The 166,327-nt window shown below is 41.8% G+C and carries 142 protein-coding genes, 4 tRNA genes, 1 rRNA gene, 2 pseudogenes and 4 riboswitches (1 of these 153 cut by a window edge); of the genes and pseudogenes, 127 read left to right on the top strand and 22 right to left on the bottom strand.

What is annotated here, in order from left to right; all coding sequences use genetic code 11:
* The 10 genes from NKF87_RS10655 to NKF87_RS14345 all read left to right on the top strand — a co-directional run.
* Window positions 1-1,454, top strand: a 23S ribosomal RNA gene (locus NKF87_RS10655); it begins 1,439 nt to the left of the window's first position.
* 121 nt (window positions 1,455-1,575) lie between these two features.
* Window positions 1,576-1,647: transfer RNA gene (locus NKF87_RS10650), tRNA-Asn, on the top strand.
* An 80-nt stretch (window positions 1,648-1,727) separates the two neighbouring features.
* Window positions 1,728-2,294, top strand: a complete 567-nt coding sequence (locus tag NKF87_RS10645; RefSeq protein ID WP_117598484.1) for a M48 family metallopeptidase — start codon at window positions 1,728-1,730, stop codon at window positions 2,292-2,294.
* A 205-nt stretch (window positions 2,295-2,499) separates the two neighbouring features.
* On the top strand, window positions 2,500-3,162 hold the full coding sequence (locus tag NKF87_RS10640; protein WP_028086778.1) for an amino acid ABC transporter permease: 663 nt from the start codon (window positions 2,500-2,502) through the stop codon (window positions 3,160-3,162).
* 76 nt (window positions 3,163-3,238) lie between these two features.
* Window positions 3,239-4,084 (top strand): transporter substrate-binding domain-containing protein, encoded by an 846-nt coding sequence (locus NKF87_RS10635; RefSeq protein WP_044920568.1) that lies wholly within the window; start codon window positions 3,239-3,241, stop codon window positions 4,082-4,084.
* 42 nt (window positions 4,085-4,126) lie between these two features.
* Entirely contained in the window at window positions 4,127-4,867 is a 741-nt protein-coding gene (locus NKF87_RS10630; RefSeq protein WP_044920574.1) for an amino acid ABC transporter ATP-binding protein, read from the top strand.
* 56 nt (window positions 4,868-4,923) lie between these two features.
* On the top strand, window positions 4,924-6,147 hold the full coding sequence (locus NKF87_RS10625; protein WP_117598485.1) for a M20 metallopeptidase family protein: 1,224 nt from the start codon (window positions 4,924-4,926) through the stop codon (window positions 6,145-6,147).
* A 22-nt stretch (window positions 6,148-6,169) separates the two neighbouring features.
* Entirely contained in the window at window positions 6,170-7,336 is a 1,167-nt protein-coding gene (locus NKF87_RS10620) for a MalY/PatB family protein (protein ID WP_117598486.1), read from the top strand.
* A 101-nt stretch (window positions 7,337-7,437) separates the two neighbouring features.
* Window positions 7,438-8,565: a helix-turn-helix domain-containing protein gene (locus NKF87_RS10615; RefSeq protein WP_117598487.1), complete on the top strand. Its 1,128-nt coding sequence runs from the start codon at window positions 7,438-7,440 to the stop codon at window positions 8,563-8,565.
* 11 nt (window positions 8,566-8,576) lie between these two features.
* Complete coding sequence (locus NKF87_RS14345; protein WP_117598488.1) at window positions 8,577-10,730, top strand: double-cubane-cluster-containing anaerobic reductase; 2,154 nt, start codon at window positions 8,577-8,579, stop codon at window positions 10,728-10,730.
* Between the two features lie 103 nt (window positions 10,731-10,833).
* On the opposite strand, the gene NKF87_RS10600 is transcribed toward NKF87_RS14345, so the two are convergent.
* Window positions 10,834-11,526, bottom strand: coding sequence for a 4Fe-4S double cluster binding domain-containing protein (locus tag NKF87_RS10600; RefSeq protein WP_117598489.1), 693 nt, complete (start codon window positions 11,524-11,526; stop codon window positions 10,834-10,836).
* A gap of 97 nt (window positions 11,527-11,623) precedes the next feature.
* On the opposite strand from NKF87_RS10600, the gene NKF87_RS10595 reads away from it, so the two are divergent.
* The 3 genes from NKF87_RS10595 to feoB all read left to right on the top strand — a co-directional run bounded on the left by NKF87_RS10595 (window position 11,624) and on the right by feoB (window position 15,769).
* Complete coding sequence (locus NKF87_RS10595) at window positions 11,624-12,664, top strand: XdhC family protein (RefSeq protein ID WP_117598490.1); 1,041 nt, start codon at window positions 11,624-11,626, stop codon at window positions 12,662-12,664.
* Between the two features lie 35 nt (window positions 12,665-12,699).
* Window positions 12,700-13,257 (top strand): class IV adenylate cyclase, encoded by a 558-nt coding sequence (gene cyaB / locus NKF87_RS10590; protein WP_117598491.1) that lies wholly within the window; start codon window positions 12,700-12,702, stop codon window positions 13,255-13,257.
* Window positions 13,258-13,426: 169 nt separating this feature from the next.
* The gene (gene feoB / locus NKF87_RS10585; RefSeq protein ID WP_055282819.1) at window positions 13,427-15,769 is read left to right on the top strand and encodes a ferrous iron transport protein B; all 2,343 of its coding nucleotides are present in this window, start codon (window positions 13,427-13,429) and stop codon (window positions 15,767-15,769) included.
* Between the two features lie 71 nt (window positions 15,770-15,840).
* Here the strand turns inward: feoB and NKF87_RS10580 are convergent, their stop codons facing one another.
* The 7 genes from NKF87_RS10580 to NKF87_RS10550 all read right to left on the bottom strand — a co-directional run bounded on the left by NKF87_RS10580 (window position 15,841) and on the right by NKF87_RS10550 (window position 22,074).
* On the bottom strand, window positions 15,841-16,824 hold the full coding sequence (locus tag NKF87_RS10580; RefSeq protein ID WP_117598492.1) for a bile acid:sodium symporter family protein: 984 nt from the start codon (window positions 16,822-16,824) through the stop codon (window positions 15,841-15,843).
* 3 nt (window positions 16,825-16,827) lie between these two features.
* Window positions 16,828-17,667, bottom strand: coding sequence for a pantoate--beta-alanine ligase (gene panC / locus NKF87_RS10575; protein WP_117598493.1), 840 nt, complete (start codon window positions 17,665-17,667; stop codon window positions 16,828-16,830).
* A 105-nt stretch (window positions 17,668-17,772) separates the two neighbouring features.
* Window positions 17,773-18,165, bottom strand: a complete 393-nt coding sequence (panD, locus tag NKF87_RS10570; RefSeq protein ID WP_022415072.1) for an aspartate 1-decarboxylase — start codon at window positions 18,163-18,165, stop codon at window positions 17,773-17,775.
* A 262-nt stretch (window positions 18,166-18,427) separates the two neighbouring features.
* Entirely contained in the window at window positions 18,428-19,192 is a 765-nt protein-coding gene (locus tag NKF87_RS10565) for an acyl-CoA dehydratase activase (protein ID WP_117598494.1), read from the bottom strand.
* 29 nt (window positions 19,193-19,221) lie between these two features.
* The gene (locus tag NKF87_RS10560) at window positions 19,222-19,482 is read right to left on the bottom strand and encodes a DUF3343 domain-containing protein (RefSeq protein WP_117598495.1); all 261 of its coding nucleotides are present in this window, start codon (window positions 19,480-19,482) and stop codon (window positions 19,222-19,224) included.
* A gap of 19 nt (window positions 19,483-19,501) precedes the next feature.
* Entirely contained in the window at window positions 19,502-20,779 is a 1,278-nt protein-coding gene (locus NKF87_RS10555) for a double-cubane-cluster-containing anaerobic reductase (protein ID WP_028086763.1), read from the bottom strand.
* Window positions 20,780-20,919: 140 nt separating this feature from the next.
* Window positions 20,920-22,074: an aminotransferase class V-fold PLP-dependent enzyme gene (locus tag NKF87_RS10550; RefSeq protein WP_117598496.1), complete on the bottom strand. Its 1,155-nt coding sequence runs from the start codon at window positions 22,072-22,074 to the stop codon at window positions 20,920-20,922.
* Between the two features lie 265 nt (window positions 22,075-22,339).
* Between NKF87_RS10550 and NKF87_RS10545 the strand changes: the two genes are divergently transcribed.
* Window positions 22,340-23,491, top strand: coding sequence for a double-cubane-cluster-containing anaerobic reductase (locus tag NKF87_RS10545; protein ID WP_117598497.1), 1,152 nt, complete (start codon window positions 22,340-22,342; stop codon window positions 23,489-23,491).
* A 510-nt stretch (window positions 23,492-24,001) separates the two neighbouring features.
* Here the strand turns inward: NKF87_RS10545 and NKF87_RS14605 are convergent.
* Window positions 24,002-25,357, bottom strand: coding sequence for a DNA translocase FtsK (locus NKF87_RS14605; protein WP_117598498.1), 1,356 nt, complete (start codon window positions 25,355-25,357; stop codon window positions 24,002-24,004).
* An 888-nt stretch (window positions 25,358-26,245) separates the two neighbouring features.
* Here NKF87_RS14605 and NKF87_RS10535 point away from each other — a divergent pair.
* From NKF87_RS10535 to htpG, 3 genes are all read left to right on the top strand, one after another.
* Window positions 26,246-26,950 carry an ABC transporter ATP-binding protein gene (locus NKF87_RS10535; protein WP_055282798.1) on the top strand — a complete coding sequence of 235 codons (705 nt, stop codon included), beginning with the start codon at window positions 26,246-26,248 and terminating at the stop codon, window positions 26,948-26,950.
* A 16-nt stretch (window positions 26,951-26,966) separates the two neighbouring features.
* Window positions 26,967-30,278: an ABC transporter permease gene (locus NKF87_RS10530; protein ID WP_253583567.1), complete on the top strand. Its 3,312-nt coding sequence runs from the start codon at window positions 26,967-26,969 to the stop codon at window positions 30,276-30,278.
* A gap of 207 nt (window positions 30,279-30,485) precedes the next feature.
* A complete protein-coding gene (gene htpG / locus NKF87_RS10525) occupies window positions 30,486-32,531 on the top strand; it encodes a molecular chaperone HtpG (protein WP_117598500.1) in 2,046 nt (681 codons plus the stop codon).
* 100 nt (window positions 32,532-32,631) lie between these two features.
* Here the strand turns inward: htpG and NKF87_RS10520 are convergent, their stop codons facing one another.
* On the bottom strand, window positions 32,632-33,111 hold the full coding sequence (locus NKF87_RS10520; protein ID WP_117598501.1) for a DUF5721 family protein: 480 nt from the start codon (window positions 33,109-33,111) through the stop codon (window positions 32,632-32,634).
* 186 nt (window positions 33,112-33,297) lie between these two features.
* Here NKF87_RS10520 and NKF87_RS10515 point away from each other — a divergent pair, with 186 nt between their 5' ends.
* The 12 genes from NKF87_RS10515 (at window position 33,298) to NKF87_RS10460 (ending at window position 46,433) form a co-directional block, all read left to right on the top strand.
* Window positions 33,298-34,158 (top strand): SGNH/GDSL hydrolase family protein, encoded by an 861-nt coding sequence (locus NKF87_RS10515; RefSeq protein WP_242998919.1) that lies wholly within the window; start codon window positions 33,298-33,300, stop codon window positions 34,156-34,158.
* The gene (locus NKF87_RS10510; protein WP_117598502.1) at window positions 34,158-34,643 is read left to right on the top strand and encodes a DUF4358 domain-containing protein; all 486 of its coding nucleotides are present in this window, start codon (window positions 34,158-34,160) and stop codon (window positions 34,641-34,643) included. Before NKF87_RS10515 ends, NKF87_RS10510 begins: the two co-directional genes overlap by 1 nt.
* An 18-nt stretch (window positions 34,644-34,661) precedes the next feature.
* Window positions 34,662-36,068, top strand: a complete 1,407-nt coding sequence (locus NKF87_RS10505; protein WP_117598503.1) for an MBOAT family O-acyltransferase — start codon at window positions 34,662-34,664, stop codon at window positions 36,066-36,068.
* 8 nt (window positions 36,069-36,076) lie between these two features.
* On the top strand, window positions 36,077-37,255 hold the full coding sequence (locus NKF87_RS10500; RefSeq protein ID WP_253583566.1) for a DHHW family protein: 1,179 nt from the start codon (window positions 36,077-36,079) through the stop codon (window positions 37,253-37,255).
* The gene (locus NKF87_RS10495; RefSeq protein ID WP_117598505.1) at window positions 37,248-37,994 is read left to right on the top strand and encodes a pseudouridine synthase; all 747 of its coding nucleotides are present in this window, start codon (window positions 37,248-37,250) and stop codon (window positions 37,992-37,994) included. Before NKF87_RS10500 ends, NKF87_RS10495 begins: the two co-directional genes overlap by 8 nt.
* Window positions 37,966-39,909 (top strand): NAD-dependent DNA ligase LigA, encoded by a 1,944-nt coding sequence (ligA, locus tag NKF87_RS10490; protein WP_181978384.1) that lies wholly within the window; start codon window positions 37,966-37,968, stop codon window positions 39,907-39,909. Before NKF87_RS10495 ends, ligA begins: the two co-directional genes overlap by 29 nt.
* A gap of 53 nt (window positions 39,910-39,962) precedes the next feature.
* Window positions 39,963-41,408 (top strand): ATP-dependent Clp protease ATP-binding subunit ClpX, encoded by a 1,446-nt coding sequence (gene clpX / locus NKF87_RS10485; RefSeq protein ID WP_055282779.1) that lies wholly within the window; start codon window positions 39,963-39,965, stop codon window positions 41,406-41,408.
* A 99-nt stretch (window positions 41,409-41,507) separates the two neighbouring features.
* Entirely contained in the window at window positions 41,508-42,866 is a 1,359-nt protein-coding gene (locus tag NKF87_RS10480; protein ID WP_117598509.1) for a sodium:proton antiporter, read from the top strand.
* A 15-nt stretch (window positions 42,867-42,881) separates the two neighbouring features.
* Complete coding sequence (locus tag NKF87_RS10475) at window positions 42,882-43,883, top strand: AAA family ATPase (RefSeq protein WP_055282774.1); 1,002 nt, start codon at window positions 42,882-42,884, stop codon at window positions 43,881-43,883.
* Between the two features lie 170 nt (window positions 43,884-44,053).
* On the top strand, window positions 44,054-45,652 hold the full coding sequence (locus tag NKF87_RS10470; protein ID WP_253584334.1) for a S8 family peptidase: 1,599 nt from the start codon (window positions 44,054-44,056) through the stop codon (window positions 45,650-45,652).
* Between the two features lie 28 nt (window positions 45,653-45,680).
* On the top strand, window positions 45,681-45,971 hold the full coding sequence (locus tag NKF87_RS10465) for a hypothetical protein (RefSeq protein ID WP_055282772.1): 291 nt from the start codon (window positions 45,681-45,683) through the stop codon (window positions 45,969-45,971).
* On the top strand, window positions 45,972-46,433 hold the full coding sequence (locus tag NKF87_RS10460; protein WP_055282770.1) for a signal peptidase II: 462 nt from the start codon (window positions 45,972-45,974) through the stop codon (window positions 46,431-46,433). It begins immediately after the preceding gene.
* 130 nt (window positions 46,434-46,563) lie between these two features.
* Here NKF87_RS10460 and NKF87_RS10455 read toward each other — a convergent pair.
* Together NKF87_RS10455 and NKF87_RS10450 are read right to left on the bottom strand one after the other, a co-directional pair.
* A tRNA-Gly gene (locus tag NKF87_RS10455) sits at window positions 46,564-46,634 on the bottom strand.
* 15 nt (window positions 46,635-46,649) lie between these two features.
* Window positions 46,650-46,724, bottom strand: a tRNA-Pro gene (locus NKF87_RS10450).
* A 254-nt stretch (window positions 46,725-46,978) separates the two neighbouring features.
* Here NKF87_RS10450 and NKF87_RS10445 point away from each other — a divergent pair.
* The 4 genes from NKF87_RS10445 (at window position 46,979) to NKF87_RS10430 (ending at window position 51,289) form a co-directional block, all read left to right on the top strand.
* Window positions 46,979-47,881 carry a C39 family peptidase gene (locus NKF87_RS10445; RefSeq protein ID WP_253583564.1) on the top strand — a complete coding sequence of 301 codons (903 nt, stop codon included), beginning with the start codon at window positions 46,979-46,981 and terminating at the stop codon, window positions 47,879-47,881.
* A gap of 82 nt (window positions 47,882-47,963) precedes the next feature.
* On the top strand, window positions 47,964-49,175 hold the full coding sequence (locus NKF87_RS10440; protein WP_055282842.1) for a MalY/PatB family protein: 1,212 nt from the start codon (window positions 47,964-47,966) through the stop codon (window positions 49,173-49,175).
* Window positions 49,176-49,204: 29 nt separating this feature from the next.
* Window positions 49,205-50,161 carry an AEC family transporter gene (locus NKF87_RS10435; RefSeq protein WP_253583562.1) on the top strand — a complete coding sequence of 319 codons (957 nt, stop codon included), beginning with the start codon at window positions 49,205-49,207 and terminating at the stop codon, window positions 50,159-50,161.
* A gap of 903 nt (window positions 50,162-51,064) precedes the next feature.
* Window positions 51,065-51,289: a hypothetical protein gene (locus NKF87_RS10430; RefSeq protein ID WP_181978385.1), complete on the top strand. Its 225-nt coding sequence runs from the start codon at window positions 51,065-51,067 to the stop codon at window positions 51,287-51,289.
* Window positions 51,290-51,356: 67 nt separating this feature from the next.
* Here NKF87_RS10430 and NKF87_RS10425 read toward each other — a convergent pair whose 3' ends face one another.
* Window positions 51,357-52,274 carry an aldo/keto reductase gene (locus NKF87_RS10425; RefSeq protein ID WP_055194377.1) on the bottom strand — a complete coding sequence of 306 codons (918 nt, stop codon included), beginning with the start codon at window positions 52,272-52,274 and terminating at the stop codon, window positions 51,357-51,359.
* Window positions 52,275-52,431: 157 nt separating this feature from the next.
* Between NKF87_RS10425 and NKF87_RS10420 the strand changes: the two genes are divergently transcribed.
* The 7 genes from NKF87_RS10420 (at window position 52,432) to NKF87_RS10390 (ending at window position 60,504) form a co-directional block, all read left to right on the top strand.
* Window positions 52,432-53,778: an MATE family efflux transporter gene (locus NKF87_RS10420; RefSeq protein WP_117598558.1), complete on the top strand. Its 1,347-nt coding sequence runs from the start codon at window positions 52,432-52,434 to the stop codon at window positions 53,776-53,778.
* An 18-nt stretch (window positions 53,779-53,796) separates the two neighbouring features.
* Window positions 53,797-54,462 (top strand): response regulator transcription factor, encoded by a 666-nt coding sequence (locus NKF87_RS10415; RefSeq protein WP_253583560.1) that lies wholly within the window; start codon window positions 53,797-53,799, stop codon window positions 54,460-54,462.
* Window positions 54,463-54,498: 36 nt separating this feature from the next.
* Complete coding sequence (locus NKF87_RS10410) at window positions 54,499-55,440, top strand: sensor histidine kinase (protein WP_253583558.1); 942 nt, start codon at window positions 54,499-54,501, stop codon at window positions 55,438-55,440.
* 91 nt (window positions 55,441-55,531) lie between these two features.
* The gene (locus NKF87_RS10405) at window positions 55,532-56,206 is read left to right on the top strand and encodes an ABC transporter ATP-binding protein (protein ID WP_253583544.1); all 675 of its coding nucleotides are present in this window, start codon (window positions 55,532-55,534) and stop codon (window positions 56,204-56,206) included.
* A 4-nt stretch (window positions 56,207-56,210) separates the two neighbouring features.
* Window positions 56,211-59,033, top strand: coding sequence for an ABC transporter permease (locus NKF87_RS10400; RefSeq protein ID WP_253583542.1), 2,823 nt, complete (start codon window positions 56,211-56,213; stop codon window positions 59,031-59,033).
* Between the two features lie 27 nt (window positions 59,034-59,060).
* Window positions 59,061-59,744: a hypothetical protein gene (locus tag NKF87_RS10395; protein WP_117598554.1), complete on the top strand. Its 684-nt coding sequence runs from the start codon at window positions 59,061-59,063 to the stop codon at window positions 59,742-59,744.
* Window positions 59,745-59,748: 4 nt separating this feature from the next.
* Window positions 59,749-60,504, top strand: a complete 756-nt coding sequence (locus NKF87_RS10390; protein WP_117598553.1) for a hypothetical protein — start codon at window positions 59,749-59,751, stop codon at window positions 60,502-60,504.
* Between the two features lie 39 nt (window positions 60,505-60,543).
* Here the strand turns inward: NKF87_RS10390 and NKF87_RS10385 are convergent, their stop codons facing one another.
* Window positions 60,544-61,329, bottom strand: a complete 786-nt coding sequence (locus NKF87_RS10385; RefSeq protein ID WP_117598552.1) for a hypothetical protein — start codon at window positions 61,327-61,329, stop codon at window positions 60,544-60,546.
* Between the two features lie 196 nt (window positions 61,330-61,525).
* Here NKF87_RS10385 and NKF87_RS10380 point away from each other — a divergent pair.
* The 28 genes from NKF87_RS10380 (at window position 61,526) to NKF87_RS10245 (ending at window position 96,404) form a co-directional block, all read left to right on the top strand.
* Window positions 61,526-61,596, top strand: a tRNA-Gly gene (locus tag NKF87_RS10380).
* Window positions 61,597-61,642: 46 nt separating this feature from the next.
* Window positions 61,643-62,116 carry a YbaK/EbsC family protein gene (locus tag NKF87_RS10375; protein ID WP_028086734.1) on the top strand — a complete coding sequence of 158 codons (474 nt, stop codon included), beginning with the start codon at window positions 61,643-61,645 and terminating at the stop codon, window positions 62,114-62,116.
* Window positions 62,117-62,175: 59 nt separating this feature from the next.
* Window positions 62,176-62,251: riboswitch (cyclic di-GMP riboswitch) on the top strand.
* An 84-nt stretch (window positions 62,252-62,335) separates the two neighbouring features.
* Complete coding sequence (locus tag NKF87_RS10370) at window positions 62,336-62,959, top strand: substrate-binding periplasmic protein (protein ID WP_117598551.1); 624 nt, start codon at window positions 62,336-62,338, stop codon at window positions 62,957-62,959.
* Window positions 62,949-63,314 carry a hypothetical protein gene (locus NKF87_RS10365; RefSeq protein ID WP_226854051.1) on the top strand — a complete coding sequence of 122 codons (366 nt, stop codon included), beginning with the start codon at window positions 62,949-62,951 and terminating at the stop codon, window positions 63,312-63,314. The genes NKF87_RS10370 and NKF87_RS10365 overlap by 11 nt, the downstream gene beginning before the upstream one ends.
* Window positions 63,315-63,329: 15 nt before the next feature.
* The gene (locus tag NKF87_RS10360; RefSeq protein WP_117598550.1) at window positions 63,330-64,340 is read left to right on the top strand and encodes a response regulator transcription factor; all 1,011 of its coding nucleotides are present in this window, start codon (window positions 63,330-63,332) and stop codon (window positions 64,338-64,340) included.
* A gap of 153 nt (window positions 64,341-64,493) precedes the next feature.
* Entirely contained in the window at window positions 64,494-72,695 is an 8,202-nt protein-coding gene (locus NKF87_RS10355; RefSeq protein WP_253583540.1) for an InlB B-repeat-containing protein, read from the top strand.
* 10 nt (window positions 72,696-72,705) lie between these two features.
* Window positions 72,706-73,194 (top strand): hypothetical protein, encoded by a 489-nt coding sequence (locus NKF87_RS10350; RefSeq protein WP_161143758.1) that lies wholly within the window; start codon window positions 72,706-72,708, stop codon window positions 73,192-73,194.
* 14 nt (window positions 73,195-73,208) lie between these two features.
* Window positions 73,209-73,703, top strand: coding sequence for a hypothetical protein (locus NKF87_RS10345; protein ID WP_117598547.1), 495 nt, complete (start codon window positions 73,209-73,211; stop codon window positions 73,701-73,703).
* Window positions 73,704-73,715: 12 nt separating this feature from the next.
* On the top strand, window positions 73,716-74,426 hold the full coding sequence (locus NKF87_RS10340; protein WP_117598546.1) for a hypothetical protein: 711 nt from the start codon (window positions 73,716-73,718) through the stop codon (window positions 74,424-74,426).
* A gap of 224 nt (window positions 74,427-74,650) precedes the next feature.
* A complete protein-coding gene (locus NKF87_RS10335) occupies window positions 74,651-75,034 on the top strand; it encodes a GntR family transcriptional regulator (protein WP_028086730.1) in 384 nt (127 codons plus the stop codon).
* Window positions 75,028-75,876, top strand: a complete 849-nt coding sequence (locus tag NKF87_RS10330; protein ID WP_117598545.1) for an ABC transporter ATP-binding protein — start codon at window positions 75,028-75,030, stop codon at window positions 75,874-75,876. Before NKF87_RS10335 ends, NKF87_RS10330 begins: the two co-directional genes overlap by 7 nt.
* Entirely contained in the window at window positions 75,876-76,547 is a 672-nt protein-coding gene (locus NKF87_RS10325) for an ABC-2 transporter permease (protein WP_138375810.1), read from the top strand. Before NKF87_RS10330 ends, NKF87_RS10325 begins: the two co-directional genes overlap by 1 nt.
* 350 nt (window positions 76,548-76,897) lie before the next feature.
* The gene (locus tag NKF87_RS10320) at window positions 76,898-78,265 is read left to right on the top strand and encodes an MATE family efflux transporter (RefSeq protein WP_117598543.1); all 1,368 of its coding nucleotides are present in this window, start codon (window positions 76,898-76,900) and stop codon (window positions 78,263-78,265) included.
* A 13-nt stretch (window positions 78,266-78,278) separates the two neighbouring features.
* Window positions 78,279-78,872: an AAA family ATPase gene (locus NKF87_RS10315; protein WP_117598542.1), complete on the top strand. Its 594-nt coding sequence runs from the start codon at window positions 78,279-78,281 to the stop codon at window positions 78,870-78,872.
* The gene (locus tag NKF87_RS10310) at window positions 78,835-79,035 is read left to right on the top strand and encodes a hypothetical protein (RefSeq protein WP_117598541.1); all 201 of its coding nucleotides are present in this window, start codon (window positions 78,835-78,837) and stop codon (window positions 79,033-79,035) included. Before NKF87_RS10315 ends, NKF87_RS10310 begins: the two co-directional genes overlap by 38 nt.
* 377 nt (window positions 79,036-79,412) lie before the next feature.
* A complete protein-coding gene (locus NKF87_RS10305; protein ID WP_117598540.1) occupies window positions 79,413-80,897 on the top strand; it encodes a glycoside hydrolase family 32 protein in 1,485 nt (494 codons plus the stop codon).
* Between the two features lie 105 nt (window positions 80,898-81,002).
* Window positions 81,003-82,823 carry an amylosucrase gene (locus NKF87_RS10300; protein ID WP_117598539.1) on the top strand — a complete coding sequence of 607 codons (1,821 nt, stop codon included), beginning with the start codon at window positions 81,003-81,005 and terminating at the stop codon, window positions 82,821-82,823.
* 296 nt (window positions 82,824-83,119) lie between these two features.
* Window positions 83,120-83,572 (top strand): Hsp20/alpha crystallin family protein, encoded by a 453-nt coding sequence (locus tag NKF87_RS10295; protein WP_117598240.1) that lies wholly within the window; start codon window positions 83,120-83,122, stop codon window positions 83,570-83,572.
* 110 nt (window positions 83,573-83,682) lie between these two features.
* On the top strand, window positions 83,683-84,696 hold the full coding sequence (locus NKF87_RS10290) for a DnaJ C-terminal domain-containing protein (RefSeq protein WP_117598239.1): 1,014 nt from the start codon (window positions 83,683-83,685) through the stop codon (window positions 84,694-84,696).
* A gap of 189 nt (window positions 84,697-84,885) precedes the next feature.
* Window positions 84,886-85,947 carry a tryptophan--tRNA ligase gene (trpS, locus tag NKF87_RS10285; protein WP_055283552.1) on the top strand — a complete coding sequence of 354 codons (1,062 nt, stop codon included), beginning with the start codon at window positions 84,886-84,888 and terminating at the stop codon, window positions 85,945-85,947.
* Window positions 85,948-86,096: 149 nt separating this feature from the next.
* Window positions 86,097-86,798, top strand: a complete 702-nt coding sequence (locus tag NKF87_RS10280) for a pentapeptide repeat-containing protein (protein WP_055283554.1) — start codon at window positions 86,097-86,099, stop codon at window positions 86,796-86,798.
* Window positions 86,799-86,898: 100 nt separating this feature from the next.
* Window positions 86,899-87,651, top strand: a complete 753-nt coding sequence (locus NKF87_RS10275) for a TSUP family transporter (RefSeq protein ID WP_117598238.1) — start codon at window positions 86,899-86,901, stop codon at window positions 87,649-87,651.
* 78 nt (window positions 87,652-87,729) lie between these two features.
* Window positions 87,730-88,374 carry a cyclodeaminase/cyclohydrolase family protein gene (locus NKF87_RS10270; RefSeq protein ID WP_117598237.1) on the top strand — a complete coding sequence of 215 codons (645 nt, stop codon included), beginning with the start codon at window positions 87,730-87,732 and terminating at the stop codon, window positions 88,372-88,374.
* 51 nt (window positions 88,375-88,425) lie between these two features.
* The gene (locus NKF87_RS10265; protein WP_117598236.1) at window positions 88,426-89,277 is read left to right on the top strand and encodes a bifunctional 5,10-methylenetetrahydrofolate dehydrogenase/5,10-methenyltetrahydrofolate cyclohydrolase; all 852 of its coding nucleotides are present in this window, start codon (window positions 88,426-88,428) and stop codon (window positions 89,275-89,277) included.
* A gap of 27 nt (window positions 89,278-89,304) precedes the next feature.
* On the top strand, window positions 89,305-90,672 hold the full coding sequence (locus tag NKF87_RS10260; protein WP_117598235.1) for an MATE family efflux transporter: 1,368 nt from the start codon (window positions 89,305-89,307) through the stop codon (window positions 90,670-90,672).
* Window positions 90,673-90,697: 25 nt separating this feature from the next.
* Complete coding sequence (locus NKF87_RS10255; protein ID WP_117598234.1) at window positions 90,698-93,853, top strand: diguanylate cyclase domain-containing protein; 3,156 nt, start codon at window positions 90,698-90,700, stop codon at window positions 93,851-93,853.
* Between the two features lie 31 nt (window positions 93,854-93,884).
* A complete protein-coding gene (locus NKF87_RS10250; protein ID WP_055283569.1) occupies window positions 93,885-94,874 on the top strand; it encodes a guanosine polyphosphate pyrophosphohydrolase in 990 nt (329 codons plus the stop codon).
* A gap of 132 nt (window positions 94,875-95,006) precedes the next feature.
* Window positions 95,007-96,404: an alanine/glycine:cation symporter family protein gene (locus tag NKF87_RS10245; protein WP_253583538.1), complete on the top strand. Its 1,398-nt coding sequence runs from the start codon at window positions 95,007-95,009 to the stop codon at window positions 96,402-96,404.
* 73 nt (window positions 96,405-96,477) lie between these two features.
* Here NKF87_RS10245 and NKF87_RS10240 read toward each other — a convergent pair whose 3' ends face one another.
* Entirely contained in the window at window positions 96,478-97,371 is an 894-nt protein-coding gene (locus tag NKF87_RS10240) for an RluA family pseudouridine synthase (protein WP_117598232.1), read from the bottom strand.
* A gap of 141 nt (window positions 97,372-97,512) precedes the next feature.
* Here NKF87_RS10240 and NKF87_RS10235 point away from each other — a divergent pair, with 141 nt between their 5' ends.
* The 3 genes from NKF87_RS10235 to trxA (NKF87_RS10225) all read left to right on the top strand — a co-directional run bounded on the left by NKF87_RS10235 (window position 97,513) and on the right by trxA (NKF87_RS10225) (window position 99,330).
* Complete coding sequence (locus NKF87_RS10235; protein WP_028087514.1) at window positions 97,513-97,989, top strand: NUDIX hydrolase; 477 nt, start codon at window positions 97,513-97,515, stop codon at window positions 97,987-97,989.
* A 20-nt stretch (window positions 97,990-98,009) separates the two neighbouring features.
* Entirely contained in the window at window positions 98,010-98,915 is a 906-nt protein-coding gene (locus NKF87_RS10230) for an aldose 1-epimerase family protein (RefSeq protein WP_207637782.1), read from the top strand.
* 106 nt (window positions 98,916-99,021) lie between these two features.
* Window positions 99,022-99,330, top strand: a complete 309-nt coding sequence (trxA, locus tag NKF87_RS10225; RefSeq protein WP_055283577.1) for a thioredoxin — start codon at window positions 99,022-99,024, stop codon at window positions 99,328-99,330.
* 52 nt (window positions 99,331-99,382) lie between these two features.
* On the opposite strand, the gene dapB is transcribed toward trxA (NKF87_RS10225), so the two are convergent.
* Window positions 99,383-100,180: a 4-hydroxy-tetrahydrodipicolinate reductase gene (gene dapB, locus NKF87_RS10220; protein ID WP_117598231.1), complete on the bottom strand. Its 798-nt coding sequence runs from the start codon at window positions 100,178-100,180 to the stop codon at window positions 99,383-99,385.
* 244 nt (window positions 100,181-100,424) lie between these two features.
* Here dapB and NKF87_RS10215 point away from each other — a divergent pair, with 244 nt between their 5' ends.
* The 6 genes from NKF87_RS10215 (at window position 100,425) to NKF87_RS10190 (ending at window position 104,846) form a co-directional block, all read left to right on the top strand.
* Window positions 100,425-101,054, top strand: coding sequence for an HAD family hydrolase (locus tag NKF87_RS10215; protein ID WP_117598230.1), 630 nt, complete (start codon window positions 100,425-100,427; stop codon window positions 101,052-101,054).
* 91 nt (window positions 101,055-101,145) lie between these two features.
* Window positions 101,146-102,075: a carbamate kinase gene (arcC, locus tag NKF87_RS10210; RefSeq protein WP_055283581.1), complete on the top strand. Its 930-nt coding sequence runs from the start codon at window positions 101,146-101,148 to the stop codon at window positions 102,073-102,075.
* A 209-nt stretch (window positions 102,076-102,284) separates the two neighbouring features.
* Complete coding sequence (locus NKF87_RS10205; RefSeq protein WP_055283647.1) at window positions 102,285-102,524, top strand: PRC-barrel domain-containing protein; 240 nt, start codon at window positions 102,285-102,287, stop codon at window positions 102,522-102,524.
* 92 nt (window positions 102,525-102,616) lie between these two features.
* Window positions 102,617-103,066: a transcriptional regulator NrdR gene (gene nrdR, locus NKF87_RS10200; RefSeq protein WP_055283649.1), complete on the top strand. Its 450-nt coding sequence runs from the start codon at window positions 102,617-102,619 to the stop codon at window positions 103,064-103,066.
* A gap of 205 nt (window positions 103,067-103,271) precedes the next feature.
* The gene (gene truA, locus NKF87_RS10195) at window positions 103,272-104,006 is read left to right on the top strand and encodes a tRNA pseudouridine(38-40) synthase TruA (protein WP_028087522.1); all 735 of its coding nucleotides are present in this window, start codon (window positions 103,272-103,274) and stop codon (window positions 104,004-104,006) included.
* A gap of 87 nt (window positions 104,007-104,093) precedes the next feature.
* Window positions 104,094-104,846 (top strand): exodeoxyribonuclease III, encoded by a 753-nt coding sequence (locus tag NKF87_RS10190; RefSeq protein ID WP_117598229.1) that lies wholly within the window; start codon window positions 104,094-104,096, stop codon window positions 104,844-104,846.
* Window positions 104,847-104,950: 104 nt separating this feature from the next.
* On the opposite strand, the gene ymfI is transcribed toward NKF87_RS10190, so the two are convergent.
* Window positions 104,951-105,685 (bottom strand): elongation factor P 5-aminopentanone reductase, encoded by a 735-nt coding sequence (gene ymfI / locus NKF87_RS10185; RefSeq protein WP_055283586.1) that lies wholly within the window; start codon window positions 105,683-105,685, stop codon window positions 104,951-104,953.
* A gap of 154 nt (window positions 105,686-105,839) precedes the next feature.
* Between ymfI and NKF87_RS10180 the strand changes: the two genes are divergently transcribed.
* The 3 genes from NKF87_RS10180 (at window position 105,840) to NKF87_RS10170 (ending at window position 107,463) form a co-directional block, all read left to right on the top strand.
* Window positions 105,840-106,382 (top strand): HD domain-containing protein, encoded by a 543-nt coding sequence (locus NKF87_RS10180; RefSeq protein WP_117598228.1) that lies wholly within the window; start codon window positions 105,840-105,842, stop codon window positions 106,380-106,382.
* Window positions 106,383-106,502: 120 nt separating this feature from the next.
* Window positions 106,503-106,775 (top strand): acylphosphatase, encoded by a 273-nt coding sequence (locus tag NKF87_RS10175; protein ID WP_173791272.1) that lies wholly within the window; start codon window positions 106,503-106,505, stop codon window positions 106,773-106,775.
* Between the two features lie 97 nt (window positions 106,776-106,872).
* The gene (locus tag NKF87_RS10170) at window positions 106,873-107,463 is read left to right on the top strand and encodes a TetR/AcrR family transcriptional regulator (RefSeq protein ID WP_055283591.1); all 591 of its coding nucleotides are present in this window, start codon (window positions 106,873-106,875) and stop codon (window positions 107,461-107,463) included.
* 43 nt (window positions 107,464-107,506) lie between these two features.
* Here NKF87_RS10170 and NKF87_RS10165 read toward each other — a convergent pair whose 3' ends face one another.
* Window positions 107,507-108,148, bottom strand: a complete 642-nt coding sequence (locus NKF87_RS10165) for a GntR family transcriptional regulator (protein ID WP_253583536.1) — start codon at window positions 108,146-108,148, stop codon at window positions 107,507-107,509.
* Window positions 108,149-108,440: 292 nt separating this feature from the next.
* Between NKF87_RS10165 and proC the strand changes: the two genes are divergently transcribed.
* From proC to NKF87_RS10110, 11 genes are all read left to right on the top strand, one after another.
* On the top strand, window positions 108,441-109,235 hold the full coding sequence (gene proC / locus NKF87_RS10160) for a pyrroline-5-carboxylate reductase (RefSeq protein ID WP_118225102.1): 795 nt from the start codon (window positions 108,441-108,443) through the stop codon (window positions 109,233-109,235).
* 145 nt (window positions 109,236-109,380) lie between these two features.
* The gene (locus NKF87_RS10155) at window positions 109,381-110,016 is read left to right on the top strand and encodes a hypothetical protein (protein WP_173791271.1); all 636 of its coding nucleotides are present in this window, start codon (window positions 109,381-109,383) and stop codon (window positions 110,014-110,016) included.
* An 87-nt stretch (window positions 110,017-110,103) separates the two neighbouring features.
* Window positions 110,104-111,765, top strand: coding sequence for an aryl-sulfate sulfotransferase (locus NKF87_RS10150; RefSeq protein WP_253583534.1), 1,662 nt, complete (start codon window positions 110,104-110,106; stop codon window positions 111,763-111,765).
* Between the two features lie 121 nt (window positions 111,766-111,886).
* On the top strand, window positions 111,887-112,405 hold the full coding sequence (locus tag NKF87_RS10145) for a peptidylprolyl isomerase (protein ID WP_173791270.1): 519 nt from the start codon (window positions 111,887-111,889) through the stop codon (window positions 112,403-112,405).
* A gap of 108 nt (window positions 112,406-112,513) precedes the next feature.
* Window positions 112,514-113,386, top strand: coding sequence for an energy-coupling factor transporter ATPase (locus tag NKF87_RS10140; protein WP_117598224.1), 873 nt, complete (start codon window positions 112,514-112,516; stop codon window positions 113,384-113,386).
* Window positions 113,387-113,391: 5 nt separating this feature from the next.
* Entirely contained in the window at window positions 113,392-114,246 is an 855-nt protein-coding gene (locus NKF87_RS10135) for an energy-coupling factor transporter ATPase (RefSeq protein ID WP_055283653.1), read from the top strand.
* A complete protein-coding gene (locus NKF87_RS10130; protein ID WP_028087076.1) occupies window positions 114,243-115,067 on the top strand; it encodes an energy-coupling factor transporter transmembrane component T family protein in 825 nt (274 codons plus the stop codon). Before NKF87_RS10135 ends, NKF87_RS10130 begins: the two co-directional genes overlap by 4 nt.
* Before the next feature lie 97 nt (window positions 115,068-115,164).
* Complete coding sequence (gene truA / locus NKF87_RS10125) at window positions 115,165-115,905, top strand: tRNA pseudouridine(38-40) synthase TruA (protein ID WP_117598223.1); 741 nt, start codon at window positions 115,165-115,167, stop codon at window positions 115,903-115,905.
* Between the two features lie 149 nt (window positions 115,906-116,054).
* A complete protein-coding gene (locus NKF87_RS10120; protein ID WP_055283604.1) occupies window positions 116,055-118,037 on the top strand; it encodes a sodium-translocating pyrophosphatase in 1,983 nt (660 codons plus the stop codon).
* Window positions 118,038-118,304: 267 nt separating this feature from the next.
* Entirely contained in the window at window positions 118,305-119,423 is a 1,119-nt protein-coding gene (locus tag NKF87_RS10115; RefSeq protein ID WP_117598222.1) for a CobW family GTP-binding protein, read from the top strand.
* Between the two features lie 34 nt (window positions 119,424-119,457).
* Entirely contained in the window at window positions 119,458-120,399 is a 942-nt protein-coding gene (locus NKF87_RS10110) for a GTP-binding protein (RefSeq protein ID WP_028087072.1), read from the top strand.
* A gap of 618 nt (window positions 120,400-121,017) precedes the next feature.
* On the opposite strand, the gene NKF87_RS10105 is transcribed toward NKF87_RS10110, so the two are convergent.
* Entirely contained in the window at window positions 121,018-122,283 is a 1,266-nt protein-coding gene (locus NKF87_RS10105; protein ID WP_117598221.1) for a dihydroorotase, read from the bottom strand.
* A gap of 147 nt (window positions 122,284-122,430) precedes the next feature.
* Here NKF87_RS10105 and NKF87_RS10100 point away from each other — a divergent pair, with 147 nt between their 5' ends.
* The 21 genes from NKF87_RS10100 to grdD all read left to right on the top strand — a co-directional run bounded on the left by NKF87_RS10100 (window position 122,431) and on the right by grdD (window position 149,630).
* The gene (locus tag NKF87_RS10100) at window positions 122,431-122,964 is read left to right on the top strand and encodes a DUF3877 family protein (protein ID WP_028087070.1); all 534 of its coding nucleotides are present in this window, start codon (window positions 122,431-122,433) and stop codon (window positions 122,962-122,964) included.
* Window positions 122,965-123,195: 231 nt separating this feature from the next.
* A riboswitch (glycine riboswitch) is annotated at window positions 123,196-123,300 on the top strand.
* Window position 123,301: 1 nt separating this feature from the next.
* Window positions 123,302-124,759, top strand: a complete 1,458-nt coding sequence (locus NKF87_RS10095; protein ID WP_117598220.1) for an alanine/glycine:cation symporter family protein — start codon at window positions 123,302-123,304, stop codon at window positions 124,757-124,759.
* Between the two features lie 249 nt (window positions 124,760-125,008).
* Window positions 125,009-125,386: a diacylglycerol kinase family protein gene (locus tag NKF87_RS10090; protein WP_117598219.1), complete on the top strand. Its 378-nt coding sequence runs from the start codon at window positions 125,009-125,011 to the stop codon at window positions 125,384-125,386.
* Between the two features lie 21 nt (window positions 125,387-125,407).
* Window positions 125,408-125,821, top strand: a complete 414-nt coding sequence (locus NKF87_RS10085) for a phasin family protein (RefSeq protein WP_117598218.1) — start codon at window positions 125,408-125,410, stop codon at window positions 125,819-125,821.
* A 14-nt stretch (window positions 125,822-125,835) separates the two neighbouring features.
* Window positions 125,836-127,416: an ABC1 kinase family protein gene (locus NKF87_RS10080; protein WP_117598217.1), complete on the top strand. Its 1,581-nt coding sequence runs from the start codon at window positions 125,836-125,838 to the stop codon at window positions 127,414-127,416.
* Between the two features lie 185 nt (window positions 127,417-127,601).
* The gene (nifJ, locus tag NKF87_RS10075) at window positions 127,602-131,144 is read left to right on the top strand and encodes a pyruvate:ferredoxin (flavodoxin) oxidoreductase (protein WP_006426368.1); all 3,543 of its coding nucleotides are present in this window, start codon (window positions 127,602-127,604) and stop codon (window positions 131,142-131,144) included.
* Between the two features lie 146 nt (window positions 131,145-131,290).
* Window positions 131,291-131,476: riboswitch (Lysine riboswitch) on the top strand.
* 182 nt (window positions 131,477-131,658) lie between these two features.
* Window positions 131,659-133,272 carry a Na+/H+ antiporter NhaC family protein gene (locus tag NKF87_RS10070; RefSeq protein WP_253583532.1) on the top strand — a complete coding sequence of 538 codons (1,614 nt, stop codon included), beginning with the start codon at window positions 131,659-131,661 and terminating at the stop codon, window positions 133,270-133,272.
* A 235-nt stretch (window positions 133,273-133,507) separates the two neighbouring features.
* On the top strand, window positions 133,508-136,429 hold the full coding sequence (locus NKF87_RS10065) for an insulinase family protein (protein WP_195257111.1): 2,922 nt from the start codon (window positions 133,508-133,510) through the stop codon (window positions 136,427-136,429).
* 33 nt (window positions 136,430-136,462) lie between these two features.
* Window positions 136,463-137,359 (top strand): GTPase Era, encoded by an 897-nt coding sequence (gene era / locus NKF87_RS10060; protein ID WP_006426363.1) that lies wholly within the window; start codon window positions 136,463-136,465, stop codon window positions 137,357-137,359.
* Between the two features lie 73 nt (window positions 137,360-137,432).
* Window positions 137,433-137,603, top strand: coding sequence for a hypothetical protein (locus tag NKF87_RS10055; protein ID WP_155515226.1), 171 nt, complete (start codon window positions 137,433-137,435; stop codon window positions 137,601-137,603).
* Window positions 137,575-138,294 carry a DNA repair protein RecO gene (gene recO / locus NKF87_RS10050; protein ID WP_006426361.1) on the top strand — a complete coding sequence of 240 codons (720 nt, stop codon included), beginning with the start codon at window positions 137,575-137,577 and terminating at the stop codon, window positions 138,292-138,294. Before NKF87_RS10055 ends, recO begins: the two co-directional genes overlap by 29 nt.
* Before the next feature lie 74 nt (window positions 138,295-138,368).
* Window positions 138,369-139,769: a glycine--tRNA ligase gene (locus NKF87_RS10045; RefSeq protein WP_028087060.1), complete on the top strand. Its 1,401-nt coding sequence runs from the start codon at window positions 138,369-138,371 to the stop codon at window positions 139,767-139,769.
* A 247-nt stretch (window positions 139,770-140,016) separates the two neighbouring features.
* A complete protein-coding gene (locus NKF87_RS10040; RefSeq protein ID WP_044919436.1) occupies window positions 140,017-141,390 on the top strand; it encodes an alanine/glycine:cation symporter family protein in 1,374 nt (457 codons plus the stop codon).
* Window positions 141,391-141,600: 210 nt separating this feature from the next.
* Window positions 141,601-141,713: riboswitch (glycine riboswitch) on the top strand.
* Window positions 141,714-141,857: 144 nt separating this feature from the next.
* The gene (locus NKF87_RS10035; RefSeq protein WP_006426357.1) at window positions 141,858-142,238 is read left to right on the top strand and encodes a GrdX family protein; all 381 of its coding nucleotides are present in this window, start codon (window positions 141,858-141,860) and stop codon (window positions 142,236-142,238) included.
* A gap of 72 nt (window positions 142,239-142,310) precedes the next feature.
* Complete coding sequence (locus NKF87_RS10030) at window positions 142,311-143,591, top strand: glycine/sarcosine/betaine reductase component B subunit (protein WP_253583530.1); 1,281 nt, start codon at window positions 142,311-142,313, stop codon at window positions 143,589-143,591.
* Between the two features lie 18 nt (window positions 143,592-143,609).
* On the top strand, window positions 143,610-144,920 hold the full coding sequence (gene grdB, locus NKF87_RS10025; protein WP_081021049.1) for a glycine reductase complex selenoprotein B: 1,311 nt from the start codon (window positions 143,610-143,612) through the stop codon (window positions 144,918-144,920).
* A gap of 33 nt (window positions 144,921-144,953) precedes the next feature.
* Window positions 144,954-145,898, top strand: coding sequence for a thioredoxin-disulfide reductase (gene trxB / locus NKF87_RS10020; protein ID WP_253583528.1), 945 nt, complete (start codon window positions 144,954-144,956; stop codon window positions 145,896-145,898).
* A 55-nt stretch (window positions 145,899-145,953) separates the two neighbouring features.
* Window positions 145,954-146,271, top strand: a complete 318-nt coding sequence (gene trxA / locus NKF87_RS10015; RefSeq protein ID WP_022415097.1) for a thioredoxin TrxA — start codon at window positions 145,954-145,956, stop codon at window positions 146,269-146,271.
* A gap of 77 nt (window positions 146,272-146,348) precedes the next feature.
* On the top strand, window positions 146,349-146,810 hold the full coding sequence (gene grdA, locus NKF87_RS10010) for a glycine/sarcosine/betaine reductase complex selenoprotein A (RefSeq protein ID WP_080656513.1): 462 nt from the start codon (window positions 146,349-146,351) through the stop codon (window positions 146,808-146,810).
* Window positions 146,811-146,924: 114 nt separating this feature from the next.
* Window positions 146,925-148,463: a glycine/sarcosine/betaine reductase complex component C subunit beta gene (grdC, locus tag NKF87_RS10005; protein WP_117598214.1), complete on the top strand. Its 1,539-nt coding sequence runs from the start codon at window positions 146,925-146,927 to the stop codon at window positions 148,461-148,463.
* 12 nt (window positions 148,464-148,475) lie between these two features.
* A complete protein-coding gene (gene grdD, locus NKF87_RS10000; protein ID WP_117598213.1) occupies window positions 148,476-149,630 on the top strand; it encodes a glycine/sarcosine/betaine reductase complex component C subunit alpha in 1,155 nt (384 codons plus the stop codon).
* Between the two features lie 133 nt (window positions 149,631-149,763).
* Here the strand turns inward: grdD and sstT are convergent, their stop codons facing one another.
* On the bottom strand, window positions 149,764-150,984 hold the full coding sequence (gene sstT / locus NKF87_RS09995) for a serine/threonine transporter SstT (protein ID WP_022415100.1): 1,221 nt from the start codon (window positions 150,982-150,984) through the stop codon (window positions 149,764-149,766).
* A 279-nt stretch (window positions 150,985-151,263) separates the two neighbouring features.
* Here sstT and tdh point away from each other — a divergent pair, with 279 nt between their 5' ends.
* From tdh to NKF87_RS14335, 13 genes and pseudogenes are all read left to right on the top strand, one after another.
* Window positions 151,264-152,325: an L-threonine 3-dehydrogenase gene (tdh, locus tag NKF87_RS09990; protein WP_117598212.1), complete on the top strand. Its 1,062-nt coding sequence runs from the start codon at window positions 151,264-151,266 to the stop codon at window positions 152,323-152,325.
* A gap of 58 nt (window positions 152,326-152,383) precedes the next feature.
* Window positions 152,384-153,586 carry a glycine C-acetyltransferase gene (locus tag NKF87_RS09985; protein WP_022415102.1) on the top strand — a complete coding sequence of 401 codons (1,203 nt, stop codon included), beginning with the start codon at window positions 152,384-152,386 and terminating at the stop codon, window positions 153,584-153,586.
* A 122-nt stretch (window positions 153,587-153,708) separates the two neighbouring features.
* Window positions 153,709-155,097 carry an aminopeptidase gene (locus tag NKF87_RS09980; protein ID WP_022415103.1) on the top strand — a complete coding sequence of 463 codons (1,389 nt, stop codon included), beginning with the start codon at window positions 153,709-153,711 and terminating at the stop codon, window positions 155,095-155,097.
* A 176-nt stretch (window positions 155,098-155,273) separates the two neighbouring features.
* Complete coding sequence (gene ppdK / locus NKF87_RS09975; protein ID WP_055283630.1) at window positions 155,274-157,898, top strand: pyruvate, phosphate dikinase; 2,625 nt, start codon at window positions 155,274-155,276, stop codon at window positions 157,896-157,898.
* A gap of 159 nt (window positions 157,899-158,057) precedes the next feature.
* Window positions 158,058-158,528 (top strand): hypothetical protein, encoded by a 471-nt coding sequence (locus NKF87_RS09970; protein ID WP_253583526.1) that lies wholly within the window; start codon window positions 158,058-158,060, stop codon window positions 158,526-158,528.
* A 62-nt stretch (window positions 158,529-158,590) separates the two neighbouring features.
* Window positions 158,591-159,526, top strand: a complete 936-nt coding sequence (locus NKF87_RS09965; protein WP_253583524.1) for a suppressor of fused domain protein — start codon at window positions 158,591-158,593, stop codon at window positions 159,524-159,526.
* 28 nt (window positions 159,527-159,554) lie between these two features.
* Window positions 159,555-159,989: a hypothetical protein gene (locus NKF87_RS09960; protein ID WP_253583522.1), complete on the top strand. Its 435-nt coding sequence runs from the start codon at window positions 159,555-159,557 to the stop codon at window positions 159,987-159,989.
* Window positions 159,990-160,035: 46 nt separating this feature from the next.
* Window positions 160,036-160,428: a hypothetical protein gene (locus tag NKF87_RS09955; RefSeq protein ID WP_253583520.1), complete on the top strand. Its 393-nt coding sequence runs from the start codon at window positions 160,036-160,038 to the stop codon at window positions 160,426-160,428.
* Window positions 160,418-160,804, top strand: a complete 387-nt coding sequence (locus NKF87_RS09950; RefSeq protein WP_253583518.1) for a hypothetical protein — start codon at window positions 160,418-160,420, stop codon at window positions 160,802-160,804. The genes NKF87_RS09955 and NKF87_RS09950 overlap by 11 nt, the downstream gene beginning before the upstream one ends.
* A gap of 11 nt (window positions 160,805-160,815) precedes the next feature.
* On the top strand, window positions 160,816-161,331 hold the full coding sequence (locus NKF87_RS09945; RefSeq protein ID WP_253583517.1) for a hypothetical protein: 516 nt from the start codon (window positions 160,816-160,818) through the stop codon (window positions 161,329-161,331).
* A gap of 4 nt (window positions 161,332-161,335) precedes the next feature.
* Window positions 161,336-161,497 (top strand): hypothetical protein, encoded by a 162-nt coding sequence (locus tag NKF87_RS09940; protein WP_253583515.1) that lies wholly within the window; start codon window positions 161,336-161,338, stop codon window positions 161,495-161,497.
* Between the two features lie 320 nt (window positions 161,498-161,817).
* Window positions 161,818-162,195, top strand: coding sequence for an SdpI family protein (locus tag NKF87_RS09935; RefSeq protein WP_003864540.1), 378 nt, complete (start codon window positions 161,818-161,820; stop codon window positions 162,193-162,195).
* A gap of 528 nt (window positions 162,196-162,723) precedes the next feature.
* Window positions 162,724-162,816, top strand: a pseudogene (locus tag NKF87_RS14335) (DUF6040 family protein); the annotation flags it as partial.
* A 176-nt stretch (window positions 162,817-162,992) separates the two neighbouring features.
* Here the strand turns inward: NKF87_RS14335 and NKF87_RS09930 are convergent.
* Window positions 162,993-163,889, bottom strand: coding sequence for an AraC family transcriptional regulator (locus tag NKF87_RS09930; RefSeq protein WP_226853949.1), 897 nt, complete (start codon window positions 163,887-163,889; stop codon window positions 162,993-162,995).
* A gap of 115 nt (window positions 163,890-164,004) precedes the next feature.
* Here NKF87_RS09930 and NKF87_RS09925 point away from each other — a divergent pair, with 115 nt between their 5' ends.
* Both NKF87_RS09925 and NKF87_RS09920 read left to right on the top strand, forming a co-directional pair.
* The gene (locus tag NKF87_RS09925; RefSeq protein ID WP_253583513.1) at window positions 164,005-165,216 is read left to right on the top strand and encodes an MFS transporter; all 1,212 of its coding nucleotides are present in this window, start codon (window positions 164,005-164,007) and stop codon (window positions 165,214-165,216) included.
* Between the two features lie 42 nt (window positions 165,217-165,258).
* Window positions 165,259-165,858: a DUF1349 domain-containing protein gene (locus tag NKF87_RS09920; RefSeq protein ID WP_006856814.1), complete on the top strand. Its 600-nt coding sequence runs from the start codon at window positions 165,259-165,261 to the stop codon at window positions 165,856-165,858.
* Window positions 165,859-165,975: 117 nt separating this feature from the next.
* Here NKF87_RS09920 and NKF87_RS09915 read toward each other — a convergent pair.
* Window positions 165,976-166,212 (bottom strand): annotated as a pseudogene (locus NKF87_RS09915) (DUF6061 family protein).
* Between the last annotated feature and the right edge of the window lie 115 nt (window positions 166,213-166,327).

Genomic DNA, 166,327 nt, shown 5'->3' with positions numbered 1-166,327 from the left:
GTAAACAGAACTGTGGGGACACGTGTGGAGAGCACAAGCCGGAAATGGAAAAGCCGGTGCAAGCGAGGTAGGAGATGAATAGGCAAATCCGTTCATCAATCCGAAGACGTGATGCGGACCGAATTAAGAGTAGGGAAGTGTGTGAGCCATGCGTCAAGAAAAGCCGCTATTGTTTTACTTAAGCCCGTACCGTAAACCGACACAGGTGGATGAGGAGAGAATCCTAAGGCCGACGGGAGAAGCATTGTTAAGGAACTCGGCAAAATGACTCCGTAACTTCGGGAGAAGGAGTGCCAGCGAGAGCTGGCCGCAGAGAATTGGCCCAAGCAACTGTTTAGCAAAAACACAGGTCTATGCAAAACCGTAAGGTGAAGTATATGGGCTGACGCCTGCCCGGTGCTGGAAGGTTAAGAGGAGAGGTTAGCGGCAACGCGAAGCTTTGAATTTAAGCCCCAGTAAACGGCGGCCGTAACTATAACGGTCCTAAGGTAGCGAAATTCCTTGTCGGGTAAGTTCCGACCCGCACGAAAGGCGTAATGATTTGGGCACTGTCTCAACAATGCACCCGGTGAAATTGAAATACCAGTGAAGATGCTGGTTACCTGCGCCAGGACGGAAAGACCCCATGGAGCTTTACTCCAGCTTGATACTGGGATTCGGTATTGCATGTACAGGATAGGTGGGAGGCTAGGAAGTGATAACGCCAGTTGTCACGGAGCCGCTGTTGGGATACCACCCTTGCAGTATTGGATTTCTAACCAGCGACCATGAACTGGTCGGGGGACAATGTCAGGTGGGGAGTTTGACTGGGGCGGTCGCCTCCGAAAGGGTATCGGAGGCGCTCAAAGGTTCCCTCAGAATGGACGGAAACCATTCGAAGAGTGCAAAGGCAGAAGGGAGCTTGACTGCGACACCGACGGGTGGAGCAGGTACGAAAGTAGGACTTAGTGATCCGGTGGTATAAAGTGGGATTGCCATCGCTCAACGGATAAAAGCTACCCTGGGGATAACAGGCTTATCACTCCCAAGAGTTCACATCGACGGAGTGGTTTGGCACCTCGATGTCGGCTCATCGCATCCTGGGGCTGAAGTAGGTCCCAAGGGTTGGGCTGTTCGCCCATTAAAGCGGTACGCGAGCTGGGTTCAGAACGTCGTGAGACAGTTCGGTCCCTATCCGGCGTGGGCGTAGGATATTTGAGAGGAGCTGTCCTTAGTACGAGAGGACCGGGATGGACTGGCCGCTGGTGTATCTGTTGCATACCAAGTGCATGGCAGAGTAGCCAAGCCGGGACGGGATAAACGCTGAAGGCATCTAAGCGTGAAGCCCCCCTCAAGATGAGATATCCCTACGTAAGTAGTAAGACCCCTTGAAGACGACGAGGTAGATAGGTCAGAGGTGGAAGTGCAGTAATGCATGGAGCTGACTGATACTAATCGGTCGAGGGCATGACCAAGCAAGGTGATAGGTAGGATGAAGAAAATATTTCTTGTATGCAGTTTTGAAGGTACATAAAATAAAAAAGTAAGTAAAAGCCCTTGTCAAAAAAGACAAAAGGGTTTATACTATATAAGTATTCCTCGATAGCTCAGTGGTAGAGCATTCGGCTGTTAACCGAAGGGTCGTTGGTTCGAACCCAACTCGGGGAGTTAAAGACAGAAATCGATTTGATTTCTGTCTTTTTATGTTATAAAAGAGTACTTTATAATGAATGAGAAGGATAAATAATATGAAATACATTTTACAAACAGATAATGAAACAATAGAGATTCCGATTATACGATCAAAAAGGAAGACACTGGGGTTAGAAGTGAAATATGATAGTACAGTAAATGCAAGAGTTCCAATGCGGGCACCAAGAGAGATTATAGAAAGATTTATCCGGGAACATGAAGCATGGATTATAAGAAAGCGGCAGGAATGGAGTCTGTCTGGAAACAATCGGGATGATATGTCAGGTCTTCCACCGATCGAGACAAAAGAAGGAAAAGCGAAGATCAGACAGTATATAGAAGGGCAAGTTGAATATTATGCAAAAATAATGGGTATTACATATGGAAGGATATCTATGCGTAACCAGAAAACACGATGGGGAAGCTGTAGCAGCAATGGAAATCTGAATTTTAATAATCGGTTGTTATTTGTGCCAAAAGAACTGGTTGATTATGTAGTGGTGCATGAATTGGCACACAGAAAAGAGATGAACCATTCGAATGCATTTTGGAATGTGGTAGAGAAGTATATGCCGGATTATAAAGAACGCAGGAAAAAACTAAGGGAGTATCATATAGAATAAGAAGGAATACACAACAATCATAAGAAAACATTTACTTAAAGAAAAATATATAGAAAACTTCTATAAATCATAATACTTATAGAATATGTGCGAAAGATACAAAAATTAACAAATGCTTTGTAGGACAATGACGATGAAAAATAATTTGAAGATGTTAAAATGTTAATTTGTTAGGAATAGAAATAACAGGTCTGGAGTAGGTGAAATGTTTAAAGTAAGTTATTTTTTGGAAGTCCTGCCGATTATTGCAAGTAAAGTTAATATTACATTTGAATTAACGATAGCTGCGACAATATTTGCACTGATCGTGGGAGTCATTATTGCAATCATCGGTTATTACAAAATTCCGGTATTGTATCAGCTGACAAGAGTGTATGTATCCATTATGCGAGGTACACCGGTCGTAGCACAGTTGTATTTCTTCTATTATGGAATTGCATTATACAGTGCATTTGTAAGAAATATGACACCACTTATCGCTGTAGCGGTAGTTATGAGTTTTAATATGGGAGCTTTTATGTCAGAAAGTATCAGAGGAGCATTATTATCCGTTGATGAAGGACAGAAAGAAGCTGCATATTCACTGGGAATGACGAATTTTCAGCTGGTTACGAGAATCGTAATTCCACAGGCTGTACGTGTGGCATTACCGCCGCTTTTTAACGACATCATTAACCTGATCAAGATGACTTCGCTTGCATTTATGCTTGGTGTACCGGATATCATGGGAGCTGCCAAGATTGAGGGAGCCAGAACGTTCAGATATTTTGAAATTTATGCTGCCGTTATGCTGGTGTACTGGCTGATTATATTTGTGCTTGGAATCTTACACAAATTATTAGAAAAGAAATGTGCAAATATGTATTAAGACAAGATCTTAAATGGAACAACCCCATTAAGATAGATACATTATCATTTATATGAAAAAGAGGAGATTAAGTATTATGAAAAAACGTGTATTAGCTGCTTTATTAGTAACTATGATGACAGTAGGAACTGTTGCAGGATGCGGAAGCAATGCCAAATCTGATGATTCAGATAAAAAAGCAAGTTCAGAGTCTAAGAGTGATGACAAAAAAGATTCCGGAAAGAAAGTAACAGTTGTTACATCTGGAACAGGAGAACCATACAGCCTTATTTCTGATGATGGAAAATGGACAGGTATCGACGCAGAGATGTGGGATGAAATTGAAAAACGTACCGGATGGGAAGTAGAAGTAAAACAGGCTTCTTTCGATGCTATGTGGGGAGAACTGGATACAGGACGTGCTGATGTAGTTGCAAACTGCCTTGCGGTAAAAGAAGAAAGAACAGACAAATATAATGCAACAATCCCATACTACGGAGATTCACAGTGCATTATCGTAAATGATGATTCTGATTACAAGACATCTGATGATTTAAAAGGAAAGACTGTAGGATGTACAAACGGACAGGCTGCACAGACAATCATCGAAGACATGGCGAAAGAAAAAGGATTTACAGTAAAACTTTATGAAGACAGTGCTGTAGGTATGAACGATCTGAAACTTGGAAGAATTGATGCATATGCGAATACAACAACAAATGTAAACGCATTTACACATAACAATACAGATGCAAAATTCCGTTTCTTTGATGAACAGCTTCTGGCAAATAATGTAGCTTATTTCCTCCAAAAAACAGATGACGGAGATAAACTGACAAAAGAATTAGATGATGTGATCCAGGATATGTTAGATGACGGAACAGTAGCAAAGATTACTGAAAAATGGATGTATGCTGATATGACAAAATTAATCCAGAAATAAGAAAAGTCAGGAAGATTAAAACGTATGGGAACAGAAACACAGTTGGTTAAGGTTGAACATTTATATAAAGAATTTGATGAAAATACAAAAGTATTAGAAGATATCAATCTGACAATCAATAAGAATGAAGTGATTGCAATTTTAGGACCTTCGGGAACTGGTAAATCTACATTACTCAGATGTCTGAATTACCTGACAGTACCGACAAAGGGAAAAATAACAATTGGTGATGTAACGGTAGATGCACAGAACCATACAAAGAAGGATGTAATAGAATTGAGAAAACATTCTTCCATGGTATTTCAGGGATATAATCTTTTCAAGAATAAGACTGCATTAGAAAATGTAATGGAAGCGCTGACCGTTGTACAAAAAAAGTCAAAGGCAGAGGCGGAAAAAATTGCGTTAGAATTGCTGGATAAGGTAGGAATGAGTGAAAGAAAGGACTTTTACCCATCGAAACTGTCCGGAGGGCAACAGCAGAGAGTTGGAATTGCAAGAGCACTTGCAGTAAATCCGAATGTGGTATTATTTGATGAGCCGACATCGGCATTGGATCCGGAACTGGTAGGAGAAGTACTGAATACGATTAAATCTCTTGCCGAAGAAGGAACGACAATGATTTTGGTTACGCATGAGATTGGATTTGCAAGAGAAGTAGCAAGCAGAATCCTGTTCATGGACGGAGGAAGAATTGCAGCCGATGGAAGACCGGAAGAAATCATCGATCATCCAGAGAATCAAAGACTTCAGCAGTTCCTGAATTTTGTTAATCGTAAATAGAATGGCTGAAAGGTCTGCACAGGGTTTGTGCAGGCCTTTTTTGAGGAGTTGGTACAATGAGTAATATAAATGATAAGATAAGACAAATTGCAAAAGAGACAGAACCGGAACTGATCCGCATCAGAAGAGAACTGCATCAGTATCCGGAGCTTGGAATCGACCTTCCAAAGACACACGAGATCATCAGCCGTGAATTACATAAGATCCCGGGGCTTAAGATAAGAGAACATGCTGCCGGTGGGTATGGTCTGATCGCAGAACTTCAGGGGAAGAAAGAGAATGGGAAAAATGTTTTGCTGCGGGCGGATATAGATGCGCTTCCACTGGAAGAAAAAGTGGAAAGCACTTACAAGTCCAGGCATGACGGACGTATGCATGCATGCGGACACGACGGACATGCGACATGGCTGATCGGTGCGGCAAAGATTCTGGCACAGTTGACAGATGAATTCGGTGGATGCATAAGATTCGCATTTCAGCCGGGGGAAGAAGTCGGACTTGGCGCGGATACGATGATAGAAGAAGATAAAGTACTGGAAGATCCGAAGATGGATATGGCATTTGCCGCACATGGATGGCCGTCTGTAGAGAGTGGTAAGATCGGAATCGTGAGACGCTATGCATTTGGCTGTGTGGGAGATTTTAAAGTCAGAATTATTGGAAAGAAGGGGCATGCATCATGGCCGGAGCAGACGATTGATCCGATTGCGGCAGCGAATGAGATTTACCAGCATATTCCGGCAATATTGACACGTACGATCGGTGGAACAGAGCCTAAGATCATGTCAGTTACTTATATGCAGGCAGGGGATGTGAATGTGAGAAATATTATTCCGCAGGACTGCGTATTTGGCGGAACGATGAGAGCCGTAAAAAGAGAAGTTCTGGAAAAAATGAAAACAGAACTGGAAAAAGAGATAAAAGGAATCTGCCAGGTATACGGAACTTCTTATCAGGCAGATATCAGGATTCACGGGGGAAGTGTAAAGAACGCTCCGGAATTATTAAACGGAGTGAAAAAGTCAGTAGCCGATGTACTTGGAAAGGAAAATGTTTATATTATAGAAGAAGATAATCTTGGCGGAGAAAATTTTGCAGAATATAGCTGTCGTGTTCCGGCGGTCTATATGTTTATTGGAATTAAACCGGAAGAGAAAGAAGCAATTCCGGGTCTGCACAGTCCGGAATATCAGTTTGATGATACGGTACTGGCAGGAGCGGCTGCCACATTTGCTAATATTGCGATTCACGGCTGTATGGGAGAACTGAAGGAAAATTAAAAAGAACAGGAGAGGTATCAGAATGGAAAAGCTGGTTTATGTAGATCGAAGAAATACAAACTGTAATAAATGGGACGGACAGCAGAAAATGTTCGGAGAAGAAGGACTTCACGCAATGTGGGTGGCAGATATGGACTTTCGTGTACCGGAGTGTGTAGTCAGCGCACTTAGGGAATATGTGGAATCCGGAGTGTATGGGTATTATAAGATTCCGGATGCTTATTATCAGGCATTCATTGACTGGGAGAGGGAGCATCACGGATATGAAGTGAAAAAAGAATGGATCCGGTTTTCACCGGGAGTTGTAGCAGGATTCCACTGGCTGTTGCAGATTCTGACAGAAGAAAATGATGCGGTAATTGTAAATACACCGGTATACTATCCGTTTTTAGACGCAGTAAAGAACAATCACAGAAATTTAATCTGTTCCGATCTTAAGAACGAGAATGGAGAATACTCGATTGATTTCGATGATTTTGAGAAAAAGATCACAGATCATCAGGTGAAATTATTTATTTTGTGTTCACCACATAATCCGGCGGGAAGAGTATGGAAAAAAGAAGAGTTAAAGCGGCTTTTTGAAATCTGCAGAGCGCATCAAGTGTATATTATATCAGATGAGATCCATCAGGATCTGGTATTTGGAGAGAATAAGCATATCCCATCTTTGTCAACCGGAGAGTATGATGATATTATGGTATCGATCGTAGCTGCATCGAAGACATTCAATATTGCGGGTGCACAGAATTCTATGGTGATCATTCCGGATGAAAAACTTCAGGAAAAGTGGGATGCTTATGTAAAAGGCAACAGAGTACTGGGAGGAAATGCTTTTGGTTATGTTGCAGCTCAGGCTGCATATGCAGGAGGCAATGAATGGCTGACACTGGTATTGGATCAGATTGAAGAGAATTATCAGTACCTGAAAGCAGAACTTGCAGAAAAACTTCCAGAGGCAGTTGTAACTCCATTGGAAGGAACATATCTGTGCTGGATTAATCTTGAAGCATATGTAAGAGCAGATGAGATGAAAGAAGTAATCCAGAAGAAATGCCGCTTGGCCGTTGATTTCGGTGACTGGTTCGGTGGAGAACGGTTTGCTGCATTTATAAGAATGAATCTCGCAACATCAAAAGAGAATGTAGAGATTGGTGTCAATGCACTGATTGCGAATTTAGTGAGAAAATAGTTATAGAAATTATCAATAAGACGAAATCACTGGCATATGATTTTCTATTTGACAGAAATAATTTTCTACGAGAAAATATCTGTATATGGAGTGAAGAAGATATGTACGAGATTGAAGTCTGTTATAAAATAATTTTTGAAGCAATGCTGGAAAAACCAGTATTAAAAAGTATTGCAGAAAAGATAAATGAATATACAGGTGCGAAAGTAATATTTGTGTCAGGGACAGGAAAAATCCTGGCATATTCGCATACCTGTGAACAGGATGGCAGCGAATCCATCAGATGGAAGCATGTGACATTTTCAGACTATAAAAAATTTTGCCAGGAAGCTGATACGAAAGAACATCAGCTTATACTTCAACCTGTTGAAACAATGGGAAGGTTAGCTGGATATGTAGTTATTCTATATAGTGAAGAGGAGTCCCGGCGGTTTTTTGAAGAATTGGGAAGTGTGATCGGACAGGCAGTAAGGCATCAGTTTGAAGATGTGGTAAAAGAGACGATGGTTTTACAACCGATGCGCGAAGCCATACTTGCCTGGAGTCTGTTTCACGGGAAAGCAGATGGGATCCAGCAGACAGAAAAAATATGGACAGGACAATGCATAGAAGTATTAATGTTAAAAAAGGATATTCAGGAAAAGAATGTATTGTGGATAAAAGAAATATGGGACAGATATTGTATCTGCGAAGAGACAGACAGGATCCAGATATTATTTTATGGATTAAGAGCGAAAAATACGGAAGAAATTTACCAGAAGATCATGGAAAAAAAGATTGGATGCAGCATCAGTGAACCATTTGGGAAATTAGACAGATGTGTTACAAAGTACGAGTTGTTAAAACGCATGTCTATGGTAAACGGACTGGAAAATGACCCGGTTATGAAACGGGAAAAGGAATGGTCGGTACAGGGACTTTACACATATACAACACCGCTCTTTAAAGAAGCGGGATTAAGTGATTACCGATTGTTACGGCTGCTTCAGGAAGACCGAGAGAATAATACGGAGCTCTACTATACATTAAAGGTATATTTGTTGAATGAAAATAATGTAACAATGGCAGCAGACAGCCTTCATATTCACAGAAATACATTGGTCTACCGGTTAAAGCAGATCAGGGAATGTATAGAAGCTGATATCAATGATAACGAAACAGCAAGGGAATTGCTGGCATTTATGATGATGTATGATATATCGAGACAAGATGAGAAAAGGCAAAAGTAAGGAGAGCATATATGAAACTGGTGCAGGATTTACCAGAGATATTTGAAGAGTTTGGAGAAAAAAAGAGAGAAGCATTTCTGGAAATAAAAGAATATAAGGATAAGGGAATTCCGGTTATAGGAATGTATTGTGCCTATTTCCCGACAGAACTTGCAATGGCAGCGGGAGCAATCCCGGTAGGTCTTTGCTCTTTTTCCAATGAGACGATCACGGCTGCGGAACGCGATCTGCCGAAAAGTATGTGTCCGCTGGTAAAATCCAGTTATGGATTTGCAATCAGTGACAGATGTCCGTTTTTTCATTTTGCTGATCTTGTGATCGGAGAGACGACCTGTGACGGAAAAAAGAAGATGTATGAGCTGATGGCAGAGTTCAAACCTGTTCATGTAATGGAACTTCCGAACAGTCAGTCTGAAAGAGGACTTGCTTTCTGGAAGAGTGAGATCATCCGGACGAAAGAATATCTGGAAGAGTTCTTTCATATGGTAATTACAGAAGAGATGATCCGTGATGCCGTACATTTGAATAACCAGATCCGTACCTCTTTGAAAAATCTTTGCGAAGTGATGAAACTGGATCCGGTACCGGTAAGGGGGGAGGATATCCAGAAGATGGTCCAGGGAAGCAAATACAGGTTCGATTTTGCGACGACTCCAGGCGTGGTGAAAGAAGTGATCGATAAGATCATGACAGAATACAGACAGGGAAAGCATCTGGAAAAGCGGCCGAGAATACTGGTGACAGGGTGCCCGATTGGCGGGGACAGCCTGAAAGTGATCCGTGCGATAGAAGATAATGGCGGAGTTGTTGTGGCAATTGAAAACTGCAGTGGTGTGCGGACACTGGGGAGTCCGGTGGAGGAAGACTGTGAAGACATTTACGAGGCTATTGCCAGAAAATATCTGTCAACAGGATGTTCGATCATGACGCCGAACGATAACCGGATCGATCTGATCGGTGAGATCATAGAGGAATATCATGTAGACGGAGTGGTAGAGATGATACTGACCGGATGTCATGCAACAGGGGCGGAGTCTGTTTATATCAGAAAATTTGTAACAGAAGAGAAACATCTGCCATATATTGCCATTGATACGGATTATTCTACTGCAGATCAGGGGCAGATTGCTACCAGACTGACAGCATTTTTGGAAATGATCCAGACGGAGACAGAAAAACGTATAGATATCAATTATTGTTATAAGATTGTACTGACGGGACTAACGGAGCAAAAGTCAGGAAAGGAAATTCTGGAAGAGATATGGAAATATACGCATATTCCGGTAGGCATAAAGGCCGGTGAACAAGAGGTAGAAGATTGGATCGGGATCAGCAGGGAAGAAGCAGAGCAGGAAAACAATAAAAGGATGGAATATAAGCTGTCAGAGAAGAATGGTGTTGTAATGGCAGTTGTTCCGGATGATGTCAGTAAGGAAAATGTAGAAGAACTGTTGGAGCTTTTGGCAAAAAGTTATCATATGAGAGACAATAGCCGTGAGACAGAAGAAAGAGAAATTCCAGATTATATGTGGATTATGGCAGAAGAATCAAAAGACCTTATACATATCGGACAAGAGCTTGCAAAACAGATCGGAGAGAAAAAAATAATAGCAGGACTGAAATTGCGGCAGATGCAGGATAACGAATTATTCCTGTCAGGAATGGAAGGAAAAGAAGCCCGAAACTGTGTAATTGATATATGCCGGAAATCTATGGCAGATGTAGATGGAAAAGTGATAATTGGAAATGGATTTCCAGACTGTGAGAAAAAAGAAGAGAACAGGCAGCTTCAGTGGCAGGTGATGAATATAGCTTCAAGGCAGAAACAGAAAGAATCGGTAATACTTGTAGAGAATTATTACCATGAACTTGCAATCGACTGTATCAGTGAACATCTGGGACAGGAAAAAGTATATATGGAAGAGTTAGAAATTCTGAAAGAAGAGGACCGGAAAACAGGAAAAGAACTTTATGAGACATTGTACTGGTATCTCCGGATGAAACGAAATGTTGCACAGACGGCCGCAAGACTTAGGATTCACCGGAATACATTGTTGCCAAGAATTGCACGGATTAATGAACTGTTGGATCTGGATGAAAAAGACGGAATGGAATGTGAAGGAATTCTGTTGGCAATGGAGATAGAAAAGCTAAAAAATGACTGATACGCTTGGCATCGGTCATTTTTTTAAAATTTATTAACATTTCCTTCAAGGACTGAGAGGCCGCTTCCCCAGTTGATAAATTAAATCCCAAAAACAACACATCTTACACATCCCGGCACTGCTTCAAATACTGCCTCGTATAAGTGCAGACTGCAAAGCATTTTCCACACAGATCTGCATCAATCCCCGTGCTTTTTTGCATGATCTCACGGCATTTCTTATGACACGTGGAGATGGCTATGATATTTTCACGAGGTATGCCGGGACGCCACAAAGTATTTTTCAGGGCATGTGCCGGGCAATATCTGACACAGGCATGACAGGCACCGCACTGAGAGCGTGTAACCGGAGCATCGCAGGTCAGCGGGGCATCGGTCAGAAGAGAAGAAATCCTTACGGCAGATCCATATTGCGGTGTCACCAGCCGGTTGTTTTTACCGATCCAGCCGAGACCGGCTCGGGTGGCAATCGTTTGATGTGACAATGGAATACAGTTATCTGAATCTGTCATTTTCTGGTCTGTCGTCCGGGCATAAGCATGATAGCCTTTGTCAGTCAGGTATTTCGCACCGGCAGTTACGATGGTGTTCAGTTTGTCACTCAAAGAATTATAAAGTTCGTAGTATTCTCTTGTTGGAGCAAGCTGAAGACCTTTGATGACGTGTTTCGGTAACGGGATTGCGACTGCAATACCGACCGGGTAGTCAGAAGATGGAACTGCGGTCAGATCCCCAATTCCGACCAAAGCAGCACCCTGCGAGATTAGATAATCTCTGAATTCTTTTGTGGGATTCATAAAATCCCTCCTTTCAGAACATTTCCGTTCATTGACTTATTGTACATTCAATTTTACAATAGAATGCAGAAGAAAGATAGTGGGAAAGGAAACTATTATGGAAAGTAGAATGACGGAATTAATGGAAGCAATTCAGGAAAGTGAAGGACAGGCCGAACGCAGGGTGCTTACTTTGCTGGGAGGCAGATGCATTTCTGAAAAGGCACTGGTCATAGATGGAAAAATTGTCTGGGAAAGCAGGAAAAATGGTTATTTTCATGGATATACAGATGAGATAAAGAATATTACAGAAAGTGGAATCACCTATATTGGAAATGAGAAAGTATTTTGCGATACATTGGGACAGGAAAAACAGATTGTGATCTGTGGTGCCGGTCATGTGTCGATTCCGGTGATTAAAATGGCAGTGATGATGGACTGTGAGGTAATTGTACTGGAAGATCGTCCGATGTATGCGGATCATGCAAGACTGGCCGGGGCGTCACAGGTTATCTGCGAACCATTCGAAGAAGCACTGGACAAGATACAGGGAAGTGCGGATACGTATTTTGTGATCCTGACGAGAGGACACCGGTATGACCAAATCTGTCTGGAGAAAATAGCCGCAAAAGAGCATGCCTATATCGGTATGATCGGAAGCCGCAGAAGAACAGCACTGGTAAAACAAAGTCTGGCGGAAAAAGGCGTGGATCAGGAGGTGCTGGATGCAGTGTATACACCGATCGGTCTGGATATCGGAGCGCAGACACCGGCAGAGATCGGAGTGGCAATTATTGCAGAGATTATTGAAGTAAAGAACAGGAAGAAACGGACTTATGGATATTCCAAAGAAATTATGCGTGCGCTGACTGCTCAGGAACCGTATCCGGAAAAGAAGATAATGGCAACGATCATTACCAGACATGGTTCCGCACCACAGGGGCTGGGAACCAAAATGCTGATATACAGAGATGGCCGCTGCGTTGGGACGATCGGCGGCGGATGTATGGAAGCAAGAGTCATCCAGATTGCCAGACTTATGGCAGCAGGAGAGGGAGAACAGGCAAGGATCTGCCATGTAGACATGACCGGAAATGAAGCCGAAGAAGAAGGTATGGTCTGTGGCGGGGAAGTGGATGTATTTCTGGAAATCGTCTAAGCGCGGAAAACAGAATCATCGGAGGCATTAAAAAGATGATAGAAGTAGAGGTAAAAATACCCATTGAAAATATAGAAAAGATAAAGCAAAAATTGCTTGAAACAGGGTTCATATATCAGAAAACTGTTGTAGAGACGGATACTTATTTTACAAGCGATCACTATGATATGCGGAAGAAGGACAAGGCACTGCGCATCCGTAAGACGGAGAATCTGGATACGGGAGAAGTAAAAGCACAGCTTAACTGCAAAGGACCGAAATTAGATCAGGTATCCATGACCAGGAAAGAAACAGAGATTGATATCTATGAGCCGGAAAAGATGGAAGACATTCTTAAAGAACTTGAATTTTATCCAGCGTCTTGCAGAGTGAAGAAGACAAGAGGTTATTATATAAAAGATCATATGATAGCGGCTGCAGATAAGGTAGAGAATCTGGGTAACTTTCTGGAATTGGAAATAATTGTTGCAAAAGAAGAAGAACGAGCAGGTGGATTGGATATGATATATGAGCTAATGAGAATGTTGGGATGCGAAAAGACAGAGACAGTAAGGGATTCATATTTGTCAATGTTAGAAAAACGAGGTATCTAGCATCAGAAAGATCCATGAGGGACAGATAAAAAGCCAAATTTCCTGTCCCCGTTGTTATTGACAAAAATTATCGATAAGTCTATACTAACCTTACGAGTTGAGAAAAATTATCAGTAACAGTGGAAATAATACCACTGCCTGTAGATAAATTTGGAAGGAAGTACAGACGATGACATTAAAAGAATTACCAATCGGCAAAAGTGCAACATTGACAGTCGTAGGTGGAGAAGGTGCATTGAGACAGCATTTTCTGGATATGGGACTTATTCCGGGGGCAGACGTTACCATGGTAAAATACGCACCAATGGGTGATCCGGTGGAACTTCGTATCCATAGTTATGAACTGACACTCAGGCTTGCAGATGCGGAAAAGATAGAGATTACAGATGTCCGTGATGAGATTAAGATTAAGAATCAGATTCCGAAAGAGAAGATTGATCATCCGGGACTTGGAGAAGGTGGAAAATATCATGAAAAAGCAGATGAGAATCCACTGCCGGATGGAACAACACTGACATTTGCACTGGCAGGAAATCAGAATTGCGGAAAGACGACACTGTTCAACCAGCTGACCGGCTCTAATCAGCATGTGGGAAATTTCCCGGGAGTGACAGTTGACCGTAAAGATGGAGTGATCAAGGAACACAGTGATACCCTGGTGACAGATCTGCCGGGAATCTACTCTATGTCGCCGTATTCCAGTGAAGAGATTGTGACCAGGAACTTTGTGTTAAATGAGCATCCAAAGGGAATCATCAATATCGTGGATGCAACCAATATTGAGCGGAACCTGTATCTGACCATGCAGCTGATGGAGCTGGATATTCCTATGGTTTTGGCACTGAATATGATGGATGAGGTGCGGGACAACGGCGGTTCGATTCTGGTAAATGAGATGGAGCAGGAACTTGGAATACCGGTTATTCCAATATCGGCTGCGAAGAATGAAGGAATTGGCGAACTGATCGAGCATGCCGTGCATGTGGCAAAATATCAGGAAAGTCCGGGGAGACAGGATTTCTGTGATGCAGATGACCATGGCGGGGCAGTACACAGATGCCTGCACGGGATCATGCATCTGATCGAGGATCATGCAAAGAAGGCAGACATTCCGGTAAGATTTGCGGCATGCAAACTGGCAGAAGGGGATGAACTGATCCTGGAACAGCTCAAGCTGGATGAGAATGAAAAACAGCTTCTGGAGCATATTGTAAAGCAGATGGAACAGGAACGTGGACTTGACCGGTCCGCAGCAATTGCAGATATGCGTTTTACATTTATTGAGAAGATCTGTGATGCTACGGTTGTGAAGCCGAAAGAAAGCAAGGAACATCTGCGAAGTGCGAAGATGGATAAGATCCTGACGGGAAAATATACAGCTATTCCATGCTTTGTTGCAATTATGGCGGCTGTATTCTGGCTGACATTTAATGTGATCGGAGCTGCGTTGTCGAATCTGCTGGATATGGGAATCTCTGCACTTACGAATCTGGTAGATGGTGCGTTGACATCCTGGAATGTCAATTCCGTTATTCATTCGCTGGTAATCGATGGAATCTTTAACGGTGTGGGAAGTGTGTTAAGTTTCCTTCCGGTTATCGTTACCTTATTCTTTTTCCTGTCCATTCTGGAAGACAGCGGATATATGGCAAGAGTTGCATTTGTGATGGATAAATTACTCCGTAAGATCGGACTTTCCGGACGGAGTATCGTACCGATGCTGGTAGGATTCGGATGTACGGTTCCCGGTGTTATGGCGAGCAGGACACTGCCTTCGGAGAGAGACCGTAAGATGACGATCCTTCTGACACCATTTATGAGCTGCTCGGCGAAACTCCCGATTTATGCATTTTTTACGGCAGCATTTTTCCCAAAACAAGGAGCAGTAGTGATGGTAGCGTTATATTTTGGTGGAATACTGATGGGAATCCTGATGGCGCTGCTTTTAAGAGGAACGATGTTCAAAGGTGAAGCCGTACCGTTTGTCATGGAACTTCCGAATTACCGTATGCCGGGAGCAAAGAATGTAGGGCAGCTTCTGTGGGAAAAAGCAAAGGACTTTTTGCAGAGAGCATTTACCGTAATCTTCTTTGCAACAATTATCATCTGGTTCCTGCAGACATTTAACTTACACATGAATGTGGTAGCAGATTCCAAGGACAGTATCCTGGCAGTTGTGGCAGGAATCATTGCACCGGTATTCCTTCCGCTTGGTTTCGGAAACTGGAAGATTTCTACTGCACTGATCACAGGATTTATGGCAAAGGAAAGTGTGGTATCTACGCTTTCGGTACTCTTTGGAAGTACGGCAGAACTGACGGGAGCAATTACGCCGGTGGCAGCAGCAAGCCTTTTGGTCTTCTGTCTGTTGTATACACCATGTGTTGCGGCTATTGCATCAATCAAGAGAGAACTTGGCGCAAAATGGGCGGCATATGTGGTGCTGGGACAATGTATGGTTGCGTGGATCGCAGCATTTATCGTGCATCTGATTGGTACGTTGGTAATGTAAAGAGGCATAAAAAAACCTCCTGTGGATGGAATTAGATATGTTCCATTCACAGGAGGTTTTTGCTGTATATATTAAATTACATGCTCTGCTTTTGCTATTTGTTCCTTTATCTTATACCTTCCGCTGCGCCGGAGACTTGCGAATAAAGAGCCTGAAATATTGTGCCATACACTGAAGATTGCTCCAGGCAGTGTGGCAAATGGGTTTGCAGCAAAGTTTGCGGTGGCGAGTGTGATAGCAAGACCGCTGTTCTGCATACCGACTTCAATCGCAAGGGCAGTTGCTTTGTCATATTCCACATGGAAGATGCGTCCGGCAAGTAATCCAAGTCCCATACCTGCAAGATTATGTAAGATAACGATACAGAGTACGAGGAATCCGGATGTCATGATTTTTTCCGCATTTACTGCGACGATTCCGCTGATGATCATGACGATGGATACAACGGAGATCAGCGGAAGGATGCCGGATAATTTCTCAATATGTCTGCCGATCAGTCTACGGAGAAGGATACCCAGAAGAACCGGGATCAGTACGACTTTTACAACCGAGATCACCATCCCGGGAAAAGATACCTGAACCCATGCGCCGGCAAGTAGATATACCAAAAGCGGCGTCATAACCGGTGCTGCCAGAGTTGAAGTGATTGTCATGCCAACAGAAAGTGCAACATCACCACCTGCGATATAAGTAATCACATTGCTGGCAGTTCCGCCGGGGCAGCATCCGACCAGGATGACACCAAGTGCGATATCCGATGGCAGATGAAGGAGGACCGAGAGTCCCCATGCGATCAGCGGCATAATCGTATATTGTGCGACAAATCCGATAATGATCTCTTTGGGTCTGGTAAATACCACTTTAAAATCTCCGATATGAATAGTCAGTCCCATGCCGAACATGGCAACGCCGAGAAAGATCGAAGTATAGTTTGTAGTCCATGCAAATCCATCACGCCAGAAGAAGGCAATGACAGAAAAGCAGATAATAATCATTCCAATATATTTGGTAAGAACAGAGCTGAGCCGTGATAATGCATTTGTAACATGCTCCATATCTTATACCTCGTAACTGAAATTGTCGATGAGTCGTGTCTTTCCGATGTAAACGGCCATAGCAACCAGGACATCAGCATTTACGGAGTCAACAGGCTGCATGCTGAGTGCATCGACCATGGATACGTAATCAATACGTGCCAGCGGTTCACTGTTTATGATTTCACACATTGGTTCTAATACTTCAGATGCGGCAATACCATTCCGGATCAGTTCCTGACCTTTCTTTACAGCTTTTGAAAGGCAGAGGGCAGCTTTGCGTTCTTCGCAGCTTAAGTATGTATTACGGGAAGATTTGGCAAGTCCGTCTTCTTCACGTACAATCGGGCATCCGACAATCTGGATATCAAAGTTCAGATCCAGAACCATTTTGCGGATGATAGCAAGCTGCTGTGCATCTTTCTGTCCAAAGTAAGCACGGTCCGGTTTTACGATGTTAAATAACTTTGATACAACGGTACACACTCCTTTGAAATGGATCGGACGCGTCTTGCCGCACAGCGTATCAGATAAAGTATCGATACTGACAAATGCGTGTGGATCATGATACATTTCCGCCGGTGACGGACAGAAGATCAGATCTGCTCCGATGCTTTCACAAAGTGCACTGTCGCGGTCAAAGTCTCTTGGATAAGCTTCCAGATCTTCATTCGGTCCAAACTGTGTCGGATTGACGAAATCAGATACAACAACGATATCATTTTCCTCGCGGCAGCGACGGATCAGACTGGCATGCCCCTCATGTAGATATCCCATAGTAGGGACAAGACCGATGGTCTTACCTTCTTTTTTCCAGTTATTTACGAGTTCTCTTGTTTTTTCAATTGTGTTAGTTACCTGCATTGGTATTCTCCTTTATTCGTTATAATTCGGAGAGTTCTCTTCTGAATACACTGTGATCTCAGGTGGTTTCATGCAAAAAATACGTTATTATAATTGAGTATCTTTTTATTCCATGTCTTTTAATAGTCCGTGACGTTCATAATTGGTCACGCGGCTTACCTTGTTCTCCTCATCTACGAATACAACCGCAGGTTTGTGTTCTTTTGCTTCATCCGGCGTATACTGTCCGTAAGCCATGATGATGATCTTATCTCCGGTACTGACACATCTTGCAGCAGCTCCGTTTAAGCAGATCATTCCACTGCCACGCTGTCCGCTGATGGTGTACGTTTCGAAACGGCTTCCGTTGTTTACATCAACGATCTGGACTTTCTCATATTCGAGAATTCCAGCAGCCTCCAGTAATGCTTCATCCACCGTAATGCTTCCTACATAATCAAGTTCTGCCTGAATGACAGTAGCGCGGTGGATCTTTCCTTTTAATAATTCAAGTGTCATCTCATATATCCTTTCCTTTTAAGGAAAAAAATCAGCCAGAATACATCTGGTCCTGAGTCTTATTTCCTAAAAATATAAGCTCATTTTTGTTGAAAATTATGAGATTCCAGTGCTTCAGTTCTGAGTATGGTTCTGTCAGGGACAGATACCGTCTCCGTTGTTCATTATAAAAAGGCAGAAAAGGTATGTCAATCTATGTATACAAAAAAAACCAGAACCGGATTTTCTGAAATCATAAATCCGGTTCTGCGTTATTTTTGTATTATCTTTTTTTCTTTTCCTTTGCAAGGAGTGCGGCACCAAGTGCACCCGCATATCTTCCGTGTTCGGTAGGTGATACAGTCTGTCCAAGTTTCTGTGAGAGAATCTTTGTAAAATAGGTGCTGTTACTGAGTCCTCCTGTCAGGATCACTTTCTCCGGCAGGTTTTTCTTCATGGCAAGCTGAGCCACCTTGTTTGCAACTGAATCTACAACACCGGCTGCGATATCTTCCCGCTTCTGTCCCTCACCGATATAGTTGATGACCTCAGATTCGGCAAATACCGTACACAGGGAACTGATCGGAAGAACAGTTCCTTTATCCGCCATATCAAACAGTTCCTGCAGCGTAACGCCCAGGCGATTTGCCATAATCTCCAGGAATTTACCGGTTCCGGCAGAGCACTTATCATTCATCTGGAAGTCCTGCACCATACCGCCGGACACCAGGATGATCTTGGTATCCTGTCCGCCGACATCGATAATTGCACATTCATCACCGGCCATCTCACGGCCGCCTCTTGCATGGCAGGTAATCTCTGTGATAACATGATCAGCAAAATCTACGGCAACACGGCCATATCCGGTTGCGACAACTTTCGAATCGTCCGATAACACATCAATACCATCTTCTAATAAACGGTCTTTGATCGTCTGGCAGGTTTCTTTGCTGCTCCATCCGGTCGGCAGTACAAAATGTAGATCGTGATCTCCTTTTACAGCAACTTTGGATGCGGTAGATCCGATATCAATTCCAATATAATTCATAAATTCTTTCCTCGCTTAACACTAATTTTTTAACAATATCTGTCCCGCCGTGGATTAATATCCCGTTCAATGGCGGCAATTTTCAAGATCTCAATATGATTCTCGTCGATGAATTTCCGGATCGCTTCCAGATCCTCTTCTCTGACGAGCAGTGAGATGCCGCAGCACTTACTGGCTGCGCGCGGCGTAGGAGCGATGGTGGCCTTGATACCGGCTTCTTTTAATATCCCATACAGACGCATCCCGTTGTCATGGTTGGGAAATAATACATAATGCTGTATCTTTTGCATGATCTGTTACCTCGGTTACTTATTTATTATCTAACATTTCGATAAATGCACTGATTCTGGTACGAAGCTGTCCGGCATCGCTGTCAGTGTAATCAGTTTCGATTCCAAGAACAGGGATTCCGGCTTCTTTCATTGCTTTCTCTACGGAATATCCCTCGGTATCATACAGGTTACAGAACTTAAGGTTCACATCAATGATACCATCAACTTTGTATTCTTTTGCAAGACGTAAGATGTCATCGATACGTCCTTCATTCGGTGTAAAGCATGCACAATTGATCTTCATGTATCTTTCGGCCAGAGCCATGTACTGGTCTTCCAGGGTTGTCTTGCTTTCATCAACAAGATTTTCGAAATATCTGGTTCCTGTACACATCTCTTCACAGACGATCGCTGCTCCGCTGGTCTCTACAATATTATGAAGCTTCCAGTTTGGAATTGCAAGAGGAGTTCCGGTCAGCATGATACGTTTGGTTCCGGCAGGGACAACACTCACACCGTCTTTCACTCTCTGATCCAGCTCGTCGCATAACTTATTTGTCATCTGTGTAAATCTTGCAGGATCATCATAGAATGCAATCTGAGAGATCAGAAGCACATCACATCCGCTGATCGGAAGATTCTCATTCTTACGCAGGTTGTAAAGACGTTCCAGGGCTTTTCGTTTATTATTAATTAATGTAATGCTTTCTGCCAGTTTTTCAGCAGTTACTTCATTTCCGGTAAATTTTTCCACGACATTCTTAAATGTCTCGATTTCTTCTGCCCAGGCCCGGATATCTTTGGCACGCTTCATTTGTGGAAGATCCATGACATGTAACGGTACATCTTTAGAAAGAATCTCCCATGCTTTCTTCTTACCATCGCAGGTTGTCTCCCCAATGAACATATCTGCGATACGGAAGAATGGACAGGTACGGTCAAGACGTGCACCGACAGATGCCTTGATCAGTGGACAGGTATTGGCAGGCAGGACTTTCTCTCCGCCAGGAACCCAGAACTGGGATCCGCCACATAATCCGGTAGCAATGGCATCTGCTGCGAATACGATTTCATCCGGTACATATACACAGAATGTACCGAATACCTTCCCGCCTTTTTTCTGATGTTCGATCAGTTCCGCAGGACGGATACCATGAATATCGGCAACCACCATATTATAATAGTCCATAGAATCTGGACGGTTTTCCTGTGATAAAAATACATCCCCGAATGCCTGCGGCAGTACTGCGCAGAGCTGGTCATGCAGGTCTACATCCATCCCAAGTTCTTCCCACATTTTACGATAATCAGCCATTTTAAAATACCTCCTTATAGTGTAATTGATCCGATGTTATCGATAAAATAACCGTAACACGTTTGGAAGGTCAGGGCAATGCATACCGGAGGAATTGGTTATAGATAATTCACAAGTTCGATAAGATATATTTGTAAATTCTATACTGAGAATAATTCTCGCAACCCGTCGATGCAGCAGTCAATTTCTTCTGTGGTATTGAAGTGGCTGAAGGCAAAACGGATGGTTCCATGTGGCATGGTATGCAGGGCCTGATGTGCCATCGGAGCACAATGAAGACCGACTCTTGTCATGATCCCGTAATCCTGTTCCAGGGAAAATGCAATCTCGGCATTATCATACTCCGGAAAATCAAGAGAGACGACAGCAAGCCGGTTCTGAATCGTCTGTTTTCCCGCAATATGTGCCTGTGGGATTTCCTGTATTCTTTTAAGAAAATATCCGGTCAGTTCCATTTTCTTCTGATGGATAGCCGGAATGCCTGCTTCTTCCAGATAAGTCAGGGCAGCGTGAAGTCCGATGATACCCGGAAGATTCATGGTACCGCTTTCGTACTTGTCCGGGAGATAGTCCGGCATAAGGAGTGAATCCGACTGGCTTCCGGTTCCGCCTGCGATCAGAGGCGTCAGTTCATGATCCAGTGCTTCCGATATCAGAAAGCCGCCGATACCCTGGGGACCAAGCAGACCCTTGTGTCCGGTAAAAGCAAGAAAATCAATATTACATTCCTGCATATCGATATCGACAGAACCGGCACTCTGTGCAGTGTCTACGGCAAAGAACAGATGATGACGCCGGCAGATATCACCAATCTCCCGGATCGGCAGAATGGTTCCGCATACATTGGAAGCATGAAGCATGATGACTGCTTTTGTCTCCGGGCGGATCAGTGCTTCGACAGATTCCGGTTGCGTTGTACCATCTGTTTCAGCAGGGATCATCGTGTAATGAATGTCCTGTGAAGCAAGCTGGCAGAGCGGACGCATCACGGCATTATGTTCCAGGCTGCTGACCAGTACGTGATCTCCGGGTCTCAGGAGACCTTTGATCAGATAATTCAGGGAATAAGTGATTCCCGGTGTGAATATGACATGTCTGGAATCCGGTGCATGAAAAAGTCTGGCGAGCTGCATACGTGTGAGAAGCACCAGACTTTCCAGCTCATACGCACCTTCATAATTTCCCCGGTTGATATTGAAGGCGCCGGATTCTAAAAGTTCTGACATAGAAGAGGCAACTTGGGGTGCTTTCGGCCAGGATGTGCTGCCATTGTCAAAATATATTTTTGGATTCATATCGAAAACCTCCATAAGACATTATATAGTTCGTGTAGCATTTATCGATATTGTAACAGATTACCGGATGGAAAATACAGAGGATTATCAAAAATAATATAGCTTTGTACGTTATCATAGAGAAAACAAATGATGATTATAGATAAAAATGATAGAATGAACCGATTTATTAATATTTCCTATTAGGTAAAATGAAGTGTGAGTGGTATGATAGTCTTATGAAAAATTTATCAAAAAATCAGGAAAAATACGGAGGAATTTTAATATGGAGTTAATTAAAGAACTGCCGGAAGTGTTCGAAGAATTTGCCGAGCAGCGTCAGAAATCATTTATGGCAATGAAAGGATTAAAGGATCAGGGAGTTCCGGTTGTCGGAGCATATTGTACTTATTTTCCGGCAGAGATCGCAAGAGCAATGGGAGCAGTTACGGTAGGCTTATGTTCTGTATCCGATGAGACCATTCCGGATGCAGAGAAAGACCTGCCAAAGAACTTATGTCCATTGATCAAATCAAGCTATGGATTTGCCAAGACTGATAAATGTCCATTCTTCTATTTCTCAGATGTAGTTGTTGGGGAGACAACCTGTGACGGAAAGAAGAAAATGTATGAGTATATGTCAGATTTCAAAGATGTATTTGTGATGGAACTGCCAAATACACAGAGTGAGATGGCATTACAGCTGTGGAAGAGTGAGCTGATCCGTTTCAAAAAATATCTGGAAAAGAAATTCGACGTAGAGATTACAGATGAAGCTGTATTAGAGGCTGTAAAAGAAGAAAATAAAGTAAGAAAAGCTATGAAAGAGCTGTATCACGTTATGACACTTGACCCTGCACCGATCAAAGGCGGTGACCTGTTCAAAGTATTATACGGAAGCGGATTCAAGTTTGACCGTAAAGCAATTCCGGCAGAGATCGAAGCAATGAGAGAGAAGATTGAAAAAGAATATGAAGAAGGAAAGAGACTTGATAAGATGCCTCGTATTCTGATCACCGGATGCCCGATCGGAGGAGCAACCGAGAAAGTGATCCGTGCAGTAGAAGACAATGGTGGAGTTGTAGTAGCGTTCGAGAATTGCAACGGAGCAAAATCTTTCGATAAATTAGTTGACGAAGAGAATTCGGATGTATATGATGCACTGGCAAGACGTTATCTGAATATCGGATGTTCCGTTATGACACCGAATCCAAACAGACTGGATCTCCTTGACCGCCTGATCGATGAATTCAAGGTAGACGGAGTTGTAGAGATGACACTTCAGGCCTGTCATACATATAATGTTGAGTCACTCTCTATCCGCAAATTTGTAAATGAGAAGAAAGGAATCCCGTATATCAATGTAGAGACAGACTACTCACAGGCTGATATCGGACAGCTGAATACCCGTATTGCGGCATTTATAGAGATGCTGTAGGGCAGAGCTAGATCCACTCATTGAAAGCTGACCACCGTAGCGCAATTGGGATTTAATTTATTAACTGGGGAAGCGGCCTCTCAGTCCTTGAAGGAAACAATAGATAAGGCTTCTTGTTCAGGTTCCATACCATAAGAAACACTAAGAGAGCCAGAATCACCTAAAAGCAAAGGAACTACGCTCAAACTCGGCGTTCGCCTCAAACACGTTCGCTTCGTTCCTTTAACGGTGCTTCTGACTCTCTAACTGTTTCTAATGGCATTCCACATTCACAATAATCCTTATCTATTGTTTCCTTCAAGTCGTGACTGGCAGCGGATATTAATAAATGAAATGCCCGGAAGTGTAACCTTCCGCTTGCCAGAACCTTTAAGCACTTAACCCTTTAGAATTGACTCTCCGATAGAACTTGAGCAGGAACATTTTTTTCAAGCTTTATTTCGGTTCTAACACCACAGGCTTCTGAATTAAATACACCACACTATATATCAAAAAAAATCCTACCACTGATTACTCATCAGTGGTGGGATTTTTATCGTCTTTTTTCTTTATGAACTGATGGATTGGAAGTAACATTCCAATATAGCCCTTTTTATACATAACATTCATCAATGACTTCATTCCAATCATACTTTCGACAGTATTTTGAACTGAAATTATGTCAGTTATACGGGTTCCGTGCATCGGTTTTAGCTTCAAAATAACATATTGATTCGTACATAACGTTTCATCTATTATAACCATTAATCCAAATTCGTTATATACATGTAAAACTTTATCAGATACTTCCTTGATTTCTTCGTTTGATACCATTCCACTTATAACAGAATCATTTGCTAGGTTATCAAAACGTTTTTCATTATACTTTACATTTCCGCCAGTAATATTGTTTGTATAATTCTGCTCCTTGTCAAGCTCACAATTTGCTACACATAAAGCAGCAAATTCATCAGAAAACTTTTGTATATTCTCGTTTTCTACTTTTTCACCTGTTCGAAAAGTTGTATTTGAAAAAATCGCATCTATATCTTCTAATGATACAAGAATTTTTCTTGGCATAGTTCCATATTCAGGACCGACAATTCCCATTTCTCCCAGTTGATTTATAATACGATCTGCGCGGTTAAAACCAATTTTAAAATTTCTTTGCAACATACCAATAGATGCTTTTTCTTTGCTAATAATTAGTTCTGCCGCTTCCTTTAAGTAATAATCTGGATTTTCAATAGTTACTTTTGATTTCTTTTCAGATTTTTTCTCATTCTCGGCTGGATTACAACAATTAATTGTCGGATTTGAAGAGCTTTCTAGTATTTCGTCAACACTCGTATTTTCAACCTTTGAATTGTATAGTTCAGATACGCTTTGGCTTTCTTTTACTTTTGCAACAGTATTAGTGTGCTGAGAATTTTCTTGTTCATATTTTCCGTTTGCAACAAAATGATATGTATTGTCATTTACAATTGTCTGATCTGTATTCTTATTATGTTCTCTATTGATAAAAAACGAAAATAAATAAGAAAGACCTCCCCAAACTGCAATATTAACTATCAAAAGTCCTATATTTCCAAATGCTCCGTTTATGATTACCAGCCTGTTCCATTCAGCAATAACTCTGATTGGTTGAACTATTGCCAGCACACCAAAGAATATTTTGCCTATTGTGAACCATATAATTTTAAGTTCTTCTTTTGAATGCTTCGGAGAAGATGTTTTGACTCTTTTTGGGGGAATATTACGTTTCATTTCTCTTTTTTGTTTTCTTAACTCTTTCTTACGCTTCTTTGTACGCTTCTTTTGTATTTTCCGATTATACAAAGTTCTCGACAACGTACGTTTTATGTAGTGATACTGACTCGGACGCATTTTAACATCTCCTTATCAACACAATCTTTTAATATGTTTACATAGTGCACTATCTTTCTAATACCTTCATTAATTTGTATCTTTAAACCCATCCGAATCGTCCCTATAACAATCGCACTCCTTAATCTTCAACATACTTTTTTGGACATATTATTATCCTTCACATACATGAAACATAAGTTATTGCTTATGCTTTTTATACCACAATGTAATCTTTTCTATACTTTTGATAACCATCCGTTTTTTCGTACAAAGAATTCAAAATCACATTATCTTCTACAGATATGTCGCTAATGTCACACCCTATCAAAATAGCTAGGCTATTAACTATTTATATGATTTTTATGTCAAATGTCAATATTTTGGCTACCAACATGGACATTGTTCTGATTTATAGTAATACTATAGATATTATATGTATCATTATAAAAAAATCACAATACTTGTCAAGACATCTTAAATGCACATTTTTCATAAAAACAAACAATTGCGTAACCGTAGTGGCTTCCGCCGGGTTACACTTCCGGGCATTTTATTTATTAACATTCGCTGTCAGTCACGACTTGAAGGAAACAATAGATAAGGATTATTGTGAATGTGGAATGCCGTTAGAAACAGTTAGAGAGTCAGAAGCACCGTTAAAGGAACGAAGCGAACGTGTTTGAGGCGAACGCCGAGTTTGAGCGTAGTTCCTTTGCTTTTAGGTGATTCTGACTCTCTTAGTGTTTCTTATGGTATGGAACCTGAACAAGAAGCCTTATCTATTGTTTCCTTCAAGGACTGAGAGGCCGCTTCCCAGTTAATAAATTAAATCCCAATTAAATTCCAAATAAAGTAGAAAAGATGATATAATTATAATACAAATATGCCCACACGGAGGAAACGTATATGAGTGAATTTGTGACCTTAAAAGATGTCAGGAAGATATATAAGATGGGGGAAGTTGAGATCATGGCAGCAGCCGGAATCGACTTTGAGATTAAGAAAGGGGAATTCGCAGTTGTAGTCGGACCCAGTGGTGCAGGAAAGACAACGGTGCTGAATATTCTTGGGGGAATGGACACCGCTACGTCGGGACAGGTGCTGGTTGACGGTCAGGACATTGCAACGTATTCGACGAAGCAGTTGACGGCATACAGAAGAGATGATATCGGATTTGTCTTTCAGTTTTATAACCTGATTCCGAATCTGACAGCACTGGAGAATGTAGAACTGGCACTTCAGATATGTAAGGATCCAATGGATGCACAGGAAGTTTTGGAAGAAGTTGGACTGGGAGAAAGACTGGATAATTTTCCGGCGCAGTTGTCGGGAGGGGAACAGCAGAGAGTGTCGATCGCAAGAGCACTGGCAAAGAATCCGAAGCTGTTACTCTGCGATGAACCGACCGGTGCACTGGATTATAATACGGGAAAATCCATTTTGAAATTATTACAGGATACCTGCCGGAACAGTGGAATGACGGTGATTCTGATCACACATAATTCGGCAATTGCGCCAATGGCAGACCGGGTGATCAAGATTAAAAACGGCCGGGTGGATAAGATCATACAGAATCCGCAACCAGTTCCGGTTGAGACCATAGAATGGTAAAAGGCAGGGACGGCAGATGGCAAAAAAGATAACGCGTAAGAATTTTTACATGGAGATCCGCCGCAGTTTCGGACGTTTTATTTCTATTCTTTTTATTGTTGCGCTGGGAGTAGCGTTCTTTTCCGGCATCCGGGCATCCGAGCCATCTATGAAGATTACCGGAGATGCGTATTTTGATAAGTCAGACCTGATGGATATCAAGGCAGTCAGTACACTCGGAATTACGGAAGATGATGTGAAGGCAGTCAGAAATGTAAAAGGAGTTGGAAAGGCAGAAGGAGCCTATAGTGCAGATTTCCTGAATATAAAAAATAAGAAGCAATATGTACTCCACGTGATGTCACGGATGGAAGATATAAATAAGATTACGGTCAGTGAAGGCCGTATGCCGGAAAAAGTGGGAGAATGTCTGGTGGATGATCAGATGAAGTATAAAGTCGGAGAGACGATCAGGCTTAAGTCCGGGACGGATGACAAGGTGACGGATACCCTGAAGGTGGATGAACTAAAGGTTGTCGGAAAAGGGAATTCACCGTGTTACATAGCATTGAATCGCGGAAGTACAACAATCGGAACAGGTATAGTCAGCGGATTTGTAGTAGTACCGGAGAAAACATTTCATCTGGATGTATATACGGAAATGTATGTGCAGGTGCAGGACGCAAAAGATCTGACTGCATATACCGGTGCATATAAACAGAAAGTAAAGACAGTCAAAAAACGGTTGGAAGCAATTACAGAAGAAAGAGGAAAGATCCGTAAGGAAGAACTTTTGGATAAAGCGAATACAAAGCTTGAAAAGGCGCAGAAAAAGCTAGATGACGGAAAAGCAGAATCAGAGCAGAAACTTTCAGATGCGGAAAGGCAGATTACAGACGGAGAGACGCAGATTTCACAGGCAAAGGAAACACTCGTAAGCGGGAAGTCGCAGATGGAAGATGCGAGGAAGAAGATCTGGGCGAAGCAGCAGGAATTGGATGCGGCAAAGAAAACATATCAAAATGGTCTTCAACAACTGGAGCAGGGAAAAAAGCAGTATGAACAGGGAAAAGCAGCTTATGATGCACAGTATGCAGAAGCACAGGAACAGATCCAGACAGGAGAACAGGGGCTGGCCGTATACAGAGCAGAACTTGACCAGGGATGGGATGGATATCAGACACTTCTGAAGAACATAGAGGCATTAAAAGCACAGGTGTCCGGAGAAACAGAACAGGATCAGGAATTGACGCAGAAGATCCGGGAGTTGGAAGCACAGGCACAGGAAACAAAGCAGACGCTGGATGCGAAAGAACAGGATTACCAGACAAAGAAGAACGAACTGGATGCTGTAAAACAGCAGCTTACGAATGCAAAAGCAGAGCTGGATCAGGCAAAAGCGCAGCTGGATGCAAGTGAAACAAAGCTTAGCAGTGCAGTGGCAAGTATAGAGTCCGGGCAGAAACAGTTAGATGCAGGGAAAGCAGAACTGGAAGCACAGGAGCAGACGCTGAAAAAAGGAGAGGCAGAAATTGCGGAAAATGAAGCAAAACTTGCCGATGCCAGAAAAGAATATGAAGACGGAAAGAAGACATCGGAAGCAGAAATTGCAAAAGGCGAGAAAAAGCTTGCTGATGCCGGTAAGCAGATCAGTCAGATCAAGAATCCAAAATGGTATGTATATGATAGAAGTACACTGATAGAATATGATGGATTCGGAGAAAATGCGGATCGTATGCGTGCGATCGGAAAAGTATTTCCGGTTATGTTTTTCCTTGTTGCGGCATTGATTAGTCTGACCGGTATGACACGTATGGTAGAGGAACAGAGAATAGAGATAGGAACTATGAAGGCTTTGGGATACGGGAATTTTTCCATTGCATCGAAATATCTGGGGTATGCATTCCTTGCAACGGCAGGAGGAAGTGTCCTTGGAGTACTGGTGGGAGAGAAAATCCTTCCGTACATTATTATCTATGCATATGAGATCATGTATCCGCATATTCCGAAGATATACGTACCATACCACATGAGTTATGCTGTGATGGCATCCGCTGCCTCGATCGCATGTACTATGGGAGCAACGCTTGCATCCTGCTATAAGGAACTTGCAGCGGAACCGGCAGTGCTGATGCGGCCGCCGGCACCAAAAAAAGGGCGGAGAGTATTTCTGGAAAGAATAGGATTCATCTGGAAACGTATGAGTTTTACATGGAAATCCACGATCAGGAATCTGATGCGTTATAAAAAGCGTTTCTTTATGACCGTATTCGGAATCGGCGGTTGTATGGCGCTGATGCTGGTCGGATATGGAGTGAGGGATTCTGTATATGAGATCGCAGATATTCAGTATGAAGAGATTCAGCTGTATGATGGACATATATTCTATAAAGATGATGTGACAAAGACAGAGAAAGAAGAGTTAAAGGAGTATCTGAAAACAGATTCAGATATTCAGAGTTATATGGAGGCAGATATGCGGAGTGTGACCGCATCCGGAGGCGGTAAAAAACTCAGCGTGTACCAGTGCATATTAGGAAATCCAGAAATTGCAGAAAAGTATGTGGATTTTCATGACAGGAAGACGAAAGAATCGTATTCACTCACCGGTGATGGAGTAATTGTCAGTGAAAAGACGGCGAAACTTCTGAATGTAAAAGAAGGGGATACCATCAAAGTGAAGAAGGGAACGGAGAAGAGTGTCACTGTAAAGATTGCGCATATCTGTGAAAATTACATGGGACATTATATCTATTTTACACCGCAGTATTACAAGAAGGTATCAGGAAAGACGGTGAAATATAATTGTATCATGTTCCGGGCGAAGAACGGATATTCGGAGGACCAGGTGAAAAAGGCGGGAGAAAAGATCCTGTCAAAAGATCAGGTACTGACAATCTCATACCTGCTTGATATCAGAGATCAGCTGGATGATATGCTGGCCAGCCTGAATCTGGTGATCATTGTACTGATCGTCTCAGCCGGAATGTTGGCATTTGTGGTACTTTATAATCTAAACAGCATTAATATCACAGAACGCCAGAGAGAACTTGCGACTTTGAAAGTACTTGGATTCTATGATACGGAAGTAGCAGAATATGTATTCCGTGAAAATATCCTGCTGACGTTGATCGGATCCGTGGCAGGTGTTGTATTCGGTAAGATTCTGCATCTGTTTGTAATTCAGACAGTAGAAGTGGATGCGGCAATGTTTGGCCGGAGTATTTATCTGAAGAGTTATATCTACAGTTTTTTATTTACGATAGGGTTCTCATTGTTCGTAAACTGGGTAATGTATTTTAAACTGAAAAAGATTGACATGGTAGAATCATTGAAAAGTATAGAGTAAAGTTTATAAACGGTTTATAAATTTCACAGAATTGTTAGCACTCTTTTTGAAAGAGTGCTAATTTTCTATTGACTTTTAAAATAAGCAGTATTATCATATCACTTAGATGAAAAAATGTAGCAAAAAGGTGTCTGCCGACAGAAGAAGCAGTACCTTTTGTCACTAATATGATAGAAATATAAAAAGTAGAAATAGGAGTGATTTACAATGGCAGCAAAGAAAGGTAGTTTGTCAATCAGCAGTGAAAACATTTTCCCGATTATTAAAAAATGGGTATATTCCGATCACGATATTTTCGCACGTGAGTTGGTATCCAACGGATGTGATGCAATCACAAAACTGAAGAAACTGGATATGATGGGTGAATACCAGTTGCCGGATGATTATAAACCGGCGATCAAAGTTGAAGTCAATCCAGAAGAAAAGACTCTGAAATTTACAGATAATGGTCTTGGAATGACAGCCGATGAAGTAGAAGAATACATTACACAGATCGCATTTTCCGGAGCAACACAGTTCCTTGAAAAATATAAAGATAAGACAACAGAGGATGATATGATCGGACACTTCGGTCTTGGATTCTATTCTGCATTCATGGTAGCTGACGAAGTACATATCGATACCCTTTCCTATAAGGAAGGGGCAAAGCCGGTACACTGGGTAAGCAACGGCGGAACAGAGTATGAGATGGAAGAAGGCAGCAAACAGGAAGTCGGATCCACTATGACACTGTATCTGAATGAGGACAGTCTGGAGTTTGCAAATGAATACAGAATGAGAGAAGTTCTGGAAAAATATTGTTCCTTTATGCCGGTAGAAATCTTCCTTTCCAAGGCAAATGCAGAACCGGAATATGAGACCATTGATGAAGCTGATCTGAAAGATGACGATGAAGTGATCGAACATATTCACGAAGATGCCAAGATGGAAGAAAAAGAGAATGAAAACGGCGAAAAAGAGATGGTAGAGACGGAACCTGCCAAAGAAAAAGTAAAGATTAAAAAGCGTCCGGTTTCATTAAGTGATATTCATCCACTGTGGACAAAGCATCCGAATGAATGCAGTGACGAGGATTACCTGAACTTCTATCGCAAAGTATTTATGGATTACAAAGAGCCGTTGTTCTGGATTCATCTGAATATGGATTATCCATTTAACTTAAAGGGAATCCTGTACTTCCCAAGAATCAACACAGAGTATGATTCTATTGAAGGAACGATCAAATTATATAATAACCAGGTATTTATCGCAGATAATATCAAAGAAGTTATTCCGGAATATCTGATGGTATTAAAGGGAGTGATCGACTGTCCGGATCTTCCGTTGAACGTATCGCGTAGTGCACTGCAGAATGATGGATTCGTCAATAAGATATCGGAGTACATTTCCAAGAAAGTTGCAGATAAGCTTTCCGGAATGTGTAAGACAAAGAGAGAAGATTATGAGAAATACTGGGATAACATCAGTCCGTTCATCAAGTTCGGATGCCTGAAAGATGAAAAATTCTGTGACAAGATGAAAGATGCGGTTCTGTTTAAGAATCTGGATCACAAATATCTGACATTGAAAGATTGCATCGAGGCAAATGGAGGAACAGTGGAAGATCAGAATGCCAAGACAGATGATCAGAATACTGAGAACAAAGAAGAGGATAAGACAGTTATTTATTATGTGACGGACGAGATCCAGCAGAGCCAGTACATCAACATGTTCAAGAACCAGGGCATGGATGCGGTAATCTTAGGACACAACATTGATTCGCCGTTTATCACACAGTTAGAGCAGCGTAATCAGAATATCAAGTTCCAGAGAATCGACGCCGATGTAACAGCAGGTGCAAAGGAAGAAGTTGCCGAAGAAGAGAAAGAAGCATTCCAGAAGAAATCTGACAGTCTGGTAGAGATTTTCCGCAAAGAGCTTGGAAAAGAGAATCTGGATGTTAAAATCGAGAAACTGAAAGATGAAAATGTTGCTTCTATGATGACGTTATCCGAAGAAAACCGTCGTATGCAGGAAATGATGAAAATGTATGGCATGAACGGAATGGATATGGGTACAACAAGTACACTGATCCTGAATGCAAATCATCCGCTGGTTCAGTATGTAGTTGAACATAAAGACAGTGAGAACACAAGTATTATCTGCAAACAGTTATATGATCTGGCAATGCTGGCACATAAGCCGCTCAGTCCGGAAGAGATGACTGCGTTTGTGAAGAGAAGTAATGAGATCATGATGCTGCTTACAAAGTAAAGATTTGAAGTTAAGATTGGCGGAATGAAAAATAAGAGCCGTGTGGCTGTGGAAGGGAAATCCATGGCGGCACGGCTCTGTTTATATCGGAAGCTGCAGATCAGTAGTCACCTTCAATGGATCTGGATTTTAAAATGTTTTTTACTTCCTGATCCCATTCTCTTTCGATGGATTTGTCCATGGTGAAAGTGTTCAGAGAAGTTCCGGTGATACATTGTAAGTGATGTCCATCGTAGTGGAAGTTCAGGTACAGACCCCGGATCTCTTCCGGGCGGTATCCGGTGAGACCGTGGGCGGTCAGAAAGTGCGGGATCTGATCTTCCGGAAGCGCAAGGACAATCTTGAATCCCAATGGAGTGCGTTTACCGCGGATGATCTGGAAGCAGAAGTCTCGGATTTTATTCCAGCGGGAGTAGGTTTCTTCAGGTTTTTCATCAAAGAAGTCTTCCTGGAGAAAGCCGCTGATGGTAAATTTGTTGAAGGTCGTGATCTCGCCTTCTATGAAAGAAAAGTTGTCGAAAGTGTCTTTTAAGAGCAGATGCGACATGCAATTTTTGGCTGATAACTGGTATACATTCATAAGGAAAACCTCCTGTTAATCTATATGATCATTTTCCACTTTCAAGTATAATGAAATGTATTCAACATTATAGCACAAAAGACGACAGAAAAGAGGATATAAATTGACATTCAAAAAGAAAAACAGTAAAATAAATTGGATATACATATTTAGGATCAACAGAGAAACGAAAGAGGAGAAGATTTCGTGGATATAGAGAGTAAAACTTCAATTTATGAAGAAAAAGAAGAGACTCAGGAGGTGAATCCTGAGGAGCAGAAAAGTGAAATAAAAAGTGAGAAAGAAAAAGAAAAAGACCGGGTACTTCAGACTGCAGTGATCGTTGCGGTTGCTATTCTGGTGATTGGCGGGATTACGGTGGCGCGCAGGCTCAGTAATCCACAGAAGGATACAAAGAAGGGCACAGAGATCCTGAAGACGATGGATGAGATGGATGTGTCTAAGGTAGATAAAAAGATTAAGGAGTTAGAAACGCAGGAACGTGAGGCAGAACAGGATGCAGAAGAACAGCCGGCAAGCGAAAAATTTGCAGATTGTCTGGTCCTGGGGGATTCCATCACACAGGGATTGTACGAATATGGTGTGCTGGATCAGGCAAATGTACAGGCAGACCGTGGAGCCGGTGTGTCGGCGGGGGATAATGAAAAACTGGCAGATCATATTGCCAGGGCAAAAGAGATGAAACCGTCAGTATTATTCCTTTCTTACGGGATGAATGATGTCGGAGCGCAGAATGGAGATGCGGATGGATTCATAAAAGCATACAGGCCGGTGATCAGAGATCTGAAAAAATCACTGCCGGATACGAAAATATATGTTAACAGTATACTTCCGACAGCGCAGATTGCAATTGATCAGAATTCTGTCTATGCAAAAATTCCGGAGTTCAATCAGAAATTAAAAAAATTATGTGAAAAAGAGAAAGTAACATTTATTGATAATACAGAGCTGGTGAAACAGGAGTATTATGCCGGTGATGGAATCCATATGTCAACCGGTTATTATAAAGCATGGGTAAATCATATGGCGGAGGTTGCAGAATTATAATGAAAAACGGAAAATTAGACAGGATTAACCTGTTAAAATATTTGATGGTAGTCCTCCTGATCATTTATGTAGTATTTCTTGTGACCCAGGAAGGGGATAATACCGTATCCGTAGACACGATTGAAAAGAATATCACAAAAGCCGTAAAATTAGAAGGAATGAAAAAAGGCACAACACAGGATCTGAAAAAATATTACAGTCTGAATGCCAATGATTATGAAGGAATCAGTCTGTATATTCCGGATGACGTTATGAGTGTGAATGAAATACTCGTAATAAAGGTAAAAAACGAAAGTCAGATCGAGACGGTTGAAAAGGCAGTGGAAATTCGTGTAAATACACAGGAAAAGAATTTTGAAGGTTATGGTGTAGAACAAACAAAGCTGATACATGCTGCAATTATTGAGACCAGAGGACGTTATGTGCTGCTGGCAGTTTCAAAGGATGCAGACCGTATCGATGCGGCATTTAAGAAGAGTATTTAATAAAAAGGAATTAGAGAGATGTTATTTAGCAGTATTGTTTTTTTATTTACATTTTTGCCGGCTGTGGTGATCTTATATTATTTGTTGCCGGTAAGATTCCGAAATGTGATCTTATTGCTGGCGAGTCTGGTGTTTTATGCATGGGGGGAACCGGTATATCTATTTCTGATGCTACTGTCCATATTGTTTAATTATTTCAGTGGACTGGATATTGCAAGGAATCTGCAGGATAAGAGAGCTGCAAAGCGGAGCCTGGTTTTTAACCTTATCATTAATCTGGCAGTACTTGGATTTTTTAAGTATGAAGGGTTTGTATTGGACACATTGAACGGGATACTTCCGGTACATATTTCTTATCATGCACTGCCGCTTCCGATTGGAATATCCTTTTATACATTCCAGATATTATCCTATATCATTGATGTATATCGGGGAAATGTAAAAGTGCAGACGAATCTTCCTAATTTTGCATTATATGTAACGATGTTTCCGCAGCTTATTGCGGGACCGATCGTGCAATATGCAGATGTAGATGAACAGCTTGCGTCCAGAGAAGTCTCAAGGACAAAATTCGGAGAAGGAAGCATGTATTTTATCCGGGGACTTGCGAAGAAAGTATTACTGGCGAATACCTCAGGGATGATTTTTACAGAGGTAAGCGGACTTGCGAAAGGTAATATAGCCGTGATGACGGCGTGGCTTGGAGCTTTTGCATATATGTTCCAGATTTATTTTGATTTCAGTGGATATTCGGATATGGCGATCGGACTCGGTAAGATGTTTGGATTTGAATTCAATATGAACTTTAACTATCCATATGTGTCTAAGAGTATTACGGAGTTCTGGCGCAGATGGCATATTTCGCTGAGCAGCTGGTTCAGGGATTATGTGTATATTCCATTGGGAGGAAACAGGGTATCGAAGATCAAACACATCAGGAATCTTCTGATTGTATGGTTTCTGACCGGATTATGGCATGGAGCTGCATGGAATTTCGTGGCATGGGGACTCTATTATGGGGTGATCCTGATCATTGAAAAATATCTCCTGTCGCCGGTACTGGACAGACTTCCGGATGTAGTCCGTCATATTTACAGTATTGTTCTGGTTGTGATCGGCTGGGTATTGTTTTTCAGCTCTTCATTCGGACAGGCAGCAGATTATATCAGAGTGATGTTTGGTGCAGGTGCACATGGCTTTGCAGACAGAGAGAGTATGTATCTTCTTACAAGCAACCTGATCCTGTGGCTGATCCTGATATTTGGCTCTACGCCGCTGGTTCATTTCAGATACGAGCATATGTTAAGAACAAAAAAATGGAATACAACAATCATTAACAGTGTGGTATATGTTGCGTTGTTTATTGTCTGTATTGCATATCTGGTAACGGAGACCTATAATCCGTTCCTGTATTTCAGATTCTAGGAGCAAAGATGAGACAGTCGAGAAAGAAATGGGAAAGAAAAAGAGAAGAACAGAGAAATAAAGTAATTGCATTGCTGTTTATTGTAATGATGGTTATCTTCTGCGTGGTAAATATTGCAACTGCTGACAGGGGATTTTCGGCAAAAGAAAACCGGGCACTGGAACAGAGACCGAAGCTTACGATTTCCGGTATTGAAAGCGGAAGATGGATGAAACAGTATGAATCTTATGTATCGGATCAGTTTGCAGGAAGAGATTTCTGGGTAGCTTTAAAGAGCCGTATTGATCTGATCGCAGGAAAACGTAAGGCAAATGGTGTATTTAAAGGAAAGGATCATTATCTGTTAGAGGATATAGCCAGACCGGATGAAGAACAATTGAAAGCAAATCTGGATGCAATGAAAAAGTTTCAGGAGACATATAAAGATATCCCGATGTATATGATGCTGGTACCGAATGCTGCAAATATCGAGTCGGACAAACTTCCGTATTGTGCAGTGACAGAAGATCAGGATAAACAGTTTCAGAAAATAAAGGCTTCGCTTGGGACAGCTTTTCAGTGGGTAAATGTAGAAGATACATTGAAAAAGCACAGAGCAGAAGAGATATATTACCATACGGATCATCACTGGACGACGCTTGGTGCTTACTATGGATATCAGGCGCTGGCTGCGGCTATGAAACTGGATACATCGAAAGCACCGGCTATGAAATCCTATGCAGTGACGAATTCATTTAACGGAACCTTATCGGCGACAAACGGATATGAAACAGACTATAATGAGCCGATCTATATATACGCACCGGATGATCTGAAAACAGCACCACAGGTAGTTGTAAATAATGTGAATGAAAAAAAGAAAACAGCAACGTTATACGATACATCCAAGTTGAAAGAAAAGGATAAATATGCATTATTTCTTGGCGGTAATTATCCCGTCCTGGATATCAGAACGACGGCAGATACAACAGACAGACTGTTGCTTGTAAAAGATTCCTATGCGAATAGTGTAATTCCGTTTCTGACGGCATATTACAGAGAAATCATAGTGGTTGATCCAAGATATTATTATGATGATATCAGAGAAGTTATGAAGAAAAATAAGATCACAAGTGTTCTGTTCCTGTATAACGGTAATACATTTGTGCAGGATAACAGTATCAGCGGGGTATTGCAGAATGATTAGACTGAACAAGTATTTAAGCGAAGCCGGTGTCTGTTCCAGAAGGGAGGCAGACAGGCTGATCGAGTCGGGAATTGTGACTGTGGATGGAAAGACAGCAGCTCCCGGCATGAAAGTAGAAGACGGACAGGAGATCCGTGTCGGAAAAAAAGTGGTCAAAAGCAAAACGGAAAAAACGGTCCTGGCAGTGTACAAACCTGCCGGGATTGTTTGTACAGAAGACAAAAGGGAGAAAAAGAACATCATCCGGTTCCTCAATTATCCGGTACGCATCACTTATGCAGGAAGACTGGATAAAGATTCGGAAGGGCTTCTGATCATGACAAATGATGGAGATCTGATCAACGGCATGATGCGCGCAAGATATGCACATGAGAAAGAATATAAGGTCAGAGTAAACAAAGAAGTTACTCCGGAATTCATTGAGAAGATGAGCCGGGGAGTACACATCAGAGACAAAGAAAAGAATCTGGATGCGGTGACCAGACCCTGTACAGTAAAAAAGACCGGGAAATATACATTTTCCATTATTCTGACACAGGGATTGAACAGACAGATACGGCGCATGTGCGAAGCACTCGGATATAAGGTGGATGTGTTAAAAAGGATACGGATCATGAACGTGGAACTTGGAGATCTGAAACCGGGACAGGTAAGAGAATTAACAGAACAGGAGTTAAAGGAATTATATGGGACAGTCAAAGAACGAGAGAATGCTGGAATTAGTAGAACTTCTGAATAAAGCATCCAGATCTTATTATCAGGATGCGCAGGAGATCATGAGCAACTACGAATATGACAGATTGTATGATGAACTGCAGAATCTGGAAAAAGAACTGGGAATTACATTGTCAAACAGTCCGACGGTAAATGTCGGATATGAAGTTGTCAGTGAACTCCCAAAAGAAAGGCATGAAAGCCCGATGCTCTCACTGGATAAGACGAAAGAAGTAGAAGAACTTAAGAACTTCGTTGGCAGTCAGAAAGTATTGATGTCCTGGAAGATGGACGGATTGACGATCGTGCTGACTTATCGTGACGGAAAGCTTTATAAAGCGGTCACACGCGGTAACGGAGAAGTCGGTGAAGTGGTTACAAACAATGCGAAGGTATTCAAGAATGTACCGGTGCAGATCGCTTACCAGGGGGAATTGATTTTAAGAGGAGAAGCGGTGATCGGATATCATGACTTCGAGAAGATCAATGAAGAGATTGAAGATGTAGATGCAAAATATAAAAATCCAAGAAACTTATGCAGTGGTTCAGTCAGACAGCTCAATAACCAGATCACGGCAAAGAGAAATGTTATGTTCTATGCATTCACGTTAGTGCAGGCAAATGGAGTTGATTTTCAGAATTCCAGAGCTTGTCAGATGGAATGGCTGAAAGCACAGGGATTCACGACGGTAGAATATCATATGGTGACCAGAGATACAGTAGAAGATGAAGTTGCTAAATTTTCGTCAGAGATTAGTAAAAATGATTTTCCTTCTGACGGACTTGTGCTATCATATGATGATATAGCGTATGGAAGATCGTTGGGAAGAACAGCAAAATTCCCGAGAGATTCTTACGCATTCAAATGGCAGGATGAGATCAGGGAAACGATTCTGCGTGAAATCGAATGGAGTCCGTCAAGGACAGGACTGATCAATCCGGTTGCAATCTTTGATCCGGTGGAGTTGGAAGGAACGACGGTCAGCCGTGCAAGTGTTCACAATATCAGCATTATGGAAGAACTGGAACTTGGCATCGGAGATAAGATCGAAGTTTATAAGGCAAATATGATCATTCCGCAGATTGCAGAGAATCTAACAAGAAGCGGTGTGAAAGATATTCCGGAAAGATGTCCGGTCTGTCAGGGTGAGACGAAGATCAGACAGGTAGGAAATGCGAAAGCATTATACTGTATGAATCCGGAATGCCAGGCAAAGCATGTGAAGGCATTTGCATTATTCGTAAGCAGAGATGCACTTAATATAGAAGGATTGTCGGAAGCAACACTGGAAAAATTCATTTCCAGAGGATATATCCATACATTTGCCGATATCTTCCATCTGGATCAGTACAAAGACGAGATTCGGGGAATGGAAGGATTTGGAGAAAAATCGTACAGGAAACTGATCGAAAGTGTGGAAAAAGCAAGAACAACCACGCTGCCAAGAGTCGTCTATTCACTGGGAATCGCAGGGATCGGACTTGCCAATGCAAAGGTTATCTGCAGAGAGTTGAAATATGATGTAGAAGCCCTTTTGAGGGTTACAGAAGAGGAATTAAATGAGATCCAGGGCGTGGGAGAAGTTCTGGCAAAGGCATTCACCGGATATTTTTCAGATGCAAAGCATGTGGAGAATTTCAGAAAGCTTTTAGAAGAGTTGACAATCCCGGAAGAGACATCAACAAAGAAACAGATTTTTGAAGGTGTCAATTTTGTGATCACCGGAAGCGTAACACATTTTGCAAACCGCGGTGAAGTGAAGGAATTGATTGAAAGTCTGGGAGGAAAGGTGACAGGATCGGTAACGTCCAAAACGAATTACTTGATCAACAATGATGTAACCAGCACATCTTCCAAAAATAAGAAAGCAAATGAACTGGGGATCCCGATTATTTCCGAAGAGACATTTTTGGAATTGGTAAATCAGGAAGAATCATAGAACCAGGATAAAACAGAGTGAAAGATACGACAAAAAGTAAGAAGGAGAGAATAATGACCAATCAGGACGATAACAATCAGGAAATCGAAAAAGTAGAAGACGTCGAAGTAGAAACAACAAAGAAGACGTCAGATTCGGATGATAAGAAACAAAATGATGATGAGTATGAAAAAGTATGTTTTATATGCAGACGTCCGGAGAGTGTTGCAGGGAAGATGATCGAACTTCCGAACCACATCTGTGTCTGCAATGACTGCATGCAGAAGAGCTTTGATGCAATGTCGAACGGACCGATCGATTACAGTCAGCTGATGAATATTCCGGGAGTACAGGTATTCAACATGTCTGATATGGAGCAGAGTATTCCAAAACAGCAGAAGATCAAGAAGAAAAAAGAAGGCGAAGAATACAAGCCGTTAGTAGATATCCGGAATCTTCCGGCTCCGCACAAGATCAAAGCAAAACTGGACGAGTATGTGGTAGGACAGGAATATGCAAAGAAAGTGATGTCGGTTGCAGTATATAATCATTATAAGCGTGTGGCAACGGATTCGATGGATGACATTGAGATTGAGAAATCCAACATGCTGATGATCGGGCCGACAGGTTCCGGTAAGACGTATCTTGTAAAGACACTGGCAAGGATTCTGGATGTTCCGCTTGCAATTACGGATGCAACATCTCTTACAGAGGCAGGGTACATCGGTGATGATATCGAAAGCGTTGTATCCAAACTGCTTGCGGCAGCAGATAATGATGTCGAAAAGGCAGAACAGGGAATTATTTTTATTGATGAGATCGACAAGATCGCAAAGAAGAAAAACTCCAGTCAGCGTGATGTGAGCGGTGAGTCTGTACAGCAGGGAATGCTGAAACTTCTGGAAGGAAGTGATGTGGAAGTTCCTGTCGGGGCAACGAGCAAGAATGCAATGGTTCCGCTTACAACAGTGAATACGAGGAACATTCTGTTCATCTGTGGAGGTGCATTCCCGGATCTGGAAGGAATTATCAAAGAACGTCTGACCAAACAGGCAGCGATCGGATTCGGAGCGGATCTGAGAGATAAATACAATAACGACAAAGAGATTCTTAAAAAGGTCGCAACAGAGGATTTGCGTGTATTCGGTATGATACCGGAGTTCCTGGGACGTCTGCCGATTGTATTTACCTTACAGGGTATGAGTGAAGATATGCTGGTGGAGATATTAAAAGAGCCTAAGAATGCAATTTTGAAGCAATATCAGAAACTGCTTGCATTAGACGAAGTAAAATTGGAATTCGATGACGGCGCACTTCATGCGATCGCAAAAAAAGCAATGAAGAAAGATACCGGAGCGAGGGCGCTTCGTGCGATCATCGAAGAATTCATGTTAGATATCATGTATGAAATCCCGAAGGATGACAATATTGGAGAGGTTGTTATCACAAAAGAATATATTGAGGGAACCGGAGGACCGGTAATAATGTTGAGAGGTCAGGAAGTACCAAGGCTTCAATAATACATTTTACATATAGAATGCTAAGAGAGCTGTCAATGACAGCTTTCATTATGCAATGACACATAAGACTTTACTTGAGGAAGAATGGAGGAGAAAGGAATGGAGGAATTATCAGCTATTCCAGTTTGGCTCTGCATACCCTTTGCAGGGCTGTTGCTCAGTATTGCCGTTATGCCTCTGATCAAGCCGGACTGGTGGGAAAAGCATCAGCCGCTTGCAGTTGCGTTCTGGTCGGTACTGTTTATTGTTCCGTTTGCTGCAAAGTACGGAATGTTTACAATGGGAGAGACGGTTTTGGAATGTGTGGTAAATGATTATCTGACATTTATCATTTTATTGTTCGGTCTGTTCTGTGTAGCAGGTAACATTACAATTGACGGTGAGTTTGCCGGATCACCGAGGATCAATACGGCATTGTTTGTTCTGGGAACACTGCTTTCCAGCGTGATCGGAACGACCGGATCAAGTATGCTTCTGGTACGTCCGTTTATTAAGATGAATTCGTGGAGAAAAAGAAAAAGTCACATTATGATCTTTTTTATCTTCCTGATCTCTAATATGGGAGGATGTCTGACACCGATCGGAGATCCGCCGCTTCTGATGGGATTCATGCGTGGTGTTCCGTTTTTCTGGAGCCTGAAGCTGTTTCATATACTGATCTTTAACATGATCATTTTGCTGACGTTATTCTATTTTCTGGATAGAAGAGCTTACAGAAAAGATATTGCGGAAGGTAGAAAACCAGATATCAGAGAGCCCGGAACACACGTTAGAATTGTAGGACTTCATAATCTGATATATGTTGCAATGATTGTCGGAGCTGTAATCTTAAGTGGAATGCTTCCTGGTATGTCTGCATTCCAGAATGCGGACGGAACGGTAAAAGGAATCCATATCCTTGGAGAAGTGACGCTTGGATTCCCGTCTGTGATCGAGATCGTGATCATCCTTCTGGCAGCATTTTTATCATTTAAAACGACAAAAGAAGAAGTACGTATCCGTAACCATTTTACCTGGGGGGCAATTCAGGAAGTTGCGGTTCTGTTCATCGGAATCTTTATCACGATGCAGCCTGCATTGATGATTCTGAAGGCAAATGGTGCGGAACTTGGTATCAATAAACCATTTGAAATGTTCTGGGCAACCGGAGCACTGTCAAGTTTTCTGGATAATACACCAACGTATCTGGTATTCCTTACAACGGCGGGAGCACTTGGGTTCAAGAGCGGTGTTGTGACGACACTTGGTTCGGTTCCTGTTAAGATGCTGGAGGCAATCTCCTGTGGAGCTGTATTTATGGGAGCAAATACCTATATCGGAAATGCGCCGAACTTCATGGTAAAATCTATGTCAGATGAAAATGGTGTGCGTATGCCATCGTTCTTCGGATATATGGTATGGTCACTGACATGTCTGATACCGGTATTTATTATCGATATGCTGGTATTCTTTTTGTAAGGGGAGGTGCGGAACATGGAAAATAAGAATAAATACTATGACATAGCGGAACGGATCTATGATCTGGACGGAGAAGTCTATGAATGTGTAGGTTCTTCTCTTGGCCGTACCTTTACGGGAGACAAACGTACTTGTGTAGAAAGTCTTGTGAAGCTGATGCGTACAAAGCCACAGGGGCATCTGCTCAGAAGTGAGCTTGCGCTGATCAGTAACATGGCACGTACGATCCGTAAGGATGAAGACCGATCCAGACTGATGAGAAAATATGATGAGATATTAAAAGAAATCGCAGAACTGCCGGCAGGTTTTGGAAAAGTTGAGATTCTGGATGAAAACAGGGCAAAGCTAAATACATCGAACCTGCGTCAGAAGTTTTCAAAGGATGATCATCTGATCATCTGTATCGGAAGAACACATGGAAGTGCGGGTAACGATATTGGATTTGCACTGGCGGATGCACTCAGGATCAACTATTACGATGCAGAGATATTCAATGAAGTATTGAGACGTCTGGACGCGGAGAAAGATTCGGTTGTAGATGTGGCAGATCTGGGAACAAATGAGATTGAGAATAAGTACCAGGGATCCGGACGGACGTTGAAAGAACGTCTGAAAGATTTTGACCGTTATCATGGTCTGACAAAAGAAGATGCAATCTTCTTTAATCAGAGTGATCTGATATGTAAGAAGGCAAAAGAAGAAGATTTCATTGTTATGGGACGATGTGCGGATGTGATACTGGCAAATAATCATATTCCACATATCAGTATCTTTATTACAGCTCCTTTTGAACAGCGTGTACACAGAGTCATGGAAGTCAATAATCTGGATCATAAAAAAGCAGAACGCCTTTTGAAGAAGATTGACCGTCAGCATTCGAAATATTACAATTTTTATACCGGCCAGAAGTGGGGAGATGCTGTGAACTATGATATCTGTTTTAACAGTGCAAGTTATGGTATCGAAGAATCTGTGGAGATCATCGAGCGTATGCTGAACCAGCATACAAATGCATAAAAATATTAATGAATGACACGAAGTCTTTCATATACATAAAACAAATGTATATGAAAGGCTTTTTTTCATTGGAAGACAGATGTAAAGAAAAGATATTATCGGAAGATTACTGGGATTTTATTATCTCGCCATACAGGGAAGATGAGTTAGAAGGAGTGGATACAGAAAAGATGTGTATCCAGGAGCTGGATTTCGGATATAAAAGTGTGTCGTTAGACAGTCGGATGTTACTTCCCTTATCCTTGCGGCAGTACTGGTACGGCGCGATCCCCAAGTGCTATACACTTCTGGATATGCAGCCGTTAGATGCAGCCGGAATTATTACGCTGCAGAATTATCCGACGCTGCAGCTTATGGGAGAGGGGATTATGATCGGTTTCCTGGATACGGGGATCGATTATACCCATCCGGTATTCTGTAATCTTGACGGGACAACAAGAATTGCGGGGATCTGGGATCAGACAATTCAGGGTGGGGATCCGCCGGAGGGCTTTCTGTATGGAACAGAGTATACCGAAGAAAGAATCAATGCGGCTCTGCATTCGGAAAGTCCGCAAGAACTGATCTCTTCGGAAGATACAGATGGGCATGGAACATTTGTTGCAAGTGTGGCTGCCGGAAGTGCAGAAAGCAGTGGACAGTTTCTTGGGGCTGCCCCGGAGGCGGTGATCGCGATGGTAAAGCTTAAGCCGGCAAAAAAATATCTGAAAGAATTTTTTGGGGTTGCAGAAGATGCACACTGTTATCAGGAAAATGATATCCTGGCCGGACTTCGGTATCTGAATGAACTGGCCCGCAGACGGGAGATGCCGCTTGTGATCTGTATGGCGATCGGAACCAGTTTCGGAGGGCATAATGGTGACTCTTTGCTTGCAGGAGTTCTGGATGGCTATGCATTGCTGAGAAACCGCTGTGTAGTAACGGGAACCGGGAATGAGGCAGCGCAGAGACATCATTATTACGGAACATTTACGGAGGCACAGAATATACGGACAGCGGAGATCAGGGTAGGGGAAGGGGTGAAAGGTTTTGTGACGGAGTTATGGAGTACCCTTCCGAACATTGTGACAGTGTCGATCACATCACCTTCCGGAGAACGTACCGGGCAGATTCCGGTACGTCTGGGATATCTGTTTGATTTTGTATTTGCTTTTGAACGGACGGCTGTTACGGTGGAGTACAGACTTCTGCAGGAGAATAGCGATGCACAGCTGGTGTTTATCCGGCTGCGGAAAGCAGTACCGGGAATCTGGAAAATAGAAGTAAAGCCTGTGATGCAGCCGAAGGGGGAGTTTCATATGTGGCTGCCCATGAAAGAGTTTCTGGATGGAGAAGTATATTTTCTGGAATCGAATCCGGATACCACATTTACAGAACCGGCAGGAGGGGAGCATACGATGACGGTGTCTTATTATAACAGTCAGGAGAATACGGTTGATATTAATTCGGGCAGAGGGTATACTAGAGATGAAAGAATCAAACCGGATTATGCTGCACCGGGAGTAGCGGTTACCGGTGCGGTACCGGGCGGAGGATTCAAAGAACGCACCGGTTCAAGTGCAGCAACAGCAATTGCGGCAGGTGGCTGTGCACTGATCATGAAGTGGATCAGTGATCAGCCGGGAGCGGGTGGAGCATCAGCCAGTCAGGTAAGGAATGTGATCGTGATGGGTGCGCAGAAGCTTCCGGCGATAGAATATCCAAATACACAGTGGGGATATGGAACGATGAACTTGTATCATTCACTGGATATTTTAAGACGGCTGTAAAGAAGAACGAGATAAGGAGAGGATACAGATGGCAGATTTTTTTGAAGAATTCAGCAGAAGAGTTTCAGATGTTGCGAGTGACATCACTAAGAAGACAGGAGATACACTGGAGATTCAGAAGATCAAAAGTAATGTACGAACTTTAAAGAGAGCAAATGAAAGAGATCTTGCAGATATCGGTCGTATGGTATATGAGAAGTTCCAGAGTGGGGAAGTATCCGACATGGATTACGTAACGCTCTGTGAAGAAATCGAAAAACGCGAGGAAGAGATTGAAAAGCAGGAAGAAGAGATTGTGAAGATCCAGGGAGAGATATAGATGCACACAAGCATACCGGGTGCGATTGGAACACTGTTTGGTCTGGATATGGCTGTAAAACAGTACATAGAAGAAAATGTAAGTGAGAAAGAGGAAAAAAACTTTTGCGGGACAAAAGTCCTGATCAGAAAAGTATACAACAAAGGCTTTGCATTTAATTCCATGGATTCCGAACCGGATAAGGTAAAGAAAGCGTCTGTGATAACGACGGCAGTGATCCTGATGCTGACATTGGCAGAATCATTCCGGGAAGGTCATAAGGTGACTAAGACAGCATGGACATTACTGAGTGCAGGAGCCATCAGCAATACGTATGACCGGATCGTCAGAGGTAAAGTCGTAGATTACATTGGTATAAGATCTGACCATAAGATATTAGGTGATGTAACAGCGAATTTGGCAGATGTCTATATCCTGATAGGATCTGTCCTGATGTGGATGAGAAGAATCGGAAAACGATAACAGGAAATATAACAGAAAATAGAATATTGGAAAAAGGAAAACACTATACTCCATCTTCTTTCGGATAGAATATAGTGTTTTTGTATTTACACCTTTATATGAGAATGAAATTAAAATCAGGCATGAAAAAAGCGGGTGATGGGAATCGAACCCACGTATCCAGCTTGGAAGGCTGGTGTTCTACCATTGAACTACACCCGCAAAATATATTATAAATCGGGGTGACAGGATTCGAACCTGCGACCTCCTGGTCCCAAACCAGGCGCTCTAGCCAAGCTGAGCCACACCCCGATATTGTGTTGTGTCCTTAAGACAAGATGTATCATATCATGATTGAAGATAAAATGCAAGCAGAAATTGAAAAAAGATAAATAAAAGGGATCGGTATCTATTCAGCAAAAGAATTTTTAGAAGAATTTTTAGAAAAAGTTAAGTTGTATCTGCAGACATGCTGTTGTATAATTAAGAGCGATGTCGAAAAATTCTTTCGAACAGATGATGCAGAAAATTTTGAAGATTTTCAAAAAAGAGGACTGAATTGACAGATGAAAGTGATGAATCATACAGAAGAACAGCAAATAGAAAACAAGACTTCTCTTTCAAATGGTGCAAAAAGAAATCGGATTTTCATATATATAGCAATAGCAGGTGTGATAGCAGCAGTGATAACTGCTGCTTTTACTGGCTATTATCTTCATCAGGAGCGTGCAGAAGAGAAGAAACAGGAAGAATTATTAAAAGCCGAGAAGGCAAAAAAACAGAAAGAAAAAAAAGCTAAAACAACGGAAACAGCCGAACAGAAGTTAGAGCGTGTCCGCAGCCAGGCAGAGGAGCTGGGAGTACCACAGAGTGTGATCGAACTGTTGGACAAGAATGCAGAGACGGTAGATTTTGTAGCAGATTATGAGAAGAAAAAGGACAAGCCTTATGCAGATACGATAGAAGCAGATCTTTCAAATGGAAAAATTCCGGAACTTTTACAATGGGATGAACGCTGGGGATATGCACCGTATGGAACGGGGATCGTAGCGACCAGTGGATGCGGACCGACCTGTATGGCAATGGTGGCAGCAGGACTGAATCAGGATGCATCCATTACTCCGGCGAAGGTAGCAGCATATGGAACCGAACACGGTTATGTGGATGAGGAAAATAATACCTACTGGAGGTTCATGGATGAGGCAGGTGCGAACTGGAATCTGAACAGCGTAGGTGGCATGCTTTCAGAAGAACAGGTAAGCGCAGAACTGGCACAGGGACATCCGGTCATATGCAGTATGGGACCGGGAGACTTTACGCAGATCGGTCACTTTATTGTTCTGACCGGCTATGAGAATGGTACTGTAACGCTAAATGATCCGTTCAGCATTAAGAATACGAATACAGCATGGATATTTGCCAATATCAAAGATCAGATCAAGGCAATGTGGACATTTTCAAAAAAATAAGATGCTCAATGTGGAAAAGTTCTGAAAGAACAGAAGCATGATGTGGAAAACTCTTGGATTTTATGAGAAAGGAGAACAGAATATGAGATATGACTTTACAAAAATAATAGACAGACATGGCAAAGATGCGATTGCGGTGGATGGCTTGGGAAAGAATCCGGGATTTGCGCCTGAGCCGCCAAAAGACGGATTCGATGTAATCCCGATGTGGGTAGCTGATATGAATTTTGAGACTGTTCCGACAATCCCGAAAGCAATTATGGACAGAGCGGCACACCCGGCATATGGATACTTCAGCCCGGTGGAAGAGTATTATGATTCGATCATCCGCTGGCACAAGATCCGTAATAATGTAGAAGGTCTGATGCCGGAGTATATCGGATATGAAAATGGAGTATTAGGCGGGGTGATCTCGGCACTGACAGCATTTGCGGCACCGGGAGATGCGGTACTTCTCCATAGTCCGACCTATATCGGATTTACGAAATGCATCACGGAGAACGGATATAAGATCGTACATAGCCCTCTGAAAAAGGACGAAAAGGGAATCTGGCGCATGGACTATGAAGATATGGATGCAAAATTAAAAGCCAACAACATCCATGTGGCGGTTTTCTGCAGTCCGCATAATCCGACCGGACGTGTCTGGGAGCGCTGGGAGATAGAAGAGGCAATGGAAGTATATAAGAATAACGAATGTGTTGTGATCGCAGATGAGATCTGGTCAGACCTGATCTTAAAAGGAAGCCGGCACATTCCGACACAGTCGATCAGTCCAGATGCCAGAAACCGTACGATTGCATTCTATGCACCGAGCAAGACTTTTAATCTGGCGGGGTTGGTAGGAAGCTATCACATTGTCTTTAACCGAATGTTACGTGACCGTCTGGAGGCAAAATCCAGAAAGTCACATTATAATACGATGAATGTACTGTCCATGCATGCGCTGATCGGAGCCTACGAGGCAGAAGGATATACCTGGGTGAATGAACTTTGTCAGGTGTTGTCGGAAAATGTAGAGTATGCGGTCAATCATATTCGTGACTATTACAGAGGAATCAATGTCAGCAAGCCGCAGGGAACTTACATGTTGTTCCTGGACTGTGAGGACTGGTGTGAAGAGAATTACAAGTCATTGGATGAATTGTTGAAAGCCGGCTGGGATGTCGGTGTTGCATGGCAGGATGGAAGACCGTTCCATCAGGAATACGGAATCCGTATGAATCTAGCACTGCCGCTTAGCAGAGTGAAAGAAGCATTTGAACGTCTGGATGAGTATGTATTTCATGTGTAAAGAGCCGGGAATGAAAGAAGTGAGGGAAATTGAAAAATATTATTGTATCATTTAATGTAATCGCACCTGTATTTTTTCTTATGGTGTTAGGATATCTGTTAGTCAATTATACCTCTCTGGCAGACCGTAAGCTTACAAAACAGGCCAATGCGATTGTTTTTAAGATATTTTTGCCGTGTATGTTATTCTATAATGTCTATCAGAGTGACATCGGGGCAGAAATTCACAGCAGGGTTAAGCTGTGTATCTGGGCGGCAGGCGGACTTCTAATCCTGTTCGTACTGCTCTGTCTGATCGTTCCAAAGGTTGTGAAGCAGGAAAATCAGCAGGGAGTCGTGATTCAGGGAATCTTTCGCAGCAATTACGTAATCTTTGGAGTTGCGGTTGTGCAGAATATGTATGGAGCAAAAAGCACAACAACGGCGGCGATTTTAAGTGCGATCCTTGTACCGATGTATAATTTTCTGGCAGTAGTTGCACTCTCGATTTTCGGAGAAAAGAGGGAGACAGACTGGAAGAAGATTATTCTTGATATTGTGAAGAATCCGCTGATCATATCTTCGGTGTTGGGAATTATATTTTCGCTGTTGGGAATCAGACTTCCGACGGCAGTGGATACAACGGTTCAGGATCTGGCAAAGCTTTCAACGCCGATTGCATTCATGATCCTGGGAGGAGATCTGGACTTCTCAAAAGTGAGAGGAAATTTAAAAGTTGCATCGGTGGTACTGACGATCAAGCTTGTGATTTTACCACTTATTATGATTCCGATGATCGTTATGATGGGATACAGGGATGCGGATCTGTTGTCAGGCCTGCTGGCATATCAGACTCCGGTTGCGGTATCCAGTTATATCATGGCACAACAGGCGGGAGCAGATGGACAGCTTGCCGGACAGCTGGTGGTGTTTTCATCGGTGCTTTCGATCTTTACGTTGTTTGTGACGATATTGATATTGCGGACGATAGGATTGCTTGGGATTTAATTCAGGAAGGCTGTGGATACCCGAACCGGAATAAAGCTTGGAAAGGCGTTCCTGCTCAGGTTCCATTGGCGGGTCAATTCTAAAGGGGCAAAATTCTGCTAAAAGCAGGCTTTCAAAATTTGAAACTCGGCATACGCCTCAAACAGTCAAATTTTGAAAACCTAACGCAGAATTTTGCCCCTTAAGAATTACCAACGCCTCTTTCACATTCACTGGAACGCCTTTCCAAGTTTTATTCCGTGTGTATCAAATGCCTTAAGAATTAAATGGCAAATGCGTAACCGTAGTGGCTTCCACCGGGTTACACTTCCGGGTATTTTATTTATTAACATTCGCTGCCAGTCACGACTTGAAGGAAACAATAGATAAGGATTATTGTGAATGTGGAATGCCGTTAGAAACAATTAGAGAGTCAGAAGCACCGTTAAAGGAACGAAGCGAACGTGTTTGAGGCGAACGCCGAGTTTGAGCGTAGTTCCTTTGCTTTTAGGTGATTCTGACTCTCTTAGTGTTTCTTATGGTATGGAACCTGAACAAGAAGCCTTATCTATTGTTTCTTTCAAGGACTGAGAGGCCGTTTTCCAGTTAATAAATTAAATCCCAAAACAGTAATTGCAGTTTAAGAAAGCTTATGTTAATATACATTCATCGACAGCTATTCTGTCTGTCGGATAAATTCAAAATATATAAGAATCGGGTCTTGTATATTTCAAAATAGCGTTAGCTATTCGTGAGGGAAATCAGAAGATAATTCACAGAAAATTTTGAAACAAAGGAAAAATGAAAAGCATATTTGCACGATTGATGTTGCAGAAAAAATATATTTTTCTTATACTAAGAGTAAACATCCGGGATTTTTTTCGTGCAGACTATCTGAAAAGAAAAGGAAGCGAGGTTGTAAATATGTTGACGGCTGAGTATGATTATGAGACAGATATTGAAGTACAGAGAGGCGAAGCATATGATGAGGGAAGAGAAGAGGGGAAATTAGAAGGAAAATTAGAAGGTAAATTGGAAGAAAGAAAAAATCTTACAAAAAAACTATATGAAGAAAAATTTACAGTTGCTGAGATTTCAAAACTGTTGAAAATGAAAGAGGATGAAGTGAAAGAAATTATTAATTATTAGCAGAAGGGAGCTGATCGTAGCTGATCAGCTCTCTTTGTAATCGTGTACAGCTTTGAAGATAGTAAGCTTACGGCAGCCGATTTCCGGCAGCCATATACAACCGATACCACTCTTCACGGGTCAGGTGCACATTAGATGCCTTACTGATCTGAGCAATCCGCTCCTTATTAGTTGTGCCGATGATCGTCTGGATTCCGGCAGGGTGGCGTAAGATCCAGGCAACAGCGATGGCACTGTCGGTTACATTATATTTTTCAGCCAGTTCATTGATGACCTTATTGAGTTCCGGGAATTTTTCATTTCCAAGAAAGACGCCTTCGAACATACCGTACTGGAATGGGGACCATGCCTGAATGGTGATATCTTTTAAGCGGCAGTATTCGAGAATGCCGCCGTCACGGTTGATCGCAGAATCATTGTACATATTTGCATTGATTCCGGAATTGATCATTGGACAGTGTGCGATACTGAACTGCATCTGGTTGATGAGAAGTGGTTCATCCAGATATTTATTCAATAATTCTATCTGCATCGGAGTCTGATTGCTGACACCGAAGTGACGTACTTTGCCGGCGGCTTTTAAAGTATGGAATGCATCGGCTACTTCTTCCGGTTCCATTAATGTATCCGGGCGGTGTAGCAATAAGATGTCAAGATAATCTGTGCGCAGGCGGTTCAAGATATCATCTACGGACTGCAGGATATGTTCTTTGGAAAAATCAAAAGCAATACCGGGGCGGATCGCGCATTTGGACTGCAGAATGATCTGGTCACGCAGGGAAGGAGTCAGAGCTTTGCCAAAAAGCTCTTCGCATTGTCCTTTTGCATAGATATCTGCATGATCGAAGAAATTGATGTCATGTGCAAGCGCAGTGTCTATCCATTCTTTTACGGCATCTGCCGTTTCCAGACTATTAATACGCATACATCCCATACCAATTTCCGGAACAGATAAATTTGTATTGTGAAGTGTGATTGTTTTCATGGAAACCTCCTTAGATAAAACATTTGTATAAATGTATTTTAACATATCGTGTAAAGAAAGATAAAAGAAAAATTCAGTGAATTTGAATCGTTGACTAATTTTGTAATTGGGAATAGAATTAAGAAATGAGTATTTCTAAAGATAAGGACATTACAATATGGAAAGAGATTTAACAACAGGAAGTGTATTTAAAACAGTCATTTATTTTTCACTGCCATATCTGTTATCGTACTTTTTGCAGACATTATATGGTATGGCAGATTTATTTATAGTCGGACAGTTTGGCGGTGTCAGCAGTACGACGGCGGTATCGATCGGAAGTCAGATCATGCATATGCTGACAGTTATGATCGTGGGGCTTGCAATGGGAGCGACGGTTATGATCGGACGATGTATTGGTGCGAAAGACTACAAGAAAGCATCGGAGACGATAGGGAATACTGCGACGATGTTCATGGGAATTGCGATCATACTTATGATCATATTACTGGCAGCAGTCAGACCGATCGTCAGTGTAATGTCTACTCCGGTTGAAGCCGTAGAGGGGACGATCCGTTATCTGACCATCTGCTTTATAGGAATTCCTTTTATTACGGCCTATAATATTATCAGTGCAATTTTCAGAGGAATCGGGGATTCGAAAAGTCCGATGTACTTTATTGCGGTAGCATGTGCGGCGAATATCGGACTGGACTATCTGTTTATCGGAGTGATGGGACTGGATGCGGCCGGAGCCGCACTTGGAACGACCATCGCACAGGCAGTCAGTGTTATCGTGTCATTGACAGTGATCATTAAAAAAGGCACAGGGATCAAATTAAGAAGGTCTGATCTGCGGCCGAAGAGGCACACGATGAAAAACATATTAAAAGTTGGTGTGCCGGTTGCATTACAGGATGGATTTATACAGATATCCTTTATCGCAATCACGATATTTGCCAATCAGCGTGGATTAAATGATGCGGCGGCTGTAGGAATTGTGGAAAAGATCATCGGAATACTGTTCCTGGTACCATCTTCGATGCTGTCAACGATATCGGCACTTGCTTCGCAGAATATCGGTGCCGGTAAGCATGACCGTGCACGTCTGACATTGCGGTATGTATTGTACATGACAGTAGGATACGGATTAGCTGCGGCAACGATCGTGCAGTTTCTATCTGTTCCATTTGTCGGATTATTTACGAATGACGGTGCAGTACAGATACTTGGAGGACAGTATTTAAGAAGTTATGCATGGGACTGCGTATTTGCAGGAGTGCATTTCTGTTTAAGTGGATATTTTTATGCATATGGCTTGTCTATCGTATCATTTATCCACAATTCCATATCTATCGTATGTGCCAGAATTCCACTGTCTTATTATGCGGCAACGCATTTTCCGGATACATTATTTCCGATGGGGTGTGCGGCACCGGCAGGATCGATGGTGTCTATTGTCATCTGTGTCGGGGTGTTTGTATGGATGAATAAACACACGGAAAAATATATGGAAAGAACATAGTAATCGGAGAGAAAATATATGACGATCGGAATTATAGAAGACGACACATTATTACATCAGGCACTCAAAACAGCACTGCAAAACGCAGGCTATCAGACCGTATCCGCATATACAAAACAAGAGGCTCTTACTACAATTACAGGCAGTGAGAGCCTTCTTCTCATTGACATTGGACTTCCGGACGGCAATGGACTTGCATGTTACAAAAAGATCCGGGAAAAGGCAGAGATACCGGCCATTTTCCTGACAGCAAGAGATGAAGAAACGGATATGTTGACAGCATTTGACACAGGAGCAGACGATTATGTGGTAAAACCATTTTCCATGAAAGTGCTTCTAAAGCGCATAGAGGCAGTGATCGGACGGAACAACAGAGAAAAACAACTGGCATGCGGAGAAATAATATTATTTCCTGATAAGAAGCAAGTATACAAGAACGAACAGGAAATTATTCTTACAGCCAGAGAATATCAGTTACTGGAATATCTGATGTACAATCAGGGAAATGTACTGACGAAAGAAAATATCCTGGAATATGTATGGGGACTGGATGGCCAGTTTGTAGTGGATAATACCGTCAGCGTTACGATCAACCGGCTGCGGAAAAAGATAGAAACAGATGCAGGATCACCGATATATCTGAAAAATGTATTTGGATTGGGATACAAGCTGGAGTGCGTCTGAAAAAGTAATGGCAGATACAAAAAGGAAGAGAAAAGAATGAATATCATAATAATCGTAGTGGCAGTAACGGCAGGAGTAATTCTGGGTGGAACTGCCATGTATGTTTATCAGGGAAAATGCAGACAGAAAGAACTTAAGTTATTAGCAGAATGTATGGAAAAGATATTGCGAGAGGAAAAGATCCGGGAAACAAAAGCAGGGGAAGAGACATTATATGCAAGACTGGAATCCAGACTGGTAAGGATCCAGGAAATGTTAAATGGACGGACAGAAGCTGCGGAGAAGAGTAAAGATGAGATCCAGAAGCTGATTTCAGAGATTGCACACCAGATGCGGACACCCCTTGCCAATATCAGGACATATCAGGAATTATTAGAGGAAGAATGGAGTAAAACCGGGACAAAGACGGATGAAAATGTGGATAACTATCTAAATGCGATGAGATCCGGAGAACAACAACTGGAATTCCTGACAGAAGGATTCGTGAAGATGTCCAGACTTGAGCAGAACATGATTCAGATACGGAAAGAAGAGACAGATCTGTTAAAGACCGTGAGAAACTGTCTTGGAAGAATTCAAAAGAGGGCAGAAGAAAAACAGATTGCATTTAGGATAGAGCTGCCGCAGGAAGTCAACTGTCCGCATGATGCCAACTGGCTCGGAGAAGCAATCGATAATATTCTGGATAATGCCGTGAAATACAGTCAGATTGGCGGAACCATAGAAATGATAGTCCAGAAGAATGAAATGTGTGCAAAAATTCTTGTAAAAGACAACGGACCTGGAATTGAAAAAGGAGAAGAGCATAAGGTCTTCCAAAGATTCTACAGAGGCAAGAACGTGACGACACAGAAAGGCTATGGAATCGGGCTTTATTTGGCAAGAAAAATTATAAGCCTTCATGGCGGATTTATGATTGCAAAAAACAGATATTCGGAAAAAGGTCTGATGATCGAGATAAATCTTCCAGTCTGTTAGAAGTTTGTTAGATTTGTCCTGTATGCTGTATGAGACAAGTGAAAGTTCCGATACGAAACGGACACAATTATAAGCAAGGAGAAAAAATCTTATGGAAATGATAAAAGCAGCAGGATTAAAGAAACATTATGTGACAGATAATTACGAAGTCCACGCGCTGGACGGAGTGAGTCTGTCCGTAGAAGAAGGGGAATTCCTGGCAATCATCGGTACATCAGGAAGCGGGAAGACGACATTACTTCAGATACTTGGCGGCCTGGATGAACCCACTGCAGGTGGCGTCTGGATACGCGGCAACAGTCTGAAAGATATGACGGAAGATGAACGCACGATATTCAGGAGAAGGAATATCGGATTCGTATTTCAACAGTATAATTTGATCCCTGTTATCAATGTATATGAGAATATCGTACTTCCGCTCAGACTGGACGGTGCAGAGATTGATGAAAAATTGCTGGAAGATATTGTAAGAACGTTAAAGATTGGAGAAAAGTTAGAGAATCTCCCGGAAGAACTGTCCGGCGGACAACAACAACGAGTGGCAATTGCAAGGGCGTTAATGGTAAAGCCGGCAGTACTTTTGTGCGACGAGCCAACAGGAAATCTGGACTCTGTCACAAGTATGGAAGTAATTGCATTGTTGAAGACTTGTGCAGCAAGATTCCACCAGACGGTGATTGTTGTGACCCATCAGGAAGCAATCGCACAGATGGCAGACCGTATCTTGCGCGTAGAAGACGGGAAATTATACAATGCGGAGGTGTAATGAAATGAATGGATTTACACCGAACAATAATACGAACGTGATCCGGCTGCTTTCGGAAGCTATCAGAAAATGTAATAAAGGCAGAAACCGGATTCTTATGGGAGCAGTCGTTTTATGTATTCTTACACTGACATTTGTCTTTGGAACGGCTTACGGAAAAATAAATGCAGAATATACGAAAAATATTCGGATGGATGGAACAACGGCATCCACTTACATAGAAGAGGGAACAAAGCAGCAATATGAAAAAGCACGTTCCTTAGGATATGTAAGAGAAACCGGAAGAAGAATGAAAATGGGTGAAGCCACAGAATCCGGAAAGAAAGAATCTATCTGTTCCATACAAGTGCTGGATCAGACTGCATGGGAAAAGATGATGAAGCCCGCCTATACCGGTGTCCATGGAACCTATCCCAAAAAGCAGCAGGAAATCATGCTTCCGGTAAAGACATTAAAAAAGCTTGGAATTGATAATCCGAAAAGAGGGATGAAGATAGCACTTGATATATCGATCAGCTTTTTTCAGACAGAAAAAGAAGAGTTCAAATTATCAGGCTGGTACAGTGCTTATACAGAAGATAATGGAAGAAGCAAAGCAATCGGATATGTGTCAGAAAAGAAACTGAAGGACTGGGGTTATGATATTAAAGATGGTTCGGATATTCTGATCTGTCCGGCGAATGACATGGACTGGAAAGATACAGAAGAAAAATTATATGAAGATGTACCGATGAAAGACAATTCCCAACAGATCATTGCGACAGATACAGCGAAGAACCGGGCTGTAAAAGAGGTGACAGGAAGTTACGGGATGGCAGCAGTGGAGGCAGTTGTGATTATCTGTGGAATGTTTTTGCTTGTCTACAATGTGATGCAGATCTCCATGGCAGGCGATATCCGTCAGATGGCGCTGCTCCATACGATCGGTACAACGAAAAAGCAGCTCCGTAAGATCTATATCCGGCAGATCATGCGGACGATAGTGCTGGGAGGTATTGCAGGTATAGGTTTGTCGGTTGTGTTATTGCGATATCTGATACCGCAACTATTGGGTAGACAGTATCTGAATGGATATGGAGGCGCAGAAGAACTGCAGATCTTTCGGGTGGAAATCTTGTTGTTAGCGGTAGTCTTCACGTTGTTGGTAATCTTGGGTGCATCGGAACAGGTGATCTGGCAGACTGTAAACAGAACCTGTATAGAGGGAATGCATTACACGGAGCAGAAGGGAAGCAAGAAACAACAGCATGGAAAAGCAGGTCATGCAGATAAAGGAGCAGTCTTAAACAAGAAAAAAAGAAGCGAAACACAGGAACTGTGCTTTATGGCATGGAAGAACGTCACAAGATACAGGCAGGGATTTGTCATTACAGTTAGTTCATTGTTCCTCGGAATAGAAATGTTCCTGATTGTCATGGTGATCACAGATGGAAGTGATTATGCGAATATCATTAATCAGAGACCGGATTTCCTGATCGCAGGGGAATTCAGTGAGTCTGCACAAAAAGATGGAAGCGGGACAGAATATCAGACACAGTCGCCGGATCAAGATCCACTGAGATCAGAAGGAAATAATTTCGAATTATTATATGACAATGACTACGATGAGTTTTCACCGATATCAAAAAAAGTGCGGAAACAATTATGGAATCTTGACGGTGTGAAGAAGAAGAAATCCTACATAACCGAAGGAGCATACGTGCTTTCCGTCATATCCAGAGATGGAATACGCCCGCTGGAAGAGGATACTTATCTGGGAAACAATGTAGAATATGCGGAAGAAATCAGTATTGATTATGCTTCCGGGGCAAAGATGATCAAAGGCCTGGATGCTGATACCGTTCAGATTGTCAGCGAAAATGAGATAAAAGCATTAGAAACATATGTAGAGGAAAACAAGCTGAAAGTCGATATGGACAGTCTGAAAAACGGAACAGGAGTAATGATCATCCATGATCATAAGCTGTCACAAAAGCAGGAAAAACAGGCAGAAAAAGCAGTGGGAGAAACGGTATGTTTATCTCCGTTAAAGAACAAAGAAGCATGCATCCGGTGGAATTCCATGACGGCCAAAGAAAGGGATAAGGAAGATGAGAAAATAAAGGCAGAAACGCCGTCTACAGAATATACGTTAAGCGGCTATCTGGATAATCAGGCAGATGGCTTCCCGGAGATCCACCAGACCTGGCATGGTGCAGAAGGAGATATCTATTATCTGGTCAGTGAAAAAGGATTTAACCGTTTATCTACGAAGAGAAAGACATTTTGCATGGAATTAAACGTAGAGAAAAAGAAAGAAAAAAAGATCATGCATGAAATCCAGAAGATTCTTTCGGCAGAAAACCAGCGGCGGAAAAGCAATACACAGACAAGCCCGGACGGAGAAGGGGAAGCAGGCATTTTCTACATTGCAAGATCAGATCTTATGAAGAAAAATGCAGACTACATTCGTGGAAACAGGATTATGTTCGGAAGTATCAGTGTAATATTATTGTGTGTCGGACTGGTTAATTATTTTAATATTATGTTTACAGGAATTGTGGGCAGGAAAAAAGAGATGGAGATTATGAGAAAGATTGGAATGACACGCCGGCAGGAAAGAAAGCTGTTATTGCTGGAAGGCAGCTATTATGTACTGCTTATCGCAGGCCTTGTAGCGTCAGTTGGAACAATCATACTAAAAGGAATCGACGTTTATATGAGAAAACAGCTTTCTTATTTTACCTTTCATTATCCGGTCGGAGCGGTTGCAGGAAGTATTGTAATTCTGGAAATATTGTGCGTTATAATTTGTAACCTACTTATATTGAAAAAAATAAAAAAGTAGGTTAAAATATTAGTGGGTGATAGTATAATGGAGATGAAAAATGTATATAAAAGTTTAAATGAACAAAAATTGTATTATGAGCAGGAGTTAATAAGAAAGAAAAATGTGTTAAAAGACACAAAAGAAGAAAGAAAAAACATTACAATTAAAAAAATTCATGGGGAATTATATTATTATGCACAGTGCAAAAGGGCGGGAAAAGTGAACAGTCAATATTTAGGTCCTGTAATTCCGGGAACAATTGCAGATATAGAAGAAAAACAAAATAAAATAGAATGTCTGACAGAAGAAATCAAAGAATTAGAGTGGAATATTGAGAGTCTGGAAAAAATGATGGAGTATTACAAAAAAAGGGAAAAAAAAGAACCTGTTATGAATAATTTTTCTTTTGAAGTATATTGGAAAGATGAAATTACGGCGAGAGTATATGTAAAGAAAAAGAAAGTCATTGTATCGCGTTATACGGAGAATCCGGGAAAACAATTATTTGCATCAAAAGAGATGACGCGTTTTCAACTGGGAAAGATTATGGAAATGAGATGTTGGGAGAAGGGAAGACCGGATATCAATGAAATTCTAAATCATCTGGGATTATCAGAATACAATCCTTATGAAATAGTCAGAAAAACACATGGAGTAAGTTATAATGATTTTATTTGGTTTCGTTTTCCGGGAGAAAAATTGACCAGTAAAGATGTATTGGTAAGGTGAGAAGATGTTCAAAGAAGAAATTGGAAATGAGTTTATTGTAATTCAAGAAGGAACCAGTGAGGGAACACAGATAAAATATAGAAAAGATGGCTTCTGGTATAAAAAGGATAACAGAGGACATGAAGGACGTGCAGAATATCTGGTATCAAAATTTATGGAATTTACCTCATTAAAAACTTCAGAATATGTCACATATGAAGAGGGAACAATTAATGGAAGTTCTGGATGCAGAAGCAGGAATTTCCTGACTGGAGAAGAAGAACTGATTACATTTTACAGATTATATTACAACGAAGTAGGAAAAGATCTTTCAAAAGTAATCGGAAATATGGATACGATGGAAGAAAGGATAGAATATGTGGTGTCATTTATAAAAGAAAGCTGTGAATTAGATGTAAAAGAATATTTAAGTAAGATATTTATGTTGGATATGATCTGTCTGAATGAGGACCGGCATTTAAATAATCTTGCGATTATTATGAATGGAGACAAATTTACACCGGCACCGATTTTTGATAACGGAATTGCACTTTTGACAGCAAATCAGAGTGTAAACCGGCATTTTCCTATTGCGGATAATGTGAAAAGAGTTGTAGCCCGGCCGTTTTCTGGTTCGCATGAAAAAATGATGGAATATTTTGGAAAAGGGTTTTCTGTCGATGTGAATTCGGCTCTGGATTGGTTGGATACAGAGCCGGATTCGATGGAACGTAATGTATTAAAATATCAGATTGAACGGTATAAAGGTATTTTGAACTGATCGCTATTAAAAAGGAGCGGTTGGTGAATGAGCGTGAGCCTAAATAAATAATTTCACCAACCGCGTCTTATCCAGCACAAAAATCGATACATCCATAAAAAGATGCGCCAGTAGCGTACTAAGGATCACACCGTTGGAAGTCAACAGGAATCCACAGTGGAATCCATACCAGCATACGATGGCGGAATAACTTCCCATCAGTACCAGAAGCGGCAGATTTCTTGCGACACCCTGCAGTGTTTCTTTGATATCTTCCAGTGTAGAATCAAAGTACAGGAAACGGCCGACTGCCAGTGTGATAAAATACATGATCAGTGAATCATAGTTCGAATCATGGTAGATGAACTTGATATATAATAAGATCAGAATAATATAAAAGGCAGAGATCAGTCGCACGGACGCCTTTTGTCTGGTCGGAATTGCAGTTAACGGAACGAACAGGATATCGAACCAGTTTGTCATAAATACAGAAAATACCAGAAATAAAAGTAAGATAATGTTCTGGTATTTCTGCCAGTAAAAGGCAGCCTGTGGGATCCGCTCATCGATAATATAATAAAGAGACAGGAACAACAGTACCGAAGTACTGGAAAATACCATCTCATAAAAGCTTTCAATAAGCGAGATTTCTTTTACTTTGTGGATATGGTTCAGCTTCCGGATCTGTTTTGGCGTCAGATCCTGTGTATTAAGTTTATAGTGTTTCTTAAGCTTTGCTGCCAGAACAACGATCGCAAGCACTGCAATCAGGCAGAGCAGGGAGACAAGCATGAAGCCTCCGGCATTCTTAAAGTTAAAATAATGAATCAGATAATATTGGAACATATCATATACCTTCTTTGATGTAATATTTTTTCGGTTACATATTGTAGCACTTTGAAAAAATATTGCAAATAGGAGAATTAGTAGTGGCAGGTCTTGTAGATATGAAATTGAGTCAAATGTCAAAAAAATTAAAAAAATTTAAAAAAGTACTTGCATTTCATAAAATTCCATGCTATTATAAATAAACATTGTTGATGCGGGTGTAGTTCAATGGTAGAACACCAGCCTTCCAAGCTGGATACGTGGGTTCGATTCCCATCACCCGCTTTTTTGCTACCCTTTTTTAGGGTATGCAGGAAAGGAAGCATGAATTATGTCATTAGAAAAAGCAAAGAAGTATCTGGAAGAAAAAGGTTATGCAGATCACATCATTGAACTGGAAGAATCAAGCGCAACGGTGCAGCTTGCAGCAGAGGCACTTGGTGTAGAACCGGGAATGATCGCAAAGACGATGTCATTTCTGGTTGATGGAGAACCGATACTGATCCTGACAGAAGGAACGGCGAAGGTTGATAACCGTAAGTATAAGGATCTGTTTCATGTAAAGGCGAAGATGATTCCGTTTGGTGAAGTAGAAGAATATATTGGACATGCTCCGGGTGGAGTGTGTCCATTTGGGATTAAAGAGGGAATCACAGTCTACCTGGATGAGTCATTAAAACGTTTTGAAACAGTCTATCCGGCAGCCGGCAATGATCACAGTGCAGTCAGGCTTACAATTGCGGAACTGGAAGATGTCGCCGGGGCATGTGGATGGATTGATGTGTGTAAAGAAATTTTGCTATAAATTTTGCTATAAAGCAGAAAAGAATAGACAAGAAAAAACATGACATGGTAGAATAAAGGAAACATTTGTGGCAAAACAGACGAAAGTCTGCGACGCAAAGCTACAGAGCCTGTAAAATGGTAGCCAGTTGCAGATAATAGTAGGCACTGCTTGTTTAGCAGTGCTGTTTTTTTATAGCAGGAGTGAAAAGAAAATAAAAGGAAAAAGAAAGGAAAAAGAGTGATCGCAGGCATTCTGCTTGTGGGAATTATAGCGGTCACCCTGACAGGGTGTAAACATACAGACAGCAGTAAAAAAGAGACAGAAAAGCCGGTCATTACGCTCGGCAGCGACAACTATCCTCCATACAATTATCTGAATGAGGATGGTGTACCAACTGGTATAGATGTAGAACTGGCTACAGAAGCATTCAAAAGAATGGGATATCAGGTGGATGTTGTACAGATTAACTGGGAGAAGAAAAAAGAACTGGTGGAGAGTGGAGAGATTGACTGTATTATGGGATGTTTTTCCATGGAAGGACGCCTTGACGATTACCGTTGGGCGGGACCGTACATCGCAAGCCGCCAGGTGGTTGCTGTAAATGAGAACAGCGATATCTATAAACTGAGTGACCTGGAGGGAAAGAACCTGGCCGTCCAGTCTACAACCAAACCGGAGGGAATCTTCCTGAACCGGATGGATGAGAGAATCCCCAAACTGGAAAATCTGATCAGTCTCGGACACAGGGAACTGATCTATACGTTGGAAGAGATGCGTCAGGATGGCACATCTCTGAAAATCATTGAAAAATATCAGGATGATCCCCAGAAGTATTTGGAGGTGGATGATCTTGGATATTAAGAGAAAGAAAAAAGAAAAACGAATCCGGCTGCTCGGTGGTCTGATTGGAATCTGTGTGGTTGTAGTCTCTCTGATTTATATGCTTACGAGTGCACTTGCCATCTATGACAGTACTGCAGATAGAGTAACATTTTCTGATTTTGTAAAAGACAATATGCTTGCTTTTTTTGTCGCTGTAGGATTATTTGTACTTAGCATAATTAGCATTATCCTTGTACTTTTACAAAAGGCAAGAAAAGCAGAAGCTGTCGCAAAGCTTGTGGCCGGAATGAATGATCATATAGCAAAGCCGATCCAGGTTGATAAGCTGCTGTCGACATTAAAGACTATATTGACGGAAAATATAATTTTATAAGAAGTGGTGAAAGAAATGAAAATATCTGACAGAGTCATCCTTCCTTTGGTTGGAAGTGCCTTTCAATCGGGAAAAGCAGCAGAAGCAATTGAGAAAATAGAAGATAAGGAACTGGCGCAGATTGCACAGGGAGAATATTATTTCTTCTCGGCGCAGGCGGAAAAATGTGTGGAGACGGTAAAAGATTATCTGGATCACGATGATGTGATGCTCCGGCTATCGGCGGATATGCTTTACACATTTGCGAATCTTACACTTGGAGATCCTCAGGCAGCACAGCGTACAAGGGAAGATGTACATCAGTGTTTGACCCAGGCAATGCAGGAGGATGCACCTGTGAATGTAAAAGCGGCCTGCCTGTTCGCATTTTATGTAATCAGCATATTTCTTCATATACCGCCGGAGGAAGGAACACCGCCGCTTCAGCAGTACATTCCGTATCTGCCAATCGGACAGCGGTTATTTGCGGTGAGCCTTCTGGCGCATGAGATTTATCTGAGACAGGATTATGCTAAGGCAAAAGGTGTTGTGCAGGGTGCATTTCTGATGGCAGACGGAGTATACCCGATCTCCATGATTTATCTGGGCTGTGTGCAGGCAATGTGTCAGATCAATCTGAAAGAACAAGAAGAGGCGATTCAGACGGTGAGCCAGGCATGGGAGTGGGCAAGATTTGACAAATTCATGGAACCATTTATCGAGTATCATGGTCTGCTGCAGGGAGTTTTGGAAGTCTGTATCCGGAAAAAAGAGCCGGAAATGTACAAGAAGCTTGTAGATGGTGTACTTGCATTCAGCCGTGGCTGGATGAAGATTCACAATCCCAAGATGCAAAAGGCAGTGACGGATCTTCTGAGCCCGCTGGAATTTTCCATAGCCATGCTGGCGTGCCGTGATTGGACGAACCAGGAGATTGCAGAACATTTGGGACTGTCTGTGAATACGGTGAAGCATTATGTCTCCGGAATTCTGGAAAAACTACAGATTGATAAACGCGATAAGATTAAAGAATTCGTAAATCAATAGAATAACAGGATACGAAAAAGTGTCTGTTTTACAAAAGGAATTGTAAAACAGGCACTTTTTGGGCTTTCAACGGGCATGTGAGGAATGTATTTTTTTTGATACAATATGTATAGAGACTTATTTTTGAGAAAAAAATGAGGAGGGATAATACATATGAAGAAACGTCTGGTCAGTATGATTTTGAGCGCGGTGCTGTTTGCAACATCAGTGCCGGTCGCAGCATTTGCTGAAGATGCGAATACGCAGAATCCGGTTATGCATTCGGAGGAAGGAACGTCTCAGGGTTCGAATGCGCGGAAGGAATCCGGCATTGACTATAAGAAAAATGGAGGAACGTTTGCAGAAGGTTACACGGCTCCGTCTAATTACGATGAGCCGGTGACAGAGCTTCCGGGAGCGGAGCAGATCACAAAAGCGGGATATGAATTTGCCGGCTGGTATGATAATGAGGAGTTTAACGGAGAGCCGGTTACTTCGCTTAGCACTGCGGATCATTCCGGCAGTGTTGTCCTCTATGCAAAGTGGACGGAACGCTACTACTATGTGGATATTCCACAGACGGTCAATGCGGATGGGGATAAGCTTACGATAAAAGCGGATGCAGGTGGATTATATGACAAGGATCATGTGAGCGTGACAGTCCAGTCTGAAAATGACTGGAAATTAAAGAGTGGATTACATAGTCTTGCATATGAATTGAGAAATCCGCAGAGTGGTTCGGCACTGGAAAATGGTTCGGTTGTCGCAAGTCTTACGAAAGATGAGAGCCATAAGCAGCAGGAATATGACTGCAACATTCTGGACAAACCGAACTATACAGGTGACTATACAGATCACCTGACTTTTGACATTGCATTTCAGGATACAGCGTACAACATTACATATGAGACAAATGGCGGGACTATCACGAAGAAGAATCCGCAGCAGGCAGATCAGATGATCACAGTAACACAGGAGCAGTACCAGGCAGGAACCGTTCTGAAGGATCTGCCGGCACCGGTGAAAAAGTCCAGTACATTTCTTGGCTGGTGTTACGATGAAGCATGCACCAGATATGTGGACAGTAAGGACCGTCTTCTGAGTGATGTGACATTGTATGCCTCTTATGCAGACAACCAGCCGATGGAAGAAGTGTCAATGGCGACTTATGCCAGAGCAAATGATGTGGCAACTGATTTTACGATTCCGATGACGGATACAAGTGCTGCCATGACGCCTGATCAGGTGCGAAAAAATTTCACGATAAAAAATGTGACAGATTCTTCCGAAACGGTTACGGTAGATGTGACTGAAGGAGCAGACCATACATTTACAATCAGCAATCCGAACGGATGGACACCGGGGGCAGCCTATAAGCTGGAGCTTCAGGAAAAGGCGTTATATTTTACAGGATTTGACCCGACGATCCGTGTCTATGATTTTACGGTCTATCGTGAAGAAGTCAAAAATGTAGAGTTAAATAAAGAAATCAAGTATATTCATAAGAAAGAGCTTTCCAATCTGACTGTAAATGGAAAAAAAGTAGAGGAAGTTTCAATCGCGGCAATGACGATTGGAACAGACGGTTCCCTGACCGAAGAAGGCAGTGATACGACCGGAACATTTACTTATAAGAAGCAGTTAGAAGTCGGCGACCAGGTCGCAATTTATTCCGGTGATGTGATCCCGACCATGGATATGTCCTCTGGTGACAACAGTGATGTGTCATTTATCGAGATTACAGGAGCGGATGGGGACAAGTATACATATCGTGGCTCCAGACCGGAAGACGTGCTCTTTATGCCGGATGTGCTGCCGCTTTCTATGGACAAAGATCAGGACGGTGACCCGGATAATAACAGTGTAACGATTAATGTCAGCGACCTGACCTTTGGTGATGATGCTATGAGCCGGGCTATGGATCTGGACAGTGAGACAACCGTAGATGAGGGCGATTATCTGGCACTTTACACAGGTACAATGGGAGAAAATGGAAGCGGAACCGTGTCTCTCTATGGAGAGATTACGAATGTTCTGTTATCAGGAGAAAGATACATAGTAAGCTATATGCCTGTGAGCGAAGAAGATATGCGCCAGACTATGGACGTGTACCAAAAGGAAAATGTAGAAGGGGAGGACCTTCTGGAAGATACCGATGTGCAGGCGCTGGAAGAGGATATTGAGACACAGGCAGTAGACAGCGGATTTGCATCCGAAGTAGCAGAAAGAGTTGCCGATGCGGCAATGGAGACAGAATCTTTTGAGGAGCTTCAGGAATCTCTCAAGGAAGATATGAATGCAGACATCATGGTTCAGAGCCAGGGCTATGGCCAGTTGAGAAGGGCAAGAGCCGCAGGCGGTTCCCGTGTGGAATTAGGAGTACCGACGGTAAAAGCAAATCTCGGCACGACACTAAAACATTTTGACGGAGATGTGAGCGGACTAAGGCTTGCACTGGAGATCGGCGTGCCGATTACAGTTCATGTGAACAGGGGCGCAGACATCGAGATCATGATCACGGCGACATTTGAACAGGAAGTGCGAGTATCCATCGATGTGGACGGTTCAGCCGTGTGGAAAACATGGGGATTTATTCCGTACATTGCAGATTACCGTGTAACGGCATCTCTGGAATTATATGAATACACAGGAATCGGACTGAATGTCAACTTCAAGACTGCAGAAACCGGAAACCCGGTGTCTGATTCCAGTTCGAAATTACGAAAAGGTGTCAATAAGATTACCGAAGAGCTGAAGAATATGATGGAGAATGGCGAGGATTATCTAAATTCTGCATCAGGTCTCGTCAGTGGCGGAGATGAAATATCCGTATCCAAGTCTCTGGCAGAGAGGTACTCGGAACTTCTGGCAGACGAGGCAGACTGGGTGGAAATCTACAAGCGTCCGCTGGTAGACCAGCATTTCCGTGTGCTTCTGATCATTGATATTCAGGTGAAGTTGGAATTCGTTGTCTCCGCAAATGTGAACATTTCCATCGGAATGACGTACTGGTATAAGAATGCGAAAGAGTATGTCTTCTGTGTACGGGTCAAAGAGCGGACGGCGACCAATGATACGATAGATCTGGTAGAGGAGCAGTATGAATTTACGGCATATGCTATGGGAACTCTTGGCATCAAAGCCGGTGTGAGACTGACGGTGCGTGTGGGATTATTATCAACGTCCATCGCCAGTGTCGGTATCTCGGCGGATGTGGGCGGTTATGCACAGGTCTGGGGTTACCTCTACTACGAATTGAAATATACGGCATCGGCAGGACGAAGCAGCCGTGCTATGGGAGCTATGTATCTGGAAATCGGTATTTATCTGGAAGTGAAGTTCGAGGCACAGGCACTGTCCAATGCATTTACCTATAATCCGACACTTTACGAAAATGAGTGGCCGCTTTATAGAGTAGGTGTTCTGGAAAATGTACTGGATTTTGCTTATACCCAGGATAAGGTTGCCGAGATTAATATGAAGCGGGAGATTCAGTCGGTTCAGATCCCGGATGAATATTTCAAGATGCAGTACATGGATATGAAGACCGGACTGGACGACGGAAAATATTACGAGAAGATTTACGAAGATGATACAAAGTATTTCAACATTTCCATGACGAACAGTGCGTTTACGTATGATCCGGCGACCAATATTATCCGTGTAAATCCAGGTGATGAGCCGGAGCAGGACGGTGAGATGATCATTACATGGAAAAACCAGGAAGGTACCTTTAATACGAAGCCATGTGCAAGAAAGATCAAGCTTCACTGGGATCGCCTGCGAGATGGTTACTATATTGCATTCCAGAGTAATGGCGGATCTTTCGTCGATGCAATTACCGGAAAATATAACGCAGAGATCAAGAGGCCGGAAGATCCGGTAAGACTCGGATACACATTTGCCGGCTGGTATGAGGACATGGATCTCACCATTCCATACACAATTCCGGAAACCATGCCGGAAGAAGACAGACTTGTCTATGCAAAATGGGAAGCAGCCGATGTAGGTTATACAGTCGTAGATTATATAGAAGGAACGAATGGAACCTATGAAGCGCAGACTCCGGTGAAAATGAATGGCAGGACGGAAGAGGAAGTAAGCCCGGTTCCAAAAGAGCGTACGGGATTTGTAACACCGCCGCAGCTTACGGAGACTGTAAAAGCAGACGGCAGTCTGGTCATCAATTACTATTATGCAAGAAATAAATATACACAGACATTCAAGTCCGAAAAAGAGACGGAGAATGGGACGGAGACAGAAGTGATCGCAGACGGAAATTACCGATATGGAACCATGATGCCGACACCGGCAGTCTACAGACCGGGATATGAATTCCTTGGCTGGGAGGACGAAGAAGGCGCTGGGGTTCCAAAGGAAGTTCCATCTGAGAATAAGATCTACATTGCAAAATGGAAAGCACTGGAAGGCATTACTTATACCGTGAAATACTACGTGCAGAATACGGATAACAGCGGATACAGCTTAAGCGAGACTGCGGCTCTGACCGGACAGATGGGAGAGGAAGTCACAGCAAAAGCAGCAGATCTTGACGAGAAAGTCTATCACTTAAAAGGTGAACTGCCGAAGGGAACGATCAAGGCAGATGGCAGTCTTGTACTGAAAGTGTACTATGATTTGAATGAGTACAAACTGACCTTCGATGCAAAAGGCGGAGAATCAGACCAGACAGAAGTGACAGCAAGATATGGTGACAAGATTGCATCACCGATGCCGACAAGAAAAGGCTATGTATTTGAAGGCTGGTATACAGACGAGGCATGTGAGAACGCATTTGGCCAGACGATGCCGGCAAAAGATATGACGGTCTATGCAAAATGGGAGAAGCAGAAAGTCAACTATACAGTCCGGCATCTAATGGAAAAATTACCAGATGCAGAAAAAGAAAATCCGGGTGGAGATAAAGAAGAGTATCCGGACTTAGATAAACCGGTTGAGGAAGAAAATTCATATATCTTATATGAAGAGGAAGTCTTTGCGGCGTATCCGGAAGATAAAGTGACGCCGGACGTGAAGCGTTACGAAGGCTTTACTTCACCGGAAACACAGACCGTGGCAGTGGACGGAAACGGCAACACAGTTATTGAATACAAGTATGCGAGAAATATCCATAAGCTGAAGCTGGTAGACCGCGGGGTCGATGAAAATAATATGGAAGGATTCGGAATGCCATTTGGTGCGGCAATTACAGAAGTAGCGATCCGGGAAGGATATCTCTTTGAAGGCTGGTATACAGATAAGGATTTCAAGAATCGATTCGATGGAACCATGCCGGATAAAGATCTGACGCTCTATGCAAAACAGACACCGGTGATGAGCAGCTATACCGTCTATCATTATAAAGAATCTGTAGATGGTTCTTACTTTGGACTAACGGACGAAGAAGTATTAAGCGGCCTGACAGAATCAGAAGTGACTCCGCAGCCAAAACAATATGAAGGATTTACTTCACCAGAGGCCAAAACAGGACAGGTAAATGGCTGGGGCGGACCGGATATCTGGTATCACTATAAGCGGAACAGCTACAATCTGACTTATGTCCTGAACAATGGAGAAGATAACAAGACTTCAAAAGTCCGCTATGAGGCAGATATTACAAATACTCCGTCGCGGACAGGCTATGCATTTGCAGGCTGGTACACGGACGAAGTACTGACACAGCCGTACGTACAGACGACCATGCCGGCACATGACCTGACACTCTATGCAAAATGGGAAGCCGGAATGAAGACTTATCAGGTGAGACATTATCAACAGTCCATTGGCAATTCAGAGCAGTATGATCTGGCAGAGACAGAAACTGTCACAGCTAAAACAGGAGAACATCTTACGCTGGCAGTAAAAGCGTATGAAGGATTTACAGCACCAAAGCCGGTTAGCTATGATGTGGTAGACGATGGAGAGGTTACGTATGTAGATTACAAATATACGCGTGACCGCCATCAGGTAACGATCCATTACAATAATGGTAATGACAGCGAGACAAAAGAACTTGCATATGGCGAGAAATGGGAGGAAAAACCATATCGTGCCGGTTATGCATTTGCAGGCTGGTATACAGACGCAGAGTTTAAAAAAGCATTTGACGGAGTGGTTCCGGCACGTGACATCACACTTTATGCAAAATGGGATGTGCAGAGTGTAAACTACACGGTTAAGCATTGTCTGCAAAATGCCAATGATGACGGATATTCACTGGGAGCACAGGAGAACTTTAACGCCGATACGGATACGGTTGTCACACCGGAAGTAAAGAACTTTGATGGATTTACAGCACCGGAGAAACAGCAGGTGACAGTCGAAGGTGATGGAAGAACAACAGTCATTTACCGTTACACAAGAAATGTGCATACGCTGACGCTTAAGAACTACGATGGTAAGACAGATAAGACGGTAGAAGCAAGATATGAAATGTCCATACCGAAGCCGACAAGAGCCGGTTATGCATTTGCAGGCTGGTATACAGATGCAAAATGTACGAAAGAGTACAAAGCGAATATGCCGGATCAGAATCTGACACTCTATGCAAAATGGGAAGCAAACATTGTCAACTATGTAGTAGAACATTATCAGCAAAATGTACAAGGTGATGGTTATACGCTGAAAGAAAGCAGTCATGCACGGGCGGCTGTGGATAGCGAAGTGACACCAGAAGTCATGAAATATAAAGGCTTCGAGGAACCAAAGACAGAGAAAGTTACCATTTCCGGAGACGGACAGACGACAGTGAAGTACTACTATAAGAGAAAGGTACATACAGTCACATTTGACGCAAATTCCGGAACATTCGCTGCAGAAAAGGGCGAGGACGACAGTAAGATTGTCGTGACCGGACGCTATGGTGCGAATATCACAGTGCCGAAAGCGCCGGCAAGAACCGGATACCAGTTCCTTGGCTGGGACGAAGACGTTGAAATGACGATACCGGATAAAGACCTTACCTATAAGGCACAGTGGCTGAAGATGGAATACACACTTCAGTTCAAGACAGGCGGAGGAACAACGATTGAGCCAATCAAAGGAAATTATGGTGACAAGATAAATACACCAGAAAATCCGACAAGAAAAGGATACATTTTCAAAAACTGGAGTAAGAATGGCAAGAAAGTCGATAACCTTCCGACGACTATGCCGGCAGAAAGTCATATTTACACAGCAATATGGGAGCGGGAGACATACCAGATTACTTATGACTTAAATGGCGGAAGCATGAAGTCCGGGGAGAAGAATCCGACGACTTACAACGTGGACACCACCGTATTTAAACTGAAAAATCCAGTCCGCGCCGGATATACATTTACAGGCTGGAGTGGAACCGAAATTACAGGAGTAAGTGACAATGTGTCTGTAAAACAGGGCTCTATAGAAAAACGGGAGTATAAGGCGAACTGGAGAGAGAATACATATCAGATTACATTTATCTTAAGCGGTACGGAGGCAAAAGGTTCCATGGCAGCCAAGACGGTCAATTACACGGAAAATGTAACACTTCCAAAATGCGGATTTACATGCAAAGGCCACTCCTTTAAGAGATGGTACACCGTGGATAAGAAGGGCAAGAAGACTTATTACTCTGACCGACAGAAGGTGTCGAAGCTGACCGATGTGAATGGAGGCGTTGTGACACTCTATCCGGAATGGGAGGCAAATGTGTACAATGTTACATTTGACTATGGTGACGGAAGAGCGAAGACAGTTAGAAAGACCAAATACGGTGATAAGTACCAGTTCCCGTCAGATCCGACTCGTTACGGCTGGGAGTTCAAAGGCTGGAAAAAAGAAGGAGCCAACACAGCATTTGACATGAGTACGAAAGAGCTGCAGCTTCAGGACGCAAAAAATATTACCTTATACGCAAGCTGGAAAGCGAACCAAAAATATTCTTACAGACCATCAAATTCCGGCAATACATATCGTGTGACAGATAAACATGAGTATACCAGATTTACTTATTATGTAGACGGTAATCAGACTTCTGTAAAGACAACCGGAGACAGTGGACTGGATCCGGCAAGATATCATTTGAATATGAAGAATATTTCCTATAATGCAGTACATCAGAATTATTCAAAGATGAGGATTAGGATTAGTTACAAGATTAAAATGGTAAAAGATGGTTATTCAGATCTGAGAATTTCCTACCATACGAAATCCGATAATAAGGATCACACAGAGTGGAAGAAAAATACGGAGGATCTGAAGAAGAAAAACGGTAAAACGATTACCTGTGAATATACACTTACGACCGGAAGCAAGATTGATGTGGACAGTCTGACGCTGGAATTTGATGCACATGGAGTAGGACCGGATCGATATGATCTCAGCAATCTGAATGTAGATATTACATTTGAGTAGGAGGAAACAGATGAAAGAACATACAGGAAAAAATAAAATATTTATTGTCATTATCATCTGTCTGTGTGCGGTCATCATTGCGGGACTGATTTATTTCATGAAATTAAAAGGAGGTTCAGATTCGGCATTTAAGCCGGATCTGGATTCAAATGCGAAGACCCAGACGGCAGACGATACCGGGGAAAAGCCGACAGGAATCCGGATACCGGGCTATCCGTCCATTACGATCGAGGCAGACAAAAAAGACGTGCAGATGAACTTGATGAATCCGGAAGGAAACCCATGTTACTTTACATTTGAAATCGTGCTTAACGACACAGATGAGACGATTTACACATCGAAGATGGTGGAACCGGGGAAGGCGATTACAGAGGTGACATTAGAGAAGGCACTTGCAGCGGGAGAATATCCGGCGACCATCAAGATTACGACCGCATCACTCACCGATGGTTCCGCCATGAACGGGGCAAATGTAGAGACGACAATCATTGCACAGTAACGGGAGGGAGAACGATGAAAAAGAGAAGTATAAGAACAGGAATTCTTTTCGCACTACTGACTCCAGTGCTGTTAATATGTGCAGAAAATCCAATCTATGCAGCCACCACCCAGACGGCGGGAAGTGCGACAGTCAGTTATCATGTGGACCCGGCTTACCAGGTGACGATTCCGGTAGATACAAGCATGCAGTTTAATGAGACAGAAACCTCTTACGGGAATATTGTAGTAGAGCAGGCGCAGATTGAGGATGGAAAATGTATCCAGGTGTCATTGCTATCTGATCTTAACTTAAAGAATTCCAACAATTCAAAGGCAGTGATTCCTTATCAGATTTTGGCGCAGGATGAGGCGGGAAGCCGGCCATTTACATCAGCGCAGTATACAAAAGCCGGGGAAGAGACACCTCTTACTATCGCGATTAAAAAAGAAGACTGGAAGAAGGCGGCGGCCGGAGAGTACGCAGATACGGTGACATTTACTATATCATACGTGGACAAAAGTGAGTAAGGGGGCGTGCATATGAGGGAAAAGACAGAAAATATGGATATCATTGTGGATAAAAAGACTGTCCGCGTTACAACGGCAGTGTTTGTGACAGTGATGACTATGCTGGCTGCAATCGCAGCAATGTTCTTTACGACCATGTCCGTTCTGGCAGCAGATGCAGGAAGCTCATCGAATTCCCAGAGCACCATCAGTACAACCGTGCCGGACTCCCATAATATCCGTGTGGAAAAAAGTCACGCAGATGTAGTGATAGAAGGGGAAGAAGATCAGATAGAAGGCAACATAGATAACTTTGTTGTGGATCGTTTTGCCGAGCCGAAGATACGGATCACACCGGAAGAAGGATGGAAGGTTTCAAGGATTCATCTGAACGGGGAAGACGTTACGGAACAGTTCCAAGACGGATATCTGACACTGGAAGAAGTCTGCGAGGATACGACACTGGTCATTGAGACAGCAGAAGATACCAGCGGCGGCGAAAGCAAAGACCCAGATAAGGATAAAGATCCGGGAAAAAATCCAGATAAGGATAAAGATCCGAATAAAGGAACACCGGGCACTGGAAAGAGACATGAATCAGAAAAAAAGACACCGTTAAATAAGCTGAAAAACCAGATAGCAGCAGTCACAGGAGACGAAGCAAGACCGATGCTTTATGCACTGGCAGCAATTGCAGCAGCAGCTGTGATCAGTGTGACGGTTATAAGAAGAAAAAATAAATAACAAAAGGGCGTATCGGTACAGATATCAAAAGATTTTATCCCCCTCTCAGGTGTCATGCATCTGGGAAGGGGATAAAATATTATACAGGCATGACCTTTTCCCAATTAGCCGGTACATATTCTGGAAATGTAAACCTCTCGTATTTTGCAACAGAAGATAAACAGTATATAACAGTTGACAACAGTACTATGCTGTTATATACTGTTTACAACAGGAGGAAACATATGAAGATTATAATCAATAATTCGTCGATGGTACCAATCTATGAACAAATTATGGAGCAGATCAAAGCACAGATTATCTCCGGAGAATTAAAAGAAAATGATATATTGCCGTCCGTGAGAACGATGGCAAAGGAACTGAAGATCAGTGCACTTACTGTGAAGAAAGCATATGATAATCTGGAAGCGGAAGGCATGACAGTCACGGTTCATGGGAAGGGAACTTATGTTGCGGCATCCAATACACAGCTGATGGAAGAAGAACGCAGAAAAGAAGTTGAGACAGATCTGGAAGCAGCGATCCAGAAAGGAAGGCGCTGCGGAATGAAAGAGGAAGAGATTCGTTCATTATTTGAACTCATCATGGAGGATGAATACTTATGTTAGAAATCAAAGGGGTTAAGAAAAGCTACGGCGAATTTCAGTTAGACTGTTCATTAAATGTAGAAAAAGGAAGAATTACTGGTCTGGTCGGAGAGAACGGAGCCGGTAAGAGTACCTTATTCAAAGCAATGCTCGGACTTATTTCTTATGATGGCGGCGAGATAAAGATCATGGGAAAAACACCGGAACAGTTAGGTGAAAAAGAGAAAGAAGAGTTGGGAGTTGTTCTGGCAGAAGCCGGATTCAGCGGTTATTTGAAAGGGAAAGATGTTGAGGCAGTTCTGGCAAGATTGTATCCAAGATTTGAAGCAGAAAAATTCCATCTGATGTGTGACAGATATCAGATTCCGTTGAATAAATTTATAAAAGAGTATTCAACAGGTACGAAAGCAAAATTGAATCTGATCATTGCATTGACACACCAGGCAAAATTTCTAATGATGGACGAGCCGACAGCAGGACTTGATGTCGGAGCAAGGGAAGCAATGCTGGACATTTTAAGAGAATATATGGAAGAAGAGCCGGAGAGAAGCATCCTGATCAGTTCACATATTTCTTCGGATCTGGAGCATCTGTGTGATGACATCTATGTGATTCATAAAGGAAAGATTGTACTTCATGAAGAGATGGATACGATTCTTGAAAAATATGCGGTGTTGAAAGTCAGTGAGGCGCAATATCAGGCAGTGGATAAAAGTTACATTTTGAAAGAGAAAAAAGAGAACTTTGGAATTTCCTGCCTGACGAACGAGAAGCAGTATTATATAGAAAATTATCCGGAGATCGTAGTGGAGAGCGGCTCACTTGATCAGGTGATTCTTATGTTGACAGGAGGCGAGAGATAATGAAAGGAATCAGAGGACTGCTGGAAAAGGATTTTCGGTTGTTTTTCCGGCAAGGCAGCAATCTTTTTCTGATGTTGGCGTTTATGGCATTATTCTTTATACTAACGGGAAAAACAGGAGCTACCTTCATTGCAATGTATATTCCATCCGTTATGGCAGTATATTCAGGGAATACGATCAGTTATGATGAAAATGAACATGGCTACACGTATTTATTTTCTTTACCTGTAAACAAAAAAATATATGTCAGAGAAAAATACATGTTTTCCTTTATTATGACAGTGTTTGGATGGGGGATTGGAGTAATCTGTGCAGGAATTGCTGTATTCATAAAGCCGGGAGAAGTTTTTGATTTGGAAATGTTGGCAATGGAGCTGATCACAATTTTTGTGTTTCAGGCGATTGCGGGGATTGTGATTGCAATTCGGTTAAGGTTTGTAGGAGAGAAAGGACGATTTGCACTGCCAATTGCAGTTTTAATTGTTTTTGCAAGTTGTTATATAATTGGATTTTTTGTGAGGGCCAACTCGGGATTAAAAGAAAGTATTTCGTATATGATAGGAGAAACAGGCGATTTTGGAATCGCGATTGCACTGATTGTATTAAGTCTGATTGTATGGTTTGCTTCGTATAAGTATAGTATGAGAGTTATGAAAAAGAAAGAGTTTTAACAATTATAAGGATTCAGACACAAAGCATTCTGATATTCCCAGAGGATTCGCACAATTATGATTTAAACAGATTGATTAAACCGCTCTATGACGGTCCGGTGAATCTGGCATTAAAGACCGGAAAAAAGATTGTTCCGGTTGCCCTGGTGTTTGACTTTTTGAAAAAGAGGTAATATAATTACAAGAAACGAGTAGCAAGTAAGCGTAAATCCAGTTTACCGGCTACTCGTTTTTTATTTTGCAAAAAGTAAATATCGCCAAGAAAAAGTGTGTAGCGTGTCAGCGTAAGTCCAGCTTATATGACAGGGTACGCACTTTTTTTGTGTCAAAAAGAAAGGAGTTTAAACGAAATGGCGGAAAGCAACAAGATGAAGGAGATGCCGGTGAATAAGTTGATGGTCCAGATGGGAATCCCGATGATCTTATCCATGGCATTGCAGGCAGTCTATAACATAGTAGACAGTGCGTTTGTGGGAAATATGAGAGTAGGCAGTGAAGCAGCACTAAATGCTTTGACACTGGTATTTCCGGTGCAGATGCTTATGGTGGCAGTGGGGATCGGAACCGGTGTAGGAACCAATGCACTTCTTGCAAGGACACTTGGACAGGGAAATAGTAAAAAAGCTGCAAAGGTAGCAGGAAACAGTCTGTTTCTGGGAGTGATTATTTATGTGGTCTGCTTATTGTTTGGTATCTTTGGGGTGAAAGCATATATTTCATCGCAGACAGTAGATGCAGAAGTATTGGAGATGGGAGTCAGCTATCTGAGGATATGCTGCGTAATCTCTTTTGGTATTATTTTCTTTTCTTTATTTGAAAAGTTATTGCAGGCAACAGGACGTTCTCTTTATTCCACGATTGGACAGGTGGTTGGCGCAGTTGTAAATATCATTCTTGATCCGATCATGATCTATGGTATTGGCCCCTGCCCGGAAATGGGAGTGAAAGGAGCGGCTTATGCAACTGTAATTGGCCAGGTAGCATCCGCGGTATTACTGCTCATTTTTCATATCAAATTCAATAAGGAATTCGAGCATGGGGCGAAATACATGAAGCTGGATGGCGGAATTATCAAGGAGATCTATACAATCGGACTTCCGGCAATCATTGCACAGGCACTGATGTCCATTATGGTTTATGTAATGAATCTGATTCTGAAATTCAATCCGTCAGCACAGACAGCTTATGGATTATTTTATAAAGTTCAGCAGTTTGTACTGTTTCTTGCTTTCGGTCTGCGAGATGCGATCACTCCGATCATTGCATTTGCTTATGGAATGAGAAGCAAAAAGAGAATTCAGGATGGAATCAAATATGGTCTGATCTATACGGTTATATTAATGATTCTGGGAATTGTAATTACAGAGATTTTTCCAGGGGGATTTGCAACGCTGTTTAATGCAGGGGCGTCCAGAGAATATTTTATCGGAGCAATGAGGATAATCTCAGTAAGCTTCTTGTTTGCCGGAATCAATATTGCTTATCAGGGCATTTATCAGGCATTGAATGGTGGCGTGGAATCACTGGTTATTTCGCTTCTAAGACAGTTTATTATTATTCTGCCGCTGGCTGGAATTTTTTCCGTGTTTGTCAGAAATGGTGAGATGACAGTTTCGCTGATCTGGTGGGCATTTCCGATTACTGAAATTATTTCATGCTTTGTAGGATATGTGTTCTTGAAGAGAATCAGTAAAAATAAAGTTGATGTTTTGAATTAAGGAGGAATCAGAGATGGAAAAAAGAATCATTACAATCAGCAGAGAATTTGGAAGTGGCGGACGTTTTATCGGAGAAGAAACAGCGAAGAAACTTGGGATTACTTATTATGATAAAAATATCATTAATGAGATTGCAGAGAAGTCTGGTTTATCTCCGGAATATGTCCGGGAAAGTGCAGAATTATCTCCGAAGAAAGGATTATTTGCATATGCATTTGCCGGACGTGATATTACAGGGAAATCCATAGAAGACATGTTGTATGAGGCGCAAAGAAAGGTTATTTTAGAACTGGCTGATAGGGAATCTTGTGTAATTATCGGAAGAAATGCAGATTATATCCTGAAGGATCGGGATGATGTATTGAACGTATTTATCCATGGGGATATGCCGGAAAAAACACAGCGTATTATGGACTTATATAATGTAGGAGAAAAGGAAGCTGTCAAAATGATGGCAGATACGGATAAAAGGCGTATGACGAATTATAATTTTTACACCGATCAGAAATGGGGAAAGGCCAGTAATTATACGTTGTGTCTGAACAGCTCGAAGCTTGGATATAACAGATGTGAGAAGATTATTATGGAGTGTAGTTGTAATCCTTGATGAGGCAACTGCTTACACAGATCCAGAAAACGAGGCGATCCTGCAGAATTCTATCGTAAAACTGGGAGCAGGGAACACGCTTTTTCTGTTCATCCATCTGCCGGACCAGAAGATCCATGGCAGTTTTGGCAATCGGAGAATCGGGATGATTGAAGTATCTTGATATGGTAGTTTTTGAAAAATGTGTGCATTCAGCAATATCTGCAAAAGTTACCTGTAATATCTTTTGGTATAACAATTCTCATGAAAAAACGCAATGCTAAAATAACCGATTACGTAACTGGTTAATTTAATACACAAAAGTGTTGACAGAAAGAGATGGATATAGTATTATCAAACTATAAAGTAACCGGTTACGTAACCGGTTATACACGAAGGGTTAATAGAGGAATGGAGGAAGAAGTGCATGAAACTTATCTACAGGATATGAACAGCAAATATGTTTATCCAATTATCTTTCAATTAAACAGAAATACTTTGATCAATATCAGAAGTCAGTAAGCGAAGAAAAATAACGATACGAACAACAGGAGAATTTGCATGAGTGAGATGTTAGAAAAGGCTAGAAAATATGAAGAAGAACAAGGAAAGCAGATAAAAGCAGAAGACAGACCGGCTTTTCATGTGAGTCCATATGTCGGTTGGATGAATGATCCGAATGGTTTTTCATACTATCAGGGAGAGTACCATCTTTTTTATCAGTATTATCCATATGATACACACTGGGACAGTATGCATTGGGGGCATGTGGTAAGTAAAGACTTATTACATTGGAAATATCTTCCAGCAGCTCTTGCACCAGATGAAGAATACGATAAGGGTGGATGTTTTTCGGGAAGTGCAATAGAGTTGGATGACGGTAGACAATTGCTTATGTATACAGCCGTAGATCAGGAAACATTAGAAGATGGAAGTAAAAGAGATATACAGACACAGGCGGTAGCTGTCGGAGACGGAAGAGATTATGTGAAATATGAGAAGAATCCGGTTTTAACAGAAAAGGATCTTCCGGAAGGTGCAAGTAAAGTAGATTTCCGTGATCCAAAAATCTGGAAAGGAAAAGATGGAAACTTCTATTGTGTGATCGGAAGCAGACCGGCAGATGGAAGCGGACAGATTCTTCTTTACAGAAGTGAGAATGGATTTGACTGGGAATTTGTCAGCATCCTTGCAGAAAATAAGAAACGTTTTGGAAAAATGTGGGAATGTCCGGATTTCTTTGAACTGGATGGAAAACACGTTCTTTTGACCAGTCCACAGGATATGCTGCCGGAAGGCTTGGAATATCATAATGGAAATGGCACTTTATGTATCATAGGAGAAATGGACAAGGATACATATACCTTAAAAGAGCAGTTTACGCAGTCTGTGGATTATGGAATTGATTTTTATGCAATGCAGACGGTGAAAGCACCGGACGGCCGCAGAATTATGATTGGCTGGATGCAGAACTGGGACACACTGGCTCATCGTGATAATGATTCGAAGTGGTTTGCACAAATGAGTCTGCCGAGAGAATTATCTGTGAAAAACGGAAGACTTTATCAAACGCCGATTAAAGAACTTGATGCAATGCGTAAAAACAGAGTTGAGTACAACAATGTAGTAATAAATAATGATACGATCTCATTAGATAAAATCGAAGGACGAACGATAGATATGGAGCTTGTGATACGTCCGGAAGATAAAGAAAATGGCTATAAGAAATTCGCATTACGTTTTGCACAGAATGAGAGGTTTCATACAGAATTGTGCTTCCGCCCGGATGAGTCTGTCCTGAAAATTGACAGAAAATTTTCAGGAAGCGAACGAGCATTGGTTCATCAGAGAAGATGTCTGGTAAATGGAGGTGCCGATGAATTAAAGCTTCGTGTGGTTTTGGATAGATTTAGCGTAGAAATATTTATCAATGATGGCGAGCAGGTTATGTCGGCTGTCATATTTACAGAACAAGAGGCAAAAGGAATTTCATTCTTTGCTGAAGGCGCAGCTAAAATAGATATAGTGAAATATGATTTGGTTTAGGAAATGCATGATAAAACTTGCATAGAGTTTGAAGACGCATGGATAATGATAGGGGGGATTCCTAAAACGGGAATCTCCTTTGCAGTATAGGAGCATAGAGTATTGATGATAGAGGAAAGAAGAAAAAAATATGAGAAGGAACTGCATGAAAAATATCTGCAGTTATATCACAATGAACAATGTTATGAAGAACTAATGCAGATGCTGGAAGAAGCTTATCAGAACAGACCAGCGGAGCTTAGGCGATTAGATGATAGAAGAGAGAAAGAACCAAACTGGTATCGTAACAGAACCATGCTTGGAATGACGATGTATCCGAAGTTGTTTGCGGGTGGATTAAAAGGTGTGATAGAACACTTGGATTATCTGTCAGAGCAGAAGATTACCTATCTTCATTTAATGCCGCTTTTAAAGATGCCTCATCCATATAATGACGGTGGGTATGCGGTGGAAGATTTCAAGCAGGTCGACCCGGAAATAGGAACAAACGAAGAGTTAAAAAGACTGACAAAAGAGCTGAGAAAGCGTGGCATCAGCTTATGTCTGGATGTAGTTATGAATCATACGGCAGATACACATGAGTGGGCGATACGAGCCAAGAGAGGCGAACAGGAATATATGGATCGCTATCAGTGCTATGAGACGCGAGAAATTCCAGATCAATTTGAAAAGACAATGCCGCAGGTGTTTCCGGAAACTGCTCCGGGAAATTTCACATGGTGTGAAGAGATGCACAGACATGTACTGACAACATTCTATCCTTATCAATGGGATTTGAATTATCATAATCCGAAAGTATTTAATGAAATGATTGGGAATATCCTTTATCTGGCAAATATGGGAGTCGAAGTGTTTCGTATTGATGCAGTTCCTTATATCTGGAAAGAGTTAGGAACGAATTGCAGAAATCTTCCACAAGTGCACCTCATTGTCCGTATGCTGCGAATGATTCTTGAGATGATCTGTCCGGCTGTGATACTAAAAGGCGAGGTTGTTATGGAACCAAAAGAACTTCCGGTCTATTTTGGAACAGAGAGTGAACCGGAATGTCATATGTTATACGGAGTTTCCAGCATGGTAAATCTGTGGGCAGCACTGGCTACGAGGGACACAAGGATGTTGAAACACCAGATGGATGTGATTCACAGCCTTCCGAAGAATTGCTATTTTGTCAATTACCTTCGCTGTCATGATGATATTGGCTGGGGGCTGGATGAAGAACAGGAGAAAAAGCTGGAAATAAACCCGATTCGGCACAAAGAATATTTGTATCATTTCTTTGAAGGTACTTATCCATATAGCTTTGCGCGAGGAGAATTATATAATTACGATCCGGTGACGAAAGATGCCAGAAGCTGTGGAACAACCGCAAGCCTGTGTGGAATCGAAAAAGGCGGATTTGAAGGGGATTTAGAGCAGGTGAAACAAGGAATCCAAAGAGTGCTCATGATGCATGCAGCATGTATGAGTATGGAAGGATTTATAATGCTTTCATCCGGGGACGAGATTGGTCAGGTAAATGATTATGATTATAAGAAAAACCCGGATATTGCTGCGGATAGCAGGTATCTGCACCGTAGTTTGTTCCGGTGGGACAATGCAGACAAGAGAAAAGAAGCAGGTACTGTACAGTATGAAATTTGGCATGGCCTGAAGCAGATGGAAGAAATGAGGCGTCAGGAGGATTGTTTTGGTGAGATTGCCAGTATTTCTACCTGGGACACAGGAAATTATGCGGTTTTTGCAATCAGAAGAACAGTAGGAAATGAAGAATTAATCTGTCTGGCTAATTTTTCAGAATATGGGCAGAATGCATGGCTGAACTGTCTGGAAGGTGAATATGAGGATTTATTTACAGGAGAAAAACTGGAAATGAATTCGGTATGGATGAATCCTTATCAGTACAGATGGTGCGTGAAAAAATAGGAATCTTATGAAAAAAGCAATGTCATTTTTGGAGACAGGATGGGATTGAAGTTTTAGAATAGAATGTTCACAAATTCTTCACAAAAAAATTAGCACTCACCTATTGACAGTGCTAATATTAGGTGCTATAGTACAGATAGAACAAAGGAAGAGAGAAAAAGAATCAAAGATATGAAGCAGACAGCATTCATAGATGATTCGAAATCTGGAATCCTGAAGTTTTAGTAAACAACACCTCGGAATTCTCCGAACGTGCAAATAATATATTTTTTATCATTTGGAAGGAGATATGACTTATGATGATGCCTAGTATTTTTGGAGAAAACTTATTTGATGACTTTATGGATGATTTTTCATTCCCGACGTTTCCGAATGTCGACAAAGAACTGTATGGAAAACATGCTAAGAATCTGATGAAGACAGATGTAAAAGAGACCGAAAATGCATACGAGATTGATATTGATCTTCCGGGATTTAAGAAAGATGAGATCCAGATGGAACTGAAAGACGGTGTACTTACCGTCAGTGCAGCTAAAGGACTGGATAAAGATGAGGAAGATAAGAAAGGTAACTATATCAGAAAAGAACGTTATGCGGGCAGCATGAGCAGAAGCTTCTATGTAGGAAAACATGTAACGGTAGAGGATGTACACCCGAAATATGAAAGTGGAATCCTTTCATTCAGTGTTCCGAAAGAGGAAGCAAAACCGGTAGAAGAGAAGAAACATTACATTTCAATTGAAGGTTAATGAAAGCTCATAGACATAAAAAAGAGTGATGGTACCCCACAGGTATTGAGCCTGTGGGGTATCATATCATAAAAACACATATAGAAAAGCAAATGACGGGAGGGAGAACAATGGCGGCAAAAAGAGATTATTATGATGTTCTTGGAATCAGCAGGAGTGCAGACAAGGGAACGATCAAAAGAGCATATCGTAAACTGGCCAAGAAATACCACCCGGATACCAATGCCGGAAATGCACAGGCGGAAGAGAAGTTCAAGGAAGCAACGGAAGCCTATAATGTGCTGAGTGATCCGGAAAAAAAGAAATTGTATGATCAGTTTGGCCACGCAGCTTTTGACGGCAGTGCCGGGGGCAGTGGAGCTTACGGTTATGGAAGTGAACCGGGAGGCGGCACCTATAGCTATAACGGACCGAATGGGAGCTTTCATGAATATCATTTTGAAGGCGGCGATATGGATGACATCCTGAAGAATATATTCGGCGGTGGATTCTCGGAAGGAGCAGGAAGCGGCTTTCACGGATTTGGAGGATTCGGAAAAGGATTTAGCGGTGGCGGAAATTTCCGGCAGGATGGTTCCGATGTGACAGCTGAAATAGATGTAACATTTGATGAGGCTGCATTCGGTGGAGATAAAGTTATCCGGCTGTCAGATGCACAGGGCAGCAATGTGGCAGGAAAATCATTGAAAGTGCATATTCCGGCAGGTATCAGCGACGGAAAAAGCATCCGTCTGAGAGGAAAAGGAATGCCGGGAGTGTCCGGAGGTAAAGCAGGAGATCTGTTATTAAAAGTCAGAGTAGGCAAACGTCCGGGATTCGAACGAAAAGATATGGATGTATATTCAAAAGTCACGATTCCGTTTACTACAGCAGTGCTTGGAGGAGAAGCAGTGGTACAGACACTTACCGGAAGAGTGGTCTGCAAGATCAATCCGGGAACGCAGTCCGGAACGAAGATCCGGTTAAAAGGCAAAGGAATCGTGTCTATGAAGGATACAGGAAGATATGGAGATCAGTATGTGACTGTTCAGATAGATGTACCAAAGAATCTCAGTAACGAAGCTAAGAGAAAATTAAAAGAATTTGAAGCTGCATGCAGGAACGGAAGCCGGGGAGCAGCATAAATTTTAAATATAAATATAGAATAAATGCATTGTTTTATCAGAAGAATCCAACTTGGATCCGGAAGGTAGAAGGATGCATTTTTTTCTGTATTGACGCTCTCTTTAGAAAGAATTATAATAAAAGAATTAGGACAAAGAATCTGTATTTCCATACAGGTTATGAAAATATATGCTAAGGAGATAAGTAAGATGAGCAAGATTATTTTAACAGGTGACCGCCCGACAGGACGTCTTCACGTTGGTCATTATGTAGGTTCATTAAAAGAACGTGTAAAATTACAGAATTCAGGAGAATATGATGAGATCTATATTATGATTGCAGATGCGCAGGCACTGACAGATAACGCCGAACATCCGGAAAAAGTACGTCAGAACATCATGAACGTAGCACTGGATTATCTGGCTTGTGGAATCGATCCTGAGAAATGTCACATTTTTATCCAGTCAATGGTTCCTGAGCTTACAGAATTAACATTCTATTATATGAATCTGGTTACAGTATCCAGAGTGCAGAGAAACCCTACGGTAAAAGCAGAGATCAAGCAGAGAAACTTTGAAGCAAGTATCCCGGTAGGCTTCTTCTGTTACCCGATCAGCCAGGCTGCCGATATTACAGCATTCCGTGCAACAACAGTTCCGGTTGGAGAAGACCAGATGCCGATGATCGAGCAGTGTAAAGAGATCGTGCACAAGTTCAACAGTGTATACGGTGAGACATTAACAGATCCGGAAATTGTACTTCCATCTAACAAGTCATGCTTAAGACTTCCGGGAATCGATGGAAAGGCCAAGATGAGTAAATCGCTTGGCAACTGTATCTATCTTTCTGACGAAGAAGATGTTGTGAAGAAGAAAGTGATGTCTATGTTTACAGATCCGAACCATCTTCGTGTAGAAGATCCGGGGCAGGTAGAAGGTAATCCGGTATTCATTTATCTCGATGCATTCTGCAAAGATGAATATTTTGAAGAATTCTGGCCGGAATATAAGAATCTGGATGAGTTAAAAGCACACTATCAGCGAGGAGGTCTTGGTGACGTCAAAGTTAAGAAGTTCCTGAACAAGGTACTTCAGGCGGAGCTGGCACCAATCCGTGCGAGAAGAAAAGAATGGGAGCAGAAGCTTCCGGAAGTATTCGCAATACTGAAAGAAGGAAGCAAAGCAGCCGAGGCAAAAGCAGCAGAGACACTGCAGGATGTAAAGGCTGCTATGAGAATCAACTATTTTGATGATGCAGATTTCCTGAATTAAGAATAGCAGAGATATTATAGAATCCTCGAAATATCAGACGATACCTGGTATTTTGGGGATTTCTTTTATTGGGAATTGTTGTATAATAAAACTATCAGTAAAAAATGGAAATTGTATAGATAATAATGGGAGTGAAGAGGCGTGATCATATGAAAGAGATAACAAAAGAAGCACTTCTGGAAGCTTTAAAATTAAGAGATACCGGAGAACATCCGGCGTTCCGGGAATGTGAGTTCAAAGACATGGATCTGAGCGGAGCAGATCTGCATAATATGGACTTCACATTAAGTTCGTTTCAGAATGTAAATCTGGAGTATGTGAATTTGAAAAACAGCAGTGTGGAAAATGCATTGTTTGACGGGAATTCCCTGCATGGTGCGGATTTTCAGAATGCGAATATGAAGACAGCAGCATTTCGTGAATGCGATATGCGTGAATGCAATATCAGGGGAGCGAACCTTTATGGAGCAGTACTTGAGCATGCAAAGTTAGACGGCATTCAGTCCGATCATACAACCCAGTGGTTCCGTATGCACTGCCCGGAGACCGGACCAATCCTGGGATATAAGAAATGTGTGAATGACAGGGTGGTACAGCTTCTGATTCCTGCTGATGCAAAGCGTACTTCGGCAACACTTCCATCCTGCCGCTGCAGTAAGGCAAAGGTGCTTTCGATAAAAAGTTTTGATGAGACGGAAGAATTTGAAGAAGCCTGGTCGCTGGTCGATGAAAATTTTGTATACAGAAAAGGACAGTGGGTTGAGGTGAAAGATTTTAATGAGGACAGATGGATGGATTCCACGACAGGGATTCATTTCTGGATGGAGAGAAAAGAGGCTCTTGGTTATTGATATCTAACAGGCATTAGAAATCAGGACTCAGAAACTTGACATGAATACAGCGATGCGATAGATTAATTTATGGATTAGAGAGTATGAAGGAGAGAAACTTATGAATTTACATGAATTTTTTATCGTATGCCCGCTGGTATTTCTTGCCGGATTTGTGGATGCGATTGCTGGAGGAGGAGGCCTGATTTCATTGCCGGCCTATATGTTCGCAGGGGTTCCGGTACACAATGCAATTGCAACGAATAAATTATCATCGGCAACGGGAACGGCGGTGTCAACATGGCATCTTGTGAAGAGCAGATGTGTGGATCTGTTTCTGGTTCCGGGAACAGTAGCATGTGCGTTCGTTGGTTCGATCGCAGGGGCGAACCTGGCACTGATCATCAGTGACAAAGTATTAAAGACGGTACTGGTCTTTGTTCTTCCGGTTGTGGCGTTCTGTGTGTTACGTGACAAAAATCTGAAGCCGGTGATCCCGGAAGGATTTACCAGAAAGAAACAGTATCTGATCATGGCGGCATGTTCATTCGTGATCGGCATCTATGATGGATTTTACGGACCGGGAACCGGGACATTTTTACTGCTTACATTTACCAAATTAGGAAAGCTCGATATGGAGAAAGCAACAGGAAACGTAAAAGTTGTCAATTTGACATCGAATATATCGGCGTTAATTACATTTGTTCTGGCAGGGAAGATCTTATGGGTACTGGGACTTTCGGCATCCATATTCAGCATTGCAGGACATTATCTTGGTGCACACATGGTTGTGAAGAACGGGGTAAAGGTCATCAAGCCGATTATCTTACTTGTGCTCGTATTACTGATGATCAAGATTATTCTCGGAATATAGATGGAATAATTTAGCATATTGCAGTAAAAGAGCCCGCAGTGTATAATGTACCCATAATTTTAGAAAATGAGGTATAATATGGAAGATTCAAATAGAAACTTTAAATTACAGACATGTGAAGATTTTATAGAAGTGCTTGCAAGTAAAGCGGCTGTTCCGGGAGGTGGCGGAGCGGCCGCTTTAACCGGGGCTATCGGAATTGCGCTTGGCAATATGGTTGGAAGCCTGACGGTGGGAAAGAAAACATATGCAGATGTAGAAGATGAAATTATCGAATGCAAGAAAGAGGCGGATGAGATCGCAAAAGAATTCTTAGAACTGATGGATAAGGATGCGGAAGCATTTGAGCCGCTCAGTAGAGCATACGGACTTCCGAAGTCTACGCCGGAAGAGATTGCAGAAAAAGAAGAGATCATGGAGAATGCACTGAATGTGGCATGTGGTGTTCCGATCGAGATCATGAAGACCTGTGCCAGAGGCATTGACCTTGTCGAAGTATTTGCTGCAAAGGGCAGCCGGATCGCATTAAGTGACGCTGGAGTCGGAGCAACACTTTTAAAATCTGCCATGCAGGGCGCATCATTGAATGTATACATCAATACGAAATCAATGAAAGACAGAAAAAGAGCGGAAGAACTCAATCAGCTGGCAGATTCCCTCCGGGAAGAATATGAAGCAAAAGCAGACCGTATATTTGCGGAAGTAAGCAGCCGCATCCGGTAAAGACAGTGTTAGAAAGAAAAAGAAAGTAGAAAGAAAGCAGCAGGACAAATAATGGCAAAATTACTATTAGGAAAAGAAGTAAATGCTTCTATTAATGAAGAAATCAAGGCAAAAGTAGAAAAGTTAAAAGCACAGGATATTACACCGACGCTTGGAATCATCCGTATCGGCGAAAGAGAAGACGATATCGCATATGAAAAAAGTGCAGCAAAACGATGTGAGACGCTTGGCGTAGCATATGAGAAATTCCTTCTTCCGGCAGATGTAAAAGAAGAAGAGGTATTAAAGACGATCAGTCAGGTAAATAAGAATGATAAAATTCATGGCGTTTTGTTGTTCAGACCTCTTCCGAAGCATCTGAACGAGGACAGGATTGTCAATGCGCTGGCGGTAGAAAAAGATGTAGATGGAATTACGGATCTTTCTATGGCAGGAGTTTTCATGGGAAAAGATATGGGATACGCACCATGTACGCCAAGTGCCTGCATGAAGGTGCTGGAGCATTACGGAATAGACTGCACAGGTAAAAAAGTGGTAGTTATCGGAAGAAGTCAGGTAGTCGGAAAACCGGCAGCCATGATGCTGCTGAAGAAGAATGCGACCGTAACTGTCTGCCATACCAGAACAGTGGACATGCCGTCTGTGGTAAAAGAGGCGGATATTGTAGTTGTAGCGGCCGGAAAAGCCGGAGTTATCGATGGAAACTATCTGAGAGAAGGACAGATCGTCATTGATGTCGGAATTAATGTGAATGAAGAAGGAAAACTCTGTGGAGATGTGAATTTTGAGGAAGCAGAGAAGATTGTAGATGCGATCACACCGGTTCCGCGTGGAGTCGGAGGGGTAACGACTTCCATTCTGCTGGAGCATGTGGTGGATGCTGCAATTGCACAGAACAGATAGAGAGTTAAGAGGCGAGAGGCAGAGAAAATGAAGAGGATAGATTTCGAAAATGGAACAGTAACAGGGAACATTCTTGGAGCGGCTCTTCCAATGCTTGCTGCCCAGCTGTTAAATCTGCTGTATAACATTGTAGACCGTGTATACATTGCACGTATTCCACATGTGGGAACGGCAGCACTCGGGGCAGTCGGGATCTGTTTTCCGTTAATCATGATCATTACTGCTTTTGCAAATCTCTTCGGTGGCGGTGGTGCGCCGCTGTTTTCGATTTACAGAGGAAAAAAAGAAGAGAAGACAGCAGTCAGAATTATGAATACATCGTTTTCCATGATCTGTGCCAGTGCAGTACTGCTGATGATCGGAGGATTCCTTTTTGCGTATCCTGTTTTGATTTTGTTTGGAGCTTCCAAAGATGCAATGCTCTATGCATACCCATATATGATGATCTATTTGATCGGTACACTACCTTCGATGATTGCGGTGGGAATGAATCCGTTCATTAATGCACAGGGATACTCGGTGACAGGGATGTCTTCGGTTGTTGTCGGAGCAGCTGCAAATCTGATCCTGGATCCGGTATTTATTTTTATCCTTGGACTCGGCGTAAGAGGAGCAGCAATCGCAACAGTATTGTCACAGACGATATCCGCAATATTTGTATATTTCTTCCTTTCAAGAAGAGCAGAATTGAAAGTCCGGCTTTTGCGAAGGGAAGAGATTGGAGTATGTAGCGGATATGCCAGAAACATTGTAAGTCTTGGAATGGCAGGATTTATTATGCAGCTTACGAACAGTCTGGTATCAATCTGCTGCAATCATGTACTTTCCGTTACAGGAGGAGATATCTACATTTCGGTTATGACAATTATTAGCAGTGTGCGTCAGCTTGTGGAGACACCGATCAGTGCGATAAATGAAGGTACATCTCCGATCCTGAGTTATAATTACGGCGCACGCCGTCCCGGACGTGTGAGAAAAGCTATGGTAGTGCTTGCAGTTATGATCCTTCTCTATACTGCTGTGATGTGGGGGAGTATTATTGTAATTCCGGAAGTTCTTATCCGTATTTTCAGTTCTGATAAGATGCTGTTAAAAGATGCGGTACCTGCACTCAGACAGTATTTCGCCGCATTTATTTTCATGGATCTGCAGTATATGGGGCAGACAGTATTCAAATCATTGAATAAAAAGAAGCAGGCAATCTTTTTCTCAATACTCCGGAAAGTGGTAATTGTAGTTCCGCTCACTTATTTCATGCCGTATGCATTGCATATGGGAACGGATGGGGTATTTTTTGCAGAACCGGTTTCGAATGTGATCGGTGGAAGTATCTGCTTTATCACGATGCTTTGTACGGTACTGCCGGAGCTGAAAAGAATGGAAGCAAGAAAATAAAAATGATGTGATTTTTAGGGGAGATATGGATAGAAAGATTTCAAAAATAACAAGAGGACTGATGACGGTTCTGACAGTCATATTGATTGCACTGTTTCTGACGATCATGGTTCTGGTGAGTAAGATTCAGGGAACAGCCCGTGTCGTAAATTACGCCGGATTGGTCCGCGGAAAGACGCAGCGTATTATCAAACTAGAGGATGCAAAAGAACCGCAGGATGAGATGATTGAATCGGTAGCTTCATTTATAGAAGGACTTCGGTATGGAAGTGATGAGCTGAATCTGGTTCGTCTGGATGACAGAGCATTTCAGAATAAGATGAAAGAACTGGATGAACATTTTCAGAAGTTGCAAAAAGAGATCCGGCAAGTGCGTAAAGAGGGCTATGAGAATACGGAAATCATAGAAAAAAGCGAAACGTTCTTTGTAATCTGTGATGAAGCAACCGGGCTTGCGGAAAAGTATGCACAGAAGAAAGCAACTGCACTGGAACGGCTGGAAAAGATTGTGATCGCAGATATTATCGGTCTGGTGTGTCTTCTGGCATATGAACTGATCAAGGCTGTAAAATACGCGGCGCAGAATAAAGCACTTAAGAAAAAAGTCTATCTGGACGAGGCAACCGGACTTCCGAATAAGAACCGCTGTGAGGAGATCTTAGACGGAGAAATGCCGGAATGTACGGATGGGTCAGTAGCATTGTGTGTATTCGATCTGAATAATCTGCGTATTATTAATAACAGGCTCGGACATGATCAAGGGGATGCGTATATCCGCTCATTTGCGGTGCAGTTAAGAAAAGCGCTGCCGGAAGAATATTTTGCAGGGCGGGATGGCGGAGATGAGTTTATTGCTGTACTTGAGTGTGTGGATCATGAAAAAGTACGGGAAATATTGGGGACAATACGTTCGGAAATTGCCAGATATTCCCAGGAACATCCGGAGATGCCGATCAGTTATGCGGTAGGATATGCACTGGCGGAAGATTTTGAAGGATGTACGATGCGGGAACTCTTCCGGCATGCCGATAAGAATATGTATATAGATAAGAATCAGGCGAAGATAAAAGAGGCAGCGGACCGCCGGGCACTTCATATTCAGATCCTGGATGGAATCAGACAGCAGGGATTTCAATTTTCGGACTGCCTGTATTGTGATGCTTTGCAGGATCAGTATACAGTTTTACGTGCAAGCTCGAATTTCTTCCTTGCAGAAGATGGAAGTTATTCAGGAGCGGTAGAACAGATCGTGCAGAAACTTGCAGATGATTCATCAAGAAAAAGAATGTGGGAACGGCTGCAGATCCCATATATCATTTCCAATCTTTCGGAAAAGAAAGAAGAAAGTGCAAAATATGAACTTCCTTATTGCAGGAAGAATGGAAAAGAGATACAGAGAGGCCGTATGACATTTCTGCGTCTGGATGATACGGCAGCCGGGAAGCTGCATCACTTTATTGTTGGATTTGAAGTGTTTCATGACATGGAGCAGGTCCTGGAAGATGAGAGGCTGCACTTGGAACAGTATTATGAGCAGATGAAGCAGTCTATTCTGGAAAATAGTAATTATATAGAAGCGCTTCTTGAAACAGCGGAAGCTTTGTATACAGTGAACCTGACACAGGATCGTCTGGAACAGATATTTCATCATAGAAAGAAAGAAGAGCGTATATTTGACTTTCAGGGAGAACTTCCATGTTCGTATGATGGATATTGCAGGAAAATACGGCAGCATATTACAGAAGATACATTGGAAACGTATAAGATCATAGATACATCAAAGAGTCTTCTGGATCGTTTTTATGCTGGTGAGAAGCAGGTGACTGTGGAATATCAGGAAAGCAACAAAGACGGAAAAGAAATCTGGATCCAGAAGACAGTGCTGATGTCGCAGGATACAGTCTATGATAACGAGAAAGAACGGGAGCATACAGTGGTTCGCGGAATCATTATGTTCCGGAATACTTCGGAATTCCACGAAAAGGATCAGAAAGAAAAAGAACAATTGCAGATTGCCTATGAAAAGGCAGATATGGAGAGTAAGACAAAGACAGAATTCATGAATCGTATGAGTCATGATCTGCGAACCCCGATCAATGGAATCCTGGGAATGATACATGTGATCCGAAAGAGCTGGAACAATCAGGAGAAGCTGGAAGATTCGGTAGATAAGATCGAGATTTCGACAAGACATCTGATGGATCTGGTGAATGATGTACTTGATATGAGTAAGCTTGAATCGGGACATCTGACAGTGCATGAAGAACCGTTTGATCTGGAAGATCTTATGAAAGAAGTGGCAGTACTGATGCAGGGACAGCTGGAAGAAACTGGAATTACACACCGCAAGCACAGGGAAAATATGCAACATACTATGCTGAAAGGGGATGCGCTTCAGCTACAGAGAATTATGATGAATCTGTTTGGCAACGCAGTCAAATACAATAAAAAAAATGGAACCATAGATACTTATGTGACAGAGATTTCGTGTGACGGTAAGAATGTTTTGTATGAATTCAGGATTGCAGACAGTGGGATCGGTATGAGCAGGGAATATATGGAACATGAATTGTTCCAGCCGTTTACGCAGGAAAAGGCAGATGCAAGAACGCAGTATAAAGGAACCGGACTTGGAATGTCAATTGTTAAAGGTCTGATTGATAGAATGAATGGTACGATCAGTGTCCGCAGTACCCTTGGAGAGGGGAGTGAATTCACATTCCGGCTGGCATTTCGTCTGGCAGAAGAGGAAATGCAGCAGGCGGCTGAGAATAAGGAAGACGCGAAAGATGACCTGGCAGGAATGCGTGTATTATTGGTAGAAGATAATGATATCAATATGGAAATTGCAGAATTCTATCTGACAGATGCAGGAATAATCGTAGAGAAAGCATGGAACGGCAAAGAGGCTGTAGAGAAATATGAAGGTACACCAAAGGGGTATTACAGTGCAATACTGATGGATATCATGATGCCTGTGATGAATGGTATAGAAGCCGCAAGGAATATCCGGCGCAAGGAAAAGAATGGGGGAAAAGAAATCCCGATCATTGCAATGACCGCACAGTCGGAAAGAGAAAGTAAAGAAAGCTGCAGTCTGGCGGGAATGAATGCATATATATCCAAACCGGTAGATCCGGAGAATCTGATCCGGATATTGAGAATGTATCAGAAGCGTTAAAGAAAAGTGACAAAAGAGGAAGGTGACAGACATGGTATCATTAAATGATTATCTCTATTCCGGAGATACAGTACTCCGGATTCTTCATAATTACATCAAAGACCTGAGAAAAGATGCCAAAATGACAGGAAATGAAATTGACATGATTCATTGTAATTTCCTTTTACAGATTCAGGAATTACTGGAACATAATGACTTCCTGACAGCCCAGTCGCAGAAGATGAGAGAATTCTACAAATATATGGCACAGGAATATCCGTTTATGGCATTTACTTTCAAGGGAAGAATCAAGTCTCTGATCCGTGCAGAAGAGAAATTCAACGGATATATTGTGGAATTCATCTATGATTATTATGAGGAATATGGGGAGTATCCAAGTGTAGCAGAACTAAAGAAACGATTACGTTGCTTTAGAGATTTAATTGCTTACAGGATCATTATTTCTGTTCCGAGATGTCATCTGAACAGTGAAGAGGACAGGGAAGAACAGGAACGGAAATATCTATATCAGATTGCAAATGCCCTTCCTGGTTTTCTGGAGGAACAGGGATTCAGTGCGGAACCGGCTATGGGGATTAAGGAGAGTACATCCCCGCTTCTGAACGAGTCGGTGAAACCATATTACAGAGATTATATCTGCAGCAGCAGCCTGAATAATTATCAGTCTCTTCATATCACCTTCTATGATAACAGCTCCAGGTGTTATATGGAGGTACAGCTCAGGACAAAAATGATGGATGATGTGGCAGAGATCGGTACGGCGAATCATATTGGATATGAGAAAGAGCAGGAGCATGACAGGGCAAGGAGAGACGCAGTCCCGGAGGGTGAATGTCAGTATTTTGATGAGGCCTATGAGAGAGGAATGAAACTGCTGAATCTGGATCTTGCAGAACTGGATGTGAATATGTTCTCTGCGGTTAATAACAGTCTGATCAATGATGGATGTGGACTTTACCGGGGACGTCTGATCCTGCCGTATGAGCACTTGTCCAGATTTCAGAATGATCTGATCGATTAGAGAAGAATCGCAGAAAAAGTGATGAAAATACAGTTTGAATTTGCAATACGAAGCAGAATATAGTATGATATGATTCAGGGCTTTAAAGTGTAGTGCTTTAAAGTCCTGAGATTTTGAAAGGATATTTATACTATGATAGTTAATTTGATAGAACGGATATATGGCTTTTTGTGGGGAGATTTGTTACAGATACCGCTTCCGGGCGGCGGAAGTGTCGGGATCTCATTGCTGATCATCCTGCTGATCCCGGCGGGAATCTACTTTACGATCCGCACAAGGGGACTTCCCATCCGCCTGTTCCCGGATATGGTGGTGGCATTGACCGGTAAAAAGGATGATAAGAACAGTCTGTCTACTTTCCAGACATTGATCGTATCAACGGCAACCCGTGTCGGTATGGGTAATCTGGTAGGTGTGGTTGCGGCAGTATCGGCCGGAGGCGCAGGAGCTGTCTTCTGGATGTGGGTGACGGCACTGATCGGATCGTCAACTGCATTCATAGAGGCAACGCTTGCACAGATGCATAAAGAAAGAGATCCCCTGTATGGTGGATTCCGCGGAGGTCCGGCATATTATATCCATGATTATATAGAAGGCAGGACAGGAAAAAAGAAAAAACATGTATTGGTATCGGTGTTATTTGCTGTTTCCGGACTGATCTGCTGGTGTGGGATCAGCCAGGTGATCAGTAATTCGGTAGCCGCTTCTTTTGAAAATGCATTTTCGATTCCGCCGCTTTACACGACGATTGTGCTGGTAATCCTTGCGGCTGTCATTGTACTTCGTAAAAATGCCACAGTGAAAGTGCTGGATCTGATGGTTCCGTTTATGGCGGTATGTTATTTCTTTATTACAATCTTCATCATCGTAACGAATATCGGAAGTCTTCCTGGAGTATTTGTAAGGATTATCCAGGAGGCATTCGGAGCCCGTCAGGTAGTAGCGGGTGGATTCGGAGCAGTGTTGATGAATGGAGTAAAGCGCGGACTGTTTTCAAATGAAGCCGGATCCGGTTCCGCACCATGTGCGGCAGCGGCAGCAGAATGTGACAAACCGGTAAAGGCAGGATTTACACAGGCACTTGGGGTATTTATAGATACGATTGTGATCTGCAGCTGTACGGCCATGATCATGCTTCTGGCACCGGAAAAACTGGTGGCAGGAAAAGAAGGAATGGATCTTTTACAGACAGCGATGAAGTATCATCTGGGAGAATTTGGAGTGATCTTCATTGCAGTAACTTTATTCCTGTTCAGTTTCTCGACATTCCTGGGAATCCTCTTCTATGCAAGAAGTAATGTGGCTTATCTGTTTGGTGATAAATGGTGTTGGCAGACAGCATATAAAGTGCTCGCACTTGTGATGCTGTTCATCGGTGGAATTGCAACCTATACATTTGTATGGGATCTGGGAGATGTCGGAATCGGGCTGATGACCATTTTCAATATCGGAGCACTGTATCTGATGGGTGGACAGGCACTGGATGAATTGAAAGTGTATGAAGCGTTAAAAAAGAATAAGAAATCATGATAAAGATTAAAAAAGAGCAGCAGATATACCGTTGAAATAAAAATGCGGCATATCATAGTGCTCTTTTTTATTATCATTTATCTGTCATAATATTTGCCATATCTGCAGGTAGCGGAGCTGTAAATGACATCCATTCTCCGGTAATCGGATGGGCAAATTCCATATGATGGGAATGCAGTGCCTGTCTGCTTATGTGTTCCATATCCGGGTTATACAAGTAATCTCCAATCAGTGGGAACCCCAGATGTTTCATATGGATGCGGATCTGATGTGTCCGGCCGGTCTCAAGCTTCAGAGAGACCAGACTGTGTCCGTTGGCTTCTTTTACAAGTCGGTAATGTGTGATGGCTTCTTCACCGTGTTCAAAATCAACCGTGCGCTCGATGATGGTGCCTTCTTTTCTGGCAAGCGGAGCACAGATGGTTCCGGCCGCAGGTGTGACACTGCCCTTTACTATGGCAAGATATTCCCGGTGCACTTCGCGGTTCTTGGTCATAGTAGAAAGAATACTTCCGCTGATCAGATGTTTGGATACAACAGTCAGACCGGAAGTGTCCCGGTCCAGACGGTTACAGCAACGGAAGATGAAAGGTTTTCCCTGTTCCTGATAATACCATGCGAGCGCATTGGCAAGGGAATTATAATAATTGTTCATGGACGGATGAATCGGCATACCGGCAGGTTTGTTGATTACGATGATGTCCTCGTCTTCATAAATGATGTCCAGTGGAATCTCAACCGGCGGGATCTTTTCGGAATTTTTTGTCTCGCAGATGATAACCTGAAGGATATCTCCGGCAGTCAGTATCTGGCGCATATAATAATGTACGCCATTGACAAGAATACTTTTGGGCATGCGTTTGATTTCAGCAAGATTCTGTCCGGAATACCCTCTGCGTCTTAAAAACTGTTCGATGCGCAGTCCACTGTCTTTTTCTGTAATTGTATATTGTATCGTACGGTTCATTGCAATTCTCCTGTGATATAGCGTATAATGATAATACATATGATTGTAGATATCTATCATATCATAATCCATGTAAGAAAATAAAGGCAGAATATATAAGAAAGGCTGAAGTGGATGATATGTAAGGGAAAGGAGAAAAGTGTGACAGGACTCAGTACATTATGTTATATCGAAAAAGACGGAAAATATCTGATGCTTCACCGTACGGTAAAGAAGAATGATGTAAATAAAGACAAATGGATTGGTGTCGGCGGACATTTTGAGGCAGATGAAAGTCCGGAAGAATGCATTTTAAGAGAAGTAAAAGAAGAGACAGGATATACATTGACGTCCTATCGGTTCTGTGGAATCGTTACATTTGTATCTGGAAATGGTGTGACGGAATACATGCATTTATTCACTGCAGATGGATTCGAAGGAGAACCGATTGCATGTGACGAAGGTGAACTGGAATGGGTGGATATCGATAAGATTGAATCATTACACATCTGGGAAGGGGACAAGATCTTCCTCCGACTGCTCGCTGAGAAAGTACCGTTCTTTTCGCTGAAGCTGGTCTATGACGGACATGACGGTCTGATATCGGCGGTGCTGAACGGGAAAGAGATAAAAAAATAAAGAAAGGAAAGAATCGGAATATGCAGAAAAATACAGAACAGATGAAATTGGAAAATGATCAGATCGAAGTTATTGTGAATTATCACGGAGCGGAACTCCGGTCATTGAAGAAGAAAGCAACAGATCAGGAATACCTCTGGAATGCAGATGCGAAATACTGGGGACGTACATCACCGGTATTATTTCCATTTGTAGGAGGAGTAAAGAATAAAGTTTACAGATATGAGGGGAAAGAATATCCGATGAATCAGCATGGATTTGCCAGAGACATGGAGTTTTCACTGGTAAGCCAGAGCGCAGATGAAGTATGGTTTGCACTGGAAGATACAGAAGAGACATATAAAGTATATCCATTTCACTTTCATCTGGAGATAGGATATAGACTGGAAGATGCTTCGGTCAGTGTGATGTGGAAAGTTAAGAATATAAATGATAAGGAGATGCATTTTGCAATTGGTGCACATCCTGCATTCTTCTGTCCGCTTCATGAAGGTGAGAAACAGTCTGAGTATTGTCTGGGATTCCGTAATGGACAGGGAAAAGTACCGGAAGCATTGGTGAATACCGTATTTGGAGAAGGTGGTGTCGTTACGACGCAGAAAAAAGAATATAAGCTGACAGACGGATGCCTTCCGATGGATGAACATCTCTTTGACGGAGATGCACTGGTGATCGAAGACCACCAGATTCAGAAAGTAGTACTAATGGATCCACAGAAGAAGGAATATCTGGCAGTGGAGTTTGATGCACCGTTAGTCGGAATCTGGTCACCGCCGAAAAAACAGGCACCGTTTGTATGTATTGAACCATGGTATGGACGCTGTGACAGTGAGATATTTGAGGGAGAATTAAAAGACAGAGACTGGGAAAATACACTGGCAGCAGGAGAGGAATTTGAGGCATCCTATAGAATCGTTGTTGAATAATTTTTTCAGAATATTTTATAGAATATATATGGATAACTTTGGGGAATCGGTTATAATAAGCATGTAGTTACATGATAACAGTCATTACGAAAGAGAGGAAATAGATATGGCAATTGTACATTTGTCAAAAGACAACTTCAAGGAAGAAGTATTAGAATCAAAAGTGCCGGTACTGGTAGACTTCTGGGCAACGTGGTGCGGGCCATGCCAGACAATGGGACCGCTGGTGGAAGAGATTGCAGAAGAGCGCGCAGATATCAAAGTATGCAAGCTTGATGTAGATCAGGAACCGGAACTTGCAAGACAGTACCGTGTAATGTCTATCCCGACATTCCTTGTGTTTAAAGAAGGAGAAGTTGTAAAGAGAGACATGGGTGTGATGTCTAAAGAAGAAGTTGAAGGACTTATTGGATAATCTATAAAGCGGTTTCACCGGATGGTGAAGCCGCTTTGTGTATACAAAAGTATTAAAGTCCGAGTACGTCCTTAATAGAATAGAATCCAGGAGCTTTCCCGTCAAGATAAGCTGCACAGTCACAGGCACCTCTCGCAAAGCATTCCCAGTTATAGGAATGATGTGTGATCTCAAGACGTTCTCCCATGCCTCCGAAGAATACCGTATGGCTGCTTGGAATATTACCTGCACGGAGAGAATGATAGCCGATTGTTCCAGGTTCACGTGGAGATTCTCCCTCGCGTCCGTAGACGGCAATGTTGCTTAATTCTTTGCCGAGAGCATGCGCCATGATTTCACCCATTTCTTTGGAAGTTCCGCTTGGAGCATCTTTCTTCCACTGATCATGCATTTCCAGAATCTCGATATCAATCTCATCTTTTAATGTTGTGGTTACGAGTTCCAGAAGCTTGTTCATGATATTGACAAGCTTAGAAGTATTGGCGGCATAAAGCATTGGGATCTGCTTTCCGGCATCCTCAAATCGTTTCATCTCTTCGGCGGAGAATCCGGTAGAACCGCATACCAGTGCTTTCTTATGTGCGATGGCAAGATCCAGGACCTCCATAGCCATTTCTTTTGTTGAAAAATCAATGATGACGTCACAGGAGTCGATCACACCTGCCAGATCATCTGTTACAGGAACGCCGAGTTCTGATCCTGTCATTGCGACAGTTCCAAGATCCATTCCTACATAGTCACGTCCTTTTGGTGCTATCCCGGCGATGAGTTTCATATCATCACGGCTGGCAGCGACCTGTGTGATTAATTTTCCCATTTTCCCTCTGGGTCCGATTACAATAACTTTCATATCCATTCTCCTTTCGCAGTCCGGTCGTATTTTTATAGCGGTATATCCGGAACTGCTATAAACTAAGACCAGTATAACACAGCAATTATCCTGTGGATATGAAGAAATCTGAAAACGTCAGGAAACATTGTATAAATAAAAAAGAATTCAGGAGAAAGATTCATAAGAGTCTGCTCTTGTAGGAAAGGTATGAAAATAGTATACTATGAAAAAGTGATTATGAAAAAAGATAATGGAGGCACGAATGAAAGGAATTATATTTGACGTAGACGGAACTTTGTGGGATTCGACAAGAGAAGTTGCGGTTGCATGGAATAAAGTATTGCAGGATGAGATGGAAGGCCACGAGATATTAACCGCAGAAGGGCTGCAGAAAGAATTTGGAAAGCCGATGGATGCGATTGCAGAAAGTCTCTTTCCGGAAATGTCGGAAAAAGACAGGATGGAACTTCTAGGTAAGATGATGGCATATGAAAATGAACTGGTAGCGGTTGGTCCATGTGTGATCTACAATGGTGTACCGGAGACAATCAAAGCACTGAGTAAAAAATATCCACTGTATATAGTTAGTAACTGTCAGGATGGATATATCGAAGCGTTTCTTAAGAATTCCGGACTGGGCGGGTATTTCAAAGATTTTACATGTCCGGCTTATACAGGCAGGTTAAAGGGTGAAAATATCCGTATCATTATGGAAAGAAACGGACTGGATGAAGCAGTGTATGTAGGAGACACCCAGGGGGATGCCAATGCATGTAAGGAAGCAGAAGTACCGATGATCTTTGCGTCATATGGGTTTGGAGAAGTCGAAGGAGAATATCCGTCGATCCGTGCATTTACAGAACTGCAGAATATAGATTTTGACAGACTATAATCAGAAAAATATTGCATTTTATATGCAAAAATACTATAATTCTCTTATATTATTTCGTTGAAAAAATACTAGAAAAGCAGAGGTATAGATTATGAAAAAAAGAGTTGTAGTTGCATTAGGACACAGAGCACTTGGTACGACATTACCAGAACAGAAAGAAGCAGTTAAGAAGACCGCAAAAGTAATCGGTGATCTGATTGAAAAGGGATATCAGGTTGCGGTCACACACAGTAATGCGCCACAGGTCGGTATGATCCATACTGCAATGAATGAATTCGCAAAAGAGCATGAAGATTACACGGCAGCCCCAATGTCGGTATGTTCTGCTATGAGCCAGGGATATATCGGATACGACCTTCAGAATGCAATCCGCGAAGAATTAATGGATCGTGGAATCTACAGAACAGTCAGCACGATCCTGACACAAGTGATCGTTGATCCGTACGATGAAGCATTTTATACACCGACCAAGGTACTTGGCCGTTATATGGATGTAGAAGAAGCAAGTGCAGAACGCAAGAAGGGAAACTATGTTGTAGAAGAACCTGGCAAAGGATTCCGCCGTATCGTTGCAGCTCCGAATCCGGTCAGCATCGTAGAGATTGATGCGATCAAAGCATTGCTGGATGCAGATCAGGTTGTCATTGCATGTGGTGGAGGCGGAATTCCGGTATTAGAGCAGGATCACCGTCTGAAAGGTGCAAGTGCAGTAATCGAAAAAGATCTGACAGCCGGAAAGATGGCAGAAGAGACAGATGCGGATTCACTCATCATTCTTACAAGTGTTGAAAAAGTTAAGATCAACATGGACAGACCGGAGGAAGAAGAACTGAGAGAGATCAGTGTTGATCAGGCAAAAGCCTATATGGAAGAAGGACATTTCGGAAAATATAACATGTATCCGAAGTTCAGAGCAGCTGTAGAATTTCTTGAAAAGAGAGAAGGAAGAAGTGCACTGATCACATCTTTTGATAAGCTGGATGAAGCACTCAAAGGAAAGACAGGTACACTGATCAGATAAAAAGTTACAAGATCAGAAGAATCGGCTGCCTTCAAAAGCAGGATAAAAACCTGCACAGACATAGTGAAAGCTGTGAATGTGCGGGTTTTTTTGGATTTTAACAGACAATCAGAATAAGGAGCAGGTGCATATAGTATAAGGAACAGGAACTTTACAATGTGGATAAGTTATGCTGTGTCCGACAGGGAGGTGGAAAACAGATGTCCAAAATCCGGCTGTGCGAACTGTCCAAAAAAGAAGTGATCAATTGCTGCGACTGCAAGAAGCTTGGATATATCGATGACCTGATCATTGATGACTGCAAAGGCTGTATTGAAGCACTTGTAGTCCCGGAAGGTGGGAAATGGTGTAACTTTTTTGGAGATGGAACAGAGTATATCATACCATTTTCCTGCATCAAAAGAATCGGCCCTGATTTAATTCTGGTAGAGATACATGAGGAAAAATAACAAAAAATAGGGCGGAAATGTGTTTGACTTCTCTTTTTGAAAAAGATATACTGTATTTGAACTGCTATAAAGGACAGAAAGGAACGAATCAGATGAAATGCCCATATTGTAATAATCCGGATACAAGAGTGATTGATTCCAGACCGGCGGAAGACGGAAGCTGTATCAGACGCCGCCGTTCTTGTGATATATGTGGGAAACGTTTTACTACATATGAAAAAGTAGAGACAATTCCGCTGACAGTAATAAAGAAGGACAATACCAGAGAACAGTATGACCGCCGGAAAGTAGAGAACGGCGTGGTTCGTGCCTGTTATAAACGACCTGTTGCAACGGCAGATATCCAGAAAGTTGTCGACAGAATAGAAACAAAAGTATTTAGCATGGAAGAAAAAGAGATTCCGAGCAGTGCGATCGGTGAGGCTGTTATGGATGAATTAAAAATACTCGATGAGGTTGCTTATGTTCGTTTCGCATCCGTTTACAGAGAATTTAAGGATGTCAGTACATTTATGGACGAATTAAAAAAGATATTAAAATAAATCCGATATAGAATGGGAATGCAGAATCTGTCAGACTGAATAATGAATATTGGATGAAGAAGGAATTGCTTATAAAGCAATAAAGTGATAAAATATATGGGAGAAGCAAAAGTATTTGCTTCTCCCTTTTTCAAAAGAGAATCAGATTTGTTATAAATAGATGTGTATTTAAAATAGCTTGTTAGAATAGATTGGGTGAAATAATATGAGAACATATAAGTTAACTATTTCCTATGACGGAAGCAGGTATCAGGGATGGCAGAGACAGGCCACAACAGACAATACGATACAGTATATTCTGGAGTGGAGTATTGGTAAATTAGTCGGATACCGTGTGCATATAGATGGATCAGGAAGAACAGATGCAGGTGTACATGCGCGTGGACAGGTCGCAAGTGTGAAACTGTCTAAGTTGTACGATACGAAAGAACTGAAAGATTCGCTGAACAGATATCTTCCGGAAGATATCCGTATTGTGAAAGTAGAACTGGCAAAGAATGGATTCCATGCGCGCAAAAGTGCGAAAGGTAAGAAATATGAATATTACATCGACTGCCGTGAAAAGCCGGATGTATTTTCAAGAAGATATTGTTATCATTATCCAGAAAAACTGGATATCGAAGCAATGCGTGATGCGACCAGATATCTGATCGGACCGAAGAACTTTACCAGCTTTACAGATGACAAGGAATGTAAAGATCCGGTTCGGAAGATTACAAATATTAAGATCGTCAGGAGCGGGGAAAAGGTAAGAATTACTTATTATGGTACCGGTTTCCTATATCACATGGTAAGAATCCTGACGGGAACGCTTCTGGAGATAGGTGCAGGCAAGAGGGATGCGTCCATGCTTCCGGTCGTAATTGCGGCAGAGGACAGAAGCCTTGCAGGATTTTTGGCTCCGGCAAGGGGATTATTCTTAAGAAAAGTATATTATTAAGAATAGAATAAAACAGATAGGATATATGTCAGAAAAAGTAAAAGTACTGTCCGCAAAAAAAGGACAGGAAAAAGCCGGGAGGAATATATGAAGTTTATATCGTGGAACGTCAATGGAATCCGTGCGTGTGTACAGAAGGGATTTATGGATGTTTTTAATGAATTAGATGCAGATATTTTCTGTATTCAGGAATCAAAGATGCAGGCAGGACAGTTAGAACTGGATATGCCCGGATATCATCAGTATTGGAATTATGCAGAGAAGAAGGGATATTCGGGTACCGGGATTTTTACAAAGAAAGAACCGGTATCAGTAAGTTATGGTCTGGGAATCGAAGAACATGACAAAGAGGGCCGGGTGATCACGCTGGAATTTGAGGAATTCTATTTCATTACCGTGTATACACCGAATTCACAGAGTGAGCTTGCAAGACTGGATTACAGAATGCAGTGGGAAGATGCATTCCTTACTTATCTAAAAGAATTGGAAAAGAAGAAACCGGTCATTTTTTGTGGGGATTTAAATGTAGCACACAAAGAAATAGACTTGAAGAACCCAAAGACAAACCGTAAAAATGCAGGATTCACAGATGAAGAACGTGGGAAATTTACAGAGCTTTTAAATGCGGGATTTATTGATACGTTCCGCTACTTCTATCCGGAAAAGGAAGGAATATACTCATGGTGGTCCTACAGATTCAGCGCAAGAAAGAAAAATGCAGGGTGGCGTATTGATTATTTCTGTGTATCAGAGAGCCTGCAGCCACGTTTGAAAGATGCTGTCATTCACACGGAGATCATGGGATCGGATCATTGTCCGGTAGAACTTGATATAGAGTAATCCGACAGTGTTATAATCATATGGAAAATATATGGAGCTGCCGCAAAAGTAGATAAACAATCTGTTTTTGCGGCAGCTCCACATATTTAAAAAGATAAAGAGTTTTATAAAAAGCCTCCGTCAACCCCGATGATCTGTCCGGTCATATATTCCGGAGCATGTACAATATTCCATACCATCTGGGCAATTTCCTTAGGAGTTCCGTAACGTCCGGCAGGAATTTCATCTTCTAGGGCTTTTCGTTCTTCCGGTGTGAGCTGATCGTTCATAGAAGTATCGATGACACCGCATGCAATTGCATTCACCTGGACATTACTTGGTGCGAGTTCTTTCGCCAGAGCTTTTGTGAATCCGTTGATACCGGATTTGGATGCGGAGTATGCAACTTCGCAGGAAGCACCCGAGAGACCCCACATTGAAGAAATGTTGATGATCTTACCGGAACGCTTTGATACCATCGGAGGGATGGCCTGCCGGCAACAATAAAATACAGAAGAAAGATTGGTCTGAATAATATGATTCCAGTCTTCATCTGTCATATCGGATAAGAGATTGATATGAGAAATTCCGGCATTGTTCACAAGAACATCAAGGTGTGAACAGTCATGATAGATACGGTTATATATGGCTCTTACATGGTCAGGATTGCCGACATCCCCGACAACGATCGTGCAAGGTGTGTGGTATTTTTTTCGGATATAGGCGCGGAGCTTTTTCAGTTCATCTACAGAAGAAGAACAATTTAAAAATGTGTGATATCCGCGCGATGCAAATCGTAAAGCAATGCTTTTCCCGATACCCCGGGAAGCCCCTGTGATTAAAATAGTCTTTTGTTCCATAATTTTTCTCCCCTGATCAATTAACTTTTCTTCTATTATATACTGAAATCATTGTCATTTAAAGTGTTAGGTGATATTATTTATATAACAATAACCAGTCGGACCGTAGAAGATTGGTTCCAAAAGCCAGACGTGATAAAAGAGAGGTACCATTATGATTAATAAGGCAATTGAATTTGCCACGAGAGCACATGCAGGACAGTTCAGGAAAGGGACAAGCAGACCATATATTGTGCATCCGATCGAAGTGGGAGATATTGTCTCAACGATGACGAAGGACGAGGAGATCATCAGTGCAGCGGTTCTTCATGATACAATAGAAGATTGTGCAGGAGTATCAAGAGAGCTTCTGGCAGAAGAATTTTCAGAACGGGTAGCGGGAATTGTGGCACAGGAAAGCGAAGACAAATCCAAGACATGGATGGAACGGAAATCAGCAACGATCGAGCATATCCGTACTGCACCAAAAGAAGTGCAGATGGTAGGACTTGCAGACAAACTTTCGAATATGAGGGATATTGACAGAGATTATCCGGTATACGGAGAAGAATTGTGGAATCGTTTCAGAATGAAGGACAAAGGGATTATCGGCTGGTATTATATTGGGATCCAGGATGCATTGAAGGAGTCGTTTGAAGGTGTAGAGGCTTATGAAGAATATACCAGACTGGTGAATAAGATTTTTGAACAGGAATGAATCATAAAGACAGATCATATAGCAGAAGATATCCAGGGTGTTGTGCAAAAGCAGTACCCTGATTCTTATTTACGCGAACAACGAGCAGAGCGTGTTTCTAATAGTTTAGGAGAAGATGAGATGGCTGATGTAAGAAAACACATGATATTTCACGGAAGAGTGCAGGGAGTAGGTTTTCGTTATACTGCCAAATATCTGGCAAGATCAATGAATCTGACCGGATGGGTGAAAAATGAATATGACGGAACCGTAGTGATGGAAGTACAGGGAAGAGAGGCAATGATCTTCGAACTGATGAAAGGACTGAACAGGAATCAGTTTATCCAGATCGACTGGATCGATACAGAAGAGAAGAAAACAGAAACGGAAAGCAGTTTTGAAGTGAAATATTAAGTTTACAGGACGGGAAAAGTGATTCGGTATATACACTTGAAAGATACATATGTTATACTGGAAGTATTCAAGATGAGGGCGGACAAGGAGAAGAAAAATGACGATAGAAACTGAAAATCAAAAGAGCGTAAAAGGAAGAATTGTAGCTGCGGCGTGGCAGCTGTTCTATGAAAAAGGATATAATGGAACAACGGTGGATGATATCATTGATCTGTCCGGAACATCCAAGGGTTCCTTCTATTATTACTTTAATACAAAGGACGAGCTTTTGAATACATTGTCTATGATCCTGGATGATAATTATGAAATATTGAAAGAGAAAATGGATCCGGATATGAACAGTTATGATAAGTTACTGTATCTGAATTATGAAGCACATTCTATGATAGAAGAAAAGATCAACATTGATCTTCTGGCATCTCTGTATTCTACACAGCTTGTGGCACAGGGACACAGATCATTGCTGGATCAGAACCGGACATATTATAAGCTGATCAGTAGTGTGATCGATGAAGGACAAAAGCGTGGCGAGATATCGGATGAAGTCTCGGTGAGCGATCTGGTCAGATATTATTCCATGTGCGAAAGGGCGCTGGTTTCGGACTGGTGTCTGAATAAGGGAGAGTATTCACTGAGAGAGTATTCGAAAAAATGTATGCCGGTCATGCTGGAACATTTTAAAAGATAATAAATACACAGAACCTGCCAATGGCAGGTTCTTGTTCTGTAGATCAATGCATTTTCAAAGCAGTGCTGCGTCCGGTACCGAAATGATCATTTTTCAGTATTTCAAACGCCTTTTCATAATTTCCTTTCCGCATAAATGCAACCATTTTCTTGAGATTTTCATTTGTCTTTGGAATTCCCATTCCGTTACGGATGGAATATTGTCCGATACGGATGAGTTCAGACAGATTATTTTCATAGATCCGGTTGATCCGTTCATTATCCAGAATACTGATAATCTCCATATGCATTGCGGTATCCGCAATTTCCCATTCGTACAGATCACCGGCAACGGCGCACATGCGCACGATCTTTTCCTCTATGCGGTAAGAATATTCCTCATACCGGCCTGACGTAAAGATAAGGTGAAAAGCCGGGCCCTCTAATAATTCTCTTAACTGATAGATTTCATTGATATCTTTCTCTGTAATTTCTTTCACCGTCATAGATTTATAATAATCAGAAACGATCAGCCCTTCGACCTGCAGCATCTGGATCGCAGTACGGACCGGGCTGCGGCTCATCCCCAGTTCTTTGGTGAGCATGGCTTCGGTGAGAACCATGCCCGGAGGATAGGTAAGATTCATAATATTTTCTTTGATCGTCTCATAAGCCTGTGTGGCAAGAGACGGACTCTTTTCTGCCATGTCGGATTCCCCCTTTTGGTATACGTCCCAGAAAAAATGGATGTGAAGATAAAAGTATACATCTTTTATATTTGTATACAAATTATAACGTGTTTTTAAAGAAAATTCAAGGTTATGTGTTGACTTTTTTGAAAAGGAGTGTTATAGTCACAGTAGAAATGATTTGTATACAAATTAAAAAAACGTATACAAATAGCACATGAAGAATATCCATTACAAATCATAAATCATCATTCATGCGCTGGAACAATTAATAAGACAATATCATATTGGAAAAGGAAGGTAATTAAGGATGAAATTAGGATTTATTGGTACAGGTAACATGGCATCAGCAATCATGGGTGGAATTATTAAGAATAATGTAATTCCGGCAGAAGAGATCATCGGAGCAGATCTTTTTGCACCTGGAAGAGAAAGAGCGCAGAAAGAATATGGAATCAATGTAACAGCAGATAATAAAGAAGTTGCTTCAAAAGCAGAGACAATTATCCTCTCTGTAAAACCTCAGTTCTATGCAAGCGTAATTGCAGATATCAAAGATGTAGTAACAGACAACCAGATTATCATTACAATTGCACCTGGTAAGACACTTGCATGGCTTGCAGAACAGTTTGGAAAAGAAGTAAAGATTGTCCGTACAATGCCTAACACACCGGCTATGGTTGGAGAAGGTATGACAGCCGTTTGCCCGAATGAGCACCTTACAGAAGATGAGATCGCATATGTAAAGAGTCTTCTGGAAAGCTTCAGCCGCGCAGAGATCGTTCCGGAGCGTCTGATGGATGTTGTGACAGCAGTAAGCGGAAGCTCACCGGCATATGTATTCATGCTGATCGAAGCTATGGCAGACGCAGCAGTTTCAGGCGGAATGCCAAGAAAACAGGCTTATCAGTTTGCTGCACAGGCAGTTCTCGGAAGCGCAAAGATGGTTCTGGATACAGGAAAACATCCTGGAGAATTAAAAGATATGGTTTGCTCACCGGCAGGAACAACAATTGAAGCTGTTCGTACATTAGAAGAACTTGGATTCAGAAGTTCTATCATCGAAGCAATGAAAGTCTGCGAAGAGATGTCCAGAAGTTTATAATCAATATATTTAAATAATAAAAATATCTATACGGAGCAGGAATTACAGAGAAGTTGTAGTTCCTGCTTTTTGTGTTGTCTATTCGTATTTTGGAAGAATTGTGTTAGAATAATATTTAGAAGAAAACAGGACAGGTGAATAAAAGATGAAAAAAGAACTGGATTATTTTATGATTGATGGAGAATTTGGCGGAAATCAGGACTGGTTTACCAATATTGTTATGAATATCGGAGGATGCGGGGCAGCAACGGCCTGTGACAGTTGCATCTATCTGGCAAAATACAAAGGAATGAAAGAACTATATCCATTTGATCTGGAACAGATGGATAAAGAAGCCTATAAAAAATTCAGCCAGCTTATGAAGCCGTATATACGGCCGAGAGTTCAGGGAGTGAAAAAGCCTGAGTGGTACATCGGGGGATTGGAAAAATATATTTCAGACGTGAATAAAAGATGTGGAACAGATTACCAGATCCATATGGAAAAATTCGACGGAACAGGAGATGCAGACGAGGCAGAACGTATTATATGCGGACAGATTGATAAAGAGCTTCCGGTTCCATATCTGATGCTCCGTCATTTGAACACTGAAAAATACAAAGATTTTATCTGGCACTGGTTCCTGGTGGTCGGATATGAAAAAGAGAAGCATGAAACATGGATTGATGTGGCTACTTATGGGGAAAAAGTCCGTTTGAACCTGAAAGATTTGTGGAAAACCGGGTGTGAAGAAAAAGGTGGAATCGTAATCTATGAGATAAAAGAGCAGAAAAAGAATTAAAATGACCAATTTCATATTTTTTACACATTTTCGAATTATAATTATTCATAATCGTAAAAAAATAAAAGAAAAGGTGGGACAGAAAAAGTGAAAAAGCGAATCATGACTGCAGGAATGTTAGCTATGATACTTGCGATAGGAATGACAGCGTGCACAAAAGCAGACAATACAACAAAAACAGAGAAAACTTCAGAATCAGATGGGAAAAAAGAACTGAAAAAATCGGATGACGAAAAAAATGTAATGAATGCAGAACAGAAAAAGATCTACGAAAAGATCAAGCTGACCTATAAAGAAGAAGAACAGAAAAAAGTTGCGGAAAAATTAGAGAAAAAGAAAGAGTCACAGGATTATAATCTGAACAATATGCTGATTGAATATAATCCATTCGGAACCAATACACAGTCACTGTATGTATATTTTAAAACGGATGCAGCGGTAAAGGTATCCTACACGATCCATGTTAAAGACGATGGCATTTCTGATTTCAGCAGAGATGTATATCAGGATGAGGAATATCAGACAGAACATGAATTCCAGGTGATTGGTCTGATTCCGGATACGGAGAATACAATTACCTTTTATGTGACAAACGAAGATGGGTCTACCAATACAAAGGAAATCGTATACGAAATGGGAAGCCTGTACGGAGAGGAAAAGGTACAGCTTGATACCGATATGAAACAGAGTGCGGATCAGCTGGAAGACGGACTTTATGTGATATTAGGTAATGACAGCAGTTCCATGGATTTCATGTATTATTATGATAACAGCGGAGTGTTAAGAGGTGAGGTGCCGCTTCTGGATTACAGAAGCCACAGGCTGCTTTTTGATGATAATTCCATGTATTACAGCATTTCCGAGAAGAAGATGGCACAGGTAAACCGTCTCGGACAGGTGACAAAGGTGTACAATCTTGGTGATTACAGTCTGCATCATGATTATGTGTTTGATGAAAATGGCAATATGCTGATCCTGGCAACGGATACCACACAGGACAGTGTGGAGGATATCGTGCTGAAGCTGGATGTGAATTCAGGCGAAGTGACAGAGGTACTGGATCTGGAAGACCTGTTTGGTGATTATAAGAAGACCTGTGTGAAGAATTCCTCGGATGAACTGGACTGGATGCATATTAATACGATCCAGTACATGGGAAATGGATCGGTGCTGTTAAGCTCCAGGGAGACGTCTACGATCATTAAAGTGGACAACCTTTATGATGAACCGTCGATTTCCTACATGATCGGTGAGAAGGATTTCTGGGAAGATACATCTTATGTCAGTTGTGTACTGAATAAAAAAGGCGATTTTATAATTCAGGGCGGTCAGCATACGATTACATATGAGACGGATGAAAGCCTTGCAGACGGGCAGTATTATCTGTATATGTTTAATAATAATATCGGAATCAGTGAGACAAGACCGGATTATGACTGGTCTTCCATCGGACTTAAGACCAGTTCGGCAGTGGACGGAAAGAATTCCAAATATTATAAATATCTGGTAGATGAAAATGAAGGGACATTTGAACTGGTGGATTCGTTTAAAGTGCCATATTCCGGATACGTCAGCAGCGCACAGGATATTGGGGATCACGTGCTTGCAGATTCCGGACTGAAGGGAACGTTTACGGAATATGATGCGGATCATAAGGCAATCGCAACATATAAGATTGATTATGAAAAATTCGTTTACCGTGTATTCAAGTATAATTTTGAAGGATATTATTTTGGAAAAAGTGAATAATCCATAAAAATCATATGGAAGTCTTTACGGATAACGATTTATCCGCTAAAATGAAAGCGTCGGTTTTTGCCGGCGCTTTTTGAAAAAGTAGTTGAATTAAGAAAGAAAAGGGGAAAATAGAATGGCAAATCCAATCGTTACAATTGAGATGGAAAACGGAGATATTATGAAAGCAGAACTGTATCCGGAAGTTGCACCGAATACGGTAAATAATTTTGTTTCCTTGGTGAAAAAAGGGTATTATGACGGACTGATCTTCCACCGTGTTATTAATGGATTCATGATCCAGGGCGGATGCCCGGACGGAACCGGAATGGGCGGCCCGGGATATTCGATCAAAGGAGAATTTGCTCAGAACGGTTTTGCAAATGAACTTGCACATACAGAAGGAGTGCTTTCTATGGCAAGGGCAATGCATCCGGATTCAGCAGGCTCACAGTTCTTTATCATGCATAAAGCAGCACCACATCTGGATGGTGCATATGCTGCATTTGGTAAGATCATCGAAGGCATGGATATTGTGAATAAGATTGCTGAGACCGATACAGATTACAGCGACAGACCACTGGATGAACAGAAGATGAAAAAGGTAACTGTTGATACAATGGGAACAGAGTATCCGGAACCGGAGAAAGCATAAAACGGCGGCAGATAGCAACCAATCATAGCAATCAGGCATACAGCGATCAGATACGTCTGATCGCTGTATGTAAATTTCCAACACATATGACGCGGAGGAAAACGACAGATGGAAATGATCCAGACAGAAAAATTGGTATATGAATATGAAAAACGTGATGAAGAAGGCAATGTGATTGGAACATCGCGTGCTATTGATGAAGTAGATATTGAAGCAAAAGAAGGACAGTTTATAGCAATTCTCGGACATAATGGTTCCGGAAAATCAACTCTTGCCAAGCATCTGAATGCAATTCTGATGCCAACAGAAGGTTCCGTATGGGTAGATGGAAAGAATACGAGTAATCCGGATGAACTTTGGAATGTAAGACAGTCGGCGGGAATGGTATTTCAGAATCCGGACAATCAGATCATTGGCACTGTAGTAGAAGAAGATGTGGGGTTTGGTCCGGAGAACCTGGGCGTTCCGACGGATGAGATCTGGCAGCGGGTGGAAGAAAGTCTGAAAGCTGTTGGGATGATTGAATACCGGCATCATTCTCCGAATAAGCTTTCCGGAGGACAAAAACAGAGAGTAGCAATCGCCGGTGTCGTGGCAATGGAACCGAAATGCATCGTTATGGATGAGCCGACTGCAATGCTTGACCCGGTTGGAAGGAGAGAAGTCTTAAAGACGGTTCATAAACTCAGAAAGCAGAAGAAGGTCACTGTGATACTGATCACACATTACATGGAAGAAGTAGTAGATGCAGATAAGATATTCGTGATGGATCACGGAAAAGTCGTGATGGAAGGCTCACCGAAAGAGATATTCTCCAAAGTAGATGAATTAAAGAGTTACCGGCTGGATGTGCCGCAAGTGACGATTCTGGCAGATGAACTCAGAAAACGCGGACTGGATATTCCGAAAGGGATTCTGAGAAAAGAAGAACTGGTAGAGGCAGTGGAACGTTTGACAAGTGAAAATGGTGAGAAGAAATGACAGACATTGCAATTAAGATAGAACATTTGAATTATATATACAGTCCCGGGACTGCATATGAAAAACATGCACTCAGAGACATTTGCCTGGAAATCCCACATGGAGAATTTGTGGGGATCATCGGGCATACTGGATCAGGAAAGTCGACACTGATCCAACATTTGAACGGCCTGGTAAAGGCAACAGATGGTGCATTATATTATAATGGAGAAAACATTTACCAAAATGGGTATGATATGCGTGCACTCCGTAATCAGGTCGGACTGGTATTTCAGTATCCGGAGTACCAGTTGTTCGAGATCGATGTACTGACAGATGTGTGTTTTGGTCCGAAGAATCAGGGACTGAGCAAAGAAGAGTGTGAAAAGCGTGCGCTAGAGGCATTGAAACTGGTAGGGTTAAAAGAAAAATATTATAAATCTTCTCCATTTGAGCTCTCGGGCGGACAGAAACGAAGAGTAGCGATTGCCGGAGTTCTGGCAATGCATCCCAAGGTCCTGGTTCTTGATGAGCCGACGGCGGGGCTTGATCCGAAGGGCAGAGATGATATTCTGGATCAGATCGCATATCTTCATAAGCAGAGCGATATGACAGTGATTCTGGTGTCGCATAGCATGGAAGACATTGCGAGATATGCGGATCGGATCGTTGTGATGAACAAGGGGGCAGTGATGTATAATGGCACACCGAAAGAGGTGTTTGCGCATTATCAGGAGTTGGAGAAGATTGGCCTTGCAGCTCCGCAGGTGACATATATCATGCACGACCTGAAAGAAAAAGGTTTACCAGTAAAGGTAAATGTGACGACTGTGAAAGAAGCAACAGATGAGATTATGCGGGCACTGGAGAAGAAGATATGATAAGAGATATAACAATCGGACAATATTATCCGGCAAAGAGTGTGTTACACAGATTGGATCCAAGAGTAAAGCTGGTGGGAACGCTGCTTTACCTGATCTCACTGTTTTTATTCAACAGTATTCCGGGATACGTGATGACGACGTTGTTTCTGATCCTTGTTATCAGGATATCAAAAGTACCGTTTTCTTTTATTGTAAGAGGGTTAAAACCGGTCATCATGCTTTTGATGATCACGGTGTTGTTCAACTTATTTTTGACGAGGGATGGAGCAGTGTTGTTCCATGCATGGATTTTCACGATCACAGAAGGCGGTCTCAGGACAGCGGTATATATGGCAATCCGGCTGATCTATCTGATCATCGGTTCGTCACTTATGACATTTACAACGACCCCGAATGAACTGACAGATGGAATTGAAGAATTACTCGGACCACTGAACAAGATTCGTGTTCCAGTACATGAGATTGCAATGATCATGTCAATCGCACTCCGCTTCATCCCAATCCTTCTGGAAGAGACGGATAAGATCATGAAAGCGCAGATTGCAAGAGGTGCCGATCTGGAAAGCGGCAATATGATCCAGAAAGCAAAGAGTATGATTCCGATTTTGGTTCCTTTGTTTGTGTCTGCGTTCCGGAGAGCGAATGATCTGGCGATGGCAATGGAGGCAAGATGTTACCATGGTGGTGAGGGACGTACGAAGATGAAGCCGTTAAAATACTGCAGGAAAGATAGAATAGCTTATATTACTGTAATTGCGTATGTGGTTCTCGTTGTTTTAATCGGAAGATTTGTACCACTGCATATATGGATATTTTAGAGGATAAGCGACAGTTATGCATCAGAAAATGGGACGGGGAAAACTCCGTCCCTGATTTATTCCGGGATATGATCACGTGAAAGGAAAGAAAAATATCATGAGAAGAATCAGAATCTTTGTAGCATATGACGGGACGAATTACTGCGGCTGGCAGATCCAGCCGAATGGAATTACAATAGAAGAAAAACTGAATAAAGCGTTAAACAGACTTACCGGAGAAGACATCCGGGTTATCGGGGCAAGCCGTACGGATTCCGGAGTGCATGCGCTTGGCAATGTGGCAGTATTTGATACAGAATCTCCGATTCCGCCGGAAAGATTTTCCTATGCATTAAATCAGAGGCTTCCGGAAGATATTGTGGTAGTGAAGTCAGATGAAGTGCCGCTTGACTGGCATCCGAGATATCAGGATAAAATTTCTAAAACATATGAGTACCATATTTACAATGCACAGATGCCGAATCCATTAAAGACACGATATTGTACATTTGTATCATTTCCGCTGGATATCGGTGCAATGAGAGAAGGAGCCAAATATCTGATCGGAGCGCATGATTTTGTGAGTTTTTGTAATATCCGAACCAATACACAGGATACAGTGAGAACAGTATATGATCTGACGATTGAAAAAAAAGATGATGAGGTTGTGCTGAGAATCACAGGAAATGGATTCTTGTACAACATGGTCCGCATTATCGCAGGTGTCCTGATCCGGGTCGGCAGAGGGTTCTATACTCCGGAAAAAGTAAAAGAGATTCTGGAAGCCAAAGTCCATACTTCAGAAGGGGCCACAGCATTGCCAAACGGACTGGTATTGGTAAAAATAGATTATAAATAATCAATGAATAGTCGGCATTTTGGACAATATACAGAAAAAAATCGGAATAACATACAAAAATAAAAAAAACCGCCATAAAAAGACAAGAATATGTTAAAATACATCTGTCCGGCATAAAGTTGAGAAAGCTGGACGGAAGGAGAAAAATTATGGAAATGTTATTGTATCTCGTTCCGGTATTTGGAATCCTTGGACTGCTCTTTGCAGCTTATTTGGCAGCAAGAGTAGGAAGACAGGATGCCGGAAACGACAGAATGAAAGAAATCGCCACAGCGATCAGTGATGGTGCGCAGGCATTTCTGACGGCAGAGTACAAGATTCTGGTTATTTTCGTTGCGGTATTATTCGTACTTATCGGATTCGGAATCGGTAACTGGATTACTGCTGTATGCTTTGTAGTAGGAGCTTTATTCTCAACGCTTGCAGGTTTCTGCGGGATGAAAGTTGCTACAAAGGCAAATGTAAGAACTGCGAATGCAGCAAAAGAAAAAGGAATGAACAAAGCACTCTCGATTGCATTCTCCGGTGGAGCTGTAATGGGTATGTGTGTAGCCGGTTTTGGTGTATTTGGTGTCAGCATCATTTACATCCTGACTAAAAATGTTGATATTATTACAGGCTTTAGTTTAGGAGCTTCTTCCATTGCTCTGTTTGCACGTGTTGGTGGTGGTATCTACACAAAAGCTGCCGATGTAGGAGCCGATCTTGTTGGTAAGGTAGAAGCAGGTATTCCGGAAGATGATCCGCGTAACCCGGCTGTTATCGCCGATAATGTAGGGGATAACGTAGGTGATGTTGCAGGTATGGGAGCAGACCTTTTTGAGTCTTATGTAGGCGCACTTGTATCGGCACTGACACTTGGAATCGTATATTATAAAGCTGAGGGAGCTATCTTCCCACTCCTGATCGCAGGACTTGGACTTGTAGCTTCTATCCTCGGAACATTTTTTGTAAAGGGTGACGAGAATTCCAATCCACATAAAGCATTAAAGACAGGTTCTTATGTAGCAAGTGTATTGGTACTGATCGTATCTTGTGTATTCAGTAAAGTATTCTTTGGAGATTTTAAAGCAGCGATTGCTATCGTAGCCGGTCTGATCGTGGGACTTCTGATCGGTATCATCACAGAAGTATATACATCCGGAGACTACAAATCAGTGAAAGAAATTGCAGAACAGTCAGAGACAGGATCTGCAACAACCATCATCAGTGGTCTTGCAGTAGGTATGAAGTCTACAGCAATCCCGATCCTTCTGATCTGTGTTGGTATCTTTGTTGCATACCAGACATGCGGACTTTACGGTATTGCACTTGCTGCTGTAGGAATGCTTTCTACTACCGCTATTACAGTAGCTGTAGATGCTTATGGACCAATTGCGGACAATGCCGGGGGTATTGCAGAGATGTCTGAGCTGGATCCACATGTTCGTCAGATCACCGACAAACTGGATGCCGTTGGTAACACAACAGCAGCTATGGGTAAAGGTTTCGCTATCGGATCTGCAGCCCTGACAGCGCTTGCCCTGTTTGTATCTTATGCAGAGGCAGTACATCTGAAGACAATTGATATCCTTGACTCACGTGTAATCATCGGAATGCTGATCGGTGGAATGCTTCCATTCTTATTCTCAGCTATGACAATGTCATCTGTATCAAGAGCAGCATATCAGATGATTGAAGAAGTAAGACGTCAGTTCAAGACAATGCCTGGAATCATGAAGGGTACAGAAAAGCCGGATTATAAATCATGCGTTGCAATCTCAACAACAGCAGCATTAAAAGAGATGCTGGTTCCTGGTGTTATGGCAGTGCTTGCACCACTGGTAGTGGGAATCCTTCTTGGACCTTCCGCACTTGGCGGACTTCTTGCAGGAGCGCTCGTAACAGGTGTTATGATGGCAATCTTCATGTCCAATGCAGGTGGAGCATGGGATAATGCTAAGAAATATATCGAAGACGGTAACCACGGTGGAAAAGGAAGTGAAGCTCATAAAGCAGCTGTAGTTGGAGACACTGTTGGTGATCCATTCAAAGATACATCAGGACCATCTATCAACATCCTGATCAAACTGATGACAGTTGTATCACTGGTATTTGCACCACTGTTCCTGTCAATCGGCGGATTATTATAAGAACATTTTAGAATAATCATAAAAAGCAGACGATATCTGTACCATCCGGTACAGATATCGTTTTTTTACTCAACTATGTGTACAAGAAGAAATTGTCTGCAATCCAAATATCTATAATGAGCAGCAGGCAGCAGAGTTTGCGGGTGATTTATAAAAAGTTGAGAAAAATATTAGAATTGGGGGACTGGCAACCACCCGCTGTTTGTGATAATATATGTGTCGGGACTTTTATTAATTTTGAAAATAGATAGAAAAGAGGCAATAAACATGACAAAAGTAGATATTATTTCAGGATTCCTCGGAGCAGGAAAAACTACATTTATCAAAAAGCTGCTCAGTGATGTATGGGCGGGAGAGAAACTTGTGCTGATCGAGAATGAATTTGGCGAGATCGGTATCGATGGCGGATTCTTAAAAGATGCAGGAATCGAGATTACAGAGATGAACTCAGGATGCATCTGCTGTACACTGGTTGGTGACTTCAGCAAAGCTCTGGTAAAAGTATTAGATGAGTATCATCCGGACCGTGTAATCATTGAGCCATCAGGAGTTGGAAAATTATCTGATGTAGCAAGAGCAATTGAAGCTGTAGAAAAAGATGCGGACATTGAAATTGACGGAAGAATCACAGTTGTAGATGGTAAAAAGGCAAAAATGTACATGAAGAACTTTGGAGAATTCTTCAAAGATCAGGTAGAGCATGCGTCAACAATCGTAGTAAGCCGTACACAGATGATGACAGATGAAAAAGTAGAAGAATGCGTACACACACTTCGTGAAGAAAATGCAGAAGCAACGATCATCTCTACACCATGGGATGAGCTTGGCAAAGAGGCAATCAGTCATGCACTGACAAAGGGTGCTGAGATTGAGAGCCTGTTTGAAGATCATGAAGATCATGATCACGATCACGACCATTGTGACCACGATCACCATGACCATCATGATCACGATCACGACCATTGTGACCACGATCACCACGATCATGATCACTGCGATCACGACCATCATGATCACTGCAATCACGATCATCATGACCACGATCATCATGACCATGATCACGATTGCTGCTGTGGACACGATCACGATCATCACCACCATCATCATGCAGATGATGTGTTTACAAGCTGGGGCAAAGAGACTGTTCATAAATATACAGAAGAAGAATTGGATTATCTGCTGAAAGCGTTGTCGGAGACCACTTCGTATGGAACAATCCTTCGTTCAAAAGGTATCATTCAGATGACAGACGGAGGATGGAAACAGTTTGATTTAGTACCGGAAGAATACGAAGTAAGAGAAGGTCAGCCGGATTATACAGGACGCATCTGCGTAATCGGAACAGATCTGAAGGAAGAAGAACTTCTGAAGTTATTCCACGTATAAGACAGGAAATAGAAAAAAGGAAAGAGGTGCGGGTATGGCAACACCTATGTTTATCGTCACGGGATTCTTAGACAGTGGTAAAACAACCATGATAAAAGATACCCTGATGGAACAGGAATGGATCGAACCGGGACTTACACTGCTGCTTCTCTGTGAAGAAGGAGAAGAAGAGTATCCGGAAGAATATTTGAAAGAAAAGAATATGGCAGTTCTGAAAATCGAAGAATTCGAACAGCTGAACACTGTATTTTTCAAAAACTGTGAAAGAAATTATCATCCGGCACAGATCGTTATTGAATATAACGGGATGTGGAAACTGGAAGATCTGCTTTCGATCAGATATCCAAGAAGCTTCGAGCTGCAGGGCGTATATTCAACCGTTAATGGTATGACATTGGATATGTATCTGATGAATATGAGAAATATGCTGATGGAACAGCTGACAGAATCAGAACTGATCGTTGTAAACCGCTGTGCAGACGGCGTTAACAGATCAGGATTCAGACGGGCACTGAAAGTGCAGAACCCGATGGCACAGCTCCTTTTTGAAGATATGCAGGGTAAGATCATAGAACCGTCTGAAGAAGATCTTCCATATGACGTAAAAGGTGATAAGATTGTGCTGGACGATGTAGACTTTGGAGTATGGTATGTGGATGCATATGATCATCCGGAATTATATCTTCATAAAGAGATTGATTTTAAAGGACAGATCTTTCGACCAAAGGGGATGCCGGACAATATGTTCGTTCCGGTCAGAGAGATCATGACCTGCTGTGCGGACGATGTACGTTATTACGGATATCCATGTAAGGCAGAAATGAAAATTGATGCAAAGACAAAATCCTGGATGCAGATCCGTGCAAGATTCGAGTACGAGGCAGTAAGTTCCTTTGGAAACAAACAGCCGGTATTGTATCTGATCGATATGGAACCAGCCGCAGAGCCGGAAGATAAGGTTGTGTATTTAGGGTAATTGGGATTTAATTTATTAACTGGGGAAGCGGCCTCTCAGTCCTTGAAGGAAACAATAGATAAGGCTTCTTGTTCAGGTTCCATACCATAAGAAACACTAAGAGAGTCAGAATCACCTAAAAGCAAAGGAACTACGCTCAAACTCGGCGTTCGCCTCAAACACGTTCGCTTCGTTCCTTTAACGGTGCTTCTGACTCTCTAACTATTTCTAATGGCATTCCACATTCACAATAATCCTTATCTATTGTTTCCTTCAAGTCGTGACTGGCAGCGGATGTTAATAAATAAAATGTCCGGAAGTGTAACCCGGTGGAGGACACTACGGTTACGCAATTGCCATTTCATTCGTAAGGCATTTGATACACACGGAATAAAACTTGGAAAGGCGTTCCAGTGAATGTGAAAGAGGCGTTGGTAATTCTTAAGGGGCAAAATTCTGCGTTGGGTTTTCAAAATTTGACTGTCTGAGGCGTATGCCGAGTTTCAAATTTTGAAAGCCTGCTTTTAGCAGAATTTTGCCCCTTTAGAATTGACCCGCCGATGGAACCTGAACAGGAACACCTTTTCAAGCTTTATTCCGGTTCGGGTATCCACAGCCTTCCTGAATTAAATCCCAAGCTTATTTTATATCAGAATATACGACGTTTCCTCCGCAAATCGTATATTTCACCTTACCGGTAAGTTCCTTTCCGGTAAATGGTGAGTTTGATGATTTGGAAGCATATTCTTTCGGGATCCATGTTTCATCAGGGTCAAATATAACAAAGTCTGCATCTGCACCTTCCTGAATTGTTCCGTAAGGCAGATGGTATAGCTTTGCCGGGTTCACTGTCATTTTTTCCAGAAGTTGTATCATGGTCAGATATCCGGGCTTTACAAGGTTGGTGATACCGAGTGCAAGGGAGGTCTCGAGACCGATAATGCCGCTTGGGGCTTCTGTGATCGGTTTGGATTTTTCTTCTGTGCTGTGTGGGGCATGATCCGTAGCAATCAGGTCAATAGTTCCATCAGCGAGTCCTGCAATAATCTGCTGGCGGTCATTTTCCGTACGAAGCGGCGGATTCATCTTTGCCAACGTGCCATGTTCCAAAACAGCGTCTTCTGTTAAGGAGAAGTGGTGCGGTGTTGCCTCAGCGTGTAATTTTGCCCCCAGTTTTTTGTATGTACGGATCAGATCAATCGATACACCGGAACTGATATGCTGGATTACAACATCTGCACCGGAACGGAGCGCCAGAAGACAGTCTCTTGCCACCAGTGCTTCTTCGGCAATGGATGGAGAACCGTAGATGCCGAGTGCATCGGATACTTTGCCATGATTGATTCCATTGTTGCGGATAAAAGCCGGGTCTTCTTCGTGAAGACTGATCGGAACGTTTAACTTTGCGGCATTTTTCATCGCCTGATAGCAGAACTCAGCATTCAGAAGAGGGATGCCGTCATCGGTAAATCCGCATGCCCCGGCTTCTTTTAATGCAAGCATGTCTACTTCGTCCCGGCCCTTTAATGAACGGGAGATTGCAGCAGCCTGGAAGATACGGATATCTTCTTTGGAAGCACGTGCAAGATTATCTTTTAGGGTGTCTGTATTGTCGACCGTAGGGGATGTATTCGCCATACAGATTACAGTAGTAAACCCGCCTTTTGCAGATGCCTTTGCTCCTGTATGGATATCTTCTTTATATGTAAATCCCGGATCACGGAAATGTACATGTGTATCGATGAGTCCCGGTCCGACAATGAGTCCTCCGGCTTCCAGAATCTCCTCTGAATCTTCTGAAATTTCAGATGCGATCCTTACAATTTTTCCGTTCTTCACCAGTATATCCATATGCTCGGACAGACCAGATGCCGGATCTACCACAAGTCCATGTTTGATGATCATGATAAATTTCCTCCTTAAAAATCTGATGTTAAAATACAGTAAATATTATAAATGTAGTATAATGTATTGGAAATGGGCTTGTCAATTAAGAGACATGGAACAGGAAAGCTGAATATATGAGAAATAAAAGGAGCACGTAGAACAGAAATGGGATTTAAACGTCTGGAAAAAAATTTGATCGATATTATAAAAGAAGAACAGGCAAAACTTGGATTTCGAAAAGAAGAGATCCGTTTGTATTATCCATTGATTTCCCTCAATCATTTCTTTGAGGCGGATGACGATGTGGATGAGATGCAGACACGTCTGGAACAGTTCCCGGAAGAAGTAAAGAAAAAACTCGGAGATATCTGTGTGACGCACAAAAAAGACAGATTCTGCCTGCATATTCCAGAACAGGGAAGTGTCTATGTACATGAACATACGGCAGAAAATGAATTCATCAAAAAGCTGGTGGAGCTGATGATGAATCACGGAATCAAAAAAGAAGATATCCTTGCGATATTTCAGAAAGAGGCAAAAGATATCAGGGTGGGAGATATGCACAACGGAGAATTTGACTTTTGGGTAAGATTTCCGGAAGAAAATGAGGACGAATACTATTACTGCTTTAAGGACGAAGGGTGTCATATGATCTATCACCGTTTTTTGCCGGAAGATTATGCAGATTTCGGATTCTGAAAGGCAGTCGGAAAAGAATAAAAATACAGATGCAGACAGAAATTATAATTATAACTTATAAATGCTGCCTGCATTTTTAATTATAAAATATCTTGCTATATGTAAAGATTCATGATAAGCTATCCTACATCGTGCTAAAGCAAAGACGTGCTAAAGCGATTTGGGTGAGGATTTATTCTCAAAATAATGACAATTACTTTGACGAATTTGCTGCAATGCGATTACGTTATCATAAAAAACTCAGGAGAGTCTTTTCGTAATGAAATGAAAAGCGCCGAAGGTGTAAGCAGAAAACAGATCTGCAAATCTCTCAGGCAAAAGGATGGAGGAATGAATTATGGGAATTTTTGGACGTATTGACACTTTTATCACATGGTTTGACGGAGTCGTATGGGGACTTCCGTTAATCATCTTAATTCTGGTCACAGGAATTTTTCTGACTGTGCGCTTGGGCCTTCTTCAGGTAAGGTATCTTGGGAAAGCGTTAAAATTCATGGTGAAAAATGAAGAAGACGGACACGGAGAAGTAACCAGCTTTGGAGCTCTTTGTACCGCATTATCGGCAACAATCGGTACCGGTAATATCGTCGGTGTGGCAACTGCAATTTCTGCAGGTGGACCGGGAGCGTTATTCTGGATGATCCTGACAGCATTTTTAGGAATGGCAACAAAGTATTCAGAAGGTCTTCTGGCAGTAAAATATCGTACAATCGATGAAGACGGGCATGTACTTGGCGGACCATTTTATTACATTGAGAATGGAATGGGCGTAAAGTTCAGATGGCTTGCAAAGATATTTGCATTCTTCGGGGCAGGAGTCGGATTGTTCGGAATCGGTACATTTACACAGGTGAATGGTATCTCATCTGCAGTCCGTAACTTTTTTGATCCGGACATGGCGCATACAGTAGCATTATTTGGAAATGATTATTCATGGGCAACTGTAATATCCTGTCTGGTACTGACGGTATGTGTCGGAATGGTTGTATTAGGTGGAATCAAGAGAATTGCAAAAGTATCTGAGATCGTCGTTCCGTTCATGGCGGTTCTGTATGTAGTATTGGCAGTCATTATCATGGTGACAAATATTACCGCAATTCCGGCAGCTATTGTAACAATTGTAAAATCAGCATTTACCGGAAGCGCACTGGCCGGTGGCGCAATGGGAAGTATGATTGTAGCAATGCAGAAAGGTATTGCCAGAGGAATCTTCTCGAATGAATCCGGACTTGGAAGCGCGCCGATCGCAGCGGCTGCAGCACAGACCAAAGAACCTGCAAGACAGGGACTGGTGTCAATGACAGGTACATTTATTGATACGATCGTGATCTGTACGATGACAGGACTTTCTATTGTCATTACAGGAACATGGAATACGGGACTGGAAGGTGTGGAAATTACGACAGCGGCCTTCCAGAAGGGACTTCCGTTCCCGCCGGTTGTGGCATCCTTTGCATTGATGATTTGTCTGGTATTCTTTGCATTTACAACGATTCTTGGATGGGATTATTACGGAGAACGATGCCTGGAATATCTGTTTAATAAGAATATGAAAGCTGTAAGAGCGTATAGATGGCTTTATATTATATGTGTATTCATCGGACCATATATGACGGTTGCGGCAGTATGGAATATCGCAGATATCTTCAATGCATTGATGGCAATCCCGAATCTGATAGCCTTGCTTGTACTCAGCAAAGTCATAGTAAAAGAAACGAAAGCATTTACGGAAAAGCTGAATGTGGAAGAGAAGAATCAGAGAATTCTCAAAGGAATGAATGTAGAGAATGTATAATAGAATATAAGTTCTGTAGAGCATATGGTGATAAAATACAGGGATTTTGGTATAAGAAGCAGAATCCCTGTATTTATTTTTGTCCTCTTATTTTGATAGAAAAATTATGCTGGATGCAGAATTTATAAAAGGTCATACTTTTCTTTAAAAGTCCGTATTATTTCTAAAATAAAACAAAATACATACAATGTTTGTGTAAATTTGTGCAAAATGTGTTAAAATGTAAGAAAACAAAGGACAGGTGCAAAAATGAAGAAACAAAAGAAAGATCCATTGTATAAAAGCTTCGGTTATGCATTTGCCGGAATATTTGCAGTGGTAACGAAGGAACGGAATATGAAGATTCATTGTGTGGCAATGGTTTGTGTGGTGATCGCAGGATTCGTATTTCATATTACACCGGTAGAGTGGTGTATCTGCCTGACATTGTTTGGTCTTGTCATGGCATTGGAAATGGTGAATACGGCGGTAGAAGCAGTGGTTGATCTGGTTACAAAAGAGAGAAGGCCGCTTGCAAAGCTTGCCAAAGATGCTGCAGCAGGAGCAGTACTGATCGTGGCAATCATGGCAGCAATTGCAGGAATGATCATATTTATTCCAAAGCTTTTGGAAAGCCTGTCTATATAGACAGCGAAAGGAGAACGACCTATGGAAAAATTAGGAAGCGGATTAAAGAAAGTATTACTTGCAGGAATCGGAGCAGTTGCAGTCACAGGAGAGAAATCAAAAGAACTTCTGGATGAGATGGTGAAAAAGGGTGAGTTGACTGTTGAACAGGGCAAAGCACTGAATGAAGAACTTAAGCATAACATCAAGTCGACAGTAAGAGAAAAAGTGAATGTAAAAGTAAAAACATCTTCACCGGAAGAACTGGATGAGCTTTTGGATAAGATGACTCCGGAACAGATGGCATTGTTGAAACAGAGAATTGATGAGATGGAGAAAAAACAGGAAGAATTTGAAGCTGCAGAGACGGTAGAAGATGTGGCAGACGAATCCGTATGCGAAGATGCGGCAGAGAAAGCAGCGGAAGAAGAGACAGCTGAGAACGAAGACATTTAAAGAGGAACAGGTTCATGAGTAAGGGAGAATCCAAAGAATACCGTACCAGGTTAAAGGAGATTACATCCGTACTTCATAAATATGGAATCACCAGGGGAATTACGCCTCAGAAACTCCGGATGATACTGGAGGATCTGGGGCCTACTTATATTAAAATCGGTCAGATTATGTCACTGCATTCAGACATTTTACCGAAAAGGTATTGTGATGAACTGATGTGTCTGCGTTCAGAAGTAACTCCGATGGAATTTCCGGAAGTAAAAGAAGTAATCGAACAGGCATATGGTTGTCCGTGGAATGAAATATTTGCATTTATTTCCGATACACCACTGGGATCAGCATCCATTGCACAGGTCCACAGAGCAGAACTGCTCAGCGGTGAACAGGTTGTTATCAAGGTTCAGCGAACAGGCATTTATGAAATTATGGCAAGAGATATCGGACTCATTCGGAAGGCAGTAAAGCTGATGCCGCCGATCAGTCTGAAAGGAATGGCTGACTTCGACCAGGTACTGGATGAACTTTGGAATGTGACACGGGAAGAGATGAATTTTCTCACCGAAGCATCGAATATGGAAGAGTTTGCCAGAAGGAATGCGGATGTCGTATATGTAAGAACACCGAAACTATATCAGGAATATACAACCATGCATGTGCTGGTCATGGAATACATCGAAGGGCCTGCGATCGATGATAAAGAGAAACTTCTGGCAGGCGGATACGATCTGGAAGAGATCGGGATCAAGCTGATCGATAATTATATCAAACAGGTGATGGAAGACGGTTTCTTCCATGCAGATCCCCACCCGGGAAATGTAAAGATCCAGGATGGCAAGATTGTATGGATCGATATGGGAATGATGGGAAGACTGACCGAACGGGATAAAGAACTGATCGGAAAAGCAATCCGCGGCATTGCAGAAAATGATATCGGCATGATCCAGGAAGCAGTCATGGCACTGGGTGAATTTAAAGAGAAACCAGATCAGAGCGTATTGTATGAAGATATCAGTGAACTGATGTCGAAGTATGGGTCCTTAGATATGGGAGAGATCGATGTTGCAGAAGTGATGATGGATCTTATGGAAGTGATGAAGGAAAATAAGATCCGTATGCCGCATGGTCTGACGATGCTGGCAAGAGGATTGACTAACATGGAAGGCGTGCTTGCAGACATTGCTCCACAGATCAATATGATCGAGATCGCATCCAGACATATTTCAGAGAGTATGTGGAAAGATCTGGATTGGAAAAAAGAATTAAAACATGCAGGAAAGAATCTTTACCGTTCGATGCATAAAGCAGTAGAAGTCCCGGGACTTGCGGCGGATGCACTACATGGTCTGATGAAAGGTCAGACAAGAGTTAACCTGGATCTGCATGCATCCAACGATCTGGCACAGTTACTGAGGCGTCTGGTGCGGAATGTGGTAATGGGATTGTGGGTGATGGCATTGCTGATCAGTTCAAGCATTATCTGCACTACCAATATGAGCCCGAAGATCTGCGGAATCCCGGCAATTGGTGCGATTGGGTATTTATTTGCATTTGCGATTGTGATGTATGTGCTTATTAAGCATATTCTTTCCAAATGAATTTGGGATTTATTCTCAGTTTTATGGGCAAATATGCCGACAAAATGATACGAGAATCTGTATTTGTACCAAAAAATGAACAAAATAACAGTCGGAATCGCTAGACTTTTGATGATACAGGAGATATAATAAAACCATACACGTCAATATATGATTTGTACTATTATCAAGGAGGAACAACGAAAATGGCAAGAAAAATGAAGACCATGGATGGTAACCAGGCCGCAGCTCATGCTTCATATGCATATACAGAAGTTGCAGCAATTTACCCTATTACACCATCATCCGTTATGCCGGAACATGTAGATGAATGGGCTACAGAAGGAAGAAAGAACATATTTGGACAGACTGTTCAGGTAACAGAGATGCAGTCAGAAGCTGGTGCTGCAGGAGCAGTACACGGATCTCTTTCTGCTGGTGCTCTGACAACAACATTTACAGCATCACAGGGACTTCTGTTAATGATTCCTAACTTATATAAAGTAGCAGGAGAACAGCTTCCTGGAGTATTTAACGTATCCGCTCGTGCGCTTGCAAGCCATGCACTGAATATCTTCGGAGATCACTCTGATGTTTACGCCTGTCGTCAGACTGGTGCAGCAATGCTTTGCGAATCCAGCGTACAGGAAGTTATGGACTTAACACCAGTTGCACACTGCGCAGCATTAAAAGGAAAACTTCCATTTATCAACTTCTTCGATGGATTCCGTACATCACACGAGATTCAGAAGATTGAGACATGGGATTACGAAGATCTGAAAGATCTGGTAGATATGGACGCAATCGATGCATTCAGAAATCATGCACTGAATCCAAATCACCCATGCCAGAGAGGTTCAGCTCAGAACCCGGACATTTTCTTCCAGGCAAGAGAAGCATGTAACCCATACTACGATGCTATGCCGGCTATCGTACAGGAGTACATGGACAAAGTTAACGAGAAGATCGGAACAGATTACAAACTCTTCAACTACTACGGAGCAGCAGACGCAGAGAAAGTTATCATTGCTATGGGTTCTGTATGTGACACAATCGAAGAGACAATCGATTACTTAACAGCAGCTGGGGAAAAAGTTGGTGTTGTTAAGGTTCGTCTTTACAGACCATTCTGTGCACAGGCATTAATTGATGCAATTCCTGACACAGTAAAATACATCAACGTACTTGACAGAACAAAAGAACCAGGAGCTCAGGGAGAGCCATTATTCCTGGATGTTGTTTCTGCATTAAAGGGATCTAAGTTCGACGCAGTACCGGTTAACGGCGGACGTTACGGATTAGGATCTAAAGATACAACACCTGCACAGATCGTTGCAGTATTCAACAACGCAGACAAAGAAAGATTCACAATCGGTATCAACGATGATGTTACAAATCTTTCACTTGAAGTTGGTGCACCACTGGTTACAACACCAGAAGGAACAATCAACTGTAAGTTCTGGGGACTTGGAGCTGACGGTACTGTAGGAGCTAACAAGAACTCTATCAAGATCATCGGTGACAATACTGACATGTATGCACAGGCTTACTTCGACTATGACTCTAAGAAGTCTGGTGGTGTTACAATGTCTCACCTGCGTTTCGGTAAGAAGCCAATCAAATCTACTTACCTGATCCACAAGGCTAACTTTGTAGCATGTCACAACCCATCTTATGTAAACAAATACAACATGGTTCAGGAATTAGTTGACGGAGGAACATTCCTTCTGAACTGCTCTTGGGATATGGAAGGTCTTGAGAAACATTTACCAGGACAGGTAAAAGCCTTCATCGCTGATCACAACATCAAGTTCTACACAATTGATGGTATTAAGATCGGTAAAGAGATCGGACTTGGCGGACGTATCAATACAGTCCTTCAGTCAGCATTCTTCAAACTGGCATCTATCATTCCGGAAGAAGAAGCAATCGATCTGATGAAGAAAGCTGCAAAAGCTACTTACGGAAGAAAAGGTGACAAGATCGTACAGATGAACTACGATGCTATCGATGCCGGTGCTAAACAGGTAGTTGAGATCGAAGTTCCGGAATCTTGGAAATCTTGTGAAGACGAAGGATTATTCACACCAGAAGTTAAGGGTGGAAAAGACGATGTTGTAGCATTCGTTAAGAACATCCAGTCTAAGGTTAATGCTCAGGAAGGAAATACTCTGCCAGTATCTACATTTACTGACTATGCAGATGGATCTACACCATCAGGTAGTGCAGCATATGAGAAACGTGGTATCGCAGTAGATATCCCTGTATGGCAGTCAGAAAACTGTATCCAGTGTAACCGTTGTGCATACGTTTGCCCACATGCAGTTATCCGTCCGGTAGCACTTACAGAGGATGAACTTGCAAAAGCTCCAGAAGGAACAAAAGCAATCGATATGATCGGTATGCCGGGAATGAAATTCACTATGACTGTATCAGCATATGACTGTACAGGATGTGGATCTTGTGTAAATGTATGTCCAGGTAAGAAGGGTGAAAAAGCTCTTGTTATGGCAAACATGGAAGAAAATGCAGCAGAGCAGGATATCTTTGATTTCGGACGTGAGATCGAGGTTAAACCAGAAGTTGTTGCTAAATTCAAACCAGAGACAGTTAAGGGAAGCCAGTTCAAACAGCCATTACTTGAGTTCTCAGGAGCTTGTGCAGGTTGTGGAGAAACACCTTATGCAAAACTGATCACACAGTTATTTGGTGACAGAATGTACATCGCTAATGCAACAGGATGTTCTTCAATCTGGGGTAACTCTTCACCGTCTACACCATACACAATGAACTCTAAGGGACAGGGACCTGCATGGTCTAACTCACTGTTCGAAGACAACGCAGAGTTTGGATATGGTATGTTACTTGCTCAGAAAGCAATCAGAAAGAGACTGAAAGAAGAAGTTGAAACTGTTGCAGCATCAGAGCAGGCTTCAGCAGAGGTTAAGGCAGCTTGCCAGGAATACCTCGATACATTCGCATGTGGTATTACAAACGGAGATGCTACAGATAAATTAGTTGCAGCATTAGACGGATGTGACTGCGATACATGCAAAGACATCGTTAAGAACAAAGACTTCCTCGCTAAGAAATCTCAGTGGATCTTCGGTGGTGACGGATGGGCTTACGATATCGGATTTGGTGGAGTTGACCACGTATTAGCAAGTGGTGAAGACATCAACATCATGGTATTCGATACAGAGGTTTACTCTAACACAGGTGGACAGTCTTCTAAGGCTACTAAGACTGGTGCTACAGCTCAGTTCGCAGCAGGCGGAAAAGAGACGAAGAAGAAAGACCTTGCAAGCATGGCTATGAGCTATGGATATGTATACGTTGCACAGATCGCTATGGGTGGAGACTTCAACCAGACTGTAAAAGCAATTGCAGAGGCTGAGGCTTATCCGGGACCATCTCTGATCATCGCATACGCTCCATGTATCAACCATGGTATCAAGAAGGGTATGAGCAAAGCTCAGACAGAGGAACAGTTAGCAGTAGAATGCGGATACTGGAACAACTTCAGATTCAATCCTGCAGCTGAAAAGGGAAGCAAGTTCACTCTTGACAGCAAACAGCCTAAGGAAGAAGATTACCAGGCATTCCTTGACGGAGAAGTTCGTTACAATGCTCTTAAGAGAGCTAATCCGGAAAAGGCTGCAAGACTCTTCGCTAAGAATGAGGCAGAGGCTATGGAAAGATACGATTACCTGTCAAAACTGACAGACCTTTACAAAGTAGAGGAGTAATCATATCTGATTAGCAATAGAATAGTATAAATCATGACTCCCGCAGATTCGAAAGGATCTGCGGGAGTTTTGCGTTGCCATGCATTTGCCATATTGTATTGACAAAATAGATCAAAGATGATAAAAATATTATTATATGAATAATGAGACTAGATAGAGGCGCAGGTTTCATCAGTAAGGCAGAACAACAGATAAAGGGAAATCATTTCTGCCTGAAAGGGAAAACTGCCGAAGGAAGATATCATCCCTTATTATATTCGAGATATACTTCCTGGGACGCAGCAGAATATGCTGCGGACTGTCACTTCAGTAAGTGGAGCGCTATCGGAGTATATAGAAGATATAAGAGTTTAATTATGTAATTTGTATTTAGAGTTATATAGAGGACATAAATGAAGTGTTGAATGATCTGAAAATACGGACGTCCTGCTTATAAGATGATATATGCCATGAGCAATCCACGCAGAGGAAATTGTTCATGGTATTTTTTTGGAAAAAAACGAAGGAGAGAGTTATGAGAAAAAGAAAAAAATTACTCTTTGCCGTACTCACCTGCCTCATGATCTTTGCATGCGGTGCAATTACCGTATTTGCGGCAGATGGAGGAAAAGAGTATGTACCAAAGATGTATTCATCATTCTGGGCACTGGTACCCCCAATTGTGGCAATTGGTCTTGCACTGATCACGAAAGAAGTGTATAGTTCCTTGTTTGTCGGAATTGCGATCGGAGGAATCTTCTGGTCTAATTTCCATTTTGAAAAGGCAGTATTGCATATATTTGAAGATGGAATCGTAGGAGTACTGACAGATAGCTATAATATGGGAATCCTGGTATTCCTGGTTATTCTTGGAATTATGGTCTGCATGATGAATAATGCAGGAGGTTCGGCAGCATTTGGGCGTTGGGCTAGTATTCACATCAAGACAAGAGTTGGGGCACAGCTTGCAACGATCGTGCTTGGAATCCTGATCTTTATTGATGATTATTTTAATTGCCTGACAGTTGGAAGTGTTATGCGTCCGATCACAGATAAGCACAATGTATCACGTGCGAAACTGGCGTATCTGATCGATGCGACAGCGGCACCGGTATGTATCATCGCTCCAATCTCATCATGGGCAGCGGCTGTAACAGGATTTGTAAAAGGTGAAGATGGATTTTCTATTTTTATGCGTGCGATTCCATATAACTATTATGCTTTACTCACAATTCTTGCAATGGTTTTGATCGTAGTGCTTAAGATTGATTATGGCCCGATGAAATTACATGAAGATAATGCTGTAAAGGGTGATATCTATACTACACCGGACAGGCCATATGCAAATGCTGAGAATGAGATCGTAGAAGAAAAGGGAAAAGTGATCGATCTGGTATTCCCGATAGTGGTTCTGATCATTTTCTGCATCTGCGGTATGCTTTATACAGGAGGCTTCTTTAGTGGAACAGGCTTTGTTAAAGCATTTTCGGCAAGTGATGCATCGGTTGGTCTGATGCTTGGAAGTTTCTTCGCATTGGTTGTTACGATTGTATTCTATGCACTTAGAAAAGTACTTAAGTTCCGTGAATCTATGGAATGTGTTCCGGAAGGATTCAAGGCTATGGTACCTGCAATCCTGATCCTGACATTTGCATGGACATTAAAAGCAATGACAGACAGTCTTGGCGCAGCAGAGTATGTGGCTAATGTTATGCAGTCCGCAGCTGGAGGATTATTAAACTTCCTGCCTGCAATTATCTTCCTCGTAGGATGCTTCCTTGCATTTGCAACTGGAACATCATGGGGAACATTCGGAATCCTGATTCCGATCGTAGTAGCGGTATTCCAGGGAACGAACGAGACTATGATGATCATCTCTATCTCAGCTTGTATGGCGGGAGCTGTATGTGGAGATCATTGTTCGCCTATTTCGGATACAACGATCATGGCATCCGCGGGAGCGCAGTGTAATCATGTCAACCATGTAACGACACAGTTACCGTATGCGGCAACCGTTGCAGTTGTTTCCTGCATTACTTATGTAATTGCCGGATTTGTTCAGAATGCATTGATCTGTCTTCCGATCGGTATGGTACTTCTGGTAGCAGCTTTACTGCTCATGAAGAAGAGAACAGAAAGCCATTCATAAATGATTTGTTAAAAAATTAAAATTAGCAGAGACTTCAAAGACTCTTTGCCTTGCATAAAAGTATGTGGCGCAAAAGTTGCTTTGGAGTCTTTTTTTGATAGGTGCAGAATAATAAGAAAGGTGTTATAATATCTTGCATGAGTGGCAATTATTCCAGTAGATATATTGCGGGGCAGAAGAATCTTCTGCTTTGGGGAAATGGAAGATTGCAGACGAAAGGAGAACATAGAAATTCATGAGTGTAAAAGACTTAAGTGCTTACGAATTAGTAAAGGAAGAAGATTTAAAAGGGATCAAATCCCACGGAATGCTGTTAAAGCATAAGAAGAGCGGGGCAAGGATCTTACTGATAGAAAATGATGATGACAACAAGGTATTCAATATCGGATTCCGTACACCGCCGTCAGACAGTACCGGAGTACCACATATCATGGAACATTCCGTACTGTGTGGATCTAAGAATTTCCCGGCGAAGGATCCGTTCGTAGAACTGGTAAAGGGTTCACTGAATACATTTTTAAATGCAATGACTTATCCGGATAAGACGGTTTACCCGGTAGCAAGCTGTAATGATAAGGATTTCCAGAATCTGATGCATGTATATATGGATGCGGTATTCTATCCGAATATTTATCAGCATGAAGAGATCTTCCGTCAGGAAGGCTGGAGCTACAAGATGGATTCTCTGGAAGATGATCTGGCTTACAACGGTGTTGTATATAATGAGATGAAGGGAGCATTCTCTTCACCGGAAGGTGTGCTGGACAGAGTGGTATTGAATACACTGTTCCCGGATACCTCATATGCGAACGAATCTGGCGGGGATCCGGAAGTGATTCCGGAACTTACGTATGAGCAGTTCCTGGATTTCCACAGAAGATATTATCATCCGTCAAACAGTTACATTTACCTGTATGGAAATATGGACATGGAAGAAAAATTAAACTGGCTGGATCAGGAATATCTGAGCAAATTCGACTATGCGCCGGTAGATTCCAAGATCCGCTATCAGGAACCATTTGATAAAGTAATCGAAAAAGAGATGCCATATTCCATAGCAAGCGATGAATCAGAAGAGGATAATACTTACATTTCTTACAATAAAGTTATTGGAACAAGTCTGGATGAGAAGCTGTATCTGGCATTTGAAGTATTGGATTATGCATTGTTATCTGCACCGGGAGCACCGCTTAAGAGAGCACTTACGGATGCCGGGATCGGAAAAGACATTATGGGATCGTATGACAACGGAATTTACCAGCCAATCTTTTCTGTCATTGCGAAGAATGCGAATGTAGAACAGAAAGAAGCATTTGTGAAAGTAATCGAGGATACATTAAAAGATATTGTTGAAAATGGAATGGATAAGAAAGCTCTAGAAGCCGGAATCAATTATAATGAGTTCCGTTACAGAGAGGCGGATTTCGGAGGTTATCCGAAGGGACTGATGTACGGACTGCAGATTATGGACAGCTGGTTATACGATGACGAAAAACCATTTATCCATATCGAAGCGCTGGATACATTCGAGTTCTTAAAGGCACAGGTCGGAACAGGATATTATGAAGAACTGATCCGCAAATATCTGTTAGAGAATACGCACGGTGCGATTGTGCTGATCAAGCCGGAAAAAGGACGTACTGCAAGAATGGACAAAGAACTTCAGGAGAAGTTACAGGCATACAAAGAAAGCCTTACAGAAGAAGAAAGAAAAGAACTGGTAGAGCGTTCCAATGCATTAGAGGCATATCAGTCAGCACCGGATGCAGTAGAAAATCTTGAGAAGATCCCGGTTCTTTCAAGAGAAGATATTTCAAAAGAGATTGAGCCGATCATCAATGAAGAAAAAAGAATCGCAGATGTACCGGTAGTTTACCATGAGATTGAGACAAATGGCATCGGATACGTGGATGTGTTATTCGATATGTCAGGTGTGGAAGAAGCAGATCTTCCGTATGTCGGAATCTTGCAGGGAGTACTTGGAGTCATTGATACCGAGAATTATAAGTACGGAGAACTCTTTAATGAGATCAACGTGCATACCGGCGGTATCGGAACATCACTGGAACTGTATACAGACATTTCCAAAGTGCCGGAAAAAGAATTCAAAGCAACATTTGAAATCAAAGGAAAGGCATTATATCAGAAGCTGCCAGTCGTATTCCGGATGATGGAGGAGATCCTGACACGTTCGAAACTGGGAGATACCAAGAGAATCAGAGAGATTCTTGCAATGCAGAAGTCAAGACTTCTTATGAAATTCCAGTCTTCCGGACATACAACAGCAGTGCTTCGTGCGATGTCTTATGCATCTCCGTCATCTAAGTTAAAAGACATGACAAGCGGTATCGAGTTCTATGATAAGATCGCTTATATCGAGGAACATTTTGAAGAAGAAAAAGACGTATTGGTACAGAAGCTTCAGATGCTGGCTCATAAGCTGTTCCGTGCAGACAATATGATGATCAGTTACACGGCTGCAAAAGAGGGCCTGAACGGCATGGAAGAGCTGGTAGAAGGTCTGAAGAAAGCAATGTTCGAAGATCCGGTGGAAGATACCAGATGCGTACTGCACTGTGAGATGAAGAATGAAGGATTCAAGACTGCTTCCAAAGTTCAGTATGTGGCAAGAGTCGGTAACTTTATTGACAATGGAGCTGACTATACAGGAGCACTGCAGATATTGAAGGTGATCTTAAGTTATGATTACCTGTGGCAGAATATCCGTGTCAAAGGCGGAGCTTATGGATGTATGAGCGGATTCAGCCGTACCGGAGAAGGATATTTTGTATCTTACCGTGATCCGAACCTGGAAAGAACAATGGAAGTCTATGAAGGCATCGCAGATTATCTGAGAAACTTTACTGTCAGTGACCGTGACATGAACAAATATATTATCGGAACCATGAGTAACATTGACCAGCCGATGACACCGTCTGCAAAAGGAGAACGTTCATTTAATCTGTACATGAATAAAGTCAGTGCAGAGACGATCAAAAAAGAACGTCTTCAGATCCTGGAGGCAGGTCAGGAAGACATCCGAAAACTGGCAGATGTCGTAGAAGCGGTAATGAAAGCCGGACAGATCTGCGTGATCGGAAGCGAAGAGAAGATAGAAGAAGCAAAAGATATGTTTAAAAATGTGACAACATTTTAGGTGTCTTCAATAGTAAAAAGAACAGGAGAAAATATGAAAAAGGATTATAAATCAGGATTTGTAACATTGATTGGCCGTCCAAACGTTGGAAAATCAACTCTGATGAACCAGCTGATCGGACAGAAGATCGCGATTACATCGAATAAACCACAGACGACACGTAACCGTATCCAGACTGTACTTACAACAGATGACGGTCAGATTGTGTTCGTGGATACACCGGGAATCCATAAAGCAAAGAACAAGCTTGGGGAGTATATGGTCAATGTGGCAGAACGTACATTGAATGAAGTTGACGTGGTGCTCTGGCTGGTAGAGCCGACAACATTTATCGGAGCAGGTGAACAGCATATCATCAGTCAGCTTAAGAAAGTAACGACACCGGTTGTACTGGTCATCAATAAGATAGACAGTGTAAAGAAGGAAGATGTTCTTCCGGCCATCGCTGCGTACAAAGATGTCTATGACTTTGCAGAAATCGTTCCGGTATCTGCGAGAAACGGTGACAATACCGATGAGCTTGTAAAAGTGATCATGAAATACCTTCCGTACGGACCACAGTTCTATGATGAAGATACCATTACAGATCAGCCGGAGCGTCAGATTGTGGCCGAACTGATCCGTGAAAAAGCACTGCACTGCTTGCAGGAAGAGATTCCGCACGGTATCGCAGTTGCCATTGACAGTATGAAAGTCAGAAATAAAGTGATGCACATCGATGCAACAATTATCTGTGAGCGCGATTCACACAAGGGGATAATTATTGGTAAAAAAGGAAGTATGTTGAAAAAGATCGGAAGCACTGCTCGTTATGAGATTGAGAAAATGCTGGATCAGCAGGTGAATCTCAAGCTCTGGGTCAAAGTAAAGAAAGACTGGAGAGACAGTGAATTTTTGATGAAAAATTTTGGATACCGCGAAGATGAATAAAAAGCAGTGCCCATGGGAGAACCTAATCTTAGAGCATTAAAAAATATGCCCTGGCAAAGGATGAGGTGATCATATGGAAGAGTACTGGGACAGATTCGTCGCATCAGGTAAGATAGAAGATTATCTGTATTATAAAGGTATGAGTATCTGTGAGGAGACGATAAACAGATACAAAGAAGGAGATACAATTGGTAAATCAGATTACACTGACTGGCATGATACTGACAGCAGCACCGATAGGTGAATATGACAGACGAGTGGTAATACTGACCAGAGAAAGAGGGAAAATCTCGGCATTCGCACGTGGTGCAAGAAGACCGAACAGTGCACTGATGGGAGTGACGAGCCCTTTTTCATTTGGAGAGTTTACTGTATATGAGGGGCGGACATCTTATACGCTGGTGTCGGCCTCTGTTTCCAATTATTTCCAGGAATTGCGTACGGATGTAGAAGGTGCCTATTACGGATTCTATTTTATGGATCTGGCCGGGTATTATGCAAGAGAAGCGAACGATGAGACCGAGATGCTGAAGCTTCTGTATCAGACGCTCCGGGCACTGACGAACATACATATCCCGAATGAACTGATACGGTGCATTTACGAATTGAAGACCATTACCGTGAACGGGGAAGGTCCGCAGGTGATGGAATGTATCATGTGCGGGGATAAGGAGCGGGAAAAAGTATTTAGTATACGGAGAGGCGGCGTGATATGCACGCAGTGTGCCGGCCATATTTCCGATGGAATCCGGCTGCTTCCGTCGACATTATATACATTGCAGTACATCGTATGTTCCCCGGTTGAGAAATTATATACTTTCGTTGTAAAAGAAGATGTGCTTGGAGAACTAAAGAATCTGACGAAAGCGTATCTGGATGAATATCTGGGAAAACGCTTCAAATCATTGGAGATATTGGAAACAATTGTACGATAAGGCTTGAAAACAAAGAGGGCAGACGCTATAATTAAATTCAATTACGAATATTTTGAGAAGGTGAGGATGAAAAAATGGCAGAAAAGACTATGGATAAGATCGTTTCATTGGCGAAAGCAAGAGGATTTGTATATCCGGGATCTGAGATCTATGGCGGGCTTGCGAATACATGGGATTATGGTAATCTCGGAGTAGAATTGAAAAACAATGTAAAAAAAGCATGGTGGAAGAAATTCATTCAGGAATCTCCGTTCAATGTAGGTGTGGACTGTGCGATCCTTATGAATCCACAGACATGGATCGCAAGTGGACATCTCGGAGGATTCAGTGATCCTCTGATGGATTGTAAACAGTGTCACGAACGTTTCCGTGCGGATAAAGTCATCGAAGATTATTGTGCAGAGAATAACATTGAACTGGATGGTGCGGTAGATGCATGGACACAGGAGCAGATGAAGAACTTTATCGATGAGAATCAGATTCCATGTCCGACATGTGGAAAGCATGACTTTACTGATATCCGTCAGTTCAACCTGATGTTCAAGACATTCCAGGGAGTAACAGAGGATGCGAAGAATACGGTATATCTCCGTCCAGAGACTGCACAGGGAATCTTCGTAAACTTCAAGAATGTACAGCGTACCTCTAGAAAGAAACTGCCATTTGGTATCGGACAGATCGGTAAATCATTCCGTAATGAGATCACACCTGGTAACTTCACATTCCGTACCAGAGAATTCGAACAGATGGAACTGGAATTCTTCTGCAAACCGGACACAGACCTTGAATGGTTTGATTATTGGAAGAAGTTCTGTCTGAACTGGCTGTCTGCATTAGGACTGAAAGATGATGAAGTACGTTACCGTGATCATGATAAAGAAGAGCTTTCTTTCTACAGTAAAGCAACAACAGACGTTGAGTTCTTATTCCCATTCGGATGGGGAGAACTGTGGGGAATCGCTGACCGTACAGATTACGACTTAACACAGCATCAGAATGTATCCGGACAGGATCTGACATACTTTGATGATGAGACAAAGGAAAAATACATCCCATACGTTATCGAGCCGTCACTCGGTGCAGACCGTATGGTACTTGCATTCCTTTGCAGTGCTTATGATGAAGAAGAGATCGGAACAGAGGAGAAGCCTGATACACGTACAGTTCTTCACTTCCATCCGGCACTGGCACCGGTTAAGATCGGTGTGCTTCCGCTTTCTAAGAAGCTGAATGAAGGCGCAGAGAAAGTATTTGCACAGTTAAGCAAGAAATACAACTGCGAATATGATGACCGTGGAAATATCGGAAAACGTTACCGTCGTCAGGACGAGATCGGAACACCATTCTGTGTAACATACGATTTCGATTCTGAAGAAGACGGAGCAGTAACTGTCCGTGACAGAGATACCATGGAACAGGAAAGAATCAAGATTGAAGATCTGGATGCTTACTTTGAGAAGAAATTCGAGTGGTAAGAATCAGAAAATCGAAGCATAAGAGATAAAACAAGAGACCGTGGAATCGGCTATGTATGCCAAAGTGCATGCATGGCGGTTTCACGGTCTTTTTTTATATATGCAGGTATGTAGAAATTGATTTGTGCATAATGTACAAAAAAATAAAATATAAAATAAAATATTGATTTAAAATGAATGAAAGAGTATATTTATAGAAAAGACTTAATTCATTATTCGTAAAATCTATAAGTAAGGAGGAAAGACTTTGGATAAACTGAATAATATCGTATTATTGATTCAACATTATCTGGCAGATTATATTTTGATCATTCTGCTGTTAGGAGGAGGTGTTATATTTACGATCCGGCTCGGATTTATCCAGATACGTGGATTTAAGGCCGGGTGGAAAAGAACGTTTGGCGGACTGTTTTCGAAAAAAGGAACGGCGGGAAAAGACGGTATGTCATCATTTCAGGCACTTGCAACGGCTATTGCAGCACAGGTAGGAACGGGGAATATTGCAGGAGCGGCAACAGCATTGGCAATAGGCGGACCGGGAGCGATTTTCTGGATGTGGATTGCGGCATTTCTTGGAATGGCGACCATTTTCGGAGAAGCTATTATGGCTCAGAAATATAAGCATGTAGGAAAAGACGGGCATGTAACAGGCGGACCGGTTTATTATATCCAGGCGGCTTTCAAAGGTACTTTTGGAAAAATCCTGGCAGCTGTCTTTTCTGTTCTGATCATTTTTGCACTGGGATTTATGGGAAATGCGGTACAGTCCAACTCGATAGCGTCAGCATTTCATACTGCATTTGGTATACCACAGATAGTGGTGGGGATCATTATAGCGGTTATCGCATTGTTTGTATTTGTCGGAGGAATTTCCAGAATTGCAAAAGTTACAGAGACGATTGTTCCAATCATGGCATGTTTTTATATTATCGGATCACTGATTGTAATCTTTGCAAACTTTAAAGAAATCCCATATGCATTTTATTCTATCGTTGTAGGTGCTTTTAAACCGTCTGCAGTCAGTGGCGGAGCAGTGGGAGCAACGGTAAAGCTTGCACTCACAAAAGGTGTGGCAAGAGGACTGTTCTCGAATGAAGCAGGTATGGGATCGACGCCTCACGCACATGCGGTAGCGAAAGTAGAACATCCGGTAGAGCAGGGATTTGTAGCAATGATCGGTGTATTCATTGATACCTTTGTAATTCTGAATCTGACGGCACTGGTGATTATTACAACACAGTCGATTCCGACAGGGCTTACAGGTACAGCGCTCAGCCAGTATGCATTTTCGAGTGTATTCGGAAAATTCGGTAATGTATTTATTGCAATCTGTATGTTCTTTTTCGCATTTTCGACGATTATTGGCTGGTATTTCTTTGGGCAGGCCAATGTGAAATATTTATTTGGAAAAAATGCAGTAAAGCCGTATGCGGTTCTGGTTTCGCTCTGTGTATTGTTAGGTTCACTTGCACAGGTTGATTTGGTATGGAATATGGCAGACTGTTTCAATTCATTGATGGTAATTCCTAATATTCTTGCATTGTTCTTCCTGAGCAGCCAGATGAAAGAATTGCATGACGATTACTATCATAATTTCTTAAAAAATAAAAAAGTAAAATAAAGAAAAAAGACTTTGTGAATAATGAATAAGTGAAAACGAAAAACGGAGGGAAAATAGAAAAATATACAAAAAGCAGATTACATAATTGTTCAAAACAACTAAAAAAAGATAAAAAAAGATAAAGTATTGCAATATAAATAACAATGATGTAATATAGAGGAAGAAAATAAATGATATAAAAATTTTCTATAACTGAAAAGAAGAGTGGGATGATATTTCTCAAGAGAGAGCTGCCAGGGCAGCCGCCGAAGAGGCAAACCGGTATCGAAAAAAATGGAGAAAAACCGGACGAAACTTTCAGGCAAAAGGACGGAGAAAGGGACTACATTCTGAATCTTGTACTGTAAGAGGAATTAGATTTAACAGGACGAAAGACAGAAAAGGACGTTTGAACGCAGTAACTGGCGTGGAGCGTCCTTTTTATTTTCTAAGGCTGGTTGAAATAACATAAGAGAGGATGGACATGAATGAGTAAGTATATGGTGATCACAAATAATCCGCTTGTACGATCCAGGCTGGATGATACACATGAGGTAATCTATCTGGAACTCTCTTATGAAGAACTTCTGAAGGTAGTAAGGGACAGAATTTACGAAGGCCACAGATTATTGACACATCCATTATCAGGAAGTGTAAAACCAAAGGAAACACCGTACAAATCTGTGCTGATATCTGAGAGAAAGGAGAAGGTGGATGGGGAATCTGTCAGATTGATTGAAAATGCGATTCTGGTATGTCAGAAATTTCAAGATAAAAGTAAGTATTACAAAGAAGAAGTTTATAAGGATTTTCAATTGGTTGACTGGACTTTATTAGAGAGCGGACTGGCGTCTGCGGATGTCTGGTAGAAGACAGTGATAAAAGAGGTTGTAAAACGGGCAGCGTTTTATAAAAGAAGATGAAAAAAGGAGGAAAAGATCGTGAGATTAGAAATGGGGAATATTTACATTAAGGATATCCAGTTTGCGGATACATCAAAGATTGAAGATGGAATCCTGTATGTAGATAAAGGAGCTGTAAAAGCGGTAGCATTGGAAGATGAGCATATCAAAACAGTCACTTTTGATATTGCGAAACCAGGAGAATCAGTAAGAATCACACCGGTAAAAGATGTGATCGAACCAAGAGTAAAAGTTGAGGGAAAAGGCGGGGTATTCCCGGGAATTATTTCAAAAGTTGATACCGTTGGTTCCGGAAAGACATATGCATTAAAAGGAATGGCTGTTGTAACAGCAGGAAGAATCGTCGGTTTCCAGGAAGGTATCATTGACATGACCGGACCGGGAGCTGATTACACACCATTTTCCAAGACATTGAATCTTGTTATGGTCTGTGAACCTGTAGAGGGAATCAAACAGCATGAATATGAAAAGGCAGTCCGTTTCGCGGGATTCAGGGTTGCAGCGTACATCGGAGAATTAGCACGGAATCTTACACCGGATGAGACAAAAGTATATGAGACATGCGGTATCAAAGAAGGAATCACACAGTATCCGAATCTTCCGAGAGTTGCATATGTCCAGATGCTTCAAAGCCAGGGACTCTTACATGACACTTATGTATACGGAGTGGATGCAAAGAAGACACTTCCTACAATCTTAAGTCCTACAGAGATCATGGACGGAGCAATCGTCTCCGGTAACTGTGTATCTGCATGTGATAAGAATCCTACATATGTACATGAGAATAATCCGGTTGTTCATGATCTGTTTGAAGAACATGGAAAGACACTGAACTTTGTATGTCAGATCATTACAAATGAAAATGTATACCTTGCAGATAAAGAAAGATCTTCTGACTGGACAGCAAAACTGTGTAAGATGTTAGATTTGGATGGCGTTATCGTATCACAGGAAGGATTTGGTAATCCGGATACAGACCTTATTATGAACTGTAAGAAGATCGAAGCAGAAGGCATCAAGACTGTAATTATTACAGATGAGTATGCCGGACGTGATGGAAAATCACAGTCTCTTGCGGACGCAGATGTGGCAGCAGATGCGGTTGTAACAGGTGGTAATGCAAATGAAGTTGTTATCCTGCCAAAACTTGATAAAGTAATTGGAACTTTAGATTATGTGACAAAGATCGCCGGAGCAAGTGAAGATACACTTCGCGAAGATGGATCTCTTGAAGTAGAACTTCAGGTCATCACAGGTGCAACAAATGAGACAGGTTTCAATAAGCTGAGTGCAAGATAGAAGAGGGAGGATAAGAATATGTCTAAGATAAAAGTAGTTCATTATATCAACCAGTTCTTTGCACAGATTGGTGGAGAGGAAAAAGCAGACTATCCTGCAGAAATTCGTGTTGGGGAAGTTGTAGGACCTGGTCTGGCACTGACACAGAATTTTAAAGATGAAGCAGAGATTATTGCAACAGTTATTTGCGGAGATTCTTACTTCAATGAGAACCTTGAAAAAGCAAAAGCAGATATTCTTGCAATGGTAAAAGAGCAGGCACCGGATGTATTTATTGCAGGACCGGCATTCAATGCAGGACGTTATGGTGTGGCTTGCGGTACAATTGCGGCAGCTGTTCAGGAGGAACTTGGAATTCCTGCAGTTACAGGTATGTATGTAGAAAACCCTGGAGCAGATATGTTCAAGAATGATGTCTACATGATCTCAACAAAGAACAGTGCGGCAGGTATGAGGGATGCAGTGAAGAAACTTGCTCCGTTGGCAGTGAAACTGGCAAAAGGAGAAAAAATCGGTTCATCTGCAGAAGAAGGATATATCCCAAATGGTGTACGTGTAAACTTCTTCGAAAAAGAAAGAGGATCCAAACGTGCCGTTAAGATGCTGATCAAGAAATTGAATGACAAGCCATATGTAACAGAATATCCGATGCCGAATTTTGACAGAGTAGAACCAAATCCGGCAGTGAAGGATCTTGCACATGCGAAGATTGCCCTGGTTACTTCCGGTGGTATCGTTCCAAAGGGAAACCCGGACCACATAGAAAGTTCAAGTGCTTCTCACTATGGAGAGTATGATATTACAGGAGTTACAGATCTTACAGAAGAGACATATGAGACTGCACATGGCGGATATGATCCGGTATATGCGAATGAAGATCCGGACCGTGTACTTCCGGTAGATGTTCTTCGCGATATGGAAAAAGAAGGTGTGATCGGATCGCTTCATCATCTGTTCTATACAACTGTAGGAAATGGAACATCTGTAGCATCCGCAAAAGCATTTGCAGCAGAGTATTCGCAGAAATTAAAGGCTGACGGAGTAGATGCCGTTATCCTGACCTCCACCTGAGGTACCTGTACTCGTTGCGGTGCAACGATGGTAAAAGAAATCGAAAGAGCAGGAATTCCTGTTGTACATATCTGTACAGTTACTCCGATTTCTATGACAGTTGGTGCAAATAGAATCGTACCGGCGATCGCTATTCCACATCCACTCGGTAATCCGGCACTGGATCAGGAAGAAGAAAAGAAATTACGCCGTGGAATCGTAGAAAAAGCTCTGGAAGCTTTGACTACGGAAGTTGACGGACAGAAAGTTTTTGAATAGTACATGTGAATATAGAAGGAGATATAACGTAAAATGAGTGAGATTTATGACGTTATCATTCTGGGTGCAGGTCCTGCCGGTCTGGCGGCGGGACTGTATGCAGGAAGAAGCCGGCTCAATGTTCTGATCATCGAAAAAGGTCAGGATGGAGGTCAGATCGCAATTACTGACGAGATTGAAAATTATCCGGGTCAGATTGTAGAAGGGGAATCCGGACCATCCCTGATTGCAAGAATGACAGAGCAGGCAGAAAAATTCGGGGCAAAAAGGGTATCCGATATGATCAAAGAAGTAGAACTTGAAGGAGAGGTCAAGGTTCTTAAGAGCGAAAAGAATGGATATCGCGGAAAAAATGTGATCATTGCAACGGGCGCACATGCAAGACCGATCGGATGCAAAGGAGAAGGACAGTTCAGGGGAAAAGGTGTTTCTTATTGTGCAACATGTGATGCGAACTTTTTTGAAGATTTTGAAGTATATGTAGTCGGCGGTGGGGATTCCGCGGTAGAAGAGGCTATGTATCTGACAAAATTTGCAAGAAAAGTTACGATCATTCACAGAAGAGATGAACTGCGGGCTGCAAAATCAATTCAAGAAAAAGCATTCAAGAATCCGAAGCTTTTCTTTATGTGGGACAGTGTCGTAGAAGAACTGGAAGGTGACGACATCCTTCAGGCAATGTATGTGAAGAATGTTAAGACCGGAGAAGTAACAAAAGTCGAAGCAGATCCGGAAGACGGAATGTTCGGGCTGTTCGGATTTATCGGAACGGTTCCGAATACAAAGATCTTTGAAGGAATCATTGATATGGATGAAAGAGGGTACATTAAGACGGATGCTGATATGCATACCAATATTCCGGGTGTATATGCAGCAGGAGATGTACGTGTAAAGAGCCTGCGTCAGGTGGTAACAGCGGCAGCAGATGGTGCGATCGCAGCTGTTCAGGTCGAACGCAGCATGTCAGATTATTTTTAGGAGAAACTCCGGAATTTAACCGGGTCATTATAATAAAAAAAGGAGGAAAAATGACATGATAGATGTAGATAAGACTACGTTTGAAGAAGAAGTATTAAAAGCAGAAGGTTATGTATTTGTTGACTTTTATGGAGATGGATGTGTTCCTTGTCAGGCACTGATGCCGAAGGTACATGAATTTGCAGATACTTATGGGGACAAACTCAAATTCACATCGTTAAATACAACAAAAGCACGCCGTCTTGCAATTGCCCAGAAAGTTCTTGGACTTCCTGTAATGGCAATCTATAAAGACGGGGAAAAAGTAGAAGAGCTGGTAAAAGATGACTGTACAGCTGAAGCAATTGAAGCAATGATTAAGAAATATATCTGATTCTCGAGAGGTAATTTCTAAATCATAGATGAATGACCTTGATAAGGTTTAAATAAAAAAGAAAGGAGATCGTAATTATGGCTATTTTAGAAGGGAAAAAAGCAATAATTATCGGAGACCGTGATGGAATTCCGGGACCGGCTATCGCAGAATGTGTAAAAACTGCAGGTGCTGAGATCGTATTCTCATCTACGGAATGTTTCGTCTGAACGAGCGCAGGCGCAATGGATCTGGAAAACCAGAAGAGAGTAAAAGAATTCGCTGAAGAATATGGTGCAGAGAACTTGGTAGTAGTTCTTGGCGCAGCAGAAGGAGAGGCTGCAGGTCTTGCAGCTGAGACTGTAACTTTAGGCGATCCTACTTTCGCAGGTCCATTGACAGGGGTCCAGCTTGGACTCACGGTATATCACGTATGCGAACCAGAGATGAAAGAAGAGTTTGACGAAGCGGTTTATGATGAGCAGGTAAGCATGATGGAAATGGTATTAGATGTTGATGATATCATTTCTGAGATGCAGGCTATCAGAGATCAGTTATAGTCCGAAGTTTCTCATACGAATGAAAAGGACAGGTCCGTTGTGTTCCTACAGGGACTGTCCTTTTTCTAAATTTCAGGGTATTTATTTTGAGGTAAATGGAAAGGTGGATAACCAATGAACAGTGTAATTAAAGGGGCAAGTTATGTATTAGTACATACACCAGATATGGTTTTATACAACGGAACAACACAGACAACAGAAAGAGTTGTGAATCCGGATTCGGAATATTTAAAAGCAGTACCGGAGCATCTCCGTTCTTATGAAGAGGCAGTGTCTTACTGGCCGAATCAGACTTATATCGGTAATGCACATCCGGATGAACTTGCCGAAATAGAATTCCCGTATTATGACAAGAAAAAAGAAGGGGCAGAACGTTACGGAAAATATGGAGAGATCATGCCGGAAGAAGAATTCTTACTTCTGGTACAGGCATGTGATATGTTCGAAGTAGTGAGACTGGACAAAGCATTTGTTGAAAAATATAAAGAAGCATTTGCAAAAGATCCGGTGATCTCTGATGACATAGTTGAAAAAATCCATGAAGGGGTGGAACTTTCTGAGATCGAAACGCTGATCAGCGAAGATCATGCGGAACCATTATATTTTGAGCATCAGTTAGTGGGCTGTGTAAAACCGGCACATGACATTGATGTGAACCTGTCTTCTCATGTTATGCATGAAAATCTTATGAGCAAGGCTTCCAGTGTACTTGCCCTTCTCTATGCTGTGAAGAATGCAGGAATTGAGAAATCAGATGTTGAATATGTAATTGACTGTGCGGAAGAAGCTTGTGGAGATATGAACCAAAGAGGCGGCGGTAACTTTGCGAAGGCGGCAGCAGAGGTGGCAGGTCTTGTCAATGCAACCGGATCAGATGCCAGAGGATTCTGTGCAGCACCGACACATGCACTGATCGAGGCAGCCGCACTGGTAAAAGCAGGCGCGTATAAGACGGTTGTCGTTACAGCAGGAGGCTGTACTGCAAAACTTGGTATGAACGGAAAAGATCATGTAAAGAAAGGCCTTCCGATCCTGGAAGACTGCCTGGGAGGATTTGCAGTTGTTGTATCTGAGAATGACGGAGTGAACCCGGAGATCGATCTCGGAATGCTTGGACGCCACAGTGTGGGAACCGGTTCTGCACCGCAGAATGTAATCGGAAGCCTGGTAGCAGACCCGCTTGACCGTGCAGGAATGAAAATTACGGATATCGATAAATTCTCACCGGAGATGCAGAATCCGGATATCACAAAACCGGCAGGAGCAGGAGATGTACCGCTTGCCAATTATAAGATGATCGGTGCACTGGCTGTTAAGAGAGGCGAGCTGGACAGAAAAGAACTTGCAAACTTTACAAAAGAACATGGCCTGACCGGATGGGCACCGACACAGGGTCACATTCCTTCCGGTGTCCCATATGTAGGATTTGCAAGAGAAGACATTCTGGATGGAAAGATTAAGAATGCAATGATCATCGGAAAAGGAAGCCTGTTCCTTGGACGTATGACGAACCTTTTCGATGGGGTATCATTCGTTATTCATGGCAATACAGCAGCTGTACAGGAAGAAGCTGCCGGTGTATCTGAGGAAGAAGTAAAGGGACTGATCGCAAAGGCGATGAAAGAATTTGCAGCAACCCTGATGGCTGAATAGGGGGTGTGCAGGATGGCAGATAAGATTGAAAAAATCATTGCAGACACATTTCTGCAGATGGCAGAAGGTCTGGAGACCGGAAACTTTGGAAAGAAACCGAGGATTGCACTGACCGGAATGGGTAGCGAACATGGAGAAGAGAATGCCATGGAAGCCGCAAAGATGGCAGCAAAAGATGGAATTGACGTATATTATATCGGAACACTGGAAGCAGATGGCGTTACTACCGTGAAGGTAGCAGATGATGAAGAAGGTCATAAGAAGATGGAAGAAATGCTTGCATCGCATGAAGTAGACGGTGCGGTAACGATGCATTTCCCATTCCCGATTGGTGTATCGACGGTTGGACGTGTTGTGACTCCGGCGAAGGGAAGAGAGATGTTCATTGCCAATACAACCGGAACTTCCAGTTCAGACCGTATAGAAGGAATGATCAAAAATACAATCTATGGAATCATAGCTGCAAAGGCGTGTGGTAAGGAGCATCCGACAGTGGGAATCCTGAATGTGGATGGTGCACGCCAGACGGAGATGGCATTAAAAGAACTTGAGAAAAACGGATACGACATTACGTTTGCTGAATCAGCAAGAGCTGACGGGGGGTGTGTAATGCGTGGAAATGATGTACTGCAGGGAACACCGGACATTATGGTATGTGATTCGCTGACCGGAAATATCATGGTGAAGATGTTATCTTCTTACACAACAGGAGGCAGCTTTGAAGCATCCGGATATGGTTATGGCCCTGGTGTCGGGGAAGGTTATGAACAGCTGGTTATGATTGTATCCAGGGCGTCAGGAGCACCGGTGATCGCAGGCGCAATCCGTTATGCGGCGGAGCTGGTAAAAAGTAAAGTATTTGAGATCGCAAAGAAAGAATTTGTAGCAGCAGACAAAGCCGGTTTAAAAGATATTCTGGCGGCAAGAAAACAGATGTCGAAACCGGCATCGGAAGCCATAGAAGTAAAGGCTCCGCCAAAAGAGATCGTGACATCCCAGATTGCGGGAATAGAAGTTATGGATCTGGAAGATGCGGTGAAAGTACTGTGGAAGCAGAACATCTATGCAGAGAGCGGAATGGGCTGTACAGGACCGATTATCCGTGTGTCTGATGCGAATCTTGCAAAGGCAGAAGAGGAGCTTAAAAAGGCAGGATATATCAGTTAAAGGATAACGGAATCCAATGGTTTGAGTGAAAAAATAAGAATAAATACGGGAGTGGAAGAATCAATAGAAAGATTCTTCCACTCCCGGTATTTTTTAATATGGAATAGAAGCTGCCAGTGGCAGCTTCTATGTATTATTTCCGACCGCGAAGTCTCTTTTCACGGATATCAGCAATGGCTGTATAAAGTACATCGGATGAAGAATTGAGGCCTGTCTCACAGGAATCCTGGATAACTCCGATGATAAATCCAACACCGACAGCCTGCATGGCAACATCATTCGGTACACCGAAGAGGCTGCAGGCCATAGGGATAAGAAGAAGAGATCCGCCGGCAACTCCAGAAGCACCTGCGGCACTTAATGCAGCAAGTACACAGAGAATGATCGATGTAAGAAAATCTACATGGATATCCAGTGTATGAGCGGTAGATAAAGCCATTACAGAGATTGTGATCGCAGCCCCTGCCATGTTGATCGTAGCTCCAAGTGGAATGGAGATAGAGTAGGTATCTTCGTCCAGACCAAGTTTCTTACAAAGTTCCATATTAACCGGAATATTGGCAGCAGAACTTCTGGTGAAGAATGCTGTGATAAAGCTTCCTTTCAGACAGGTAAATACCAGTGGAAATGGGTTCTGTTTTGTGAAAATAAATACAATGACTGGATTGATAATGAAGATAACAACAGCCATACTTCCAACCAGAACGAGGATTAACTTTCCATAAGAAAGTAATGCATCCAGTCCCTGTTCTGAAATCGTAGAGAAGATCAGTCCCATGATACCGAACGGAGCACAGTTGATGATCCACTGAACTGCGGTCGCCGTTGCATCGGAAATGTTCTCCAGTGCATCTTTTGTTCCCTTGTTCGCATGTTTTAATGCAATTCCAAAAATAACTGCCCAGAAAAGAATACCGATATAATTAGCATTGACAATGGAATCAACCGGATTCTTAACGAGATTGTTCAAAAGGTTGGTGAGCACTTCCGCAATTCCGCTTGGCGGAGTGATATCGGTAGCAGAAGCAGTGTCTGTAAAGGTCAGTGTTACTGGGAATAACCGGCAGGCAATAACGGCTACAAAGGCAGATACAAGGTTACCAACCATGTACAAAATGATAATAAATTTTAAATTGGTCTTCTGACCAGACTTCATGTGGCAGAGTGCACTCATAACCAGGAAGAATACCAGAAGCGGGGCGATTCCTTTCAGTGCTCCGACGAACATGGTTCCGAGAATCGAGATTACGGATGCCTGCGGAACAACAAGACCAAGAACCAGACCAATGATCAATCCGCAGATGATCCGTTTGATTAGGCTGATGCTGTTCCATTTTTTGATTAAATCTTTCATTGTTTTTTTGGCAGGATTTTTTTGAATCCCGCACCCCTCTCTTTTGTTTTTTTGCTTTTCGCAAGTATGATTATGATTATACAGGAAAAGAGCAGGAAAGTAAATATTATTTTTGGTGCAAAATGACAAGAAAAAGGAAAAAGTATGTGAAAAAATTGTCATATTAAACAAAAAAATATCGTTTAGAGGTTGTGCATATGCAGTAAGAGTGGTATAATAACCATTGTTAATAAAGAGATTGCCATCTGGGGAGATGGTGTTTTTGGGAGGTCATATAATATGCAATTAAATAGTGATGGTCTGATGTGGGCACTAGTAAAGGAAAAACCGGAGGAAGGACTGTGGATGAAGCGTGTTCCGATTCCGGAAGTAGGACCGAATGATGTGAAGATCAAGATCCACAAGACAGCAATCTGTGGAACGGATGTACATATTTATCAGTGGAATGACTGGGCACAGCATACGATTCCGATCGGCCTTACAGCAGGTCATGAGTATGTTGGAGAGATCGTAGAAAAAGGGGAAGGTGTACAGGGGTTCAAGATCGGTGATCTGGTATCCGGTGAAGGACATATTACATGTGGAAAATGCCGTAACTGTCTGGAAGGACACAAGGAGAACTGTAAGGATGCGAAAGGTGTCGGCGTGAACCGTAACGGAGCATTTGCGGAATATCTTGTGATTCCGTCAAGTAACGTATGGCCATGTAATCCGAACATTCCGGAAGAGATGTATGCAATTTTTGATCCATTTGGAAATGCAACACATACAGCACTTTCTTTTGAAGCACTGGGGGAGGATGTGCTGATCGCCGGAGCAGGCCCGATCGGATGTATGGCAGCAGCAATCGTGAAGTTCTCGGGTGCAAGACATGTTGTGGTAACGGATATGAATCCATACAGACTGGAACTTGCGAAGAAGCTGGGAGCAACAAGAACAGTTAACTTAAAAGAAGAGAATCTGAAAGATGTCATGAAAGAGATCGGAATGGCAGAAGGATTTGATGTCGGTCTTGAGATGTCCGGATCACAGGTGGCATTGGATGATATGATCCACAATATGAAGCACGGCGGACACATTGCACTGTTAGGATTACAGAGAACAGATGCTAAAGTAGATCTTGAGACAGTAATTTTCAACGGATTACATCTGAAAGGAATCTATGGACGTAAAGTATGGGATACATGGTACAAGATGTCTACGATGTTACAGGCAGGACTCGATATCTCAGATATCATCACACATCATTTTGACATCAAAGATTTCCAGAAAGGATTTGACGCTATGATCTCCGGTAATTCGGGAAAAGTCATTCTGGACTGGGCACATGTAAATGACTAAGAAGAGTGCATGGAACAAAGTAGGAAAAAGGCAGAATAAAAATGGAGAGGTTGAGAAAATGGCACGTAAAGACGATATTTTAAGCATTTATACAAAAGAAGTAGAAGGAATCAAAGAAGCCGGGCTTTTCAAAGGAGAGGCACCTTTTGTATCCCCGCAGGGAGCAAGAGTGAAGATGGAAGACGGAAGAGAACTTCTTTGTATGTGTGCGAATAACTACCTTGGACTGGGGGATAACCCGAGACTGATCGAGGCAGCTAAGAGAACATATGATGAAAAAGGATACGGAGTAGCATCTGTACGTTTTATATGTGGAACACAGGACATTCATAAGAAACTGGAGAAAAAGATCTCCGGATTTCTGGGAACAGACGATACGATCCTTTATTCTTCATGCTTTGATGCAAACGGAGGATTATTCGAGACAATTCTGACAGCAGAAGATGCAGTCATCAGTGATGAACTGAATCATGCTTCTATCATTGACGGAGTACGTCTGTGTAAAGCAAAACGTTTCCGCTATAAGAATAACGATATGAAAGATCTGGAAGCAAAATTAAAAGAAGCAGACGAAGCCGGAGCAAGAATCAAACTGATCGCTACAGATGGCGTATTTTCTATGGATGGAATCATCTGTAATTTAAAAGGGGTATGTGATCTGGCTGATAAATATAACGCACTGGTTATGGTTGATGATAGCCATGCGGTCGGATTTGTAGGAAAGACCGGACGTGGAACAGCAGAGTACTGTGGTGTGGAAGGCCGTGTGGATATCATTACCGGAACATTGGGAAAAGCACTTGGAGGAGCATCCGGCGGATATACATCCGGACGGAAAGAGATCATTGATCTGTTAAGACAGAGAAGCCGTCCGTACCTGTTCTCTAACTCTCTGGCACCGGCAATTGCAGGAGCCAGCCTGGAACTGTTTGACATGCTGGAGGAGAGTACAGAACTTCGTGATCACCTGGAAGAGGTAACTGCATACTACAGAAAACAGCTGGTAGACAACGGATTTGATATTATTCCGGGAACACATCCATGCGTACCTGTTATGCTCTATGATGAGAAGACAGCAGCAGAATTCGCAAAACGTATGATGGAAAAAGGTGTATATGTTGTAGCATTCTCTTACCCGGTTGTACCGAAGGGAAAAGCAAGAATCCGTACACAGGTATGTGCAAGCCATACAAAAGAAGATATTGATTTCATCGTAAAATGTTTTATTGAAGTAAGAGAAGAGATGGGATTAAATAAATAACCGGATAAAAATAAATAAAAGATGAGAAAAAATGGTACGTAGCATTTATGAAAAGTGGTGCGTACCATTTTCTTTTTTGTGTTATACTAAACACAGCGTAAACTTGAAAGGAGAGACTGACAATGGAAAGAAGAAATGCATGGAAGACATACACACAGGAACAGTTAAAAGAACTGGATCAGATTAATGACAGATATAAAGTATGCCTGGATGAAGGAAAGACGGAGAGAGAATGTATCCGTCTGACTGTGAAAGAGATTGAAAAGCAGGGGTATCGTAACCTGAATGATATCAAAGGAAGTTTAAAAACAGGAGATAAAGTCTATGCAGTATGCATGGGAAAAAGTATTGCCATGTTCAGGATCGGAAAAGAACCACTGGAAAATGGTATGAACATACTGGGAGCACATATTGATTCACCAAGAATCGACGTGAAACAAAATCCTTTATATGAAAACGAAGAACTTGCTTACCTGGATACGCATTATTATGGCGGCATTAAGAAATACCAATGGGTGACATTGCCTCTTGCTCTTCATGGAGTGATTGTTAAGACCGACGGAACAGTACAGGAAGTAAGTATCGGAGAGAAAGAAGAGGATCCGGTATTTGTAGTGACAGATCTTCTGATCCATCTGGCAGGAAAACAGATGGAAAAGAAAGCAAGTGTAGTGATCGAAGGAGAGAAACTGGATCTTCTGATCGGAAGCCGCCCGCTTGAGAAAGAAGAAAGACTGGATGAGAGTGAGAAAGAAGCAGTAAAAGCCAATGTCATGCGGATTCTGACAGATTATTATGATATGGAAGAGGAAGATTTTCTGTCGGCAGAACTGGAAATCGTACCTGCAGGAAAGGCCAGAGATTGTGGAATTGACAGAAGTATGATACTGGCTTATGGACAGGATGACAGAGTGTGTGCATTTACCTCATTATTCGCTATGCTGGATGTCGAAGAAGCAGTGCGTACTTCATGCTGCATCCTGGTTGACAAAGAAGAGATCGGAAGTGTTGGTGCAACCGGTATGCATTCTCGCTTCTTTGAAAATGTTGTGGCAGAACTGGTAGCTCTTACAGAAGGGGAATCAGAATTGAAAGTACGTCGTGCGCTTCAGAATTCCAGAATGCTTTCTTCTGATGTAAGCGCAGCTTATGATCCGATGTATGCGGAAGCCTTTGAAAAACGGAGTGCGGCATTCTTTGGAAAAGGGCTGGTATTCAATAAATTTACCGGAGCAAGAGGAAAGAGTGGTTCCAATGATGCCAATGCAGAATATCTGGCAGAAATACGTCGTGCGATGAATACAGAAGATATATCGTATCAGTTCGCTGAACTTGGAAAGGTCGACATTGGAGGCGGTGGAACAATTGCTTATATCATGGCAAATTATGGCATGGAAGTTATCGACAGTGGTGTGGCAGTCTTAAGTATGCATGCACCATGGGAAGTAACAAGTAAGGCAGATGTATACGAGGCTTACAGAGGATATAAGTCGTTTTTGCGTAATATCTAAAAAAGGAAGTCGTATATTTGCACTTGAATGTACGGGAATAAGCACAATTGTGCACAATGACTGAAAAACACAGGAAAAATCAACAGATTTATTGGTGAAAGTCTTGACGAAAACTGGCAAAAACAGTAAAATATGAAGTGCGACTTAGAAAATTTAGTTTTAGGAGGTCATGACAAATGGCAAAATGGGTTTATATGTTTACAGAAGGTAACGCAACCATGAGAAACCTTCTTGGTGGAAAAGGTGCAAACCTTGCTGAAATGACAAACTTAGGTCTTCCGGTACCACAGGGCTTCACTGTAACAACAGAAGCTTGTACACAGTACTACGAAGACGGCAGACAGATCAATGACGAAATTATGGGTCAGATCATGGAAGCCATCGATAAAATGGAAGGAATTACAGGAAAGAAATTCGGAGATAAGAAGAATCCACTTCTCGTTTCAGTTCGTTCTGGAGCAAGAGCTTCTATGCCTGGTATGATGGATACAATCCTGAACCTTGGATTAAATGAAGAAGTAGTTGAGACACTTGCTGAAGCTTCAGGAAATCCTCGTTGGGCTTGGGACTGCTACAGAAGATTCATCCAGATGTTCTCTGACGTAGTTATGGAAGTTGGAAAGAAATATTTCGAAGAGCTGATCGACAAGATGAAAGCTGACAGAGGTGTTAAGCAGGACGTTGAACTTACTGCAGAAGACCTGAAAGAGCTGGCTAACCAGTTCAAGGCTGAATACAAAGAGAAGATTGGTTCTGATTTCCCATCTGATCCGAAGGAACAGTTAATGGAAGCAGTAAAAGCTGTATTCCGTTCATGGGACAACCCAAGAGCTAACGTATATCGTCGTGACAATGATATCCCATATTCATGGGGAACAGCTGTTAACGTACAGATGATGGCATTTGGTAACATGGGAGATGACTGTGGTACAGGTGTTGCGTTTACTCGTGACCCAGCTACAGGAGAGAACGGTCTGTTCGGAGAATTCCTTACAAATGCACAGGGAGAAGACGTAGTTGCCGGTGTTCGTACACCAATGCACATTTCAGAAATGGAAGAGAAATTCCCAGAAGCATTCGTACAGTTCAAACAGGTTTGTGAAACTCTTGAAAAACACTATAGAGATATGCAGGACATGGAGTTTACTGTAGAGCATGGTAAACTGTACATGTTACAGACACGTAATGGTAAGAGAACAGCAAAAGCTGCTCTGAAAATCGCTTGTGATCTTGTTGATGAAGGAATGAGAACAGAGGAAGAGGCTGTTGCAATGATCGACCCTCGTAACCTTGACTCTCTGCTTCACCCACAGTTCGATGCAAAAGCCCTGAAAGAGGCTACACCACTTGCAAAAGCACTTGGAGCATCTCCGGGAGCTGCTTGCGGTAAGATCGTATTCACAGCTGACGATGCTGTAGAATGGGCTGAAAGAGGAGAAAAAGTTGTTCTTGTACGTCTTGAGACATCACCAGAAGATATCACAGGTATGAAGTCTGCACAGGGTATCCTGACAGTTCGTGGTGGTATGACATCTCACGCAGCCGTAGTTGCTCGTGGTATGGGTACATGCTGTGTATCTGGTTGCGGTGACATCGCAATGGACGAAGCTAATAAGAAATTTACACTTGCCGGAAAAGAATATCATGAAGGAGACTGCATCTCACTTGATGGTTCTACAGGTAATATCTATGATGGTATCATCCCAACAGTTGATGCAACAATCGCTGGTGAATTCGGAAGAATTATGGGATGGGCTGACAAATACAGAACAATGAAAGTTCGTACAAACGCTGATACACCACACGATGCTGTAAAAGCACGCGAACTTGGTGCAGAAGGTATCGGACTTTGCCGTACAGAGCATATGTTCTTCGAAGGAAACAGAATCGATGCATTCCGTGAAATGATCTGCTCTGAGACAGAAGAAGAAAGAGAAGCAGCACTTGCTAAGATTCTTCCAGAACAGCAGGGAGACTTCGAAAAACTGTATGAAGCACTGGAAGGTAACCCGGTTACTATTCGTTTCCTTGATCCACCGCTTCATGAGTTCGTTCCTACAGAAGAGGAAGACATTAAGAAACTTGCTGACGCTCAGGGTAAAACTGTTGAGCAGATCAAGACAATCATCGACAGCCTTCATGAGTTCAACCCAATGATGGGACACCGTGGATGCCGTCTTGCAGTAACATATCCAGAGATTGCTAAGATGCAGACAAGCGCTGTTATCCGTGCAGCAATCAATGTAAAGAAAGCTCACCCAGACTGGAACGTAAAACCAGAAATCATGATCCCACTTGTTGGAGACATCAAAGAGCTTAAATATGTTAAGAAATTCGTAGTAGAGACAGCAGACGCTGAGATTGCAGCAGCAAACAGCGATCTTGAGTACGAAGTTGGAACAATGATCGAGATCCCAAGAGCAGCTCTTACAGCTGATCAGATCGCTTCAGAAGCTGACTTCTTCTGCTTCGGTACAAACGACTTAACACAGATGACATACGGATTCTCTCGTGACGATGCTGGTAAGTTCTTAGATGCTTACTATGATGCTAAGATCTTCGAGAACGATCCATTTGCTAAGCTTGACCAGACAGGTGTTGGTAAATTAATGGAAATGGCTATCGAATTAGGTAAGCCGGTTAATCCAAGCCTTCACGTTGGTATCTGTGGAGAACACGGTGGAGATCCATCTTCAGTTGAATTCTGCAACAAGATCGGTCTTGACTATGTATCTTGCTCACCATTCCGTGTACCAATCGCTCGTCTTGCAGCAGCACAGGCAGCAATTAACCAGAAATAGTACACTGTAGGTGACTAACATAGAACGTTAATTAGCTTATATAGAAAACCCCTTACATCAATTATGGTGTGAGGGGTTTTTTTTACGTGAAAAATGTACAAAAGTTCTTGGGTGTGGTAGTATGATGATAAAGATAAAGCGGGATTTGAGGAATAAAATATGGGCATATTAGAAATAGTTTTTAATTCAAGAAAATTTGATTTGAATGATGATGTTCTGATGGAATTTGATAATTACTTTGATAAAAAAAGTAAGGATTATAATAGTTTTTGTTTAGACGAAGAAGATATTAATCCTTTACAAAACTTTGTAGCACAGATTAAGTCTGCTGACTCAGATAGTGTAATTTATGTATCTACTTATGGCTATGAAATCACAAATAGTAAAGGAGAAAAATCAACATACGCCGATGCTCTTTGGATTGACACAGTTTTACCTATTTCCCAAATAGAGAGATATATTGAAAAAAGTGGTGTTGCTGAACCAAGTAATATTTCTTTTGTTGGAGATAGTGATGAATGTGGAAACTATAAAGTATGGCTTATAGCTCAGGAAGAGAATAATCCTCATATTATAGAGCTGACTGACCGCAAGAAGATAGACCATATGATAATATTATATTGGGATTGATAAGTTATGAAATTCCAGTTTGCAGAATCAAGAAAATTGAAAGTTATGGGAGGAAAAAAGTAATGAATTTGAAACAACTGCTGCAGGGGAAAATTCGGGTTAATAATAAGTTCCCATTTGCGGAGACACGCGATACGGCATGTATTATTTGTAATCATATTTTGAATGGAGAAAAGCCGATTTTATTTGTATCACACGATGGGGATGATGGTATATGGCAGTTCTTATGTGGTGGATCACATGGAATGGAAGATGCGAAAGTAGTTGCATTAGGAGAAGTGTTTGACTTAGATCCTTCAATTGGAAAAGTGGCAGAGATGCCGTGTGGATATTGTGCAACAAGAGATAAGGTGGATAGTGACTGGGTAGTAAAGAATGAAAACAATGATAATAAAGCAAACGGATGGGATGCTATAACTGAATTGTGTGATGAGATATATCGAGATCAAAAGAATCCCAAACATTATGGTATTTTAATAAGTTGGGAATTGGGAGGTAATGATCCTCTTCGTGGTATAAGCGTTTATGATGGTGGCGATTATTGGCATTTTATAACTTATGGATTATCAGAATTATATGAAAAAGAATCTGACATAAAGGATGTAAGTGGCTACGGAATGGAATTTACCTTTAAGCTAAAAAAAGATAATTATGAAAATGAAGAAAATGAAATAAAATGTATATGTGGAATTTTACAATCCATCGCGAGAATTACTTTTACCAAAGGTGAAATTTTTAATAATTATGAATACTTATACACTGGTCAGACAGAAGGGATTGATTGTAGTGGAAAATCCAATATAACTGGATTTATTACAGTACCGGATGATAAATTTCATGAAATAAATACACCAAATGGAAGAGTAAGTTTTGTTGAGCTTATTGGAGTAACTGATAATGAATTAAAAGCAATTCGGAATAAGCAGATTAGTGTTAGAGAATTATACGAAAAAATTGGCAGTGATGTAACAAATTATAATAGAAAATCGGTTATGTAAATAGGAATTTGTGTGTTGAGGTGATGTTGTGAAGAAAAAAGTAACAATAGCATTTGTCATCATTGGCATTCTTGCTATAAGTACAATGATTATATTTTCAACATATAAGTCTTCGGAAGCCTATCGAAAGGCAAAAGCAGAGACACAGTGGGAGTGTTCTGTGGTCTGTGCGGAAAAGTCAACGCCTGATTCCTATGTAATTACATATTCTGACGCAAAAATTTTGTCTAATACAGGCGTGTTGACAGTCCAGAACAGAAACGATTTTGACATTACTGTACATCTGCTCTGTGAAGGAAAACAGGAACTTGTATCTGACAGTATTCCTGCTGGCGGTTGCTATTCTTTTCAGAATGTTACAGATAAAGAATACACGGTAGGTATCCATGCTGAGGTTAATGAAAATACGGATATAAAAGTATTTGTATATGATGGAAAAGACACCGAACCATATACAAGATAAACGGTTTCTAATTGCAAGATAAATTCAAGGATTCGGAGGTCGAAATATGGGATTACTTGATAGATTAAAATCGAATAAAAACAACAAAGATTTCTTTGAATGGTTAGATTTGCTTTTAAAGAATGAATTGGATAGTGAAATAAAAGCGATTAACTTTAATTTATATGAAGATATGAATAATAAATGGTCTATTGAATTAGTAGGCACATTTTCATTCAATACGGATAATGACGATTGGGCTTGTGATGAAGTATTTACTACAAGAGATAAAACTTTCGTGATAGAGCGTGAAAGTGATTGGAAATCAATGGAAACATTTTGCATTGATTTAGTGAATGAATACCTTTCTTTTGGAAAATATGCTGGAAAATTAAAAGAATATCAAGCAATAGGCATTGGATTTGTTGACGGAGACTTGCATATTTTATATGAAAGATAAGGTCTGCTTGCTAGCAATAAAATCCCGATTTGCAGAATTAAGAAAATCGGAAAGTTGTGGGGGGAAAAAAGTAATGAATTTGAAACAACTGCTACAGGGGAAAATTCGGGTTAATAATAAGTTTCCATTTGTGAATACACGCGATACTGCATGTATTATTTGTAATCATATAGTGAATGGGGAAAGTCCAATCTTATTTGTATCGCATGATGAAGATGATGGTATGTGGCAATTCTTATGTGGTGGATCACATGGAGTGGAAGATGCGAAAGTAGTTGCATTAGGAGAAGTGTTTGACTTAGATCCTTCAATTGAAAAAGTGGCAGAGATGCCTTGTGGATATTGTGCAACAAGAGATAAGATAGATGATGATTAGGTGATTAAAAGATGAATACATTTACAGTTTCATATAATGGTAAAATTCACAAATCAATAGAAGATGAAAAGTTAATTGACTCTGTGGAAAGAATATTTCATATGTTTGATAAGGAAATTACACATTGGTCGTATAGTATAACAGATAAGACTGCGGGGAAAGTGAGAAAATATAAAAGAGGTAAAGTATTATTCAAAAATTTGCAAAATAACAAATTAGAATGGGTGAGTTTCTATGCATTGCCGGAAGATTATAGAACAGCATGTTTTGATTATTACATCTTTATTTCTATAAATTATAAATATGAGCGTATAACAGCAGTTTTTGACGAGGGGATATTAAAAGGTGAAAAAATTGAAATTGTAAAACAGACATTAAGAGATTATGTGCAGTTTCCTTGTGTCGAAGAAGTATATACTATGGATAAAGAGGAAACGCCAATATTATATGCAGCGAAGGTTAATCCAAGTAGCAGTTTTAAAACATTAAAAATTATTAGTAATCAAAAATTGGATAAAGGAGAATAAGCTTATGCAAGATATAAAAAGTGAAGAATATGTTATATGCCCTTGTTGTGAGAATGAAGTATATAAGGAGGCGATAACTTGTCCATTTTGTAACTTTGGTATTATGGCATGGCTTGAAGGAGCGATTAATGCGGACGGAGAGCCAGCGGAAAATGTTTCTAAATAAAATTCCAGTATCTATTTAATATTTTGCGCATAGGGGCTATAGGATTTTTTGAATATCATTGCTTTTAATAAAAACAAATTTAGTTTGTAAAAGATTAACGTTGTCTGAAGTTAAATAGAGAAACTTTTTTTAATACATCCAACAGGCAGCTATTAGTACATTGTAGGTGACTAACATAGAACGTTAATTAGCTTATATAGAAAACCCCTTACATCAATTATGGTGTGAGGGGTTTTTTACGTGAAAAATGTACAAAAGTTCTTGGGTGTGGTAGTATGATGATAAAGACAAATCGGGAGTTGTAGTAAAGGAGGTTTACAATGGGGTTTTGGATTTTTATGTTGATTATGGATTTGCTTCTTCCATTTACGATGATTGGTTTTGGAAGATATTTTATGAAAAAGGCTCCAAAGGAAATAAATTCAGTATTTGGATATCGGACTTCGATGTCTATGAAGAACAAAGACACATGGGAATTTGCTCATAAATATTGTGGTAAAGTCTGGTATGTCTGTGGAATGGTTATGTTGCCGATAACAGTAATATTCATGCTTTTAGTGATTGGAAAAAATGAAGATTGTGTTGGGAGTATAGGAGGAATTATCTGTGGTGTTCAACTTATTCCTTTAATTGGGTCTATTCTCCCAACAGAAATAGCATTAAAAAAGAATTTTGATAAGAATGGAACAAGACGATAAATTCCAGTATGTAGAGAATAAGTAGTAATAAAAATCTGTAAATCCCTTACGCCACCCAAGAGCGTAAGGGGATACAGATTTTTTTTTGATGGAAAGATAAGAAAGTTTATACAAAAATTGAATAATTTTTTATGGAAAATATTATTCGTTCAAACTACATTCCATACGTAATTTTGTGGTTTCAAAGAGTGTGCAGTTGCAGGAACCATATTACATGGATTTGAATTTGTCTTTGTGAGATTAGCACCACTTGCTTTCATTGCTTCTATTATTGGAATCGTAATTACCTATAAGAAAAGATAACTTCCAGTTTGCCGAAATATCTGGCTAACTTTCCCAATTTTACAGGCATTCCAGCCCATTCATTAGTGAAATGATATGTATTTTCCCTTATTTTTGCCCTTATGAGATAATCGTAAGGGAAATAAGGGAAAGTTTTATTTAGTCATTGCCTGCCACTTTATCAAATAACTTTGCGGATTCCCGCTTGGCTTTTTTTGTAGAGTGTGCATAGACATTCATTGTGGTAATCTGCTATTTCTCTTATTATTCGTGCAACTGGTATATGTTGCAATCAGGTGGTATATAAAAGGCTGGCGGGATACAAGGAGTTATTATTAAAATTGCAAACAGATAGATAAAATATATAAATCTATCCATTTGCATATAGAATACTTTTATCTTTTGAACATTGTAAATATGATGCATAAATAGTATATTGTCAGCATAATTGATACAGATAATATAACGAAAAACAACATTATCTCCAAATATTGTATGATTACAGAAAGTAGAAATTAAGAAATTTCCTCTGTTTTCTTCTTTCTGTATTCATTTGGACTCATATGATAATATTGTCTAAACTTCCGGCAGAAATAGCCGGAACTTGTAAATCCGGTTTCTTCTGCAATGGAAGAAACCGATTTTTGAGTGATATAAAGTTGTTCAGCAGCCTGTGCTAGTCTGTATTGAATTAGATATGCTACCGGAGAACAGTGGATGCCAGTTTGAAAAATGTGTAAAGCTCCACTTTTGCTGATAGATGCCGATGCCGCAATCGTCTCCAATGTAATCTCTTCCATGTAGTGCTCATGAATATACTGCATCATAGCTTGTAATCTTGCTTGTTTGTGATTTAATCGATGAATACTGTTAGAATCAGAAGTCCAGTCCATATTTTTTTGCAATATGTTCCAAAGCTGAAATAAAAGTTGTATAGTACATAATTCATTATCCGGCTTAGTTTCCTGAATAGTACAAATTTGCGACAAAAGTTGTAGCACCTGTTTTCCAAATGTGTTGGATGGACTGAAAACTTGATATGGAACAGACGAGCTTATCACAGGAAGAATATATTTTTCGTAAATGAGGCTGTTTTCGGGTGCTAATAGGGTTGGCGAAAAAACAATATTAGGTGCAAATGTACTGCTTTGTGCTTCAAAACGATGCAGGACACCGCTATTGATAAATATGCCGCAACCTTTATGTAGTTCTATTTTACTTGTACCTATAAGGCAGAGCGCAGTACCTTCAGCAGTATAAAGAAATTCTAATTCATGATGCCAATGCCAGTCAATGCGATGGAAGTCAAATTTCCAAATATTATCAGGATAGTATGCAAATGGATAACGATTGTTGCCATGCTGGATGGTTTCTCGTAGTGTTTCATCTGTAGTTATCTTAAAAGTCTCCATGTTATATTTCCTCATAAATAATGAAATTTGTTATATTGTACCATAAATATATGATTTTATGCAATGACTAGATATAAAGTTTACGATATAATCACATTTATTAGAGGAGGACAAAATGAAAAACCAATATAATAAGACAATTACAGCCTGTTTTGTAGGTTATATTGTACAAGCTATCGTTAATAATTTTACACCACTGCTTTTTTTGTTTTTTCAGAAATGCTATCATATTCCAATTTCCCAAATTACATTGTTAGTGACTTTTAATTTTGGGATACAACTACTGGTTGATTTTCTTTCTGTCAGATTTGTTGATAAAATAGGATATCGGATATCAATGATTATAGCTCATGTTCTAGCAGCAGCAGGATTATTCCTTCTTACAGTTTTACCAGAGATTTTACCAGTTTCCTTTATTGGAATTTTGATTGCTGTAATGATCTATGCGGTAGGTGGTGGACTTTTGGAAGTCCTAGTCAGTCCAGTTGTTGAGGCTTGCCCATCCGACAATAAGGAAAAAGCAATGAGCCTGTTGCATTCTTTTTATTGCTGGGGACACGCCGGAGTTGTACTCATATCAACAGTGTTCTTTTATGTAGTCGGTATAGATAACTGGAAAATATTAGCCATTATTTGGGCGGTTATTCCAATTGGAAATGCTTTTGTTTTTTCAAAGGTTCCCATTGCACCATTGCTTGAGGATGGAGATACCGGACTTGGATTAAAGGAATTGTTCCGGATGAAAATTTTTTGGATTTTGTTGATTATGATGATATGTGCAGGAGCAAGTGAGCAAGCAGTAAGTCAATGGGCCTCTGCTTTTGCAGAAAAAGGTCTTGGAATTTCAAAGGCAGCCGGCGACTTAGCAGGGCCGATGGCATTTGCGGTTCTAATGGGAATATCAAGATTGTTTTATGGTAAGTATGGTGACCGTATCAATTTGGAACACTTTATGATTTATAGTAGTTTTTTATGTATTTTATCCTATTTAGGGATTTCATTATTCCCGATTCCGCTATTAAATCTGATTGCCTGCGCTGTCTGTGGGTTTTCAGTGGGAATCATGTGGCCTGGAACTTTCAGCAAGGCATCAGCAGCTTTGCCAAAAGGGGGAACAGCCATGTTTGCATTGCTGGCATTAGGTGGAGATATAGGTTGTTCAGGAGGTCCTACATTGGTTGGAATGGTATCAGGAGCTTTTGGGGATAACCTAAAGATGGGAATTTTGGCAGGAATTATTTTTCCAGTGTTGCTACTTATAGGAGTCATTCTTTGCAGAAGACAAAAGAAAATTACTAATTATAATACAGTGAAAAGTAGGCACTAAATATAGCTGCTTATTAAAATAAAAAAGAAAGTGAGACAAAAGATGGAATTTTTGAAAAACAATCCTAAATGGATACGTCAACCAAAGCAGGTACAAATTAGTGAGGATAAAGTTGTAATTCTTACAGAAAGGGGTACCGACTTATGGGCACGCACTTATTATGGTTTTCAAAATGATAATGCTCCAGTATTTCAAGTTGAAACAACGGACAAGTACTTTTCTTTTATTGTTAAAACAGAATTCGAGAGTACCTGTCGTTTTGACCAGTGTGGTGTAGCTATGTATTTAAATAGTGATAATTGGTTTAAGGCATCTATAGAATATGAGAATGAAAAAATACAGCGATTGGGAAGCGTTGTAACCAATCATGGATATTCTGACTGGGCAACAACAGACATATCCTCTGATATTAAAAGTATGTGGTATCGTTTTTCACGAAGGGACAGTGACTACTGTATTGAATGCAGTGAGGATGGCATAAATTTCAGACAAATGCGTATTTTCCATATGTGGGAAGGTGCAGAAAAAATTACTTATGGAATATATGCATGCAGCCCGACAGAAGGCTCATATAAGGCAACATTTTCAAATATGCAGATTACGGAATGTAAATGGGAATCAGATGCAGACTGGCGTGATTGATGATATGATTTCTAAAGATAAATCTCATATGAGAATCATTATCAGTTAAATTGAATAATAAATATAATCCAAAAATAATCCCCGAAAAATTTTAGAATTTTTGGGGATTATTTAACATTATAAATAAAGAGTGTCCTCTGCATCCACCCATATTTGCATCGTTCCATCAAGATATAATTTTGCATATTCAAGTGGTTCATCAATGACAAGTGCGTTTAATGAACAGACTGATCCGGGTGTGGGTTATAAATCCTTCTCAGCTTCCCAACAGTCAATACGGAGCATATAGCCAGCACTGGTATACACATCAATGCTGTTGCGTTGTGGATTGTATTCTGCAAATATTGTTCTCATCGTATCATATCTCCTCATCGTCCAATTAATCATTCGTTACAAAAATTAGAAGCATTTCAATCAGTTCACCATGTCGTTTTCATTTTATGTTATACTGTTTTAGAGGATTATCTTT

Origin of the sequence: Dorea longicatena, assembly GCF_024168045.1 — a bacterium.
In the GTDB taxonomy this organism is placed as follows: Bacteria; Bacillota; Clostridia; order Lachnospirales; family Lachnospiraceae; genus Dorea_A.
The sequence above is the reverse complement of the archived record's forward strand: the minus strand, read 5'-3'. Positions and strand labels throughout refer to the sequence as shown.

Excerpts from the sequence above, each read along its gene's own strand:
- NKF87_RS10645 (WP_117598484.1), top strand. The coding sequence starts at position 1,728 with ATGAAATACATTTTACAAACAGATAATGAAACAATAGAGATTCCGATT.
- NKF87_RS10640 (WP_028086778.1), top strand. The coding sequence starts at position 2,500 with ATGTTTAAAGTAAGTTATTTTTTGGAAGTCCTGCCGATTATTGCAAGT.
- NKF87_RS10635 (WP_044920568.1), top strand. The coding sequence starts at position 3,239 with ATGAAAAAACGTGTATTAGCTGCTTTATTAGTAACTATGATGACAGTA.
- NKF87_RS10625 (WP_117598485.1), top strand. The coding sequence starts at position 4,924 with ATGAGTAATATAAATGATAAGATAAGACAAATTGCAAAAGAGACAGAA.
- NKF87_RS10620 (WP_117598486.1), top strand. The coding sequence starts at position 6,170 with ATGGAAAAGCTGGTTTATGTAGATCGAAGAAATACAAACTGTAATAAA.
- NKF87_RS10615 (WP_117598487.1), top strand. The coding sequence starts at position 7,438 with ATGTACGAGATTGAAGTCTGTTATAAAATAATTTTTGAAGCAATGCTG.
- NKF87_RS14345 (WP_117598488.1), top strand. The coding sequence starts at position 8,577 with ATGAAACTGGTGCAGGATTTACCAGAGATATTTGAAGAGTTTGGAGAA.
- NKF87_RS10600 (WP_117598489.1), bottom strand. The coding sequence starts at position 11,526 with ATGAATCCCACAAAAGAATTCAGAGATTATCTAATCTCGCAGGGTGCT.
- NKF87_RS10595 (WP_117598490.1), top strand. The coding sequence starts at position 11,624 with ATGGAAAGTAGAATGACGGAATTAATGGAAGCAATTCAGGAAAGTGAA.
- cyaB (WP_117598491.1), top strand. The coding sequence starts at position 12,700 with ATGATAGAAGTAGAGGTAAAAATACCCATTGAAAATATAGAAAAGATA.
- feoB (WP_055282819.1), top strand. The coding sequence starts at position 13,427 with ATGACATTAAAAGAATTACCAATCGGCAAAAGTGCAACATTGACAGTC.
- NKF87_RS10580 (WP_117598492.1), bottom strand. The coding sequence starts at position 16,824 with ATGGAGCATGTTACAAATGCATTATCACGGCTCAGCTCTGTTCTTACC.
- panC (WP_117598493.1), bottom strand. The coding sequence starts at position 17,667 with ATGCAGGTAACTAACACAATTGAAAAAACAAGAGAACTCGTAAATAAC.
- panD (WP_022415072.1), bottom strand. The coding sequence starts at position 18,165 with ATGACACTTGAATTATTAAAAGGAAAGATCCACCGCGCTACTGTCATT.
- NKF87_RS10565 (WP_117598494.1), bottom strand. The coding sequence starts at position 19,192 with ATGAATTATATTGGAATTGATATCGGATCTACCGCATCCAAAGTTGCT.
- NKF87_RS10560 (WP_117598495.1), bottom strand. The coding sequence starts at position 19,482 with ATGCAAAAGATACAGCATTATGTATTATTTCCCAACCATGACAACGGG.
- NKF87_RS10555 (WP_028086763.1), bottom strand. The coding sequence starts at position 20,779 with ATGGCTGATTATCGTAAAATGTGGGAAGAACTTGGGATGGATGTAGAC.
- NKF87_RS10550 (WP_117598496.1), bottom strand. The coding sequence starts at position 22,074 with ATGAATCCAAAAATATATTTTGACAATGGCAGCACATCCTGGCCGAAA.
- NKF87_RS10545 (WP_117598497.1), top strand. The coding sequence starts at position 22,340 with ATGGAGTTAATTAAAGAACTGCCGGAAGTGTTCGAAGAATTTGCCGAG.
- NKF87_RS14605 (WP_117598498.1), bottom strand. The coding sequence starts at position 25,357 with ATGCGTCCGAGTCAGTATCACTACATAAAACGTACGTTGTCGAGAACT.
- NKF87_RS10535 (WP_055282798.1), top strand. The coding sequence starts at position 26,246 with ATGAGTGAATTTGTGACCTTAAAAGATGTCAGGAAGATATATAAGATG.
- NKF87_RS10530 (WP_253583567.1), top strand. The coding sequence starts at position 26,967 with ATGGCAAAAAAGATAACGCGTAAGAATTTTTACATGGAGATCCGCCGC.
- htpG (WP_117598500.1), top strand. The coding sequence starts at position 30,486 with ATGGCAGCAAAGAAAGGTAGTTTGTCAATCAGCAGTGAAAACATTTTC.
- NKF87_RS10520 (WP_117598501.1), bottom strand. The coding sequence starts at position 33,111 with ATGAATGTATACCAGTTATCAGCCAAAAATTGCATGTCGCATCTGCTC.
- NKF87_RS10510 (WP_117598502.1), top strand. The coding sequence starts at position 34,158 with ATGAAAAACGGAAAATTAGACAGGATTAACCTGTTAAAATATTTGATG.
- NKF87_RS10505 (WP_117598503.1), top strand. The coding sequence starts at position 34,662 with ATGTTATTTAGCAGTATTGTTTTTTTATTTACATTTTTGCCGGCTGTG.
- NKF87_RS10500 (WP_253583566.1), top strand. The coding sequence starts at position 36,077 with ATGAGACAGTCGAGAAAGAAATGGGAAAGAAAAAGAGAAGAACAGAGA.
- NKF87_RS10495 (WP_117598505.1), top strand. The coding sequence starts at position 37,248 with ATGATTAGACTGAACAAGTATTTAAGCGAAGCCGGTGTCTGTTCCAGA.
- ligA (WP_181978384.1), top strand. The coding sequence starts at position 37,966 with ATGCTGGAATTAGTAGAACTTCTGAATAAAGCATCCAGATCTTATTAT.
- clpX (WP_055282779.1), top strand. The coding sequence starts at position 39,963 with ATGACCAATCAGGACGATAACAATCAGGAAATCGAAAAAGTAGAAGAC.
- NKF87_RS10480 (WP_117598509.1), top strand. The coding sequence starts at position 41,508 with ATGGAGGAATTATCAGCTATTCCAGTTTGGCTCTGCATACCCTTTGCA.
- NKF87_RS10475 (WP_055282774.1), top strand. The coding sequence starts at position 42,882 with ATGGAAAATAAGAATAAATACTATGACATAGCGGAACGGATCTATGAT.
- NKF87_RS10470 (WP_253584334.1), top strand. The coding sequence starts at position 44,054 with ATGTGTATCCAGGAGCTGGATTTCGGATATAAAAGTGTGTCGTTAGAC.
- NKF87_RS10465 (WP_055282772.1), top strand. The coding sequence starts at position 45,681 with ATGGCAGATTTTTTTGAAGAATTCAGCAGAAGAGTTTCAGATGTTGCG.
- NKF87_RS10460 (WP_055282770.1), top strand. The coding sequence starts at position 45,972 with ATGCACACAAGCATACCGGGTGCGATTGGAACACTGTTTGGTCTGGAT.
- NKF87_RS10445 (WP_253583564.1), top strand. The coding sequence starts at position 46,979 with ATGAAAGTGATGAATCATACAGAAGAACAGCAAATAGAAAACAAGACT.
- NKF87_RS10440 (WP_055282842.1), top strand. The coding sequence starts at position 47,964 with ATGAGATATGACTTTACAAAAATAATAGACAGACATGGCAAAGATGCG.
- NKF87_RS10430 (WP_181978385.1), top strand. The coding sequence starts at position 51,065 with ATGTTGACGGCTGAGTATGATTATGAGACAGATATTGAAGTACAGAGA.
- NKF87_RS10425 (WP_055194377.1), bottom strand. The coding sequence starts at position 52,274 with ATGAAAACAATCACACTTCACAATACAAATTTATCTGTTCCGGAAATT.
- NKF87_RS10420 (WP_117598558.1), top strand. The coding sequence starts at position 52,432 with ATGGAAAGAGATTTAACAACAGGAAGTGTATTTAAAACAGTCATTTAT.
- NKF87_RS10415 (WP_253583560.1), top strand. The coding sequence starts at position 53,797 with ATGACGATCGGAATTATAGAAGACGACACATTATTACATCAGGCACTC.
- NKF87_RS10410 (WP_253583558.1), top strand. The coding sequence starts at position 54,499 with ATGAATATCATAATAATCGTAGTGGCAGTAACGGCAGGAGTAATTCTG.
- NKF87_RS10405 (WP_253583544.1), top strand. The coding sequence starts at position 55,532 with ATGGAAATGATAAAAGCAGCAGGATTAAAGAAACATTATGTGACAGAT.
- NKF87_RS10400 (WP_253583542.1), top strand. The coding sequence starts at position 56,211 with ATGAATGGATTTACACCGAACAATAATACGAACGTGATCCGGCTGCTT.
- NKF87_RS10395 (WP_117598554.1), top strand. The coding sequence starts at position 59,061 with ATGGAGATGAAAAATGTATATAAAAGTTTAAATGAACAAAAATTGTAT.
- NKF87_RS10390 (WP_117598553.1), top strand. The coding sequence starts at position 59,749 with ATGTTCAAAGAAGAAATTGGAAATGAGTTTATTGTAATTCAAGAAGGA.
- NKF87_RS10385 (WP_117598552.1), bottom strand. The coding sequence starts at position 61,329 with ATGTTCCAATATTATCTGATTCATTATTTTAACTTTAAGAATGCCGGA.
- NKF87_RS10375 (WP_028086734.1), top strand. The coding sequence starts at position 61,643 with ATGTCATTAGAAAAAGCAAAGAAGTATCTGGAAGAAAAAGGTTATGCA.
- NKF87_RS10360 (WP_117598550.1), top strand. The coding sequence starts at position 63,330 with ATGAAAATATCTGACAGAGTCATCCTTCCTTTGGTTGGAAGTGCCTTT.
- NKF87_RS10355 (WP_253583540.1), top strand. The coding sequence starts at position 64,494 with ATGAAGAAACGTCTGGTCAGTATGATTTTGAGCGCGGTGCTGTTTGCA.
- NKF87_RS10350 (WP_161143758.1), top strand. The coding sequence starts at position 72,706 with ATGAAAGAACATACAGGAAAAAATAAAATATTTATTGTCATTATCATC.
- NKF87_RS10345 (WP_117598547.1), top strand. The coding sequence starts at position 73,209 with ATGAAAAAGAGAAGTATAAGAACAGGAATTCTTTTCGCACTACTGACT.
- NKF87_RS10340 (WP_117598546.1), top strand. The coding sequence starts at position 73,716 with ATGAGGGAAAAGACAGAAAATATGGATATCATTGTGGATAAAAAGACT.
- NKF87_RS10335 (WP_028086730.1), top strand. The coding sequence starts at position 74,651 with ATGAAGATTATAATCAATAATTCGTCGATGGTACCAATCTATGAACAA.
- NKF87_RS10330 (WP_117598545.1), top strand. The coding sequence starts at position 75,028 with ATGTTAGAAATCAAAGGGGTTAAGAAAAGCTACGGCGAATTTCAGTTA.
- NKF87_RS10325 (WP_138375810.1), top strand. The coding sequence starts at position 75,876 with ATGAAAGGAATCAGAGGACTGCTGGAAAAGGATTTTCGGTTGTTTTTC.
- NKF87_RS10320 (WP_117598543.1), top strand. The coding sequence starts at position 76,898 with ATGGCGGAAAGCAACAAGATGAAGGAGATGCCGGTGAATAAGTTGATG.
- NKF87_RS10315 (WP_117598542.1), top strand. The coding sequence starts at position 78,279 with ATGGAAAAAAGAATCATTACAATCAGCAGAGAATTTGGAAGTGGCGGA.
- NKF87_RS10305 (WP_117598540.1), top strand. The coding sequence starts at position 79,413 with ATGAGTGAGATGTTAGAAAAGGCTAGAAAATATGAAGAAGAACAAGGA.
- NKF87_RS10300 (WP_117598539.1), top strand. The coding sequence starts at position 81,003 with ATGATAGAGGAAAGAAGAAAAAAATATGAGAAGGAACTGCATGAAAAA.
- NKF87_RS10295 (WP_117598240.1), top strand. The coding sequence starts at position 83,120 with ATGATGATGCCTAGTATTTTTGGAGAAAACTTATTTGATGACTTTATG.
- NKF87_RS10290 (WP_117598239.1), top strand. The coding sequence starts at position 83,683 with ATGGCGGCAAAAAGAGATTATTATGATGTTCTTGGAATCAGCAGGAGT.
- trpS (WP_055283552.1), top strand. The coding sequence starts at position 84,886 with ATGAGCAAGATTATTTTAACAGGTGACCGCCCGACAGGACGTCTTCAC.
- NKF87_RS10280 (WP_055283554.1), top strand. The coding sequence starts at position 86,097 with ATGAAAGAGATAACAAAAGAAGCACTTCTGGAAGCTTTAAAATTAAGA.
- NKF87_RS10275 (WP_117598238.1), top strand. The coding sequence starts at position 86,899 with ATGAATTTACATGAATTTTTTATCGTATGCCCGCTGGTATTTCTTGCC.
- NKF87_RS10270 (WP_117598237.1), top strand. The coding sequence starts at position 87,730 with ATGGAAGATTCAAATAGAAACTTTAAATTACAGACATGTGAAGATTTT.
- NKF87_RS10265 (WP_117598236.1), top strand. The coding sequence starts at position 88,426 with ATGGCAAAATTACTATTAGGAAAAGAAGTAAATGCTTCTATTAATGAA.
- NKF87_RS10260 (WP_117598235.1), top strand. The coding sequence starts at position 89,305 with ATGAAGAGGATAGATTTCGAAAATGGAACAGTAACAGGGAACATTCTT.
- NKF87_RS10255 (WP_117598234.1), top strand. The coding sequence starts at position 90,698 with ATGGATAGAAAGATTTCAAAAATAACAAGAGGACTGATGACGGTTCTG.
- NKF87_RS10250 (WP_055283569.1), top strand. The coding sequence starts at position 93,885 with ATGGTATCATTAAATGATTATCTCTATTCCGGAGATACAGTACTCCGG.
- NKF87_RS10245 (WP_253583538.1), top strand. The coding sequence starts at position 95,007 with ATGATAGTTAATTTGATAGAACGGATATATGGCTTTTTGTGGGGAGAT.
- NKF87_RS10240 (WP_117598232.1), bottom strand. The coding sequence starts at position 97,371 with ATGAACCGTACGATACAATATACAATTACAGAAAAAGACAGTGGACTG.
- NKF87_RS10230 (WP_207637782.1), top strand. The coding sequence starts at position 98,010 with ATGCAGAAAAATACAGAACAGATGAAATTGGAAAATGATCAGATCGAA.
- trxA (WP_055283577.1), top strand. The coding sequence starts at position 99,022 with ATGGCAATTGTACATTTGTCAAAAGACAACTTCAAGGAAGAAGTATTA.
- dapB (WP_117598231.1), bottom strand. The coding sequence starts at position 100,180 with ATGAAAGTTATTGTAATCGGACCCAGAGGGAAAATGGGAAAATTAATC.
- NKF87_RS10215 (WP_117598230.1), top strand. The coding sequence starts at position 100,425 with ATGAAAGGAATTATATTTGACGTAGACGGAACTTTGTGGGATTCGACA.
- arcC (WP_055283581.1), top strand. The coding sequence starts at position 101,146 with ATGAAAAAAAGAGTTGTAGTTGCATTAGGACACAGAGCACTTGGTACG.
- nrdR (WP_055283649.1), top strand. The coding sequence starts at position 102,617 with ATGAAATGCCCATATTGTAATAATCCGGATACAAGAGTGATTGATTCC.
- truA (WP_028087522.1), top strand. The coding sequence starts at position 103,272 with ATGAGAACATATAAGTTAACTATTTCCTATGACGGAAGCAGGTATCAG.
- NKF87_RS10190 (WP_117598229.1), top strand. The coding sequence starts at position 104,094 with ATGAAGTTTATATCGTGGAACGTCAATGGAATCCGTGCGTGTGTACAG.
- ymfI (WP_055283586.1), bottom strand. The coding sequence starts at position 105,685 with ATGGAACAAAAGACTATTTTAATCACAGGGGCTTCCCGGGGTATCGGG.
- NKF87_RS10180 (WP_117598228.1), top strand. The coding sequence starts at position 105,840 with ATGATTAATAAGGCAATTGAATTTGCCACGAGAGCACATGCAGGACAG.
- NKF87_RS10175 (WP_173791272.1), top strand. The coding sequence starts at position 106,503 with ATGGCTGATGTAAGAAAACACATGATATTTCACGGAAGAGTGCAGGGA.
- NKF87_RS10170 (WP_055283591.1), top strand. The coding sequence starts at position 106,873 with ATGACGATAGAAACTGAAAATCAAAAGAGCGTAAAAGGAAGAATTGTA.
- NKF87_RS10165 (WP_253583536.1), bottom strand. The coding sequence starts at position 108,148 with ATGGCAGAAAAGAGTCCGTCTCTTGCCACACAGGCTTATGAGACGATC.
- proC (WP_118225102.1), top strand. The coding sequence starts at position 108,441 with ATGAAATTAGGATTTATTGGTACAGGTAACATGGCATCAGCAATCATG.
- NKF87_RS10155 (WP_173791271.1), top strand. The coding sequence starts at position 109,381 with ATGAAAAAAGAACTGGATTATTTTATGATTGATGGAGAATTTGGCGGA.
- NKF87_RS10145 (WP_173791270.1), top strand. The coding sequence starts at position 111,887 with ATGGCAAATCCAATCGTTACAATTGAGATGGAAAACGGAGATATTATG.
- NKF87_RS10140 (WP_117598224.1), top strand. The coding sequence starts at position 112,514 with ATGGAAATGATCCAGACAGAAAAATTGGTATATGAATATGAAAAACGT.
- NKF87_RS10130 (WP_028087076.1), top strand. The coding sequence starts at position 114,243 with ATGATAAGAGATATAACAATCGGACAATATTATCCGGCAAAGAGTGTG.
- truA (WP_117598223.1), top strand. The coding sequence starts at position 115,165 with ATGAGAAGAATCAGAATCTTTGTAGCATATGACGGGACGAATTACTGC.
- NKF87_RS10120 (WP_055283604.1), top strand. The coding sequence starts at position 116,055 with ATGGAAATGTTATTGTATCTCGTTCCGGTATTTGGAATCCTTGGACTG.
- NKF87_RS10115 (WP_117598222.1), top strand. The coding sequence starts at position 118,305 with ATGACAAAAGTAGATATTATTTCAGGATTCCTCGGAGCAGGAAAAACT.
- NKF87_RS10110 (WP_028087072.1), top strand. The coding sequence starts at position 119,458 with ATGGCAACACCTATGTTTATCGTCACGGGATTCTTAGACAGTGGTAAA.
- NKF87_RS10105 (WP_117598221.1), bottom strand. The coding sequence starts at position 122,283 with ATGATCATCAAACATGGACTTGTGGTAGATCCGGCATCTGGTCTGTCC.
- NKF87_RS10100 (WP_028087070.1), top strand. The coding sequence starts at position 122,431 with ATGGGATTTAAACGTCTGGAAAAAAATTTGATCGATATTATAAAAGAA.
- NKF87_RS10095 (WP_117598220.1), top strand. The coding sequence starts at position 123,302 with ATGGGAATTTTTGGACGTATTGACACTTTTATCACATGGTTTGACGGA.
- NKF87_RS10090 (WP_117598219.1), top strand. The coding sequence starts at position 125,009 with ATGAAGAAACAAAAGAAAGATCCATTGTATAAAAGCTTCGGTTATGCA.
- NKF87_RS10085 (WP_117598218.1), top strand. The coding sequence starts at position 125,408 with ATGGAAAAATTAGGAAGCGGATTAAAGAAAGTATTACTTGCAGGAATC.
- NKF87_RS10080 (WP_117598217.1), top strand. The coding sequence starts at position 125,836 with ATGAGTAAGGGAGAATCCAAAGAATACCGTACCAGGTTAAAGGAGATT.
- nifJ (WP_006426368.1), top strand. The coding sequence starts at position 127,602 with ATGGCAAGAAAAATGAAGACCATGGATGGTAACCAGGCCGCAGCTCAT.
- NKF87_RS10070 (WP_253583532.1), top strand. The coding sequence starts at position 131,659 with ATGAGAAAAAGAAAAAAATTACTCTTTGCCGTACTCACCTGCCTCATG.
- NKF87_RS10065 (WP_195257111.1), top strand. The coding sequence starts at position 133,508 with ATGAGTGTAAAAGACTTAAGTGCTTACGAATTAGTAAAGGAAGAAGAT.
- era (WP_006426363.1), top strand. The coding sequence starts at position 136,463 with ATGAAAAAGGATTATAAATCAGGATTTGTAACATTGATTGGCCGTCCA.
- NKF87_RS10055 (WP_155515226.1), top strand. The coding sequence starts at position 137,433 with ATGGAAGAGTACTGGGACAGATTCGTCGCATCAGGTAAGATAGAAGAT.
- recO (WP_006426361.1), top strand. The coding sequence starts at position 137,575 with ATGATACTGACAGCAGCACCGATAGGTGAATATGACAGACGAGTGGTA.
- NKF87_RS10045 (WP_028087060.1), top strand. The coding sequence starts at position 138,369 with ATGGCAGAAAAGACTATGGATAAGATCGTTTCATTGGCGAAAGCAAGA.
- NKF87_RS10035 (WP_006426357.1), top strand. The coding sequence starts at position 141,858 with ATGAGTAAGTATATGGTGATCACAAATAATCCGCTTGTACGATCCAGG.
- trxB (WP_253583528.1), top strand. The coding sequence starts at position 144,954 with ATGAGTGAGATTTATGACGTTATCATTCTGGGTGCAGGTCCTGCCGGT.
- trxA (WP_022415097.1), top strand. The coding sequence starts at position 145,954 with ATGATAGATGTAGATAAGACTACGTTTGAAGAAGAAGTATTAAAAGCA.
- grdC (WP_117598214.1), top strand. The coding sequence starts at position 146,925 with ATGAACAGTGTAATTAAAGGGGCAAGTTATGTATTAGTACATACACCA.
- grdD (WP_117598213.1), top strand. The coding sequence starts at position 148,476 with ATGGCAGATAAGATTGAAAAAATCATTGCAGACACATTTCTGCAGATG.
- sstT (WP_022415100.1), bottom strand. The coding sequence starts at position 150,984 with ATGAAAGATTTAATCAAAAAATGGAACAGCATCAGCCTAATCAAACGG.
- tdh (WP_117598212.1), top strand. The coding sequence starts at position 151,264 with ATGCAATTAAATAGTGATGGTCTGATGTGGGCACTAGTAAAGGAAAAA.
- NKF87_RS09985 (WP_022415102.1), top strand. The coding sequence starts at position 152,384 with ATGGCACGTAAAGACGATATTTTAAGCATTTATACAAAAGAAGTAGAA.
- NKF87_RS09980 (WP_022415103.1), top strand. The coding sequence starts at position 153,709 with ATGGAAAGAAGAAATGCATGGAAGACATACACACAGGAACAGTTAAAA.
- ppdK (WP_055283630.1), top strand. The coding sequence starts at position 155,274 with ATGGCAAAATGGGTTTATATGTTTACAGAAGGTAACGCAACCATGAGA.
- NKF87_RS09970 (WP_253583526.1), top strand. The coding sequence starts at position 158,058 with ATGGGCATATTAGAAATAGTTTTTAATTCAAGAAAATTTGATTTGAAT.
- NKF87_RS09965 (WP_253583524.1), top strand. The coding sequence starts at position 158,591 with ATGAATTTGAAACAACTGCTGCAGGGGAAAATTCGGGTTAATAATAAG.
- NKF87_RS09955 (WP_253583520.1), top strand. The coding sequence starts at position 160,036 with ATGGGATTACTTGATAGATTAAAATCGAATAAAAACAACAAAGATTTC.
- NKF87_RS09950 (WP_253583518.1), top strand. The coding sequence starts at position 160,418 with ATGAAAGATAAGGTCTGCTTGCTAGCAATAAAATCCCGATTTGCAGAA.
- NKF87_RS09945 (WP_253583517.1), top strand. The coding sequence starts at position 160,816 with ATGAATACATTTACAGTTTCATATAATGGTAAAATTCACAAATCAATA.
- NKF87_RS09940 (WP_253583515.1), top strand. The coding sequence starts at position 161,336 with ATGCAAGATATAAAAAGTGAAGAATATGTTATATGCCCTTGTTGTGAG.
- NKF87_RS09935 (WP_003864540.1), top strand. The coding sequence starts at position 161,818 with ATGGGGTTTTGGATTTTTATGTTGATTATGGATTTGCTTCTTCCATTT.
- NKF87_RS09930 (WP_226853949.1), bottom strand. The coding sequence starts at position 163,889 with ATGGAGACTTTTAAGATAACTACAGATGAAACACTACGAGAAACCATC.
- NKF87_RS09925 (WP_253583513.1), top strand. The coding sequence starts at position 164,005 with ATGAAAAACCAATATAATAAGACAATTACAGCCTGTTTTGTAGGTTAT.
- NKF87_RS09920 (WP_006856814.1), top strand. The coding sequence starts at position 165,259 with ATGGAATTTTTGAAAAACAATCCTAAATGGATACGTCAACCAAAGCAG.